237 protein-coding genes, 7 tRNA genes, 1 other RNA gene, 1 pseudogene, 1 riboswitch and 1 other annotated feature (2 of these 248 running past the window's edge) are annotated in these 230,686 nt (G+C 36.6%); of the genes and pseudogenes, 134 read left to right on the top strand and 112 right to left on the bottom strand.

All coding sequences use genetic code 11. The features are described from left to right. The 3 genes from dnaK to lepA form a co-directional block, all read left to right on the top strand. Positions 1–1,442, top strand: partial view of a molecular chaperone DnaK gene (gene dnaK, locus VXN63_RS02525; RefSeq protein ID WP_327756386.1) — the 3' portion only. The gene continues 394 nt to the left of window position 1, outside the view; only the last 1,442 of its 1,836 coding nucleotides appear in the window; the start codon falls outside the window, past its left edge; its stop codon occupies positions 1,440–1,442. 174 nt (positions 1,443–1,616) lie between these two features. Then, positions 1,617–2,783, top strand: a complete 1,167-nt coding sequence (gene dnaJ / locus VXN63_RS02520) for a molecular chaperone DnaJ (RefSeq protein WP_327756385.1) — start codon at positions 1,617–1,619, stop codon at positions 2,781–2,783. A gap of 127 nt (positions 2,784–2,910) precedes the next feature. Next, positions 2,911–4,734 (top strand): translation elongation factor 4, encoded by a 1,824-nt coding sequence (gene lepA / locus VXN63_RS02515; RefSeq protein WP_327756384.1) that lies wholly within the window; start codon positions 2,911–2,913, stop codon positions 4,732–4,734. Positions 4,735–4,938: 204 nt separating this feature from the next. On the opposite strand, the gene VXN63_RS02510 is transcribed toward lepA, so the two are convergent. Together VXN63_RS02510 and VXN63_RS02505 are read right to left on the bottom strand one after the other, a co-directional pair. Then, a complete protein-coding gene (locus tag VXN63_RS02510) occupies positions 4,939–6,270 on the bottom strand; it encodes an ISL3 family transposase (protein WP_327756383.1) in 1,332 nt (443 codons plus the stop codon). Between the two features lie 233 nt (positions 6,271–6,503). Next, a complete protein-coding gene (locus tag VXN63_RS02505) occupies positions 6,504–6,929 on the bottom strand; it encodes a hypothetical protein (RefSeq protein ID WP_327756382.1) in 426 nt (141 codons plus the stop codon). A 412-nt stretch (positions 6,930–7,341) separates the two neighbouring features. On the opposite strand from VXN63_RS02505, the gene VXN63_RS02500 reads away from it, so the two are divergent. Further along, positions 7,342–7,911, top strand: a complete 570-nt coding sequence (locus tag VXN63_RS02500) for a CYTH domain-containing protein (RefSeq protein ID WP_327756381.1) — start codon at positions 7,342–7,344, stop codon at positions 7,909–7,911. Between the two features lie 81 nt (positions 7,912–7,992). Here VXN63_RS02500 and VXN63_RS02495 read toward each other — a convergent pair whose 3' ends face one another. Continuing rightward, the gene (locus VXN63_RS02495) at positions 7,993–8,421 is read right to left on the bottom strand and encodes a GNAT family N-acetyltransferase (protein WP_327756380.1); all 429 of its coding nucleotides are present in this window, start codon (positions 8,419–8,421) and stop codon (positions 7,993–7,995) included. Between the two features lie 241 nt (positions 8,422–8,662). Here VXN63_RS02495 and VXN63_RS02490 point away from each other — a divergent pair, with 241 nt between their 5' ends. From VXN63_RS02490 to dtd, 7 genes are all read left to right on the top strand, one after another. Further along, entirely contained in the window at positions 8,663–9,940 is a 1,278-nt protein-coding gene (locus VXN63_RS02490; protein WP_327756379.1) for an HlyC/CorC family transporter, read from the top strand. Positions 9,941–10,013: 73 nt separating this feature from the next. Further along, positions 10,014–10,640, top strand: coding sequence for a DNA-3-methyladenine glycosylase (locus VXN63_RS02485; RefSeq protein ID WP_327756378.1), 627 nt, complete (start codon positions 10,014–10,016; stop codon positions 10,638–10,640). A gap of 28 nt (positions 10,641–10,668) precedes the next feature. Continuing rightward, positions 10,669–11,220 carry a DUF3013 family protein gene (locus tag VXN63_RS02480; RefSeq protein ID WP_327756377.1) on the top strand — a complete coding sequence of 184 codons (552 nt, stop codon included), beginning with the start codon at positions 10,669–10,671 and terminating at the stop codon, positions 11,218–11,220. Continuing rightward, on the top strand, positions 11,201–12,148 hold the full coding sequence (gene prmA / locus VXN63_RS02475) for a 50S ribosomal protein L11 methyltransferase (RefSeq protein WP_327756625.1): 948 nt from the start codon (positions 11,201–11,203) through the stop codon (positions 12,146–12,148). Before VXN63_RS02480 ends, prmA begins: the two co-directional genes overlap by 20 nt. A 44-nt stretch (positions 12,149–12,192) precedes the next feature. Further along, complete coding sequence (deoC, locus tag VXN63_RS02470; protein ID WP_327756376.1) at positions 12,193–12,861, top strand: deoxyribose-phosphate aldolase; 669 nt, start codon at positions 12,193–12,195, stop codon at positions 12,859–12,861. A 172-nt stretch (positions 12,862–13,033) separates the two neighbouring features. After that, complete coding sequence (locus VXN63_RS02465) at positions 13,034–15,244, top strand: RelA/SpoT family protein (RefSeq protein WP_327756375.1); 2,211 nt, start codon at positions 13,034–13,036, stop codon at positions 15,242–15,244. Between the two features lie 39 nt (positions 15,245–15,283). Then, positions 15,284–15,730 (top strand): D-aminoacyl-tRNA deacylase, encoded by a 447-nt coding sequence (gene dtd, locus VXN63_RS02460; protein ID WP_327756374.1) that lies wholly within the window; start codon positions 15,284–15,286, stop codon positions 15,728–15,730. A gap of 99 nt (positions 15,731–15,829) precedes the next feature. Here the strand turns inward: dtd and VXN63_RS02455 are convergent, their stop codons facing one another. Continuing rightward, positions 15,830–17,035: a cation:proton antiporter gene (locus tag VXN63_RS02455; RefSeq protein ID WP_327756373.1), complete on the bottom strand. Its 1,206-nt coding sequence runs from the start codon at positions 17,033–17,035 to the stop codon at positions 15,830–15,832. 195 nt (positions 17,036–17,230) lie between these two features. After that, positions 17,231–18,565: an N-acetylmuramoyl-L-alanine amidase gene (locus VXN63_RS02450; RefSeq protein WP_327756372.1), complete on the bottom strand. Its 1,335-nt coding sequence runs from the start codon at positions 18,563–18,565 to the stop codon at positions 17,231–17,233. A 174-nt stretch (positions 18,566–18,739) separates the two neighbouring features. Beyond that, positions 18,740–18,955: a binding site (T-box leader), on the top strand. A gap of 61 nt (positions 18,956–19,016) precedes the next feature. Here VXN63_RS02450 and hisS point away from each other — a divergent pair. Genes hisS through VXN63_RS02435 form a run of 3 tightly spaced genes read left to right on the top strand, consistent with a single transcriptional unit; the run spans position 19,017 to position 23,027 of the window. Further along, a complete protein-coding gene (gene hisS / locus VXN63_RS02445) occupies positions 19,017–20,318 on the top strand; it encodes a histidine--tRNA ligase (protein WP_327756371.1) in 1,302 nt (433 codons plus the stop codon). 14 nt (positions 20,319–20,332) lie between these two features. Then, on the top strand, positions 20,333–22,111 hold the full coding sequence (aspS, locus tag VXN63_RS02440) for an aspartate--tRNA ligase (protein WP_327756370.1): 1,779 nt from the start codon (positions 20,333–20,335) through the stop codon (positions 22,109–22,111). Between the two features lie 4 nt (positions 22,112–22,115). After that, positions 22,116–23,027 carry a deoxyribonuclease IV gene (locus tag VXN63_RS02435; RefSeq protein WP_327756369.1) on the top strand — a complete coding sequence of 304 codons (912 nt, stop codon included), beginning with the start codon at positions 22,116–22,118 and terminating at the stop codon, positions 23,025–23,027. Between the two features lie 73 nt (positions 23,028–23,100). Here the strand turns inward: VXN63_RS02435 and VXN63_RS02430 are convergent. Then, positions 23,101–23,900: pseudogene (locus VXN63_RS02430) on the bottom strand (IS30 family transposase). A gap of 156 nt (positions 23,901–24,056) precedes the next feature. Next, positions 24,057–24,824, bottom strand: a complete 768-nt coding sequence (locus tag VXN63_RS02425; protein WP_327756368.1) for an AraC family transcriptional regulator — start codon at positions 24,822–24,824, stop codon at positions 24,057–24,059. 478 nt (positions 24,825–25,302) lie between these two features. On the opposite strand from VXN63_RS02425, the gene VXN63_RS02420 reads away from it, so the two are divergent. The 7 genes from VXN63_RS02420 (at position 25,303) to VXN63_RS02390 (ending at position 31,378) form a co-directional block, all read left to right on the top strand. After that, positions 25,303–26,226, top strand: a complete 924-nt coding sequence (locus VXN63_RS02420) for a hypothetical protein (protein ID WP_327756367.1) — start codon at positions 25,303–25,305, stop codon at positions 26,224–26,226. A 49-nt stretch (positions 26,227–26,275) separates the two neighbouring features. Beyond that, entirely contained in the window at positions 26,276–27,148 is an 873-nt protein-coding gene (locus VXN63_RS02415; RefSeq protein WP_327756366.1) for an SDR family oxidoreductase, read from the top strand. Between the two features lie 30 nt (positions 27,149–27,178). Continuing rightward, the gene (locus VXN63_RS02410) at positions 27,179–27,412 is read left to right on the top strand and encodes a hypothetical protein (RefSeq protein ID WP_327756365.1); all 234 of its coding nucleotides are present in this window, start codon (positions 27,179–27,181) and stop codon (positions 27,410–27,412) included. Positions 27,413–27,554: 142 nt separating this feature from the next. After that, complete coding sequence (gene recX, locus VXN63_RS02405; protein WP_327756364.1) at positions 27,555–28,496, top strand: recombination regulator RecX; 942 nt, start codon at positions 27,555–27,557, stop codon at positions 28,494–28,496. Next, the gene (gene mutY / locus VXN63_RS02400; protein WP_327756363.1) at positions 28,486–29,679 is read left to right on the top strand and encodes an A/G-specific adenine glycosylase; all 1,194 of its coding nucleotides are present in this window, start codon (positions 28,486–28,488) and stop codon (positions 29,677–29,679) included. The genes recX and mutY overlap by 11 nt, the downstream gene beginning before the upstream one ends. Positions 29,680–29,860: 181 nt before the next feature. Then, positions 29,861–30,397, top strand: coding sequence for a nucleoside tri-diphosphate phosphatase (gene ntdP / locus VXN63_RS02395; RefSeq protein ID WP_225744102.1), 537 nt, complete (start codon positions 29,861–29,863; stop codon positions 30,395–30,397). A gap of 120 nt (positions 30,398–30,517) precedes the next feature. Next, complete coding sequence (locus VXN63_RS02390; RefSeq protein WP_327756362.1) at positions 30,518–31,378, top strand: SGNH/GDSL hydrolase family protein; 861 nt, start codon at positions 30,518–30,520, stop codon at positions 31,376–31,378. A 69-nt stretch (positions 31,379–31,447) separates the two neighbouring features. Here VXN63_RS02390 and VXN63_RS02385 read toward each other — a convergent pair whose 3' ends face one another. Then, on the bottom strand, positions 31,448–32,536 hold the full coding sequence (locus VXN63_RS02385; protein WP_327756361.1) for an FUSC family protein: 1,089 nt from the start codon (positions 32,534–32,536) through the stop codon (positions 31,448–31,450). A 197-nt stretch (positions 32,537–32,733) separates the two neighbouring features. On the opposite strand from VXN63_RS02385, the gene perR reads away from it, so the two are divergent. The 5 genes from perR (at position 32,734) to VXN63_RS02360 (ending at position 36,204) form a co-directional block, all read left to right on the top strand. Next, positions 32,734–33,153, top strand: coding sequence for a peroxide-responsive transcriptional repressor PerR (gene perR / locus VXN63_RS02380; protein ID WP_225744099.1), 420 nt, complete (start codon positions 32,734–32,736; stop codon positions 33,151–33,153). A 105-nt stretch (positions 33,154–33,258) separates the two neighbouring features. Next, positions 33,259–34,161, top strand: a complete 903-nt coding sequence (locus VXN63_RS02375; protein ID WP_327756360.1) for a diacylglycerol/lipid kinase family protein — start codon at positions 33,259–33,261, stop codon at positions 34,159–34,161. A 76-nt stretch (positions 34,162–34,237) separates the two neighbouring features. Further along, the gene (locus VXN63_RS02370; RefSeq protein WP_327756359.1) at positions 34,238–35,902 is read left to right on the top strand and encodes an alpha-amylase family glycosyl hydrolase; all 1,665 of its coding nucleotides are present in this window, start codon (positions 34,238–34,240) and stop codon (positions 35,900–35,902) included. A 132-nt stretch (positions 35,903–36,034) separates the two neighbouring features. After that, positions 36,035–36,107: transfer RNA gene (locus tag VXN63_RS02365), tRNA-Asn, on the top strand. 9 nt (positions 36,108–36,116) lie between these two features. Next, positions 36,117–36,204, top strand: a tRNA-Ser gene (locus tag VXN63_RS02360). 130 nt (positions 36,205–36,334) lie between these two features. Here VXN63_RS02360 and VXN63_RS02355 read toward each other — a convergent pair. The 3 genes from VXN63_RS02355 to VXN63_RS02345 form a co-directional block, all read right to left on the bottom strand. Continuing rightward, positions 36,335–37,441: a tyrosine-type recombinase/integrase gene (locus VXN63_RS02355; protein ID WP_327756358.1), complete on the bottom strand. Its 1,107-nt coding sequence runs from the start codon at positions 37,439–37,441 to the stop codon at positions 36,335–36,337. A 135-nt stretch (positions 37,442–37,576) separates the two neighbouring features. Then, entirely contained in the window at positions 37,577–38,206 is a 630-nt protein-coding gene (locus VXN63_RS02350) for a hypothetical protein (protein ID WP_327756357.1), read from the bottom strand. Positions 38,207–38,279: 73 nt separating this feature from the next. After that, entirely contained in the window at positions 38,280–38,903 is a 624-nt protein-coding gene (locus VXN63_RS02345) for a LexA family protein (protein WP_327756356.1), read from the bottom strand. Between the two features lie 160 nt (positions 38,904–39,063). Between VXN63_RS02345 and VXN63_RS02340 the strand changes: the two genes are divergently transcribed. The 4 genes from VXN63_RS02340 to VXN63_RS02325 are packed head-to-tail and all read left to right on the top strand — an operon-like array spanning position 39,064 to position 40,013. Continuing rightward, positions 39,064–39,321, top strand: a complete 258-nt coding sequence (locus tag VXN63_RS02340; protein WP_327756355.1) for a helix-turn-helix transcriptional regulator — start codon at positions 39,064–39,066, stop codon at positions 39,319–39,321. A 2-nt stretch (positions 39,322–39,323) separates the two neighbouring features. Further along, positions 39,324–39,629, top strand: a complete 306-nt coding sequence (locus VXN63_RS02335) for a DUF771 domain-containing protein (RefSeq protein ID WP_327756354.1) — start codon at positions 39,324–39,326, stop codon at positions 39,627–39,629. A gap of 17 nt (positions 39,630–39,646) precedes the next feature. Next, on the top strand, positions 39,647–39,823 hold the full coding sequence (locus VXN63_RS02330; RefSeq protein WP_327756353.1) for a hypothetical protein: 177 nt from the start codon (positions 39,647–39,649) through the stop codon (positions 39,821–39,823). A 16-nt stretch (positions 39,824–39,839) separates the two neighbouring features. Continuing rightward, entirely contained in the window at positions 39,840–40,013 is a 174-nt protein-coding gene (locus VXN63_RS02325; RefSeq protein WP_327756352.1) for a hypothetical protein, read from the top strand. Here VXN63_RS02325 and VXN63_RS02320 read toward each other — a convergent pair. Continuing rightward, complete coding sequence (locus VXN63_RS02320) at positions 40,010–40,630, bottom strand: hypothetical protein (protein WP_327756351.1); 621 nt, start codon at positions 40,628–40,630, stop codon at positions 40,010–40,012. The genes VXN63_RS02325 and VXN63_RS02320 overlap by 4 nt on opposite strands. Positions 40,631–40,678: 48 nt before the next feature. Between VXN63_RS02320 and VXN63_RS02315 the strand changes: the two genes are divergently transcribed. The 17 genes from VXN63_RS02315 to VXN63_RS02235 all read left to right on the top strand — a co-directional run bounded on the left by VXN63_RS02315 (position 40,679) and on the right by VXN63_RS02235 (position 48,113). Next, a complete protein-coding gene (locus tag VXN63_RS02315; RefSeq protein WP_327756350.1) occupies positions 40,679–40,972 on the top strand; it encodes a hypothetical protein in 294 nt (97 codons plus the stop codon). A gap of 186 nt (positions 40,973–41,158) precedes the next feature. Further along, positions 41,159–41,287 (top strand): hypothetical protein, encoded by a 129-nt coding sequence (locus VXN63_RS02310; protein ID WP_327756349.1) that lies wholly within the window; start codon positions 41,159–41,161, stop codon positions 41,285–41,287. Then, positions 41,259–42,065, top strand: a complete 807-nt coding sequence (locus VXN63_RS02305; RefSeq protein ID WP_327756348.1) for a phage antirepressor — start codon at positions 41,259–41,261, stop codon at positions 42,063–42,065. The genes VXN63_RS02310 and VXN63_RS02305 overlap by 29 nt, the downstream gene beginning before the upstream one ends. Then, positions 42,052–42,969, top strand: a complete 918-nt coding sequence (locus tag VXN63_RS02300; protein ID WP_327756347.1) for a DnaD domain protein — start codon at positions 42,052–42,054, stop codon at positions 42,967–42,969. Before VXN63_RS02305 ends, VXN63_RS02300 begins: the two co-directional genes overlap by 14 nt. 11 nt (positions 42,970–42,980) lie before the next feature. Then, the gene (locus VXN63_RS02295) at positions 42,981–43,175 is read left to right on the top strand and encodes a hypothetical protein (protein ID WP_327756346.1); all 195 of its coding nucleotides are present in this window, start codon (positions 42,981–42,983) and stop codon (positions 43,173–43,175) included. Positions 43,176–43,185: 10 nt separating this feature from the next. Further along, positions 43,186–43,998: a DNA adenine methylase gene (locus VXN63_RS02290; RefSeq protein ID WP_327756345.1), complete on the top strand. Its 813-nt coding sequence runs from the start codon at positions 43,186–43,188 to the stop codon at positions 43,996–43,998. A gap of 3 nt (positions 43,999–44,001) precedes the next feature. Then, a complete protein-coding gene (locus tag VXN63_RS02285) occupies positions 44,002–44,490 on the top strand; it encodes a hypothetical protein (RefSeq protein ID WP_327756344.1) in 489 nt (162 codons plus the stop codon). Between the two features lie 13 nt (positions 44,491–44,503). Then, a complete protein-coding gene (locus VXN63_RS02280) occupies positions 44,504–44,848 on the top strand; it encodes a hypothetical protein (protein WP_327756343.1) in 345 nt (114 codons plus the stop codon). Continuing rightward, positions 44,838–45,080, top strand: coding sequence for a hypothetical protein (locus VXN63_RS02275; RefSeq protein ID WP_327756342.1), 243 nt, complete (start codon positions 44,838–44,840; stop codon positions 45,078–45,080). The genes VXN63_RS02280 and VXN63_RS02275 overlap by 11 nt, the downstream gene beginning before the upstream one ends. Beyond that, positions 45,073–45,282 (top strand): hypothetical protein, encoded by a 210-nt coding sequence (locus VXN63_RS02270; RefSeq protein WP_327756341.1) that lies wholly within the window; start codon positions 45,073–45,075, stop codon positions 45,280–45,282. Before VXN63_RS02275 ends, VXN63_RS02270 begins: the two co-directional genes overlap by 8 nt. After that, on the top strand, positions 45,282–45,482 hold the full coding sequence (locus VXN63_RS02265; RefSeq protein ID WP_327756340.1) for a DUF6877 family protein: 201 nt from the start codon (positions 45,282–45,284) through the stop codon (positions 45,480–45,482). The genes VXN63_RS02270 and VXN63_RS02265 overlap by 1 nt, the downstream gene beginning before the upstream one ends. Then, positions 45,482–45,691 carry a hypothetical protein gene (locus tag VXN63_RS02260; protein ID WP_327756339.1) on the top strand — a complete coding sequence of 70 codons (210 nt, stop codon included), beginning with the start codon at positions 45,482–45,484 and terminating at the stop codon, positions 45,689–45,691. The genes VXN63_RS02265 and VXN63_RS02260 overlap by 1 nt, the downstream gene beginning before the upstream one ends. Continuing rightward, positions 45,675–46,190 carry a Holliday junction resolvase RecU gene (locus VXN63_RS02255; RefSeq protein ID WP_327756338.1) on the top strand — a complete coding sequence of 172 codons (516 nt, stop codon included), beginning with the start codon at positions 45,675–45,677 and terminating at the stop codon, positions 46,188–46,190. Before VXN63_RS02260 ends, VXN63_RS02255 begins: the two co-directional genes overlap by 17 nt. 39 nt (positions 46,191–46,229) lie before the next feature. Beyond that, positions 46,230–46,646, top strand: a complete 417-nt coding sequence (locus VXN63_RS02250; protein ID WP_327756337.1) for a sigma-70 family RNA polymerase sigma factor — start codon at positions 46,230–46,232, stop codon at positions 46,644–46,646. A 178-nt stretch (positions 46,647–46,824) separates the two neighbouring features. Further along, positions 46,825–47,361, top strand: coding sequence for a hypothetical protein (locus VXN63_RS02245; protein ID WP_327756336.1), 537 nt, complete (start codon positions 46,825–46,827; stop codon positions 47,359–47,361). Between the two features lie 76 nt (positions 47,362–47,437). Beyond that, a complete protein-coding gene (locus tag VXN63_RS02240; protein WP_327756335.1) occupies positions 47,438–47,758 on the top strand; it encodes a hypothetical protein in 321 nt (106 codons plus the stop codon). 37 nt (positions 47,759–47,795) lie between these two features. Then, a complete protein-coding gene (locus tag VXN63_RS02235; protein ID WP_327756334.1) occupies positions 47,796–48,113 on the top strand; it encodes an HNH endonuclease in 318 nt (105 codons plus the stop codon). A 131-nt stretch (positions 48,114–48,244) separates the two neighbouring features. Here the strand turns inward: VXN63_RS02235 and VXN63_RS02230 are convergent, their stop codons facing one another. Beyond that, on the bottom strand, positions 48,245–48,409 hold the full coding sequence (locus VXN63_RS02230; RefSeq protein ID WP_327756333.1) for a YjzC family protein: 165 nt from the start codon (positions 48,407–48,409) through the stop codon (positions 48,245–48,247). A 102-nt stretch (positions 48,410–48,511) separates the two neighbouring features. Between VXN63_RS02230 and VXN63_RS02225 the strand changes: the two genes are divergently transcribed. The 22 genes from VXN63_RS02225 to VXN63_RS02120 all read left to right on the top strand — a co-directional run bounded on the left by VXN63_RS02225 (position 48,512) and on the right by VXN63_RS02120 (position 69,606). After that, the gene (locus tag VXN63_RS02225; protein WP_327756332.1) at positions 48,512–49,030 is read left to right on the top strand and encodes a phage terminase small subunit P27 family; all 519 of its coding nucleotides are present in this window, start codon (positions 48,512–48,514) and stop codon (positions 49,028–49,030) included. Beyond that, positions 49,014–50,810: a terminase large subunit gene (locus VXN63_RS02220; RefSeq protein ID WP_442915293.1), complete on the top strand. Its 1,797-nt coding sequence runs from the start codon at positions 49,014–49,016 to the stop codon at positions 50,808–50,810. Before VXN63_RS02225 ends, VXN63_RS02220 begins: the two co-directional genes overlap by 17 nt. A 23-nt stretch (positions 50,811–50,833) precedes the next feature. Continuing rightward, on the top strand, positions 50,834–52,054 hold the full coding sequence (locus VXN63_RS02215) for a phage portal protein (RefSeq protein WP_327756623.1): 1,221 nt from the start codon (positions 50,834–50,836) through the stop codon (positions 52,052–52,054). A gap of 34 nt (positions 52,055–52,088) precedes the next feature. After that, positions 52,089–52,769 (top strand): head maturation protease, ClpP-related, encoded by a 681-nt coding sequence (locus tag VXN63_RS02210; RefSeq protein ID WP_327756331.1) that lies wholly within the window; start codon positions 52,089–52,091, stop codon positions 52,767–52,769. Between the two features lie 2 nt (positions 52,770–52,771). Then, positions 52,772–53,977, top strand: a complete 1,206-nt coding sequence (locus tag VXN63_RS02205) for a phage major capsid protein (protein WP_327756330.1) — start codon at positions 52,772–52,774, stop codon at positions 53,975–53,977. A 17-nt stretch (positions 53,978–53,994) separates the two neighbouring features. Next, complete coding sequence (locus VXN63_RS02200; protein ID WP_327756329.1) at positions 53,995–54,351, top strand: head-tail connector protein; 357 nt, start codon at positions 53,995–53,997, stop codon at positions 54,349–54,351. Beyond that, a complete protein-coding gene (locus tag VXN63_RS02195) occupies positions 54,338–54,670 on the top strand; it encodes a phage head closure protein (RefSeq protein WP_327756328.1) in 333 nt (110 codons plus the stop codon). The genes VXN63_RS02200 and VXN63_RS02195 overlap by 14 nt, the downstream gene beginning before the upstream one ends. Further along, positions 54,670–55,044: an HK97-gp10 family putative phage morphogenesis protein gene (locus tag VXN63_RS02190; protein ID WP_327756327.1), complete on the top strand. Its 375-nt coding sequence runs from the start codon at positions 54,670–54,672 to the stop codon at positions 55,042–55,044. Before VXN63_RS02195 ends, VXN63_RS02190 begins: the two co-directional genes overlap by 1 nt. Continuing rightward, complete coding sequence (locus VXN63_RS02185; RefSeq protein ID WP_327756326.1) at positions 55,041–55,415, top strand: hypothetical protein; 375 nt, start codon at positions 55,041–55,043, stop codon at positions 55,413–55,415. The genes VXN63_RS02190 and VXN63_RS02185 overlap by 4 nt, the downstream gene beginning before the upstream one ends. Before the next feature lie 3 nt (positions 55,416–55,418). Next, entirely contained in the window at positions 55,419–56,036 is a 618-nt protein-coding gene (locus tag VXN63_RS02180) for a major tail protein (protein WP_327756325.1), read from the top strand. Between the two features lie 59 nt (positions 56,037–56,095). Then, on the top strand, positions 56,096–56,446 hold the full coding sequence (gene gpG / locus VXN63_RS02175; RefSeq protein WP_327756324.1) for a phage tail assembly chaperone G: 351 nt from the start codon (positions 56,096–56,098) through the stop codon (positions 56,444–56,446). A 35-nt stretch (positions 56,447–56,481) separates the two neighbouring features. Next, positions 56,482–56,661 carry a hypothetical protein gene (locus VXN63_RS02170; protein WP_327756323.1) on the top strand — a complete coding sequence of 60 codons (180 nt, stop codon included), beginning with the start codon at positions 56,482–56,484 and terminating at the stop codon, positions 56,659–56,661. An 18-nt stretch (positions 56,662–56,679) separates the two neighbouring features. Continuing rightward, positions 56,680–61,317, top strand: coding sequence for a phage tail tape measure protein (locus VXN63_RS02165; protein ID WP_327756322.1), 4,638 nt, complete (start codon positions 56,680–56,682; stop codon positions 61,315–61,317). Then, the gene (locus tag VXN63_RS02160) at positions 61,317–62,246 is read left to right on the top strand and encodes a hypothetical protein (RefSeq protein WP_327756321.1); all 930 of its coding nucleotides are present in this window, start codon (positions 61,317–61,319) and stop codon (positions 62,244–62,246) included. The genes VXN63_RS02165 and VXN63_RS02160 overlap by 1 nt, the downstream gene beginning before the upstream one ends. After that, the gene (locus VXN63_RS02155; RefSeq protein ID WP_327756320.1) at positions 62,246–63,748 is read left to right on the top strand and encodes a phage tail spike protein; all 1,503 of its coding nucleotides are present in this window, start codon (positions 62,246–62,248) and stop codon (positions 63,746–63,748) included. The genes VXN63_RS02160 and VXN63_RS02155 overlap by 1 nt, the downstream gene beginning before the upstream one ends. Further along, positions 63,749–65,758 (top strand): SGNH/GDSL hydrolase family protein, encoded by a 2,010-nt coding sequence (locus VXN63_RS02150; protein WP_327756319.1) that lies wholly within the window; start codon positions 63,749–63,751, stop codon positions 65,756–65,758. Positions 65,759–65,839: 81 nt separating this feature from the next. Beyond that, complete coding sequence (locus VXN63_RS02145; protein WP_327756318.1) at positions 65,840–66,838, top strand: hypothetical protein; 999 nt, start codon at positions 65,840–65,842, stop codon at positions 66,836–66,838. Between the two features lie 80 nt (positions 66,839–66,918). Continuing rightward, the gene (locus VXN63_RS02140) at positions 66,919–67,323 is read left to right on the top strand and encodes a GNAT family N-acetyltransferase (protein WP_327756317.1); all 405 of its coding nucleotides are present in this window, start codon (positions 66,919–66,921) and stop codon (positions 67,321–67,323) included. Between the two features lie 48 nt (positions 67,324–67,371). Beyond that, entirely contained in the window at positions 67,372–67,779 is a 408-nt protein-coding gene (locus VXN63_RS02135; protein WP_327756316.1) for a hypothetical protein, read from the top strand. Beyond that, complete coding sequence (locus VXN63_RS02130; protein ID WP_327756315.1) at positions 67,776–68,072, top strand: hypothetical protein; 297 nt, start codon at positions 67,776–67,778, stop codon at positions 68,070–68,072. The genes VXN63_RS02135 and VXN63_RS02130 overlap by 4 nt, the downstream gene beginning before the upstream one ends. Further along, positions 68,073–68,330 carry a phage holin family protein gene (locus tag VXN63_RS02125; protein ID WP_327756314.1) on the top strand — a complete coding sequence of 86 codons (258 nt, stop codon included), beginning with the start codon at positions 68,073–68,075 and terminating at the stop codon, positions 68,328–68,330. A 1-nt stretch (position 68,331) separates the two neighbouring features. Further along, a complete protein-coding gene (locus tag VXN63_RS02120; RefSeq protein ID WP_327756313.1) occupies positions 68,332–69,606 on the top strand; it encodes an N-acetylmuramoyl-L-alanine amidase in 1,275 nt (424 codons plus the stop codon). A 62-nt stretch (positions 69,607–69,668) separates the two neighbouring features. Here the strand turns inward: VXN63_RS02120 and VXN63_RS02115 are convergent, their stop codons facing one another. Both VXN63_RS02115 and VXN63_RS02110 read right to left on the bottom strand, forming a co-directional pair. Next, a complete protein-coding gene (locus VXN63_RS02115) occupies positions 69,669–71,357 on the bottom strand; it encodes a DUF4365 domain-containing protein (RefSeq protein WP_327756312.1) in 1,689 nt (562 codons plus the stop codon). A gap of 26 nt (positions 71,358–71,383) precedes the next feature. Next, a complete protein-coding gene (locus VXN63_RS02110) occupies positions 71,384–71,794 on the bottom strand; it encodes a hypothetical protein (RefSeq protein ID WP_327756311.1) in 411 nt (136 codons plus the stop codon). A gap of 776 nt (positions 71,795–72,570) precedes the next feature. Between VXN63_RS02110 and VXN63_RS02105 the strand changes: the two genes are divergently transcribed. Next, positions 72,571–74,217 (top strand): SIR2 family NAD-dependent protein deacylase, encoded by a 1,647-nt coding sequence (locus VXN63_RS02105; RefSeq protein WP_327756310.1) that lies wholly within the window; start codon positions 72,571–72,573, stop codon positions 74,215–74,217. Positions 74,218–74,771: 554 nt separating this feature from the next. On the opposite strand, the gene VXN63_RS02100 is transcribed toward VXN63_RS02105, so the two are convergent. Next, the gene (locus VXN63_RS02100; RefSeq protein ID WP_327756309.1) at positions 74,772–75,203 is read right to left on the bottom strand and encodes a hypothetical protein; all 432 of its coding nucleotides are present in this window, start codon (positions 75,201–75,203) and stop codon (positions 74,772–74,774) included. Positions 75,204–75,923: 720 nt separating this feature from the next. On the opposite strand from VXN63_RS02100, the gene VXN63_RS02095 reads away from it, so the two are divergent. The 6 genes from VXN63_RS02095 to VXN63_RS02070 all read left to right on the top strand — a co-directional run bounded on the left by VXN63_RS02095 (position 75,924) and on the right by VXN63_RS02070 (position 76,880). Continuing rightward, entirely contained in the window at positions 75,924–76,154 is a 231-nt protein-coding gene (locus VXN63_RS02095; RefSeq protein ID WP_327756308.1) for a hypothetical protein, read from the top strand. 287 nt (positions 76,155–76,441) lie between these two features. After that, positions 76,442–76,513 (top strand) — tRNA-Glu (locus tag VXN63_RS02090). An 11-nt stretch (positions 76,514–76,524) separates the two neighbouring features. Next, positions 76,525–76,597 (top strand) — tRNA-Phe (locus VXN63_RS02085). 36 nt (positions 76,598–76,633) lie between these two features. Then, positions 76,634–76,704 (top strand) — tRNA-Trp (locus VXN63_RS02080). A 20-nt stretch (positions 76,705–76,724) separates the two neighbouring features. Further along, positions 76,725–76,797: transfer RNA gene (locus tag VXN63_RS02075), tRNA-His, on the top strand. 10 nt (positions 76,798–76,807) lie between these two features. Further along, positions 76,808–76,880 (top strand) — tRNA-Gln (locus VXN63_RS02070). A gap of 40 nt (positions 76,881–76,920) precedes the next feature. Here VXN63_RS02070 and VXN63_RS02065 read toward each other — a convergent pair. Then, positions 76,921–77,235 (bottom strand): ssDNA-binding protein, encoded by a 315-nt coding sequence (locus VXN63_RS02065; RefSeq protein WP_327756307.1) that lies wholly within the window; start codon positions 77,233–77,235, stop codon positions 76,921–76,923. 184 nt (positions 77,236–77,419) lie between these two features. On the opposite strand from VXN63_RS02065, the gene VXN63_RS02060 reads away from it, so the two are divergent. After that, entirely contained in the window at positions 77,420–77,617 is a 198-nt protein-coding gene (locus tag VXN63_RS02060; protein ID WP_327756306.1) for a hypothetical protein, read from the top strand. A gap of 20 nt (positions 77,618–77,637) precedes the next feature. On the opposite strand, the gene VXN63_RS02055 is transcribed toward VXN63_RS02060, so the two are convergent. Then, positions 77,638–80,343 carry a transglycosylase domain-containing protein gene (locus tag VXN63_RS02055; RefSeq protein ID WP_327756305.1) on the bottom strand — a complete coding sequence of 902 codons (2,706 nt, stop codon included), beginning with the start codon at positions 80,341–80,343 and terminating at the stop codon, positions 77,638–77,640. Between the two features lie 124 nt (positions 80,344–80,467). Further along, positions 80,468–81,094, bottom strand: a complete 627-nt coding sequence (gene recU / locus VXN63_RS02050; protein WP_327756304.1) for a Holliday junction resolvase RecU — start codon at positions 81,092–81,094, stop codon at positions 80,468–80,470. 81 nt (positions 81,095–81,175) lie between these two features. Here recU and VXN63_RS02045 point away from each other — a divergent pair, with 81 nt between their 5' ends. From VXN63_RS02045 to VXN63_RS02015, 7 genes are all read left to right on the top strand, one after another. Beyond that, positions 81,176–81,730, top strand: a complete 555-nt coding sequence (locus tag VXN63_RS02045; protein ID WP_327756622.1) for a DUF1273 domain-containing protein — start codon at positions 81,176–81,178, stop codon at positions 81,728–81,730. 116 nt (positions 81,731–81,846) lie between these two features. Further along, the gene (gpsB, locus tag VXN63_RS02040; protein WP_305067555.1) at positions 81,847–82,164 is read left to right on the top strand and encodes a cell division regulator GpsB; all 318 of its coding nucleotides are present in this window, start codon (positions 81,847–81,849) and stop codon (positions 82,162–82,164) included. A gap of 19 nt (positions 82,165–82,183) precedes the next feature. Beyond that, an RNA gene (gene rnpB, locus VXN63_RS02035) (RNase P RNA component class B) lies at positions 82,184–82,560 on the top strand. 148 nt (positions 82,561–82,708) lie between these two features. Then, the gene (locus VXN63_RS02030) at positions 82,709–83,137 is read left to right on the top strand and encodes a hypothetical protein (protein WP_327756303.1); all 429 of its coding nucleotides are present in this window, start codon (positions 82,709–82,711) and stop codon (positions 83,135–83,137) included. 22 nt (positions 83,138–83,159) lie between these two features. Continuing rightward, positions 83,160–84,290, top strand: a complete 1,131-nt coding sequence (locus tag VXN63_RS02025; protein WP_327756302.1) for a THUMP domain-containing class I SAM-dependent RNA methyltransferase — start codon at positions 83,160–83,162, stop codon at positions 84,288–84,290. Positions 84,291–84,486: 196 nt separating this feature from the next. Continuing rightward, the gene (locus tag VXN63_RS02020) at positions 84,487–85,251 is read left to right on the top strand and encodes an alpha/beta hydrolase family protein (RefSeq protein WP_327756301.1); all 765 of its coding nucleotides are present in this window, start codon (positions 84,487–84,489) and stop codon (positions 85,249–85,251) included. A 205-nt stretch (positions 85,252–85,456) separates the two neighbouring features. Next, positions 85,457–85,966, top strand: coding sequence for a GNAT family N-acetyltransferase (locus VXN63_RS02015; protein ID WP_327756300.1), 510 nt, complete (start codon positions 85,457–85,459; stop codon positions 85,964–85,966). A gap of 44 nt (positions 85,967–86,010) precedes the next feature. On the opposite strand, the gene VXN63_RS02010 is transcribed toward VXN63_RS02015, so the two are convergent. Next, positions 86,011–86,853: a DUF368 domain-containing protein gene (locus VXN63_RS02010; protein ID WP_327756299.1), complete on the bottom strand. Its 843-nt coding sequence runs from the start codon at positions 86,851–86,853 to the stop codon at positions 86,011–86,013. A 185-nt stretch (positions 86,854–87,038) separates the two neighbouring features. On the opposite strand from VXN63_RS02010, the gene VXN63_RS02005 reads away from it, so the two are divergent. Together VXN63_RS02005 and VXN63_RS02000 are read left to right on the top strand one after the other, a co-directional pair. Further along, positions 87,039–87,176: a hypothetical protein gene (locus VXN63_RS02005; protein ID WP_327756298.1), complete on the top strand. Its 138-nt coding sequence runs from the start codon at positions 87,039–87,041 to the stop codon at positions 87,174–87,176. 61 nt (positions 87,177–87,237) lie between these two features. Next, on the top strand, positions 87,238–88,548 hold the full coding sequence (locus VXN63_RS02000; protein WP_327756297.1) for a hemolysin family protein: 1,311 nt from the start codon (positions 87,238–87,240) through the stop codon (positions 88,546–88,548). 138 nt (positions 88,549–88,686) lie between these two features. On the opposite strand, the gene VXN63_RS01995 is transcribed toward VXN63_RS02000, so the two are convergent. Then, positions 88,687–89,088 carry a ribonuclease HI family protein gene (locus VXN63_RS01995; protein ID WP_327756296.1) on the bottom strand — a complete coding sequence of 134 codons (402 nt, stop codon included), beginning with the start codon at positions 89,086–89,088 and terminating at the stop codon, positions 88,687–88,689. A 42-nt stretch (positions 89,089–89,130) separates the two neighbouring features. On the opposite strand from VXN63_RS01995, the gene VXN63_RS01990 reads away from it, so the two are divergent. Then, on the top strand, positions 89,131–89,589 hold the full coding sequence (locus VXN63_RS01990) for an EbsA family protein (RefSeq protein ID WP_327756295.1): 459 nt from the start codon (positions 89,131–89,133) through the stop codon (positions 89,587–89,589). A 23-nt stretch (positions 89,590–89,612) separates the two neighbouring features. On the opposite strand, the gene VXN63_RS01985 is transcribed toward VXN63_RS01990, so the two are convergent. Next, positions 89,613–89,834, bottom strand: a complete 222-nt coding sequence (locus tag VXN63_RS01985; protein ID WP_327756294.1) for a cold-shock protein — start codon at positions 89,832–89,834, stop codon at positions 89,613–89,615. 253 nt (positions 89,835–90,087) lie between these two features. On the opposite strand from VXN63_RS01985, the gene VXN63_RS01980 reads away from it, so the two are divergent. From VXN63_RS01980 to VXN63_RS01965, 4 genes are all read left to right on the top strand, one after another. Continuing rightward, entirely contained in the window at positions 90,088–91,935 is a 1,848-nt protein-coding gene (locus tag VXN63_RS01980; RefSeq protein WP_442915292.1) for an ABC-F family ATP-binding cassette domain-containing protein, read from the top strand. 15 nt (positions 91,936–91,950) lie between these two features. Continuing rightward, positions 91,951–92,898: a thymidylate synthase gene (locus VXN63_RS01975; RefSeq protein ID WP_327756292.1), complete on the top strand. Its 948-nt coding sequence runs from the start codon at positions 91,951–91,953 to the stop codon at positions 92,896–92,898. A gap of 13 nt (positions 92,899–92,911) precedes the next feature. Further along, the gene (locus VXN63_RS01970; protein ID WP_327756291.1) at positions 92,912–93,352 is read left to right on the top strand and encodes a GNAT family N-acetyltransferase; all 441 of its coding nucleotides are present in this window, start codon (positions 92,912–92,914) and stop codon (positions 93,350–93,352) included. A 62-nt stretch (positions 93,353–93,414) separates the two neighbouring features. Beyond that, the gene (locus VXN63_RS01965) at positions 93,415–93,909 is read left to right on the top strand and encodes a dihydrofolate reductase (RefSeq protein WP_327756290.1); all 495 of its coding nucleotides are present in this window, start codon (positions 93,415–93,417) and stop codon (positions 93,907–93,909) included. Positions 93,910–93,991: 82 nt separating this feature from the next. On the opposite strand, the gene trhA is transcribed toward VXN63_RS01965, so the two are convergent. Then, positions 93,992–94,648, bottom strand: a complete 657-nt coding sequence (trhA, locus tag VXN63_RS01960) for a PAQR family membrane homeostasis protein TrhA (RefSeq protein WP_327756289.1) — start codon at positions 94,646–94,648, stop codon at positions 93,992–93,994. Positions 94,649–94,850: 202 nt separating this feature from the next. Here trhA and VXN63_RS01955 point away from each other — a divergent pair, with 202 nt between their 5' ends. The 16 genes from VXN63_RS01955 to VXN63_RS01880 all read left to right on the top strand — a co-directional run bounded on the left by VXN63_RS01955 (position 94,851) and on the right by VXN63_RS01880 (position 109,775). Further along, entirely contained in the window at positions 94,851–95,738 is an 888-nt protein-coding gene (locus VXN63_RS01955) for an SGNH/GDSL hydrolase family protein (RefSeq protein WP_327756288.1), read from the top strand. Between the two features lie 19 nt (positions 95,739–95,757). Continuing rightward, complete coding sequence (locus tag VXN63_RS01950) at positions 95,758–96,381, top strand: YpmS family protein (protein WP_327756287.1); 624 nt, start codon at positions 95,758–95,760, stop codon at positions 96,379–96,381. A 58-nt stretch (positions 96,382–96,439) separates the two neighbouring features. Beyond that, complete coding sequence (gene msrA, locus VXN63_RS01945; protein ID WP_327756286.1) at positions 96,440–96,958, top strand: peptide-methionine (S)-S-oxide reductase MsrA; 519 nt, start codon at positions 96,440–96,442, stop codon at positions 96,956–96,958. After that, positions 96,958–97,182: a YozE family protein gene (locus tag VXN63_RS01940; protein WP_327756285.1), complete on the top strand. Its 225-nt coding sequence runs from the start codon at positions 96,958–96,960 to the stop codon at positions 97,180–97,182. The genes msrA and VXN63_RS01940 overlap by 1 nt, the downstream gene beginning before the upstream one ends. 33 nt (positions 97,183–97,215) lie before the next feature. Beyond that, positions 97,216–97,932: a purine-nucleoside phosphorylase gene (deoD, locus tag VXN63_RS01935; RefSeq protein WP_327756284.1), complete on the top strand. Its 717-nt coding sequence runs from the start codon at positions 97,216–97,218 to the stop codon at positions 97,930–97,932. 35 nt (positions 97,933–97,967) lie between these two features. Beyond that, positions 97,968–99,440, top strand: coding sequence for a S41 family peptidase (locus tag VXN63_RS01930; RefSeq protein ID WP_327756283.1), 1,473 nt, complete (start codon positions 97,968–97,970; stop codon positions 99,438–99,440). A 168-nt stretch (positions 99,441–99,608) separates the two neighbouring features. Beyond that, the gene (gene lepB / locus VXN63_RS01925; protein ID WP_327756282.1) at positions 99,609–100,148 is read left to right on the top strand and encodes a signal peptidase I; all 540 of its coding nucleotides are present in this window, start codon (positions 99,609–99,611) and stop codon (positions 100,146–100,148) included. A gap of 52 nt (positions 100,149–100,200) precedes the next feature. After that, positions 100,201–100,842, top strand: coding sequence for a signal peptidase I (gene lepB, locus VXN63_RS01920; protein ID WP_327756281.1), 642 nt, complete (start codon positions 100,201–100,203; stop codon positions 100,840–100,842). 110 nt (positions 100,843–100,952) lie between these two features. Beyond that, complete coding sequence (gene ylqF / locus VXN63_RS01915) at positions 100,953–101,837, top strand: ribosome biogenesis GTPase YlqF (protein WP_327756280.1); 885 nt, start codon at positions 100,953–100,955, stop codon at positions 101,835–101,837. Further along, complete coding sequence (locus VXN63_RS01910) at positions 101,815–102,591, top strand: ribonuclease HII (RefSeq protein WP_327756279.1); 777 nt, start codon at positions 101,815–101,817, stop codon at positions 102,589–102,591. Before ylqF ends, VXN63_RS01910 begins: the two co-directional genes overlap by 23 nt. An 80-nt stretch (positions 102,592–102,671) precedes the next feature. Then, the gene (gene dprA / locus VXN63_RS01905; RefSeq protein ID WP_327756278.1) at positions 102,672–103,544 is read left to right on the top strand and encodes a DNA-processing protein DprA; all 873 of its coding nucleotides are present in this window, start codon (positions 102,672–102,674) and stop codon (positions 103,542–103,544) included. 227 nt (positions 103,545–103,771) lie between these two features. Beyond that, positions 103,772–105,841: a type I DNA topoisomerase gene (gene topA / locus VXN63_RS01900; RefSeq protein ID WP_327756277.1), complete on the top strand. Its 2,070-nt coding sequence runs from the start codon at positions 103,772–103,774 to the stop codon at positions 105,839–105,841. Positions 105,842–105,996: 155 nt separating this feature from the next. Then, entirely contained in the window at positions 105,997–106,893 is an 897-nt protein-coding gene (gene xerC / locus VXN63_RS01895; RefSeq protein WP_327756276.1) for a tyrosine recombinase XerC, read from the top strand. A gap of 35 nt (positions 106,894–106,928) precedes the next feature. Then, positions 106,929–107,468, top strand: coding sequence for an ATP-dependent protease subunit HslV (gene hslV / locus VXN63_RS01890; protein ID WP_225744057.1), 540 nt, complete (start codon positions 106,929–106,931; stop codon positions 107,466–107,468). A gap of 10 nt (positions 107,469–107,478) precedes the next feature. Further along, positions 107,479–108,900 (top strand): ATP-dependent protease ATPase subunit HslU, encoded by a 1,422-nt coding sequence (hslU, locus tag VXN63_RS01885; RefSeq protein WP_327756275.1) that lies wholly within the window; start codon positions 107,479–107,481, stop codon positions 108,898–108,900. Positions 108,901–108,941: 41 nt separating this feature from the next. Continuing rightward, complete coding sequence (locus VXN63_RS01880; RefSeq protein ID WP_327756274.1) at positions 108,942–109,775, top strand: GTP-sensing pleiotropic transcriptional regulator CodY; 834 nt, start codon at positions 108,942–108,944, stop codon at positions 109,773–109,775. A 56-nt stretch (positions 109,776–109,831) separates the two neighbouring features. On the opposite strand, the gene plsY is transcribed toward VXN63_RS01880, so the two are convergent. Beyond that, the gene (plsY, locus tag VXN63_RS01875; protein ID WP_327756273.1) at positions 109,832–110,434 is read right to left on the bottom strand and encodes a glycerol-3-phosphate 1-O-acyltransferase PlsY; all 603 of its coding nucleotides are present in this window, start codon (positions 110,432–110,434) and stop codon (positions 109,832–109,834) included. 324 nt (positions 110,435–110,758) lie between these two features. On the opposite strand from plsY, the gene parE reads away from it, so the two are divergent. Together parE and parC are read left to right on the top strand one after the other, a co-directional pair. Beyond that, positions 110,759–112,729, top strand: coding sequence for a DNA topoisomerase IV subunit B (gene parE / locus VXN63_RS01870; RefSeq protein ID WP_327756272.1), 1,971 nt, complete (start codon positions 110,759–110,761; stop codon positions 112,727–112,729). A 25-nt stretch (positions 112,730–112,754) separates the two neighbouring features. After that, a complete protein-coding gene (gene parC / locus VXN63_RS01865; RefSeq protein ID WP_327756271.1) occupies positions 112,755–115,241 on the top strand; it encodes a DNA topoisomerase IV subunit A in 2,487 nt (828 codons plus the stop codon). A gap of 61 nt (positions 115,242–115,302) precedes the next feature. On the opposite strand, the gene adhE is transcribed toward parC, so the two are convergent. Then, positions 115,303–117,912, bottom strand: a complete 2,610-nt coding sequence (adhE, locus tag VXN63_RS01860) for a bifunctional acetaldehyde-CoA/alcohol dehydrogenase (protein ID WP_327756270.1) — start codon at positions 117,910–117,912, stop codon at positions 115,303–115,305. Between the two features lie 308 nt (positions 117,913–118,220). Between adhE and pflB the strand changes: the two genes are divergently transcribed. From pflB to VXN63_RS01845, 3 genes are all read left to right on the top strand, one after another. Beyond that, a complete protein-coding gene (pflB, locus tag VXN63_RS01855; RefSeq protein ID WP_327756269.1) occupies positions 118,221–120,482 on the top strand; it encodes a formate C-acetyltransferase in 2,262 nt (753 codons plus the stop codon). A 29-nt stretch (positions 120,483–120,511) separates the two neighbouring features. Further along, positions 120,512–121,258, top strand: a complete 747-nt coding sequence (pflA, locus tag VXN63_RS01850) for a pyruvate formate-lyase-activating protein (RefSeq protein ID WP_327756268.1) — start codon at positions 120,512–120,514, stop codon at positions 121,256–121,258. Between the two features lie 149 nt (positions 121,259–121,407). Continuing rightward, positions 121,408–122,334 carry a manganese-dependent inorganic pyrophosphatase gene (locus VXN63_RS01845; RefSeq protein ID WP_327756267.1) on the top strand — a complete coding sequence of 309 codons (927 nt, stop codon included), beginning with the start codon at positions 121,408–121,410 and terminating at the stop codon, positions 122,332–122,334. A gap of 194 nt (positions 122,335–122,528) precedes the next feature. Here VXN63_RS01845 and VXN63_RS01840 read toward each other — a convergent pair whose 3' ends face one another. From VXN63_RS01840 to VXN63_RS01810, 7 genes are all read right to left on the bottom strand, one after another. Then, positions 122,529–123,587 (bottom strand): alanine racemase, encoded by a 1,059-nt coding sequence (locus VXN63_RS01840; RefSeq protein ID WP_327756266.1) that lies wholly within the window; start codon positions 123,585–123,587, stop codon positions 122,529–122,531. 2 nt (positions 123,588–123,589) lie between these two features. Further along, positions 123,590–124,738 (bottom strand): M20 metallopeptidase family protein, encoded by a 1,149-nt coding sequence (locus tag VXN63_RS01835; RefSeq protein ID WP_327756265.1) that lies wholly within the window; start codon positions 124,736–124,738, stop codon positions 123,590–123,592. A 77-nt stretch (positions 124,739–124,815) separates the two neighbouring features. Continuing rightward, positions 124,816–125,529: a 2,3,4,5-tetrahydropyridine-2,6-dicarboxylate N-acetyltransferase gene (gene dapD / locus VXN63_RS01830; protein WP_327756264.1), complete on the bottom strand. Its 714-nt coding sequence runs from the start codon at positions 125,527–125,529 to the stop codon at positions 124,816–124,818. Between the two features lie 4 nt (positions 125,530–125,533). After that, a complete protein-coding gene (gene dapB, locus VXN63_RS01825) occupies positions 125,534–126,265 on the bottom strand; it encodes a 4-hydroxy-tetrahydrodipicolinate reductase (RefSeq protein ID WP_327756263.1) in 732 nt (243 codons plus the stop codon). After that, positions 126,266–127,150 carry a 4-hydroxy-tetrahydrodipicolinate synthase gene (dapA, locus tag VXN63_RS01820; RefSeq protein WP_327756262.1) on the bottom strand — a complete coding sequence of 295 codons (885 nt, stop codon included), beginning with the start codon at positions 127,148–127,150 and terminating at the stop codon, positions 126,266–126,268. A gap of 15 nt (positions 127,151–127,165) precedes the next feature. After that, positions 127,166–128,140: an aspartate-semialdehyde dehydrogenase gene (locus tag VXN63_RS01815; RefSeq protein WP_327756261.1), complete on the bottom strand. Its 975-nt coding sequence runs from the start codon at positions 128,138–128,140 to the stop codon at positions 127,166–127,168. Between the two features lie 31 nt (positions 128,141–128,171). Then, positions 128,172–129,374, bottom strand: a complete 1,203-nt coding sequence (locus tag VXN63_RS01810) for an aspartate kinase (protein ID WP_327756260.1) — start codon at positions 129,372–129,374, stop codon at positions 128,172–128,174. Positions 129,375–129,470: 96 nt separating this feature from the next. Beyond that, positions 129,471–129,682: riboswitch (Lysine riboswitch) on the bottom strand. Positions 129,683–129,863: 181 nt separating this feature from the next. On the opposite strand from VXN63_RS01810, the gene VXN63_RS01805 reads away from it, so the two are divergent. The 9 genes from VXN63_RS01805 (at position 129,864) to VXN63_RS01765 (ending at position 137,630) form a co-directional block, all read left to right on the top strand. Further along, positions 129,864–130,721: an aldo/keto reductase gene (locus VXN63_RS01805; protein WP_327756259.1), complete on the top strand. Its 858-nt coding sequence runs from the start codon at positions 129,864–129,866 to the stop codon at positions 130,719–130,721. 37 nt (positions 130,722–130,758) lie between these two features. Continuing rightward, positions 130,759–131,670 carry an alpha/beta hydrolase gene (locus tag VXN63_RS01800; RefSeq protein ID WP_327756258.1) on the top strand — a complete coding sequence of 304 codons (912 nt, stop codon included), beginning with the start codon at positions 130,759–130,761 and terminating at the stop codon, positions 131,668–131,670. 161 nt (positions 131,671–131,831) lie between these two features. Then, on the top strand, positions 131,832–132,980 hold the full coding sequence (locus VXN63_RS01795; protein ID WP_327756257.1) for a hypothetical protein: 1,149 nt from the start codon (positions 131,832–131,834) through the stop codon (positions 132,978–132,980). Then, on the top strand, positions 132,977–134,182 hold the full coding sequence (locus VXN63_RS01790; RefSeq protein ID WP_327756256.1) for a hypothetical protein: 1,206 nt from the start codon (positions 132,977–132,979) through the stop codon (positions 134,180–134,182). The genes VXN63_RS01795 and VXN63_RS01790 overlap by 4 nt, the downstream gene beginning before the upstream one ends. 16 nt (positions 134,183–134,198) lie before the next feature. After that, positions 134,199–135,098 carry an ABC transporter ATP-binding protein gene (locus tag VXN63_RS01785; RefSeq protein ID WP_327756255.1) on the top strand — a complete coding sequence of 300 codons (900 nt, stop codon included), beginning with the start codon at positions 134,199–134,201 and terminating at the stop codon, positions 135,096–135,098. A gap of 50 nt (positions 135,099–135,148) precedes the next feature. Next, positions 135,149–135,361, top strand: a complete 213-nt coding sequence (locus VXN63_RS01780; protein ID WP_327756254.1) for a hypothetical protein — start codon at positions 135,149–135,151, stop codon at positions 135,359–135,361. Positions 135,362–135,592: 231 nt separating this feature from the next. Then, positions 135,593–135,850, top strand: a complete 258-nt coding sequence (locus VXN63_RS01775) for a hypothetical protein (RefSeq protein ID WP_327756253.1) — start codon at positions 135,593–135,595, stop codon at positions 135,848–135,850. 21 nt (positions 135,851–135,871) lie between these two features. Beyond that, positions 135,872–136,396: a GNAT family N-acetyltransferase gene (locus VXN63_RS01770; protein ID WP_327756252.1), complete on the top strand. Its 525-nt coding sequence runs from the start codon at positions 135,872–135,874 to the stop codon at positions 136,394–136,396. A 706-nt stretch (positions 136,397–137,102) separates the two neighbouring features. Further along, positions 137,103–137,630 carry an NAD(P)H-dependent oxidoreductase gene (locus VXN63_RS01765; RefSeq protein ID WP_327756251.1) on the top strand — a complete coding sequence of 176 codons (528 nt, stop codon included), beginning with the start codon at positions 137,103–137,105 and terminating at the stop codon, positions 137,628–137,630. Positions 137,631–137,667: 37 nt separating this feature from the next. On the opposite strand, the gene VXN63_RS01760 is transcribed toward VXN63_RS01765, so the two are convergent. The 4 genes from VXN63_RS01760 to VXN63_RS01745 all read right to left on the bottom strand — a co-directional run bounded on the left by VXN63_RS01760 (position 137,668) and on the right by VXN63_RS01745 (position 143,259). After that, positions 137,668–138,015, bottom strand: coding sequence for a winged helix-turn-helix transcriptional regulator (locus VXN63_RS01760; protein WP_327756250.1), 348 nt, complete (start codon positions 138,013–138,015; stop codon positions 137,668–137,670). A gap of 293 nt (positions 138,016–138,308) precedes the next feature. Next, entirely contained in the window at positions 138,309–139,166 is an 858-nt protein-coding gene (locus VXN63_RS01755) for an SDR family oxidoreductase (protein ID WP_327756249.1), read from the bottom strand. Positions 139,167–139,317: 151 nt separating this feature from the next. Further along, the gene (locus tag VXN63_RS01750; protein WP_327756248.1) at positions 139,318–140,130 is read right to left on the bottom strand and encodes a hypothetical protein; all 813 of its coding nucleotides are present in this window, start codon (positions 140,128–140,130) and stop codon (positions 139,318–139,320) included. A gap of 237 nt (positions 140,131–140,367) precedes the next feature. Then, a complete protein-coding gene (locus VXN63_RS01745) occupies positions 140,368–143,259 on the bottom strand; it encodes an insulinase family protein (protein WP_327756247.1) in 2,892 nt (963 codons plus the stop codon). Positions 143,260–143,496: 237 nt separating this feature from the next. On the opposite strand from VXN63_RS01745, the gene VXN63_RS01740 reads away from it, so the two are divergent. Next, positions 143,497–143,595: a putative holin-like toxin gene (locus VXN63_RS01740; protein ID WP_327756246.1), complete on the top strand. Its 99-nt coding sequence runs from the start codon at positions 143,497–143,499 to the stop codon at positions 143,593–143,595. Positions 143,596–143,772: 177 nt separating this feature from the next. Here the strand turns inward: VXN63_RS01740 and VXN63_RS01735 are convergent, their stop codons facing one another. After that, complete coding sequence (locus VXN63_RS01735) at positions 143,773–144,567, bottom strand: nucleotidyltransferase domain-containing protein (RefSeq protein WP_327756245.1); 795 nt, start codon at positions 144,565–144,567, stop codon at positions 143,773–143,775. 152 nt (positions 144,568–144,719) lie between these two features. After that, complete coding sequence (locus VXN63_RS01730; RefSeq protein WP_327756244.1) at positions 144,720–145,028, bottom strand: hypothetical protein; 309 nt, start codon at positions 145,026–145,028, stop codon at positions 144,720–144,722. Positions 145,029–145,174: 146 nt separating this feature from the next. Between VXN63_RS01730 and VXN63_RS01725 the strand changes: the two genes are divergently transcribed. After that, complete coding sequence (locus VXN63_RS01725; RefSeq protein ID WP_327756243.1) at positions 145,175–146,083, top strand: helix-turn-helix domain-containing protein; 909 nt, start codon at positions 145,175–145,177, stop codon at positions 146,081–146,083. A gap of 82 nt (positions 146,084–146,165) precedes the next feature. Here VXN63_RS01725 and VXN63_RS01720 read toward each other — a convergent pair whose 3' ends face one another. The 9 genes from VXN63_RS01720 to rpsP form a co-directional block, all read right to left on the bottom strand. Continuing rightward, complete coding sequence (locus tag VXN63_RS01720; protein WP_327756242.1) at positions 146,166–146,669, bottom strand: hypothetical protein; 504 nt, start codon at positions 146,667–146,669, stop codon at positions 146,166–146,168. A gap of 129 nt (positions 146,670–146,798) precedes the next feature. Beyond that, complete coding sequence (locus VXN63_RS01715) at positions 146,799–147,224, bottom strand: OsmC family protein (RefSeq protein WP_327756241.1); 426 nt, start codon at positions 147,222–147,224, stop codon at positions 146,799–146,801. Positions 147,225–147,229: 5 nt separating this feature from the next. Further along, entirely contained in the window at positions 147,230–147,715 is a 486-nt protein-coding gene (locus tag VXN63_RS01710) for a hypothetical protein (protein WP_327756240.1), read from the bottom strand. A gap of 126 nt (positions 147,716–147,841) precedes the next feature. Further along, on the bottom strand, positions 147,842–148,636 hold the full coding sequence (locus tag VXN63_RS01705; protein WP_327756239.1) for an alpha/beta fold hydrolase: 795 nt from the start codon (positions 148,634–148,636) through the stop codon (positions 147,842–147,844). Between the two features lie 82 nt (positions 148,637–148,718). Beyond that, on the bottom strand, positions 148,719–149,069 hold the full coding sequence (gene rplS, locus VXN63_RS01700) for a 50S ribosomal protein L19 (protein ID WP_225744017.1): 351 nt from the start codon (positions 149,067–149,069) through the stop codon (positions 148,719–148,721). A 138-nt stretch (positions 149,070–149,207) separates the two neighbouring features. Next, positions 149,208–149,963 (bottom strand): tRNA (guanosine(37)-N1)-methyltransferase TrmD, encoded by a 756-nt coding sequence (gene trmD, locus VXN63_RS01695; protein WP_327756238.1) that lies wholly within the window; start codon positions 149,961–149,963, stop codon positions 149,208–149,210. After that, a complete protein-coding gene (gene rimM, locus VXN63_RS01690; RefSeq protein WP_327756621.1) occupies positions 149,960–150,472 on the bottom strand; it encodes a ribosome maturation factor RimM in 513 nt (170 codons plus the stop codon). Before rimM ends, trmD begins: the two co-directional genes overlap by 4 nt. 154 nt (positions 150,473–150,626) lie before the next feature. Further along, positions 150,627–150,872, bottom strand: a complete 246-nt coding sequence (locus VXN63_RS01685) for a KH domain-containing protein (RefSeq protein WP_225744015.1) — start codon at positions 150,870–150,872, stop codon at positions 150,627–150,629. A gap of 68 nt (positions 150,873–150,940) precedes the next feature. Then, positions 150,941–151,213: a 30S ribosomal protein S16 gene (gene rpsP / locus VXN63_RS01680; RefSeq protein WP_225744014.1), complete on the bottom strand. Its 273-nt coding sequence runs from the start codon at positions 151,211–151,213 to the stop codon at positions 150,941–150,943. A 175-nt stretch (positions 151,214–151,388) separates the two neighbouring features. Here rpsP and VXN63_RS01675 point away from each other — a divergent pair, with 175 nt between their 5' ends. Continuing rightward, positions 151,389–151,727 (top strand): helix-turn-helix domain-containing protein, encoded by a 339-nt coding sequence (locus VXN63_RS01675; RefSeq protein ID WP_327756237.1) that lies wholly within the window; start codon positions 151,389–151,391, stop codon positions 151,725–151,727. A gap of 258 nt (positions 151,728–151,985) precedes the next feature. Here VXN63_RS01675 and VXN63_RS01670 read toward each other — a convergent pair whose 3' ends face one another. The 24 genes from VXN63_RS01670 to VXN63_RS01555 form a co-directional block, all read right to left on the bottom strand. Next, the gene (locus VXN63_RS01670; RefSeq protein WP_442915285.1) at positions 151,986–152,096 is read right to left on the bottom strand and encodes a putative holin-like toxin; all 111 of its coding nucleotides are present in this window, start codon (positions 152,094–152,096) and stop codon (positions 151,986–151,988) included. 283 nt (positions 152,097–152,379) lie between these two features. Next, on the bottom strand, positions 152,380–153,804 hold the full coding sequence (ffh, locus tag VXN63_RS01665; RefSeq protein WP_327756236.1) for a signal recognition particle protein: 1,425 nt from the start codon (positions 153,802–153,804) through the stop codon (positions 152,380–152,382). A 5-nt stretch (positions 153,805–153,809) separates the two neighbouring features. Next, positions 153,810–154,160 (bottom strand): putative DNA-binding protein, encoded by a 351-nt coding sequence (locus VXN63_RS01660; RefSeq protein ID WP_327756235.1) that lies wholly within the window; start codon positions 154,158–154,160, stop codon positions 153,810–153,812. Between the two features lie 12 nt (positions 154,161–154,172). Beyond that, positions 154,173–155,237 (bottom strand): signal recognition particle-docking protein FtsY, encoded by a 1,065-nt coding sequence (gene ftsY, locus VXN63_RS01655; RefSeq protein ID WP_327756234.1) that lies wholly within the window; start codon positions 155,235–155,237, stop codon positions 154,173–154,175. Positions 155,238–155,297: 60 nt separating this feature from the next. After that, complete coding sequence (locus VXN63_RS01650) at positions 155,298–156,110, bottom strand: Cof-type HAD-IIB family hydrolase (RefSeq protein ID WP_327756233.1); 813 nt, start codon at positions 156,108–156,110, stop codon at positions 155,298–155,300. Positions 156,111–156,182: 72 nt separating this feature from the next. After that, positions 156,183–159,749 carry a chromosome segregation protein SMC gene (smc, locus tag VXN63_RS01645; RefSeq protein WP_327756232.1) on the bottom strand — a complete coding sequence of 1,189 codons (3,567 nt, stop codon included), beginning with the start codon at positions 159,747–159,749 and terminating at the stop codon, positions 156,183–156,185. Between the two features lie 61 nt (positions 159,750–159,810). After that, positions 159,811–160,509 carry a ribonuclease III gene (gene rnc / locus VXN63_RS01640; RefSeq protein WP_327756231.1) on the bottom strand — a complete coding sequence of 233 codons (699 nt, stop codon included), beginning with the start codon at positions 160,507–160,509 and terminating at the stop codon, positions 159,811–159,813. Positions 160,510–160,675: 166 nt separating this feature from the next. Beyond that, on the bottom strand, positions 160,676–162,619 hold the full coding sequence (locus VXN63_RS01635) for a BglG family transcription antiterminator (RefSeq protein WP_327756230.1): 1,944 nt from the start codon (positions 162,617–162,619) through the stop codon (positions 160,676–160,678). Between the two features lie 112 nt (positions 162,620–162,731). Continuing rightward, a complete protein-coding gene (locus VXN63_RS01630; protein WP_327756229.1) occupies positions 162,732–164,117 on the bottom strand; it encodes a glycoside hydrolase family 1 protein in 1,386 nt (461 codons plus the stop codon). A 13-nt stretch (positions 164,118–164,130) separates the two neighbouring features. After that, complete coding sequence (locus tag VXN63_RS01625) at positions 164,131–164,436, bottom strand: PTS lactose/cellobiose transporter subunit IIA (RefSeq protein ID WP_327756228.1); 306 nt, start codon at positions 164,434–164,436, stop codon at positions 164,131–164,133. Positions 164,437–164,520: 84 nt separating this feature from the next. Then, positions 164,521–165,810 carry a PTS cellobiose transporter subunit IIC gene (celB, locus tag VXN63_RS01620; protein WP_327756227.1) on the bottom strand — a complete coding sequence of 430 codons (1,290 nt, stop codon included), beginning with the start codon at positions 165,808–165,810 and terminating at the stop codon, positions 164,521–164,523. Positions 165,811–165,832: 22 nt separating this feature from the next. Further along, positions 165,833–166,144, bottom strand: a complete 312-nt coding sequence (locus tag VXN63_RS01615; RefSeq protein ID WP_327756226.1) for a PTS sugar transporter subunit IIB — start codon at positions 166,142–166,144, stop codon at positions 165,833–165,835. A 203-nt stretch (positions 166,145–166,347) separates the two neighbouring features. Further along, positions 166,348–167,943, bottom strand: coding sequence for a complex I subunit 5 family protein (locus VXN63_RS01610; RefSeq protein ID WP_327756225.1), 1,596 nt, complete (start codon positions 167,941–167,943; stop codon positions 166,348–166,350). Then, positions 167,943–168,293, bottom strand: coding sequence for a sodium:proton antiporter (locus tag VXN63_RS01605; RefSeq protein ID WP_225743999.1), 351 nt, complete (start codon positions 168,291–168,293; stop codon positions 167,943–167,945). The genes VXN63_RS01610 and VXN63_RS01605 overlap by 1 nt, the downstream gene beginning before the upstream one ends. Positions 168,294–168,341: 48 nt before the next feature. Beyond that, positions 168,342–169,040 (bottom strand): MnhB domain-containing protein, encoded by a 699-nt coding sequence (locus tag VXN63_RS01600; protein ID WP_327756224.1) that lies wholly within the window; start codon positions 169,038–169,040, stop codon positions 168,342–168,344. Then, a complete protein-coding gene (locus VXN63_RS01595) occupies positions 169,024–169,587 on the bottom strand; it encodes a Na(+)/H(+) antiporter subunit B (RefSeq protein ID WP_327756223.1) in 564 nt (187 codons plus the stop codon). Before VXN63_RS01595 ends, VXN63_RS01600 begins: the two co-directional genes overlap by 17 nt. Continuing rightward, the gene (gene mnhG, locus VXN63_RS01590; protein WP_327756222.1) at positions 169,588–169,896 is read right to left on the bottom strand and encodes a monovalent cation/H(+) antiporter subunit G; all 309 of its coding nucleotides are present in this window, start codon (positions 169,894–169,896) and stop codon (positions 169,588–169,590) included. Further along, positions 169,896–170,156: a monovalent cation/H+ antiporter complex subunit F gene (locus VXN63_RS01585; protein ID WP_327756221.1), complete on the bottom strand. Its 261-nt coding sequence runs from the start codon at positions 170,154–170,156 to the stop codon at positions 169,896–169,898. The genes mnhG and VXN63_RS01585 overlap by 1 nt, the downstream gene beginning before the upstream one ends. Further along, positions 170,146–170,715, bottom strand: a complete 570-nt coding sequence (locus VXN63_RS01580; RefSeq protein WP_327756220.1) for a Na+/H+ antiporter subunit E — start codon at positions 170,713–170,715, stop codon at positions 170,146–170,148. Before VXN63_RS01580 ends, VXN63_RS01585 begins: the two co-directional genes overlap by 11 nt. Positions 170,716–170,865: 150 nt before the next feature. Next, positions 170,866–172,134, bottom strand: coding sequence for a YcjF family protein (locus VXN63_RS01575; RefSeq protein ID WP_327756219.1), 1,269 nt, complete (start codon positions 172,132–172,134; stop codon positions 170,866–170,868). A 146-nt stretch (positions 172,135–172,280) separates the two neighbouring features. Beyond that, on the bottom strand, positions 172,281–172,973 hold the full coding sequence (locus VXN63_RS01570; RefSeq protein WP_327756218.1) for a YrrS family protein: 693 nt from the start codon (positions 172,971–172,973) through the stop codon (positions 172,281–172,283). 162 nt (positions 172,974–173,135) lie between these two features. Beyond that, positions 173,136–174,275, bottom strand: coding sequence for a zinc-dependent alcohol dehydrogenase (locus VXN63_RS01565; RefSeq protein ID WP_327756217.1), 1,140 nt, complete (start codon positions 174,273–174,275; stop codon positions 173,136–173,138). A 141-nt stretch (positions 174,276–174,416) separates the two neighbouring features. Further along, a complete protein-coding gene (locus VXN63_RS01560) occupies positions 174,417–175,013 on the bottom strand; it encodes an ECF transporter S component (protein ID WP_327756216.1) in 597 nt (198 codons plus the stop codon). A 30-nt stretch (positions 175,014–175,043) separates the two neighbouring features. Further along, complete coding sequence (locus VXN63_RS01555) at positions 175,044–175,493, bottom strand: MarR family winged helix-turn-helix transcriptional regulator (RefSeq protein ID WP_327756215.1); 450 nt, start codon at positions 175,491–175,493, stop codon at positions 175,044–175,046. A 171-nt stretch (positions 175,494–175,664) separates the two neighbouring features. Here VXN63_RS01555 and VXN63_RS01550 point away from each other — a divergent pair, with 171 nt between their 5' ends. Beyond that, entirely contained in the window at positions 175,665–177,362 is a 1,698-nt protein-coding gene (locus VXN63_RS01550) for an NFACT RNA binding domain-containing protein (RefSeq protein ID WP_327756214.1), read from the top strand. Between the two features lie 63 nt (positions 177,363–177,425). Here the strand turns inward: VXN63_RS01550 and pyrR are convergent, their stop codons facing one another. Genes pyrR through lspA form a run of 3 tightly spaced genes read right to left on the bottom strand, consistent with a single transcriptional unit; the run spans position 177,426 to position 179,379 of the window. Then, positions 177,426–177,968: a bifunctional pyr operon transcriptional regulator/uracil phosphoribosyltransferase PyrR gene (gene pyrR / locus VXN63_RS01545; protein WP_327756213.1), complete on the bottom strand. Its 543-nt coding sequence runs from the start codon at positions 177,966–177,968 to the stop codon at positions 177,426–177,428. Between the two features lie 29 nt (positions 177,969–177,997). Continuing rightward, positions 177,998–178,903, bottom strand: coding sequence for an RluA family pseudouridine synthase (locus tag VXN63_RS01540; RefSeq protein ID WP_327756212.1), 906 nt, complete (start codon positions 178,901–178,903; stop codon positions 177,998–178,000). Then, positions 178,903–179,379, bottom strand: coding sequence for a signal peptidase II (gene lspA, locus VXN63_RS01535; RefSeq protein WP_327756211.1), 477 nt, complete (start codon positions 179,377–179,379; stop codon positions 178,903–178,905). The genes VXN63_RS01540 and lspA overlap by 1 nt, the downstream gene beginning before the upstream one ends. A 227-nt stretch (positions 179,380–179,606) precedes the next feature. Between lspA and VXN63_RS01530 the strand changes: the two genes are divergently transcribed. From VXN63_RS01530 to VXN63_RS01520, 3 genes are read left to right on the top strand one after another with little or no spacing between them, the layout of a single operon-like run. Beyond that, the gene (locus tag VXN63_RS01530; protein WP_327756210.1) at positions 179,607–180,251 is read left to right on the top strand and encodes a YkyA family protein; all 645 of its coding nucleotides are present in this window, start codon (positions 179,607–179,609) and stop codon (positions 180,249–180,251) included. Positions 180,252–180,265: 14 nt separating this feature from the next. Then, positions 180,266–181,138 (top strand): polysaccharide deacetylase family protein, encoded by an 873-nt coding sequence (locus VXN63_RS01525; RefSeq protein ID WP_327756209.1) that lies wholly within the window; start codon positions 180,266–180,268, stop codon positions 181,136–181,138. Further along, the gene (locus VXN63_RS01520) at positions 181,138–182,385 is read left to right on the top strand and encodes a putative glycoside hydrolase (protein WP_327756208.1); all 1,248 of its coding nucleotides are present in this window, start codon (positions 181,138–181,140) and stop codon (positions 182,383–182,385) included. The genes VXN63_RS01525 and VXN63_RS01520 overlap by 1 nt, the downstream gene beginning before the upstream one ends. A 56-nt stretch (positions 182,386–182,441) precedes the next feature. Here VXN63_RS01520 and addA read toward each other — a convergent pair whose 3' ends face one another. The 23 genes from addA to VXN63_RS01405 all read right to left on the bottom strand — a co-directional run bounded on the left by addA (position 182,442) and on the right by VXN63_RS01405 (position 209,721). Next, positions 182,442–186,251 carry a helicase-exonuclease AddAB subunit AddA gene (gene addA, locus VXN63_RS01515; protein ID WP_327756207.1) on the bottom strand — a complete coding sequence of 1,270 codons (3,810 nt, stop codon included), beginning with the start codon at positions 186,249–186,251 and terminating at the stop codon, positions 182,442–182,444. Further along, a complete protein-coding gene (locus tag VXN63_RS01510; protein ID WP_327756206.1) occupies positions 186,251–189,868 on the bottom strand; it encodes a PD-(D/E)XK nuclease family protein in 3,618 nt (1,205 codons plus the stop codon). Before VXN63_RS01510 ends, addA begins: the two co-directional genes overlap by 1 nt. Positions 189,869–189,948: 80 nt before the next feature. Continuing rightward, complete coding sequence (pepT, locus tag VXN63_RS01505) at positions 189,949–191,178, bottom strand: peptidase T (protein ID WP_327756205.1); 1,230 nt, start codon at positions 191,176–191,178, stop codon at positions 189,949–189,951. Between the two features lie 65 nt (positions 191,179–191,243). Next, a complete protein-coding gene (locus VXN63_RS01500; RefSeq protein ID WP_327756204.1) occupies positions 191,244–192,362 on the bottom strand; it encodes a Nif3-like dinuclear metal center hexameric protein in 1,119 nt (372 codons plus the stop codon). Beyond that, positions 192,359–193,060, bottom strand: coding sequence for a tRNA (adenine(22)-N(1))-methyltransferase (locus tag VXN63_RS01495; protein ID WP_327756203.1), 702 nt, complete (start codon positions 193,058–193,060; stop codon positions 192,359–192,361). Before VXN63_RS01495 ends, VXN63_RS01500 begins: the two co-directional genes overlap by 4 nt. Before the next feature lie 132 nt (positions 193,061–193,192). Next, positions 193,193–193,810 (bottom strand): 50S ribosomal protein L25, encoded by a 618-nt coding sequence (locus VXN63_RS01490; RefSeq protein ID WP_327756202.1) that lies wholly within the window; start codon positions 193,808–193,810, stop codon positions 193,193–193,195. A gap of 181 nt (positions 193,811–193,991) precedes the next feature. Next, a complete protein-coding gene (rpoD, locus tag VXN63_RS01485; protein WP_327756201.1) occupies positions 193,992–195,125 on the bottom strand; it encodes an RNA polymerase sigma factor RpoD in 1,134 nt (377 codons plus the stop codon). 20 nt (positions 195,126–195,145) lie between these two features. Beyond that, positions 195,146–197,035 (bottom strand): DNA primase, encoded by a 1,890-nt coding sequence (dnaG, locus tag VXN63_RS01480; protein WP_327756200.1) that lies wholly within the window; start codon positions 197,033–197,035, stop codon positions 195,146–195,148. A gap of 192 nt (positions 197,036–197,227) precedes the next feature. Next, the gene (locus VXN63_RS01475) at positions 197,228–197,794 is read right to left on the bottom strand and encodes a hypothetical protein (protein ID WP_327756199.1); all 567 of its coding nucleotides are present in this window, start codon (positions 197,792–197,794) and stop codon (positions 197,228–197,230) included. A gap of 82 nt (positions 197,795–197,876) precedes the next feature. After that, positions 197,877–198,386 carry a transcription repressor NadR gene (locus VXN63_RS01470; RefSeq protein WP_327756198.1) on the bottom strand — a complete coding sequence of 170 codons (510 nt, stop codon included), beginning with the start codon at positions 198,384–198,386 and terminating at the stop codon, positions 197,877–197,879. A 109-nt stretch (positions 198,387–198,495) separates the two neighbouring features. Further along, a complete protein-coding gene (locus VXN63_RS01465; RefSeq protein ID WP_327756197.1) occupies positions 198,496–200,211 on the bottom strand; it encodes an ABC transporter ATP-binding protein in 1,716 nt (571 codons plus the stop codon). 97 nt (positions 200,212–200,308) lie between these two features. Continuing rightward, on the bottom strand, positions 200,309–202,402 hold the full coding sequence (gene glyS / locus VXN63_RS01460; RefSeq protein ID WP_327756196.1) for a glycine--tRNA ligase subunit beta: 2,094 nt from the start codon (positions 202,400–202,402) through the stop codon (positions 200,309–200,311). A 1-nt stretch (position 202,403) separates the two neighbouring features. Continuing rightward, positions 202,404–203,333: a glycine--tRNA ligase subunit alpha gene (gene glyQ, locus VXN63_RS01455; RefSeq protein WP_327756195.1), complete on the bottom strand. Its 930-nt coding sequence runs from the start codon at positions 203,331–203,333 to the stop codon at positions 202,404–202,406. Between the two features lie 349 nt (positions 203,334–203,682). Beyond that, positions 203,683–204,171, bottom strand: coding sequence for a hypothetical protein (locus VXN63_RS01450; RefSeq protein ID WP_327756194.1), 489 nt, complete (start codon positions 204,169–204,171; stop codon positions 203,683–203,685). An 18-nt stretch (positions 204,172–204,189) separates the two neighbouring features. Further along, the gene (gene recO / locus VXN63_RS01445; RefSeq protein WP_327756193.1) at positions 204,190–204,963 is read right to left on the bottom strand and encodes a DNA repair protein RecO; all 774 of its coding nucleotides are present in this window, start codon (positions 204,961–204,963) and stop codon (positions 204,190–204,192) included. Positions 204,964–205,029: 66 nt separating this feature from the next. Further along, the gene (gene era, locus VXN63_RS01440) at positions 205,030–205,938 is read right to left on the bottom strand and encodes a GTPase Era (protein ID WP_327756192.1); all 909 of its coding nucleotides are present in this window, start codon (positions 205,936–205,938) and stop codon (positions 205,030–205,032) included. A 1-nt stretch (position 205,939) separates the two neighbouring features. Next, a complete protein-coding gene (locus VXN63_RS01435; protein WP_327756191.1) occupies positions 205,940–206,344 on the bottom strand; it encodes a cytidine deaminase in 405 nt (134 codons plus the stop codon). Between the two features lie 18 nt (positions 206,345–206,362). Then, positions 206,363–206,758 carry a diacylglycerol kinase family protein gene (locus VXN63_RS01430; protein WP_327756190.1) on the bottom strand — a complete coding sequence of 132 codons (396 nt, stop codon included), beginning with the start codon at positions 206,756–206,758 and terminating at the stop codon, positions 206,363–206,365. After that, positions 206,742–207,215: an rRNA maturation RNase YbeY gene (ybeY, locus tag VXN63_RS01425; protein WP_327756189.1), complete on the bottom strand. Its 474-nt coding sequence runs from the start codon at positions 207,213–207,215 to the stop codon at positions 206,742–206,744. The genes VXN63_RS01430 and ybeY overlap by 17 nt, the downstream gene beginning before the upstream one ends. Further along, complete coding sequence (locus VXN63_RS01420) at positions 207,215–208,186, bottom strand: PhoH family protein (RefSeq protein WP_327756188.1); 972 nt, start codon at positions 208,184–208,186, stop codon at positions 207,215–207,217. Before VXN63_RS01420 ends, ybeY begins: the two co-directional genes overlap by 1 nt. Positions 208,187–208,376: 190 nt before the next feature. Next, a complete protein-coding gene (locus VXN63_RS01415; protein ID WP_327756187.1) occupies positions 208,377–208,823 on the bottom strand; it encodes a GatB/YqeY domain-containing protein in 447 nt (148 codons plus the stop codon). A gap of 63 nt (positions 208,824–208,886) precedes the next feature. Then, positions 208,887–209,069 (bottom strand): 30S ribosomal protein S21, encoded by a 183-nt coding sequence (rpsU, locus tag VXN63_RS01410; protein ID WP_225743959.1) that lies wholly within the window; start codon positions 209,067–209,069, stop codon positions 208,887–208,889. A 229-nt stretch (positions 209,070–209,298) separates the two neighbouring features. Next, the gene (locus VXN63_RS01405) at positions 209,299–209,721 is read right to left on the bottom strand and encodes a Fur family transcriptional regulator (protein ID WP_327756186.1); all 423 of its coding nucleotides are present in this window, start codon (positions 209,719–209,721) and stop codon (positions 209,299–209,301) included. A gap of 134 nt (positions 209,722–209,855) precedes the next feature. On the opposite strand from VXN63_RS01405, the gene VXN63_RS01400 reads away from it, so the two are divergent. Then, a complete protein-coding gene (locus VXN63_RS01400; RefSeq protein ID WP_327756185.1) occupies positions 209,856–210,668 on the top strand; it encodes a pyruvate, water dikinase regulatory protein in 813 nt (270 codons plus the stop codon). Between the two features lie 48 nt (positions 210,669–210,716). On the opposite strand, the gene VXN63_RS01395 is transcribed toward VXN63_RS01400, so the two are convergent. From VXN63_RS01395 to VXN63_RS01365, 7 genes are all read right to left on the bottom strand, one after another. Continuing rightward, entirely contained in the window at positions 210,717–211,106 is a 390-nt protein-coding gene (locus tag VXN63_RS01395) for a rhodanese-like domain-containing protein (protein WP_327756619.1), read from the bottom strand. Positions 211,107–211,188: 82 nt separating this feature from the next. Then, positions 211,189–212,295 carry a hypothetical protein gene (locus VXN63_RS01390; RefSeq protein WP_327756184.1) on the bottom strand — a complete coding sequence of 369 codons (1,107 nt, stop codon included), beginning with the start codon at positions 212,293–212,295 and terminating at the stop codon, positions 211,189–211,191. A gap of 71 nt (positions 212,296–212,366) precedes the next feature. Further along, positions 212,367–213,344 carry an ROK family glucokinase gene (locus VXN63_RS01385; RefSeq protein WP_327756183.1) on the bottom strand — a complete coding sequence of 326 codons (978 nt, stop codon included), beginning with the start codon at positions 213,342–213,344 and terminating at the stop codon, positions 212,367–212,369. Between the two features lie 18 nt (positions 213,345–213,362). Then, positions 213,363–214,064 (bottom strand): rhomboid family intramembrane serine protease, encoded by a 702-nt coding sequence (locus VXN63_RS01380; protein WP_327756182.1) that lies wholly within the window; start codon positions 214,062–214,064, stop codon positions 213,363–213,365. Positions 214,065–214,199: 135 nt separating this feature from the next. Beyond that, positions 214,200–214,529 carry a hypothetical protein gene (locus VXN63_RS01375; protein WP_327756181.1) on the bottom strand — a complete coding sequence of 110 codons (330 nt, stop codon included), beginning with the start codon at positions 214,527–214,529 and terminating at the stop codon, positions 214,200–214,202. A 91-nt stretch (positions 214,530–214,620) separates the two neighbouring features. Then, positions 214,621–215,175, bottom strand: coding sequence for a hypothetical protein (locus tag VXN63_RS01370; protein ID WP_327756180.1), 555 nt, complete (start codon positions 215,173–215,175; stop codon positions 214,621–214,623). A gap of 31 nt (positions 215,176–215,206) precedes the next feature. Beyond that, on the bottom strand, positions 215,207–215,563 hold the full coding sequence (locus VXN63_RS01365) for a helix-turn-helix domain-containing protein (RefSeq protein ID WP_327756179.1): 357 nt from the start codon (positions 215,561–215,563) through the stop codon (positions 215,207–215,209). Between the two features lie 257 nt (positions 215,564–215,820). Here VXN63_RS01365 and rpmG point away from each other — a divergent pair, with 257 nt between their 5' ends. Next, the gene (rpmG, locus tag VXN63_RS01360; RefSeq protein WP_327756178.1) at positions 215,821–215,970 is read left to right on the top strand and encodes a 50S ribosomal protein L33; all 150 of its coding nucleotides are present in this window, start codon (positions 215,821–215,823) and stop codon (positions 215,968–215,970) included. Between the two features lie 110 nt (positions 215,971–216,080). Here rpmG and VXN63_RS01355 read toward each other — a convergent pair whose 3' ends face one another. Next, positions 216,081–218,234, bottom strand: a complete 2,154-nt coding sequence (locus VXN63_RS01355; RefSeq protein ID WP_327756177.1) for a peptidoglycan D,D-transpeptidase FtsI family protein — start codon at positions 218,232–218,234, stop codon at positions 216,081–216,083. Between the two features lie 276 nt (positions 218,235–218,510). Between VXN63_RS01355 and VXN63_RS01350 the strand changes: the two genes are divergently transcribed. Next, a complete protein-coding gene (locus VXN63_RS01350) occupies positions 218,511–219,125 on the top strand; it encodes a histidine phosphatase family protein (RefSeq protein ID WP_327756176.1) in 615 nt (204 codons plus the stop codon). 238 nt (positions 219,126–219,363) lie between these two features. On the opposite strand, the gene VXN63_RS01345 is transcribed toward VXN63_RS01350, so the two are convergent. Continuing rightward, positions 219,364–219,972, bottom strand: coding sequence for a superoxide dismutase (locus VXN63_RS01345; RefSeq protein ID WP_327756175.1), 609 nt, complete (start codon positions 219,970–219,972; stop codon positions 219,364–219,366). A gap of 238 nt (positions 219,973–220,210) precedes the next feature. On the opposite strand from VXN63_RS01345, the gene VXN63_RS01340 reads away from it, so the two are divergent. Further along, positions 220,211–221,005, top strand: coding sequence for a DUF1189 domain-containing protein (locus VXN63_RS01340; protein WP_327756174.1), 795 nt, complete (start codon positions 220,211–220,213; stop codon positions 221,003–221,005). A 66-nt stretch (positions 221,006–221,071) separates the two neighbouring features. Here VXN63_RS01340 and VXN63_RS01335 read toward each other — a convergent pair whose 3' ends face one another. Further along, positions 221,072–222,403 carry a DEAD/DEAH box helicase gene (locus VXN63_RS01335; protein ID WP_327756173.1) on the bottom strand — a complete coding sequence of 444 codons (1,332 nt, stop codon included), beginning with the start codon at positions 222,401–222,403 and terminating at the stop codon, positions 221,072–221,074. Positions 222,404–222,778: 375 nt separating this feature from the next. On the opposite strand from VXN63_RS01335, the gene zwf reads away from it, so the two are divergent. Further along, positions 222,779–224,245 carry a glucose-6-phosphate dehydrogenase gene (gene zwf, locus VXN63_RS01330; protein ID WP_327756172.1) on the top strand — a complete coding sequence of 489 codons (1,467 nt, stop codon included), beginning with the start codon at positions 222,779–222,781 and terminating at the stop codon, positions 224,243–224,245. 58 nt (positions 224,246–224,303) lie between these two features. Here zwf and VXN63_RS01325 read toward each other — a convergent pair whose 3' ends face one another. Together VXN63_RS01325 and argR are read right to left on the bottom strand one after the other, a co-directional pair. Beyond that, positions 224,304–225,347 carry an SDR family oxidoreductase gene (locus tag VXN63_RS01325; protein ID WP_327756171.1) on the bottom strand — a complete coding sequence of 348 codons (1,044 nt, stop codon included), beginning with the start codon at positions 225,345–225,347 and terminating at the stop codon, positions 224,304–224,306. A gap of 131 nt (positions 225,348–225,478) precedes the next feature. Then, positions 225,479–225,943 (bottom strand): arginine repressor, encoded by a 465-nt coding sequence (gene argR, locus VXN63_RS01320; RefSeq protein WP_327756170.1) that lies wholly within the window; start codon positions 225,941–225,943, stop codon positions 225,479–225,481. Between the two features lie 274 nt (positions 225,944–226,217). Between argR and argS the strand changes: the two genes are divergently transcribed. After that, positions 226,218–227,912: an arginine--tRNA ligase gene (gene argS, locus VXN63_RS01315; RefSeq protein WP_327756169.1), complete on the top strand. Its 1,695-nt coding sequence runs from the start codon at positions 226,218–226,220 to the stop codon at positions 227,910–227,912. 36 nt (positions 227,913–227,948) lie between these two features. On the opposite strand, the gene trmL is transcribed toward argS, so the two are convergent. The 3 genes from trmL to VXN63_RS01300 all read right to left on the bottom strand — a co-directional run. Next, positions 227,949–228,458, bottom strand: a complete 510-nt coding sequence (gene trmL, locus VXN63_RS01310; RefSeq protein ID WP_327756168.1) for a tRNA (uridine(34)/cytosine(34)/5-carboxymethylaminomethyluridine(34)-2'-O)-methyltransferase TrmL — start codon at positions 228,456–228,458, stop codon at positions 227,949–227,951. Between the two features lie 39 nt (positions 228,459–228,497). Further along, the gene (gene queG / locus VXN63_RS01305) at positions 228,498–229,649 is read right to left on the bottom strand and encodes a tRNA epoxyqueuosine(34) reductase QueG (protein ID WP_327756167.1); all 1,152 of its coding nucleotides are present in this window, start codon (positions 229,647–229,649) and stop codon (positions 228,498–228,500) included. Positions 229,650–230,033: 384 nt separating this feature from the next. Next, on the bottom strand, positions 230,034–230,686 hold the 3' portion of the coding sequence (locus VXN63_RS01300) for a methyltransferase domain-containing protein (protein ID WP_327756166.1). It continues 175 nt past the right edge of the window; the window shows 653 of its 828 coding nt (coding positions 176–828); its start codon lies off the right edge, out of view; it ends in the stop codon at positions 230,034–230,036.

Genomic DNA, 230,686 nt, shown 5'->3' with positions numbered 1-230,686 from the left:
GTAAAATCGCTGGATTAGAAGTTGATCGTATCGTTAACGAGCCGACTGCTGCTTCACTAGCTTATGGTTTAGACAAAGTAGATACAGATGAAAAAATTCTTGTATTTGACTTAGGCGGCGGAACATTCGATGTTTCTATCCTTGAATTAGGAGACGGTGTCTTTGAAGTATTGTCTACTTCTGGAGATAATTTACTAGGTGGGGATGACTTTGACGAAAAAATTATCGATTACCTTGTTGCTGAATTCAAAAAAGAAAACGGCGTAGATTTAGCTAAAGATAAAATGGCTTTACAACGTTTGAAAGATGCTGCTGAAAAAGCTAAAAAAGACTTATCAGGTGTTTCTTCAACTCAAATCAGCTTGCCATTCATCAGCGCAGGAGATGCTGGTCCATTACACTTGGAAATCACATTAACGCGTGCTAAATTCGATGAAATCACAGATGACCTAGTTGAAAGAACAAAACATCCAGTTCGTCAAGCACTTAAAGATGCTGGACTTTCAAAATCGGATATCGATCAAGTTATCTTGGTTGGTGGATCAACTCGTATTCCAGCTGTTGTAGATGCAGTTAAAAAAGAAACAGACAAAGAACCTAACCGCTCTGTTAACCCTGATGAAGTTGTAGCAATGGGAGCAGCTATCCAAGGTGGAGTTATCTCGGGTGACGTTAAAGATATCGTCTTATTAGATGTTACACCATTATCTCTAGGTATTGAAACAATGGGTGGCGTATTTACTAAACTGATTGATCGCAACACTACGATCCCAACAAGTAAAGCTCAAACCTTCTCAACAGCAGCGGATAACCAGCCAGCAGTTGATGTACACGTATTACAAGGTGAGCGCCCAATGGCTAAAGACAACAAAACTTTAGGTCGTTTCCAATTAACAGATATTCCTGCAGCACCTCGTGGTGTACCTCAAATCGAAGTTAAATTCGATATTGATAAAAATGGTATTGTAAATGTATCTGCAAAAGATCTAGGTACTGGTAAAGAACAAAACATTACGATCAAATCCTCTTCAGGCCTTTCAGATGAAGAAATCGAACGTATGGTTAAAGAAGCAGAAGAAAACGCTGAATCAGACAAAAAACGTAAAGAAGAAGTTGAAATCCGCAATGAAGCTGATCAACTTGTTTTCCAAATCGACAAAACCCTTAAAGATCTAGATGGTAAAGTCGACGAAGCGGACGTTAAAAAAGCTGAAGAAGCTCGTGATGAACTGAAAACAGCTTTAGAAAATGATGATCTTGAAGAAATTAAAGCGAAGAGAGATGCTTTAAATGAAATCGTTCAAGAGATGTCAGTGAAACTTTACGAACAAGCGGCTGCTCAACAAGCAGAAGCTGAAGGACAAGATGCTGGAGCTCAATCAGAACCTTCTGACGATGGTGTTGTAGATGCTGAATTTGAAGAAGTCGACGACGAAGAATAATCAAGATTTCTTTAAAAACTTATCTGAATTGCAATCCAACTTATTCATTAAATAAACCGAATAGTCTGCAAGATAAAAAGCCAAAGCTTAGTGCTTTTGGCTTTTTATTCGGATTGTAGTATAGTGATATAGAAGCAGAACATCTAGTAACTCTCAAGAGTATGGAGGATCAAAATGGCAGGAAAAGAAGATTTTTATGATCTATTAGGGGTATCTAAAGATGCCTCGAAAGACGAAATAAAAAAGGCCTACAGAAAATTATCCAAAAAGCATCATCCAGATATCAGTAAAGAAGCAAATGCTGACGAGAAATTCAAGCAAATCACGGAAGCTTATGAAGTATTGAGCGACGATCAAAAACGTGCTGCATATGATCAATACGGCCACGCTTCAACAGATCCAAATTTTGGAGCTGGTGGCGGTTTTGGCGGTGGATTCGGTGGAGGCGCCGGCGGCTTTGGCGGAGGCGGATTTGAAGATATCTTCGATCAGTTCTTCGGCGGAGGCGGAAGACGCTCTAGAAATCCTAATGCACCTATGCAAGGAGACGACTTGCAATATGTGTTGGACTTGAAATTTGAAGAAGCCATCTTTGGTAAAGAAACTACTGTACGCTATAAGAGAGAAGAAGAGTGTCATAACTGTGGCGGAGATGGTGCAAAACCAGGAACGAGTCCTCAGACATGTTCTCAATGTGGTGGAGCAGGTGCAATCAATGTTGAACGTAACACACCTTTTGGTCGTGTAATGACACAACAAGCGTGTCCGACATGTAATGGTACTGGGCAAGAAATCAAAGAAAAATGTGAAGTTTGTCACGGTTCTGGTCATACGAAAGAGCAACACTCTGTTAAAGTAACGGTTCCTGCAGGAGTAGAAGACGGAAACCAAATGCGTCTTCAAGGCCAAGGAGATACAGGGAAAAATGGCGGACCTTACGGTGACTTATATGTTGTATTCAGAGTAGCGGGATCAAAAGATTTTGATCGACGTGGAGCCGAAATCTATTATGAATTACCAATTAATATGGTTCAAGCAGCACTTGGAGATGAACTTCAAGTACCAACCGTTCATGGAAAAGTGAAATTCAAGATTCCTGCTGGAACACAGCCAGGTACAACTTTCCGTTTAAGAGGAAAAGGTGCACCGCGCTTACGTGGTACAGGAAATGGCGATCAACATATTACTATCAATGTAGAAATACCAAAAGATATCAACGATCAACAAGCAGAACAATTGAGAAAATTTGCCCAAGTCAGTGACTATGATGAAGTTGTAGAGCAAGATGAAGGTACGTTTTTTTCAAAAGTGAAAGATGTATTCAAAGATAAACACAAATAATCAGTAAAGAGACGGCTAAGTAGCCGTCTCTTTATTATATGTTTTTGAATTTGATTGTACTCTATTCTCATCGTTGGTATAATTAAGAGAACGCTCGTGAAGACGAAGGAATGAGGAATTTTATATAATGGATAAAAATCTTGCTCGAAAGAGACAGAAACAAATTAGAAACTTTTCAATCATTGCCCATATCGACCATGGTAAATCTACGCTCGCTGACCGTATTTTACAGTTAACGCATACTGTTGCAGACCGTGAAATGCAAGAGCAGTTACTAGATTCAATGGATTTAGAGAGAGAACGCGGCATTACGATTAAATTAAATACCGTTGAACTTCAATATACTGCAAAAGACGGTGAAACGTATATTCTGCATTTGATCGATACGCCTGGACATGTCGATTTTACGTATGAAGTATCTAGAAGTCTTGCTGCCTGCGAAGGTGCTATACTAGTAGTCGATGCGGCTCAAGGTGTAGAAGCACAAACACTAGCCAATGTTTACCTTGCTCTGGAAAACGAACTGGAAATTATACCCGTGATCAACAAGATCGATTTGCCAGCAGCTGATCCAGAACGTGTCAGAACAGAGATTGAAGACGTGGTCGGATTGGATGCCAGTGACGCAGTATTAGCAAGTGCTAAATCAGGTATTGGTATCGAAGATATCCTGGAACAAATCGTTGAAAGAATACCGGCTCCTGAAGGAGATATCGACAATCCTTTACAAGCACTGATCTTTGACTCAGCATACGACCCATACCGTGGAGTTGTTTTAAATATTCGAGTAATGGATGGCGTGTTGAAAAAAGGCGATATGATCCAGATTTTAAGTAATGGTAAGAAATTTGAAGTAACAGATCTTGGGATCTTCTCACCTAAACCCTTATCTAGAGATTATTTGATGGTCGGTGATGTTGGTTATGTTACGGCAAACATCAAGACGGTTCGTGATACGCGTGTAGGGGATACTGTTACTCTAGCAAATAACCCAACGACAAAAGCATTACCTGGTTATCGTCACATGAATCCAATGGTATTCTGTGGTATGTATCCAACAGATTCAGCTAGATACGAAGACTTAAGAGAAGCACTGGAAAGACTACAGTTAAATGACGCTGCACTTCAATACGAAGCAGAAACGTCTCAGGCTTTAGGCTTTGGTTTCCGTTGTGGGTTCTTAGGAATGCTTCACATGGACGTGATTCAAGAAAGATTAGAGCGTGAGTTCAACCTTGAATTAATCACAACCGCACCATCCGTTATTTATCACATCAACAAAACAGATGGAGAGAAAATAACCGTTTCTAACCCAGCTGACATGCCAACACCTCAAGAAATCGAATCTGTAGAAGAACCATATGTTAAAGCGGTCATCACTGTACCTAACGATTACGTAGGCGCAGTAATGGAAATTGCTCAACGTAAACGTGGGGAATTCTTGACGATGGAGTATCTGGATGATATTCGTGTAAATGTATCTTACTTTATACCGTTATCAGAAATCGTATATGACTTCTTTGATCGATTAAAATCAAGTACCAAAGGATATGCATCTCTTGATTACTCTGAAGCAGGATACAGACAAAGTGAACTCGTTAAGATGGATATCATGATTCACGGAGAAACGGTCGATGCCTTGAGCTTTATCGTGCATAAAGACTTTTCTTATGCAAGAGGACGTTCTGTAGCAGAACAACTGAAAAAAACCATTCCTCGTCAGCAGTTTGAAATACCGATTCAAGCAGCCATTGGGCAGAATATTGTAGCACGTACAACGGTTAAAGCTTACCGTAAAGACGTTACAGCTAAACTATATGGTGGAGATGTTACCAGACGTCAGAAACTACTCAAGAAACAAAAAGCCGGTAAAAAACGTATGAAGAATGTCGGTAACGTAGAGATTCCTCAGGAAGCGTTCATGGCCGTATTGAACTTGGATGAAGAGTAAGAACTTTCACACCAACTTTTAAATCCAAAATTAACATGAATAGCATAAAATCCTACCATTATTCTACGTCAGTAGAGTGTGGTAGGATTTTTTAGTTATCTACTTACTATGTGTTATGCTTGAAAAATCGGTTCTATGTCAAATGTCGTTGGTGAAGAATAAAGCTAGAAAATAATCGTACTTGGAAGAGAACATATAGTTAGCTTATGCTGCTATATGTTCTCTTTCTTTTTCTGTCATTTTGAGTTTGTTTCTGATTGGTTTTAAGTTGAAGTGCAGGATAATGCGATTTTTATAGTGAATAAAGTTCCTGTAGCCATAGGCTACCCGGTTTAAGACTTTGATTTTATTATTGATCCCCTCTATCTTTCCATTATTGTAAGGGTAGTAGAAGGTGTTTTGAATGTAAGGGAAATGAGTTCTCAACGTTCTTAAACTGGTTTTCATGTATCCAGATAGTTCAGGATAAACTGGTTGATCCAAAATGACTTTTAACTGCTTTGAATCATTCTCTTCAATGGACTTGAGAACAGCTTGATAGACTCCATATGTTGCTTTTAATTCTGGATCGTAGGCCAACATTTCTGAAACAATCGCTGCTTCTAAACGTTGTCCAAACATAGGAAAGTATTGATAAGTAGTATAAGATAATTCTGTCTCTTTCTTTAGAAGTTTCTTCCAGAAACGTTTTAATCGTCTGTACTTCTTTTGATCTTCTCCGTTAGAGGTTCGAAGTCGATTCATGACTTTTACGCGCGTCTTATTCATTGACCGATTCACGAGCTGAACGATATGAAATCGATCGATAATGATATCAGCGTTTGGAAATAGCTCTGGAAGAAAGCTGACGTAACTCGCATTCATGTCTGTCGTGATTGTCTTGACCCGGTTTCTTTGTTTCTGACTGTATCGAGAAGAAAAGTGCTCTTTGATTGTTCGTGTATCTCTACTTGGTAAAATATCCAATATGGTTCCAGTTACAACGTCAATATACTCGAAAGCCATTTGTCCCTCACCATACTTGAATTCATCCACAGATAAGTTCTCCGGCATTGAATGATAGTAAGGTCGATAATACTCCGCCTGTTCATTAATGATTCTTTGAATGGTTGTGGCAGAGACATTCGTCTCTTCAGACAAGCTCTTAATAGAACGGGCGTCAGCTGACTTTGTCAGTATTTCTGCTTTGATGAAATTAGAGATAAAGCACTGCTTTTTTACAATCGGGGTTTCTGCAGTAAACGTTGATTCACAAGACTTACACTTGAATCGCTGTTTCTTTACTCTAAGATAGGTCGGGTAAATGCCTGACATCGGAAAGGTAATTCTAGAGGTCTGAGTCCCATTTTTATAAATAGAGAAGTTCTTGTTTGGCATCTGACATTTCTTACATTCCGTAGGAATATAAGTCAGTGTACAATCTATAAATTTACATTTCATTTGTTTGTGTACGCCATAGGAAACACAGTTATCGTTAAAAATTATATTTTTATCTTGAATATCCAATACTTTTTGCATATCATTTGAAGTAGGCAAGTGAGTTCCTCCTAAGGATGTTGGTTTTGGTCGACTATTATTCTACAGGAGAACTCACTTGTTTTCTAATTTAAACAAAGAAAAATAACGTCGGTGAATTCTCACCAACGTTATTTATTATAGAACCGAAAAATCTAGGCGAAGTAGATAAAAGAATAGTTATTATTTCTATTATCTACTTCGTCAAATGTATAGTATCAGTTAAGTGAAAGTAATTTCTAAGAATGATTCATTTAGGGGTTAAAATGATTCTTAAATATCATTTCTCCATCTTCAGTTACTTCAGTAATGATTAACGTATCTGAATATCCTTTTGAATGCGCCCCTATATAGTCATTAACCATTTCTGATTTTAAAGTTCCATCTCTCAGTTCATACTCTAAAAGGATATTGTAGTCTCTTACTATTTCTTGAGAACTAATAGTTTCACCCGTTTCTCCCGATTGAATCTCGGAAGTTGAACCAAATTTAAAATCTTTTTCTGGTTCTGGATCATCAGAAATACTTGGAGACAAATAAAAATGAATTATTGGTACTATTTTGTTTGAATCATTTTCAACTAAAATTCTATTTCTAGTTTGATTGTTTATAAATAATACGCCACCAATCAATATAACTACCAATGATAATAAAGCAATCATTGATTTTTTGTAAATCATACTTTGTCACCTCAGTTATGAATTTTCAATTTATAGTAATTAAGCAATAAGTTACTCTACGTCAAATAAACTCGTTACAAGTAGTATATAAGTAATTTTTTTTAAACTATAATTTAACATCTTTTATCTTAATTTATGTGCTAGACTATTTTCAGGAGTTAAATTTCATATGTATTTAAAAAGGAATTCTCATTAATGAAAGCCGTTGTATCACAAATCTGTGAGCACCTTGAAATTGTTTCTAGAATTACATTATTTGGGCAAGATTTAATCTTGTTTATTACTTTTATTTATTTAATTTTAACATACTATAATACTCAAAACCCTGTATCTGATTAATTAAAAAGGTTTATCAGCTTGCAAGCCAAAGTAATATACGAAAATTCAAACTTCATAATTTAAAGGAGCTAAAATGAAAAATACTGACGAAGTGACAGTCCTAGTCACAGTAAATTATAAGGACCTACATAATGTTCTAATTCAAAAAGGATTTAAAAAAATGGAATCTTTTGAATTAGAAGATTATTATTATCAAAAGGAAAATATGGATTTTTCGAAAATGAGCCGCATGGAGTTGTTATCTAAAACACTCATTTTAAGATGCGTCAATCGAGTTAGTTCAAAATTAATTGTAAAAAATAAAGTAATGGATGCTGAGAAAATTTTATCTCAATCTGAAGTAAGTTGTGATGTGGCTTCATATCAAGATGCAAAGAATTTACTTGAAGCACTTGATTTCAAGCAATGGGTCCATTTGCGCAATGAGTGTTCTGTCTATTCAAATAATACGCTAAGCTTAATAGTACAGAATGTAAACAGCAAATATCTCTTTATCGAAATTGAGTTCCAATCAAATGACGGTGTAAATCAATTTGAAGATCTTGCTGAATTGACAGAGGCACTAAAAAGATATGGATTACCAATCAATACAAACAATCTCTTTATTAAAAAGTTAGACTACGTATTTAATTTTGAAAATTAAATACGTACATGATTATGATGTCATGTATGTGCATTCTTCGGAATTTTGATTGATTTTAAAATAATACACTCACAGTAAAACTCAACGAATATGTTTAACGAACCCCAAAGACTTGACTTCAAATCGATTGTGCACATAAAATTCGTGAGCTTGCTGTCTTTCACTTCTTTTCCCACTATTCAAAGTGATTTTGTCTATACTTAATTGGCGAGCCAATTCTTCTACTTTGAAAAGCAAATTTTTGGCGATACCTTGCTTTCGGTAATTTGGGTCGACCACTAGAGCTACAACTCTGATATAGTCTTTGTCGCTTTCATATGGATGACTTATAATGAGCCCAACCATACCAGCCACGAGACCATCTTGTTCAGCAAGGTAAGTCCTATAATCTGGATGTCCGTTGATTTTGTCAAACCGCTCTGTCATTTGTTCATAAGTCGATGTGTAGCCTAAATGTCCCATTAAAGTGCAAATACTTTCGATATCGGTTAAACGGGCTTCTCTAATCATTGTAATCAGTCCTTAAATTTTTGATATAATAGGGGATTTCAAATCTAGTAGCTATAGTGATATACTATGTGAAGTACTTGTTAGTAAAAGGACTATAGTCGATTAAAAATTCAATTGTTTTTAATGATATGTAAAGGGTTTAAAGTTAAATAATTTCTAAAAATAACAGAATATTTTAAAAAATATATAGCGTTTATGATACAATATATTATATAGATTATAAAGGGGGAAGTCCAGCTTAATGGACAGTGGGGATTTATCGAGTATATTGCTCTTAATAGTATTAATCGTTTTATCGGCTTTCTTTTCTTCATCAGAAACAGCCTTTACTTCAGCTAACAGAATTCGGTTGCGAAATGAAGCGGAGAGTGGAAACAAACAAGCTAAAAGAACCTTACACTTAGCTGAAAGATTTGATTCCGTATTATCTACGATTTTAATCGGAAATAACATTGTAAACATTGCGACATCAGCCATCGCTACATTGCTTTTTGTAAAATGGTTTCCAACGTATGGTGCTACAATTGCGACGATCGTGATTACAGTTATTGTGTTAATCTTTGGAGAAATTACGCCAAAAACAATTGCGAAGGAAAAATCTGAAACAATCGCCAAATTTGCTGCTCCGGTTATCCAAGTATTGATGACTATATTCAGACCAGCAATTTGGTTTTTTGAAAAATGGAGAATGTTATTAGATAAGTTATTCGACTTTGATGGTCAAGAAACGATCAGTGAAGATGAGTTGCTTTCAATGGTTGACCAGGCTGAATTAGGTGGAAGTATAGAAGATCACGAACACCAGCTTGTGAGATCAGCGATAGAGTTTGATGACCTTGAAGTCTCGACGATTTTAATGCCTAGAGTGGACGTTGTCGGGTGTGATGTTAATGAAGACGATCGCAAAATAGAAGAATTATTCAGTACGCACAATTTTTCTAGATTGATTATGTACGATGACACGATTGATCACGTTGTCGGCATCCTTCACGAAAAAGATTTTAATCGCTACCTTAAAGCTAAGGAGCGAACGGGTAAGGCAACTTCTATCTTGACGATTATCAAAGAAGTGATTTTCGTGCCGCCAGTGATGAATTTATCTAGACTGCTTAGAACGATGCAGTTAAAGAAAACACATATGGCGATTGTAACGGATGAACACGGCGGAACAGTAGGAATTGCGACAATGGAAGACGTTCTTGAAGAACTTGTAGGTGAAATCTGGGATGAATCAGATGTCATTGAACAAGAAATCTTTGAAATAGTTGAAGGCGAATCATATAAAATTAAAGGAACGGCCAAACTAGACAAATTGTTTGATTTGTTCAGGTTAGATGACTCTGATGAATTTATTTCCAATACCGTGAGTGGATTTGTTATCGAAGAATTAAACCGTGTTCCAACTGAAGGTGACCAGTTCACTTATAAAAATATGGAAGTAACCGTTCTTGAAGTGAAAAATAGAAGAGTGCTTGAAATTCAGGTGGACTACAAGAGTATGGATCCTGATTCTGAGTAAACTAGTGAAAGCATGTTGATTATCAGCGTGCTTTTTCTTTATCTATAAAATGAGTAAGGTGAGGGTTGAAAGTTTGAAGCTAAATGAAATTGATCAACATAAAAGTACAGAAGAAATCGCGAAAAATTTACTTGGATGCTTGGTCGTTAAAGAAACCGAAGCAGGAAAAGTGTCAGGGTGGATTGTAGAGACAGAAGCTTATTTAGGTGTAGAAGATGAAGCTGCACATACGTTTAATGGGAGAAAAACCCCTAGAGTCGCTGCAATGTATGAAACAGCGGGTACCGTTTATATTTATAGTATGCACACCCATCATATGCTTAATATTGTGACTCAACCTGAAGGAATTCCTCATGCTGTATTGATACGTGCAATTGAACCATTTGAAGGTGAAGACCTGATGCTGATGAACCGCCAGAAGCAAGGGGTTGAATTGACAAATGGGCCTGGGAAGATGACAAAAGCTATGGGGATCAATATGTCAGACAATGGAACGAATATAGAGGAAAAACCGCTTTATATAAATGACTCATTGAAGAAGATTCCTCAAGTCATTGAAGCTTCTCCCAGAATCGGGATTCCAAATAAAGGAATATGGACAGAAGAGCCTTTAAGGTACACAGTCGTTGGTAATCCTTACGTTTCAAGAAAGCGCGGAAAGGTTTCCGTAGATAATGGATGGAAGACTGTGTTAAAATAAATTGACGCACACTATAGGAGGGTACAAATTGAAATCAGATCTCGCAACATATATAGACGATGAACTAAAATCAATCTATCCGGTGTTTCAATGGAAAGTTGTTAAAAATACAAAGAAAAGATTGATCGAAGTTTATATTACCTTCAACGTTAAGGTTGATGAAACTTTACAGGTTCAAGATGTAACGGGTCGTTCCAATATGCCAGGATTGATTCAATTTGAAGATGTTATTTGCTTTTATGATCCAGCGTATGCACACGTTAAGCCGCAAAACTATCTAGAAGCAGTTATTATGAATAGCCATGTAGGAATTGAAAAAGGATACGTGGACGCTTGTATCAATCAGTTGAATATCGTGGCTGAAGCAGGAATAACGGAACTCGAGAATTTTGCTTTAGATAACGCATCTGGAGAGTTTAGACTGGTATGGAATGACCGCGATCTTGAAGGCGCTGTTCAAACACTCAAATCGCTTGATCGTTATGATAAAGAAAAAATCCAGATGAAGTTGGACGAAGAAGAATCATTTATAGATCAAATTAAAAAGGATGAAGCGAATGGTGGAGTGGAAAGAATATAAAGTTTTTATCAATAGTGAGGCTTCTGAAGCGGTCTCTAATATTTTAGTTGAGCTAGGATCAGCTGGTGTATCAGTTGCTGATCGGCAAGACTTTCTAGTTCATCCTGAATACGGTACGGACTCTCTTTGGGAACTGAATGAAGATGACTTTCCTAAAGATGGTGTTTTAATTAAAGGATATTTCTACGGGAAAGATGCTTCTGAAGAAACTAAAGATTTGTTGATCAAAAGAATCGAAGAATTAAAAAACTACGATTTAGATATTGAGGAATTTCAAGTAGAAACTGTGGATGTTATAGAGGAAGAATGGGCTAATGCCTGGAAAAAGCATTATCATCCTGTTTCAATTACTAGGTATATGACAATTGTCCCTCAGTGGGAAGAGTATACGAAAAAACACGAAGACGAAAAAATTATCACATTAGATCCAGGACTGGCTTTTGGGACCGGAACGCACCCAACAACACAACTATGTTTACAGTCTCTAGAATCCATCATACGCGGTGGAGAACAGATACTTGACGTTGGAACTGGATCAGGAGTCTTGACGATTGCTAGTGCACTGCTTGGAGTAGCTTCTATACAAGCCTATGATTTGGATGACGTAGCCGTTAAATCTGCTTTAGATAATGTCAAACTAAATCAGTTAGACGCAGATATTGCGATCAAACCTAATGACTTGTTAAAAGGAATCGATGTACAAGCAGATATTATCGTTGCTAACATCCTTGCAGAAATTATTTTGAAATTGATTCCGGATGCTTTCAAGAATCTTAGACCCGGTGGGCAATTCTTGTCTTCAGGAATTATTTTAGATAAAAGAGAACAAGTGCTAGAAAGCTTAGTTGCAAACGGATTTGAAATCCAGCAAATTAACCAGATGGGTGATTGGATCGCCATTTTAGCCATCAAACCTGAAGAAGATTAACAATAATATTTTAAAACACTCACTTAGAAAGCAGGAATTTATCAATGGAAAACTTAAAAAGTTATATCGATCACACCGTGCTTAAACCAGAAGCAACAGACCTTATTATTCAACAAGCCTGTTTAGATGCAAAGAAATATGATTTCAAAGCAGTATGTGTCAATCCGACATGGGTATCTTATGTTTCTGACTTACTTAAAGGTACAGATGTACAAACTTGTACCGTTATCGGATTTCCTTTAGGGGCAAATACTACAGAAATTAAAGTAGCTGAAACGAAACAAGCCATTGCTGATGGAGCCACTGAAGTCGATATGGTTATCAATATTGGTGCAATGAAAAGCGAAGATTTTGGGTACGTTCATGATGACATTAAAGCAGTTGTTAAGGCAGCTAATAAAAAAGCCATCGTTAAAGTGATCATTGAAACATCTTTGCTTGAACGTAACGAAAAAATAAGAGCTTGTGAAATTGCTAAGCGAGCAGGCGCTGATTTCGTTAAAACGTCAACTGGTTTTTCAACAGGAGGCGCGACAGTTGAAGATATTAAATTGATGCGTTTATCTGTTGGTCCTGAAATGGGCGTTAAAGCTTCTGGAGGCGTTCGTACTTTAGAAGACGCTAAAGCAATGATCGAAGCTGGAGCGACTAGAATTGGAACTTCAAATGGAATCGCCTTAGTCGAAGGTGTAGAAGGTTCTGAAACTTACTAATTTATAGTGGTGTACTCTTGGCTGGTTGAAAGTACGGCTTAAAAACGATATAATATACCTTAGAACCAGCACTGTAAAAAGTGCTGGTTTTATTATCAATACAGTTAAGTTCAACACTAAATTATTTATAGACCACTAAAAAATGAAATCATGAGAAAAGAAGGTAGGATTTATGTCACAAAAAAAAGACTATACTCCTCAAGAAGTCATCGCGCTTTGTTTAACGTATATGAACAGCAAACACGTAACTTTTGTTAAACAGGCATATGACCTGGCCGAAGAGGCGCATAGAGGTCAGATTCGCAAGTCAGGAGAAGCTTACATCATGCATCCTGTCCAAGTAGCTGGAATTCTTGCAGATCTGAAAATGGATCCCGTAACCGTTGCTACTGGTTTTCTTCATGATGTAATCGAAGATACAGAATATACCTATGCCGATATTTCCAATATCTTTACACCCGAAGTAGCAGATTTAGTAGATGGTGTAACAAAGTTAGGTAAAATCAAATTTAAATCCAAACAAGAACATCAAGCTGAAAATCATCGAAAAATGCTGCTAGCTATGGCTCAGGATGTTAGAGTTATCTTAGTAAAACTGGCGGACCGCGTTCATAATATGCGTACACTTAAACATCACCGTCCCGAAAAACAAAGAGACATTGCTAAAGAAACACTTGAAATCTATGCACCATTAGCAGATCGCTTGGGTATCAGCCGTATCAAATGGGAACTGGAAGATACCTCGTTAAGATATATGAATCCTCAACAATATTACCGCATCGTTCATTTAATGAATTCAAGAAGAGAAGATAGAGAACGTTATATTGATGACTCGAAAAGTGCAATTGTTGAATCCGTTGAAGAATTAGGCATTAAAGCGAATATCACTGGACGTCCAAAGCATATCTACTCTATCTATAAAAAAATGAAACATCAGAAAAAACAATTTAATGAAATCTATGACCTTTTAGCAATCAGAGTTATTGTTGATTCTATTAAGGACTGTTATGGTGTTCTGGGTGCGATTCACACTAGATGGAAACCCATGCCGGGTCGTTTCAAAGATTACATTGCAATGCCAAAAGCAAATATGTACCAGTCTTTACACACGACTGTATTGGGTCCGAATGCAACGCCTTTAGAAGTTCAGATTAGAACAGTTAAAATGCACGAGATTGCTGAGTATGGTGTGGCAGCTCACTGGGCTTATAAAGAAGGCGTTACAGAAAAAGTCGATAATGATGACATGTCTCAGCATATTTCTTGGTTCAGAGATATTTTAGAGCTTCAAAGTGAATCAAATGATGCGAGTGATTTCATGGACTCGATTAAACAAGACATCTTTAAAGACAAAGTGTATGTATTCAGTCCTAAAGGTGACGTTATGGAACTACCATCAGGCTCCAGTACACTGGATTTTGCTTTCCATGTGCATACAGAAGTTGGAAGCAAGTCCATGGGTGCTAAAGTAAACGGTAAAATCGTTCCCTTAAATTATAAATTGAAAAATGGGGATATTGTAGAAATGCTGACATCACCAAATTCATTCGGTCCAAGTAGAGACTGGTTGAATTACGTCAATACTTCTAAAGCCAAAAATAAAATCAAACGCTTTTTCAAAACGCAGGAAAAAGAACAGAATGTTGAACGTGGTAAAGATATTCTTGAAAAACAGATTCTTGACATGGGATTCAGTCCAAAAGAAGTGATGAAAAAAGACGCTATCAAAAAAGTTGCGGAGAGATTTAATTATCAGCACAACGATGATTTTTTTGCGTCTATCGGTTTTGGAGAATTAAAAGTGGTTACCGTCGCGAATCGTTTAACAGATAAGTTAAGAAAAGAACGTGAAGAAAAAGCACTCCAATTGGATGAAAACAATCCAATAGAAATGAAACAAAAAAAAGAACCGGAAAAAATGAAAATCAGGCATGAAGGCGGAGTAATGATTCAGGGTGCTGACAATTTGCTTGTTCGTTTAAGTAAATGTTGTAACCCAGTTCCTGGTGATGATATAGTCGGTTATATCACAAGAGGACGCGGTGTTTCTATTCACCGAGTAGATTGTCCAAATGTCCATGCTTCAGAAGATGCTAATCAACGTTTAATTGATGTTGAGTGGGAATCTTCAGGTACTGAAAAGTCCTATAATGCAGAATTACAAGTACAAGGCTATGATCGTTCTGGATTACTGAATGAAGTGCTACAAGTCATCAATTCTCAAACTGGAAGTCTGAACAATGTAAATGGAAGAATTGATAACAATAAAATGGCAATTATTCGTGTGACGATTGGTATACAAAACTTGGCAGAACTTGAAAAAATTGTTGATAAAGTGAAATCCATTCCCGATGTCTATTCTGTTAAGAGAATCACATCCTGATTTTCAACTTTATTTAATGGTTAATTTGGAGGGAAAGCATTGCGTTTAGTAGTACAAAGAGTTTTAGAAGCTCAAGTAAAGATCGATAATGAAATAGTAGGTTCGATTGATAAAGGGTTAATGATTCTTGTGGGTGTCGGTGAAAACGACTCAGAAGAAGATGTAGATTACCTCGTTCAAAAAGCGAGCAATATGCGTATATTTGAAGATGAAAGTGGAAAGATGAATCTTTCTCTGCAACAAGTAGAAGGGTCAATCTTATCAGTTTCTCAGTTCACCTTATATGCCGATACGAAAAAAGGGAATCGTCCAAGTTTTACCCGCTCAGCTAAACCTGATAAAGCGATTCCGTTATATGAACAATTCAACCAGTCTCTTAGAAATCAGGGAGTTAGAGTTGAAACGGGTCGTTTCGGAGCGGATATGAAAGTTTCCTTGGTCAATGACGGACCGGTAACCATTACAATTGATTCTCAAAATAGATAAAACGATCTGATAAAAACTTCAGCATGAAAAACCCCGGCTAAAAGAGTATATACAACTCTTTTAGCCGGGGCTTTTTGGATTCATGTATCATAAGTTATTTCATCTGTTTTTATTAAGGAACTTAGTTAATGGATAAATACCAGCACTTTGTAATACAAATGAGATCAGGATAGAAGCGAATGCTAAGGAGATCAAGATTGGTATTTCACCAGCTGAGCTATCGAGCGTCCACAGAAGAAGAATCACAGACATAGATCCTTTGATTCCTGACCATGAGAGCATGATCAAAACGGAGAGGATATTACTGAATTTTTTTCTCCATTTAGGTACAGAGTATAAAGTTAAAGCTAAGACTGCAAAGCGGGCCAGAACGGAAAGGACGAAAATGATCAAGGCTAAATACCAGTAATCAAAATTCAAGTAAGCGGCTGATTGTATTCCAATAAAGAGAAATAGGATAGAGGATAACAATGGATCGATTACATTCCAAAAGCCTCCTAAAGCAATTCTAAAGGGTCTCTCTTTTTCTTTTTTTGAAAAGGTATTGGATAGCATGATTCCTGAGACCACCGTTGCGAGCACCCCGGAAAAACCAAGTTCTTCAGCGAGCAAGAAACTACCGTATGCAATCAATACACTCAGCATGACTTGATAAGGTTGATGGGAAGTAATATGCACAGCCTGACTTAATATCCAGCCAAATACCAATCCAACGACGACTCCACCGATGGCTACAAAGGCGAAATCTTCTACGAAATGAAGGGCTGAAAATCTACCACCTGATTCTACAAGGGTTAAAAAGACAGTGAATAAAACAACGCTCGTTCCATCATTTAACATAGATTCACCCTCGACGACATCAGCGATTTCGTCTGAACCTGAGCTGTGCTTAAGAATAGATACAACAGAAATCGGATCAGTAGGAGCAAGTATAGCCGCGAGTAAAAAAGAGATACTCCAACTGAATGGATAAAAGAAAGAAGTTGAATAGTAGATGCCAGCACCAAGTAATAGAACTGTCGCAATCATTCCTAAAGTACTTAAGGAAATAATTAGGAGAGCATTTTTCTTAAAAGCCTCGGCAGAATACTGATAGGCTGACACAAAGAGTAGACCTGGGATAAACAGTTCGTAGAGAATATCTTTAGAAGTCTCAAATCCTGAGAATAAGGGCAAAAAGGAAAGTCCAATACCGATAAAAACGAGCACAACTGGTACTGGGAAATAATACTGTTTAACGTCTATTGTAAAGACGATCATACTGACAAATAATAAAATGATTAATTGATGAATCACTAGTTGCATAAAAATGCCTTCTTTCTATTTACTGAATGATGTATTTTTTATTACTGTAACATAATTTTCATTTTAACCTAAAAAATATCTCTTATATCTAAGTCACGAACTTCGTATAAAAAGATAAACAAAAGACGGTCAAAAGAAAGAGTGAAGCATTCTTCTGACCGTCTTTTATAAAATATATTTATTGCTCATTTCAAGCTAATTTGAGAAGTAATCTCTTAATCCCTGGTAGATTGATTCTACAACAGTGGATTGATAGGACTGCGTATTTACTTGTGTGACATCGACATCATGATTCAAGTATCCCAGTTCAAGTAAGATGGATGGTTGTGCATTGTTTCTTAAAACATAATAATCTCCTAAACGAACACCGTTATTAGATAGTGGACCATTCTGTGCTAGATAGGCGTTAACGGTATCTGCCAGATCTTTCTCGTTGTCGGAGTAATAGTAAGTTGTTGTACCACTCATCGAATTAGCTATTTCCATTGCATCGAAATGAATACTAATGTAAGCATCCGCTGAAGCTTTGTGAGTAAGGTAAACTCGATCATTCAGTGATATGAAAGTATCATCATTTCTAGTCAGTAAAACATTTGCTCCAGCATCTTGAAGACGACGTTGAAGTATTTTAGCGGTACTCAAAGCAATGTCTTTTTCGTATAAGCCAGTTGCAGAGATAGCTCCTGGATCTTTTCCACCGTGACCGGGATCAATCATAATGGTAGCTTCTGATAAATTTGTGACCGCTCGGTTAGTTTGTCTTTCCACTTCTTGGACGTTCACAGTCTCAACATTGGATAAACTTGTAACCCAGTTAGCGACAAAACCTGTTCTACCATCATTTAACTGAACTTTGTACCAGTCTTGTTCTTCGTCTAAATAAATTAAACGAGCATTAGGCTCAGCCGTTGTTAAAATTTCCGCATCCGTGGAAGCAGCTGCTCGGATATTTGTTTGGACGTCACCAACGATGACTTCTTGTGTTGAAGAAGTTTCTTCCGTAGGTTCAGCTGATAGTGTATCAATGATTTCTACATAATCTTTGTGAATCCAAGCGACTTTCCCTAAATACAATACTTGATACCAGTCACCTTCTTCGAAAAGTATAGACAGCTCAGTATTTTCAAAAACAGTACCAAGGATTTGAGAATCTGTTGTAGCATATTGTCTGATATTAATTTCCTTACCGGTAACTCTGCCATACCGCTGAGTTTCAGAAGTGATCTCGTCATTCTCCACGAGCCATCCAGCGACCCAACCGATTTCATCGTTTGATAGTCTAACTTTGTACCACTGGTTTTCTTCGTCAAGCACATTTAATCTCTGATTTTCATTAACTTGAGTTACTACATCATAAGAAAGACCAGGCCCGATTCGAACGTTTAATGTGCTTGCTTTGACCGTTACACTGTTTTCATTCGCTAATACGATTGTTGAAGCTACCGTAATACTGAGTAAGAGTAAAATAATGGCTATAAAAAGATTTTTTTTAGGTAAGAATTTATGTAGGGAAGGTTCGTTCTGATCCATTCCAGTCATCCTTTCAGAAAATACAAAATAAACGCATTTATTCCTTTCTATTATAGCAATTAAATTCTTTGATATGCAATATGAATCAGTCACAGTGAAAATAAAAAACCTATATTGACATTAGATTGGCTTTCTTGTAAGCTTATAATCAATATACAAACATAATAGATTATAAATAGACCGTTGAAAGAGACAGTAAATTAAAAGTTACCGATAAAGAAAGGTTCTCCTTGGCTGAAAGAGACCCCTAACTTTTATTTGAAAGACACTCTGGAGGTATGACAGTGAAAAGCTGTCACGTTTAAAAGGCGTTAACTGTTGAGAGAAAGTATGTTTACTTTCTGAAACTAGGTGGTACCACGTGAGTATACTAATATACACGTCCTACTTTTATACAATTGTGTAAAAGTAGGACTTTTTTTATAGATTTTTTTAACAATGGAGGATTAAAATGGGCTATCAAAAACTTAAAGGCACACCAGATTTCTTACCTGAAGACACGAATAAATGGCAATTTGTAGAGTCAAAATCCAGAGAGCTATTATCACGCTATCAATTCAAAGAAATACGTACACCAATTTTTGAGCAGTTTGAATTGTTTGCACGTGGTGTTGGAGAAACAAGTGATATTGTATCTAAAGAAATGTATGACTTTTACGATAAAGGAGAAAGACACGTAGCGTTGCGTCCAGAAGGTACAGCAGGTGTCGTTCGTTCTTATGTTGAAAATAAATTATACGGACCTGAACATCAGAAACCGACTAAATTTTATTATATTGCCCCAATGTTTCGCTATGAGCGCCCTCAAAAAGGACGTATGAGACAATTTCACCAGTTAGGTGTTGAAGTATTCGGTAGTCAAAATCCTGAGACAGACGTTGAAACAATGGTGCTGGCAATGGATCTATTTAAATCTTTCCAGATCAAAAATCTTAAACTAGTCATCAATTCATTAGGAGACGTTGAAACAAGAAAAGTTTACCGTCAGGCATTGATTGACTATTTAGAACCTTTTAAAGAAGAACTTAGTAAAGATTCAAAAGAGCGATTATACAAAAATCCTTTAAGAGTATTAGATAGTAAGGATAAAAATGATAAAAAAATCGTTCAGTCAGCACCATCAATATTAGATTATTTAAATGATCAGTCGTCAAAACACTTCGAAACGGTCAAAGCCTCTTTGGAAGCACTTGATATCAAATATGTCATAGATTCTAATATGGTAAGAGGTCTAGATTATTATAATGATACGATTTTTGAAATCATGACAGAAGATCCTAACTTCGGATCAAACACAACAGTTTGTGCAGGTGGTCGTTATGATAATCTTGTAGAAGAAGTCGGAGGACCTGAAACGGCAGGTTTTGGCTTTGGTGTTGGCCTGGAACGCCTGGTTATGCTGCTGGAGAACGCGCAATTTGAGTTTCCTGTAATTGATGCTTTAGATGCATTTATCGTTACCATTGGAGAATCTACAAATAAAGAAGCGACGAAACTAGCACACGTTTTAAGAAAGAACGGAATGAACGTTGAACGTGAATTCTTGAATCGTAAGCCAGCAAAACAATTCAAAACAGCTGACAAGCTAAATGCTCAGTATGTATTTACTTTGGGTGAAACCGAACTTGCTGAAGGAACGGTTAACATCAAAAAGCTTTCTACAGGAGAGCAAATCAAGCTAGCCTTGAGCGAGCTGTATAATGAAAATCATGAAGATCTTATTGCTGAAATAGAATCTAGATTAAAAAAATAGGAATGGTGAAGCATATGAAAAGAACAATGTATTGTGGAGAAGTAAGACAAGAGCAAGTTGGAGAAAAAATCACTCTTTCTGGATGGGTTCAAAAAAGAAGAGACTTAGGTGGAATGATCTTTGTTGATTTAAGAGATAGAGAAGGCATTGTACAAGTCGTATTCAACTCAGACAAATCAAAAGAAGCTTTTACGATTGCAGAATCTTTGCGCTCTGAATTCGTGGTTGAAGTAACGGGGACAGTGGTTAAGAGACAAGAAGGAACGATTAATACTTCTTTGCCTACTGGAGAAATCGAACTTGAAGCAACTGGATTATCTATTTTGAATAAAGCTAAAACACCGCCTTTTGACTTGCAAGATACAAATGATGTGTCAGATGACCTTAGACTGAAATACAGATATTTAGACCTTAGAAGAAACAAAATGAAAGAAAACATGATCATCCGTCACAAGGTTAAAAAAGTTTTCAGTGACTTTTTAGATGAACAAGGATTTTTAGATATTGAGACACCTTATCTGACAAAATCAACGCCTGAAGGTGCTAGAGACTATCTTGTTCCTTCAAGAGTGCACGAAGGAAAATTCTTCGCACTTCCCCAGTCACCTCAATTATTTAAGCAACTATTGATGGGCGCTGGACTAGACCGTTATTACCAAATCGTTCGTTGTTTTAGAGATGAAGATTTAAGAGGGGATCGTCAGCCAGAATTCACTCAAGTCGATATTGAAACAAGTTTTGTCGATGAAGAAGAAATTCAAGAATTGATGGAACAGTTGCTCGTTGAAGTAGTTAGAAAAACTAAAGGTACAGAAATCACTAGACCATTTGCGCGTATTTCATATGATGAAGCAATGAACCGTTTTGGTAGCGATAAGCCAGACACAAGATTTGCTATGGAACTTGTTGAATTGGGAGATGTAGTTGCAGATTCAGATTTCAAAGTGTTCTCTAGTACTTTAGAAAACGGTGGAATTGTTAAAGGATTGACCGTCAAAGGTGCCGCAGATCAATTCTCGCGTAAAAATATTGATGCACTAGGAGAAGTTGCTTCTATATACGGTGCTAAAGGATTAGCTTGGATGAAAGTTACTGCTGAAGGCTTTAGTGGCCCGATTGCTAAATTCTTTAACGATAAACCCATTACCGCTGAATTACAAGAAAGAATGCAGGCGGAAGAAGGGGACCTGCTATTATTTGTAGCGGATAAGCCTAAAGTCGTGTTTGACGCGCTTGGAGCGATTAGAACGCATCTTGGTAAAGAACTAGACTTGATCGATGAAGATGAGTTGGCATTTTTATGGGTAGATCAATGGCCACTTCTTGAATACGATGAAGAAGCGGGTAGATATAGTGCTGCGCATCATCCATTCACGATGCCACTTGAAAAAGATATTGAAAAACTAGAAACTGATCCTCAAAGTGTTTATGCGAATGCCTACGATATCGTATTAAACGGATATGAGATTGGTGGAGGCTCTATTCGTATACACCAAAGAGAGTTACAGGAAAAAATGCTTAGTGCATTAGGATTCTCAAAAGAAGAAGCGGCTAACCAATTCGGATTCTTATTAGATGCTTTGGAATACGGATTCCCACCTCACGGAGGAATCGCCTTTGGATTAGATAGATTAGTGATGATCCTTGCTAAAGAAAAGAATATCAGAGAAGTTATTGCCTTTCCTAAAAATGGAAAATCGATTGATCCACTGACAAGTGCACCTTCATTCGTATCTGATAGCCAGCTTAAAGAATTATCGCTAGAAGTAACGAAAAAAGAAGGAGAGTCATAAAAAAATGGTTCTTATCGGTTCACATGTAGGGATGAAAGGTAAACCTATGTTACTAGGATCGGCAGAAGAAGCCGCATCCTATGAAGCCAAAACGTTCATGGTTTACACAGGTGCTCCTCAAAATACAAGACGTAAAGATATTTCAGAAATGAATATCGAGTCAGGTCAAGCTTTTATGAAAGAGAATGGCATTGATGTGAATGATATCGTCGTTCATGCACCTTATATCATTAACTTGGGGAATACAGTTAAAACTGAGAACTTTGGTTTTGCAGTAGAGTTTATGAAAGAAGAAATCAAAAGAGCTGAGGCTCTTGGAGCGACTCAAATGACGATGCATCCTGGCGCTCATGTAGGTGCAGGTGTAGATGCTGCGATTGATCAGATAGCAAAAGGGTTAAATGAAATTCTTCATGAAGATCAAACAATCCAGATTGCGCTGGAAACTATGGCGGGTAAGGGAACGGAAATTGGCAGAAACTTTGAAGAAATTGCTAGAATCATTGAAAAAGTAGAGCTGAAAGATAAAGTATCCGTTACTTTAGATACATGCCATACGCATGATGCAGGATATGATATTAAAGATGATTTTGATGGTGTATTAGAAGAATTTGATCGTATTATTGGACTAGAACGACTGAAAGTCCTTCACATCAATGATTCTAAAAATGTGAAAGGTGCCGCGAAAGATCGGCACGCTAACATTGGATTTGGAGAGATAGGATTCGAAGCACTGAGTAAAGTCGTGCATCATCCTAAACTAGTATCTGTTCCAAAAATTCTTGAAACACCATATGTAGGTGAAGATAAGAAAAATAAAAAAGCGCCTTATGGTCATGAAATTCAAATGCTAAGAAATAACGTATTTAATCCTAATTTACTTCAAGAAATTTTTGAAGAAAAAGACTGGAATTAATGCTATATCTTAAACTCGAAAAACTTGAATCTAACTGATTCAGTCTTTCGAGTTTTTTTATAGATTCTATTTGTCAAATTAAGTTAGACAGTACTTGTCCATCGATGTATCTCAAAAATACTTCTAGTGGTGTATGGTAGTTCAAAGATTTTCTGGGAATATGGTTCCTGTTTGAAGCGACATTTGAAACAAATGATTGATCTACTTGGTTGAAGTCCATTTCTTTGGGGAGACCATCTTTTCGGAGTAGACCGTTAGAATGTTCATTTAAAGCTCGTTGGGAGGGTGTCCCTGGGTCCGCAAAGTAATAATGACTTTTGATAATCGTTCGACTAATGTGATCACAGCACTTTTATGATGAACCCCAACGATTGTGTCACCTTCTAGGTGACCAAATTCTTCTGTAAAATGAGGATAATCATCAAGGCGTTCGGAAATGTTTCTTTTGAATGCTTGCTTACCGCGCTTTTCCTTATGACCATTTGGTTTGCGCTTTCCTTTCATCGGAAGCGTTGTTTGATCAAAAAGTCCACGTTTGAACTGTCGATACAAGGTACGTATGGAGCAAGCGATGGGCTTCTCTGCACGTCCTATAATAACATCAGGTGTCCATCCTTGAGCCACCATCTTTTGAACGTAAGATTTTTGGTCTTGCGGTAAACAAATAGAGCGTCTTCCGCACCGTTGTTTATTTTCTTTGTACTGCTTGAAATAATCAAGCGCAGTATATCCTTTCCTTAGGAAAGTAATGACTTTATGAATCGTCTGGCGTGACCGATGGAGATAGGTCGCAATCTTCAAGACAGATATATTTTGGTGGAAATAGGCTTCTATCATTACAAGTTCTTCCGTGGTAAGATGGGTGTAGGTCATTCGTGGTCACTCCTATGTTTTCTTTGGTCGGAAATACATTTTGAGTGTACCACGAATGGCTTTTTTAGTTGTCTAGCTTAATTTTACAATCGGCGAGAAAAAAGGTCAGTCTATGTTGTTAGACTGACCTTTATCGTTATATTCAAATGAGTAAATCTAGACTTTTTCGTTAACAGGTAGTTGCTTGATATATTTGGTTGGTGTTTGACCGGTAATTTTCTTGAACACTTTCGTGAAATAAGAATGACTGTTGAAACCAGATAAATTAGCGACCTGACTTAATTGATAGTTTCCAAGATGGAAATAGTATTTAGCCAAGTAAACTCTTTGCTGATTTACATAACCGATAAAAGTAGTACCAGTTTCTTGCTTGAACTTGCGGGCAAGGTGTACAGGATGCATACCGAAAATTGAAGCAATATTCGTTAAAGTCAATTCGCTAGTAAGATTTTCAGTGATATAGCTTACAACTTCTGTCATCGCACTAGAGTAAGTCAAAGTAGAGAAATCAATAACTGCCTGGCAGTATTCTCTGTAGATCTCATAGTAAACATTCTCTCTTAGATATTGAATAGATTCAGCATCTTCAATAAGAATAGAGAAGCGCTCAGATATCAAGTGAAGATAAAGTGGTAATACGCCTCCGTTTTTTGCAGCAATTCTACAGTAAGTGTTCACGATAATTAATTGATTCTTGAAATTTCTTAGTTGATGCTCGATACCTTCTTCTGCAAGATACTCAAGTACCTCATCAAGATTAATAATGTTCAGCGTATCTTCAAGCATTTCACGATTACCTTCAGTAATAGCATCTGTTACTTGGTCCTCAATCAAGTAACGGTAGCTGAAAGCATCGCTATTCAATTTTTTAAGTTTATCAACTCGTTCTTTTTTGAATAGTTCTTTTACTTCTACCTTATCCATAATACACGACCCTTCTTTGTAAAATTTAGTTTTATTTCTCCCATCTATCTTGATTAAATATACCACAAATTCGGAATAAATAAAGTTCTTTTTTAGAAAAAGAGGACTAAATTAATCAAATTTTATTCTGTACTTTTATTCTAATATGCACATTTCCATTCACTAATTGTTGTAACTAAATTAATTTTTTAGGGACTTCACAGTCAATTTAGAATTAAAATAACCCTTTCAATAAACTTGTACATACAATTTATTGTAATTTTATAGTTTAAAAAATAGTCTATTCACTTGCAAAAAACGCTTATCTTGTCATATGTATGACATTATTATCAATGATGATAAGTAAAACTTATCGTTACAATTATAAACTACATTAAGCCTTATCTTTTTACAACAATATAAAGCGGTGGTAACATTCTAAGTAAGACAACTTTATCATTTTGTAGTTGATAAGGTAACTAAGGAGATGATTCACGGGATGGAAAGAAGATTTGAAGGTACGTTCCAGACGAAACAAGAGATAAAAGCTGAAATAACGAGATTGATTAATGAAGAAAGTTATTCTGCCGATGAACTTTTAATTGTAACAGTCAAAGAGAATAATGAACTATCGAAAGACGATACATTGGAATCTGTTGAAGTTGATTTAGTAGATTCAGAAGAAAATGGTTCATTCTGGGAGAAAATCAAAGAAACCCTATCTTTTGGAACATACGACTCTGACGAAGCCCATAACTCACTCGAAGAACATGGCGTTCCGCATGAGATTGCTGAACACCACATCGAAGCACTGCAAGCTGGCGAAATTGTATTATTGGCGAACAGTGATGCACCAAGACATATGGAGTTATCAGAAGTCAATAAAAACGTAACTAACGAGGAGAATGATCCAGATATGAAAGATAATCATACTAATCCAATAGAAGAAGAAAGCAAAGAAGTAGATGCAGTAACAAACGAGCAAAAAGACGTTAAACCTACAGATGTTGATACTAGCGAAACAGATCCTAAAAATATGAGTGACTCTATTGATCCTTCTCAAGCACAAGATACTAGAGAAGAAGATAAGGTAGAAACAAATGAATCAGATAAGTCTAATCGAGGTGATAGCAAGTCAAATGATCAAGATTACACTACAACTGAAGATAGTGGAGAATCATTAGATAAAAATCCTGATTTAACTGGGGAAGAGACAACTGTTGTATCAGAAGAATCTAATCATGGATATCCTGAAAATGTAGCAAAAGGCGTCGTGAAACCCGAATCAAAGAGCCCGTTGAATGCTGAACCAAAATCTGAAAAAAGTCCTTCAGAAAATACCGAAATGCCAGAAAGTGATGCTAAATATACCGACGACGATTCCAATGATGCCGGTATGAAAGAAGAACCCTCAGAAAAATAAGCATAGGTGAATTCATTATACTAAACACAACTTAAAGGAGTAATGACAAATGACTGAAGAAAATATCGTGAAAACTCAAGAACCTAAAAAAGATTACTTGATTGATGACGAATCAGAAAATATGCGTCGTGAGCCAGTAGTTGAAAATGAAGAATATAAATCAGCCGATAAACTTAAAGATAAAGTTGCTATCATAACAGGTGGCGATTCTGGAATTGGAGCAGCTACAGCTATACTTTTTGCCAAAGAAGGCGCAAAAGTGGCTTTCACTTATCACTCTTCCGATGATGATGCTGAAAAGACTAAAAATAGACTTCAAGAAATTGGTGCTGAAGTTTTAGTGTTTAAAGGCGATGTTGGGGATGAGAAACATGCTACTGAAGTTACTCAAGAGGTCGTCTCTAAATGGGGATCCATTGATATCTTAGTCAATCATGCTGGGGAGCAAATGTATCAAGAGTCTATCTTAGATATAACTGCTGAACAAGTGGACAGAACTTACCGTACGAACATCTTTAGTATGATTTATTTTGTTAAAGCTGTTTTCCCTCATATGAATGAAGGCGGAAAGATTATCAATACTTCCTCTGTAACAGCCTATAAAGGTAATCCAAATCTACTAGATTATTCTGGGACTAACGGAGCGATTGTATCCTTTACGCGTTCGCTGTCTCAAAATCAAGAGTTTACTAACAAGAAAATCAGAGTGAATACTGTAGCACCAGGTCCAATTTGGACTCCGCTTATTCCAGCAACATTCCCTCAAGAAGAAATTGCTAGTTGGGGTAAAGATGGTGCACTTGGAAGACCAGGAGAAGCTTATGAATTAGCACCCGCTTATGTATTCCTAGCAAGTGATGATTCTAGCTATGTAACTGGGCAAACTATCCATGTAAATGGTGGAGTCGTTGTTAACGGATAATTTTATAACGAATACTTGGAGGTTCAAACGATGAGTAAAGTGGATAAAACATCTAATAATGATTTAAAAAGAACCGGTCAGCCAGATGCAACGCCTGACAGACGCGATCCTGCCAGAGATGAAGTATCGAGTCCAGATACATCGTCTCCGTTAGGTTTTGTGAAAGATCGTCCCTCAAGATCCGGTCTGGATGAAGATGATCGCAAAGTGTATGAAAAAGCAAAAGGTGATCAAGTCGGTAACGAAGTAGAAAAAGATCTTTAATTTGAATTAAAAGTTTAGAGAGTCTACCAGAATTTGGGTAGGCTCTTTTTTTGAGAACAAAAGTTCCTTTAATGGCTCTAGAACCTATAGGAATCTTATTACCTGTGTTATAATAGAGATACTATATTTGGAAGGTGATAAAATGAATCATTCGGATAAAGAAAAGAAATTCAATGAACAATTAATCAGACTACAACCGAATCAACCACAAGAAATAAAAAAAGTAGTCAAAGAAAGTGGTAAAAAGCCTTCTATTCAAAAAGAAACTAAATCAGTTAATGAAGATAAAATCACTAGTATCCAAGCTCAGAAACGACCAGGACGTTATAATATTTTTATTAACGAAGTATATGCATTTCCGGTAGATGAGGAATTGATTATTCGACATATGCTTCATAAAGGGATGGTCGTATCAAAAGAATTTCAAGAATCCCTCCAAGAAGAAGATGTTTCTAGAAAAGCCTATCAAAGAGCGTTAGTTTACTTAAGTTACGGTATGCGTTCTGAAAAAGAAGTAAGAGATGACTTGATAGATAAAGAATTCGAAGAATACGTCGAAGAAATTATAGAACAACTAAAAGATCAGAGATTGATCGATGATCTGGACTACGCTAAGAGTTATGTGAGAACAGCTGCTAATTTAAACAAAAAAGGTCCGAAGACGATCATGAACGAATTGAACCGAAAAGGGATCGATAAATCACTTATAGAAGAAGGCATGCTAGAATATTCATTTGAAGATCAGTTTGATAATGCGTTCAACTTAGCAGAAAAATCATGGAGAAAATCCAATCAGAAGTCTCAAAGAGAAGCGATTCAAAAAACTAAACAGTTCTTGCTTCAAAAAGGATATGACATGGATATCATTCAAGAAGTGGTCAATGAGATGGATACAGAAAAATCAGAAGACGAAGAGTACGACGCATTAGTCGTGCAAGGCGAACAGGCCTGGAGACGTTACTCCAGTAAGGCAAAGGGCTATGATCTGATTAGAAAAACTAAAACGAGTCTGTTTCAAAAGGGATATCCATCCGAATTGATTCAAAGATTCATCGAGATGAAGGAAGAAGAAAATGAAGAATAAATATTTAACAACTGAAGAATTAAAAACAAAATACGATATTGAAATGTGGTCTCAAGATAAAATTGATTCATTTAGAAAGGTTCTACTAGACTGGTATGATAAAGAGAAAAGGGATTTACCTTGGAGAAGAACATCTGATCCATACAAAATATGGATCTCTGAAATCATGCTTCAACAGACTAGAGTAGATACGGTCATTCCATATTACAATCGTTTCTTGGAATTGTTTCCAACCATTGCGGATCTTGCCAGTTCAGATGAAGATACACTTCTAAAAGCTTGGGAAGGGCTTGGATACTACTCTAGAGTCAGAAATATGAAAGCAGCGGCAATTCAAGTCGTTACTGAATTTGATGGAGTATTTCCTACCGAACCTGAACAAATTAAAAAGCTTAAGGGGATTGGACCATATACAGCAGGAGCGGTTTCAAGTATTGCTTTCAACCATGCAGAACCTGCCGTTGATGGAAATCTGATGAGGGTACTCAGCAGACTATTCGAGATAAACGTTGATATTGCGAAACCTGCTAGTCGAAAAGTGTTTGAAGAAGTCATGTACCATATTATTGATCCAAATAGACCAGGTGATTTCAATCAAGCACTAATGGATCTTGGAGCAACCATCTGTACGCCTAAAAACTATGATCCTTCAAAAAGTCCTATAAAAGAATTCAATGCTTCTTATTTAAATGAAACGTATCTCGAATATCCTTTTAAAAGTAAAAAGAAAAAGAAAAAAATTGTCAATTATTTTGCAATGATGATTAGAAACAAAGAGGGAGCATACTTGCTAGAAAAAAGGTCTGAAGATAGACTTTTAGCTAATATGTGGACGTACCCTTTAATAGAAGAACAGACGATACTTGATCAAGTAGAATGGAAATCTTTTACTCAAAAAGACCTACATGAAATTGATGAGTTAGAAGCAACGGCAGTAACAAATTTTCTAAAGCAAAAATATAACGTAGATGTAACTGTGAGTCAGAATTCAAATGGATCAGTTAAGCATATTTTTACGCATTTACACTGGAATATTTATTTGTATGAAGCTACTTTAAATCAACCGGGACAAGATATACCAACAAATTGCGAATGGGTCAATGAAAGTGAGTTTGATCAGTTTGTATTCCCGGTATTACAACAGAAACTCCTGAAAGCATCCAAAGAAATTACTTTATTTTAAAAATTTACCCTGAAATATGTAGATGAGGCTAAGATCTACAACCTGCGCTATGTTTTAGGTGATTGGATCAATATAACTTTTCCCTACGGATAATTAAGGTATTGTGATATAATACGTGGTGAGATGAATCTAATAATATTATCGTAGTAATATTATTTGTATAAAGAAAGTTGGTACATGGATGCAGTTTCCAAAAGAAGGAGATTTCATCACAATCAAAAGCTATAAACACGACGGAAGTTTGCACAGAACTTGGCGAGATACTATGGTTTTGAAAACAACTGAGCATTCATTGATTGGTTGCAATGACCATACACTTGTAATTGAATCCGATGGTAGAAGATGGAGAACGAGAGAACCTGCGCTCGTATACTTCCATAAGCACTACTGGTTCAATATCGTTACAATGATTCGCCAAAAAGGAACTTCTTATTACTGTAATATGGCTTCTCCATTTCTTATTGATGAAGAAGGTGCGAAATATATTGATTATGATCTAGATGTAAAAGTTTTTCCAGATGGAGAAAAACGTTTGCTGGATGTTGATGAATATGAAGAGCACGGTAAAAAATGGGATTATCCAGAAGAAGTTGATCTTATATTGAAAGAGCATATCAAGGTTCTTGTTGAATGGATCAAAGAAGAAAAAGGTCCATTTTCAGAAGGTTACGTTGATTTGTGGTACGACCGATATAAACAACTAACGGGTAAAAAATAATTGTGATGAAACAAAGTAAAACAGCAAAAGTCTTTCTTAAAGACTTTTGCTGTTTTTATTGTAAAGATAGAGGAAAGTATGATATGATTTTTAAGAATCTGCTTGAGAGGATGTTAATTTGTGAAAAAGAATATTTTTTTAACTGTAATATTAGGAATTGCTTCAATTCTGATTATCTTTTTTGGTAGACAATATGCAAATAATCAGGAAGAAGAAATGCTTCAAAATAGCTTAAGTGCAAATGATACAAATGAATCAGAGGGCGAAGGCAGTACAACTTCTGAGCAAGCTGCACCTGACGCTTTGAGTACTGAAGAAAAGCTTGCTGAATACGAATCGAATTTGGATTCACTATCTATTCTAGAGACGATCGATTATACAACTTTGACTAATGATCAAGCTAGATTGGCTTACTATGGTCCAATTGATACATCGCTAGAATGGTATGGACAGATGAATACAATCATTCAGGATAATGTAAGTGGTCCTTTAGAAATCGAAGAATATACCTACCCAGAAACAGATACATATGAATTGTATATTCAACGAACAGTTGACACTGTAGTAGAATCAGGAGCAAATGTTGTTATTTACCGTATGCCTGCTTTGGAAGACAAAAATAGAGATATCGGGCTTTCAGAAACTAATCAGTATCTAACAAGTATCATGAATGCTTTAACAGAGGGACTACCTGATACGGAAATATTCTTTATGGAACCAGCACCAATCCTATCGGAATTCGATAATCCTAACTCTAGATCATTGAGTTATAGAAGTTATATGAATGAAATGAATTCAGTGGCAAGTGAGTTTGGAATTCCTGTTATCGCTATTCACGACCAGTTCACTACGCTGGCTGAAGAAGAGGGACTCGAACTCGATTCTCTATTCGATGAAGAACAAACGAATCTTAATGATCAAGGGAATACTTTAATACAACAGGCCATTGAAAGTGAAGTTTCAAACACAACAGACGAATAAAAAAGCCTATAAAAAAACTTCCATTAGCTGAACATTTCAGTTCAGTATGGAAGTTTTTTTCTTTGAAAATCAATGAAGATCTATAATTTTATCATCTTCTTCATTATGGTTTTTCTTGTAACTACTAACCAATTTATTTAAATGCTGAAGGCTTTCTTCGTAATCTAAAACGGAAGACATGATATGAATAACCGCATTACTTTGTCCATACTCATTTTCCAAGTAGGATTCTAAGTTCGCTTCATTGAAAAAAGAGTCCATAAAAGATTTTCTTAAGGTTGCCTTATGCGTAATGAAATTAACTTCTTCCGGTAAGACACGACCGTTCCATTTCAAGATAATCTGTTCATGTGCCGACATCAGTGTTTCTAGTCGTTCAATGAGTAGATGTCTCAATTCTTGTGGAAAGTGATTATATACATTTTCAGCTTGATGTAAAGTTTGCACTAGGTCATAAGCTTTTTCAGTTGTTCGGATAAATTGCCGATAAACAACAATAGTCCTAGCAAGAGAATACTCAGAAGACCTAAAATATTTTCTAAGATCGCCATCGACTAAATGGTCAAGATATAAATTCATTTTAGAGATACTTGCTTTTAAACTTTTCAAATCTTTACGCATCATTGGATATTGAATATTTTTTCTTAAACTTGCACGTATGAATCTCATTAAATCATCGGTAACTTGATTATTTAAGTAAAACAGTTTTTCGTCGTATTTAGGTGGCAAAACAACGCCATTTACCACAAAAGCTGAGAATACCCCGATGATTGTACCCAAGACGCGTATTGAAGCGCTCATAACGATGGGATAGTCAGTTGACATCATAATGATGATCAGTGTGATGATAGAAGAGACAATCACATTGTTCAGCTTAAATTGATGGAGGATTGCGATCAGAATTGCTGAAGCTAAGCCAATCATGAAGTAGGAATTACCTAAAGCAAGGACGGTTAAGACGGCAACGACCCCTCCAATAATATTTGCTAACAATCTGTCTTTCAGAGTCTGAAATGATTTTTTCACGGAAGGCTGCATAGAAACTACAGCTGATATCCCAGCAAGTGGAACACCTTCTGAAATATTCAATAAAGAAGGAATAGCTAAAGCTAAAAATACAGCTAATCCGGTTTTGAATGTACGGGCTCCAATTTTCATTTTATAAGTTCACTGCCTTCGAATAATATAGATAAAAGTATGAATGATATAATAGTATAGCAACTAGAATGATTTCTCAAAGGTTATTTTCGTTATTCCGCATTTTCTTGCATTAAAAGTAGTAAGAGAGTATCATGAAGGATAAATGGACCGAATGTCAGATATGTTATAAGTAGATAAAAAAGGATAGATAAAAAATGAGTTATTTAGTGAATCAGTCTATTGAGAGACTGAAATATAACAATGTAAGAATTACACCACAAAGACATGCAATTTTAGAATATCTAATTGATATGGATACTCACCCAACAGCAGATGATATTTACAAAGCTTTATCTAGTAAATTTCCTAGTATGAGTGTTGCGACAGTATACAATAATTTGAAATTGTTCATCCAACTTGGTCTAGTGAAGGAAATGAAATATGGTGATGCCTCTAGCCGCTTTGACTTTGCTTCAACCGAGCACTATCATGCCATTTGTACAAACTGCGGTAAAATTGAAGATGTGTACTATCCTGGACTTGATGATGCGGAAGAGGTTACGAGTAATCTAACAGGATTTAAAGTAACGTCTCATCGTCTGGAAATTTATGGACTGTGTCCTGAATGTCAGTGAAAAGCTTGAAAAGACTACGTAAATTTTTACGTGGTCTTTTTTTGTACGACGTGGTTGGTAATGTAGTATAATAAAACCAATTATGAAAGAAAGAAGGGCAAGCCAGTGAAAGAAGTTATGATTATTGCCAATCCATCTTCGGGTAAAAAACAAGCTGAAGAGTTTGCGGTTAGAGCACAGTCAGTTTTCAAGGAGAATGGACGTACGGCTGATATAAAAATCACGGAAAAAGAGGCAGATATCGGAAAATTTGCCAGAGAGGCTTGCGAAGAAAAATACGAAATCATTATCGCACTCGGAGGAGACGGAACCGTTTCTGGATTAGGAGATGCACTTAAAGATGAACCTTATAGACCCAAAATTGGTATCATACCAACCGGTACAGTGAACAATATCGCTAGAGGACTTGGTATTTCCACAGATATGGCTCAAGCAGTAGAAGATCTTGCAAATTGTGTGGACAAAAAGGCAGATGCTGGTTTAATCAATGGTCGCTTATTTTTAAGCTCTATTTCGGCTGGTTCCATTCCAGAAACTGTCTGGGAAGTGAGTAAAGAATCAAAAGAACGATTTGGATCACTAGCTTATTTCTTTGAAGGGATCAGATCCCTAACAGAAGATGAAACATTTGAAGTGGAATTAACGTTAGATGGAAAAACGAGTCAGCATGAATTAAGTTTACTATTGATTGGCTTATCAAACTCGATAGCCGGTATCCCTAATTTTTTCAAAGACGCGACTTATGATGATGGGCAACTATACCTTTTTGGATTAGAAAAATCGACCTTAGGAGAAAAAATCACAGCGATGACATCCTTATTTAAGGACGATGAAGATAAAACGGATGATGAAAATAAAGGATTCGTCTGGAACTTGAAAGAAGCCACTATTAAAAGTAGTCATGATGGGCATGTAGCTTTAGACGGGGAAAAAGGACCAGCTTTTCCACTAGATATTAAGGTCCTACCAAGTTTCTTTACCTTCCTTGTTCCAGAGAATATGAACTAAAAGTAAGCATATGATTCGTTCACTTTCAGTAGTATTGGTATAATCATTCTAATCTATGTTGGAAGTGAGCGATTCTATGAGTGAAAAACAATGGTGGAATGAAGCAGTTATTTACCAGATTTATCCAAGAAGCTTTAAAGATTCAAATAATGATGGTATTGGAGATTTAAAAGGAATCATTCAGAAGCTGGATTATATTGAAAGTCTGGGCGTGAATACACTTTGGATCAATCCAATCGTATCTTCTAATCAAATAGATAATGGATATGATGTAATAGATTACAAACATATCGACTCACTATTTGGGACAGAAGAAGATGTAGATACATTTTTCTCAGAAGTGAAAAAAAGAGGTCTGAAAGTGATTTATGATTTTCCTCTCAACCATACTTCTCTTCTGCATCCATGGTTCAAAGAAGCCTTAAAAGGTCCAGATAACCCATATCGTGATTATTATATTTGGGCAGATGCGGCTAGTGATGGAGCTTATCCAAATAACTGGACAGCAGCATTCGGTGGTTCAGCTTGGTCAAAAGAAATGAATGGAGACCAGTACTACCTTCACACATTTAAAAAAGAAATGCCAGATTTGAACTGGGATCATGAACCCTTAAGAAAAGAAATGGTTGGTATACTCAATTATTTAATGGACAAAGGAGTAGACGGCTTCAGGTTAGATGCGTTCATTTATATTGATGTCGATAAAGAGTTTCCAGATAAAGCAGATGACCAAGAGACTCAAGACGTAATAGAGTATGGCGGAAATCTAAAACAATATCTTAATGAACTGAATCAAGCGCTAACGGATCATGAAAATGAGATTTTATTAATCGGTGAAGCAACAAGTGCAGATGCCGAAAAAATCAGAGAGTATACCAATAATAGTATTTTAGATGGTGTCATCACACTCCAGCACTTTACGGATGATGAATCTTTAAAAATTGAAGAACTACCTCAAATGAACCAACACGTTCCTTTAGATTTCGAAAAATTCAAAAGAATTCAAAAAGAGGTTCAAGAAAGTTTGAAAGATAAATGTGGTCCGATATTATTTTGGAATAATCATGATCATCCAAGAGCTCCTCAAAAATACGGTGACATGGACAATTATAGAGACGAAACAGCTAAGATGATGGCTACGTTACTGTATCTGCAAAAAGGAATCCCAATCATTTATTATGGTGAAGAAATTGGGATGAATAATGCTTGGTTTGATGATCCTTCAAATATTTCGGACAATAGTGCCTTTAGTTTTTACCAAGAAGCTAAAGCATTCGGATGGTCACATGACAAAATCATGAAGAATCTGAACTTAACGGTCAGAGACGCCAGTAGAGGCATTATGCAGTGGACAGATGAAAAGGGTTCGGGATTCACAGAAGATGCGGCACCGTGGATTATATCCAACCAGGAAGCCATTTATAATGTGCAAGACCAAGAAAAATCTGAATCTAGTATCTTGAACTACTACCGTAAACTCATTAAGTTGAAAATGACCGACTTATTTACTAGAGGAGACTGGAAGCTTTTAGATACGCAAGATAAAACTTACGCATATGAAAGATCTTTTAAAGGTACTACTGGACGCGTGTATTGTAACTTTTCTGAAGAAGAAGCAGAAGTTACAAGTGACATGCAGTTCGATGAAGACAACCTTGTGTTGTCAACGCATGATGCTAATTTGAATGGTGAAAAGATTGTTTTACCTGCTTTTAGTGCTTTTGTTTTTGTATCAGAATAGATAGCTCAAAAGTTCATCGGTGTGAAAGCTGATGGGCTTTTTCTTTTTCAGGAAACAGTATGTGAAAAATGATGATAACTTATTGACATTTTTCATGGTCACTATTATAATAATGGAGTTGCTAAAAGTTTATCCGCAATAGCTCAGTTGGTAGAGCGCGCGACTGTTAATCGCGTTGTCGCAGGTTCGAGCCCTGCTTGCGGAGTTTCAAGCTGGAGAATTGTCCGAGTGGCTTAAGGAGCACGCTTGGAAAGCGTGTATACGGTATTCCCGTATCAAGGGTTCGAATCCCTTATTCTCCTTTTGGGGTATAAAAGAGAATAATTTGAGAAATTAGAAATCCTCTATAAACGTTGATACATAAACGTTTTGGAGGGTTTTTATTTTTGCTGTAAACACTAGAAAAAACAAGAATGCAAAATGTTTTTGCATTTATTTTGCATTGTAAAGTTGTTCCATCATGTCATCTACCTTAGATGATTCACGTTGCTCTAACTCATCTAAAATATGTCCGTATACCTGGTAGGTGATACTAATGGTAGAATGTCCAAGGCGCTTAGAAATATATTTGATATTGACTCCTTGGTAAATTAAAAGTGAGCAATGAGTATGTCTTAAAGAATGAAATGTGATCTCGGTTATACCAATTCTTTTACATGCATTCTTCAAAGATTTATTAACAGCATTATTAGAAACATGGTTGAATTGATTATCTAAGAATACATATTTACTATGATTAATTTGAGTAGCTAGTTTGTACTCTTTGAGTATTGTTAAAGTAGCATCATCAATTGAAATAACTCTTTTAGAAGCTTCTGTTTTCGTCTTTTGAATTTTTTTAGTGTGGGTATAGTCAAATGCACTTTTAACGGATACTGTCTTTTCTTTAAAATTAACATCTTCCCAAGATAAGGCAAGAATTTCTGAAAATCTAAGTCCAGTAGCAATGCCCACCAATATGATATATCTTGATTGCCACTCAGGTTTCATACCTTTTTTTATTTCATTAATCAAAGCTACGGCCTCACGCTGGTTTAAGTATTTGTTTCTCTCATTTCGAACCGCTTCAGTACCTTTAGCTACTATATTTCTAGTTGGATCCTTGTGAATTATACCTTCCTGCAAAGCATCCAATAAACACCCTTTAGTATATACATGAACCTTTCTAACGGTTGCAGAAGCACGTCCATTTCCATACCAGTTCAAAAATTCCTGGTATTTCTTGCGATCAATATCTTTAATTTTTGTTTTCTTGAAAAACTTTTTCGCTGTATTAATAGAAAGCATAATATCTCTATTATTCTTTTCGCTGTGTTTATCTTTTTTAAATACTTCGTACCATTTTTGAAAGTATTCTAGAAATTCCGGGTTCTTATTGATCTTGTTGCCTTTGTTCAAGAGATCTTCTAGTTTAGCAGCTGCAATTTGAGCTTCTTTTTTCGTGGAGTAGCCATTACCACTTTTGATTTTGTATTGGTCATCTTCTTTATAAGAAACACGGTATTGCCATCCGGTACTAAGCTTTTTAAAGCTAGCCATATAAAACACTCCTTGGATATGATAAAATTAATGACATACTAAATAGCACAGCATTTTTGCTGAGTCTTTTAGTGTATTGCTTGAAACACACCTTTCTACTTTGGCGAGTGGGGGAGGTGTGTTTTTTGTTTTACTTTATTCTGATACCCAGGCTATGTCTCCAGTGACTGCCTGATAAGGTCCTTGACCAGCATCGAAATATATCGATGTTTCCAGTAGCTCTCCTGGACTGACTTCTGCATATAAGAAATTCTTAGATGTCATCTTAGCTTTTTCTCCGTTAGAATCATATAACGATAAAATGTTTTCTCCTGCTAATGTGACATCTTCAGATTCTCCATTTTTGAAACTAAAATCTACTCTAACAAAATTTCGATTTATAATATCAGACGGATTAGGAGCTTCATCCGTAACATAAATATCAGTAACTTTAAATTCGTGTCCTGTATCGAACCTTATAGTATCTCCTAATGAAAATGTTTCTAATCCGTCTATGTCATTAATGTAGGGATCATCAGTACTTTCCTCTATACTTGATTCCCAATCAGTTAAAAACTCTTCAACATAACTTTCAATTTCCTTATTATGCATCTTCAACTCTTTATTTTCATCAACCAATTTTTTATTTTCTTGATTTAACTTATCATTATCGTTTTGAAGAGTATCAATCGTACTTTCGTAATTTGAGATAGTTTCTTTATCTTCTCCATTGCAAGCAATTAGAAAGAAAGAGGATAAACTAAGTAAAACTAATTTATTCTTCATACTGTTCCCCCAGTGTGATAATATAATTTTAGGAGTTAATAGGGCGGATTCTGTTAGTGGCAGATCCGTCTTTTTATAGCTCGTTTTCTACTCTCAAAGCTTTACCAACGATGCGAGCAGGGTTGTCATTAGTTATGATATAGGGAGCATATGCTTCGTTCAAAGCTTGTAAAAGTATGGTTTCTCCTTGTTTAATGACTTTTTTTAATGTAGTTTCTTGATCTCCATTAACTAGGACCGCAGCAATTTCACCAGACTCCACATCCTCTTGCTTTCTACATAAGACGTAAGATCCATTTGATATCTTAGGTTCCATACTATCTCCTTGAGCCTCTAAGAAAAATAATTCACCAGTAGGCAAGTAATCCTTAGGAACAGAACGATACTCAGTTACATTTTCTATCGCATCAATTGGGTCTCCACAAGCGATTGTTCCTAAAATAGGAATTCGAACCAATTCTGTTATAGGCATTATGTTTCTTGGTTTGTCTGCAGTAAGATCAGATATATTTACATCAAAATAATCAGCTAGCCTTTGTAATCCACCTCCACGAGCCATAGCTTTTCCATTTCTCCAATCGCTAACCGTTTGATACGCAATACCTGTTTCTCTTGCAACGTCAGCTACAGTTACGCCTTTTTGGCTAATATATTTATTCAAGTTATTTGAGAAGATTTCTTTTATATCTTTAGTCATAAATTTTACTCCCTTTTATGTAAAAAGTATTCTGTACACACATGATACCGAATTAAACATAAAAAATCTAGTGTAAGACATAAAATAGTAAGTATTGTAGTTGACATACCGCTTTAAACGGTATAACATAAGGTTAACTTAAATTGAAAGGAGAAAATTTATGGTAATAACTAATAAAGTTCCTATCGAATTAAAATTCACACTTAGTGCATTACGTCATCGTTCAGGGTTGAAACAGTCTGATTTAGCAAGTCTTTTAAAAGTCAATTTAGAAACGTATAGAAAGTTAGAAAAAGATAGTGCCGATTTAAGCGTGAAGCAAATTGATATGATTGAAGAATTCTATAGAGTTCCTAGAGACTATATTTTTTTTGGAAGAGATACCGATTTAATCGGTAAGATAAATAAGGAGGCATGAATATGACTCAAGTTTTAGAAGCACGTATACCGATACCAGATGGATACGTGCTAATTGCTAAAGAAGAGTTGGATAAAGCTTTTGAGGAAAGTTTACTTGGACGTTATTGGGAGATGAAAGATCTTTCCAACAGGACGGGTAGAAGTCCTCAGTGGCTAAAAGAAACTATTTTATATCCCTTCAAAGACGAGTTAGATATTAAACGAGGCGGCTTTGTTAGGTATCCAGAGGGGAAAGGAAGCCCTTGGAAGTTTGGAGCTATGCAAATGGCCACGTGGTTAGAAGAAAATCTAGAAGCAATTTTATAGTTAGGAGAAATAGAATTATGAATCAAGTTTTTGTTTATGTAAATAAAGATGGTAATAAGAAATATATTGGATTATACGAACTAGAGAACCTTGAAGAAAACGTAAGACTAGCTTTAGCAGAAAGAAACTTAACTAATCCGGAGAATAGCTGCTATTTCATTTATGGCAACGAGACGTTTGAATTGAATGTGTAAGAGAGGAGGAGACTATATGAAAAATGTATTAGTAACAGCAATCGCCCTTACTGCTATTGGAGTAGCAATAAGAGCGATAAAAAATAAAAAATGTCTACTGTGTAATTCTAAAGCGATTTTGAAGATTAATGATGGAGTTTATATATGCGAAGATTGCGCACAAATTCAAGGAGAATTGAGTGGTTTCTAGATTTGTTTCCAAATGCTCAGGAAAGTACCTGCATCGACTTCTAATTCAAGTAAGTCTTCTTCTAGTACTGGAGTAGCTTCAGTTAATTTTCCATTTTGTAAGTTAAGAACTGCGAAATTTTCATCATCAGTAACTTCAAAGTTTTTTGTAGATAGTCGCATCATAGTCAAAGTAGATTTGATACTTCTCTTATTAATCTTCGTATCAGTCGAACTAACTTTATACCAATTTTTCACGTAAAGTCTTTTGCCATTAACTATTAGCCCTAATTCCGGACTAGTTCTAACAGATAAGTCTTCAGAAAAATTATAGTACGATTTATCGGGTTTAAAGTATTCAACCTCGTTGTTATTTATAAAAGAAACGTAGTTCTTAATGGCTTTAGCATAGTTTCTCTGTTTAGGTTCGGAAACGTTAGATGAAAGTTTAAGAAGTTCAGAAATTGGTAAATCATTTTCATGAATTCTTTTAATTTCATCTCTAAGTTGTTTCCAGTAGTCAATACCAGGTGAATAATCGGGGGAGTTTTTAATTCTCTTAACCTCATTAATTTTAGCAGACGTACTTACTTTCGTGGTAAACGTTAAAAATTGTGTTAAAGATATACTCGCTACCATATCTACCACCTCCTTCCTAATAGGAGTATACCAAAAGAAAGGATGCGTTTGCATGACTATATCTACATCTTTAATAATGATAAAAATAACTTTGGTAGCAATATCGATTTTCGTGTATCTATTATCGCTAGTGATCAAATTACAGAAGCAGCATCGAGAGGAGCTGAAAAAGAAATGACTCAATATGTGGGTTATGGAACGGTTACGAAAAAGTTGTATGTTGAGGGAGATAGTCAACCTTCTGTCATAAGAAAAGTACGAGAGGTTACACCAAAATTAATTGAACCAGTAATAATTAGAAGGGCGGATGCATACTATGCTGAAGTGGATGCTAAAGAATAAATATTCATTTATCTCCGGATTCATCATAACTTATTTTTCAGTTAAATATTCTTATCAAAAGCGTGGCTCTTTGGAATTTGGTTCTGAGTATATTTTTCTTTTTCTACCCTTAATCAATAATAAATTAGTTGAGGTTGGAACATTCACTAAAGAAGTAGTAATTGAATTAATTGAGGAAGTCCGATTATGGATAGCACAAAAAAACTGCTAAGCAGCAACTTAGCAGTTAAAGGTAAATTAAAAATAATTAACTCAAGTATATCACAATTAAGAAAAGAGGGAAACGATGGAACAGATGTCAATTTTTCACTTTGAAGATGCAGAAGTCAGAACAGTCATGATTGATGGAGAACCATGGTTTGTAGGTAAGGACGTCGCAGATGCTCTTGGGTATGAACGTTCTGACAATGCTATCCGTGTACATGTCAATAAAGCAGATAAGCTGATGCATCGAATCGATGCATCAGATCAAACAAGACATATGACAATTATCAGTGAAGCTGGTATCTATGCTTTGGTATTCAGATCTAAACTCCCAAGTGCTGAAAGCTTCAGTCGATGGGTAACTAAAGAAGTGTTACCAAGCATACGTAAGCATGGTGTATATATGACCAAGAGCACTATAGAACAAGCTTTGACTGATCCAGATACGATTATTCAGTTAGCGCAGAATTTAAAAGCGGAACAAGCCAGACGAGAGCGATTAGAGAATGAAGTTTTAGCGATGCATCCAAAGGCAATTTATTATGATCGCATTCTCAAGAACCAAAGTCTAGTGAACATTTCTATCATTGCTAAGGATTATGGTATGAGTGCTATAACGTTCAATGAACTGCTGCACAAGTATGGTATCCAGTACAAGCAAGGAAAGACATGGCTTTTATATCAAAAATATGCGAATGAAGGTTATACACACTCAAATACGCATATCATTTCTGATACGAAAGTCAAAACCACGACTAAGTGGACTCAAAAAGGACGTATTTTCTTATACGAGGAACTAAAAAAGAGGGGCATACTACCCTCAGTTGAAACATTAGATTCAAACCTACCAGTATTAGAGAGGAACGGCACCAATTATGAAAAACAGTAGAGACTTTAAAGGAATATGGATACCTGCCGAAATTTGGCTGAATACAGAATTGAATGCAACTGAGAAAATAATCATTGCTGAAGTACATTCTCTTTCAAATCAAGAAAGAGGATGCTTTGCAAATAATGGTCACTTTAGCCTTATAACAGGATTAAGCAACAGTCGATGCAGTGCCATTATCAATAAACTTAAAGATAAAGGTATGCTAAAAATTGAATATATATACAAGGAAGATAATCCTAAAGAAATACAGAAAAGAATCATGAGAATCGACTTTACCTATTCCAAATCTGAAGTACCCCTTTCAAATACGAAAGGGGCCCCTTTCGAAAATAAGGATACCCCCCTTTCAGATTTGGAAGAACCCCCTTTCGAATATAGTGAAGATAAAGTACCAAGTTTAAATACCCAATTAGAAAGTACCAAGAAGAAAGAAACAAAAGAAAAGGATTTCCCTGATTCAATGAAGCCTTTAAGAAGTCAGCAATTTTTTCAAGACAACGGATTTGGAACATTGACTCCTTCGTCGGTCATCTATCAGGATATGGTTCATTGGATTGATGACTTTAAAAAACTAGGCGCAACTTTTGAGCAGGGAGACGACATGGTTATTCTATCGCTTACGAATTCAGTAGAAAACGGTGTTCGAACTTGGAAGTACACGAACGGTACACTTAGAAACTGGATCCAGAAAGGTTTGTACACTCCTGAAATGGTGGAAGCATCTGAGAAAGAACGAGAAGCTAATCATAACACTAAAGGCAGTTCTAAAAATTATGTAAGAGAAGAGTCTTTGCCTGAATGGGCTACTGAAAAAAACAAAGGTGAAGAAATCGATTTAGTGAAACAAGAAGAATTTAGATTAAGACTTGAAAAAATCAGGAATCGTAAAAAAATCAATTAGGAGGAGTAGTTATGTCTCAAGTCAAATTAAATATAGATAATAAGCAAAAAGCAATTGATCGAACTGAGAAATTTATCGAAGACTATGAAAAGTTACTGACTCAACCATCTCTATCGAATAGTGCAAGAGAACGTGCTGAGAAAGATGTAGAAGCAATGAATGAAGTCCTAAAGATTGCTGTTCGTTATAGAGATTTGTCGGAATAGGGGATGACGTATGAGACGAATACTAAACTATCCAGGTAGTAAATGGCGTATGGCTGATTTGATCATAAAACAATTTCCTGAGCACAAATCTTATTTAGAACCTTATTTTGGTAGTGGTGCTGTTTTCTTTAATAAACCGAAGGATATTTTAGAAACTATCAATGATCTAGATGGACGTATAGTTAATTTATTTAAACAGATAAGAGAGAGACCTCAAGAATTAAGTTATTTCATTCATATGACACCTTACTCTAGAGAAGAGTATCAGCTTTCTGAGAGAAAGTCTGCCAATGATTTAGAAGATGCTAGAAGGATGCTCGTTAGATGCTGGTTTGCTATTGGAGGTAAAACCAATGCAATGGTTGGGTGGAGAAGGAACATATCGTGGAATGGACCATACAACACTTACGACTGGTCGAATATACCAGCTGTCATCTTGGATGCAGCAGAACGATTGAAAGATGCTCAAATTGAACACAAAGATGCTGTAATTCTGATTGAAGAGATGAACGACAGAGATATGTTGATTTATGCTGATCCACCTTATCTAAACACTACAAGATCTTCTAAGCACTACTCGAATGAAATGGATGAGGCTGAACACTTAAAATTAATCGATACTCTAAAGAATCATGAAGGGCCAGTTATCTTAAGTGGCTACGATAGTGAAATTTATAGAGACTCTCTTAAGGACTGGCAAAAGGTTTACTTTGAAACAAGAGTAGGTATCAATAATCAAAATAAAAAGATAGCAAAAGAAGTACTTTGGATGAACTTCGAACCAAACGGACAGATCGATTTGATGGAATATTTGGAGGAGTGACTATTGATTAACGAAGGCTTGCTTGGTATATGGACGCTAAACAGATTGGGGTTTAAAGCAGACATCAAAATCGGAGAAATGGTTGAACATGAGAATGAGAAGTATATCATCATTCATCTTTTTGACATAAAACTGTATACAGATTTTAAATCTGGCGCGCCTTATGTGAAAGTAAGAGCCATTTTACAAAACGTTAACATCAAACCACAAGTATCAAAATACGAAATTAACGAAACGATAAAAGACAAATACAACGTAGTGAAAGTTAATCAAGGAGAAGAAAAGATACTAGGCGTAGGCGGTTACTATATAACAAATTTAAATAATATAGAACAGTTTTGCTACAAAATATCAGGGATTAAAAGCTTTGGTTACGAATCAACCGATCTAGTCGTGCATTACTATGTTGAAGAAATACATCCGTGGAATTGGATAGAAGTACAGAAAGTCGTTAAGCAAGATAGATTAAGCAAGTTCACAGTTATTAGTTGAAAGGAGTAAGCGAATGAATGCACAGGAAGCGATTAACGAAATGAGTAATGAGCTGCACAAGGTAAAAGAAACACAAAAAGTTTTGCAAGAGCAAGAAAAGCGTTTAATCGATTTGGGTTTATACAGCGAAGTAGGTTTAAAGTTTCAAATGGAATCATTGGCAACAAAGCACGAATCGTTATCTATCGTTTTAGAGTCAGCTCGGTTCTTGCATGAAAAACTTTTATCAAACCAAAAGCACGATAATAGGGGATCTATAACGAATTTGTATTTAAATACATCTATCGAAGAAGTGGTATCGGTAGAAACAAAATATTTAAATAAAATAGGGATTGAGGTCGATATCGATGGCAAATAGATTTAAAGCAAGAATGACAAAAGAGTTTGAAGAAGAACATCAAGATTGGATTAAACAATGGTTAGGGGAGTTTATTGATGCAGATGGCTATGTACATGGCTACTCAGTTGGAAGCTACATTGTTGGCGATGTGATGGAATCAACAGATGAATATGTAGTTTTGGAGTATTGGGTTCCAATCGAAGAACATTCCATACTGCCTGAAAAGCCAGAGGAGCAAGCGAATGAGTGATCAAACAACAGAAAAACCTAATGATAAGTTGTTCATCTATGCCGGTGAATATGGTGGCAGGTTCTTATTTGATACCAAACTCAATGAGAATGAAGAACAATATAATCGCTTCACGTATTTAGGGACCTTTGACGAAGTAATTAGCAAATTTCCTTCTTCTTTAAGAAGCACAGCCGAAAAGAGAGCGAAAGGAGACTTCTAATGAGCTACTCAGAAAGATTAAGTAATGCTTTAGATAAGCTGCCTGACAGTTTAGCCTTAGCTGTTAGCCAGGACGTTGATAAACGAATCAGCGACTGGCTAGCTGTCGAAGGCCATAAAGAAAATGATCCTTACATCTTGCAACAAGTTAGATTTGCAGAGAATGTGGTTAAGAGATATGAGAAAGCAGTGGATGCCTAATGGGAATGAAAGAATATGAAAAATTTCAAAAGAACCTTAGAAGTATGGGGCTACTATCGGAAATTGAAATAGAAGCAATATCTGAAAAGACATTAGAGAAGATGCCACATTCTTCTCGTGATGCAGGAGATGCTTTGCAATATGCAGTCAAGCGTACTTGTCCCGATCTGGAAGAAAGTCGAGAGGTGCAAGATGAGAAATCAGAATAGAAGTCATAGCGCATTAATAGCTAAACGCAATGGAGAACATTTTGAGAAGCTAATTGAAATAACCTGTGCTTATTATTCCAAGATGAATATTGCTCACATCCAAAAGACTCCAGAACCTATGAAGATATTGTCAGTTATCGATAAAACCAAAGGACACTTTAGAGCGCATTTCGAGAAGAAAGCACAGCCAGATTTTACTGGTACTCTTAAAGACGGCAAATCAATCGTATTTGAAGCAAAGCACACTGAAGACCCTAGTATAAGGTTCGACCGTATAAACATGATTCAAGAGCAAGATTTGAAGCTACACGATAGTTTAGGTGCGTATTCATTTATCCTGGTAAGTTTTAAGATGAGAAGTTTCTACGCTATCCCAGTAGAGGACTGGATGCATTTAAAATTGACAAGTGGTAAGAAGTCAGTAAATCAAAACGAAATAAGTGAATTTGAAATAGCTTATGGTAACGGAGTGCTGAATATAGTGGGAGGTATTACCTGATAAAACATAAAAGACAGATGATAAAGACATGGGGTGAGAATGATTAAGTATCAATGGTTAGCAACTTTATTATCTATCGAGGAAGACCTAGATTTAACGGATGCTGAAATTAAAGTGAATCAGATTGAACTAAGCAGGTGGGAAACAAAAGCCAATGGGAAAGATGGAGATCTTGCAAAGAACCAAACTTATCTAGTAACACTGGAAAGACAAAAAAATATAAATAAGGTGATTAATACATTGAACGATAGAAAAAAGGAATTGCTCAAACAAAAAGAAAATGTTCTTAAACTGATAGATAGATTCAATGGACTAGATCATGAGATCCTGAAACTGAAATACGTCGAAGGTTATACATTGGAAGTTGTAGCAAGGACTCTAAGTTATGACTATCAGTATATAAAAAACAAACATGCTCATATCATGAAGATGATTAAATTCTCTGAAGGAAAGTAAGGGTACGTTACGTAAGTTACTTAGATGTTACCTTCATCTTGACTTAGATGGTGTATATTAATAGAGTGATAAAGTTTAAGAGACATCCATATCGATTTAACTTTATCTTCTCCTTTATTTTTCCCACCTGTTTATTCGGGTGGGTTTTTGATATAGTAAAAGAAAAAGGGAGAGATTATTGCTGAAACGGAAAAAAGAATGGATTATCGCAACGACTATTTTTGGTATACTTTTTATATTTGGTGAAGAAATTTATAATTTTTTTTCAGATTTAAGTGTTTTACAGAATATAGGATTACATGGATTGTTTCTTTTAGGAGCATTTTATACACTTTCATTATTCCCGAAAATAATTAAGTCGTATGTTAATGAAGAACGATCAGGTTTTATAGATGTATTCAATAAAGTAATACAGATAATTGGATGTCTTATAGTAGTTTTGTATCTGGCAACGTCAATATTAGTATCTTTTTCAGCAATACTATATTTCATAGTATTATTTTTTGATATAGAACATTTAATTTCTATTCAAGAACCTAAAATACATTATACCTATATAATGGTTTTGAATATATGGATACCTATAACTTTAACTATAGTAATTAAGAAGTTTTCAGAGTTTATGAGTGATTTTAAAAGTATAAAATCTTCTGAAAGTAAAGTTTCAATAGTTATAGCTGTTATTGCCTTACTGATATCTTTACTTAGAAACTAATTACTAATATTAATGTACAAAAAAAGGCATCTTATATAGATGTCTTTTTTTGTACATTAATATAGGAGGAATAGACGTGTCCAAGAAGAAAAGAGTTATTAATAAATCTAAATATCCTAATCTACATCAATTGAATAAAGTTAGACAGAACAAAAAGGTTGATGAAGTAGCCCAAACAATGCTATCCATCATTTCATCCAGTGGATTGACAGTTGATGAAGTTGCAGCAATTAATTATTACACTATGCAAGAAATTTTAAACTCAGAACATAACAAACGTTTTATGAAAGAAAATCTAAAACTTGATGTGAGCAAGTTGGGACCGGACGGAATCTTTGCGGTTCAGCAAGCGTTAATATCTACTTATTACGAGAAGATAAAGGAGAACGGGAAATGAAACGTTTAACGTTTTTAGATTCAGAAAGGTGCTTGTAATGTACGGGCCAAGAAAACGTGATGACATTGACAAGTTGTACAAGACTCAGAGATGGAAAAAGTTACGGCCGGTGATTATCGCAAGAGACTTTGGTCTATGTCAGGAATGTAAACGAAGAGGGATAACTACCAGAGGCAATATCGTCCATCATATTGTAGAAGCTAGAGAAGATTTAACTTTATTTTGGAATGAAGATAATCTTGAAGTATCTTGCGATAGTTGCCACAACAAAGATCATCCAGAACGTAGCGGTGGTAAAAAGAAAACGAAACCGAAGTCATCAGTCGTAAAATTTTACGCAGTCAAAGAGAGATAGCCCCCCTACCCGAACGTTAATACGACAACGTTCCTGGAGAACGGTGCAGTCTATCCTTTGTAAAAAAACCGCTTTTTAATTTTTTTGAGATGGGAAAAGCTAACCGCTTACAACGGTTAGCTTAAGAATAACTATTTCTTTTTCCATTTATGTCCCTTTTCAGAAGTTGGTGGTAATCTATCGCCTTTGTCAATCGTTGCGTTATTTCCATTAGGAACTTTTCCACCACGAGGGCCAACTTCTTCGTATTTGCCTGCTGGTTTATTATCTTCACCAGGTTTGTACAAGTTACTCATATAATCACCTCCATCTAAATCTATCAGCAGATTATGCTGACAGGCTTATTATAGAACCAAAGACAAAAATAGCAAATCTTTTCTCAGAAAGAAGGTGATAAAATGCCACAGCCAGCCAAGAGTGCAAAATTACAATTACTTAATGGCAATCCAAATAAGAAAAATACTAAGGAATTGAAAAAGAGAGCTAAAGCAGAAGAAAATCTAAAGATGGCCACTAATAAAATAACTGCGCCATCCTGGTTGGATGCGTTAGGGAAAAAAGCTTTTGGATTTATCCAAGAAGAATTGATGTCTATCGAGTTGATTAGTAATCCTGATGTTCACTCGATGGCTTTGTATTGTAGTTGGTATTCTCAATATGTAGCTTTGACAAAACAATTCAAGAAGATGCAATCAGAGCATAGAAAAGAATATCGTAGACAAAAGCTACGAAAAGAGCAAACAGGAGAACCTATAGACGTTTCTCCTGAAATGTATGGGAATCCACTTTCTAAACAGATGGATACTTGCTCTAAAAATATTAGAACTTACGGTAGTGACTTAGGTTTATCACCTTCTGCGAGAGCGAAACTGGCTATTAAGATGGCTGAAGATGAAGATGATGACAATGACTTCTAAGACAGTTTTAAAAATGAACTACACCGAAAGAGTCGCTTTTTGGAGCAGCTACCGAGAAGAGCAAGCTTCTTGGGGAGCATATCTTTTAAACCCTTATCCAGAATTGCTAACGACCTGGTATGCTGAAAGATTGATTGACGGGAGTATTCCAGCAAGTAAAGAAAATATTCAATCTGCAAAACGTCACATTAGAGACTTAGGAAGACAAGGTACAGATGACTTTCCATGGGTATTTGATAGTGAACGAGCACATAGGCCTATTAGGTACATTGAGAAAAAGTGTAAACCTACTGAGGGTGACTTTGAAAGTTTTGTTTTGCAACCTTGGCAACATTTCATAATAGGATCAATGTTTGGTTGGGTCCATAAAGATACAGGTGAGCGAAGGTTTCGCGAGGGGTTAGTATTTGTAGGTAGAAAGAATGGTAAAACCTCTTTGATTTCTGGATTGTCGACCTATATGTTGGGATACGATGGGGAACAAGGAGCAAATGTTTATGTATTAGCGAATGCTCGTGATCAGGCTGGATTATTGTTTGATAAAGCAGCTGAGATGGTAAAACAATCTCCAGCACTGTATAAAAAGTTCGGTAAGCCGAAGCGAGCTGCAATTACCTATGAATTTACTTTTTCGAAAATGGAGCCTAGAGCTTCTGATAGTCGAAAACTAGATGGTTTAAATACACATTTTGGTGTATTTGATGAAATACATGAGTTTACTAATTACAAATTGATCAATGTTATCAAAAAATCCAGAGGTACTCGTAAACAGCCTTTGATTGTATATATTACGACAGCTGGTTATGTTTTAGAAGGACCACTGATGTCTTATTATGAGCAGGGAATTGACTGCTTGGAACATTTAGAAGATGACATTGACGAAAGAACGTTTTACTATATCGCAAAATTAGACTCTCCGGAAGAAGCAGATGATCCTACTAAGTGGATTAAAGCCAATCCAAACATATGCATGATGAATTTTATAGGTATGGTCGATGATTACGTCAAAGATAAAAAAGACCCAAAAGAATTTGCTGATTGGATAACAAAACAGTTCAATTTGTTTTCAGATATTGATGAATTATCTTTTGTAGATATGCCAACAATCAAAAAGAATAATAAAACTATAGACCTCGAAACGCTTAAAGGAAAACATTGTGTAGGTGGATTTGACCTTTCGGAAACGGAAGATTTTACAGCTGCAGTATTGGAATTTCCTTTAAACGATGGCGAGGTCTTTGTTATGCAACACACTTGGATACCTCAAGCTAGATACGATAAGGATCAGAACAAAGAGCGTATCAAGGCTTGGGAAAAGCAAGGAGATTTGACAATTATTCCTGGTGATTATGTTAATTATGAATATGTATTTGAATGGTTTGTTGAGAAATCGAAATTATATGACATTATTCAAGTTAATTACGATAAGGCTAAAGCGCTGAGATTAAACAAAGAATTAATCAATTATGGTTTTGAAACTGAAGAAACCAGACAAGGATTTGTTACTTTGGGTGGTCCTATGCAAAACTTGAAAGAAATGTTATTAGATGGCAAGGTCATTCACAACAATTCTAAGTTGTTCAACTGGTACTTGTCTAATGTGAAATTGGTTAAAGACAGAAACTCAAACTACCTACCGACTAAGCAAAATAAAAACCGTAAGATTGATGGTTTTGCAGCTATGTTGAACAGCCATGTAAAAGTATTAGATCTGTTAGTAAAACCTCAAGGAAAAGCTAAAGTGACGTTCTATTCAGTTAGTGATCTAAGGAATCTATGAGAGGAGGTGAGAGATTGAAAGTGATGGATAAATTCAAATCCCTATTAGGAATCGAAGAAGAAGTACAAGTGAAAAGAGAAGTCTATTTAAATGATCCGCAACTGGTTGACCATCTCGTTGGTAAAGAGGAAATATCTGAAGCGATATTCGCTGTGATTAGTCGAGTATCAAACGTATTCGCCTCACTGCCTATGAAAATGATTGATGTTACCTATGAACAACCAACTGACTCACCAGCTTTTAATTTGCTCAACGAAGGACCAAGGTATTTTACCAAATTTGATTTCTTTAGGGATATTGAGGCATTACGTAATTATCAAGGAAATGCATATGTACAGCTCTTTCGAGACATTAATGGGCAGATTACTGATATGGCGTTAATTAAGCCAGGTGCATGTAGCCCGGTAATCGATATGGAATCAGGAGAGCTTTACTATCAAGTTACAGCTACAGATAACAAACAACACGCTAAATTAATCTATGTACATTATATGGAGATGCTTCATTTCAAACATACCCGCTTAGGCGGGGTTGAAGGTATTGACCCTACTAGGATTTTAACGAATACACTTAATTACGACCATGAAGTCCGAAAAATTTCCCTTAGACAGTTGAATGGGAGTAATGAAGGATTAAAAGTTAAATTCAGTACGAATATGGCTGATGAGGATAAAGCAGCAGTAGTTAAGAACATTGCTAGTTTTTACCGAGAAAATGGTGGTTTACTTGTGGAAGAAAACGGTGTAGAAATAGATCGACTACAAAGAGAACTAGTCGATAGCAAGTTGCTAGATACTGATAAAATATCACGTTCTAGGATCGCGATGGTATACAATACACCAGAACATTTTATAGGTAACGCTCAAACTAGTTACTCTTCTCAAGAGCAATTGAATATGGAGTTTTTAACCTATAATCTAGTTCCTACTGTCAATCAATATGAGGCTGAGTTAAACAAAAAAACATTAACAAAAAAAGAAAAAGAAAAAGGGTATAAATACAAATTTAATGTAGCCAGTCTTTTAAGGGCGGATACTCAAGCGAGAGGTCAATTCTATCAAATTATGAGACGTGGTGGAGCATATAGCCCTAACGATGTGAGAAGATTTGAGGACTTGCAACCAATCACTAAAAATGGAATGGATGATTATCACATATCCGGAGATCTTTATCCAATCGACATGGACCCAGGATTACGAAAATCAAATAACACAGGAAAATCAGACGTATCCGAAAAGGAATAGGTCTTTTTTTATATCTTTGAAAGGAGGTGAAATAATGAAGAAGTTTTGGAGTATGCTTTTGAATGGAACTACAGCAGAAATTACGATATTTGGTGAAATCGTATCAAGTGGATATGAATGGGATGATAGTGATACTTCAGCGCTCAGCTTTCAGAAAGATTTAAAAGAGTTAGGGGAAGTCGATACAATCAATCTCCATATCAATAGTCCTGGCGGAAGTGTATTCGATGGAGTAGCTATTTATCAAATGTTAGTTCAACATAAAGCGATAGTGAATACGTATATTGATGGCTTAGCTGCTTCAATAGCAAGTGTTATAGCTATGGCCGGAGATCGTATCTATATCCCTAGAAATGCAATGATTATGGTTCACAATCCTTGGACTATTGTTATGGGGAACGCAACTGATTTAAGAAAACAAGCAGATGACTTAGAAAAAATTGGTCAATCAATGCAAGAGAGTTACTTGAGCAAAATAGGTGACAAAATTACTGCTGAGAAGTTAACAGAATTATTAAACGAAGAAACATGGTTGTCTGCAACAGAAGCAGTTGAGTATGGGTTTGCTGATGAAATACTAGAAGAAAACCGCGTTGCTGCGTGTATCAGTGATAAGTTGTTTGCTGATTACAAGAACGTTCCAGAAAAATTAAAAAAGAAAACAGAATCAGAAAGTTTACTAGCTAAAAAAATAAAAATATTAAGAGGAGCATGAAAATGAGTAAATTAGAAAATGCCAAAAATGCCTGGGTAGCAGCTGGAGATTTAGTTCTTGATCTAAGTGAAAAGGTGCAAGCTTCATTGTTGGATGATGAAGTTTCTGAACATGATGTAAAAGCGTTAAAAGCTAAGTTAGATGCTGCACGTGCTAAACGAGATATTGCGAAGGATGAAGTTACTAATTTAGAAGCTGAACAAGTCGCGAATGCTAAAAAAGAACCGTTAAACCCAGAACAAAAAGTTTTGAAAAATGAGTTCATTACGGACTTTAAAGCGATGATTAAAGGCGAGCCTCAAGTTATGGCTTTGATCAATTCAGATACAGACGAAAATGGTAATGCGATTGGGCTGACAATTCCTTCTGATGTACGTACTACAATCAATACATTGGTACGTAGTTTTGATTCTTTACAGGAATACGTCAATGTTGAAAATGTTACTACTAGTAACGGATCGCGTGTATATGAAAAATGGTCTGATGTTCAAGAATTAAAAGAGTTAGATTCAGAAGATTCAGAAGTACCAGCAATGGACGATCCTAAATTGACTTTGATTAAATACTTAATCAAACGTTATGGTGGGATTTCAACAGTTACAAACACTTTGTTAAAAGATACAGCTGAAAATATTATGACTTGGTTAACTAAATGGATCTCTAAGAAAGTTGTAGTTACACGTAATGCTAAAATCCTTGCTGCCATTGATGGAATCAAAACAACACAGAAAAAAGAAATCTCAACGATTGATGATATCAAAGATATTAAAAATGTTCAGCTAGATCCTGCTATTGAAACGACATCTATGTTTGTAACAAATCAATCAGGGTTTAATGTTTTGGACAAAGTTAAACATGCTGATGGTTCTTATGTTTTGCAAAAAGACGTAACCTTGGCAACTGGATTTTCTTTCTTAGGAAAACCAATTAAAAAAGTTGGAAATCGTTGGTTGCCTAATAAAGGTGCTGCTGCTAACCCTAAATTTCCACTTTATATTGGAGATTTAAAAGAAGCAGTGACTCTTTATGATCGTGAACAAATGAGTTTATTGACTACTAACATCGGTGGTGGAGCGTTTGAAACAGATACTACTAAGGTACGTGTAATCGATCGTTTCGATGTTAAATTGGTTGATGATGAAGCAATTGTTGTTGCTTCATTTGGTTCGATTGCTAACGAAACTCCAGTAACTGAAACAACAAATTAAAAGGAGCATGATGCTCTATGTTAATAAATCCAAATACTGATTTAGATGAAATTAAAATTGATATAAAAGTTGATCACGATGATGATGACAGAGGTGTCAAAAGAGCAGCAATTTCGGCAATTGCATACATTAAGGGGGCTATCGGAATAAATAAGCCCTCTTTTTATACGGAAAACTCTGAAACGGTTGAATTGCTCAATACGGCGATTATCATGTTGACGGATCATTACTATAATGCTCGCTCAGCTACTATAGAATCTTCAACAGCTAATGGTACCTTAAGAGAATATGATCTAGGATTTACGAGTATTCTTTTGCAATTAAAAGGGAAATACGCTTCTTTTGAAGAGGGTGATCTAGATGTCTCTCAGTAGGACAGGAAAACTAATTAAGAGAATGAAATTTAAAAAGCGAGATGGTTATGATACAGGTCCTAATGGTACTAGGATAGACAAGTATAAAGTGATGATAACGCCATGGTTTGCATACAAACAAAAGTATCTAGAAGAAATAAAGCGCGAAGATTCTGCTTATAAAAATACCGTTAATATCATTATTAGGCAAAAACAAAAAGAAGAAATTCAACCGGATTGGATTGCTGAAATCAATGGTATTGATTATAACATTGAGGAAATTAACCCTGATGTTGAAAATGAAGATTTCATGGTATTGATTTTAAAGGCGGTGAGTTAATGGTCGTTAATATAGATCTCGGAGATATTGAAAAAAACATTTCTCAAACGATTGCAGATGTAGATGGAAAGATAAGAAGAACAGCTGGAAAATCAGCAGGATTCAAATTAGGAGAAAAACTTGAGGGGAACACACCTACGGATCCTACTACTGGGAGAGTGTTGCTTAAAGAGACTGTTTCTGTCAGCGCTGTTCGTGAGAACGGAGAAGTCGATGTGGGATATGGTAGAAAAGCCTATTTCCGAGCGCATGTGGTAAATATGGGCTCTCAACACCAAGCTGGTCAACATTTCATAGAAAAGACAGTTGATACGGAAGCAGAAGCTGTTATGCAAGAATATATGACCGAACTCAAAAAGGGATTGGGACTATGACACCAGTTGCGGAAGTAGCGGTAGAAGTGTTACCTAAAATTTTTCCAGAACTAAAGGATGAACCTTTTTTCTCTTATACAGTACCAACAATGTACAAAAGCTTAGAGGAAGTTCCTTATTTTAAAGTTGAGTCAGTTGGAGACACTAATGGTTCTTACGGATCAAATAGATATCATTCTAGAAGCTATCGTCTACAGGTGATGGCTTTTATTGATTTGAGCGTGACAGATATTGAAGAGACAGTTGATAGATTAGATAGAGGTATGGAGTCATTCGATTACTATCAGGTATACGGCGAGGACAGATCACATTCAGAAAATGAAGAAATTCAAGTTTTAATTAGACAATATACAACAACTAGGAGGAAATAAAACATGACACAAGTAGGATTTAGAAGAGCGATTATTCAATTCTTAGATGAAAAATTAGTACCAGTTGTAGGAGAAAGACATGTGATTGAAGGGAAGCAAGATGAAGGAGCTACGAGCTCTTTTGAAATTACCGGAATTTCACCAGAGGCTATTAAAGTATTTGGTTCAGATATTCCGTACTTTATTTCTCAAGAAGGTGTTGGAGATGTAGCAGCTACAATCAGCTTGCTAGATCTGCCTCACGAATTGGACCATAAAGTGCTAGGTAGAGAGAAGAACGCTAATGGAGTTTATCACGCAGGAGAATCAACAAGACCTCCATACTGCGCTATTCTGTTTGAATCTAGTGATTTACGTGGTCAAAAGATAGGAACTGGTCTTTATGCAGGTAAATTTGGACGTGGAACAGTTGGTTCTGCTTCAAAAGAAGGAACACCACCAACGCCTGAAGCAGATCAATATTCATTCGCGCCAACAGCTAAACAAATTGAGGGTAAAAATGAAACAGTTGGTTTTGCTCACTCAGATGATGAGTATAGTGCATTGTTCGAAGAATTATTTGGAGAAGCGCCAGACACATCTGGCTCAGGATCTGATACAGGCGACGCTACAGGAGAATAACAGTAAAAGGGTTAGCTCAATGAGTTAGCCCTTTTTAATACTTAAATTTGGAGGTAACTATGTCAGCAATTAAATTAAATTTACGTATGTCTAACGGGAAGTTTGAAACGTTTATTCAAGATTTTGTTCCATTCAAGAAACGGTTGGAATATGTAAAAGAAGAAGCAGAATTGGTGGATCGTGTTAACGAAAACGGTGAGCCAGATGGAGCTACCTCAATGGAACTATCGGAGTTCAGAGCTGGATTTGTAGCAGAACTTTTTGAAGATAAAAGAGTAACTAAGAAGGCCATATTGGACGGTCTAGAAGTAGAGGATAGTGGCGTCATCATGGATATCATTATGCAGCGTGTCTTGGGGTACAAAGAAGAAGATCTTAAAGAGGATGTTTCTGAAAAAAAGGAACTGTAAAAGGTAACGATTTATACGATACCTATATTGAGTTAATGAAGCAGATTATTAAAGCACATCCTGGTTGGAGCATAAACACTATTCTAGAAACAGATGTTCAATATCTAGATGACATTATGTTTTCTACTAGTTCCGAAGATAATACTTCAAATCAACAAGTTCAATCTCAAAAAGTAATCTCAATGGAAGATTGGTTTAAAGAGATTCAATCCTAAAAGAAAGGAGGAAAATTATTGGTTCAAAACGGAAAGCCTCTTGGTCAGATGCTTATCACTCTTGGTCTTGATACAACTGCATTTTCCAGTAGTTTGACAGGAGCTACACGTGCTACAAAAACAGCTACACGAGAAATGGCAGCTGGATTTAAGATTGTTGATGCTGGTGGCAATAAAATCGATGCGCTAGGCTTTAAGAATCAGGCTTTAACTAAAGTAGTCGCCGCTCAGAGAAACGAACTCGGTTATTTAAAAAAGGCTTATGATGATACTTTAGATGCTCAGGGAAATGCTACATCAACTACTGCGAAGGTTGCTCAAAAGTATAACGATGCAGCCGCAAAGTTGGCAGGATATGAACATCAAATGGTTCAAACAGCCGGACAGTTGGCTGAGATGAAAGTCTTGAATGAGGGTCTAACAGGATCTTTAAACAAGTTCGGTGGCGTTCTTGAAAAACGTGGGAAACAAATGGCTGATTTTGGAGATACGATGACTAAACGTGTCACTTTGCCTATCATTGCGGGCGTTGGATTAGCTGTTAAGGCTGCGATGGATTGGGAGTCAGCTTTTGCGGGTGTCCGGAAGACAAATGATGAAGTCGTTGATTCAAATGGCAATGTCGTTTATAGCTATGCAGATCTCGAAGATGGCTTAAGAGGGTTAGCTAAAGAATTGCCGGCCACTCATAGAGAAATTGCAGAAGTAGGACAAGCCGCAGGGCAATTAGGGATTCAAACAGAAAAAGTTACTTCCTTTACAAAAACTATGATCGACTTAGGAGAGTCTACCAACTTGTCTGCAGAACAAGCTGCGACTTCTTTCGCACGATTGGCCAACATCACGAATATGTCTCAAGATGACTTTGATCGTTTAGGGTCTTCAGTAGTTAAAGTCGGAAACAACTTTGCGACAACTGAATCAGAGATCACAGAACTCGCCATGCGATTAGCTGGTGCTGGATCTCAGATTGGTATGAGTGAAGCGGATATCGTAGGTCTGGCAGGGGCATTGAGTTCAGTTGGTGTTGAAGCACAAGCCGGTGGTACTGCGCTGTCTAAAACTATGATCAATATGAAAGTAGCAACCGAAACAGGATATCAACAGATGCTTGATTTAGAAAAAGCTACTGGTATGACTAGACGTGAATTGGAATTAATGTCTGCGAATAGTTCAAAAGATTTCACGGCACTTGCAGCTTCTATGGGTAAAACATCCGGAGAATTAAATAAAATTATTAAATCTGGAAACAACTTAGAAGCTTTCGCAGCAGTTGCCAATATGAGTGCAAAAGACTTTAAACAAGCTTTTGAAACAGATGCTGTTGGTGCTTTAGGTGCATTCATTGAAGGTCTAGGAGCTGCAGAAGAAAAAGGAACATCTGCCATTCAGTTACTAGATGATATGGGGATCTCAGAAGTAAGACTACGTGATTCCCTTTTACGTGCAGGTAATGCAAGTGAACTATTTGCAAGATCCGTTGAAATGTCTAACGATGCATGGGAAGAGAACACTGCGCTGTCTACAGAAGCGAATATTCGGTATGAAACGCTAGAATCTCAACTCGGAATGTTACGGAATGAAGCGAATGACGTAGCCATTACTTTTGGTGGTCCATTTGTCGGAGCGTTGAAAGATGGACTTGTTACTGCACGTCCTTTAATAGAACGATTAGCAGATATGGCCAAAGCATTTAGTGATATGGATCCAGAGATGCAACAAATGATAATCAAGACGTTGGCTATTACGACAGCTGCTGGACCACTATTGAGTGTCACAGGGCGAGTAGCTCAAGGTATCGGTGGATTAACTACTAAATCAATCGGATTCTTAGGCGTTATGGCCAGAAAGAAAACGATTAAAGAATTCACTGCTCAATTAGCTATGGGATCCACAGACATTATGAGTTGGGGCAGTGCAGCTGGAACGGCAGCTGGAGCTACCGGAAAATTCGGAGGAGCTGCAGCAACAGCAGCTGGAGCAAAAGGGGTCGGTGCAATGACGACTCAGCTTGGACTATTGGGTCCAGTTGGATGGGGGATTGTTGGAGCCGGTGGCTTGTTAGCTGTTGGATATGGTGCTTGGAAGTTATGGGGAGAAGAAGCCTATAATGCAGGTCAACGTACCAAACGATGGGGTACTGATGTTGGAGAAGCCACGGATGAAGCCTTAACGGAAATTCAAGGATATTCTAAAAGTGCTATTGGTGAATTTAGTTTATTAGAGCAAGGTTTTGATACTAATATTAGTTCGATGGTATCTAATTTTGAAAGTATGGGTCAGTCGATTCAAACAGAATTGACTGATCAAATTAATGCTTTTAGAGAATCGATTGATATGTTACCTGAAGAAATAAGGGGCGCTGCTCAAGAGATAGTAGATGAAGCTGTTAAGACTCGTGAAGATACTTTACAAATCGTAGAAGAAAATAATAAACGAGTAGCAGAGATTCGTGAAAGAGCTGCTAATGAAAATAGAGAAAATTCAATTCTAGAAGCTGGAATAATCAGAGACTTGATGCAAGAGAGTGCTGCAGAATATCTGAAGATAACGATAAAAGACGCTGATGATCGCCAAACGGTTATGGATGCTTTGACAGGAAATGTTGCAGAGGCTACTGAAGAACAAGCAAAAGCGTGGATTCAAAGTTTAGGTAAGCAAAGACAAGCTTCTAACCAAGATTACTCTCAAAAATTAGACGATTACAAATCATTTCTAGATGACCAAGGTATTTTAAATACTGAAGAAGGTCAGAAGCTAGTCGAATTGTTTGAGAAGTCAAAGGATGCTTCATCTGATGCATTGGATGCACAAATTGCATTAATTGCCGAGAAATATCCAGAACTAGCTAACGAAGTATTTTTCGCCAATGGTCAGCTAATTGATGGTATGGATGAAGCTAGTAAAGAAATGGTTAAGAGTAACGAACAAATCATTGATAATGCTACAAAGCTGACGAAAGTAATGGCTAAAAGTGCTGAGGAAAACGCAGAGTTACTATCTTGGAAAGCTGATGAAGCTAAGCGTGGAGCGAAAGTATGGAACGAGTTGATACTTGATCCTAAAACGGGAGAAGTTAAGACTAATGTACGCGAAGCCGTCATTGAAGCAGCTGAAAATACGCAAACTTGGAATAATATTCGATTCCAGCTTAAAAATGCTGATTTAGATTCTAATGCCAAACAAATTATTGGAGAAGCGGCTATTCAAAATGGTTGGTGGGACGGAATGTCTTGGGAAGAGAAGCAAATCATTATTGATGATCAATTCTCTGAAACAATCATTAGAGCTTTAGATGACAGTGGAAAGTGGAATGAGTTGGAGTTGGAAGAACAAACAGCCCTTATGTATTCTAACTCTCCAGAAAAAATGACTGAAGCACTTACGTATCTTGGCTTATGGGACGAGTACGAGACTGAAATTAAGCAAGTCGATGCTGATAACTACGGGTTTATGAAATCTATTTTAGAATCAGAAGAAAAAATGAACTACTGGCAAGGAATAGATCCTGAAGTAAAAGATTTGCTTGCAGATAATTACGACATAACCCAAAAGTTGTTTGAGTCTGAAGAGATGTTAAATCGATTTAAAGAATTACCGGATGAGAATAAACTGATTCTTGGAGATAACTTAGATCTTTTAGCAGCTGTTTTAGAGTCAGAAGAATTCTACAATCGCTGGATGGGTTTACCTGAAAATGACAAGAAATTTTTAGGAGACAACACAGATCTACTATCAACTGTTCTTAGTTCAGAAGAAGGGTATAAACGTTGGCTAAATCTACCCACTGAGGAGAAGAAAATACTTGGTAATAATATCGATTTACTTTCTAAAATATTGAAGTCAGAAGAAGAATACAATTCATGGAGAAACTTACCTGAATTTGAAAAGAAATTGAAAGTAAATAATATCGATGCTGTTGATCCTACAATAAAAGCTCACGGCTTGCTTAGGGATTATAAAGGTTTTGATCCAGGCTCAAAAAATCTTCCGATTACAACAAATGCAGATAGTACAAAAAGTGCACTCGATCGTGCAAGAGATGCTTGGAACAAAGTTAGACAGCTAAATGGCAGCAAAACATTCACGACTCGTTACGAAACAGTAGGACAAGCTCCAGCAGGTATCGGACCTTACGCTACTAGAAATGCTAAAGGTACTAATTATCATCCTGGAGGGCCTATGATTGTTAATGATCAGTTAGGTTCTAAGTTCCGAGAATTGATTCAACGACCAGATGGTACTTCTTATATTCCATTCGGACGTAACGTCTTGCTACCAGATGAGCCAGTAGGGACAAAAGTATTCAAAGCTTCGTTAACAGAGCGGATAGTACCTGGTATTCCCCAATATGCAAACGGTGTAGGGATTCCTAGGGACTCTTCTGTTATTCAAAGTATTAATCGAGTAAGAGAGGCTACGAGAGAAAGAGAGCCTTCTTATGATCTAAGTCAACTTGCAAATGTCTTAAATCTAGGGATGGATCAAATGAGAGGGGTTCTTGAACAAATCAAAAACTACTCTGCAGATTTAGCTCAAAAGGAACAAGAATTTATTTTTAACATAGAAGGTCGTACTATCGCAAGAGCTATCAGTGATCACACGGATGAAGAAGAAGGTAGACGAATCAGACTTACAGGAAGGGGGTTAGCTTAGTGGAAGGAATCTATTTTAACGGGGCACATTCTTGGAGAGATAAGCAGTTAGGTATCTCTCCCAACAAAGTTATTGGCTATCCTGAAAAAGAAAAGAAGCTTTATAAACCGCCATATAGTAATCAAGATTTTGATTTTTCTACGCTATACGGCAATCAGACTTTTTCGAATCGTAAGCTTATTTATCCTTTTAATATCATCGCTAGAAACAAAATAGAAATGAATCTTCAAATAAACGAAATTATCGGTTGGCTGATGGGAACTGTTGGAAAAGATAAGCTTTACGATGATCAATTACCTGGATACTATTTTATGGCTGAAGTTCAAAAAGAACCTGAATTCGAAGAACGATGGCGTGATGGTGGTGTTCTTACCGCTACGTTTGATGCCTATCCTTTCCGAAGAAAAGATACAAGGGAAGGTAGTCCTTACTGGGATGATTACGATATTACGGATATTTATTTGGAGACATCATATAAGTTAAGAAGAACAACTTTCAAAAAGATGACAATTGGCCAAACAGCTACTGTCGGTGCTTGGTCTACAAACTTTGACGGAGGAACGGTTATTGGAAGGCAGATTCTTGGTAAATCAGATATGATCACAGATGTGAGACCGACTGACCGAGCGGATAGTAAACAAGCTTACTATCTACGAGACTTAAAACAATGGGTTATAGAACAAGACATTGTTGAAGCTCAAAATGGTGCGGTAGAAGTTGATCTTTATAACACAAGTATCACTTCGGTCATTCCAGAAATTCGAACGACAGGACCGATTACAATCATAAGAGATCGAGAAGTATTTAATCTCATGGGGGCGGTAACCAAGTCGGATTTGCTTGCACTCAATGCTGGTCATAATCAAGTAGTGATTGCTAGTGGTGTTCAAGCTGACGTTGAGATTCTCTTTTATAAGGAAGTGATTTAGTGTATAAAGTGACCTTACTTGAGGGTCCTGATGATTCTCTTGGTAGAATTATTCATAGCCCTACTGTATCAGGAACAAAAGTTGAGGGAATGATCAAGACTGAAATCAACTTAATTGATTCATTTAATTTTTCGATGTTACTAAATAATAGTGGTTATGGTTTAATCAAGCCGTTAAAAACTTTAGTAACAGTTCAAAATTTAAAGACAGAACGATTCGAATTTGAAGGTAGGGTGTTAGGACCTTTAGAAGAAATGAACGAAGAGGGAATTGTTCGAAGAGCTTATCTTTGTGAAGGCGAATTAGGTTACTTACACGATTCTTCACAAAGACATTTAGAGTATCGCGGAACGCCTTACGATCTCTATGAAACGATATTGAACTATCATAATCAACAAGTAGAGCCCTATAAACGATTTTTACCAGGTATCGTTGACGTTACTAATAATACGGACAATGCTTATATTTATTTGTCTGCAGAGCAAACGACTTTTGAAACTATCATGGATAAATTAGTGAATCGGCTAGGTGGGGAATTGCGTGTAAGAAAAGAAAATGGAGTCCGTTATTTAGATTATTTAAGACGAGTAGGGGAAGATACCACAACAGAAATCAAGCTTGCTAAAAACTTAGTGAGTATCACAAAAGAAGTAGATCCTTCACAAATTATAACACGTCTTACACCGCTTGGTATTCGGTTGGAGTCAGAAAATGAAGCTGCTACAGATGCTTCACAAGCTAGGTTAACGATTGATTCAGTTAATAACGGTTTACCTTACATTGACCGGCCCGATCTGATAAGTGAATTTGGTATTTTAGGAAAGTCAAAAGTGTGGGAAGATATCACGTTACCTTCGAATTTGATATCAACAGGGATAAAGTTTATGGACGAGCAAAAACTTGTTCTGAATCAATACAAACTAACGGCTATTGATCTCTCTCTAATAGGCTTGGATATCGACACTTTAAAAGTAGGGAATGGCTATCCAACAATTAATCCACTTATGTCTATTGATGAGACACTACGCGTAGTTGGCAAACAAACTGAGTTAAATCATCCTGAGAGCTCACTGCTAACGATTGGTGATAAATTTAAAACTCGATCGCAATATCAAAAAGAGTCTAACCAAAGTGCTCAAAGAGTGGCCGAATTACAAAATATCGTTACGAGACAGTCGAATACGATAGTGACATTGAACCATCAAGTAAGACAAGTCAATGAGGTTGTCGATACGATTGTTGTTCAATTTGGAAATGCAGATATACCTGGGTTGAGTCAGTCAATTACGAATTTGAATCAAGTCGTTGATCAATTAAATATTGCGATCGCAGCCATTCCCACATATGATCTGGCCACAGAAGAAAGGGACGGTATGATACGTCACTTAGACAAGATTAAGTTAAATAAACTTACTATTGACCAGCCGATTGATATTGATCAATTTAAAGCAGATTTTTTAGAATTAAAAAAGCTAGTTGAAGAAATGAAAGGAGAGGAGTAGATGGCTGGTATTCAGACCTTCCTCAATAAGATTATACAAGAACCGTATATTAAGAACATGAGACAAGCTATACACGACTCACTGGAATATACGTTCAAAGAAGCATCTAAGAATGGTAATGCCAATATGGAAGTATCAAGAGCTAGAGGGGCTTATGATGTCTTAAATGACCGATTATCAGCTTCAGATAAGAAACAAACTGAGTTAGGCCAATCTATGTTGACTAAAGCAACGACGGGGTATGTTAATCAACTAGTGGCCAGTTTGTCTGAAAATGGTCCTTATGATGCTGTCACGACTAAGGCAGAATTAAATACAAAGTATCCAAACGGTGCACCTGGACCTATTCTAGTTTTTGAAGATGGTCATTCGTATGTATGGAATAATGGTTCTTGGAAAGATTTTGGTGTCTATCAAGGCATCGAAGTACCCGATGGAACCATTGCACCTAAGAAGACAAACTTCTTAAAAGAAAGTTATGCTGAAGACGAGAGTAAGAACATCATGCCAGTAAATTTAAGTCCACGTGGAGAGTTTTACGATCCAGTAAATGGTCGTTTTGCACAAGGTGTGATGAATTTTAAAAATACAGGTAAAATCTATCTGACTGAACCAGGTGTGATTGAGACCTATGGAAATAACTCATTGGTATTTAAAGATGCTTCTGATAATTTTATTTCAGCATCCTTGCACGGTAGTGATGAACAGATTGCAGTCGTTAGACGAATTGAACCGCCTAAAGATGCAGCTTATTTCATAGGGAACGTTCCTAGAGCTTATTGGTGGGATGAAGAGACTGATTTTCCGAATTTAGCAGCTACCTTAAGGTTTATTCCCAAAAAAGAAAAGATGGAGAGTTTAAGACTTTCAGAGCACAATTTTGAAAAAGTTATCGATCCTTTATTTAAACCAATTAATCTCTTTGAACAAATGACTCTTTCAGAAGTAGATAAGGCAATAGACGTCACGACAGGTGAAGAAATCACTAGGTCAAACAGGAAACATACCAACTGGGTAGAGGCTTTACCCGTAAATTATCAAACTTACGGTGTAGCTAATATCCTATTCAAACGAGCAGATGGGTCCTTTATAAGTCGATATTTCAATTTCAATTCAGATGAAGCGATGGCTACATGGCAAACTTGGCGACCACCTACAGGTGCTGTAAGGATGGCCATCAATCTAGTGCCTTACTATTATGAACTTGCAGAAGTGTTTCAAATGGAGACCACGATTCGAAAAAACCATATCTCTAATTTATCGATCTTTTCAGAAAAAGAGAAGAAGATTAAGGAAGTTGATTTGGGAGATTCGCTTACTTCAGGTATAGGCGGTCCAAGTGATGTTTCCAGTGTCATTGCGAATGAAACTGGTTTTGATGTGATCAATATGGGATTCGGTGGGACGAGAGCAGCCAATCATACCAACGAACATTTTAATAACTTTAGTTTGCATAAAATAGTAGATGCGATTCTTTCTGGAAATTTCTCAGCTCAAGAAGTGAGTGCACGTGCTACTGGAATTGGAATGCCAAGCTACTTCAAAACAAAAGTAGAAGATTTGAAGAAAATAGATTTTGGTGAGATTGATATTCTAAGAATTGGGTATGGTCAAAATGATTGGCGAGGAACTGTTGAAATAGACAATCCACAAAATCCAGAAGACGTATCTACCTATGTTGGTGCCTTGCGTTATTCAATTAGAAGGATGATGGAAACTTATCCTAATTTAAAAATCGTTCTTACCACTCCTATGTATTGTTTCCAAGAGAACGGAGAACTTGATTCAGATAATTGGGTAGCTGGAGAACACAAGTTGACAGATTTTGTAGATGCGATGATTGAATTAGGGAAAGAATATAAAATACAAGTCATTGATTGTTATTATACGTTAGGCATCAATAGGTATAATAAATTACATTACTTCTCTCCAAAGGATGGAGTGCATCCTTTATATAGAGGTAGGTTATTAAAAGGAAGGAAGATTGCAAGTACAACAATATACTTGTGAATTTTACTAAAGTATTGACTCTTTTGTAAAAAAAACGTAGATTAAGTTAATGTATATGTATTAAGAAACTTGGAGGATATAATGGATATTTTAGCCTGTAGTCTTAGAAACTTGAAGATAGACAACCACTATGATCCAATTTATATAGAAAAAGGTAATAATGGGTTGGGGTTTTTTCTAGTATACAAAGATCAATGTGTTAAAAACATAATAAATTCAAGCCTTTATAAGTACCAGTATGGTCAGGATGAAGTAAATAAAGTAAAGAATAACGTACTTTGTTATTTACACTTTGATGATTTAAAATTAGAAGAAATAAAGAGAAGAGCTTTGGTTAACAATATTTTTACAGCTGCACATGTTTTTTCAAATGCTTTATGGTTTGTAAAAGATAATGCTGTTACTCCACATATGGCAACTATGTCAACTGACGAATTTGGAAAGTATTCTCCGATTGGTTTGAGGAGAAATTTATACGTATCTAATTCAAAAGGTGAGTATGAAATCATGAACTTCACTAAAAAAGAGATAGTATCCGCAACCCGTTGGATTGAGAAATTAGAAGGTTTTAATTCAACAAAAGACATGACAGGCGAACGTTTTTGGGAAAATGAGCTTCAAAATATGAGTGTTTTATTGAATTTTAATATACCAAGTTTTGATAGAGCTTACTATTTTTTACAAAGCACTAGAAGACTAGATTTTTTACCTGCTAAAATTGCAGGTTATATAAGTATCTTAGAAACGTTATTCGTCATAAAAGGAGATAATAGGAAAAAAGCCTCAGAAAGAACAGCCGCATTAATTGGTGTAGATAACGACGAAAAAATAAAGTTGAAGTCAACAGTTACTAAAGCTTACGATATAAGATCGGATTATATACATGGTTCCTTAATTAATGAAGGTACGAACGAACTGATATCCGTTTTAAGTTATGAAATTGATGAGATAGTCAGAAGGGTATTTAAAGAGTTGATATTGAATAGAAGTGATCTTAATAATGAAGCAAAGAGTAATAAAAGGGTAAATAGAGAATTTCAGAAAATGGTAGATACTATGAATGCGGATTTTAATTCGTAAATATGTTGAATAGTCTCAAAAAAACTACCTCTTTAAGGTATGCAATTCCTACCGATAGTAAATAGTAGGAGGAGATTTGAATGAAAAAATTAGTTCTCGACAATTTAGAAATTGATGGTAAACCTTATACAGTAAGGTTAGACGTAACAGAAGATGATTTCGGACCAACGGTTTATGATTTAATGTTCGTAAATACTGGACAACTTTTGAATGAACCTTTTTTGTTTTTTAAGACAGGAGATTATAGTTTAGAACCAGATGAAATTAAACTGACGGATATTTTCTCATCAATCTCTGAAGATAAAGGCATAGGCTCATTACTATTAAATTATCTTTTTGATTTTGCAAAAAATGAAGGGTATTCTAAAATAATAGGTAGTATGCATTCTACTAGTGAAACATCACTTGAAAAGCTCGAGCATTTCTATAAGAAAAACGGGTTTGTGATTGATGGCAATACGATAACTAAAAATATTAAAGAGTAGCCACTAGGCTGCTCTTTTTCTTTGAACAAAATCAGAAAGGAGAATTGAATGAATAAACTCAAAGAAGACATTGAAGAGTTGCGTTGTCGTAAGCCTACCAACGTGTGGGGCTATATCATCTCAATCTTTAGTATTTGGTACGGCATCTTCAATATACTAAACGGTACCTACTTGTTGAGTCGTATTGAACCTTATCTGCAGAGGATTGTCTCAGTCGATATATTAGCGTATTTTTTATTAGTTTTCAGTACATTGAAACTGCTAGGTATTATCTTCAACAACACACTAGCCAGAAAAATAGGTATATGGGGCCTCACAGGAATGTGGAGTGGCCTTTTTGTTTTAGCTCTAACATTCTCATTCGGGACAGGCTATCCACATGCAACGTATGGTTTTAATGCGTTGGCATTGGTCATTTGTTTAGTCGTGTCATTTAAAGGGGATTATCGGGAGTGAATCAAATCTATCAAATACTAGCAATAGCATTTTCAAGTGGGATATTAGGAACGATTATATCAGTCTACTTTACTCGCAGGACTTCTAAAGAAGAGAACGAAATCAAGATGCTAGATAGGCTATATAAAGAAATTGAGAGATTGGATGCGATTGTTAAGACGTTGAGAACGAGTATCGAAGTTTTAGAGGGCGATAAACGGGACTTACGCAATCAATTAGACGAAGCGGAAAGACAACTTTCGGATGCAAGAAATGAATTAGATCAATTAAAAAAGAGTATGGAGGAAGATTAGATGGATATATTGAAATTTATTTTTGACGAAGGATTGATTATGATTCCCACGCTTTACGTACTGGGAATGTTTATGAAAGATTCTAAAAAGCTGCCAGATTGGACGATTCCTTTTATTCTGTTGTTTATCAGTTTAATTTTGACACCATTATTGATTGGTGGATTTACAGCTGAAAATATCGTGCAAGGTATTCTTGTAACTGGTGCTGCAGTATTAGGCGATCAATTAGTGAAACAATACTCGAAAGGTGGAAAATAATATGATTGTTTACGGATTATATCTAGATTTACCAAAGTTCGTTGATTACAGGAGCCAGGTAGTAAAGCATCCCACTAAAAAGTTTCCAGTCTTGAATATACAGTTAAAGACAGAAATTGCCATTCACCACTCATTGACTCGAATTGGTTTGTCTGGATCAAACGCAAGAGGGTATTCAAGTTACCATGTGAATACATTAGGGTGGCCAGGTATTGGTTACTCATATGTTATTGAACCAGATGGGACTATCAAGTTCTGTAATCCAATCAACTGGAGAACTTACCACGTAGGAAACAGCAACAATATTGCAGTAGGAATTGTCTTAACAGGCGACTTCCGCTATGATAAGCCCACTCCAGAACAAGAAGAATCCCTACGCTTACTGGTAGCGAGAATCAAGCAAGATCAGAAACAGATTAAACGAGTTCGATCACACAATGAGTATCCAGGATATTCTTGGAAAGCTTGTTGTGTATTTAAGTATGAGCAAATTCTCAAAGGTGCTACATCGACACCAAGTGCGCCTAAACCAGTAGCCGGTAATAAATATACTGTACAAGAAGGAGATACATTCTGGGGTATTGCGAAAGGAAAAGACTTTGAAGTCATTGATTTAGAACATGCTAACCCAGGAGTGGATCCAAAAGGCTTGAAGATTGGACAAGTGATCACTTTACCGTCTGCAGGTAACAAAGCAACTCCTGAAGAGAAACAAAGTACTAAGTATCATGGTAACTCCATTTCAAAATATCTAGAATCAATCGGAGAAGATGGCTCATATGATAACCGCGCCAAGTTAGCAGCTAAGTATGGCATTAAAGGATATCAGGGAAGTGCAGCACAAAACCTGCAGTTATTAGGTATCTTACGTGATGGCGCAAAAGCTCCAAGTACGGAAGTCGTCAAACTGAATAACTCAATCGCTGTTGGCCAATCGGTCACATTACCTGCAGGTAAGTTATATGCTCAAGGGAATGCAGTCAATCCAGTCAAGAATGCAAAGCTGACAGCTAAAGTAGATAAAATCGACAATAACTGGCGCAACTCTGTTCGATTGATCAATAGCAAAGGGACTTATGTAGGATTCGCTCGTTTAACTGATTTGGGTGGTGGGTCTGTTCCAACGACTAATAATAGATCAGTGGATGCAGTAGCTAGAGAAATTGCGTTTGAGAAACACAGCTGGGGAGATAATCCTGGACGTGCTCAAAAGCTACGTAAAGCTGGTTATAAACCAGATGAAGTACAGAAACGAATCAATCAATTATTGAAATAAAATTAAATTAATGTAAAACAAAGAGCCCTTACCCGCATATCAGCTATTGGTAAGGGCTCTTTTTAATTTACCAATTCATAAATTGGCCATTCAGAAAGATCTTCTTTTTCTTCGGGAGATAATTCTCCGATTCTATCTATTATATCACTGTCTCTAAGCAATATCCCTAAACAGATATCTTCGAATTTTTCTTTAGTCTTATTTCTGGTATCACGCAATTGTTGCATCTCCAAGAATGTTAATTCTCTTTGTCTAATTATAACTTGATAAAAATTAATCAAATTGATTGTATCAGCAGACATATCAACTTGCATTTTACCTATGTCATAAGCTAATTTTAGAAAATCGTCGGATTTTGAACGATCATAAGTCTTGATTATATCTAATAGATAACCGTTAATAAAGTCACTATGTTCTATATTGTCATTGTACAAATCCTTGATATTATTTAGTACGATATCTTTATCAAAATGGTACACTTTTTCTAGGTTTTCCCTTGGAATTAAAGAAGGATATATTTTCATAGAGGGACTCTCACCGTAAAAAAAAGAGTACTTATTATCTAACAAGAAAATGTTCTCAATACCTTCAGGAGTCAATAATAAATAATATAGATTATCATTTAATGTAAAGGTCCTAATGCTAGCTTGCTCATCAATTGTATCTTCCCAATTGACCATGTTTTCAATTCCGTTTTTAGTATTTTCTTCAAGAGAAAAATAATCAAAATCTAAAGATATAGATAACTTTGAAAAAATCATATAAACACTTTCTAAGAAATTGTTGAAATTTCTCACTTCAGTTAGTTTACTTGATTCAGTTTTACTAAATTGTTCGAGTATATCAAAGTCGTGGTCTCTTACATTGAAACCATTATCAATTAATGCCGATAACACTTTTACTTTATGAAATAATTTATCAAAGGTTTTGAATTTTTTCAGATCGTAGGAAAAATTTACCATGTTATGCTTATACTCGTATTTTATAAAGTCATCTATATTGAATAAACTATAATTCTTCTCAACATCTATTATTATATTGGCCATTAAATCCATATGAGGGCCTACTTTTATAGGCTCGTTGTAATTTGCGACTTGTCTATGTGAATCCGGAACTACCATGGCTATAGGTATGTCTATTCCTTCGGAACTTTTATAGTACAAAGTAGCGCCACGATTAAATATTTCGTAGCCGTAACTGGTTCGATTAGGAATTTTTGCAGATAGAGTTTTGATTTTTTCAAGTGGTATATGAATACCTAAGACACTATCGGATTGAGCATTTTGATTTTCTAAAAAATAATTCAAATCAGTTTTTATGTCCGCTACGCTTTCTGGGAATTGATGAAATTTTTGCGTTATGCTTTTACCACTTGTATCTATATTTTGCAATTCAAAGGGAAGGAAGTGCTTAAAATATATTATTTCTTCTTTACCACTTACATAAACTACAAAATAGATACAACCGTTTATCTTTTTGAATCCTTCAATGTCAGTGGTGTTTACAGAAAATTTTCCTGATTTAAAAATTCTGTTATTTGTAGTCCCTTTAATTTGAACATTAATGTGTCCCAAAAAAGATTCCTTCTTTGTTTGCTCTCCTTCCTCTACATCGTAAAGTCTGATGTAACCATCTAAAAGAGGAGTTTTATCTTCGGAATTAAAGCTAGTTTGTATGGACGAGGTTTGTTCTAAAACACTTTCTAACTTTCTAGTAGCAGCCTTTTCAATTTGTTCTTTATTTTTTTTCATAAATTTAGCCTACTTTCGTTAGCTTATCATCTTTTGTTATTCCACTTAAGTATATCAAACAATTCTATATTTCGAATCTGATCAAGCGTAATTCTTTTCTCTGCATTATCACTGTTATTACGACGAACTTCCAAAACCACTTTATTATTCATAAATCCCAACACCATACCGATTACATCAGGATAATATAATCCATCTCTAAGTATTGTTGCTTGAATCGCAACAGGTAGCTTAGTCACGTATGCAGTATATAAAACTTCAGCAATGGATTCCTCAGTCATTTCTTCTTTAGCTTGTATCTCTCCAGATTCATCTTCACGCTTCATCTTCCTTATATAATCTTTTTGCTCAGCGAGAATCATACCTTGCCATTTCATTTTACCTCTATCTACATAACCCATTTTATCAGGGTTCAACAATATTACTTCTTCACTCATGGTCATTCTCCTTCAATTTATCTTCTATCTCATTTTCTATAAGTATCAAACTACTCTCTCCTAACCCCCAGATATCTTCTTCTATATAAGTAAGTTCATTTTCAACTTCCACTAAATCACCCCACTAAACGAATGTGCGTTCCGTATATGATGATTATAGGAACGTTTGTTCGAATAGTCAATTAAAAAGAGTAAGATGAATCTATATTTTAAGAAATGTTAACGTAAAATTTATAGAAAGTTGATACCTGATATTTTATAATGAAACAAAGGAGAGGATGGAATGCAACTTGATAAAGAAGCTTTACTATGTACATTGGACTATCAGATATACGAATATCATTATGATGAAGAAGTCATAGTGTTCTGCAGAAAAGATAACGGTAAATACATAGAACATTTTTTGGTAAGTGAAAATAAGCTAAAGATATCCAAATCTTTTATTAAGAGTCTTTTTAATAGAACGAAAGCCTACGAAACAGATTTGCGGACTTTGCGGAAGATATTAGTAGCAAGCATGTAAATAGGGGCAGAAAAGGGGCAGAGTGACTGCCCCTTTTTCATATCTCTTCATGAATCTTCATTTATAAAGTAGTCCAAAAAGGCTTGATTGCAAGTTTATCATACCTCATCATATATACTCTTTTCGTCGTGCAAGATATGGACTACCCTATACATTTAGAAAATTTGGAAGAGGTTATTTAAAAAATCCTATTTATAGTATCTAACTATGTTACTATTGGTCTATCATAAGTATATTCAAAAAGGAGATAGTAATGACTGAAATTCAAAAGAGGCTTATAAAACAAATAAATAATGGAGTAGTAGTACCTTTTGTAGGTGCGGGATATAGTCGATACTATGGGTATCCAAGCTGGAACGAACTCCTCAGTAAAACAGCAAAAAAGATTGGTGTCGAAGATTTGGAGTATGATGATTTAGGAAAAGGCGACCCTTTACAAATTGCGCAGTCGTTATTGCATCATTACAAGACAGAAAATTACAAAGAAAAAAAAGAATCGATAATTATGGAGATTGGAATGGAAGGTCCCGACACTTCTGAATTACCGACGAATGAATTATTGTCTAAAGTAATAGAAGGAGAAATTCAAGACAGGCTTGAAAATGATTTTTCTAGAAAAGTATTGGAAGAAGTACATATTAGTGAGCATAGAAAAGATAATGAGGCTATAAAGAAATTAGATAAATTAAGTAAGTTAGAAATCAGTCACGTTCTTACAACCAACTATGAAGAGGTCATGGAAAAAATTTTTCCTCAACACAAAGTATTATCACCCGGAACTAATAGAGAACTAACTTGGAACGATAGTGAAAAATCAATAATTAAAATTCATGGAGACAAAAATTCTCCTGAAGGTATCATTTTTACTCATTCTCAATTTTATAAGTTTATCCATGACTTTGGTTATTTCAGAAGTAAACTTTATACCTTGTTTTCAAGTAATGTTATTTTAATGATGGGTTATGGGTTCAATGATTTAACTATACACCAAACATATTTTCAGTTTATAAGGGATTATAGCGACGAATTGAGAGAAGATAAGTTCTACATGGTCTTAACTGCTTACGATAAAGAAAAATGGGGTACTTATTATGAATACTATATTAAATTTCTAAACTCATATAAAATTAACGTTATAGAAACAGTAGATTTACCTAGTTTTATTGATCAACTGGTGGATGAGGCTGAAATAGAAAGAGCGAGTACTGATATATCTGGGCAATTTGAACATCAAGATAAAGATTCGGGTGAGTTTACCAAGGCTTTATTATCTATTTTTAAATCAGAAGATGAAAAATGGTATATAAGTGATGATGCTTATCTTAATAAAAATGTGCTAGAAGCACTGATTAAAATTTATAAAGGGCCATATATATTAAAAGGAAAACCTTTTAATCTAGAGAATGAAAATTCAAATAATCCAGATCATGAATATGGATTAAAGATTTTTGATTATGCTACCGAATTAGTGAATTCCACTAATAGTTTGATAAAAACTCGAGATTTCGTAAAACTTACAAATCTTTCCCTCGATTTTATAAATCATACCAACGATTTTTATTGGATAGATAGTCGCTTAGAGAGATTTCTAAACCTTTCCAATTTGTTAAACGAGGAGTATCTCGAGGCGGATCTTGAAATTGGCAAATTATTGTATGATGTACTTGAAAAATGCCATCCTCGACGCTACATGACTTCGAATCCTGCTGGTAGAACTTTATTAGATAGAATCAAGGATATCTCAACTTATCACATGTCTAGTTATTTCGCTTATATTGAAACTATTTCAGATAATGTTTGGGGAATTGGCACAGTAAATTTATACTGGTTAGAAGTGATCAAAGAACATTGCGAATATACTTTCGATATACCTTGGGATAAGATTGAAAACACTATATAGATAAATTATTAAATAAAAATTATATAATATTTTATCTTTATTTGTAGATTAGAAACCTTTTTTATTTTGTAAATTTAAAAAAGGATAAGTAAATAATAGTTGTAACTATTAATATCATATTTAAAATCTTTCTGTATTGAGGAGCTTATAAAGTTAATTTGTGAGTGTTAAGTGTGTATAAATTTACGAACTAGCAAATAGTTTATTAAACTAATCTTTGAGAATGAAATAGAAAGAACAAGTAGTGAAAATTAGTGAAATCATTTTGCATTATTTTTGCATTCATTCGTAAAAATATTTCGTTAAAAGCTGATGTGGAGCTTAAAATATTAAATAGTTCGAATCCCTTATTCTCCTTTAGGGTATGAAACAGAAGAAATATGCAAGGTGAGAAAGGTCTTATAAACGTTGAAAACCAACGTTTATAAGACCTTTTTTTGCGGGAAATATAGAGAATAATAAAGTTCTATATTCTTCATAGATTCCAAAGAAGATGCCACATGGTATTTTGCATTCAGTCCAGAAAATTTTTTAAAAGAGCTTATATTTAACTTTTAATATCTACCCTTGAATACTAATTCTCCGTCATCAGTTACTTCAGTAACAATCAGTGTATCAGAATATACTTTTGAGCCTGCACGAATATAAGCATTCGCCATGTCTTTTTTTATAGTTCCGTCACTAAGCTCATATTCCATAAGAATATTATAATCTCTTTCTATTACTTGAGAGCTTATAAATTCATCGCTTTCTCCGGGTTGAAGAGCGGAAGTTGAACCAAAATCAAAATCTTTTTTTGCCCTTGAATCAGCTGAAATACTCGGGGATAAATAAAAATTAATAGATGGAACTAATTGATCCGTATCATTTTCAACACTAATGGAATTTTCTATTTGAAAAGGCCCATAAAAATACCGAAATAATAATCCACCAGTTAATATAACAACTAATGAAAGTAAAGCGATTATGGTTTTTTTGTACATCATATTTCTACACCTCTTCCTATGAATTGAAAATAATACTATAATCTAAATGACGTATAAAGCAAATATAGATACTATTTTCTATTACTATAAATATAAAGAATTTGTTTAACAAGAGGTGATAATGATGAAACAGAGCACTAAAGATAGAATACTCGAAATGTTAAAAACTGTTTTGGTTTCTCTAAATCTAGTACCGATACTGGAAATAATAGTAAAGCGTGATACAACACCCTTTTTAATAGTACTGGGTGGTATTTTAATTACACTGGTTTTATATGTACTTTACACGGTGATTATAAGTAAGCTTCTAGAGATTTTTCAGAGAAAATATATGTTTCGTTATTTGAAGCGAATTTCAGCAAATCAACATCGTTAGAATGAGTTCATTCCATATAAGTTATTATCTTTATATAAATATATCATTCTTGCTTGATTGTTTTATGTTGATTATATTCTTAAATTTATAAGCATAGTTATAATTTGTTTTAATATAATTCAGACAATCTAGTAGAGGCTCATTTATACAAATTCAATCTTAAAATGAATATTTTATCAAATGATAGGTATAAATAACAATCGAATTAAATAAATAGTAAATATAAAAATAAGTTGTTAAATCAGTCATAATGATACTTTTTATTTAAAGTTGTCACAATTAATATGAAAAAAGATTAATATCTATAGTATAATTTAGCTTATCGAATAATAGAGGTGACTTACGTGGAACTTACTTATGATTGGGTAAAAAAGAAACTAAATTATGACTTGAATCATATTTGCGGAGACCAAATGGTCTTTGCGCTAATTAATGAACAGGGATATTATAGTAATTATTTTCTAGAAGCAGAGAAAGTGCCTTCTCCATATGAGTTAAAGATATTTAATCAAGTAGTGAAAAAATTAACCTTAAGAGAATTGTATGATAAGATCCATTGTACAACCATTGCTTAAAACCTAATGAATTATAGTTTTAACTTATCTATCTAGAGTACACTTTAAAGGTCTTACGGAATATAAGAGATCCTACTTAGGATTTCTTATACCCTTTATGAGGGTTACGTTATGGTAGGTATGAACCGATGGATCTTCAATAAGAATTTCAATTGATTCAGTACAAAAGAAAAGACTAAATCGAAATGCTCTTTAGATTTTTGCGAAATCTTATTGACAAAGATCGAATATTCCTGTAATATATTTTTTGTTGCTGTGTTCTTAATATATTTCACTTTATTTATACAGGCCCCTTGGTCAAGCGGTTAAGACACCGCCCTTTCACGGCGGTAACACGGGTTCGAATCCCGTAGGGGTCATCCATTTTAAAGGCGCAGTAGCTCAGTTGGTAGAGCAACGGATTGAAGCTCCGTGTGTCGGCAGTTCGACTCTGTCCTGCGCCATGCAGAGCAGAAGAGCTCTTGATTTAACAAGAGGATAGGGGTATAGTTTAACGGTAGAACAATGGTCTCCAAAACCATCGATGTGGGTTCGATTCCTACTACCCCTGTGGTTCAATTAAATATTATGGCGATTGTGGCGAAGTGGTTAACGCACCGGGTTGTGGTCTCGGCATTCGTGGGTTCGAACCCCATCAGTCGCCCTTTGATTTTTGGGCTATAGCCAAGCGGTAAGGCAGCGGGTTTTGATCCCGTCATTCCCCAGGTTCGAATCCTGGTAGCCCAGTAATGAAAAAAACGATATCTCAATTAGAGATATCGTTTTTTTATTGTCTACTTTTTGCGAAGGGGAGACGGTGACCTTTGTAATTGAAAATCTGTCCAAAATAAGAAGGCTTTGCTAGTACGTCATAATTCAATACAACGAACTGGTTTCTACTATTAATCCTACCAGTCAGTGAAAGACGTGTATCTTTTTCAACTTCGTAAAGAAAAGCATAGGCCTGTTTTCCTGTAATCAGGCAGTTGAGTTTGTGTGTAGACGTAGAGAAAGTGAATCTGCATAAGGGGATAGCATCGGTTGTTTTAAGCACTTTAATTTCTTCTGAAACCACATATCCTTCAGTCATGATGACATTCATATAAAACCCTCCGTAATTATATAGTAACCGAACGTTTGTTTATATTAAAATTATAAACAAACGTTCGGTTAAAGTCAATGCTTAAGAATTCTAATGGATGAGTTTGTTGAAATCTGATTCTAAATCGTTTAGTATTAAATTATTCGAAATAAAAATATAGTAATTTAAAGAGAGAAAGATAAAGATGAGCAAAAATAAAAGCAAATTGATGTTAGGTATTGGAATTCTTTTAGTTCTACTAGGTGGATACGCCTTTTTCCTTGATCCTATTATAGGCGGAATAGGTTTTCTATGTGGACTTTGGACCATTTTTTTAGCAATAAAAGCACTACACGGAAAATCATTGTTTAAAGATTCAACTGAAGAAGACGAAAAAAGGTAGCCCTCGGGCTACCTTTTTGTTTACTCATTCTCTGAATCTTCTTCGGATGGGGTAGTAGTAGTATCTTCCTCATCATCAGAATCATCGTTATTATTACCATTATTCCCCGAGTTATTATTATCGTTTCCGTTATTTCCATTGTTCCCGTTATTGCCGTTATTTTGGTTATTATTTCCACCATTATCAGCGGGTTCTTCTGGCTCAGCATCATCATCTTGAGGATCGGGAACGTCTTCAGTGTCTTCCTCGGTATCCTCTTCTTCTTCAACAGGTTCTTCAGTATCTGCCTCAGGCTCTTCAGGTTCTTCTTCTTCTTCCTCCGGCTCTTCTTCCTCAACTTCCGAAATTGTAAGGGTCGTTGTAGCGGCAGGTCCAGTTTTACCGTATGCCTGAACAGAAAGACTGATTTGCATCGTTCCAGGATCTGGTTCAGAAACTGTATAAGATGTATCGCCCGTAGTAATCTCTTGACCATTTACAGTTAGAAGATAAGCAAGTGTTTCTTCTTCATTTGTTAACTGATAGTCGTTCCAATTAATGGTGACTTCGTTAGCTTCTTCATTATAGCTTGCGCTTAGTCCACTTGGTGCAGATAATTCTTCACCAAATGAAGTCGAGACAGAAGACGGTTCAGTACCAGCTACAAATAACTCCGTTACAATTGAACTCGTTGGTGTATTTGGTCCAGGTAATTTAGCTGGGTTAGAACCTGCTTCAACTCTAACTTCAGAGACAGAAGAGGGTTTAGTCCAGTCCGTATTATCTAAACCTTGAGAAACTTGGCTCATCAAAGCTTGATAGATGTCTCTAGGCAATTGTCTTGTTCCATCATTGTTGCTCAACCAGTTGCCTGGTTCATATTGCTTGTCATAACCAGTCCAGACAGATAGCGAGTAATTAGAAGTATAGCCAACATACCATGAGTCGGGAACTGCATCTGAAGGAATATTTAGTTCTTCAACCTTGTCAGTGGGATAGTTTGTCGTTCCTGTTTTCCCTGCTTGAGGTACACCAGGAATGCCGACTGTACTATTGTAATTTTCAGCAACATCTTTTAACATATCCGTTACCATATAAGCCGTATAATCAGACATCGCTTTGTTTGTTTCAGGAGTTAAATTAATTTCTTGTCCATCTTGAGTGGTAACTTTAGAAACCGTATAAGGTTCTGTGTGATTTCCGCCATTAGCAAAAGCGGAGTATGCGCCCGCTAGTTGCAAACCGGAAATCTTTCCACTAATAGCATTTGAAGGAACAGGTTCAGAAGAATCAGAAATCTCCGCAGGATCTATACCCACACTTGTTAAAAACTGTTTGATATCCGACATTTCCAACTCTTCAGTGAACAATCGAGCGGTTGGGATATTTCGTGAATCGACCAAAGCCTCACGCATACTGATTTGTCCTTTATAGCGACCATCATAGTTTCTCAGTGGTGAGCCATCAGGATAATTCCATTCTTCATCCATTAATTGGTGGTACGTCGAGAATTGATTAGATTCAATAGCCGGGCCATAAGTGGTTAATGGTTTAATAGTCGAACCAGTTGGTCGATCGGTATGGGTTGTTCTATTTGTGAGTAGTTGACCTTCTTGTAAACGACCTCCGACAAGTGCTTTTACTTGTCCTGTATTAACGTCAATTAAAGATATCGCTGTTTGCAGCTCGTCATCTGGGAAAGCAACATAGTCATTTGTGTTCGCTATATCAAATGCGGCTTGTTGTGCTTCCATATCAATGTTTGTTTGAATGGTTAATCCGGCAGTTTGTGGATCCAAACCGGTTTTTCTTCTAGTTTCATCTAATACTTCAACTAGATAACTATCAAATACTTGATTATTTTGTTCTTCTTCCGTACGATCTTTCAATCCTTCAGTAACAGGGATCGCCTTAGCTGTTTCTGCTTCTTGAGCAGTAATATGGCCTTCATCTCGCATGACATTCAGTACAACGTTACGACGATTTTCAGCTGCTTCAGGATCTACATAAGGATTATAACGGTTGGGGGCTTGAGCCATTCCAGCAAAAAGCGCTGCTTCTTGAACTTCTAGTTCAGAGACGGGCTTATCATAATATTCTTCAGCAGCAGTAGAGATACCGTAAACATTACCACCTAAATTAATTTTGTTCATATATAATGTAAGGATTTGTTCTTTAGATAGTTCGCGTTCAAGTTGAATTGCTAGCCATGCTTCTTGAGCTTTTCTTCTTAGTGTTTGATCTTCTCTAGCTGTTGAGAACACAGAAAGTTTGACCAATTGCTGAGTCAAGGTACTACCACCACCGGAAATACGTCCTCTATTGGTAACGAAGCCTACAGCTGCTCGCGCAATACCAATTGGATCGATACCAAAGTGATTATAGAAGTTTTGATCTTCGATCGCAGTCATTGCTTCTTTCATGACTTCTGGATAATCTTCTGCGGAAGCATAGTCCCGATTTTCTGCACCTAGTGTATAAAAGACTTCACCGTTAGTGGCTAGAAGGTCGGTTGAGAAATCTCCGTTTAAGTTTTCATTGGTAATTTCTGGGGCACTGGATGCGTAATAAGCGAAAAGTCCACCCCCGGCAACAATAGCTAAAAGAAATAGTAAGACTAAAGAAAGAAGAATTCTCTTAAACCAAGATTTCTTTTTTACTGTTTTCTTTGGCTGTTTTTTATTCTGTTTTTTAGATTGTTTATTTTTCTGCTTGTTTTGTGTACGAGACATGTTTTGATCAGACATAAGTTTCTCCTTTACTGTTCGAAATGTTCATTGAAGCATCCAAAATAATGGTTATAATCTATCTTGATGCTTGTCGGATTTTGCAAAATACCTAAAGCTTTAGTGTCACTATACAGAAGAATTATTAAGAAATGTTTGACTGGATCATTTGATCAACCGCGTCGAGATAAGGGAGACGCGGTGAGAATCCGTAGTTTATTTCTATGCCTTCTAATTCAATTTGTTTTAAAGGAATCGATTTTTTCCCTTTTTCTTCAGATTGCTGATTCCACCACCAGTTCAGTTTTTCGAAAGGTAGGACAAACACACGATTCAACGAACTAAACCTCAAAAGAATAAAACAAATCGCTTTCTGGTCACAGCAGGCTTTCATATGAAGAATCTGATGTTCATGGAAGTTCTTCAAGGGGAAACTCGTTTTGTTTTTCGTTTCTTTAGCTTCAAAGTCCAAATAAAATCCCTTGTAAACACCGTTATAATCTGTTGTTGAAGCTTTTTGGTAATAGGCTTCCGTGATTTTGGCAGCACTTCTTTTAGGATAATTTACGTTAACCACTTGGATAGGAATGGGCTTTTTATGAATAACAGCCAAACCTTTCGCTAAGTATTGTTCATTGGTCACATTAAGATCATTTTCCAATGTCATACCACGGTTACTATAAGTCGTTTTTTTAGTTTTCACTTGCTTTTTTGCTTGTACTTTGTCAACATTAACCTGATAAGACTGACCGTTAGGATACTTAATATTCATTGTGCTCACGCTCCTTTAAGAGTGATCAACTAGTATAATACCAAACAAATGAACGGTTTGGGAAGAAAGGTGTGAAAATTTATCAAAAATTTATACGTAAGTGGCTATAGATCTTATGAACTTGGTATATTCAATGATAAAGATCCTAAGCTTTTTTATATAAAGGCATACTTTAAATCTCGTCTACTTGAATATATTGATACTGGATTAGAATGGGTCCTGATTAGTGCTCAATTAGGTACAGAACTCTGGATGGGGGAAATCGTCATCGAGTTAAGAGAAACTTATGATATTAAATTGGGTGTCTTGCTGCCGCATGCAGGATATGCTGAAAATTGGAAAGAAGGCAATAGAGCCGTTTTTGACCAGGTTATCGCTAAAGCAGACTACAGCAACTTTACTTCTAGCCAACCTTACCAGAATCCTTCGCAATTAAAAGGGAATCAACAATTTCTTATTGATCATACTGAAGGTTGTTTGCTTTTTTATGATTCAGAGAAGGAAGGTAAGCCAAAGTTCTTACTAGACATGATAAATGGCTACAAAGAGAGTCACACATATGAGATAGATTTTATTGAATTTGACGAACTTCAGTCCTTCGTAACAGACTATGAAGAAAATCATTTTGAAAGCTAGCTTTTATTTATTCTGATAATTTGGTACAATTAGATTACAAAGTGACAGATTTCACTTTTTTATACAAGATTTACCTTAAATAGGTTAAAAGTAACCGAGGAACTAGGGGTGCAAAAATGATGAATAGAGAATTAACTCAAAAAGAGATTGTTGAAAAAGACTTTAAAACAACTATGCGCGGATATAACCAGACTGAAGTAGATGAATTTCTGGATGTCGTGATCCGTGATTATGAATCTTTCCAAAGCGAAATCAGTCAGTTGAAAACAGAAAATGACCGCTTAATGGATAAGTTAGACGAATTTTCTAAACAAGTCGCAGCTAAACCACAAGGTCAGAACTCAAATGGTTCATCTGTTACAAACTTTGATATTCTTAAAAGACTATCTAATCTTGAAAGACATGTATTCGGTTCTAAACTGGACGACGAGTAGAAAGTTAAATAAATGTGCAAATCATGGATAATCGCACGTTGTTTTAAACAATGTGAGGAAAGTCCATGCTCACACAAACTGAGATGTTTGTAGTGTTCGTGCGTAGCGAAAAAATAAGCTACGGCTCTATTCTTACGAGTAGATGACGGCAGAAAAAAGAGCTAAGGCCTAGGCTATGCTTGAGTATTCTTGAAAGTGCCACAGTGACGAAGCAGTAGGGGAAACGCTACTGGTGGAACGCGGTAAACCCCTCGAGTGAGCAACCCAAACTTATGGTAGGGGCACTTTTCTCCTGGAAATGAACAGAGGGAAGAGGCAATTTTAAATTGCAGACAGATGATTATCTCTGAGAAAATGGCCTGATCATTTTCTCTAGACAGAACATGGCTTATAGTGATTTGCACATTTGTTTATGATGTGTAGCGGCTTTTCTTTTTGAGAAGCTGCTAGATAAACAAACATCATTTTGATTCAGGAGCTATCCTCCCCGAATAGGGAGGATTTATTTTTTGCATTTTTATGTATGGATGAAAGGAATCGAGGTATGAAAGAACTTTTTGTTATTCCGATGGTACTGTATGGTGTGCTAATGGGTATTATGATCTGTATAAACAGAGCTAAGTCAAAGTCTGAAAAATTAACTCAAACCGTTGCGACCGAAAACTTGATGACTACCATGTTTGGGGACAAACTATCTAAGAAAAAAGAAGTCGTTATTAAAATAGTATTATTTCAATTTGTCCTCTTATTCGGTTATACTTTGATTAGTTTATGGATGAATATTACCGTACCTATAACGAGATATTTTATACTTGTGATGTTATTTGTATTAATAGTCGAGTTAATTGCTCGTATGCTCACGTTACTGAAAGCGAGTAGTTCAAAAGAATTAGTCGAACGAAAAAAGATTTCTGACATTGCGCCTTACATATATCTTGTGGTAATCGCAGTCAGTATCGGAACTATGCTTTAAAATAAAATAAATGAAAGTAGGGATGAACTTGACGTATAAACTTTTAGCAACAGCAGCTAGTGGGATTGAAGCGCTAGTTGGCAAAGAATTAAAAAATATGGGATATAAGGTTGAAATAGAAAACAGCCGTGCACGTTTTGAAGGTGAAAAAGAAGATATTGCGAAAACAAATTTGTGGTTAAGAACAGCCGATCGAGTCAAAATTATTGTTGGAGAGTTTGAGGCTACTACATTTGATGACTTGTTTGAGCAAACAAAAGCATTGCCATGGGATGATTTCTTGTCAATTGATTCAGCTTTCCCGGTTTCTGGAAAGTCTCATAAATCAACGCTTTACAGTGTGCCAGATGTTCAGAGAATCGTCAACAAAGCTATTGCAGATAAGATAAAAGACGTTTACCACAGAAGTGGAATGCTTCCAGAAAGTGGCGCGAAAGTTCCGATCGAAGTATCGATTTTGAAAGATAAAGTATTACTAACAATCGATACAACAGGACCAAGTCTTTTCAAGCGTGGTTATCGTTCTGATAAAGGTGGCGCACCACTTAAAGAAAATATGGCGGCAGCTCTAGTTATGCTGACAACTTGGAGAAAAGATCGTCCATTTGTAGATCCAGTATGTGGATCAGGTACGATTGCCATTGAAGCAGCATTGATTGGTCACAATATCGCTCCTGGATTCAATCGTTCGTTCTTATGCGAAGAGTGGGACTGGATGCCTAAAGAAATGTGGGCAAAAGTGAGACAAGATGCTGAAGATCAAGCTGATTATGATGCAGAATTAGATATACTTGGTACAGATATTGACCATAGTATGATTGAAATTGCGAAAGAAAATGCTATGGAAGCTGGTCTTTCTCATAGTGTCAGATTCAAACAAATGCAAGTAGCGGATTTTACAACAGATAAAGAATTCGGTGTAATTGTAGCAAATCCTCCTTATGGGGAACGTTTGGGTGATCCAGAACAAGCAGCTCAAATTTATCGCGATATGGGTAAAGCCTTCAAACCACTTAAAACTTGGAGTAAATATATTATTACAAGTGATTTGGACTTTGAAACGCATTACGGAGAAAGAGCTACTAAGAAGCGAAAACTCTATAATGGATATCTTAGAACAGATTATTTCCAATATTGGGGAAAAAGAAAATAACAATGCGTTAAACAGAGACCACTTTCTCAAATTTCTATTTGAGAAAGTGGTCTTTGATGTTTTTAGACTAAAATATTTCTATTGATAAGGAGTTAGAATAACTGAAGTAGTTGGTTTATAATGAGATAAAAATATAAATTAAAATAAAATTTTTTGGTTTAATTTTGATGACTGATTTATTTTAGAGGAGGAAAAAATGGAAAAAATTAAAAGTACATATGGTGAACATGTTTCACAGTTTGGCGAATTACATATACCTGAAACTTCAGGCCCTTGGCCAGTCATTGTTAGTATTCATGGAGGTTTCTGGAAATCAAAATATCAATTGGATGAAAGTAATGACCTGGCAGTGGATTTGAGTAAGCGAGGATATGCTGTCTGGAACATTGAATACAGACGCGTAGGAGAGATTGGTGGCGGTTGGCCGGGAACTTTTTTGGACATTATTGCAGCTGTTAACCATCTTACTCAATTAAAGAGTTTATACGATTTAGAGCTTACTAAGGGAATAACTTTGATAGGACATTCAGCTGGGGGTCATCTAGCATTATGGGCCTCGTCAAATGATAAATTCACAGATGAAACTATTGAGCTAAAGGTACCTATAGAAAAAGTCATTAGTCTCGCTGGGGTAACTGATCTAGAACATATGCTACTTATTCATAATAGCCAAAAACCATTAACCAGTCCAGTTTTGGACTTCATTGGCGGAACTGTAGAAGCGTTTCAAGAGCGGTACAATAAAGCTTCGCCGGCAAACTTACTACCCCTTCGAACACCTCAGGTTTTGATACACGGGATGGAAGATAGACATGTTCCGATTGAACTTAGTACGGATTACTATAATAAGGCAAAAGCAATGGGGGATGAGATTGAAATAGTCAAATTATCAGGCATTGAGCATTTTGGAGTTGTCGACCCAGCGTCTAGTGCTTGGAAAAGTGTTCTTCAATATCTATAAGTAGAGAAAAATTGAAATAGATTTTCTTAAATGAAGTACTAGTAAGACAATCGGCGTCTTTCTTTACTTTGCTTGTTTTGACAGGTAAACTTGTAGTACGGAACGTAAGTAGCATAGAATCAATAGACAAAGACTTTTTGACGTTTTAAAAAATTCAAACTGTTTGAATCAGTTACTTCAAGAAATTTATCGTAGGAGGATTTTTATGAGTAAAGAATTAAGGTTAAAAGCCGTAGAAAAAGAAGACGTAGACTTTATGCATCAAATGAGAAAGAATCCAGATATTATGGAATTTTGGTGCGCTGAGGCCTATACGTCTAAAGAACGATTGCTAAAAGAGTATGAGGACAATCAAAAAAGTGATACGATCAGACAATTCATTATTTATGATGGAGACCAGAAAATCGGTTACACCAGTCTATTTAATATTAATCCGCGCCACAGAAGTGCAACTTTTGCGATCATGTTAGATCCTTCTCATCATGGAAAAGGATATGCTACTCGTTCTACGGAATTAGTGGTCAAATACGGATTTAATCAATTGAACTTAAACAAGATTTCACTGGATGTTGTAGATTACAACGAAAAAGCTATTCACATCTACAAAAAAGTTGGCTTCGAAATCGAAGGCGAAAGAAAGCAACAGTATTTTATTAAAGGCGCATATACGAATGGATACGTTATGGGGCTTTTGAGAGAAAACTTTAATCAGTAATTTAGGTCATAAAGAAGCCTACATCGTTGGATGTAGGCTTCTTTTTATTCCTCTGGCTTATGTTTTAATTCTAGTCGTCCCATCCATAGTCCAAGAAGTAGACCAATTATAAATAATGCAACAGAGAAAAAGAGACCATACAAAGATAGTTGAGACCATTGATTTTGACTTGGGAAAATAATCACGGTTGAAGCGATTACGATTCCTAAGATAAAATGGAAAATCGTTGTATAATACAAATTCATCAAGTGATTGACTAGCTTGGAAAGAGCAACTACACATATTAGTGCACCGGTACCAACAGGTAGCAATATTGTCAAATCCAGTTGACTAATACCACGAGTTAGTGGTTCGTAGAGATTCATATAAATTAGAAAATTTGAAGGACTTAGACCAGGGACAATAAAGCCCGAAGCGAAAATGAAACCAACCATAATCCACGTTAAAGGTGTCTGAGCTACTTGTACATCTAAGAAAGTATTCGCAGCAACTAGTAAAATAAAAGAAAGAATAGCCGTAAAAGCAGTAAGATAAACATGCCATTTTTTCTGTCCATGAAGTTTTGCTTTTCTATAAAGTAAGGGAACAGTACCAAAGATACAGCCCATGAAAAATAAAAGAATGAAAACGGGATGATTTCGTAATAAGGATTCTATTGGATAGGCGAGTACAATGATCCCAAAAAGGCCACCTAGTCCTACTGGTAAAAAGAAGAGCAACTTACTTTTAAATTCTTTTTTAATATTAGAAATAAACTGAATAATCTCTTCATAAATTCCAAAAACTGCAGCTAAGGCGCCGCCGCTGACTCCTGGTAAAATAGCACCCGAGCCAATAAATATACCTTTTATGAAACGAATGATCCACTGTACTAATTCATTTTTCAATTAAGCTAACCTCCATTATTTTCCAATCATAAATGACAGCTCTTTAATTAGCAATTCAAATTGGAGACTTATGAGTAATTTAATATTTCAACACATCTGGTTGACTTTAGTAGTCTTAGTTGACTAGTAGAAAAACATTGTTATACTAAGAATAATAAAATTTCATATAGATAAGAAGGTTAGTCGTGGAAAGTAGCGATGACGATGCGACATCGGAACAATCAACTGTTAAAGCTTTTGATTTTTCCGTTTGGGTATATGTGAAACACTATTCTAATGAAGATGTAAGTCTATCTATTCATTATTGTGTTTTACGTTTATAGAAAAATTTCCGTTCAATGATGCCAAATTCATTCAAATCAAATATACTTGGAGGTAAATCAGTTGTCCGATATTTCTTTGCTATGGCTTTTTGTTTTACAGTTTGTATTTATATTTCTAAACGCGATTTTTGCTAGTGCAGAAATTGCTGTCATTACAATTAACGATAATAAACTAGAAAGACTTGCACAGAGCGGAGACGTTCGTGCGAAAAGACTAAAAAAATTAACAGAAAACTCTTCAGACTTTCTAGCAACTATTCAAATTGGGATTACCTTAGTCAATTTACTGAGTAGTGCGGTGGCGACTGAAAACTTCTCGAGTCGATTAGTCGACCTACTATCAAGAATTGGAGTAGACATTCCAATTGCTATATTGAACCTTACATCATTAATAGTCATCACCTTGCTATTAACTTTCTTTACAGTCGTATTAGGTGAATTGGTCCCTAAACAGTTAGCGTTAAGGAGTCCCGAAAAAGTAGCACTGTTTCTTTCTGGGTTAGTAACTCTTATTTCAAAAGTTTTCACCCCCGTCGTTCGACTTTTTTCTCTTTCTACGAAAGGAATTCTGAGAATTTTTGGTATCAATTCAGACGATGATGAAAGTGAAGATACCGAAGAAGAAATCCGTTTGATGCTGGATATAGGTGCTCAAAAAGGTCAAATACAACCCGAGGAAGAACATATGATTCAAAATATTTTTGAGTTCAATGATACTCAAATAGAGGAAATCATGACGCATAGAACGTCTGTTGTTTTTCTATGGATGGACGATACGGAAGAGGATTGGGAAAGCACAATTAGAGCGGGAAGACATTCGGTTTACCCCGTATGTAGCGAATCTACTGACAATATTGTAGGCATTCTATACACAAAAGACTACTTCAGAGTGGATGACAAAAGGTTGAGTTATCTAAGAGATGAAGTGATTCGTCCCGTGAACTATGTACTAGAAACGGTTCGAGCAGATGTACTATTCAGAAATATGAAGCAGACGAAAGATCGATTTGCTGTTGTAATTGATGAATACGGTGGCACGAGTGGGATTATAACGATGAATGATCTACTTGGACAAATTGTCGGAGAATTCAGTGATGATATACTAATGTCCAACGAATCACTTAATATCAAACCTCTTAACCAGCATTCATGGCTTGTAAATGGAAATACGAGTATTGAAGAATTGAACAGAAATCTCAAGTTGGAGATTCCAGCGGATCAATATAAGAATTTGAATGACTTTTATCTTTCAAATAAAGAATTTATTGAAAAGCAAAGCACACAGTTGTTCACAGAACATGGTTTTATTATGAAAAATATCCATATAGAAGATGATCATTTAAAGAATGCGATCATTGTTCTCTCGAAATAAAGAACAAGAAGTGATCAGTATATACTGATCACTTCTTGTTCTATTTTAACTTTAAAATAGCCATTCATTCGATTTTAAACTATTTTCAAGCAAAATAAAGTAAAACCTGTTATGATATAAGAGCAATTACGTATACGATTAGCGAATCGCTTTCTGCAGTGCTTGTTTTGCAAGATTATCTGCACCTTTGTTCTGCTTCTCTGGAATCCAATTGATTTCATAATAGGAAAGGGATTCAAGTAAGGCTAAACATTCGTTTAAATAAGGTTTAAAAGTCTCACTTTTCACATACTTTTTTTCTATAGAGCGAGCGACGACCTGACTATCGGTAAAAAATTGAGTGATAGAATGAGTCTGATTATTTTCTACGAGCCAGCTGATTGCTAGCCTGATTGCTTCAAATTCTGCAGTATGGTTATCCCATTGTCCTTCTAGTGGTAAAGCAAGCTGTTTGTACATATCTGTTCCAGTTATAACAATGCCGATACCAGCTGAACCTGGATTACCATTGACCGCAGCGTCAGAATAAACTTTTAACATAAGCCACCCTTTCAATTATTAAAAACTAGGAGTTTAATCACTATGAAAATCAAGAAAAATATTACATCTCAGGTTCCCGATAAATTTAATCTCATTTTAGAACCCGCATTTCAGTCCATGTATATCTCAGCTATATTCATTTCTTTTTGTTTAGCCATCATCATTACAACGACTGTTACTAGACCGAACTGGGGCACAGCGGTTTTTGTAGTTCTTACAATCGCCTTGATGTATTTAAAAAAGGAGACTTATCTAAAGATTAGTGAAGAGTCACTAGATTTTCGTTATTTCGCTGGAATAAAAAAAGAATCAGTTGCAATTAAGGATATTGAGCAGATTATTGTAACAGATTCCAGAACGATTGTTAAACTAAACAGAACAAACCAAGCGCCTTATATGATTTATATGCCTAAAGTAGCTCAAGAGCAATTAGTTTCATGGGCACAGCAGGAGAAGATAAACATAGGTACTGAAATGATAGAATATAGTAAAAAGGATTAGACAATTGTCTAATCCTTTTTTTATTAAACTGATTCTGAAGAAGTTTCAACTTCGCGTACTTGTGTTGCTTGAGGACCACGATTACCTTCAACGATTGAGAATTCAACTGACTGACCTTCTTTAAGAGTCTTAAATCCCTCTTTTTCAATCCCAGTAAAATGAACAAATACATCATCATGATCGTTGTATTCTATGAAACCATATCCTTTTTGATTACTAAACCATTTTACTTTACCTGAAGTCATGATAATCCTCCTATGAAAATTAATGGGTTCAATAAGCCTAATACGCTTATTGACAGTATATACAAATTTATCTTTATAATCAATCAGAGTCTGAATAGTTAACTGTTCTAACAAACTCAAGTTAGGTTTTAAAGAGAACTCAAATTAATGCATTCTATGTTACGCATGATATGATAGAATAGAAGTACGATAAAAAGAGGGGTGGGTCTACATGAAAGAATTGAAAATAGAAAATTTGACTCATTCGTATGGAATGAAAGTATTATTCGATTCAATCGATTTTTCAATTACAGACGGTCAAAGAATTGGTTTAATTGGAGTAAATGGGACTGGAAAAACAAGTCTCTTAAACATTCTTACAAGACAACTTTCTCCAGATAAAGGAGAAATCTCAAAACCAAATGACTATACTATTGGATATCTGGAACAGAAAAATACATTAGACGAAACGAAAACAGTTTTAGATACAGTTTTTGATGGAACGAATGCCATTATGTCAGCTGTTAGAGATTATGAATCTGCTTTGCAGCAGTTGACGAGTGATCCTACAAACGAACGTGCACAAAATCATTTTGCTTCTGCAGAACAGAAGATGAACAGTGCGGATGCATGGAACGCTAGTGCTAGCGCTAAATCTATCCTGACTCGTTTAGGCATTACGGATATGCAGTCAATCGTAGGTCAACTATCGGGTGGTCAACAAAAAAGAGTTGCACTGGCACAGGTACTGATCCAAGAACCAGACTTGTTGATCTTGGATGAGCCTACCAACCATTTGGACTTTGAGATGATCCAATGGTTGGAAAACTTTTTAATGTCTTACAAAGGTGCTTTGCTACTTGTAACACATGATCGTTATTTCCTTGATCATGTCGTCAATCATATGGTTGAACTGACTCATGGACGATTGGAAAGGTATGTCGGAAATTACCAAGAGTATGTTCGGTTAAAAGCCGAACGAGAAGAAACTCAAGCTGGTAAGACGCATAAACAAAAGCAACTTTATAAGCAAGAACTAGCATGGATGCGTGCAGGTGTTAAAGCCCGTGGTACAAAACAACAAGCTAGAATGGATCGCTTTACTGATTTGAAAAAAGAGGTTTCCAATACAGACCCTAATGGTTCACTTGATTTGAATTTGTCGGGCAGTCGATTAGGTAAAAAAGTTCTGGAGCTTGAAAATGCTAGTTTCAAACGTGATGATTTAGTTATCTTGGATGAGTTTAATCTCTTAATTCAACAAACCGATAGAATCGGGATAACAGGAGAAAATGGATCGGGTAAAACAACGTTCTTGAATATCCTTGCCAATCAAATTCCACTCGATAGTGGAATTTTTGAAGTAGGAGAAACGGTTAAGATTGCTTATTATACCCAGACGAACGAATCTATGGACGAAAACAAGAGAGTGATTTCTTATTTACAAGAAGTTGCTGAAGAAGTTCGTTTAGCAGATGGGACAAGTGTGAGTGTGACTCAGCTACTGGAACGATTCTTATTTGATCGTGCAACTCATGGGACTATGATTGGTAGACTATCCGGCGGAGAAAAACGTCGACTATATTTGTTGAAGTTATTGATGCAACAACCAAATGTATTACTACTGGATGAGCCAACGAATGATCTGGATATCCAGACATTAACCGTACTGGAAGAATACATTCAAACATTTAGTGGTGCGGTTATAGCTGTATCGCATGACCGCTATTTCTTAGATAAGATGGCTACGAAATTACTTGTATTCAATGGTAATGGATCAATCAGCGAATATTACGGTAAAATGACGGAATATTTAGAAGAAAAGAATAAAGAAACGAATACGGCTTCTACAAAGATGAGAAATCAAGATATCCCACCTGTTCAGAAATCTTCTGATAAGAAAGAAAAAACAAAGTTATCTTATATGGAGAAAAAAGAATGGGATACAATAGAAGATGAAATTGCGAAACTTGAAGAAGAACTAGAAGAGGTTCAAGCTGAAATGAATCAAGCAGGTAGCGACTACGGTGTCATAGGTGAGCTCACACGCCGACAGGAAAACCTTGAGCAAAAATTGGAAGCTAAAATGGAACGTTGGGAATATTTAAGCGAATTTATTTAAAGAGGAGAAATTTTAATGGAACAAGAATACCTGAACCTAGCCCAAAGAATACTAGACGAAGGAAGTATCAGAGATGATCGTACAGGTACAGGTACAAAATCTGTGTTCGGTCACCAGATGCGTTTTGATTTGCAAAAAGGCTTTCCTTTATTAACAACTAAAAGAGTCTTCTTTAAGTTGATTAAAAGTGAATTACTGTGGTTCCTTAAAGGAGATACAAACATAAAATATCTTCTTGAAAACAACAATCATATCTGGGACGAGTGGGCTTTTGAACGTTATGTTCAATCAGAAGACTATAATGGACCGGATATGACCGATTTTGGCTTGCGTTCTCAAAAAGATGAAGCCTTCAACAAAATCTACCAAGAAGAAAAAGAAGCTTTTAATCAAAAGATATTGGACGATGAAGCTTTTTCTGAAAAGCATGGGACACTCGGTAATGTTTACGGAGCACAATGGAGAACGTGGCCAACCACGTCTGGTGGAACCATTGACCAAATACAAAATGTCATTGACTCTATTAAAAATAATCCAGATTCAAGAAGACACATCGTTTCTGCATGGAATCCAGAAGAAGTTCCAGATATGGCACTACCACCTTGTCATACGTTATTCCAGTTTTATGTTCAAGATGGTAAACTGAGTTGTCAATTATACCAAAGAAGTGCAGACGTTTTCTTGGGTGTTCCATTTAATATTGCAAGCTATGCTTTGTTAACGCACTTAATCGCTAGAGAAACTGGTCTTGAAGTAGGAGATTTTGTGCACACACTTGGAGATGCGCATCTATACTTGAACCACATGGACCAGATTAATGAGCAACTATCTAGAGAGCCAATGCCGTTTCCTACTTTAGAGTTAAACCCAGAAAAAACAAGTATTTTTGATTTTGACATTGAAGATATTAACGTTACGGGCTATAACCCTCATAAAGGAATTAAAGCACCTATAGCAGTGTAGAAGAGGTCGAAGAATGGGATGTAGAGTATTAACTGAAAAAGATCTAAGTCATTGTGCCAATCTTTTTGTAGATGTATTTAACCAAGCTCCATGGAACGATGACTGGTCACTTGAACAAGCTAATGATTACGTCCAGGATATTTTCAATACTCCTGGATTTAAAGGCGTAGGTTACTTTCAAGAAGGGGCCTTTCAAGGAGCAATTCTTGGAAACACTAAACAGTGGTATAGTGGTGAAGAATTCTTTATTCAAGAGATGTTTATTAGATTAGAAATGCAGGGAAACGGCATAGGTAAACAACTGATGACATTCTTAATGAATCTCTTGAAGGAAGAAAATATTAAAGATGTTGCACTCCTCACAGATCGAGGAATTGATGCGGAATACTTTTACAAAAAAGTTGGATTCAATGAGGTTGAGAGACTAGTTTTCTTAGCGAAATCAGCTGAATAACAAATAGTTGCCTGCAACAATCAATTTAGTTGTTACAGGCAACTAATAAGGAGAATGCTTTAATGTTAACATTTGTATGGGCGGAAGACGAAAATGGTGTCATTGGTAAAGAAGGAGAACTTCCATGGTCTCTTCCTAACGATATGAAATTTTTCAAAGAAGTTACTTTAACAGGAAACGTCCTAATGGGTCGAAAAACTTTGGAATCTATTCCGAATCCACCTTTAAAAAATCGGATCAATGTTGTGCTAACTCGAAATACTGAATTCGAAAAAAAGGATATTATTATTCTTAACACTAAAGATGAAGTGCTTGAGCTTGCTAAAACAATGGATAAGCCACTGCACATTATTGGTGGAGCGGATATTTTTAATATGTTTGTAAATGATGTAGACAGACTGTATCGTACTTTGATACATGAAACGTTCGAAGGAGATGTTTATATGCCTTCAATAGACTACAGTTTGTTCGATCTGGTTGAAACAGTAGAAGGTCATGTAGATGAAAAAAATATTCATGCTCATACTTTCCAGATTTTTGAACGCAAACATGCTTGATTATTTTAACGTAACTAAAAAGACTGACGATTAAAACATCATTGTTTTAATCGTCAGTCTTTAATTTTTATCTGAAACTTTTTTAAGTGTATAGATAAATTGAGAAGAACATGCACACTGTACCGGCTAATACAAATAAGTGCCACACTACGTGCATGAATTTAACGTACTTCATTCGGTAGAATATTGCCCCTATAGTAAAAGACAAGCCACCTGCTACTAACCAGATGAAACCAGTTGTTCCAAGTCCTTGATATAAATAATTCAAGAAGAATAAGGAAATCCATCCCATAATGATATATAACCATACAGAAAGTCCTTGAAATTTCTTGAACCATACAGTCTTATAAATCACGCCTAATAACGCGATAGACCAGATCATTACAGTTAACAGAATACCTAAACGTCCTGAAATTGTAATGAGTGTATATGGAGTGTACGTACCTGCTATCAATAGGAAGATACTACAGTGATCTAGTACACGGAAGAACTGTTTTGCTTTCGTGAACGTCAGACTGTGGTATAACGTAGAACACAAGTATAACAAAATGAGTGTTGATCCGTAGACAATGTAAGAAGTAACTTCAACTACACCGCCCATTTCCAGTCCTTTTCTGACTAGAAAAATCAACCCGGTTATGCTCAATATTACGCCTAAACCGTGGGTGATTGCATTAAGTACCTCATTCCATATCAAGTAGCCTCTAGAAAAAGCTGCTTCTGATGTTTTTTCTGGCATAATATACCTCCTCTACAACCTTCGCTTCTGTACGTCAATACGATAATTTGGTATACTATCTTTTGAGTACTTTCAAATAGTAACCAATTATTTTGACAAATTCAGTATAGCATATTCATCTAACTGAAAGCGACTTTTAGCATGTTTTTTATCTAATTCAAGTACACAAAATAGAAGATTTTTTAATCTGGAAAGGATTTTTATGAGATCATTAAAAAAAGTAGGCATCAGCCTGATCAGTATCGTTTTGTTTGCACTTTTAAGTTACGTGATTTTGGATTTTTTTGTTCCAAAATCCAATTCATCTAATTCTGAAAATGAGGAAATAGCGCAGCAACAGAGCCGCATTTCCCTTGATTTAGTTGCTGTAGGCGATTCTTTAACAGAAGGTGTCGGTGACAGTACGCAAAGAGGAGGTTATGTTCCGTTAGTTGCAGATATGTTGAGAACAAATCCTAATGTCAAAAACGTTCAAACAGCTAATTATGGTCACGCAGGAGATACTTCTAGTCAATTGATGACGTTACTGGAAGAAAACGAAGAGGCGCAGGCAGATTTAAAAGAAGCTAATATTATTACTATAACGGTTGGTGGTAATGATTTAATCAGGAACTTCAGACAAGTGGGATTAAATGGATCTGTGGATGATTTTGAAACCACCATACAAGAGTACGAAGCAAATTTGAATAGCATCTTTTCTCTATTAAAGCAGTATAATAGTGAAGCTTCAATTTATATATACGGATTATACAATCCTTACCATTACTACTTTGCGGAATTTGAAGGGCTGCAGGCTGTTTTTGATTTATGGAATGAAAGAACTGTCGAGATTGCCGAAAATACTGATAACGTAACATTTGTAGAAATTGATTCATTATTTAATCCAAGTGATGCTCCTACTGAAACTGAAGTGGAAGCAAATAGTGGTGATTCCTTAGAAGACATTCAAGATACTAATCATCCATACCTGTTCGAAGACGATTTATTCCATCCGAACGATAGTGGTTACAAGGTTATGGCTTCAGCCTTAAGAGAAGCGATTGAAAAAGAACTTGAAGATACTGACTCCTTGCTCAGTATGAATAGATAAAGAAAGGAAGATCGATATAGTGGAACAACGGTCAGATAATTCAGGTAATAAGAAAACAATCAACATCTGGAAATGGGCCTTTTTGATTTTAGCCGGCTTAATTGTAGGTGCTGCTATATGGTTAGCTGTTCAATTACAGCCAGTGAGCGTAGGCGAAGAGAATACAGCACCACTTGTGACAAACGATGATGATTTGATTTTTGAAGTCAGTACAACAAAGGCTGATGTAACAAGGCTGACGAATGAATACCTTGAAAAAGAACTGGACGATCAATATGCGGGCTTCAGTTTCTCTTTAGAAGAGTCTGCTGAATTAAATGGAGAAATTGAAGTTTTCGGATTTCCAATACAGTTCTCTCTATACATGACACCGTATGTTTTAGAGAATGGTAATCTGCAGTTAAGAGGCGATTCAATCAATATTGGTTCACTTAACTTACCAATCAGCTTCGCTATGTCCCAATTATCAAGACAGGTAGATTTTCCGGAATGGATTGTGATCGATAGTGAAAACCAGTTTATCATTGTTAATCTCAATGAATTTGAGTTAGAAAATGGAACGCGTTTCTCTGCTGACCGAATCAATTTGGAAGAAGATGACATTCGTTTAAATATCCATTTGCCAGTTGAGGCAATAAGATGATAAACTAGCTCAGATGAATCATCGTACTGAAAAAAATTACAAAGAGGTGTTGAGATAGATGGAAAAAGCATTATTTGCAGGTGGGTGCTTCTGGTGTATGGTAGAGCCGTTTGAAGAACAAGATGGCATTAAGTCTGTTTTATCAGGTTATACAGGCGGACACGTTGAAAATCCAACTTATGAACAAGTTAAAAGTCAAACAACAGGTCACACAGAAGCTGTGTTAATCGAATTCGATCCTGATAAAGTAGCCTATGAGTCACTTGTATCATTATACTGGGATCAAACCGATCCAACTGACGCGATGGGACAATTTATGGACCGTGGAGATAGTTATAGACCAGTTATTTACTACTATTCAGACACTCAAAAAGAAATTGCAGAGACTTCAAAAGCAAAGCTACAAGAAAGTGGAAAGTATCAAGATCCTATTGTTACTACAATAGAAGAAGCGGGTATTTTTTATGAAGCTGAAGAAGAACATCAAGAATTCTACAAAAAAAATCCGCGTTTGTACAAGCAAGAAAAACTTGAGCGGGCTGAATGGGAAGCAGCAAACTCCAAAGGAGCAAATTAATGATTCGACCGTTCTATCATTATCTTATGACTGAAAGAGATCCTAAAAAGAAAGATGCTGTCACGCTTTTTGCAAATCATGCAGAGAATGATGGTAGCTTTCCTAAGCAATCGGAAGACTATGATGAAATCAGCGCATATCTGGAACTAAATGGCCATTATTTGCCGAGTATGGATGTTTTTGATGAAGCTTGGGGACGTTACATTGATAAAAATTCAAATTGAGTTCAACGATTAAACAATTAGGGAGATGCAACGATGAGTACACATATTGAAGCTAAACAAGGCGATATCGCAGAAACGGTTTTATTACCAGGAGATCCTTTAAGAGCAAAGTATATTGCAGAAACTTTTCTAGAAGATGTTGTTCAATACAATACGGTTAGAAATGCTTTTGGATATACGGGAACGTATAAGGGACAGAAAATTTCCGTGCAAGGTACGGGTATGGGTATTCCTTCAATCATGATCTATGTAGAAGAGTTGATTCAAGAATATGGCGTTCAGACACTGATGCGGGTAGGTTCAGCTGGTGGAATGAAAAAAGAAGTAGAAATCAGAGATGTGGTATTGGCGCAAGCAGCTACTACTGATTCAAGTGCTGTTCGAAATACCTTTGAAAACCAAGTGGACTTTGCTCCAATAGCGGATTTTGGTTTATTGAAAGATGCATATGATATTGGTACTGCAAATGGAATGAAAATCAAAGTCGGAAATGTTTTGAGTGCAGACCGTTTTTATAATCAAGAACTCGATAAAATGAAATTAGCAGATTATGGTGTACTTGCTGTTGAAATGGAAGCAGCTGGTCTTTATCTATTAGCTGCTAAATATAATAAAAAAGCGTTGGCTCTTTTAACGATTAGTGACCATTTAATTACTGGTGAAGAGACGACTTCAGAAGAACGAGAAAGAACGTTTGATGATATGATGATTATTGCACTAGAAACGGCTCTTAAAGCCAATAAAGCATAAACTGGTAAGGGATTAGTTGAGAAAAGAGGAAGTTCATGGAACAAGACCCAGGAAATAAACAGCCTAAAAAAGTCAGTTTGACGATCTATATCCTTTCATTAATTGTAGTATTGGTCGTAGGTATTGCAGGAACTAGTCTGGCCGTTAGAGGATCAGATGAGCAGCCAGAAAGTACGATGAGTACACAACCAGAAACGCAAAATCAATTACCTGATGAACTGATACAAGTTGAAGAACTCTATTCAGTGCTCATGGAAAATTATTTTGAAGAAATTGATTCTCAAGTATTGATTGAAGGGGCACTTGAGGGTATGGCTGGCTCGATAGGGGATCCTTATACAGAATATCTAGATGTCAGTGAGTCAACTTCTCTACAGGAAAGTACTGATGGCGAATTTGAAGGAATTGGCGCAGAAGTTATGAAAGAAGGAGAATTTGTTCGAATCGTTTCTCCAATAGCTGGCTCACCAGCAGAAGCAGCAGGACTGCAAGCGAATGATATGATTGTCGAGATAGACGGTGAATCAGTTGCAGAATTATCTTTATCAGATGCAGTAGCGTTGATTAGAGGACCAAAAGATTCTGAAGTAACTCTTTTACTTCAACGGGGCGGTGAAGAGTTTACTGTTACCTTGACTAGAGATGCGATCCCTGTAGAATCGGTTGTTTATGAGATGGACAGCAATGATCCATCGATTGGTCATATTCGTATTACGAATTTCAATCGACCAACATATGAAGAGCTTGTTAATGCCATCGAAACTCTGAAGGAACAAGGTGCTCAGAAGTTCATATTTGACGTTCGTAGTAACCCTGGCGGTCTACTAGATAGTGCATTACAAATTTCCAATATCTTTGTCGAAGACGGCAAACCCTTGATGCAGTCTCAAGGCAGAGGCGAAGAGCCGTTTGTCTACCTTGCAGATTCTGAAAATCTTGGAGAGTACAAGTTTGAAGGCGAGGCAGTGTTGCTCATTAACGAAGGTAGTGCAAGTGCGTCTGAGATTATAGCAGGTGCGCTAAGTGAATCTGCGGGTATACAGTTGATCGGACAAACAACTTTTGGTAAAGGTACAATACAAAATGTTGCACCGATTGTTGAAGGTGAAGGCGAAGTGAAATATACGACAGGCAAATGGTTGACAGCAAATGGTGAGTGGATCCATGAAAAAGGAATTGCTCCTGACATTGAAGTCGCAATGCCTGAATATCAGAATTTGCTGATTGTGAATAGTCAAGAAACTTATCAAATCGAGGATAGTTCTGAAGAAGTTGCCAACTTAAATGCTGTCCTTGAAGCACTTGAGTATCCAGTGGGAGACTCAGGGGACACGTTTACAGAAGAAACGCAATCTGCTGTTAAAAGCTTCCAAGAAGATAATGCATTAGAGGTTGATGGTGTTGTTACAGGATCTACGGCTACAAAACTCGTTGAAGCTTTGAGAACTTTGATCGAATCAAATGACACGCAATATGAAGAAGCTGTAAAAATCTTAAGTGAAGAATAAAGACTCCAAGCGATTTATGATTTTATAAATCGCTTTTTGTCTGAATAAAATGAGGGTTACAATCAACAGATGACTGTACAATTAAAAATGGCTTGATAAAAATGGAAAATATAAGCTATAATAAGTTAGTCAATCATTTCAATTACTTTATTCAGAAAGAGGATGCATATGCAAGAAAGTCTTAAAAAATTAAGACGAAAGCGCATCGCGAAAGTCTTGTTTGGCCTCGTTTTAGTCGGTGCCTTTTTAAGACTCTATATTTTAATACCTACAGATGTTACTGGAATATCCATGTATCCAACATTTGATTCAAATGATAAAGTAGTGATGTCAACCGTATCTTCAATAGAGCGATTCGATATTCTTGTATTTACGGATCCGATGAACAAAACAGTTGTTAAAAGGGTTATAGGACTGCCCGGAGAATCTATCCGTTATGAACAAGATCAATTATACGTGAACAATCAAATTGTAGCGGAACCGTTCTTTGACCGCAATGAGATTAATGAGGAGCCCGGACTTTGGACTTCGAATTTCGATATTATTCAGACTGGAGATCAGAGAGTCCCTGAAGGTGAGTATTTTTTAATGGGAGACAATCGTCGTTATAGTTATGATAGTCGTTTTTATGGTAGTATATCCAGTGAATCAGTTATAGGTAAGGTTGTTCTGCTCTATTATCCCTTCGAAAGAATAGGATGGCATTGAACCAATTTTAAAAAAAAGCCCTATATCATTATGTTAGAGAGAAGGTTGATTAATGAGTGATCAACAGTACGAAGAAACCAATTATGAACCTAGAAAAAGTAAGCATGATAAAAAAGTTAGAAAACCTGAGAAGAAACGCACTTTTTTTCAAGAAGTCATTAGCACTTTGATTTATATCGCTGTTATAACCGGCGTCATACTGCTCTTTCAAACGTATGTCTATACTTTTGTGAGTGTAGAAGGCGAATCCATGGCGCCGACGCTTGAAGATGGAGATAAACTTTTGCTCAGTAAGATGGGTGAAGTTGAACCTTTTGATATTATCGTATTTCCAGCACCAGACGAACCTGAAAAACAATACATTAAAAGAGTTATTGGTGTGCCTGGAGACGAAATAAGATATAGTAACGATACGCTTTATGTGAACAATGAGGAAGTTGAAGAACCTTATCTTGAAGGGTTAGAAGAACTGGATGCTCCTGTTATTGGAGGAACTATCAACGAGTTCTCCCTTGAATCTCTTCAAGGTGTTCAGACGGTACCTGAAAATGAGTTTTTCGTTATGGGTGATAACCGTGGAAATTCTAGAGATAGTCGATATTTTGGTTTTGTACCAGAAGATTCTGTTACTGGAAAAACAAGCTATAGACTTCTACCGTTCAAACACTTTGGCCTTATTGATAAAAACGATTAAAGAAAAAAGATAGTTGGTAAAAGAAGGGAGACCTTCTGTACCAACTTTTTTTCATGAAATAAGCAAATTCATGATACACTGATAATAGATAACGTGTTAGGAGAAAAATAATGACAATACAATGGTACCCCGGCCATATGGCCAAAGCTAAGAGACAATTTCTTGAAAAACTAAAGTTAGTAGATGTGGTATTTGAACTGGTTGATGCTCGAATCCCCTATTCAAGTCGAAATCCTGATTTAGTAGATATGATTGGAGATAAACCAAGAATTACTATATTAATGAAAAGCGATTTAGCGGATATGAAAAAAGTGAATGAGTGGATCAGATACTACGAGTCTCAAGGCATTTATGCAATTTCCATCAATGCAAAAGAAGGACAAGGAATGAAAGAAGTCATCAAACTGGCTAAAGTAGCCTTGACGTCGTTTTTTGAAAAAAGAAAGAAAAAAGGGTTGAAACCACGCGCAATCAGAGCCGTATGTGTTGGTATTCCTAATGTAGGGAAATCTACTCTGATCAACCGTTTTGCTCGTAAAAATATTGCTCAGACAGGTAATAGACCAGGAGTAACAAAGTCACAGCAATGGATTAAGTATGGTAAAGAGCTCGAATTATTGGATACTCCAGGTATATTATGGCCTAAATTCGAAGATCAAGAAGTTGGCAAACGATTAGCTTTAACAGGGGCAATTAAAGATGCTTTACTGAATCTTGATGACATTGCACTTTTTGGGATGGATTACTTGGTTCAACATTATCCAGGAGCTTTATCATCTCGTTATAAATTTGAACAAGAACTTGAAAAAGAAATGGAATTACCTGAATTATTAATGGAAATCACAAGACTAAGAGGCTTTAAAGAAGATTATGAACGAACTGCACAAGCCTTAATATATGAGTTAAGAGACGGTAAATTAGGTAGAATTACGCTTGAAACACCGAATGACATATTTACAGAAAGTGATGAAGATGAAGAAGCAGACAATCAATGAAGTCAAACAACAACTTGCATTAGTGAATGATCAAGACGATCCTCTTTTTGATGAACTCTTAAAAGATGACCGTAAAGGTGTTCAAAATGCAATCGCGAAATGGAAAAAAGACCAGGAAAGTCAGCAAAAGCTTTTAAATGACTACAAAATGATGTCTGAATTTGAAGAAGCAGCTAGAAACAATGGAGCTTCTTTTATCGCCGGAATTGATGAAGTCGGAAGAGGTCCTCTGGCAGGTCCTGTTGTAGCTGCTGCTGTCATACTAGATCCAGATAAACCAATTATCGGACTAAATGATTCAAAAAAACTTTCTCTATCTACTAGAGAAAGACTTTTTATTGAAATAAAAGAAAAAGCAATCGCTTATAGCGTGGGCCAAGTTGACGCTAAAGGGATCGATGAGATCAATATTTATCAAGCAAGTAAACGTGCAATGGAGATGGCTGTAGTGGATTTGTCCATTGAACCTGATTATTTACTAATTGATGCAATGAAACTGAATACGCCTATAGCTCAAGAAAGCCTGATCAAAGGAGATGCGCGTAGTGTTTCAATTGCAGCTGCCAGTATTTTGGCAAAAGTGACTAGAGATAAAATGATGGAAACTTATCATGAGCAATATCCCGGATATGGATTGGATAAAAATGCTGGTTACGGTACAAAACAACATTTAGAAGGATTGGACTTACTGGGAATCACACCTATCCACCGACTATCTTTTGCACCAGTAAGAGAAAGGCAGGAGTTTCGTTAAGTTAGAATTTATCTGGCAGTATATATAAGTAAGAAGCTTTTTAGTGAGTTTCTACTATTATATAAGGAGTGTATGTCTACTTGAACGATTATCTCAGTTTCTCAGAAACTTGTTTTATATTATCTCACTATACAAAATGGTCGATTAAAGAGAAATGGTGTTTTTTAAATGAGTTCTACCAAGAAGAACCGATTTTTCAAGACACGTTTAGACAATACGAGAAGCTTTCTGAAAAAAAGAAAGCTTCTTTTTTTGAATTCAAAGCAAAGTTCGATGTTCATAAACAACTTCAATCTCTAAAAAGTCACGATGTATCATTCGTGTCAATCAATGATCCTTCTTATCCGTTTATGTTAAAGGAGATATTCTTGCCGCCACTAATTTTGTTCTATAAAGGAAGCTATGATTGGCTCTCTTCTAACATTATAGGAATTGTTGGCGCCAGAGAATGTACCGAATATGGTCAGAAAAGTGTAGACACACTCGTACCGGAATTAGTTAAACAAGGGATTACGATTTCAAGTGGATTGGCTAGAGGGATCGATACCCGAGCGCATAAAGCAAGTATGCGTGCTTGCGGCCGAACGATTGCGGTTATTGGTACGGGATTGGATCGATATTACCCAGGAGAAAATCAACGGTTGCAGAGAAAGATTGAAAAAGAGCAGTTAATCTTGTCAGAGTTTCCTCTAGGAACTAGGCCGCTCAAGCACCATTTTCCTTTGAGAAATAGAATTATTTCGGGTATAAGTTCTGGTGTTATTGTTGTTGAAGCAAAAAAAAGAAGCGGGAGTTTGATTACTGCTTATCAGGCATTGGAGCAAAATCGAGACGTCTACGCTATCCCTGGATCGATTTTTGAAGAACGCTCTGCTGGAACAAATGATTTGATCAAAATAGGTGCAAAACTGGTAACATCGGCTAAGGATGTAATAGAAGATTTAAACTTTTAAAAGATTCATTTTCATGTAGCATATAGAAGTGTTTTCATTTTTTTTGATCTTGCAAGTTGACAAACCCTATTCGTATAGCATATGATGAGTAACGATTCTTTCATAACGAAAAGAATATGGCAATTCAGTAGAAAGAAGACTGAATTTAATCGTAAAGTGATGCCATTCCTTACTGAAATAACCAGTTCAAATCTTACAAATCAGAACTAACGAAAGGGGCCGTTCATTTGGCTTATAAATATTTGGTCATTGTGGAGTCACCAGCTAAAGCAAAGACAATTGAAAAATATCTTGGTAGAAATTATAAAGTAGTAGCCAGTTTAGGCCATATCAGAGATTTGCCAAAAAGTAGAATGGGCGTAGATTTCGAAAACAATTATGAACCCGACTACATTACGATACGAGGCAAAGGTCCGGTTATTAAAGATTTAAAAAAATACGCAAAAAAAGCTGAAAAAGTTTTTCTCGCAGCCGATCCTGATCGCGAAGGAGAAGCGATTGCATGGCATTTGAGTTATTTGTTAGATTTACGAGACGATGAGAAAAATCGAGTCGTGTTTAACGAAATTACCAAAGATGCTGTCAAAAACGCACTCAAAAACCCGAGAGATTTAGATGAGAATCTAATCGATTCCCAGCAAGCTAGACGTGTTCTTGACCGTATTGTAGGGTACAAGATTAGTCCTCTTCTATGGAAGAAAGTGAAACGTGGATTAAGTGCAGGACGTGTTCAATCTGTGGCACTTAAGATTATTTGCGACCGAGAAGATGAAATCAAGCAATTCAAACCAGAAGAATATTGGACAATAGATGGTAACTTCATCAAGTCTCGTAAGAAATTTAAAGCAAGTTTTTATGGTGTAGATGGGAAGAAAAAAGCGCTAGCTGATCAACCAGAAACTCAGACCGTACTTGAGCGAATCAACAAAGAGGAACCTTGGACAGTTAAGAAAGTTACTAAGAAAGAACGTAAAAGAAATCCTCAAAATCCTTTTACGACGAGTAGTCTGCAGCAAGAAGCCGCAGGTAAACTGAACTTTAGAACACGTAAAACGATGATGGTTGCGCAACAGCTTTACGAAGGGATTTCTTTAGGTAGAGGCGGTTCTGTTGGCCTAATCACCTATATGCGTACAGACTCAACTCGTCTGTCTGATACAGCAAAAGCAGAAGCGACACAGCTGATCCATGATGACTACGGCGAAGAGTATGCAGCAGTGAAGGCTCGCGCTGTTAAAAACAAAGAAGGCGCTCAGGATGCACACGAGGCTATTAGAGCGACTAGTGCAATGAGAAGACCTGAAGACATCAAGCAGTATCTTAGCAAAGATCAGTACAAGTTATATAATTTGATTTGGTCAAGATTTATTGCAAGTTTAATGAAACCAGCCATTTACGACACTATGAGAGTAGATCTAGAACAAAATGGCGTAATGTTTAGAGCCAATGGATCTAAAATCAAGTTTGATGGATATCAAATCGTCTACAAAGATTCTTCTAAAGAAAAAGACAATATTCTACCTGATATGGAAGAGAATGATGAAGTATCACTGGATACGCTTGAACCCGAACAACACTTCACACAACCACCAGCAAGATTCAGTGAAGCGACACTAATTAAAACGCTTGAAGAAAATGGTGTCGGTCGTCCATCAACGTATGCGCCTACTCTAGAAACAATTCAACGAAGATATTATGTAGCGCTTAAAAACAAACGGTTTGAACCTACTGAACTAGGTGGAATCGTTAATGAAATGATCAAAGAGTTCTTCCCGAATATTGTAGATGTAAACTTTACTGCAAAAATGGAAAAAGATCTCGATTCAGTTGAAGAAGGAAAGATTGAATGGGTAGAAATTATTGACCAGTTCTATACACCTTTTAAAGAAGAAGTTGAAAAAGCGGAAAAAGAAATCCAAGAAGTCGAAATTGAAGATGAACCAGCCGGCTTTGACTGTGAAAAATGTGGTCATCCAATGGTCATCAAAATTGGACGCTACGGCAAATTCTATGCTTGTTCAAACTTCCCCGACTGTCGTAATACCAAACCGATCGTCAAGAAACTTGAAATCACTTGTCCACTTTGTAAAAAAGGGGAAGTCGTGGAAAGAAAATCTAAGAAAAATAGAATTTTCTACGGTTGTGACCGCTATCCAGACTGTGAATTCACTTCTTGGGACAAACCTGTAGGTAGAAGTTGTCCGAAATGTGATCATTTCCTAGTAGAAAAAATCACTAAAAAACAAAGCCAAGTGAAATGCTCTAACTGTGAATACGCAGAAGACATTCAAAAATAATTTTAGACGTTTTGATCGTAGACAAATAAGTCGTTCGCTGGTTCAGCACGCGACTTATTTTCTACCTTCAGCGTCTTTTTGCGTCCGTTCTTCTTATACGAAATTTTATAGAAATGTGTTAAACTATATGAGGAAGAATGTAGGAGGTAAGTTCGTTGGAGCGAAATTTAGTTACTTTATTCATGAACTATCTGATTCATGAACGTCATTATTCAGATCTGACAAAAAAAGCCTATCTTGAAGATATAGAAGCCTTTTCTTCTTTTTTGAAAGAGAGTGGAAATGATGATTTATTGGCAATTACATTACCAGACGCTAGAGTTTATCTTGGCTACTTGAATGATCGCGAATATTCTAGAACCTCTATTTCTAGGAAAATTTCTAGTTTAAGAGCGTTCTATCAATTTCTGCTTAACAATGAGCTAGCTTCGGATAATCCCTTTTCTTATTTGAATATGAAGAAAAGAGGCTTAAGATTACCAACCTTTTTCTATAGTCAAGAGATGGAAAAGTTATTTGAAGCAGCCGTAGGAACGAAACCTCTGGATTACCGAAATATTGCGATACTAGAAGTTTTATATGGTACGGGGATTCGTGTTAGCGAGTGTACTGGGTTGAAAATGGAAGATGTGGATTTTGACATGGGTGTTATGCTAGTTAAAGGTAAGGGGAATAAAGAGCGTTATGTACCTTTCGGTCACTATGCTTCAATTGCCCTTCAAGAATACATTGAAGTGACCCGAAATGCCATCATGACAAAGTATGCTAAAGATCACGACTTCTTGTTTATTAATCATCATGGCGATCAAATCACTCAAGCAGGTGTACAATACACACTGAATCAGATTCTTAAAAAGAGTACGTTGACTTCTAATATTTCACCACATATGTTGAGACATACTTTTGCCACGCATCTCTTGGATAATGGTGCAGATATGAGGACCGTACAGGAATTACTTGGCCACAAAAGTTTATCGTCTACTCAAATTTATGCACATGTTACAAAAGAACATTTGCAGTCGGACTACCGAAAGTACCATCCTAGAGCTTAAACAAAATCAATTCTTAGTTATAATGGAGGAAAATCATGGTTGAATTTCATGCAACAACAATATTAGCAATACAGCATAACGGAGAGTCCGCTATGGCTGGAGACGGACAAGTCACAATGGGCGAACAAGTCGTTATGAAAGGAACTGCGCGTAAAGTTCGTAAGATTTATAACGGAGAAGTTCTTGTTGGATTTGCTGGTAGTGTAGCAGATGCATTTACACTAGAAGAGAAATTTGAAGGATATTTGAACCAATATAATGGACATTTGATGCGCGCTGCAGTGGAGCTTGCACAAGAATGGCGTACAGATAAAATGATGAAAAATCTTGAAGCTTTATTGATTGTTATGAATAAAGACGAGATGCTGCTGATTTCTGGTAATGGAGAAGTTATCCAACCAGATGACGGTATCCTTGGAATCGGATCAGGTGGAAACTTTGCATTGTCAGCAGCAAGAGCCTTGAAACAATACGGAGGACCGTTATCGGCTAAAGAAATTGCTGAAAATAGTTTGAACGTTGCAGCAGATATCTGTGTCTTTACAAACCATAATATCATTTCAGAGAAATTGTGAGGAGACCCTAATGAATTCTAAAACGGATTTAAAACCTAGAGAAATTGTAGAAAAACTGGATAAGTATATCGTCGGACAAAATGAAGCTAAAAAAGCTGTTGCTGTCGCTTTGCGTAATCGTTACCGTAGATTGAAATTGGATGATGATATGCAAAAAGAGATTACACCTAAAAACATCTTGATGATTGGGGCAACAGGTATTGGTAAAACTGAAATTGCCCGTCGACTTGCAGATATTGTTGATGCCCCTTTTATCAAAGTAGAAGCAACTAAATTCACAGAGGTTGGGTATATTGGTCGTGATGTAGAATCGATGGTCAGAGATCTTACAGAAGCAGCCGTACAACTTGTTCGTGAAGAGCAACGAAGAAACGTTCGCGGTAAAGCAGAAAACAAAGCAATTGACCGTGTAGCTAAAGCGCTTGTACCAGGCATTAAACAAGAAAAGAAAAAACAAGAACCTAATCCTTTAGCAGGTATGTTCCAAAGCATGGGTGTAGACCCAAGCCAGCTATATGGTGATCAAACAGAAGAAACAGAGACCGTAACAGCTGAAATCTCGACTAAACGAGACGAATTAACCAGACAGATTAAAAAAGGTTTATTGGATAGCAGAGAAGTTGAAATCAAAGTTGATGAAAAGAAACCTGCATCTAATCCGATGAGTGCGCCTCTAGAACAAATGGGGATTGATCTTTCGGATACATTAGGTCAATTAAAACCCACAAAAAAAGTTAAAAGAAGTGTAACTGTAAAAGAAGCTGTAGAAATTTTTACTGAAGAAGAAGCTGATAAGCTCATTAACCAAGAAGACATTCATGCAGAAGCTGTCCACTTAACAGAGAATGCAGGAATCGTCTTTATAGATGAAATTGATAAAATCACTTCTAAAGGTCAAAATAACAGTGGACAAGTTTCAAGAGAAGGTGTCCAAAGAGATATTTTACCAATCGTTGAAGGCTCTAGCGTGAAAACGAAATTTGGTACGGTTAATACGGATCATATCTTATTTATTGGCTCAGGCGCTTTCCATGTTTCAAAACCAAGTGATCTTATACCTGAATTACAAGGACGATTCCCAATTCGCGTTGAATTAAATGATCTTACAAAAGATGATTTTGTTAAGATTCTTACAGAGCCGCATAATGCTTTGATTAAGCAATATCAGGCTTTATTAGATACCGAAAACATCAATGTAATCTTCACGATGGAGTCGATCGAAAGAATCGCTGAAATTGCTTATGAAGTGAATGAATCAACAGATAATATTGGAGCTAGAAGACTGCATACGATTCTTGAGAGACTTTTAGAAGAATTATTGTTTGAAGCTCCTGATATGCAAATGGGCGAAGTGAAAATCACTCAAAAATATGTAGATGATAAGATTGGGCATATCGTTGAGGATAAAGATTTAAGTCGCTACATTTTATGATAGACCAGAATGATGCTATTGCTGAAAGGAAATCAGATTAAATGAGTAATGAAGCCTTTTTACAAAAAGTAAAAGAATTAAATAAACAGGCTAATGTTAAAGAATGGGCAAAGTATATTCTTTCTAATAATTCAAATGAAATAGACTTTCCATTGAAAAGCATCTCATTCGCCCTGGGTAAGATACTGGATGCAAATATTTATATTGTTAACGCGGAAGGTCATTTACTAGGGTATCATGAAAGACATCGCGTCAATACGCAAAGAGTTAGAAACTTGATTGAAAACAAGATGTTTCCATATAACTATATTCAAAGGTTATCTAACGTCACAGAAACGACGTTAAATGTGAAGATCGATGATAATTTGACGATTTTTCCTGTTGAAAAGAGAGCTAATTATCCAGAAGCAATGACGAGTGTTATTCCAATTGTTTTATCTGATGATCGTCTGGGGACCCTACTAGTAGGAAGGGTTCAAGATGAGATTGACGATGTAGATGCATTGTTAGTCGAACATGCAGCTTCAATGATTGGTTTGGAGATTGCTTTAGAATATGGAAAGAATGAAGTAGAAATAGAAAAACAACTTTCTGGTGCGAGGTTGGCTATTTCCACTCTTTCAGTGACTGAAGTCAAAGCGCTTAAAGGCGTTTTCTCTCAAATCAACCCGGATAATCAGGAAACCATTCTGACAACTTCTGAGATCGCTGATAAAATCGGTGTAACGCGTTCTATCGTAGTTAATGCCTTACGCAAGCTAGTATCTGCTTCGGTCATAGAGCAGCGCTCTATGGGGATGAAAGGGACTTATATCAAGGTTCTTAATCCGATCTTCTCAAAAACATTGTTTTCAGACCAGGATCCTTCAAATTAAACAAAAGAAGCCTTTTCCCAAAATAAGGAAAGGCTTCTTTTCTGTCTGAATAGAGGTTATGACGATTTGTTCTTTTTGAGACCAAAAGGCACTTTACTTTCCGTACCATTTTTTATGCGAACAATATTAGAGCTATGTCGAACGATCACAATAATCATAGCAATCCAAGCAATCACAGCGAACAACATATCTCCTAAAAAAAGAGAAGCGATTGCGGCAATGATTACAGCAATGATGCTCGCAAGACTGACCATACTCGTAACATATAGGGTAGCCCCCCAGATAGCGGCTATACAAAGGAGAAATAAAGGTTGCGCGCCTAGTGCAATACCTGCACTCGTTGCGACTGCTTTGCCTCCTTTAAACTTAGCAAATATCGGAAATACGTGTCCGATAACAGCGAACAAACCAACGACCATAGGGTGAACATTACTTCCTAAAAATAGTGGTAATAGAGCCGCGATGGTTCCTTTTAAAATATCCATTACTAAAACGATTGTTCCGGCGGTTTTTCCAAGAACTCTATATGTATTTGTTGTTCCTGTATTCCCGCTTCCATGTTCGCGAATATCCGTTTTAAAAATTAATTTACCGATCCATACACCTGAAGGAATTGATCCCAGTAAATATGCCAAGAGAAACATAAGCGTTTCTATCAAGGTCTTCACTCCTTAACTTACCAATTTATATCTTTGTCTATCATACCACGTATCAGAATAAAGGAAAAAGAAATTTTATCGTAATCTGCATATTGATTATTGACTCAAAAAAATATAAAGTTAGAAATTGAGTTGGAAGAAAGATTCACTTTAGAAGTTAAAAAGGATTTATTCAGCACATATGTTCTTCACAAAAACGCTGATTTTATGGTAAGATAAATATGCTTGCTTAAAACAGGATGGGAAATTTCCTATTTTCTTGTAATTAGATCAGTAGCTTCTTCAAATATATTTGAAGAATAGAAATATAAGGAGTGGCTAGAATTGGCTAAAAAACCACAATATGATGATGCATCGATCCAAGTACTAGAAGGATTAGATGCAGTTAGAAAAAGACCTGGTATGTATATTGGGTCAACGGATTCAAGAGGGTTACATCACCTTGTCTATGAGATTGTAGATAACTCGGTTGATGAGGTACTAGCTGGATTTGGAACTGAAATATCCGTAAAAATTAATAAAGATGGTAGTATCTCTGTCTCAGACGACGGTAGAGGTATGCCAGTGGGCATGCATGCTTCCGGCATACCAACAATCCAAGTCATCTTTACTGTGCTCCACGCAGGCGGTAAATTCGGTCAAGAAGGTGGCTATAAAACTTCGGGAGGGTTGCACGGTGTAGGTGCTTCTGTTGTTAATGCACTTTCAGAATGGCTGATTGTAGAAGTCGTTCGTGAAGGTACCTTATATACTCAGAGATTTGAAAAAGGTGGAAGACCCGTTGGAAAACTGAAACAAGAAAAAGCGGCTAAAAGAAAAAATGGTACGACAATCCATTTCAAACCAGATACAACAATCTTTTCGACTGTTGATTACTCTTACAGTTTGCTATCAGAACGCTTAAGAGAGTCTGCCTTTCTTTTAAAAGGGTTAAAAATAACACTAACAGATGAAAGAAACGGTCACGAGGATACTTTCCATTACGAAGAAGGTATCAAGGAATTTGTTCATTATATCAATGAAGAAAAAGATACATTGACACCGATTGCTTATTTCGAAGGCGAAAATAATCAGATTGAAGTTGAATGTGCTTTTCAATACAATGACGGTTACTCAGAAAGTGTCTTGAGTTTTGTCAACAATGTTCGAACAAGAGATGGCGGAACGCATGAAATCGGAACGAAAGCGGCAATTACAAAGACTTTCAACGAATATGCCCGTCGTACAGGTCTATTGAAAGAAAAAGAAAAAAACCTTGAAGGGACAGATGTCAGGGAAGGTATTGCAATCATTATTTCTGTTAGAATTCCTGAAAACATCTTACAGTTCGAAGGTCAGACTAAGAGTAAGTTAGGAACAACAGAAGCGAGAGCAGCCTGTGATACGGTCGTATCTGAGCAATTAAATTTCTACCTTTCAGAAAATGGAGAAATGAGTCAGCAGATTGTCAGAAAAGCGATCAAGGCGCGTGAAGCTCGTGAAGCTGCCAGAAAAGCCAAAGAAGAATCTAGAAACGGTAAGAAAAAGAAACGCGAGACTTTGCTTTCTGGTAAGTTAACACCGGCACAGGGACGAAATGCTAAAAAGAATGAACTGTATCTTGTAGAGGGTGATTCCGCAGGTGGTTCAGCTAAACAAGGAAGAGATCGTAAATTTCAGGCAATTTTACCTCTTAGAGGTAAAGTGATCAACACTGAAAAAGCGAATATGCAAGATATTTTGAAAAATGAAGAAATTAGTACAATGATTTATACGATCGGAGCAGGAGTAGGACCAGAATTTGATATCAAAGACTGTAACTACGATAAAATTATCATTATGACCGATGCCGATACGGATGGCGCGCATATCCAAGTCTTGCTTTTAACCTTCTTTTATCGTTATATGAAACCATTGATTGAGCAAGGGAAGATCTATTTGGCATTGCCCCCTTTATATAAAGTTTCTCAAGGTAAAGGAAAAAATGAGAAGACAGATTATGCTTGGACGGACGAAGAACTTTCTGTCACATTGAAAAACTATGGTAAGAATTATATTATCCAACGGTATAAAGGTTTAGGTGAGATGAACGCTGATCAGCTTTGGGAGACCACTATGGATCCAGATACTAGAACGCTGATTCGAGTGACTCTTGATGACCTTGCACAAGCAGAACGTCGTGTATCGGTTTTAATGGGTAACAAAGTAGATCCAAGAAGAAAATGGATTGAAGAGAATGTGGAATTTTCTTTGGAAGAAGATGGAAGTATTCTGGAATCGACTAACATACTGGAAGAGAATGAACTGAACTCTTAACAGCTAGAAAGGTTTGAAGAACTGAATGTCAGAAGAAAGAGTAGAAATTCAAGAATTGACATTAGAAGATGTTATGGGCGACCGTTTTGGACGTTATAGTAAATATATCATCCAAGAGCGTGCGCTCCCAGATATTAGAGACGGACTAAAGCCGGTTCAGCGTAGAATTCTTTACGCAATGTTCTCGGAAGGGAATACCCAAGATAAAGGTTTTAGAAAATCTGCTAAGACTGTCGGGAACGTTATTGGGAACTATCACCCTCACGGGGATAGTAGTGTTTACGATGCAATGGTAAGACTAAGTCAGTACTGGAAAATGCGTGAGCCTTTAATAGAAATGCATGGGAATAATGGTAGTATGGATGGTGATCCACCAGCAGCTATGCGTTACACGGAAGCGCGACTTTCTAAAATTGCGGATGAATTGCTTGCTGATATCGACAAAGAAACAGTGGAATTTGTACTGAACTTTGATGATACAACACATGAACCGACTGTATTACCTGCTAAATATCCTAACCTCCTTGTAAATGGAGCTACAGGAATCTCAGCAGGTTATGCAACCGATATTCCTCCGCACAATGTAGGGGAAGTCATCGATGCAGCCATTCACTTGATTGGTAAACCTAAAGCTTCGACTCAAGATTTAATGCAATACATCAAAGGTCCTGATTTCCCAACAGGTGGTATTATTCAAGGTGTCGCGGGTCTGACATCAGCGTATGAAACGGGTAAAGGCAAAATCGTTGTTAGATCCAAAACGGAGATTGAAACCGTTCGTGGAGGAAAACAACAAATTGTGATCACTGAGATTCCTTATGAAGTAAACAAGGCGAATATGGTTCGTAAAATGGATGAAGTCCGAATCAATCGTAAAGTCGAAGGGATTGCAGAGGTACGAGATGAGTCAGATCGTACCGGTCTAAGAATTGTTATTGAATTAAAAAAAGAAACAAATGCAGAAGGTATTTTGACATACCTATTTAAAAATACGGATCTTCAAATTTCTTACAACTTAAACATGGTTGCCATTGATGAAAGAAGACCTCAACAAGTAGGGTTGAAGCAAATCCTGAGTGCTTACTTGGATCATAAACGCGATGTCACTTTGAAACGTACGCAGTTTTTACTTCGTAAAGATCAAAAAAGAGAACATATCGTTGCTGGATTGATCAAAGCTATTTCAATTCTTGACGAAGTGATTAGAGAAATCAGAAACAGTCAAAACAAATCAGATGCAAAAAATAATCTGATTACGAAATTCGAATTCACTGAAGCGCAGGCCGAAGCAATTGTGAGCTTGCAATTATATCGTCTGACGAACACAGATATTACACAACTTCAAAAAGAAGAAGCTGAGTTACAGAATCGTATCAAGCAGTATAGAGAAATTCTTGATAGTGAAGCCAAATTAAATGCTGTGATGAAAAAAGAATTAAAAGAAACGCAGAAAACGTATCGTTCAGATCGTCTAACTTCTATCGAAGAAAAAATCCAAGAACTAAATGTGGATACGGAAGTTCTGATTGCTGAAGAAGATGTGATTGTTTCTGTAACTAAAGAAGGCTACTTGAAACGAACTAGTCTAAGATCTTATGGTGCGTCGGAACCTTCAGAGATTGGATTGAGAGAAGGCGACTATCCAGTCTTTGCTGAAAAATTAACGACGCTACAGCAGATTCTGATATTCACGACAAAAGGAAATGTCATTAACCGACCTGTTCATGAACTTCCGGATGTAAGATGGAAAGATTTAGGCCACCATATCTCCCAATCCATTACGTTGAGTCAAGACGAGAAAGTTCTAGCAGTTTATCATATGACTGAGTTTAATGAAGCGCACAAATTTGTTCTAATCACCCGAGAAGGTTATATCAAACAAACGACTGCGAATGAGTATGAAGCGAAAAGAACGTACCGTACGAGATCAGCAAATGGGATCAAGTTGAAATCAGAAACAGATCGATTAACAGCTGTTTATTACATCGATGATCAAGATACAAGAGACGTTTTCCTAGTTTCAAATCGTGGCTTTGGTTTGAAGTATGGTCTAGATGAAGTTTCTGTTGTTGGAGCAAACGCGGTTGGTGTTAAATCAATGGATCTTAAAGAAGAAGATTACATTGTCTCAGGTACTGTCTTTAAACGTGACCAGAAACAATCTAACGTACTACTCGTTACCCAGCGTGGGGCAGTTAAGAAAATGAACCTACTAGACTTTGATCCAATTTCAAGAGCTAAGCGTGGATTACATGTGCTGAAAGAATTGAAGAAAAATCCACACCGGGTTACTTTGATGATAGATGTTCATGACAACAATGCCTCTTATACAATCATTACAGATAAACAAAAGACTTTTGAGCTTACACCAAAGGCTTACAAAGTTAGCGATCGTTACAACAATGGTTCATTCTTCTTAGATGAAACCTCTGATGGCATTCCGGTAGATTTTAAAGTGAATCATATCGTTGAGGTAGATACCTCTTCGGATGAAGCTGAAAAGAAAGCTTAAAGGATCAAATAAAAAAGACGTGCTTATGAGAAATCATAAGTACGTCTTTTAATTTTAAAGATTATTTACCATTGTAAGCCTGTCTGTAAACTTCGGCTAATTCTTTTACAAGGGGTAGTTTAGGGTTCGCTGTTGTACATTGATCTTCAAAAGCCCGTTCGGCTAGATCATCCACTAATTGATCGAAATCTTTTTTATCAACATTGTTTTCTTTGATACTCATAGGAATAGCTAGTTGTTCAGCTAATTGATAAATCGCATGGATTAAACTATTGACACCTTCTTCTGTTGTAGATGAAGGTAAGCCAAGTGCTTTAGAAATCTCAGCGTAACGTATGTCAGCTATAAAGTGTTCATATTTAGGGAATGAAACAAATTTAGTCGGTTTTTTGGCATTATAACGGATGACATGTGGAAGTAGAATCGCGTTTGCTCGACCGTGGGCGATATGAAACGCTGCGCCTAATTTATGTGCCAAGCTATGGTTGATTCCTAAGAATGCATTGGCAAAAGCCATACCGGCTATTGTAGAAGCATTATGCATTTTTTCTCTAGCTAGTTCGTCGCTGCCATCACGGTAAGCTTTTGGAAGATACTCGAAGACAAGTTGTATCGCTTTAATTGCAAGCCCATCAGTATAATCATTTGCCATATTCGATACATATGCTTCTATCGCGTGCGTTAAGACATCCATTCCAGTATCTGCAGTTACGATTTTCGGAACACTCATAACAAATTGTGAATCAATGATCGCCACATCAGGCGTTAGCTCATAATCTGCTAGCGGATACTTGATATTATTTTCATTGTCCGTAATGACTGCGAAAGAAGTGACTTCAGATCCTGTACCGGAAGTTGTTGGGATCGCAACGAATTGTGCTTTTTCACCAAGCTTAGGATATTTATAGACACGTTTTCTAATATCCAGAAATTTTTGTTTTAAGCCATTGAAGTCAGTATCTGGGTGTTCGTAAAAAAGCCACATACCTTTAGCAGCATCCATTGGTGATCCCCCGCCTAAAGCAATGACGACATCGGGTTGGAATGCGCTCATAGCTTCTGCACCACGAAGAACGGTTTCTTTAGAGGGGTCTGGTTCAACATCGGAAAATACTTCGCAGTGAACATAATCAGGACGTTTTCTTAAATAGTAAAGAACTTTATCTACGTAACCTAATTCAACCATCATTGGGTCTGTTACAATAAAAGCTCTCTTGATGTCTGGCATTTTAGAGAAATACTGGACAGAATTCTTTTCAAAGTAAATTTTAGGTGGCAATTTGAACCACTGCATATTATTGTTTCGATTTGCACGTTTTTTGATATTGATCAAATGCGTTGTCCCTACATTTGTAGAAACAGAATTCCCGCCATAAGAACCACAACCAAGTGTGAGTGAGGGGAGGTAAGCATTGTAGATGTCTCCAATAGCACCTTGAGAGGAAGGGGCATTAACGATCAGACGACCAGCTTTCATTCTTCTTTCGAATTGTTCAATCACTGTTTCATCTAACGAATGAATAACAGCTGAATGTCCTAGACCACCATGTGCCAGCATTTCTTCAGCTTTTTTCAGTCCTTCTTCGGTACTATTCACTTTGTACACTGCAAGAACAGGACTGAGTTTTTCTCTAGATAATGGATACTTTTTACCCACACCTTTTAATTCAGCCATTAAAATTTTCGTATCTTCTGGGACGGAAACACCTGCCAGATCAGCTATATCATAGGCAGATCTTCCAACAACAACGGCATTTAAGCCACCGTCTTCTGTAACCATAAAGGTTTCAATTTTTTGTCGCTCTTCATTTGATAAGAAGTAGCAGTTATTTTCTGTCATTAACGATTTAACTTCCGTATAGATTTCTTTATCAATGATAACAGCTTGTTCTGAAGCACAAATCATACCGTTATCAAAAGTTTTTGAAAGAATCAAGTCATTAACGGATCTTTTGATATTTGCAGTTTTTTCAATATAACAAGGAACGTTTCCGGCGCCAACACCTAGGGCTGGTTTTCCTGAGCTATAAGCGGATTTAACCATGCCAGGACCGCCTGTAGCTAGAATGGTTGCGACTCCATTATGTTTCATCAATGTCTGTGTTGCTTCCACAGAAGGGGTACTGACCCATTGTATACAATGTTTTGGAGCACCAGCTTTTACGGCAGCTTCATATACTGTTTTAGCCGCGGCTACACTGGAGCGTTGTGCAGAAGGGTGGAAAGCGAAAATGATCGGGTTTCCTGTTTTGATTGAGATAAGCGATTTGAACATTGTAGTAGAAGTTGGGTTGGTAACTGGTGTTACTCCTGCAATAACGCCAATCGGTTCTGCTATAGAAACCGTACCTTCATGCTTATTTTCCTCAATGATACCAATTGTCCGATCATTTTTAATGCTGTGATAAACATATTCTGTCGCAAATAGATTTTTGATGATTTTATCTTCATAGACACCACGCTGAGTTTCTTCAATGGCCATTTTAGCCAAAGACATATGATTGTCCAAGCCTGCCAGAGCCATTTGTTTAACAATTTCATTGATCTGTTCTTGATTGAGCTGGGATAGAGATACGAGTGCTTGTTGAGCATTATCCACCAAGACATCGATTGTATTTTCGACAGTGGGGACAGGTTTTTCTGTTTGTTTGACGGAAACTAATTGAACCATAATTAAAACCTCCATTTTATGTGAAATTGTGAGCAATTAACTTTTAAAAAATAACTTTACTGTTCACCCTGATAATATAATCTATGGGTTCGAGCAAAGTACCTCTTGTTTACAAACTGACTATAGCATATCGATCACGATAATAGTCAATATACTTGTGTCTGTTTTGTGAACAAGTACACAATTATAAGTGTGAGGTTTTTAGTAATTCTCAAAAATTGTTAATTAGTTCATTGTTTCACTTGTTGGGAAATAGTATATGTGATATATTGAGCTTGAAAAAATCAAAATGTAAAGGAGTCAGTATAATGGAAAAACAAGAAGTAGAATTAAAAAGCTTTGACCAATTTTGGAAGGGCTTTAAAGGGGATAGCTGGAAAGGAACGATTGATGTTAGAACATTTATTCAATTGAATTACTATCCTTATGATGGAGACGACTCATTTCTAGAAGAAGCTACTGAAAATACAAAAGCATTATGGGCGCAAGTAATGGTTTTAAATAAACAAGAATTAGAAGCTGGCGGAATGTTAGATATGGATACTGAGGTTGTATCAACCATTACTTCTCACGGCCCAGGGTATCTAGCGAAAGAAAAAGAGCAAATCGTTGGATTTCAAACAGAAAAACCTTTTAAACGATCTTTACAACCATTTGGTGGCATTCGTATGATGGAACAGGCAGCGGAATCTTATGGATTCGAAGTGGACCCAATGCTGTCACATGTATTTAGAAACTGGACAAAAACGCATAATCAAGGTGTATTCGATGCTTATACTCCTGAAATTAAGAATGCCAGAAGAACGGGTGTGATTACTGGGTTGCCAGACGCATATGGTCGGGGGCGCATTATTGGAGATTATAGACGGGTCGCTTTATACGGAGTCGACTTTTTGATCAAACAAAAAGAAAAAGATCGATTAAATTGTGGAAACGGTATGATGAGCGAGAAAGTCATTCGTCAGCGCGAAGAGCTCAGTGACCAGCTCAGAGCGTTAGTAGAATTAAAAGAACTTGGAAATATTTATGGGTTTGATTTATCCAAACCCGCTCAAAACACAAAAGAAGCTTTCCAGTGGCTATATTTAGGTTATTTAGCAGCAATCAAAGAACAAAACGGTGCTGCCATGTCACTAGGGAGAACGTCTACGTTCTTGGATATTTATATTGAAAGAGACTTAAAAGCTGGTTTGATGACCGAAAAAGAAGTGCAGGAACTGGTAGATCACTTTGTTATGAAACTGAGATTAGTGAAATTTTCTCGAACACCAGAGTACAATGAACTATTTTCGGGAGATCCTACTTGGGTAACCGAGTCTATTGGAGGAGTAGGGATAGATGGTCGCCATATGGTCACTAAAAACAGCTACCGTTTCCTGCATACTTTAACAAACTTGGGGCCAGCGCCGGAACCAAATTTAACTGTTTTGTGGTCAACTAGACTACCGAATACTTTCAAAGAATATTGTGCAAAGGTTTCAATCGAAAGTAGTGCGGTGCAGTATGAAAATGATGATATCATGCGTCAAGAATGGGGAGACGATTATGGTATTGCCTGTTGTGTCTCTGCGATGCCAATTGGAAAACAAATGCAGTTCTTTGGAGCTAGAGCGAACCTAGCTAAAGCACTGCTTTATGCCATTAATGGCGGCGTTGACGAAAAAACAAAGACGCAAGTAGGACCTAAATATCAGCCGATTACGAGCGAAGTGCTGGACTACGATATCGTTCTTGAAAAATATGATGACATGCTTGAATGGTTGGCTGGGATGTACATCAATACGTTGAACATCATCCATTATATGCATGATAAATACAGCTACGAACGGATTGAAATGGCTTTACATGATACAGATGTAGCAAGAACGATGGCCACAGGAATCGCTGGTTTTTCCGTTGCAGTAGACTCACTTTCTGCCATAAAATATGCCAAGGTCAAAACGATCAGAGATGAACAGGGATTAGTGACGGATTACGAAATAGAAGGAGATTATCCAAAATACGGAAATAATGACGATTTAGTTGATCAGATTGCCATAGATCTTTTAAAAACCTTTATGAGTAAAGTTAAAAAGCATCCAACTTACAGAGATGCAAAACATACGACATCTATTCTAACAATCACTTCAAACGTCGTATACGGTAAAAAGACTGGTAATACGCCGGATGGTAGACGAGAAGGTATGCCATTTGCGCCAGGGGCTAATCCGTTGCATGGTAGAGATACAAATGGAGCGCTGGCGAGTTTGAATTCAGTAGCGAAGCTTCCCTACTCAGAGTCGCTTGATGGTATTTCCAATACATTTTCAATTGTACCGAAAGCGCTGGGTAAAGAGGATGAAACACAAAGAAAGAACTTGGCTATGATGCTAGATGGGTATGTCAAGAAAGGCGGACATCACTTAAACGTGAATGCTTTAAATCGAAAAACGCTAGAAGACGCTATGGAGCATCCAGAAGAATATCCTCAGCTGACCATTAGAGTTTCAGGTTATGCAGTGAATTTTGTGAAATTGACAAGAGAGCAGCAGATGGATGTCTTGAGTAGAACGTTCCACGAAACGATGTAAGAACACCAAGTATAAATGGAGGAATAATGATGACAGAACCAGCAGTAGGATACGTACACTCAACAGAAAGCTTTGGATCCGTTGACGGACCAGGTATTCGTTTCATTATCTTTATGCAAGGATGCCGGATGCGCTGTGAGTTCTGTCATAATCCGGATACTTGGAACATGGGTGGAGGTACACCTTATACGGCGGAAGAAATGATGGTAAAGGCCATAGACTATAGAGAATATTGGGGAGAAGAAGGGGGCATCACAGTAAGTGGTGGAGAACCACTTCTGCATATTGATTTTTTGATTGAATTTTTCAAATTAGCCAAAGCAAAAGGTGTCCACGTTTCACTCGACACGTGTGGTCAACCATTCACTTATGACGAACCATTTTTTAGCCGATTCGAAGAATTAATGGAGTACACAGATCTTGTCTTGATGGATGTAAAGCATATCAATAATGACATTCATAAAAAGTATACGATGCACTCCAACGAAAGTATTTTGAATATGGCCCAGTATTTATCTGCGCGGGGTATTCCAATGTGGCTTAGACATGTGCTGGTTCCAGAACGTTCTGACTACGATCATTATTTAGAACAGTTAAATACCTTTATAGAGAAACTGGATAGTGTAGAAAAAGTAGAAGTACTTCCTTATCACAGATTAGGTGTTTACAAGTATAAGGAACTGGGTATTCCTTACAAACTAGAAGACATTGATCCACCAACAGCTGAAAGAGTCGCCAATGCAAATCGGATATTACAGACACATAAATATAAGTAAGTGACTACTTTAGAGTAGAACGAATCGAACAATCCTCATAAATGACTTAGGATGTTTCGAATGGTTCTGCTCTTTTGCGTTTCAAGATTGAATTTTGAACTAAAATCCTATATTCTTAAAGTATAAATGATGTAAAAGGAGATTTTTTAATGAGTGAAATTTTAGTTTTTGGACATAAAAGTCCTGATACAGATGCTGTGACGTCTGCGATCAGCTTCAGTTACTTGCAAAACCAACTTGGTTTAGATACTAAACCTGTCGCATTGGGTTCGATTACGGACGAAACGTCTTATGCATTGGATTATTTCAACGTTGATTACCCAGAAGTGGTAACGACCGTTTCAAATGAAGTGAAACAAGTTATGTTGGTCGATCATAATGAAGCGCAACAAAGCTCGGATGATATCGATCAAGTTGAAGTGTTATCTGTGGTCGATCACCATAGAATCGCTAATTTCCAAACAGCGAACCCTCTTTATTATCGTGCAGAGCCAGTTGGTTGCACGAATACGATTATCTTCAAAATGTTCAATGAAAAGAATATTGAAATTCCAAAAGAGATTGCAGGCCTTATGCTTTCAGCAATCATTTCGGATACCTTACTGCTTAAATCGCCTACCTGTACAGAAGAAGATGTTACGGCTGCAAAAGCATTAGCTGTCATTGCTAATGTCGATCTTGAGATTTATGGTGTAGAGTTATTAAAAGCCGGTACAAAAACAAGCGATAAATCTGAACAGGAATTACTAGATGCAGATGCGAAGACTTTCCCGATGGGAGACAAAAATGTCAGAATCGGTCAAGTAAATGTGGTAGATGTTCAAGAAATCATTGATAGAAAAGACGCGCTACTTGAAGCGATGAAAAAACAAAGTGAAGCAGAAAATTATGATGTATTCTTATTACTGATCACAAATGTGCTTGAAAATGATTCAACCGCAATTCTATATGGCCCACACGAGCAGGAAGTTACTGAAGCCTTAGCAACAACAGTTAAGGACAATGTATTATTCTTAAAAGGCGTTGTTTCGCGTAAAAAACAAGTCGTCCCTCAGTTAACCACTAAATTTCAATAAATAGGATATAGAAAAACCCCAACAAAGTGTTTAGGCACGTTGTTGGGGTTTTTGACTGTTCTTAAGAAGCGCATAACAAACACGGATAAACCGAACTTTGTGATTTATTATCAATAAAACCTGGAAAGATGAGTTTATCTTCACATTTTTTTACATTGTGAAATGTAATCAATATAAGGTTGTTAGAGGCAATATTATTCTGACAGTGGAATTTCGTTTATTTTAAAGGTGTGATGATTTAAACTCGCCATTTGTTCTGAAATAGCGCCGACGCCTTTCTGTCTGAAGTACTCTAATCTCAACTGATCATTATATAGATAAACACGATCTCCAATTGAAACGGAAGTATCCACTTTGACCATTAAGTGGCTCATCATTAAAACGGCTATTGGAAAAGTCTTTTGGTTGATCATGACTTCGTGTTTTGAGCGCGTTCTTAAAATACCATTACCGTATCCAATATCACAAATGGCTAGTAGCGTATCTTCTTCAGCTATAAAAGCTGCTGAGTAGCCGGCTGATTGCCCTTTGGGAACAGAAACAATATCTTTAACCGTAGCACTTACTTCAATAGCTTGTGAAGCCAAGGATTCTGGTAAGCCATAATAGGGTAGCGCGCCATAAGCAATGGCCCCGGCTCTAATATGTGTATGCTGACTAAAGAGACCGTCTCTCAAGTAAGAGGCGCTATTTTGTGCATGAATAAAGGTTAAAGTATGCAAGTAAGGTTCTAATACTGTCAAAACATTGGACCAGTTTTCTTTTTCGATTTCGTAGCGTTCATCTGTTAATTCGTCCGCAAAGGCGAAATGTGTCCAGATACCTGTTATGGTTAGAAGTTGCTCGTCAAAGACTGTTTTCATTTCTTCACCGGTATCAAATCCAAATCGGTTCAAAAGGTTTTTGAATACCAAGTGAATTTTAATGCCTTTTATGTCTTCTTTGTATTGATGATAAAATGTTAAATTCGGTACGGTTAAGCTGATATCATGTTCACGTAATACGTCAAATTCGGTTGAAGGGTCTAGTAGTACGATGGTGATCTGATTATCTTGTTTTCTCAACCAGACGGCTTCTTCTAGATTCGTAGTAGCGTAACTTCTGATTCCAGCTTTATAGAAAGCTTTATAAGCGCGTTCCATACCAAAGTTATAAGCGTTATTCTTTACAACGACTAGAACATCTTGTTGGTCTTGTAGAGAACGAGCTTGCTCGAACAACCGTTGTTGGTTAAACGTTAATATCGCTGACATAGTTACTCTCCTAAATGATTTATTATTTCCTGAAAGTACTGAACACCATAAACGAGAACCGATTCATCAAAATTGAAAGTCGACGTATGCAGTCCACTAGTATAACCTTTGGATGTATTTTTAATCCCTAAAAAGGCGAAATTTGTTTGTGTGACTGTAGAGTAAAATGAAAAATCTTCTCCGAATAAATAGGGTTTAGCTTTCAACGATAAAGATAATCCTGCTGAAGCTGCACTTTTTTCAACTAGGTCTAAAAGAGAAGCCGGATTGATGACAGGAGGATAACCTTCTGTAATAGATAAAGTGGAGCTAGTACCAAAGATTTGATCATTGCTTTCAACAATTGCGCTTAATTGACTTTTGATGACTTCAAGATCTTCCGGACTATACGTACGGATCGTCCCTTCAAGGTAACCGTTGCTAGCTACGGTGTTGATGGCCTCGCCAGCATCCATTTTACCGATATGGATGACATTCTGATTCAAACCAGACAATTGGTACTGTTGAATCTGAGCAATCTGGTTCACGATATTGGATAGTGCGCCTAAAGCATTTGCACCGGTTTCTTTCTCGGCAACATGAGCAGATCTTCCTTTAATGCGAATGCGGTATTCTGTAGCGCTCGCTGTAAGTGGGCCTTCTTTGGTTAAGAGTACGCCTTCATTAGTATCTGGTCCTAAATGTACGCCAAACAAGCCTTCAAGGTTATACTCCTCAAAAGGGAATGCTTTTATCAGTGCATTTGCACCCGCATTAGATTCCTCAGAAGGTTGAAAGACGAGTAAGACATTATGCTTCAGTTGGTTCAAGTCTTGCTGAGCTTTACACCATTCAGCAAATGTTAATAAGATAGAAGCATGCCCATCGTGACCACAAGCGTGCATTGCTAATGGGTGCGTCGACTCAAAAGGTACACCCGTTTCTTCAATAATCGGTAAAGCATCAATATCTGCTCGAAATCCAATGGTTTTGTCAGAATTTCCTTTCAAGTAAACAACGGTTGCAGTTTCTAGAGGTGAAAGGTAGTCAATAGATAATTTTTCTAACTCTGAGCGAATATACTCTGTTGTTTTGTATTCTTGAAAAGATAATTCGGGGATTAAATGTAAGGCTCTTCGGTGAGTTGTGACACGTTCTTCGTAATCAATCATTTAAAAGCTCCTTGAGTTCAGTATAAAGATAAGCTGAAAGCGAAATCCTAAAGAGAATTTCGCTCGGCTATCTGTTTTTAGTTTAAGTTTCTTAAAGCAGAAACAATATCAATTTTACTCGCTTCTACATCGCTTGATTTTTTAATGATTCTTGCAGGGACACCTGCTACAACGGTATTTTCTGGCACATCTTCTGTTACGATTGCACCGGCAGCGACCACAGCACCTTTTCTAACTGTAACGCCTTCAAGGACAACAGCGTTAGCACCAATCAAAACATTGTCTTCAATGACGACAGGTTTTGCACTAGCAGGTTCAATCACACCAGACAATACTGCGCCAGCACCAACATGTACGTTTTTCCCAGTTGTTGCGCGTCCGCCAAGAACAGCACCCATATCAATCATGGTTCCTTCGCCAACAATCGCGCCAATGTTAATCACAGCGCCCATCATAATGACGGCATTATCTCCAATTACAGCGTGTTCTCTGATGAACGAACCAGGTTCAATACGTGCATTCACTTCAGAAGCATCTAAAAGCGGAATAGCTGAATTTCTTCTGTCTTGTTCCAGTACGTGATCAATTAAAGCCTCTTTGTTATCCACAAAAAAGGTTTTCCATTCTTTAAGATCAGTGAAGATAGTATAACTGTCTTTATTTCCGAATACTCTAAACGTATCTGGAAAATCTGATTTCGATAAAGAGGTATTCACATAGATTTTTACAGGAGTCGTTTTTGTAGACTCACTAATGTATTGGATAATTTCTTGAGCTGAAAAGTCGTTCATAAGTTTATTCTCCTAAGTTATGGTACGTGTAGTAACCATTTTGTTTGTGTTGTAATGTTTGAGCCACAGTCAAAGCGCCACTAGCGAAAATGTCTTTTGACTGAGCGGAATGTTTAATCGAAATCACTTCATCATGACCTGCATAGATCACTTCATGTTCGCCAACAATGGTTCCGCCGCGGATAGAAGAGATGCCAATTTCTTTTGGATCTCGTTTTTCTGATGCTTCGTGACGATCGTAGACTGGCTGAGCAGCGGGCTTGGCACTTTCAACAATTGCATCATACAGCTTAACCAAGGTACCGCTTGGAGCATCAACTTTTTGATTGTGATGCTTCTCAATCATCTCAATATCGAATTGTTCAAGCAGTGGGGTAGCATATTTGATGATTTCGGTCAGGATATGCACACCGTAACTCATATTGGCACTAAAGAAAACCGGTTGCGTTTGGGCTTTTTCTTGCATCAACTCAGCCAAACGATCTTTTTCGCCAGTTGTTGCAATGACAAGTGGTGCTGTGATCGATGATTCTAGTAAAGCGGTTGTGAGTACTGGATGAGAAAAATCAATGACTACATCGACTTTGGGTAAAGTATCATCAAAGGTTGAGAACACTGGATACTGATCCGCTTTTTCGTCCGGTGTAACCACGCCAGCAACCCTGTGTCCTTGTTCTTCTGCGAGTACTGCGACACGCTTATTCATTGCACCGTATCCAACTAATAAGATATCCATCTATATACCTTCTCCTTTTAAATGACGGAAGACTTCTATGATAGAAGCTTGATCCATTTCTTCAAGTGGTACAAGAGGGAGTCTGACTTCATATTGACCAAACCCTAGAAAACTTGTTAAGACTTTAATGGGAATTGGATTGACATCTATACTCAAAACTTCAACGACTGGATGCAGCTCTCTATATATCAGATTCGCTTTAGCGATATCGATCTTAACAGCTTCAAACATCATTTGATATTCGCTGGGTAGTACGTTGGCAGCAACAGAGATGAGACCATGTCCACCTTGAGCAAAGAAAGGTAAGGCCAGATCATCATTTCCTCCATAAAAGGCAAAAGCATCATTCACCACGGCTTGTAGGCGACTTAAATGCGTTAAATCTCCCGTAGCATCTTTAAGACCGACGATATTTGGATGCTCAGCTAGTACTTGCAGAGTTTCAGGTTCAATGGTCATACCCGTTCTTGCGGGAACATCATATAAGATGATGGGAATGTTTACAGCATCAGCGATCGCTGTAAAATGTGCCACTAATCCTCTTTGACTTGTTTTATTGTAGTAAGGGGTGATCACAAGCAAGGCATCTACACCGAGTTTTTCCGCTTTTTTAGAGGCTTTGATACTTGCTTTTGTATTGTTTGAGCCAGTTCCCGCAATTACGGGGATCTGTCCATCAGAAACCTCAAGCGCAACGTTCAGCAAGTTCATTTTTTCTTCGGTTGAAAGCGTCGATCCTTCACCGGTTGTACCATTCACGATGAAACTTTGAATCTGATTGTTTTTCAAAAACATTAAATGATTCCTGAACTGTTCATAATCAACGGCATCTTCCGTAAAGGGTGTAGTAACGGCAGCGCCAATTCCTGTAAATAGATGAGACATTAATGGTTTCTCCTCTCAGTTCGTTAATTGTTGTAAAATCTGTACGGCATTTAATGCAGCACCTTTTAAAATATTATCGCTGACTGTCCAGACATGGTAGGTATTTTTAAGGCTATCGTCTTTTCGTACACGTCCGACAAAAATGCCTTCTTTACCACCAGCTTGAATGGGCATTGGATATTGGTCATTTTTAGGATCATCCACTAAAGTAACATAGGGACTTTCTTCAAATAACTGCTGGATAGCTTGAACCGTTGTTTCTTTTGTCAGTGTAACATTCATGGCAACGGAATGCGCACTTGTAACGGGTACGCGTACACAGGTCGCCGTTACCGGAAGTGTTGGAAGACTGAGTATTTTTCTCGTTTCTTCAATCATTTTCACTTCTTCTTTTGTGTAGCCATCTTCTTGAAAAACATCAATATGCGGGATCACATTATTATAAATAGGGTGCGGGTAGTTCAGTGGTTCTTTTCCTTGTTCACCGCGTTTTAAGTCTTCGATGCCTTTCCACCCAGATCCGGAAACAGATTGATAGGTCGTATAAGCCACCCGTTCAATACCAAAGGCATCTAGTAGAAGTTTTAGTGGACCAACAGACTGTATGGTCGAACAATTTGGATTGGCGATGATCTTTCTAGTTAGTACGGGAGGGTTTACTTCAGGAACCACTAAAGAAATTTCTGGGTCCATTCTCCAAGCACTAGAATTGTCAATAACGACTGCACCGTGTTGTTCAAAAAGAGGAGAGAAGGTTAGACTCGTTTCACCCCCGGCAGACATCAAAACATAATCAAAAGGACCCGTTGTTTTGTCTTCAGTCAATTCCTGAACAACCACTTCTTCTCCTTTAAACTGTACGATTGATCCTGCTGAACGGGCAGAAGAGAATAGAGTCAATTTTTCAATGGGAATATTTTTTTCTTCTAGTAAGCGAAGCATCGTACTACCAACTAATCCAGTAGCGCCGACTACGGCAATTTTATACATAAGAACGTCCTTTCTTGTTTTAAGAGGTGGATTATAGATCGAACTTTTCGCAAAGCAGTTTCGTTGCTTTTTCACCATTGGTTTCATCAATCACACAGGAAACACTGATTTCAGAAGTAGTTACTTGGTAATAAGTGATGTCTGATTCAATCAAAGTTCTAAAGATCTGAGAAGCGACACCAGACATATCTCTCATTCCTGCACCAATAACAGAGATCTTGGCATAATGATCAACGATGCTGACCGTCAAATCATGATAATGACCTTTCAACTGATCAAAAATTTGAACGAGCTGTCGTTCATCGGAATCCTTAGCGGTGAAGGATAATTGCATAACATCCTGATTTCTAATTTGAGAAATCATATCAATATTAATTTCTTCTTTTTCAAGTTCAACAAAAATATCATTTAACAACTGAGCACCGTTTGAAGGGTCTGTTAAGGTTACATGAGCCATATTTTTATCTAACGCAACTCCAGTGACGGCTTTGTGTTCAAGTATTTGTTCGTTCGGCACGATCCAAGTTCCTTTCTCTTTAGAGAGTGTTTTAGCAAGATAAAGCTTTATCCCATTATTATTTGCCAGTTCCACGCTTCTCGTTTCTAGTACACCAGCACCGAGGGCAGACATTTCCATCATCTCTTCATAGGAAATTTTATCCCAACGTTTGGCTTTAGGGAAAATCCTAGGGTCAGTACTATAAACACCGGTAACATCTATATAGATTTCACAAGTTGTCTTCAATGCTGCAGCCAATGCAACCGCTGTGGTGTCTGAACCTCCTCGACCCAGTGTAGTCAGTTCACCTTCTTTATTGAAGCCTTGAAAGCCAGCGACAATAACGACCCTATTCGTTTCGAACAATTGGTCGAACAAATCAGTTTTGATTGAAGAGATCTTACTTTTTAAATGATGACCAATGGTTTCGATGCCAGCCTGGTAACCCGTTAACGGTTTCGCTTTAACCGCTAAATCATTCAAAGTAATAGAAAGATAAGAGATCGTTTGCTGTTCACCGGTCGTTAGTAGCATCGCGAGATCTTGATCATTTGGTTTTGAGGTAATTTGTCCAACATTACGCAATAAGTCATCGGTTGTTTTGCCCATTGCGGAAACGACCACAACAAGTTCTTCTCCCTGGTCGGTTCGTTCTTTGAGATATAAGGCGATCTCTTTGATTTTTGATAGATCGGAAACACTTGATCCACCAAATTTTAATACGCTTCTTTTCATGGCGTTCCTTTCCAAACTTAGTGAGACTGCCTTTGGTACCCTAGAGTATACAAAAAGGACAAGTCGAAGTACCGACTTGTCCTAAAGAATCTATATACAAGCGGAAGCACTCCGTAAAGTAGATACCCTATTCAATTATTAGGCGTCTACTTATATTCATACGGCAGTCTGCATATTCTTCATATGCAGCCCAACAGTTAACCTTACTGTAAAGATTAACCATTTCGGCAGATTTCCCTTTCATTATCAAGAACTTACAGGTTCTATTGCTGATAACTACTTTTGATTTCTGCGCCTCATCCAGTCATTCAGTTTTAATTTGTTATTTGCATATAACCTTATCAAAAATGCAAAAGAATGTAAACAGAAATCTTTTTGAGAGGTAAAAGAATGCAAAACAAAGCGCTTGATAAATCTATAGTGTTTTTCGATTAATAAAAAGAGGTAGTATTGATATACTGGTAGAGAATTCATAAGGAGGGTCCAAAGATGAAACAACAGATTCAATTCCCAGATGGACAGACAGTACTGAATTTAGGCCAAGGAACTTGGCGCTTAGGCGAGGATACCAGTAAGCATAATCAAGAAATAACGGCGCTTCGCTCGGGAATAGACCGCGGCTTAACATTGATTGATACTGCAGAAATGTACGGCGAAGGGCAATCAGAGAAACTTGTTGGAGAGGCAATCTCTACCTACAACAGAGAAGACTTATTTCTTGTTTCAAAGGTGTACCCTCATCACGCAGGAAAATCAGACATATTTGATGCCTGCGACCGAACCCTTGAACGTTTAGGCATAGAGACACTCGACTTGTATTTACTCCATTGGAGAGGCCGTGTGCCACTACAAGAAACGGTCGACTGCTTTGAAGAACTGAAACGTCAAGGTAAAATCAAAAACTGGGGTGTATCCAACTTTGACTTAGAAGACATGCAGGAACTTTTAGCACTAGAGGGTGGCGAGAACTGTCAAACGAACCAGGTTCTTTACCATTTAGCTTCTAGAGGAACGGAAGTCGTCTTGCAGGACTATCTAAAAGAAAAAGGTATTCCCATGATGGCCTATTGCCCAGTGATTGGACAAGAACCGGACTTGAAAGAACGTGTCTATAATGATTCAACGGTTAAAAAGATTGCTGATGCGCATGAGATTTCCATCATTCAATTACTACTAGCATTCGTGATGCAACAAGATAACGTTATTGCGATTCCAAAAGCCAGTAGTGAGGAACACGTCCAGTTGAACGCTGACGTTTTGGACGTTACTTTACCTGAAGAAGAGCTAAACCAGTTAGATGCCGCTTTCCCTGTGCCGGATCATAGAGTCCCATTAAGTATTCAATAATTGGGGAAGATGAATAGCATACTAAGGAGATGATTTCTTGGAGTTTGAAATGAAATATGATTCGTATACAATGCCCAAATCATCTGCCCAAACGGCAGGAATGAAAACAATCCAAGCACAGATGGACAATATCGGTGCAAAAATCATTAAAGAAGACCATGTTTATCAGCGAAAAAACGGGTTGAATTTACGGATTCGAATGGTCTATCCAAATACCTTGGCACCTAAGAAGCCCTTCCCATTAGTTGTTCATATACAAGGATCTGGGTGGTTTGAACAAGATCTTAATGGAACAATTATGGAATTCAAAGATCTTGTGACAGCCGGATACGCTATGGCTATTGTAGAGTATGCGCCACTACCTGATGCCATATTTCCTAGCCAAGTCGAAGATGCTAAGATGGCTGTTCGTTATCTAGCAGACCACGCAAAAGAGCTGGAAATCGATATGGATCGCATCTTGCTGTGCGGCGATTCTAGTGGTGGCCATACAGCTTTAATGGCCTGGTCAACCTGGAACAAGCCATTACTGGATGCATCAAAAGATCCACTGCCGGAAATTAAAGGGTGTATTAATCTCTACGGAGTATATGATCTGCTTACGATTCCGGATAAAGAATCGGCGGTTGATCATAGAAAGCCAACGAGCCCAGACAGTCTTCTCATAGGCGGATTCTTACCAGAGGATTATCCGGAAAAAGCAGAGAAAGCGTCGGTTCCTTATTACCTTAAGCAAGCCGATGCATTGGTACCGCTACTCATTATTCATGGTAATAAAGACACATTAGTTCCATTTGAACAAAGCGTAGAGCTTTTTGAACTCTGTAAGGAAAAACAGATTCAAGCAGAATTTTACTGCGTGGATGGCGCTGATCACGGAGGTCCGACTTTTTTTACTGATGAAGTTATTCAAATTATGTTGGATTTTATAGAACAATGTTTGAACTAAAGTGATACAATTTTAAAACAAAGTAGTAGTCCCTTCCTTAGGGCTACTACTTTGTTATTTTTGCAATATTAAAATAATGTTAACTATTCTATTTAATTTGTAATGTTTTTTTTAATATAATAGACCTCATAGGATAGTCAGTGAACAATAGGAGGGATCCTGTGAGAGAAAATTTCGGATTTGAAATCGAATTATTCATAAGAGACCGAAAGAATGGTTTCTTGTTTTTAGGGGTAACCCTATTCTTAATCGGCTTACTGTTTTACATACCGTACCAACAAGTGAATGACATTCACGACAAAACACAAAAGGAATTACACACTGTTAGAAATACCATTTCCAGCTTTCCGGTACATATTGTAGAAGAAGATCCGGAAAGATATCCTGTCTATCAAGATGTTTTGAAGGAGTCGCAATTGATTGGAAGCCAGGAGGTCGCTTTGACCTTTTACAATGATTTGAAAGAATATACTTCTATAGGACTTGAGCTAGCACAATCAAGACTACAAGCGCATGAAAAAGGGTATGAATCATTTAATCAAAATTTCTTTGTACCGTTAGAGCAATCTTTAAGAGAGTCCGTTTACTATGAGGCTTTAGAAGATCAAAATCAGTTGATCGAAAGAGATGCGCAGAGTAGTTCAACGTATCTGGTCTTAGCCATCTCCGCTTTCAGCAGTGTGTTTTTTGTCTTTCTACTTTTACTGACAAGCGATATTCTGACAAAAGATGATGCTCACTCTACCGTTATTCAAGCTTATCCAATCAATGAGAGCCAAAGACTATTTGGAAAACTAATGATTTATGTTACGGCCACTATTTTGACGATAGTAGGGTTATTTGCAGCAGGATATGTCTTATCGCTTATTCCATTCGATGCAGGAACAATGGATTATCCAAGAGTGATTTATACAGCGTCTGGATACGAAGCTGTATCGACTAGTCAATTTATTTTAAGAACGCTTTTGATCGCTGTATTCTTTACGATTCATACGACGTTACTAGCAGCTGTATTGAATACTTTATTGAAGAATCGTTACCTGACACTCTTCCTTGGAAGTAGTTTACTGCTTTGTAGTTTTTTGTTTTCTAGAATATGGGCTTTCCTAGCTTATACACCAATTGACTATTTGAATCCAATTGGTGTATTGGATGGTGCTACCTCGGAGCGTTTTGGCCAAAGTGAGATAGACTACTCTAGAGCCCTCTTAATTTATGGGGGATGGAGTCTTGTCTATCTACTCGTACTGTCTATTTCTTTTTCAAAAAAACACCGGTCATCAAGGATGCGTAAGGAGGGGGGACAATGAGCGCTTATTATATATTTGAATTAAATGCCATGATTCGAAACAAAAAGAATCTTGCAGCGGTCATTTTATTTTTACTCGCCACACTTTATTTTGTATTCGTCATTGATCCAAGTTACCGACCAGATGAAAGTATTAATGAAGTAGAGATCCAACAAGAATACGACGAGATGTCGCACTGGTTAGAGAATTACCAGGGAGAAGGGTTAAGTTCAGGAGCCACTTTTGCTTTGAGTTATTTCCCACCGCTTGTTGAAATCAATGAAACTCGATTAGATGCAATAAATCAGCAGGACTTTAAGGCTTACTCAACAGCATCTGCAGAATGGTATCGTTATAAAGATCAATGGATCTATTCGTCTCCAGAATTCCTTTCTTACAATAAAGCGTATTACGGTATCGATCAGGACTATCCTCTTCAAGAGGGGAGATATTGGTATTTAAATACGGCTACTCGTTACAGTGCTTATGTTGATCGTAACCTTGAAATCTCGCCGGCTGTATTAGAAGAACGTACAGCCTTGCAAACGGGTGCTAGGGTCTGGAATTCAAGTATCTTTCCAATGGCTTTGATTGGATTAGTCGTTGTCTTTTCTATTGATATCGTTACAAAAGATCGAGCGCATCTAACTGTCGTCAGAAGTTTCCCGTTATCTTTTGCACAAAAACTCTGGGTAAAGACAGCTGTTGTTTTGACAGCATTTAGTGTAGTCAGTGTAAGTATTTTTGCGATAGGACTAATCCTTGTTAGTTTTAGAGAAGGCTTTGGATCACTATCCATTCCAATGACTGTATTTAACGGGCCAACCCTTATGGAGGAACATTTTCACACTATTTCTGTGGGACTTTTTTATCTTCAATCAATAGGATTGATGTTGGTCATTGCCTATTTATTTATTCGTTTTATCATTCTGTGTAGCTTGCTGATTAAAAATGAATATTTTAATTTATTGATTGGTTTGACAGTGATTTTCACAGAAAGACTGTATTACATTCGTGGAATTGGGTATTTCTCAACTGTCGATTTACTACCCTCAACCTATTTTCGTGTCGGAGAAGTCCTATCTGGATATCAGAATCACCTATACAACTCTTCAGCTATCTCTTTTGAAATAGGGATGTTTTCGCTAATCGGAACCATTTTAATCGTGGAGGTCTTCATCATTTTAGTTAGTCGATTCAAATCCATTAGAGCAATTATTTAGTCAGGAGGAAAAAGTTGTGCTTAAAGTCAGCAAAGTATTTAAAGCTTTTGGAGAAAAAGAAGTTCTAAAAGAAGTTAGTTTTGAAGCTCAGCCAGGAGAAATTATTGGATTAGTTGCACCAAATGGGACAGGTAAGTCAACGCTTCTAAATATTATTATGAATTTCCTTACACCTGATGCAGGGGAGGTAACCATACTAGATAAGTTTGGATATCGTTCAAAAAAACAAGAAATCCAGATGCATCAGCGCTTATCCTTTCTACCAGAATTGAATGATCTGTATGAAGAACTCAGTGGGTATCGGCACTTAACATTATATGCCAAGATGTGGAAAGGGAAAGTAAATGATATAGACCCTATTGTTAACTCCTTAAATATGGCGCATTATGTTAAAAAGCCTGTTGGAACTTATTCTCTTGGGATGCGTCAAAGATTAGCTTTCGCCATGTTGCTTGCAGCTGATACAGACGTTATGTTGATGGATGAAGTGATGAATGGTCTAGATCCCGATAATGTAACCTTGATAACAAATGAGTTAATAGAATTAAAAAAACAAGGAAAAGTGATTCTAATTGCGTCACACTTGTTGGACAACTTGGATCTATACGCTGACCGGATTCTCTTTTTTAAAGACGGAAACATTTTATTGGAGACAAGAGAAGACGAATTAGAACAAATCAATCACACTTATATTAAAATACAGCTGGATAGAGCGGAATTCGATAAGTTAAAAGGATTAAAAAAATTCCCAGATAACACACAATATATTGCTGGGAAAATTGTAGCTATCCCATTAAAATCTCTTGAAAAAAGCGAAATCAGTGACTGGATTCAGTTTTTCATCGACCAAGATATTTTGAACGTTACCATTGGTCAAATAGGCACAGCTGAATGGTATGAGGAATTTTACAATTGATTGAGTTTAATGGTAGGTTTTAATGACGCATGATCAGGAGGCAACTATTTATGTTTAAGAAGTCAAAGAACCAGGACAATTTTGGTAAGATTGAATTAAGTGAAGAAGAAGAAACGGAGTTATATGGAAGTACGGGATTCTCATGTGTAGGTGGATTTGCTCTTGTTTTCCTCATCATTATAGTCTTCGTACTTGTGATCATTGGATTACTTTACTATTCAACCATTTTCGATTTAGATCTTTTCAAATTTTTCTTTGGATAAAGGGATAAAGCGATTTCGGTTATTTTCATTATTTTGAAAGGAATGTTTACAAAATGCTCAAAAAAAGAAACTGGATTTATTTCATAATCATGCCACTTATAATTGTTACGATATTTGAGTTCATACCAACTGAAAATTTAAATACACTTCCGAGGATTCTATTAGGTGGTTTAATTGGATTTCTAGTAAGTATGGTATTAGAAATTTTTTTAAAGAAAAGGAGGGGGAGCAATGAGTCTGAATAAACTTTTAAAAGAATTTAAGACTATATCCAATTTGAAAAGTACTGGTGAAGAAGTAAAACAAACTAGTCCTCAATCGCTCAGAAACAAAGTGATTTATATTTCAGGAGGTATTTTTGGGTTTTTAGCATTTACTATAGGTATGGCGTATATTGAAGAGTCAGACCTGTTCATATTTGTCGGTATAATGGGTATGATGATCATGATGTATTCAATTCAAAAATTAGTTGAGGGAATGATGGATTGAAAATTTGAAGGAGCTCTATATATGTACATACGTAAAACTAGGTTAGAAGATGCAGAGCAAGTTGCTAGAGTCCAAGTTGATAGCTGGAAAAGTACATATAACAACATCGTGCCTAAAGAATTTCTAAATAAGATGGATTACGATTTTTATACAAAAAGATTTCAGGAGTATATTTCCGACAATAGTCCAATCAGTTATGTAGCTATAGATGATAGCAATAAAGTTATAGGATACATAGCTGGTGGTAAGAATCGTTTAAGTGAGCTATATAAGGATTATGATTGTGAGATTCATTCAATTTACATATTAGAAACATACCAAGGAAAACAACTAGGTAAAAAGCTCGTAAGTGTTTTTGTTGAAGATCTGATAAAGCTTGGTCACAAGAAAATGCTTGTCCAGGTATTGTCAGCAAACAAAGCTATTAAATTCTACGAAAAGCTTGGCAAGCTTGGCGGATATTATTTAGGTTCCAAGCAATTGATGATCGCTGATCAAAAAGTAAATGAATCTGTGTTAGGATGGAAAGATATTTCTAAATTTTAATCGATTAAGTCCGTTATGAATGAGTCTAAATTGAAATTCAATTGAATTTCAATTTAAACCAAATGAGAAGAGAGTTTATTTCATATATTCTACTTTGTATAATATATATTATGTAAACTAATTTAAAAATTAAAGATTCAATGGTTAAGATATTAACTATAATGTTAAATACCCATTTTTTGATTATTTAGCCTTTATTTATTTTAAGCAAGTCTATTTTGGGTTCTCTACCCAGATATGTATCCATGTATTGTTAACTTAGAAGAAATTCAAGTTGGATGAACAACATATTTAGACGATGTTGTATGTTATTAATCTAAGTTTGAATGAATCGATACTTAACTCCTCAGAGCTTTACAAATTTCACGATTAAACTGAATACTTTATGTTTGCTGTTCGATCATTCAATTTAATCCGTATATATAAGTTTTTATAGATTTATGTAGATCTACGTACTTATAAAATAATTAAAAAACGTTTGTATCAATTTAGATTAACTTATTATTATAGGCATATAAAAAGTAACACGTTATTTTTAAGGTTAACTAATGGATGAGACTTTTGGCCGTAATGTAATCCAAATAGATCAACAATCAAGATAAATCACTAGATACTAACATTTTAGTAAGTACCTGAATAAAAAGTGCGTACTTACAACATTTTATCTAATCTATTATAATAATTATATAGATAAAGGAGGATTCAAATGAAAACATTAGTCATTGTTGCGCATCCATCGATCGAGACTTCTATTGTCAACAGCGCCTGGATCAAAGAAATAGAACAATATCCTGAATTGTTTACTATACATGAGTTATCAAAAGCGTATCCTGATCATGTAATAGATGTCGAAAAAGAACAAGCACTTATTGCAACTCATGGGAATTTGATTTTACAATTTCCAATACAATGGTTTAGCTCCCCTCCTATTCTCAAACAATGGTTAGACGACGTTTTGATAGACGGCTGGGCTTTTGGGGAATCAGGTACGCACTTAAAATATCGAAAACTAGCATTAGCCGTTTCTGCAGGCAGTGAACGTAAAGATTACGAAATAGAAGGAAGATATCACTATACTCTAGAAGATATCTTAGCCCCCTTTGAAGTGACTGCAAAATACTGTAAAGCAGACTATCAACCTTTTTTCACTTTTTACGGAACAAGTTTTAGTACTCAGGAAGAAATTGATACAAGTGCTAAAGACTATGTTCATTTTCTTAAAGAATTACGTTAAAGCAAATAGATATGCAATTCAAATGCAATTCATATGCTTAGTTTTCAGCTAGTCTTTTTTCGTTTTCTCCCCACTCGCACATTGAATTGATTACAGGCATTAAAGACCTTCCGCGTTCAGTTAGTGAATATTCAACTTTTGGAGGTATCTGGGGGAATTCAACTCTATTAACTAACTGGTCTTTTTCTAACTCCTTTAGCATACAGCTCAATGATTTATAAGAAATAGTCCCTATCTGACGCTTTATCTCATTATGTCTAATGGTTTGGTGCTCGAAAAGTAAATACAGAATAAGCATTTTATGTTTTCCTTTTATTAAAGATAATGTGAATCCAAACCCAGTATTCTCCAATTCAGTCCCTGTCTTTACGGTCTGTTCTTTCATTTGAGTGCCTCCTTGATTCAGTTGAAGATAGAATACTTCTTCCACTACTGTTTTAACTATAAGTTTTACTCATGCAGTTTAACATTAATAAAACTTATCGTATAGCGCTCTTAAAGGATAGAAACCATTTAAGAGCGCCGGTCACCCGTTCAGTTTATATCTACCCTCTCCCCCCTCTCTTCCGTTCTGCTCGTGAAAGAGTGGAAGAGACATCAACTCTTAAGTACCGATGTGATCATTAAGTTATCAAAAAAGCGGTAAGTACCTTATTTGGGTACTTACCGCTTTTTTGATTAATAATCTTCTGCTTTTGTTTCAGGTTCTAAGTCATAAGCTTTTTGAACCATCTGGTGACGTTCGCCTAATGCTTCGTCTGTTTGTTTGTTCCAAAGGTACTCTTGTTGTTCTTTAACTTGAGAAATCATCTTTTCAGGTATCACGTTACGGTAAGATTTTGTTTCGCCTAATATGACTTTAAGCCCACCTTTTATTAATTCTTCTGGGTTGAACTGTTCAAATGGAAAGGCAATGTCTTCGTAATTGAATACACGCTTAGAAGCATCATCTTGCCAGCTTCTCCAAGTTTCCATCTCTCGGTCGTTGAATCCAGTAAGGTATGGCCCAGGATTAATTGTAGCGACTTCTATATTAAACTCTTGTAGCTCTTGAGAAAGAGTATTAACTAACGCCTCTGTAGCGTATTTAGAAGCAGAATAAGGTCCGGAGAATGGATTGACCATCATTCCTGATATAGAAGAAACAAAAACGATTCTTCCTTTATTTTTTTCAATCATCTTACGAGCAAAGCCTTGCGTTAACAAAACTGGCCCAATAACATTGACATCAAACTGATTACGTAAATTATCCTCAGGGATATCAACCAAGGCCCCACCCTCTTTAATTGCTGCATTGTTTACTAGAACGTCAATATCCCAATTCCAGGCTTTTTGTCTATCTTTAGGATCCGTTACGTCTAACTTATCGATCTGCATCGTAAGACCTTGTTCTTTTACTTCTTTTTCTAATGCAGATACTTGCGAAAACACTTCCGTAGTTGCGATAACGTCTTTACCCATCTTTGCAAGTTCAAGCGCGAACATTTTCCCAAAACCCGTTCCAGCACCAGTAATTAAAATTTTCTCTGAACTCATTTAAACACTCCTAAATTAGATTATTTCTACTTGTATATTGTATGAAAAATAAATCTGTATTGAAAATATTATGCTTTATGGATTTAATGACTATGTTATTGAGATTTCTAAAAAATAGTCAGATTACTTTTAATATCATAGTGACGAGTTACTAATTAGAAAATCTTTTATAGTAATCCACTACTTTCGTTGCACAATAATTTATAAATACTCCACAGATAGCGGACAGTTGAATGAATAAATCACTGGAGGTCAAATGACCAAAGAAAATGAATAACACGGTCGTAATAGAATATAAGAGTTGGCCATAGAAGATTCTAGTACGATCTGCTTTTTTCCCATTGTCGCTTTTCACTTCATCTTTTAAGTCAAATTTTGCGAGAATAGAAAAGAAAATGGAAGAAATAATTACAAGTATATTTAAAGGATTCATTTGATCAGCATCAATAACTGAATAATGGCCTAAGAATAAACTTTTTATTAAGAATAAGATGAGCGCAATCGTTCCACATATAAAAACGACTTTTTTTCGTTTTTGAAACATGAATATGCCTATAAGTGCGAGTGAAAACACTAATAAAAAAAGGCTATTCTCATTACTGAAAGATAGATAAGTTGTTAGAGCGAGCGCTGAAAAAATATCAAATAGAGTGAGTTTTTTACCTGTAATACCATTAACCGCCCTCAAAAGCAAAAGCATCCAAGCCATCACTAAAAAATGTGGTGTATCCATATAAACAATATGAAATAGAGACAAAGCTGCCGCTATAAAAGCTGAATAACTATGAGCCGGATCAATTTCTCTAGTAAGTGCCCATGTTAAAAATACACCACCGCCTAAATTGAAACCCGAGCCAACATCTCCTGAAAACAACCATCCTAATGCAAAAGCTGAAAGTGTAAACAGGACAATACTTATATTAGTTTTATCATCTAAGTGAATCTTTCTTCCTAGTGTAAACATATAGTCACTCCAGTATAAATATATATATTTATATTTTCATTTATATTTAAGATATTTCGTTGATCACATTTAAAGACGAGTTATTTTATAGAAATATACTAACCATATTATGAAATCTACTTAACCGTAACACATGATTACCTTTGATACCAACTTGGTCCCCTCTCTTTTGTAAGCTATAAGCATCAAACACAAAAAGGCGACCTCCCATTAAGAAAGTCGCCTCGAAATATTCTCCTAGTAAAGCTCAATAACTTTATCAAACAAGTCTTTTTCTTTTTCTATCTGCGTTTTGTTACCAATGACCACAACCGTGCTATCTTCAAGTACTTTGTTGTATTCAGTTGCTAGTGAAGCTAAAACTTCTGACGTTGTAGCAAGAATTTCTTCTTTTAGTTTCTGAATTTCTGCTTGTGTAATACCTCGATTGAATCGTTCAAAAGCAATGAGTCCTTTACTGAATGCTGAGTTTGGTTGTTCTAATGGACTCATGGTCCCTATAATATATTTAACCAATTCTGTCTCAGATAGCGAAAGTTTCTCTACAAAATTTGATAATTGCTTGTAGATCTCCAAGGTTTTACCGATATTTGGATCGCGATATGATCCAAGCGCGAAGCTTCCGTTTCTACGGTGATTGTACAGCGAGCCATACGCGCCACCTTTTACGCGAATCTCATTCCATAAATAATCAAAACGGAAAACAGTGCCTAATACATTAGTCATGCCGTTAAATGGCAATTTGTCTGAAGCGTCAGCTGCAGTCCCTACATAGTTTACATCCTGTGCCGTTACATAAGCTTCCTTGGCTTGTTCTCCAGAAACATAGTGAACTGCATCAGCTATGTTAGAATCATCGATCTTAGCGAAAGCCGACTCTAATTGAGCTTTGATAGGCTCTACGCGTTCACTTTCACCGACATATAAGACCGTGAGTCTTTGTTTATTGAGCATTCTATTCAGTAATGATTTCAATTGTTCCGTTAATTCATTAGTCTCTTCTGATTTCAATTGATCACGAATCGTTTTCAAGTGTCCAAACTGATCAATGCCTCCAGCTAGCTCATTTAGTTTAGAAGCGGGTTTAACTTGGCTCAATGCTCTATTAGCAGCCAATACATGCGCTCTGTAGTTAATGGCATTTTCAAAGTTAGAGATCGAGCTTTGAGTGATTTTCAGCATCTCAGAGCTATCGGTAAATTGAGTATGTGCCATGATCTCATGCATCAGTTCAATCACTTTTTCTGAGAAATCTTCTAAACCTTTCCCTTTTATAATAAAGTGAGGTTTTAGTTCACCATTTTTATTCTCAAATATATCCATCGTTGCGTAAATACCACCAGTGTGTAAATCACTTTGACGTTGAAGTGTCGCTACATCAAAATGCTCTGTGCCTAGTCTACTGAGTAGTTTACTTAAATAGCCTAGTAACGGATACTCTTCTTGTTTGAAATCGCTAATATCAAAATACAGGTTGATATAGTCGATTCCTGAAGTGAACTGCTCAGCGTGATAGAACTTAGACTGATCAAAAATGGTTGAAGACGTTAACGGATAGTCTTCTACTTCAGTACTTAAATCTTCTCTTGTTAAAGTTGGAATTTTAGCTAGATCTTCTGGACGATCTGGCGTTTCCTGGCGTTTGATTAAGGCATTCGTTTTTGTAACGATTGCATTGATTTCATCTTCAGAAAGCTGAGCTTTGTAGTCTTGTAATTTTTCTAGTGTTTCGGCTTCTAGTTTATCATTCTTACCCGGTTCAGCTTTTAAGGCCACTTCTACTCGGAAGGGATTTTCTAATAGTTTATCGGAAATGAGCTTTTCAAAATAGCCTTCAGTAGCGAGTTCTTTTAACTGATCCAAATAAGTTGAGAACTCAAGATTTACAAATGGATTTTCTTCATATAGCCATGTACTCAAAGAACGAATCGCATAAATGACGCCACGCGGATTATCTTCTGATATAGCCGCTTCTTTTGTTTGGAAGGTAATTTTGTTCAATGCGCCATCAATGAGTTCTTGATCAATCCCATTTTTGACAAGACCTGACAACGTTTCTTCTACAACTTGTTTTAACTGATCCATTTTAGCTGAATCAGAATATTTAGCTAGGATCGTAAAGGCTGTTGGGAAGCCAATGTCGTCCACGTCTCCGTCGATATCTCCACCAATTTCTGCATCCAGTAATGATTTCTTAAGCGGGGACTGATTATTCCCGAATAAAATCTCTTGTAAAACTTCTAGTCCATACTTATCTAAAGGATGATCTTGAGAAGCCACATGCCACCCTAGTGCTAAGAAATCTTTTCCTTCAGGCGTATCCCCTTCAGTAATTGAATACGTTCCTTCGTAAGATTTTTGAGTCGGCTCAGTTGCATCGATCGTTAAATCAACCACATCTTTGCGGCTCATTCCTGCAAAATAAGATTCAAGCGCTGAAAAAGCTTCGTCTATATCTAAATCACCATATAAAATCGTTAAAGAATTGCTTGGGTGATAATAGTTCTGATGGAATTCAACAAATTCTTTTTGAGTTAAACTAGGAATCGCTTGCGGTTCTCCTCCGGACTCATAACTGTAAATACTTTCCGGATACAAATGACTAATTAGATTTTGATACACTTGTCTCTCAGGAGAAGCGGTTGCCCCTTTCATCTCGTTGTAAACGACCCCTTTATAAATCAAATCGTCTTCTGCGTTCTCTAGATGATAATGCCAGCCTTCTTGTTCCAGTATTTGTTCATCCGTATATAAATTAGGCTGGAACACAGCGTCAAGATAAACACCCATAAGATGCTTGAAGTCTTTTTGATTTGTAGAAGCTACAGGATAAATCGTTTTATCCGAAAATGTCATCGCGTTCACGAATGTATTTAGAGATCCTTTAATCAATTCTACAAAGGGTTCTTTAGAAGGATACTTCTTAGAACCATTCAAAACAGAATGCTCTAGTATATGGGCAATTCCATTATCATTATAAGGCGGTGTCTTGAATCCGATGGTAAAAGATTTATTTGAATCATCATTCTTCAAATAAAGGACCTTTGCGCCTGTTTCTTCATGTTCATAAAGTGTTCCGACTGATTGAATATCAGCTAGTTCTTTGGTTTCCAATGACTTAAAGCTCATATAGTCTAATTCTCCTCTTCAAACAGATACTTTCTAATTCAATTCTAACACTATTTATGAAAAACCAGAATCATTATTTACGATTTAGTTTTTCTGTTACAAAACACTTCGAGATATCGCTTGATTTCGAACGTGTGTTTGCTATAATAGATTTGTAAGAAGTTATGGCGGTGGCTTTTATTTAGGAGGTGGCACTATGCGGTGCTATAGTCCATTTTTCAGAAAGAAGAAGCCTGATTGAGTGTTACTGATGCCTTGCAGTTGATGATGGGATTTGGCATGTTCGTTATTGCTATGATTTCTCTTGTCATCAATATCAATAAAAAAGATAAATGAAGACACAAAAAAACCGTCCTGACTTTGGAGAGTTAAAGGACGGTTTGATCGTTCAATTCATATGGTCACCGTCAGTAAACGGCTTATGGAAAGAGTCTTGTTCATGCAAGGCTCTTTTTCAGTTCCAGTATATCATATTACATAACACTGTCAATTTTTAAGGGAAGTCTTCTATCCTTATCTTTCATTAAAAATAATGAAGTCAGTAGATCTACGAAATTGGTCTTGTTTGAATTCTAAATGGTACTTTTCAGCAGTCTCTTTAGCGGTCTGTTCTATTTCATTATTTAGTGAATCTAGAATACTTGGAATCTGATCATATACTGTTTGAGACAGTTTCAAGATAAAATCTTGCTTGTCTTGAGTCAAGACGCTTCTCCCACCTTCATATTTACTCCAGTCACCAGGATTATTGGCAGGAATACCTCCATTGATGTGAAAGAGTGAGACCAGACAATGCTGCATCGATAAAAAGCTTTGTTGAACATAATGATATTCCTTACGCTGATATCTTCTATACAATTCGTGTAAATGTGCTAAGTACTTATATACAATTGCTTCGAACTCTTCTTGAGTGGGTAAGTATGCTAATTTTTCAGAATTGCTTTTCAGCTTTTCCAAGAATCCTTCAGTATCCTTTAAGATTTTAATTTCCTTTAGCCATATATCTGCATTTAATTGACTTTGATAATAAACAAAAAGATCTAATTTCACAAAACAGTCAAAATGGATAACCGCAAAAGACGGAAACCAAGATTCTATAAATAAAACGTCATTTCGATCATCTAATAGTTCTGACAACTTATCTTGTTTTGAAACACCCTCTTCTACTACAATTCTCAAATCGATATCTGAAAATTCATCTTCCGTACCTTTGGCTAATGAACCACCTAAGTAAATACCGATAATGTCTCTATCCTTTTGTAACTTAATGACAATAGCTTCTTTTATTCTCGTCCTTTCAGATTTCAACTCAACATCCTCCTTTTTAATCAGGTTTCACGCTTATTGATTAGTTTACCACTGTTTAAAAAAATAGCGGCTAAAAAGGCAAATCATTTCTGATTTTGTCTTTTTAACCGTTGCTTTAAAATACTTATGTTAGGATCTTTCGCAGCTTATATCTAATTTTCGACATTCATGCTAGAATTGACTAATTCTAAGAGTAATGTTGATTCAATTTGGTTTATGATGAGTTCCCGCTCATCAAGCAACCTTACTAATCGAATATTTACAATTCCCCATGTACTGAGTTCATTTAAAGTAAAATTGTTTTTTCTCAATACTGTCTCTAAAGGACAATCTATGTTTCCATCTGCATTATGGAAAACATCCTCACTGTCTACAGTTAAAGTGAAAAACACGGTTTTACCTTCAATGATAAATTTGTATTCTTTTTCCTGAATTTGCGATATTTGTTTGATTTCTTTCATAGCTCTCTCCTTATATCGAAGTTCATTTCGTTACACTCTATACCAACTGTCTTTTACTACCGTCTCTATGTAAGGTATTTTAACAACAATTTGTCACTTTCTTAATAATTGCTATTATTTTACCCAGGAAATTAGGAGGTTTTATGATGAGTGATATGTATTATCATTTAGGGAAGGTACTAAAGGATATTAGAGAAAATAAAGGATACACACAACAAGAAGTTTCTGACAGTACGATGTCTAGATCAAACTATACTAAGTTAGAGAAAGATGAAATCAATCCAAATGTCGTTAAATTTTTAGCTATTCTTGATTACATGGACATGCATCATGACGAGTACTCATTTATTTTGAACGATTATAGTTTAAATGATAAAGATACTGTTTTATATCTGTTTAAGGAAATGGAACAGTTTCCTGATATTTCTTATGTTAAAGATTTAATAGATGCTGCTAATAAATTACTTGAAAAACGATATGATCATATGACAGAAGACGTACTGAACATTGCTCATGCCTATTATTGTTTAATTGAGAAGAATAGTCTCGCTGAGGCTCAACAATATGCAAAAAACACTTGGGATAGATTAAAAAATCTTGATAAATTCTATCTCTCGGAATTTCATCTTTTAAATGGTATTTTATATTACTTTGAACTTGAAACAGCGGTATCATTGACAGATAAAGCTTTAGAGGAATTAGAAAGATATTATTGCTTTAAAGAAGCTGAAGATTTAAGACTGTCCTTTCTATCTCATATTTCTTGCCTGCTTATTGCACATGAACAGTACGAGTTAGCTCTAAAATATACTGATCAGCTTGTAACTAAATCAAAAAGTGATAACAAGGTTCTATCTTTCGGTGCAGCTCTTGTTCGTAAAGGAATGTGCTTAGAGGGTCTAAATAAAGAAAAAGAAAGTCAGGAAAGTTACGATTTAGCTATTGAACTATTTAATGTTATGGGACGTGAGGATTTGAGTAAACAAACACGAGAAAATCCTAAACTTGTTTACAATCCCTATGGTTTCGTTGATGAAGAGATAAAGGGTAGCTAGTTATTTGGACTTGTAAGTTTAGGCATCAAAAAACCAGAAGTTAAACTGGTGTTTTTGATGCCTTTTTGATTTTTTATCAAGTTCAGAGTAGATATTGACTCTGGAAGTCTCTGTCTACTCGTATAAAATCTTTGTCTGCTAAACTCGTACCATAAACTTTTAAACCAGGAGCATACTTTTCTTCTCTAACGGTGATCCTACGGGACTCCCCTGAAGTATAGGTTAGCCCAATACAAGCAATGGTTTCTTCAAAGTTCAGCACAGCAATTTCACTTTGAGGTAAATGACTATGCACACCACAAATTAGCGCTGTAAGGTGTTGTATGCCTTTTTCGTGGTACTGTTTTAACTGCTGGATTTCCAACTTGGTAAACGAAAAATCCCAGCGTTTCACCTTTTTTCCATTATGATCTGGTGTTGATCGGTATTTCATTAAAACGATCTGTTCAGTTTCAGAATTTTGAGAAGTCAATCGATAGAAAATGCCATCTTCTGTCGTTTGAATCAATATAGGAATTGTTCCTGATTTTGTTAATTTAGATAGAAAAGCGCCATAATAAAAGTCTTCTTTATTCACATTACCCATTTCGTTCACTCACTTATCTTATGATGTTTATAAAGGTGCTAGCACGCTTGGGTGCTAAATGACAGAGAAAGACTCCACCAGGTCGATTTTAAGAATCAATCTGGTGGAGTCTTATTTAATCGCTTTGAATCAATTATCATACTCAATGGTTTGAATCTTAAGCGTTGTGGCTCCTTGAACCAATTTCGAAACAGGACAACGTTTTTCTGCAGATTCAACCAGTTTAGATGCATCAGCAAGTGACATATTCTCAACAGATGCAAATATAGCTACATCAAAGAAAAATCCAATACCGTCAGCTTCACGTTTCAGTTGTACTGTACACGTTACTTGACTCTTGTTATCTGCCCCTCTTGCCTTTAATAAAGATTGAATCGTAGCGTTCAGACAAGTTGTAATCGCTAGGCCAAACAATTCTTCTGGATTGGTACCTGGGGCATCACTTAACGGGCTCGATGTGATTACGCGGAGTCCTTTCGGATCATCTACATATGCTACGCCGTCTACACCCTCTTGATTAACGATAGAAGCTTCAAATAATGCTTTATCTGACATGTTGCTTACGCTTTTCTAGGTGTTAAGTCAACGCCGTCCATTTTCTCTAATTCGGGTAGCAAAGCACGTAAAATGCGTCCACCGAATACAAAAACGTCCATAACGGGATTGACATCTTCACCTGTAATACCTAAAAAGCGCATAAAGATTTCTCCATCACCAGAAACTAAGAAGCGGAAATATCCAGATTTCATCGCATTCAATTCATTTAATTCAGTTAAAATATCTGGTAACTTGCTACGATCTGTTACATAGCCAATTTTGTTGTAAGTAATTTGATAGTTAACGCGCTCTAGAGGTGCATCATGAATAATCACTGCACATCCAACAGGTTTATCTTTTGTCACGCGTAATGCGGATTGGAATAAGATTTGTTGTTGCTCCGTTGTTTCGCCTTCTTTGTTGCGAATCGGTGCAGGAATCTCTTTTGTTTTAAATTGGATCTGTTTTTCTTCGGCCAGTGCTTTGAAATTTTCAGTAATTGTGCTCATCAAAATCCTCCAATAAGTTAATTTCATACTATCATTAAATTCTCACTTTTATTATAACGTAGATTGCACTTTATGAACAGAGTAGTTCGAAAATTAGTTAGTTATTCCAAAATAAAGTACCGTGTACTAGACCTTTTGAGTTTCCGATAAGAAACGGATCAGAACTTCTTTAAAAAGAGCCGGATGATTCAAGTTAGGAAGATGCGTTGCCGAAGGAATCACGACTTGTTCAGAAGTTGCTACGGATTTTTGCATATGCACGCCTATTTCTAAAAAATCTGAAACATCGTTAGCTCCATTGATAATTAATACAGGAAGATTTAGCTGGCTTAACAGTAGCAAGCTGTTATCAACGCAGTTAACTTCTTCTACATGATCTGTTTCTTTCGCTAAAATATTTTCCAGCATATCGGTTAAAAGGTCAGTTGTTGTAGCTCTCAAATTCTCTGAAGGAAGATTTCTGCTTATCCAGAATTGAATCGTTAATGCAATGTTCTCCTTCACTGTTTCAACGATCTCTTCTTTTTGTTCATAATCGGCTAATTCTACAGAATTCTTCCATCCACTGAGAGCTGGCGATACAACCACCAACTTCAAGACATCTTTGGGATAGAGTAAGGTATAGTCAATCGCAATCTTGGCTCCAAAAGAGGCGGCCAGAATGGTCACTTCAGATAACTGAAAGTAATGTATAACGGATTTGATTACAGCTGTATAATCAATGTCTTTACCCAGGATATCACTTTTTCCAAAACCTGGTAAATCAATATTGATGACCTGAAACTGTTTAGAAAGATAGTCGACTTCGTTAAGCCACATTCGCTTATCAGCTATTCCTGCGTGTAAGAGCATGAGGGGTTTTCCAGATCCAGAGCTTTCTACTGAAATCTTTGCTTGTTCGGATAGTATGTACTGGTGCATAAGCGACCTCCATTAGTTTTATACTAAAAAAAGCCTGTCGACTCCTACTGGAGAAAACAGGCTTTTTACTATCTCATGGTGATTAACGACGAGAACGTTCTTGGATACGTGCAGCTTTACCACGTAAGTTACGTAGGTAGTACAATTTAGCACGACGTACGCGTCCTTGACGAGTCACTTCGATTTCTGCAACACGAGGTGAATGTAATGGGAAAGTACGCTCAACGCCTACTCCGTTCGATACTTTACGAACAGTGTACATTTCGCTGATACCTTGACCACGACGACCAATCACGACGCCTTCAAAAATCTGGATACGCTCACGAGTACCCTCTACGATACGTGCGTGAACACGAACAGTATCTCCAGGACGGAAGTCAGGAAGATCGCTACGTAGTTGTTCTTTAGTGATATCTTGAATTAATGGATTCATTTTAACTACTCCTTTCGCGCAATACTCTTAGGAGCTAGTCCCAGCGGAATATTGTCAGATAAAGTGGTTCCCCACTCAGCTATTAACTTTATCATACTATCGAAACAGTGTAAAGGTTTTTTACTTGATTTCTCAAATTTATTCTACTTTTTCTTGAGAAGTCGTTTCTTTATTCCACTCTTCAATCCATTGTTTTTCTTGATTCGTCAACGTTCTCTTTTCCAGCATATCAGGTCTTCTTTGATAAGTGCGCTTTAAAGATTCCTTGTGACGCCATTCTTCGATGAGTTTATGGTTTCCATTCATCAATACCTGAGGGACACCCATTCCTTTATATTCCGCAGGACGGGTATAATGCGGATGTTCAAGTAATCCACTGGAATGAGAATCTGTTTCAGCTGATACTTCATTGCCCAGTACACCAGGAATTAACCTGACAGCAGCGTCCATCATGACCATAGAAGCCAATTCCCCGCCTGTCAAGACATAATCACCTAACGACACTTCATCCGTCACTAGACTACGAATTCGTTCGTCATACCCTTCATAATGACCACAGATGAATACAAGATGCTCTTCTTTTGAAAACTCTTCTGCCATTGACTGATCAAAAGGCTTTCCAGCCGGGTCCATCAAGATAATTCTTTTAGTTGTTAACGGTTCTCTTTTTTCGATTTCTTCAATTGACTGAAAAATGGGTTCGGGTTTCAACAGCATGCCTGCTCCACCACCATAAGGGGTATCATCTACATGTTGGTGTTTACCGTTCCCAAATCGACGAAAGTTCACTTTGTGGACTTCTAAAAGATTCTTATCAATGGCCCTCTTCATAATAGAGTGATTTAAAGGACCATCAAACATTTCTGGAAACAAGGTAACAACATCTATTTTCATTCGTCTAATCCTTCCATTACATGAACCGTTACACGTTGATCCTCAATATCGACTTCAAGGATGACCGGTTCAATGTAAGGGAGTAATAAATCTTTTTTATTTGGTCTTTGAACGACCCACACATCATTTGCTCCGGTAGATAAAACATCTTTAATCTTACCGAGGATATCTCCAGACTCATCTACGACGGTACAGCCGATGATTTCGTGCAAGTAGAATTCATTATCTTCAAGCTCTAAAAGTTGATCATCTCCGACTCTAAGAACCCCGCCGATAAAACGCTCGACTTCATTGATTGAAGGATAATCTTCAAATGCAACAAGGTCAAAGTTTTTGTGTACGCGATGAGAACGAACAGTCAATTCAATCTGTTCTCCGTCTTTGAACCAGATTAGTGGCGCGCCAACGTAATATCGATCTGCTGGATTGCTTGTGACCGAGAGAACACGTACCTCGCCCTTCAAACCATGTGTGTTGACCACTTTACCTACGTCATAAAATTCCATTATCCTTCTCCTATACAGTCATTTATTATATAATACAACAAAATGGAGATGTTCTCCTCAGAGGCATCCCCATTCACTATGAACCTTCAAATAATCTTACATGGATTGTTGAAACTAACGTCTTTAATTACTCAGCACACAATAATAGATTGTCTAGTTAATCTACAATGGTTAAACGCACACGTTTTGGTCCGTCAAATTGGATACTGTAGACAATAGCACGAATCGCCTTAGCAATACGCCCTTTCTTTCCAATCACACGACCGACATCATCAGGATGAACCGATAATAAGTACTCATGAAACTCATCGGTATCTTGCAAGTCAAGTTTGACTTCATCAGGATGACTGACTAACGGATTGACAATCGTAAAAATCAAATCTCTCATTTTTTGATCAGTCATAGTACCATCCTCTTTTATGTAGGATCACTTACCTGAGTAAAATTACCCAGGTAAGATCAAGTCGTTACTTATTTACTTCTTTTCTCGTCGTGGAATTTTTTGATAATTCCTTCTTTAGAAAGAAGATTTTTAACTGTATCAGATGGTTTAGCACCATCACGTAACCATTTTAAAACGAGTTCTTCGTCCACTTTAACTTCAGCCGGTGTTGAAACTGGGTTGTAAGTACCAACTGCTTCAATAATACGACCATCACGTGGAGCGCGAGAATCCGCAACAACTAAACGGTAAAAAGGTTTTCTTTTAGAACCCATACGTTTCATACGAATTTTTACTGCCATGTTTAACTTGCACCTCCTGTAGAATCCAGCATCGATTTCGAGTACAAACTCTCTATCGTGCCTTCTCTCAATCTCACGAGTCCTATCATATCATGGTTATAAAAGCTTGTAAAGTGTTTTTTCTTTACAGATTGATTTTATCTTCCTAAATTTTAAAATAAGAGGAGCTCACCCAATGAGTATTGAAGATCAAGACTATATTATGAGGCAAGTTCAGTTACTTGCAAAAGGTATCGGGAAATTTTTAGACATTTTTTCTATTAAGCAAATCTTGATGTCAGAGCACGGAATTGAGGACCAAATAGCAGATAGAGAAATTGAAACGATTGTCTATATGACTAGATTAGAAGAGATTCAAACTTCTAGAAATTTAACAACAGAAGAACTGAGTCAGGAAATGGGCGTTAACTCTACTACCTTAGCGCAACTCTTTTCAAATGAAAGAGTTGCAAGCAATGAAGAACTAGAAAAATTGATCAGGTATGTAGAAGATGAACAAATTTGGATTTCTTAAAAAAGTACTTTTATATAAAGTTCTGATTGATAGAGATCTTAAGCAAATTTGTATTTAATAAAAAAGTGTTTTTACGAAGATACTCTTAATCGTTTTAAAGATAATAGTCATTTAATTTTGTATATAAGATTTCTTTTGTGGTATAATTTAGATAGAAAAAGAGGACATGCTAGTAACATGCCCTCTTCTGTAGAACCGTTAAGACGGTAGCAGTAATAAGTTAAAAAATAACCGTTAACTGGCTAAAGTTAAAGACGGTTATTTTTTTTTGTCATTATTTAGCTTTATCAAAACAACTACAAGACTAATAATGGAAATCAAGAGACTTCCAAAACCAATCATGAGCTGTAATGCTTCAGCTACGGACAAAAAGGCTTTTCCTTTCTAAGATCTCAGTACCTATTTTCATAAGCACCACCACCTTCCAAGATAGCCACCGTCTCAACTTTCTACTTTACTATTATACCATGATTCAGCGAATAAATGTTGGTATAACAACGTTTTTCTTAACTATTCTGGTCACTACTTAACTTAAACTCATCTAAAAAAGTCTATCAAAAGACCAAAAAAACAACCCGAAAACAACATACTCTTTTTTGAGAGTCTCGTTTTCGGGTAATGATGCATGCAAATAGATGTGCTTTTCGCTACATTATTTTTTGCGTCTGATTTTTTTCTTTTTCTTTTTAGCCATGTTTTTTGAAGCTTTATTCATTGCCATCTTACCTAGCTTACCTTTAATTCCGCCACCGAAAAGATTTTCCATGCCATTCATATTTCCATTAGACATCTTGCTCATCATATCTTTGGATTGTTTGAACTGTTTGATCATACGATTGACTTCAGCAATATTTCTAGCTGAACCAGCAGCGATTCTTCTTCTACGTTTTTGAGAAAGGATATCTGGATCTTGACGTTCCTCAGGTGTCATAGACATCACGATTGCTTTCATATGTGCCATATCTTTGGGATCCATTTCAAATTGATCCATACCTGGGATTTGGTTTACTCCAGGAATCATTTTGATTAGATCTTCAATGGGACCCATGTTCTGCATCTGATCCATTTGTTCAATGAAATCGTTGAAATCATACGTGTTTTCACGCATCTTCTCAGCCATTTCTTCGGCACGCGTTTCATCTACTTCTTGTTGAGCACGCTCAACTAAAGTTAAGATATCGCCCATGCCAAGAATTCGGTTAGCCATACGATCTGGATGGAATGGTTCAAGTGCATCCAAACGTTCTCCGGTACCCGTAAATTTAATCGGTTTTTGTGTTACGGAACGTATGGAAAGTGCAGCACCACCACGTGTATCTCCATCAAGTTTTGTAAGGATCACACTGGTGATATCCAAACGATCATTAAAGGTATTTGCAACGTTGACAGCATCTTGACCAGTCATGGCATCTACAACTAAAAAGATTTCATGTGGATTCACGGCCGTCTTAACGTTTTCCAGTTCATCCATCAGTGTTTCGTCTATATGTAGACGACCCGCTGTATCGATGATAACAACATCGCGATTTGTATCAATCGCTTCTTGGATTCCTTTTTCCGCAATCTCAACTGGACTTACTTGATCGCCCATGCTGAATACGGGGATATTCAAATCTCTACCAACCGTTTGTAGTTGATCAATCGCTGCAGGACGATAAATATCGGCAGCAACCATCATTGGCTTTTTATTTTCGTTTTTACGAAGATAATTTGCTAGTTTACCAGCTGTAGTAGTCTTACCAGCACCTTGGAGACCAGTCATCATATAAACCGTTGGTCCACGATCCGCAAAAATAATCTTTTCTTGCGTATCACCCATCAAGTGAGTCAATTCATCGTTAACGATTTTTACAACTTGCTGACCACCATTGATACTTTCTAAAACTTCTTCACCAATTGCTTTTTCTCTAACCGTTTTAACAAAATCACGTACGACTTTGTAGTTTACATCGGCTTCCAGTAAGGCCAGGCGCACTTCGCGCATAGCATCTTTTACATCAGCTTCTGTAATTTTTCCTTTTTTACGTAGACCAGAAAATGCATCTTGTAAACGTCCAGTTAATCCTTCAAAGGCCATTCAGGTTATTTCCCCTCTCGTTTTGGTTCATAGCTTACCTCTTGTAATAGTTCCAGTAAGGTTGAATCATTTGGGTATGTTTCTAGTGCATAAGTGCGCGCTTCATCTAGCACACGCTGTTTATAGTCGAAATCTTCAACTAGATGTAGCTTCGCTTCATAATCCAACAGAATCGTTTCGGACCTTCTGACATTATCATAGACCGCTTGTCTACTAATTTCAAAGTCTTCAGCAATTTCTCCAAGAGAATAATCTTCACCATAATATAGTTGCATATATTCCTGTTGTTTTTTCGTCAGTAGTGGCCCGTAGAAACTGAACAGTGTATTCATCTGAAGTGTCTTTTCTAGTTCCATAATAAGGCTCCTTTAAGCAGTCTGTTGAATCAATTCCTTGAATAAGCCGATTGCAAACTTCTCTGAATCGAAAGCGTGCAAGTCATCCATCGTCTCACCGAGACCGACAAATTTCACAGGGATATTTAGTTCTTTACCAATTGCTAGAACGATACCACCTTTAGCTGTACCATCCATCTTAGTCAAAACAATCCCAGTAACATCAGTTGTTTCTTTGAAAGTTTTTGCTTGGTTCAATGCGTTCTGTCCAGTTGTTGCATCTAGTACAAGCAATGTTTCGTGCGGTGCATCTGGAATTTCACGACTGATTACTCGTTTCATTTTTTCGAGTTCATTCATCAAGTTCTTTTTATTTTGTAGTCGACCGGCAGTATCAATCAGTAAAACATCTGCTCCATGTTCTCTTGCTTGAGTAATGCCATCATAAACTACAGCCGCCGGATCGCCACCTTGTTTCGTAGAAACGACTTGTGCCCCTACTCGGTCACCCCATACGCGTAATTGTTCGATTGCGCCCGCTCTGAAAGTATCTCCAGCTGCCAAGACGACTTTTTTACCATTATCGATATACTGGTGTGCCATTTTAGCAATTGTGGTTGTTTTTCCAACGCCATTGACACCTACAAATAAAACGACGGTCAAGCCATCAGGATTATCATTAAACACGTGATGGTCAGGATTGGTTTCTCCGTATAAATCAACCATTGTTTGAACGATTACGCGTTCAGCGTCTTGCATGCTTCTAACGTTTTGAACTTTAGATTCATGACGAAGTGTTTCAGAGATATACATCGTTGCTTCAAAACCAACATCTGACTCAATGAGTAAATCTTCTAATTCTTCAAAAAACTCTTCATCTTCATATCTGAAATTAGCCAGTAATTCATTCAGACGTCTAGTGAATGAACGACGAGATTTCTGAAGGCCTTTTTCATACTGTTCTGTTTCCTTTTGTTCTACACGCTCGGGTTCAGCAACGGGTGCTGGAGCTTCTTCGACTGGTTCTGTTGTCTCGGGTTGTATATCCGTTTTTTCAGTATTTGTAAAAGCAGATTTGATTTTATCAAACAATCCCATATTTTTCCCAACTTTCTGCTAATGATTGTGATCAGATGACCGTTTCAGTTTTTATCTTACCTAGTTTAACACATATTGATCTATAGCATAAGCAACACCATGTTCATCATTTGATTTTGTGATGATATCAGCTTGCGCTTTAACTTCGTCTGTAGCATTGTCCATTGCGACTCCGATTCCGGCGTACTGAATCATTGCTAAATCATTTTCCTGATCACCAATGGCCATGATTTCACTGACATCTAAATTCAGTTTATCTGCTAGCAAGGCAAGCCCTTTTCCTTTATCAACGGTTTTCGGTAAAATTTCCAAAAGATTTGGACGAGACTTCATGATGGTGTAGCGATCATGGTAATGTGTTGGAATCTGACTAATTGCTTGATCCAGTTCTTCTTGATGCCAACAGAAAATTATTTTATTTATAGCCGTTTTCTCTGGTAAAGAAGCCACATTAATCGGCTCAAAAGGTAAAATATTCATAATCATAGGATAAAGAGATTCTTTTCCTGTAGGGTATGCTGGTTCGTAAACGGTGTTTAAATCGATAAAATTACAAGGAACAGCTAATTCTTGACTTAATGCGTAAACATCAAGAACAGATTCTTTATCCATAGTAATCTGACTAAGACTTTCTCCGGTCGCAGTCCATTGAATGAGGCCACCGTTATAGGTGATACCCAAGTCGCCTTCTTCAAGTAGGTTACAATCTTTCAGAATATGCAAAATCGCTTTAAGGGGTCGTCCAGTGCATAAGACAACTTTTACACCAGCTTCTTTAGCTCGTTGTATAGCGGTTCTATTTTCCGCTGAAACTTCTTTATCTTTTGTTAGTAAGGTTCCATCTAAGTCTAGTGCTACAAGTTTAATACTCACAGTAAAACTCCTTCTTGTCGTTTACTTAGCTCATTCAAGTAGGGATTGTAATGAAAGTTTCTCCTGAATGCTTTAAGGAGAAACACCCTCAATCTCTTCTATGTCTTTCATTCTAACGGAAACGAGCTTAGAAACGCCTTTTTCTCTCATGGTTACGCCATAAAGACTGTCCGCTTCTTCCATAGTTCCTTTTCGGTGGGTAATAACAATAAATTGAGTGTCGATTGAAAAGTTTTTTAGATATTTCCCAAATCTGGATACGTTAGCTTCATCAAGTGCCGCTTCTGCTTCATCCAGAATACAAAATGGGATGGGTCGGACTTGTATAATCGCAAAAAGAAGTGAAATAGCAGTCAACGCACGTTCTCCACCGGACAATAAACTTAAGGATTGCAAGTTTTTACCAGGTGGCTGAGCGACGATCTCAACGCCTGAAGCTAGTAAATTTTCTGGGTCAGTCAGTCTTAGTTCTGCCTTACCTCCGCCGAACATCTGTGGAAAGACAATGGCAAATTGAGCTTTGATTAGATTGAAGGTTTCTTCAAATCTTCTAGAAACTTCTGTATCCATTTGATCCATTGTGTCGTACAGACTCGCTTTAGCTTCCAGTAAATCTTTTTGTTGCGCACTGAGGAAAGTGAATCGTTCAAATACTCGCTCATATTCTTCAATAGCAGCGACATTGACTGGCCCCAGTTCCTCTATACCTTTTTTCAGGAGTTTGACTTTTTTCTGCGCGTCTTCTTCTGATAGGGCTAAAGGTTGTTCTAATCGTGCTTCTTCATAGCTCAATCCATATTCTTCTGAAAGATAGTTCAGTAAATGGTCGAGAGAAACATCCACTCTAGATAAATTAATTTCAACTTTCGTCTTACGATCACTTAATTCTTGCTTATCCGCTTGTCTGGCAGTTAACCGACTTTCGACTTGAGTCTTCTCTGTTTCAAGGCGATTAGCTTCTTTCTTAAGGACTTGTTCTTTTTCTCTCAACTGTTCAAGTTTTGAGCGATGATCTGTCAGTTGTTTTTTTAATTCTTCTCTTGAACCAAGTGATTCACCTGACTCATAAGCTTTCAAGTCAGCATAAAGTACTTGAATATTTTCTTCTAATTGTTCTTTTTGATTTTTGAAGTGAGCAACCTCAGCTTTTATGGCTGCTTGTTGCTCATTTACGGTATGCAGATGTTCTTGAAGGGATTCAAGATCTTCTTGCAAGGTTATTTTCTGTGCTTCAATATCTTCTCTTTCAGCAGATAGTTCATTCATCTCCCGTTTTTGAGAGGTCATTTGCTCATCAATCTGTTTGCGACTGGTCGCAATGTCTTCTAATCGTTTCTGATTTTCGGTAAGTTCTTTTTCAGCTTGATTGGACTCGTAAGTCAATGCTTGATGCTCTCTGCTTAGCCTTGTTCGTTTTTCTTCAACGGAATTTAGTTCATTTTGCAATTGACGCTCATCAACGCGTTTTTCTTCCCCCGCTGAGCGAACCTCTTCAATTTCATTTGAAAGTTTTTTACGCTGTTCTTTATCTTTAGTCAATTCTTGTCTTCTAAGTTCAACCGTTTTTTCTGTTTCGTCGATAAAGATTTCCAATTCTTTTAATTCTTTTTTCTGAGAAAACAGATGAGAATTAGAAGAACGTTTTCCACCACCACCGGTCATGGAACCACCAGCATTCATCATGTCACCCTGAAGACTGACTACGCGGTAACGGTAATTGACGGTTCTAGCTATCGCATTTGCGGCATCTAAGGTTTCCGCTACAATGGTATTCCCAAGAAGATTTTCTAGTATATTAGAAACATGGCTCTCGTATTGAATTAAGTCACTGGCGATACCCACGAACCCTTCAATTTCACTAGCTGCTTGTTTTACATCAGACCGGATTAACCGAGACTGAATCGTTGTAATGGGTAGGAAGGTAGCTCTACCTGAACGAGTAGCTTTCAAGTGCTGAATCGCTTGTCTTCCTGCTTTTTCATTTTCTACAACGACAAACTGGCTTGAAGAAGAAAGAACCGTATCAATAGCTTCCAAGTAAGGCTTAGGCACCTCAATTAAATCTGCTACCGTACCAACAATTCCCTCCAGTCGAGATCGATGCTTCATAACGGCTTTGACACCGGCAAAGTAACCGGCGTAATTTTCCTGCATCTCTAGCAAACTCGTTCGTTTGGCGATTGCCTGTTGAAGTTTACTTTGAGTGTCATTTAACCGTGATTCTTTATTTTCTATTGCAGGCGTTAACTGCTCAATTGTTGTTTTAGTCTTTTGAAAGGTTGTTAAAAGTTCATCAACTTCTTTTTTTAAAATAGCATGACGTTCAGATTTCAGTTTAACTTGTGCTTCAAGTTCCTCTAACTCCTGAGTGGTTTTTAAAGCATTACGTGCCACTTTTTCTTTTGAAACAGATTGTTGTTGTATCTCACGTTCAAGATAAGTTTGTTCATTTTTAAGCGTTGTTTGTTCTTGCATCAAGTCGATATAAGTCGCTCGCAAGACTTCAATGGCTTCTTCCCGATTACCTTCGAGACGATTTTTTTGAGCTTGTTTTCCTTTGATCCGAGAAGACCATTCGGCAGCTTTTTTATTAAATGCTGCAAGCTCTTTAGTTACTCTGTCATAGGAGGTTGTAACCGTATTAAGTTGTTTTTCGAGGTTACGAATAGAGGCTTTCTTTTCATCAAGGAAGGCTTCTTTGTGTTTCTCTTTTTCAGCATGAAGATTCAAAGCAGATTCTGTTCGCTCAATAGATTGAACTGTTTGAAGTAACTGGTTTTGAATCTGTTCACGTTCTTGCTCAAGTTGACTTTGTCTGATTTTTAGTTTTTGAGCCTCTTGATGGTCCTTATCGACTGCTGTAGTCAATTCAGTTAGCTCTTGAGTTAATTGATCTAATAAAACTTGATCGGTCTCCATAGAATTTTGCAGTTGTTTGATTTTCAAAACCGACAATCCAATATCAATACCCGTCAATTCTTCTTTTTGTTCTAAAAAAGAATGCGCAAGATCACTTTGAGCTTTTAAAGGCTCAACTTGAGTATCTAACTCATATAAAATGTCTTGTACCCTATCAAGATTGTCCTGAGTATCTTCGAGCTTTCTTTCTGCTGTTTGTTTACGCAGTTTATACTTTAAGACACCTGCAGCTTCTTCAAAAATGGAGCGACGGTCTTCAGCTTTACTGTTGAAGATGGCTTCTACTTGTCCTTGAGAAATGATTGAAAAAGATTCTTTACCAAGTCCAGAATCCATGAAAAGATCGACGATATCTTTAAGACGACAAGGTTGCTTGTTTAAGAAATAGTCACTTTCACCATTTCTATTAATGCGTCTAGTCACACTGACTTCTTCAAAATCCACAGGAAGAAAGCCATCTTGGTTATCTAAAACCAAGGTGACTTCTGCAATGTTTATAGATTTTCTTGAATCGGTTCCAGAAAAAATGATATCGTGCATGCGTCCACCACGGAGGTTCTTGGCAGATTGTTCTCCCATTACCCAGCGAATCGCTTCTATGATATTACTTTTTCCACTACCATTTGGACCAACAACAGCTGTTACACCATCATTGAAGTCCAGGGTCGTTTTATCAGCAAACGACTTAAATCCTTTCAGTTCCAGTTTTTTTAATTGCACAGATGTTTCCTCTCCTTGCTAACGATATGAGAACGTTGAACTCACTGGTCTGATTTGGTTCTTACTGTTTTTTCTCTAGTGTCATCAATGCGACTCGTGCAGCTTCTTGTTCTGCACCTTTTTTAGAACGCCCTTTACCTGACCCTAAAGAATCGCCCTCTACAAATACTTCTACTACAAATTGACGGTCATGATCTGGTCCGATTTCTTCGATAACCTGATATACGATAGTAACCACACCATTTTTTTGAAGTAGTTCTTGCAAGGCCGTTTTGTGATCCATCCCATGAGAGAAAGCACCAGAATCTATTTTAGGAAATAATACTTTTTCCAAAAAACCCATGACAATGCTCATACCTTGGTCAATAAAAATTGCACCAACAAAGGCTTCAAATACGTCGCATAATAATGATGGACGTTTTCTACCATTCATGAGTTCTTCGCCTTTTCCTAAACGAAGAAATTGAGCAAGTTCACACTCTTTTGCCAGCATAGCCAGACTTTCAGCTCTGACGATGGCTGCACGCATACGAGTCAATTGTCCTTCAGGAAGCTCTGGAAATTTATTATATAAATATTCAGAAACGGTCAATTCAAGTACAGCGTCTCCTAAAAATTCTAGACGTTCCAAGTTTTTTAATGTTAACTCTCGATGATCATTCGCATAGGATGAATGAGTAAATGCTTCAATAAGAAGTTCTTTATCTTGAAATGTAATACCAAAACGATTTTCAACGTGTTGAATCAATTCTTTTGTCAAACTTCTTCACTCCTTTCTTTTGTTTATATACCTATAGTATACTGGAATAATGAATAAAAATAAACATTCAATCCAGTAATAGCGCTAATGTAAGGTCAGGTACTTTGAATCGTGAACTAAAAAAAGATACTTCCGAAAAAGTATCTTTAAACGAATGAACGTTTCTTCACGTATTTATTTGAATGGTTTCGATAAATTCAGCATAAGTTTCACACTGCAACAGTTTGCTCACGATTGAAGGTGTATTGACGATTTTACCTAATACGTCATATAAACGTTGTAAGTCTTCCAAACTGTCTTTTTCAACATTTAACAAACAGACAAACTGAACTTTTCGTTCTCCCCATTGAATCGGTTGTTTCAATGTGCAGAATGTCAAAAATGTTGTACTTGTCTGAGGCGTGATTGGATGTGGAATCGATACATAATTACCATAGGCAGTTGGTACGATTTCTTCTCGCTTTTCCAACTGTTCAATATAGTCTTCTGATAGAGCGTGCTTTTCTTTTAATTGGTCCATCAAAAATAAGAAAATCTCTTCTTTTGAACGAAAAGATTGATTCAAAAAAGTGTGCTCTTCGTCGATAAACGTCAAAGGATTAGAGTGATCACTCTTTATAAATTGCTTAATATTATTGAGATCTACCTGGCTTAAGATCGCATTGACTTCAAGTACTGGAACAGGTAAAGGCTCGTTGATTGGAACGGCACTGATAATAAAATCAATGTCCGGGTAAGGAATTTCTTTTAAACGATAGAGTTCAGTTGTTCCCAAAACTTCAATCTCTGAACGAAATTCCGATTTCAATTTGTACTGGATCAACTTGGAACTGCCTATGCCAGATGCACAGACAATATAACATTTTTTCAAAGAAAGATTTTCTTTTACTCTTTCTATCGCTGCTCCAAGATGTAAGGCAATATAAGCGACTTCATTTTCGTCGATTTCAACGGATAATGTCTGATTTATAACAGTAGCCGCTGTAATCCCCGCTTCAAAGGCCAACGGATAATGTGATTTTATATCTTCAAGCATAGGGTTACGAATATTCATATTGTATTTATACCGATTGATGGCTGGCTTCAAGTGCAAAGCCAAGCTGATTTTAAGTTCTCGGTCTTGAGTAAGCTGTAAACTCAATTCTTTTTGAATACGTTTAAGAATATCTTCTACTAATTGCAGAATTTCAGGATTCACTACTTGGTCGTTTGAGCCGTCTAAAGTCAGAGACGTATTCACTAGTTTAGTCCCAAGCAAATGAATTGCAATATAAGCGATTTCAATTTCTGGAAATGACACACCCAGCACTTCTTGAATTTGCATAATAATTTTCTGAGCGACTTCATATTCTTTCTGGGTTTGTATATCTGCTAGTTCTTGTTTAATGAGATTAACACTATATCCTTCTTTGATCCGTTTATAGGCAATCACAATGTGTACAAAAAGATTGTTTAAAGCAATATCTGAAAGGACAATTTTATTGACTTCGATCTGGTACAAAAGAATGATCCAAATATCGTTCAATGTCGTTTCATTCATTTCAGCAATAGCGCTGACTTGCTTTAATTGAATTAAATTAGGCCCGATTTCTCGGTGATCATAGAGATACTCTGAGATAGCAAACCGTCTATTCAGTTCCGTTCCTTGCAAAATCAAACCATAGTTCGGACGACTAATCACGGTAAGCGAATATCTTTCCAGCAAGGGCCTAATCGATTTGAGATCTGCTTGTAGCGTTGAACGACTGACATGAATCTGTTCACTAAGATCATCCAATTTTATCGGTTCATTGTTTCGAAGGATAAGATTTAAAAGGTATTTGATTCGCTCAATTGGCGTATCTGGAAGATCCAGATTTTGATTAAAGGTAGGATCTAATTCCTGAACATACTGGTCAAAGAGACGCTTATCTTTGACTACGAGTTCAAACCCCTTTCCTTTTAGAGCATAGATATAAGCACCAGATTGTTCTAGTTCATCATTCAATGCTTTTATATCTTTTCTAATTGTACGAGAAGAGACTTCAATCAGCGAAGCAAGTTGATCACTGGTCACTGGTTGATGAGCGGATGACAATTCTTTTAAGATTTTAAGCTGTCTTCTTCGCATCAATGTTCTCCTTTCTTTAGAAATAGTCGATAATAGGTCTCTCTTGATATCTTAGCATGATAAAAGCGCAGTAAGTCTTAATCACTACGCTTATCATTTCTTCAATTTAATTTTATTGGTTAAAACCATTCTTCTCAGACACTTCAGCATACCAAGAGGCGCTTTTTTTAGCCGTTCTTTTCTGTGTTTTTAGATCAACAGAATAGAAACCATAGCGGTTTTTGTAGGCATTCATCCAAGACCAGTTATCCATGAATGTCCATAGATGATACCCTTTTACATTACAGCCTTCTTCGATTGATCGATGCAACCATTTCAAATGTTCTTTTATAAAATCAATTCTGTAGTCATCTTCGATGCGCCCATCTACAAGGAACCTTTCCTCATCTTGAACGCCCATCCCGTTTTCAGAAATAAAGGATTCGATATTACCGTAATTTTCTTTTAAGTTGATCATAATATCATAGATGCCTTTTTCGTAAATTTCCCATCCACGATAAATATTCATTTTTCTACCAGGCATTTCATAATAGTCAAAGAACCAGTCTGGCATAAATGGACTATCTGGATGCGGTTGAGTATCTCTAGCTTTGACCCTTCTAGGCTGATAGTAATTCACGCCTAGTAAATCCACTATATTTTCTTTAAGTAAGGATTTGTCTCCTTCTTCTTTTTCAGGTAACTGACCGTACTCTGAAAGTAGATCAATCAAATCTTGAGGATACTCACCTTTAACAGCTGGGTCTAAAAAGCTTCGATTAAAGAACAAGTCACAGTAGTGAGAAGCTTTTAAATCTGCCGGATTTTGACTTCTTGGATAAGAAGGCGTTAAATTCAAAACGATTCCGATTTGACCGTCATATTTTTCATGGTAAAGTTTCACGGCTCTAGCGTGAGCAATCATTGTATTGTATCCAACTTGAACAGCTTTTTTTGCATCTACGATATTAGGATAATGAAAATCGTATAAGTAGCCGCCTTCTACAGGAACAACAGGCTCATTAAATGTAAACCATTTTTTTACACGATCGCCAAATAACTCAAAAGCTTTGTCCGCATATTCAGCATAAGCTTCAATGACTTCTCGATTTTCCCAACCACCAATTTCTTGGAGTTCTAAAGGCATATCGAAATGGAACAAATTCACAAAAGGTTCGACGTCATTATCGATCAGTTCATCAATGACTTGAGAGTAAAATTCTACTGCTTCAGGATTTACCTCACCTCGTCCACCAGGGATGAGTCTCGCCCATGAAATGGATAGTCTAAAACTATTATGATGAATTTTTTTCATGTTTGCAATATCTTCTTTGAAGCGATGATAAAAATCAGAAGTCACTTCAGGGCCGACATTCTCAAAAAAGCGGTTAGGTTCTTCTTCGTACCATTTGTCCCAGATATTCTTGCCTTTTGTTCCGTTTTCTCCACCTTCTGTTTGTGTTGAAGAAGCGGCACTCCCCCACCAGAAGTTTTCTGGAAATTGATAATCTAATGACATATCGATATTCTCCTTATCTTGTTCTATAAATTTCAACGATTTCAGTAGCTAAATCACGAACGGTCATGGCCGTCATTAAATGATCTTGCGAGTGTACTAAGATAATATTTAGTTGCTGTTGTTCTCCACGTGCTTCGTTTTGAAGCAAAGTCGTTTGGTGTTGATGTGCTTTTCCTAATTCTTCACCGGCTTCTTTCAACTTCTTGTCTGCTTCTTCAAAGTTGCCTTCTTTTGCTTCCTGTATAGCTTCCATTGCGCTTGATTTACCATTACCTGCAAACAAGATAATTTGAAACGCAACCTCTGTCATTGGATCCATCTTATTGACCTCCATAAAACTAAAAGGAAAGCGAATGTCTAAGACATCCGTTTTCCTTTATGCAATTTTCTATTAAAAAATTATTTACGCAGTAGCTTGAACACTTTGTTCTTCACGGTAATACTGGTTGTCTAGCACTTTAAGGAAAGGTAACCAGATTACGAACACGATAGCCATATTGATCAGTTGCATAACAGCGCCCATAATATTATTACCTGTAGCGAGATAACCACTCAGCAAGGCTGGTGTAGTCCAAGGGACAATTAGTCCGGCTGGTTTAGGTGCAAAACCTAGATCCATAGCAAAATACGTTACGATTGCTACAATAACGGGTGCAAGTAACCAAGGGATAATGACAAGTGGATTCATAATGATTGGAAGACCGAAAATAACGGGCTCATTAACATTAAAGATTCCAGCAGGTCCACCTAGTTTACCTAGTTCTCGAAGCTGACGACTTTTTGTTACTACAAAGATTGCAGCGATAACAGCTAAAGTCATACCAGAACCACCAATACCTACAATAAAGGTATCCATAAATTGTTTTGTTACAATATTTGGTAATGGTTCGCCTGCTTGGAATGCAGAAAGGTTTTGCTCATTTAATGAATACCAAATTGGATCAAATACAGAGTTGATAATGATTTGTCCGTGTAATCCAAAGAACCAAAATACTTGGATCAATAGTACAGCAATGATGGTTGCGGGTAGCCCACTACCGAGTGCTGTAAGCGGTTGTTGAATTAAAGTATATATGAAGTTCTGAACCGTTTCAAATGCTGTGAAACTAAAGGCAATACGGATGAGTAAAAAGATTGATAATGTTAAAGTAATGGGAATCAAGGCACTAAATGATCTTGAAACCGCATCTGGAACCCCAGCCGGCATTTTAATCGTAAGATTTTTACGAACAAACAACTGATATAATTCAGCGGAAATAAATGCTGTAAAGATACCTAAAAACATTCCTTCTGCTCCTAATGCAGAAGTTGGAATAACTCCAGCTGTTTCTTCTAAAATTTGAGGTGTTAGCACTAAAAATGATGCTAAAGCAACGACTCCACCATAGATGGCTTCTCCTCCGCGCTGTTCCACCATTTTGAAACCAATACCGATGATAACGAATAGGCCCATTATACTCAGCGTTGCAGCTGATGCTGGTCCTAATGCATTTTGATAAGTTGCGTAAGCTTCTTCACCAATAAGTCTGTCTAAGAACGGCAAGTTAGCAATAACAACGAAAATTGATCCAAAAATGATCAACGGTAACGCTACCATAAAACCGTTACGTAAAGCTGTTAAGTAACGGTTATTGTTAAGCTTATCGGCAATGGGTAAAAGAATATCTTCTAATACACTCATAAATTTATTCATATTGTTCCTCCTGTTTCTATCATTATCCTTGTTCGATCAAGTCGAAAGCTTTGTTCAGTACAGCAGCACCATCAACTCTACCATATGCTACTGGATCAATAACGTCTAATGGAATCCCTACTTTTTCAGCAGTAACTGCAAATTTCTTTTTCATGAAACGCATTTGTGGTCCAATCAGTAATACATCTGCTTCTTCCATGTCGTGTTCAGCTTTATCTTGAGCAACTGCCCAGATTTTCACTTCTTCTCCACGTTTTGCTGCTTCTTCTTCCATTTTTGTTACAAGTAAACTTGTAGACATTCCCGAAGAACAAGCTAGTAATATTTTCTTCATGTTTTGTTCCTCCTTTCCTTTTGTTTTTCTTGATAGCCTTATCATATGTTAATAACGCTTTCATTTCCACCTAGTTAAGTTCCGTTTAGAAGAGGAACTTTACTGTTTTGGTAATAAGTATTTTCCGTATTCACCAAAAGAAGTCATTTAATTATAAAAAGTCCACTACTAGACAAATGACCCAGTAGCAGACTTGATTTGAATTAGTACAGAAAGTTCAAGTACACAACGAGTAAAATGAAATAACCGACCATAGCGGTTATCGTCGCATTAAAGGTCAATTCAAGATGCCCAATTCTCGTTAGGATACCTCCGTGCTTGATAATCCCATTATAAAATCCGATACCGGCAATGATCATTAAAACGTATACGATTCCTTTTTGAATGTACTCTTCAGGATTGACATGGACTTCAAAATTAAAGAGGAATTCAGATAACCGTTCTCCAAATATACCAGTGATTAATGAAGCAACACCCATAAATAAAGAGGCAGACAAAGCGAAAATATCAATTTTTGCGCGCCCCTCTTTAGGATTTTTACCAAACAGCATCGTAGCATACTTAATAAAAGACATGGTCGTTCCCAGATTGACAATATTGAGTAGAATCGTTGTTGAGTAATCATACGTACCGTGAGCAATCATATACTTTGAGATGCTACCATTAAAAAATGGAGCTCCAGTAATGCCTAACATGGCTAAAGCTGTAGCGATAGCGACCAGAGGCATTCGTTTGAACAACCCTCTGATCTGATAGACATCTCGGGTATCATACTCATCGTAAATCAATCCAGCAGTTAAAAATAATGTCGATTTAAAAATAGCATGATTGAAGATATGATAGACTGCTCCCCAAAACGCAATCTCTGAAGCCATGTTCAGCCCCATCATAATCAACCCAACTTGAGAAACGGTGTGATAAGCGAGAATTAATTTGATATCATGCTGCCCTAGTGCCATCACAAATCCAACCGTTGACGTAATAAAACCGATCCAGAAAAAGAATTCGTGCATATCGATAGCTGAAGCATACATATTTGAGAAGCGTATAAACAAATAGACGCCGCTTTTTATGTAAAGACCAGATAATATAGCTGAAACGACAGGTGGTGCACTCGGTGTCCCATGTGCTTTTGGAAGCCAGCTGAATAAGGGCGTTACGGCTGTTTTTAGCGATACAGTAGTCATCATAAAAGCGTAAGGTAAAATGACTGATTTAGGATCTTCGATTTGACTCATCGCTTCTTGGATCATTCGAATATCTAACATACCAAAAGTCCTATAAATCATGGCGATGCCAAATAGTAAAAAAGCTGTTCCAATTACATTGACAAAAAAGTATATCATACCGTCATAAATCGCCTGTTTTTCTTTATTGATCATAATTAGTATAGAAACAACAACGGTTGAGACTTCCAAAAAGACGAAAATATTGAACAAGTCACTGGAAAGGAATAACCCCATCATCAAGCCTTCTAATACCATAAACATAAAATAAAACAGTGGTTTAAAATACGTTTGTCTAATGGCATAAACTAAAAAGGCAAAGTAAAAAATAGCTGTAAACAAGACCATTACACTAGAAATTGGATCAGCATAGAGACTGAGTGCAACCCCATCTGGATATCCCCCAGCGTTCCACAGTAAAGCCCCAGAGCTATTCACTGTAAAAAATACATAGAACGCGTAAAGTCCAAAAAGAAACTGGAATACTAGTAACAATACTGTAGCAATCTTTTTATTTACTACATAAGCCAATAGCCCAAAAATAATCGGTGCTAATACTAAACTATATAACATCAATGGTCACTTCCTTGCTGCGCTCGTTTTCTAGTCCAATGCGTGATACCATGTTTTTGCTTATAATGCATAAACATCGTTAAGCCAATCGCTGTAACACCGATACCAATAACAATCGCCGTTATCATGAGTGCTGAAGGAACAGGATCCGCAAAAGAGGCTTCTTGAGCCTGACCAATCGGAGGAACACTATTGGTTGAATAATTAATGGTGATAAAAAACAAAAAGACACCTGACTCCATGATTGACATGGACATAATGGTTTTTGCAATAGATTTTTTTGTCATCAGTCCATATAAGCCTATGAAGAATAATAAGATACCGACAATCTCTCCATTGATAAACTCCAAATCTTTCAACTTCTTTCTTTAGCAAGATTCTGTTCTATAAATAAGCCGTTATTGGTTTTCGTAAAAAACAAATCGGTAAAAAATAATACTTAATCCAGAAAATACCTTAAACCCTATTAGTAAATTCAACGTAATCAGATAGATTTGGTCCATCAAGATACTATCAGATGGTCCTAATTCCATAAAAATGTATAAGATAGGCAGTAAAAGAATACAAAAGAACAAAAGCTTCTCTAGTCGTTCAAGGATATCTAAGTTCAAATCAAAATTTGGGTATACTAGATAACGAGTAATCAACGCAGTCGCTAAAATCGCCCCTCCTTGAAATCCTCCGCCTGGAGATACGTGACCATTTATAATGGTGTATAAACCAATCAATAGTACAAATGGATAAATCATTCCCATCATACGTGTAATAATTTCTGAATTGTTTTTCTTTTGAAGATTATTTTCTTCGTACTGATATTTTTCTGAATGAATGTTTGACCATGAGACATTAATGACTTCAATTACGGACACGACAAGCATCAATGCTTCGAAAAGCGTATCAAACACCCTGTAATTCAAATAAATCGCCCCGACGGCATTTTGTGCCCCAGTTTGAGCATAAAAGTCAGCTGTTAAATAATCCATCAACGGCGTATCGAGCTTCACAGAGTAACTAGAAAACGTAAAAATAACGACCATAGCACCGACTAAAGCAAAAAGAACTCTAACTATGCGAAGTGTTTTATTCGATTGCATCATCTGACAGCACCTCGTCCCTGAAAACGACTCTGATTTCTTCTATGTTATCAATGGTTTCATTCATGTTTGCAATGATATCTTGAAAAATAAGGTCTGATGCTTTTCCATAAAAATATGTCAGATGGTCTTTTTTATAGATAATAAAGTCGTGGTGATCTTCTTCTATAATAGACTCAAGGGAATGATTAGAATAAGCAATTTGTGGTTCAATTTCTTCTGTTCTTTCAAGAAAAAGTTCCAAAGGCTTGATAATGGTATTTGAGATACTGTTTATTTGATCATCATTTATTTGGTCAGCATGTTCGTCGATGTAAATAATAGAATAGACGGCTATTTTTTTGAGGGCTACCAGGTACATAATGGTTGACAAACCGACGCCTATGGCAGCCTCTGCCAAGGCTACGTCTGGTGCATTATAATAAAGATAGGTCAAAGCCATGGTCAAGGAAAAGGCACCTAGAAATACGATGGATCTTCTTAAGTTATCTGAGAGTACGGATATACAAGCTAAGACTAGTAGTATGCACATTAATATAGGTTCGATCATCTACATTCTCTCTTTCTTTATTCTATAACCGCTCAAATGAGCAGAACGAGTAACGGCATGTGTCGCTAAAGGGTTTGTTATCAGATACATGACGAGTACTACAAGGATCTTTCCACTAAAAATGCTGAACCCGTTTTTAATCATCAGACCAAACATGACGGTTATGAAGCCAACCGTATCGACTTTTGCTGTAATCAATATTCGCAAAAAGAAATCATTAAATCTATAAATTCCAAATACACCCAAAGCCATGAAAATTACACCAATGACCATCAGAGTATTCCCGACCCATTCAAGTGCTATTCCCATTAAATATCCCCTCTTCTCTCTATCGTCCTCGCAATCATAATTGTTCCGATAAAGCCTAAAACGCCATAGATGATTGCGACATCTATAATATATGTACGACGAATAATCACCCCAATGAGCACAGCCATTATGATGATTTTTGACGAAAACACTGAAAAGCCAAGCATTCTGTCCCAAATTGTAGGACCAAGTAGTACACGAATGAGTCCTAAGATCGATAACAATAAAACGATCAGCATAATAACCGAATCAAATGTCATTGGGTTCTCCTTTCTTGTTGTTTGAACTGGAATTTTTTCGAGAAGCCTTTTCTTCATACTTCATCAATATTTTTTCAATTTCAAGTGGAATAATGCTTCTTAAATCCTCATCTTTTTCAGGTGGATTCAATACTAAAATTTTTAAGCTACTGCCTTTTTTATCGATCGTAACCGTACCAGGAGTCAAGGTGATGGCATTGGCTAGAAGATCAATGAGTAACTCTTCTTTAAGAATAGTCTCACAAGTGATTATCTGTGCTTCTCCTTGGCCTTTCAAAATATTTGGAATAACCCGCATACCTGCAATAAAGATTTCTAAGATAAGTTGTAAGATAAAATGAATCAGCGTTCCTAAACCGATCAAATAATCGAATTCATAATTCCCTTTTAAAAGGAACTGATCAGTGAAGAGAATAATGATTGAAGATACGAGCAAGCCGGCACTTATCGTAAGAATAGAAAAGGACTCAAAAAAGATAATCCATATAAATGTAAGGATGATCACAATTTCTTTATTTTGAATCACTTCTTTAATAGACTTTTTCAGTTTACTAGTCAAATTGAAAGACCTCCTTCACCTTGCTGACTTTGAGAGTAAGTGTATAACGGTTTCATCTGATTCGATTGTAGCATTTAAAAGGAGGAAATCACAATTAGAAACAAAGTAGATCGAATAAAAAAGGCATCTGAAAACAGATACCTTTCATTCTTATTTTTTTCTAGAAAACCTTTTTACGGTATTTTTTATTGTAGGGACCACTTTTTTGTAAAAAGGAACCTTTTGATCTTCATCGTTGTTCAATAAATGCTCATAATCAGAAGTATCAGTAGTACGATCAAACTCAAGCTCTTTCTTGTTAATTTTCTTACCTTTCATATGAATGTTTTTCTTGAACTGCTTACGCATTAGGTTTTCTATAAAAGAAAGATTGACTGTTTCGCCATTCATTTCTTTGAAGGCCATTACGCTCAAAACTTCAATATAACTTGCTGCTAAAGCACTTGTCACGATAGAAGCCGTGGTTCCACTAATGACGCCTCCAATTACGGTACCCGCTCCTGGAATGAACTTCAATGCATTTCCAACGATGGATTTACCTAAAAACGTGGCCGAACCTGTTCCTCCAACTGCGGCAATGATTGAAACGATAGAAGATTTGTCTAATGAAATTCCAAAAATAGCTGTAATATGTGCTAATAAAGTAATCTGCATTGGTACAAGCACTGAGGCATCTGAAAAAGGAATAGGAATAAATCCAATTCCAAAACTAGATGCAACATATCGAGTAGCCCAGCGTCTAGCGTTTTTTGCTTTGCGTTCAATGTCTGCTTGCTGGGCGTTCGTAAAAGCCTTTTGTGCATCTTCAGGAATGACTTCAAGCGATTTACTCACAAGCTCTTTTAAACCGAATGCTGGTATCGTATAGTCATCGGAGATTACATATGCTTCAGACATAACGGTTTGAATACCCGCAACTGGTAGATTCATATTTTCAAGGTAACGTTTAAAGTCTTCAGCTGGCTGTCCTAAAGCCTGAGTGAGCACAAGAATAACCGGAATATTTTCTGAGATGTCTTTGATTAACTCAAGTTCCATATCTTCGATACGAGAAGAAGTCGCTTGAATACAATAATAAACGACATGGATAGCATCTTTAGAGTGTTTATTTTGATCAATTAAATCGAGCATCTCTTTTTTAACGCGCTGCTGAATGGTCTGTTCTAGCTCTAATCCACGTGTATCGTATAAAACAATCGGAATACCATTTTTGGATATTTTTCTAAGGTGTTTCGTTACAGGTTTCCCAATCCCCGTATCAGCTAATTTTTCTCTGAAAATGTTGTTGATCAGTGTGCTTTTACCTACACCTGTTTTACCTGCAATCAGTATATTGACAGGATTCATGTTTTCAATTTCTTTTTCTGTCTTATCTAAAATTTCTTGGATTACATTCAATCTATCGTTTGGTAGCTTCATACCGTACCTCCTACTAATAAATGTTCTGTTAATAGTTTAACATGAACTTTAAAAAAAGAGGAAAGACAACGAATTAGAACTAAAATACAAATAGACGACATCTTCAGCTCATATCGGAGCTAAAAATGCCGTCAAATTTTTTGGTGCTATTGATATTCTGACGGTACAGCAGTTAATTTTTCTACCCTAGTCGGTTGCCAACCTTCTTCTTCAACAAATTGAAGAAAGACTCTGTAAACTTCTGATTGATCATTTGTAGATGCTGTAACAGTTACTTGGCTTGGCCCGTTTCCTCCGACCCACCATTCAGTCATGTTGCCAGCAGATAATCCTGTAACGGATCTGACGGCTTCATTGATTTCTGTACGGTCTTGAGAACCTGTACTAAAGTCAGTTGTATGTTCACCGGTCTGGCTTGTACCTATCGGAGACCAGTTTCCTGTAGAAGCTTCCTCTACGAGAGGATCATCCGATTCCGCTTCTTCGACATCTGCCGTTTCAGAATCTTCTTCGGTGACTTCTTCGTTTTCTTGTTCTGGTTGCTCAGCATCCGTGTTAGGATCTTCTACTTCTTCTGAATCTGTCGGTTCTTCTCCTTCATCTCCAGACTCAGCATTATTATCTGAGACGAGTTCAGGGTTTGTTTGCGGTGGATCCGCCAGGTTGTTGTCTCCATTTCTAGGAACGAAAAAAATATAAGCTACGATAGCAATTAAGATAGCTAGCAATACTGCAACAACAATATAGTAATACTTATCATACGAGCTTTTTGGTTGCTCTTCTCCATCAGTTCTCGTCTTTCTTTCAACTCTTGATTTGTTTGAACGATTTTGTTTCATAATTGAATCTCTCCTTTTAGTGCCATCGGTCTATGATGACTAGTTTATCATATAGAGATTTCAAAATTGAGTAAATAACGTAACAAGCTTACAACAAAAACACACCTTCAAGAAAATTTAACTTTCTTGAAGGTGTGTTTCTTTTATAAAAACGATTGAATGTTAAGGTTTTAAAACGACTTTTATATTATTGTCTTCTTTTTTATCAAATATTTCGTATCCTCTTGCTGCATCTTCTAAAGGCATCGTATGAGTAATGATATCACTAGGATCAAATTCATTGTTTTTGATCATTTCATATAGTTTAGGCATTAGATGAGGTACAGGCGTTTGACCAGATTTTAGTGTAACATTTCTAGCAAAGATATGATTGATTGGGAAATTAGCAGCAGGTGTCAAGTAAACACCAGTCAGCATAATCGTTCCAAATTTTTTCACGGCCATACTAGCCATTTCAATCGGACTAGTGGTTCCTTTTTGAGGTGTAATCAGATTAGTGACTTTTTCTAGTTTACGTTGTTTTCCGTCCATACCAACGCAATCAATGACTACATCTGCCCCACCATGTGTCATATCTTTTAAAGCCATGCCTGGAATATCGACTTCTTCAAAGTTGAGTGTTTCAACACCGATTTTTTTGGCTGAATATTCTAGACGATGTTTTACTCTATCTACAGCAATTACTCGTTTTGCACCTTTCATTTTCGCGAAACGCTGTGCCAACAGTCCAACTGGACCTGAACCGAGAACAATCACAGTGTCTCCTGGTTTGACTCCGGCATGTTCTACACTCCAATAAGCTGTAGGTACAATATCTGAAAGAAATAAAACTTTTTCATCAGCTATATGATTGTCAGGTACTTTGAAAGACGTTTGATCAGCATAAGGAACGCGTAAAAATTCTGCTTGCCCACCCGGATAATCTCCGTTTAATTTACCAAATCCAAATAATCCGCCATAATCTGTTTCTGGATTACGATTGGATTCATCACATTGGCTTTCCATATCGTTTTCGCAGAAATGACAATGCCCACAACTAACATTAAATGGAACAACGATTCTGTCGCCTACTTTTAAGTTTTTTACATCAGGACCTACTTCTTCTACAATGCCCATAGGTTCATGTCCAACCACATAGTCATCATTCAGAACCATATTACCATTGTGATAAAGGTGTAAATCTGAACCACAAATGGCTGTTGCTGTTACACGGATAATCGCATCCGTCGGTTCTTGAATCTTTGGATCGGGAACAGTCGTCACCGTCATTTTTTCTTTACCTTGATAAGTTACTGCGCGCATTAAGCATTCTCCTCTTTTCAAAGTTAATTACCTCTATAATTTAGCATGTTCGTAACCTAAGGTGTAATAAAACGCTTGTATTGTTAAAAAAAGACCTATTTAGACTACAATGAGTCTAAATAGGTTTAGAATAAAATTCAATTAATGGCGTAATTTTTTTAAAGGAGCTGCTACAAGAGGTGCTACTATTCCCGCTAAAATAGCTTCAGCAATACCGCTTGTTCCAACAATGACGAGTAAGACATTGGCCAGGCTACTGAAATCTACACTGGTTGCCTCGGCATAACGTTCACCGTAGAAAAGATAAATAAAGAGCAAAACAAAAATAGTGTTCGTAAAAGCCCCAGCGATCGAAGCGATTGACATAGATAGTTTGCTTTTATTAGGAAAATATTTTTTCATTAGATTGAAGGTTATCCCCGTAAAAAGACCAATTAGTATGCGGGGAAGTAATGCAATCAACGGATTTGTCCACAACCATAAATCTAGAGGTGTAGCAGGAACGGTATAGGCACGAAGCATTCTAGTAAGCCCCCAAACGCCTCCAATAATCATTCCATCTTTGGTTCCAAGCACTAATGTTGCTACAATAACGGTAATATGAATAATGGTTGGATTTAAAGGTGGGATAGGAATATTTCCTAAAAAAGGTACAAAATTTTGAATGAGTATAATGGCTGTCAAGATACCCAAAATAGCTATTCGATGTGGATTAGACTTTTTTCTACCTAAAGACATTGATTTTCCTCTTTTCTATTAGTAAGACAGTTAGATCATCTTACTATTTTTAAGACCGTTTGTCATACTTCTATTTAATCTACCTAATAAAACCGATAAAAGATGTTTTTCTTCCTCAGTCCATCCAGCTAACATTCCTGAAAACTGTTCTTTAAAAGTCTGGTTATATGTGGAATAAATCCCTTTAGCATCTTCTGCTAAGGCAAAATAGGCATAACGCTTATCTTCTCCGGTAGTTTTAATGACAAGTTCTTTTTTCACTAGATTATTCATCTGTCTACTGATTGTCGATTTGTCCAACTGACTTTTTTCAGTTATAGATTTTAGCGTGGCTTTTTCTTCTCCTAGAATATCAATTAAATTCAAAGCAGAAGCAGAAATTTGATGCTCGCTTAGAATATCTTGAGTCATTGACTTATACAAGGTCTGTAATTCTGAGAGTTTCATTAACAACTCGTTTGTATCAACTTCATGCGGCATATAATCGCTCTCTTCCTATAATGATTTCATTTTGAAACAAAGTATTTGTACAAGACAACTATACCATTTAGACTCACTTTGAGCAAAGCTTTATCCATTACTTTGATGGTACTGATTCTTTATAAATGCTATACTGGTTTAGAGTCTCACGAAGAAAGGAGACATATTAACATGTCATTTGATGGACTATTTACACACGCTATGGTCGAAGAATTAAAACAAGAACTTTTAGGGGGACGAGTTGCTAAGATACAGCAGCCCTACGAAAACGAAATTCTTTTCAAAATTCGTTCAAGAAGAAAAAATAAACAGCTATTATTATCAGCTCATCCGCAGTATGCGAGAATGCAACTCACAGAAATCCCTTTCGAAAACCCTTCTGTACCGCCGCAATTTTGTATGGTGATGAGAAAGTATTTGGATGGTGCGATTCTAGAGGATATCGTTCAATTAGAAAATGATCGTGTGATTGAATTCTCTTTTAGTAATCGTAATGAATTAGGTGATATACAAAATCTCGTCTTAATTGTTGAAATTATGGGTCGACATAGTAATATTCTGCTTGTTAACAAACAAGAAGAAAAAATTTACGAAACGATTCGTCATATTTCTCCTAGTCAAAACACTTATCGTTCGCTACTTCCTGGAGGAACGTATATTGAAGCACCAAGACAGGACAAAGCGAATCCCTTCACTTATGAATCTGCCCTACCAATTGCAGCAGTGTCTTTTAAAGATAAAGTGAAATGGATTCAAGATACTTTTCAAGGTATGGGAAGAGATTCCGCAGAAGAGCTCGCTCATCAAGTTGAAGATCACCCTGACGATGCTCCGACGGCAGTATTCGCAAAGTTCATGGCACCGTATAAGATGAATCAACTGTCCCCTACTTTAACTATCAATAATAGAAAAGAACAATTTTCAGCAGTAGAGTATCCTTCTCTTCCAGGAGAAAAAGAGTCATACGCTACGCTGAGTGAACTAGCCGACCGTTACTTTGGAAACAAAGCAGAGCGAGACAGAGTTCAGCAACAAGCGAATGATTTGTTTGGTCTTGTTAAAACAGAAACCGACAGGAACCGCAAAAAGCTGGTGAAACTTGAAAAAGAATTTCAACAAACACAAAAAGCAGATCAGTATAGAATTAAAGGAGAAGTTTTAACAGCTTACTTGCATGAAATTCAGCAAGGAATGGAGTCTGTTGACTTAGACAACTTCTATGAAGAGAATCAGAAAATTACGATTGATCTAGACCCTAGAAAATCACCATCTAAAAACGCGCAAGCCTATTTCTCTAGGTATCAAAAATTGAGAAATGCCATTGCTCATTTAAATGGACAAATTGCTCAAACAAAAGCAGAAATCCATTATCTGGAGTCTGTACTAACTCAAATGGAAGTGGCCTCTCCTAAAGACATTGAAGAAATTAGGGATGAACTTCAAAGTGGTGGCTATATTAAAAAGAAACGCAAACCACTTAAAGGTAAGAAAAAACCGGCGTCAGAACCGGACCAATTTGTTTCAAGTGATGGGACAACGATTCTTGTTGGTAAAAATAATCTACAAAATGACCAATTAACTCTGAAAATTGCTCGTAAAACGGACTGGTGGTTACACACAAAAGATATCCCTGGCTCTCACGTGATTATTAGAAGCGATGCGCCTTCGGAGCAAACATTAGAAGAAGCGGCAACAATTGCGGCCTATTTCAGTAAGTACCGCCTATCTGCTTCTGTACCGGTAGATGCGGTACAAGTCAAACACGTCAAAAAACCAAATGGTGCAAAACCCGGTTTCGTAATTTATGAAGGGCAGACCACTTACTACGTTACTCCGACTGATGATATAATTAAAGCTTTAAGAAAATAAAAAAACATGCTTGACTTGTATTCGCTGGTTATAAAACCAGTTCCAAGTCAGGCATGTTTTTTGTTACGGTTTGATAATCTCTACCGCATTTTTTTGATCGACTTCTTCTACAGAAACTTTGACTTGTTCTTTAAGAGAAGTAGGAATGTTTTTTCCAATGAAGTCTGCTTTGATTGGAATCTCTCTGTGTCCCCTATCAATCAGAGAAGCCACAAGAATTTTTTTAGGTCTCCCTAGATCCATTACAGCATCCATCGCTGCTCTGATCGTGCGACCAGTAAAAATCACATCGTCTACAAGAACGACAACCTGGTCTTTGACGGATACTGAAAAGTGCTGTCCCTTTACCTCTGGATCACCAACTTCATCTGGGAAGTGTCTATCGTCTCGATAAAGTGTAATATCCAGTTCTTCTACGGGTATCGCCTTTTCTTCAATCTGTTCGATTCTTTCAGCGATTCGATTTGCAATATGAATTCCTCTTGTCTTGATTCCAGCTAAAATAAGATTTTCTGTCCCCTTGTTCATTTCGATGATTTCATAGGAGATTCGAGTGAGTGCACGTTGCATAGCCATTTCATCTAATATCGTGATCGTTTTAGACATCTTATCATCCTTTCATTAAAATTACAGGTTTATTGTTTTCTTAAAATATCTAGATTTTCTTCAAAAATTTCTGGTATTGGAGTGGAGAAATGCATTTCCTTCCCTGTTGTCGGGTGTGTGAAACCTAATGTTTCTGCATGAAGGAACTGTCCATTTCCTTTAAGTGTCTTACGAGGACCATAAAGTGGATCACCTGCCATGGGATGTTCAATATAATGCATGTGCACTCTAATTTGATGTGTTCTACCCGTCTCAAGAATCAACCTTACCAAAGTGAATTTTTCAAAACGTTCAATGACTTCAAAGTGTGTCACTGATGGTTTGCCATTATCTACTACCGCATATCGTTTACGGTTACTCGTATCACGGCCGATAGGGGCATCAATGGTTCCTTTTTCGTGGTGAATCGTACCATGTACAAGTGCAACATACTCTCTTTGAGCTTTTTTATCCTTAAGTTGTGCAGATAATTTTTCGTGAGCTTGGTCATTTTTTGCGACCATTAATAATCCCGATGTGTCTTTATCAATACGGTGAACGATTCCCGGACGAATTTTTCCGTTGATTCCAGACAAGTCTTTTACATGATACAAAAGTGCATTCACTAACGTACCAGAACTGTGACCTATAGAAGGGTGAACGACCATTCCTTGAGGTTTGTTCACAACAACAACATCTTGATCTTCATAAACGATTTCGATATCAATGTTTTCAGGCTGAGCATTAATTTCAACTGGAGCCGGGATAAGGACTTCAATTTCATCTCCTGGTTGAATCTTGTAATTTGCCTTAGACGGTTCATCATTGACAGTTATGCTACCTTCTTTAATCAATGTTTGAATCTGAGACCTAGAGACTTCAGGTAATTTTTCTGTCAGATATTTGTCTAGACGGTCATTAGACTGACCACCTGTAAATGAGTATTGTTCTTCCATTATTTATCAACTGCTTTCTTTTGTTTGAAGGTTTTAATTTCGTCTAGTATCAAGTATAAAATCATCAGTCCGACACCAAACGTTAAGGACATGTCTGCTACATTGAAAATGGGGAATTGAACAAATTCCAGTCTGAACATATCCACTACATATTGGTTCAGCACCCTATCGATTAAATTTCCAATAGCTCCTGCCAGCAATAGTGTTAGAGCTGAAGAAAACAATAAGCTCTGACGCCCCTGGGTGTGTAAGTAATAACCAATTACACCAATCACGATAAGCGTGACAATAATAAAGAACCACATTTGACCTTCCAAAATACTCCAGGCTGCACCTGAATTTTGATGGTAGGTAAAAGAAAGAACGTTTGGTATGGCGGTTACTGTTTCATACAAAGATATGTTTTGTACGGTTAGATATTTCACCAGCTGATCTATTCCTACTATGATCGCTGCTATCACGTAATAAATAATCATGTCGACCTCTTTTCTAATAAATAATACTTTATAATTGTACCTTATTTACGGCATAAAAAACACTCGAAATGAAACCTTTTATGGAGTGTTTGCATAGTGTGATGGATATTCTTCCTTAATTTATATGGCATTTTCTTTTTAAGAATCAATTATTTTTGTTATACTCGTTTAGTGCCCCGTTTTTTGAATGGGTTAAAGAACGAATATACTTAAAGGAGATTCATGAAATGACGAAGAAAACATATGCTTTAGCCGGTCTAGGACTGACCACACTACTACTAGCAAGTTGTAGTGGAGATAACGTTGAGGAAATACAGTCAGCTGTAGGTGAAATTGATCAAATACATGGAAATATTGTAGATGAGATGAATGGCTTGAGCGAAGAAGAAATGAATCTTCAAACAACATTTGATGAAGCCTTAGCGTCAGACGATCAAATGTCTACATTTGCAGATGGTTCAGCGCCTGTTTTTGAAAATATCACTTCAAGAAGAGATCGTATCGAAACAATCAGTAGTCTACGAGAAGATTTTGAATCTCAAGAAGAAATTATAGCAGATTATGATGGAGAGAGTCTTTCTGGCGAAGAACTGAGTGGATTGAACGCTAAAATTGACGAATTTTCCGGACAATTAGAAAGCTTTACATCTAACTATGAAACTTCTCTGACTGCTCAAGAAGACTATTTCACTTCTATAGGAAGCGAAGATGCAACGTATGATACCTTCTCCAATGGCATCACAGAATTAAACGAACAGACTGCAGCTAATAAAGAAGAATTGGTTCAACTGGATGGTTCGTTAGTAGAAGTAAAAGATCATATTACACAGGTTCAAGAAATGATTCAGTCCACAATGGCTGAAAACGAATAAGGAGTAAACTAACTATGAAAAGTTCTAACTATGCTTTTTTACTAGCTTCTGCCCTTCTATTAGCCTCTTGTGGAGATCAAAATGAAGCGACAGAAGCTGAAGACCAAAACACTTCTACTGAAGTAACTGATTCTGCAGACTCAACGACTGAACAAGTTGAAGAAGATACTAGTTCCGAAACAGATGAAGAAGTTGTTGAGGAAGAGCCCGAAGAAGAAACTGCTACCTTTGAATATGAAGTGAATTCTGGAATTTATACGATACAACCGATTGAAGGATCAGAAGCTAATAATCAAGTCGCTTTACTGACGTATGATGATGCTCCTGACAAATATGCACTAGATATCGCGAAAACTTTAGAAGAACATGATGCGCATGCGATATTTTTTGTCAATGGAATGTATCTTGAAAACGATGAAGGAAAAGACATGTTGAAAGAGATTCACGATATGGGATTTGAAATTGGGAATCATACACAAACCCACGCTAGTCTTCCAAGCATCAGTGAAGAAAAACAATATGAAGAGATTGTTACAACTAGTGACATGATTGAAGAAATCACTGGAGAAAGACCAAGATTCTTCAGAGCGCCTTTTGGACAGAATACAGATTACTCCGCTGATCTTGCTCGCGAGCAAGGCATGGAATTGATGAACTGGACCTATGGGTATGATTGGGAATCAGACTATATGAATGCTGATGCCTTATCAGATATTATGGTCAATACAAATCTACTTGTTCCTGGAGCAAATTTATTGATGCACGACCGTGAGTGGACTTTGGAAGCTACACCATCAATTATTGAAGGATTAAGAGAAAAGGATTACGAAATCGTAGACCCTGCCCTCATCAAATCCGTTGAAAATGAAAGTGAGGATGCAGAATAATGAACTGGAAAAAGAAATTAACTTTAGGTGCTGCTAGTCTAATGACGTTGAGTCTTACGGCAAAAACGGTTTTAGCTGATGGTACAGATGACGTAAATGATATTACTGCTGAAACGGAAACAATTGAAACGACATACTTGAATGTAACAACAAATCCTATTTTGACAGTACCAACGCAATTCCCAAGCCAATTCAAATATGATAGCGGAGTAAATATTGAATATCCCGCAGATGGCGTTAAAGGAATTTTTGTAACAGGCTACTCTGCCGCTGGTGAAAAGATGAATAGTTTAGTCAATATGCTAAACGATACTTCTTTAAATGCAATGGTTGTAGATGTTAAAGATGACCATGGTAATATGATGATGGAACTAGATTCAGATAATGAATTAATAACTGAATCTACACAAAATGTAGTTGATCCAACTCAATTAATGGAAACAATGGAAGAAAACGAAATATATCCTATTGCTCGTATTGTTGTTTTCAAAGATACGCAACTGGCTACAAGCCGACCAGATCTTTCTTTCTTAGATGCCAATGGTGAAGTCTGGAAAAATGGACGTGGCGAAAGTTTTGTTAATCCATACGAACGTGAAGTTTGGGAATACAATGTTGAAGTTGCCAAACAAGCAGCTAAATTAGGATTTAAAGATATTCAGTTTGATTATGTCCGTTTCCCAGAAGGATTCGAGAATCGTGATGAAGAGTTGACCTACTCTCGTGGTGAGTATGCTGAAAGTGATCTTGATAACGTGAAGCAACGAGTTGATGCTGTTACAGAATTTGTGGCTTACGCTAAGAAAGAACTTCAAGGATATGATGTAGATGTTTCAGTAGATATCTTTGGTTACGCAGCAACTCAAGAAGAAACTCCAGGAATCGGTCAGAATTTCTCTAGAATCTCAGCAAACGTGGATGTCATTTCTTCAATGATTTATCCAAGTCACTGGGGTGTTGGATCACTGGGTATTTCTAGACCAGATTTAGAACCTTACCAACTTGTATCTAACTACATGGAATATGAAAATGAAGTGCTTGGTGCACTTGGAGAAGACGCTCCAGTATCTAGACCATGGCTTCAGGATTTCACTGCTTCATATCTTGGTTCAGGATTCTATAAAAATTATGGCGCACGTGAAGTAGAAGATCAAATCCGTGCTTTAAATGAACATGGTGTAAATGAATTCCTATTATGGAATGCAGGTAACAACTATTCAGAAAATGCTCAATACAACTTCGAATAAGTCTAAACACATAAAAAGCGAAGTCCCGAAATATACGGGACTTCGCTTTTTTGTGTTTAAGGAATGAGGACGATTTCTGTAATATCTAACAAAACGAGATACGTCTCTTTCACCGGTTTCTTCAAGATGGCTTCCAATGCCTGTCGATAAAGTCGAAGTTGACCACTATATTTCTCTAACATTATTTGTTTTGGGTCTTCAAATCTTTGAATCTGATCTGTTTTGTAATCAAATAAGATTAATCCATCGTCTTCTTCAATATACCCATCAACGATACCATGGATAAGAATTTGGTCTGTCTCCTTTTCCATATCCATAAAGAGCTCACTTGCTTCAAGAATCAGCGAAAAAGGTACTTCTCTGCGTACGCTTTCTGATAAATTGACGATTTTCTGACCGAAACTTGTTTCAAAGAAACGGACAAGTTGTTCAACTCGAACAAGCGGAGCCATTTCTTCTGATAACACTTCTTTTTCAACAAGAGTCTGAATATGTTCTTCAAGAAATTCTTTTGTTGGCAAGCTATCTATTCTTAAGGATTGTAACACTAAATGCGTTGCCTGCCCTATTTCTGCAGGACTCGGTTGAAGAACTTCTGATATAAAAGCTGGACGTTCTAGTTTTTCTTCAACGTATCTGTAAGAACTCCTAGGATTCGTGACATCAATTTTCATCATTTGCCCATCATTTGGTTCCTCAAATAACCGTTTGATTTCAGAAACTGATTGGTAACTTGTGGTTAAAGTTGCTGTTTCATGTGCATAATTAGATTGAATTAAATGAATCGCATTATCCAATGCTTTTCTGGTTTCTTTCTTTTCTTCCCATTTAAGTTCTTTATTTTTAAATGATGTAAACCAATTTGATTTTTCTTCCGTTTGAAGATTCTGTAGTTGAGTTTCCAGATCATTTTGATTTTTAAAAGAAACGTTGAATTCAACTGGATGATGAACAATTTCATTGTTTGCAGAAGGTAACCAGTTTTCATGATCAATACTACCATGCCTTGCTAAACTCATACCTATCCAGTGCATATAACTAGAAGCTTGCAAGCGGGCATCTGCGGGTAGTACAGTTGCTTTATGTGCACTGACTGTTCCCCACTCTTTCATAGCAGCCTCTTTATCTTTATAAGAACCGATTAAGAATAATTTTTGTTCAGCTCTGGTTAAGGCAACATAAAGAACGCGCATTTCTTCAGAAAGCAGTTTATTTTTTTTGTGATTTTTTAAAACACGCTCTGGCAAGGTTGTGAATCGACCGTTAGGAAAAAGAGCATCCTCTTGTACTTCTTTGTATTCCGCACCAACACCGAATTTTTCATCAAAGACATAAGGTTTTTTAAGATCAGTCTGATTGAATCTTTTTGACATATCTAATACAAATACGACTGGGAATTCAAGTCCTTTACTAGCATGAATGGTCATCACTCTAACGGCGTCTTCTCCGTCACTAACCACAGAAGGTTCAGCTAGATCTTTATCTTTTTTCTGCATTTTTTCAATAAAGCGTATAAACTGAAATAATCCTTTGAAACTAGTCTTTTCGTAAGCAGCTGCACGCTCGTAAAGCGCGTGTAAATTGGCTTTTCTTTGCTTACCTGAACTCATGCCTCCTACGTAATGCAAAAAGCCTGTGTCTTCATAGATAGTCCATATCAGTTTAACGATTGGCTGCCTTCTAGATAATTCTCTCCAGCGCTCAAGGTTTTCCATAAACTCCATTAATTTTAGTTGGAGATGTCGATTACTTGGTTCTTTTTCTTCCTGACGAATAAACTCAAGTAAGGATTCAAAGTAAGGTGACGTCGTATTCATTAACCGAATTTTCGTAAGATCAATTTCATTCAAACCTACTATAGGAGATCTTAAGACCGCAGCCAAGGGAATATCTTGCCAAGGATTATCGATAATATTAAGCAAAGACATCATAATGCTAATCTCAGTTGTTCTGAAATAGTTTTGTGTATCTTTAATGGCTGTAGGTATGCCTAACTGTTTATTGAAAATATCTTGAATCACGAGATTATTTTTTTTGGTTGGTGTTAATAAAACAATATCTTTATAGGTTAACTGTCTATTTTGCTTAGTTTTTTTATCGTAGATCTGAAAACCTGACTGCATAAGGTCCAATATCTTCTCTCCAACCATTAACAATTCACCTTCAGCTTTAGAGTCAATCTGGAAAGTTTCGGAAACATCTTCAAAGTCCGTTATTTCTTCACTTTGATTTTCACTGTCATCTATATTCTTTTCATAGATAAGTACTTCTGTCTCACACTGAAGATCCTTTGGAAAAGCATGAAAGCCTTGTTTTAAACGAGCAGATTCGTCGTACGCTAAGTTCCCTACTTCTTTATCCATTAATTGTGTGAAAATGTAATTCGTAAAGTCCAGTACGTGATGATTAGAACGAAAATTCTCCGCTAGAATAATACGTTCACCTTCTTCTCCCGATTCATAGCGCTCATATTTTTCGATAAACAGATCAGGATTAGCTAAACGAAAAGCATAGATGGATTGTTTAACGTCCCCTACCATGAATTGGTTGCCCTGTGTTTTAGAATCACTGGTTAACCATTTCAAAAGACTTTCCTGAAGGAAGTTAATATCTTGATATTCATCGACCATAACTTCCTTGAAACAACTTCGGTAGTAGTCAGAAGCTTCAGAAGGTCCAATTGTTCCATCATCCATTTTTTGAGTTAATATCTGGAACGTGAGATGCTCTAAATCATTGAAATCCAGTAATCGACGATCATATTTGTGGCTCTGAAAAGCATCTGAGAAAAGTCCAGTAACTCTTGCCATTTCTTCTACCAGTGTATTGACGGAACCCATTAATTCAATTTGTTTTGAGATAGGAACGCTGAAAAATTCTTCTTTCAAACGATTGTAAACCGATTTATATTGATCTCTAAAAGCTTTCATCTCATTGGCTGCTTCTTTAACTTCGTCTGGAGTCGTTTTTTTCCTAGGAGCAGACCATGTCTGGAATTTAAACGTTTCTAGCATCTGATAGGTCTCGTCTAATTGACCGTTCATAATGTTTTGTTGAACTTCTTTGAAGTGGTTTTTCTCTGTTTCTAAGATAGCAATGACTTTAGATAGTTCCTCGTCTCCGTTGCTGATCATCAAGGCATTTTCATTAAGTTCGATAAATAGATCAACCATTTGAAGCATTTGAGGTCTAGCTAGTTTTTCGAAGAGCTGACTTTTTTCTAATTTACCTTCTTCGATTGTATAAAGTCTTGTAAGTTCTTCTAGCCATTTTTTCGGATCTGGATTTGACCTTGAAAAATTATAAAGAGAAAAAATAAGTTCCGTTAATCCATCATCCGAACGGTCATTGGAGTAAGTAGCTGCTAGTGTCTTAAAAAGCGTTCCATCCTCACCGTAAAGTTCTTCCCTTAGATCATCCCACACATCTTCTTTCATCAAAATATTTTCAGTATCATCTGTCAACATTCTAAATACAGGATCCAAATCGATTAAATAATAAAATCTTCTAATCACTTTCAGACAGAAGGCGTGTAAGGTAGAGATATTTGCCTGATTCAGTAGAGGCAGCTGACGAACAAGATGCTGCTGAAGGTGTGTATCTTTTGTGTCGCTGATTTCTTTTTGAATGGCAACTTGAATACGTTCCTTCATTTCTTTTGCAGCAGCGTTGGTATACGTTACGACAAGCAACTCATCAACACTGACTCTATTCTTTATTTTTTCAATCACTCTCTGTACAAGAACGGTTGTTTTTCCAGAACCAGCTGAGGCTGAGATCAATAGATTTTTTCCTTCGTCATGAATAGACCGCCACTGACTGTCCGTAAACAAGCTAGACTCAGGTTTTTTCGGTAAGATCTTCATTATATAGACTCCTCTCCTGGAATAATCAGTTTATTAGAAATTCGGTGAATCAATTCTTTCTTATCTGGAATATCTTCAAAATGACGATAATTATTTTCTTCAAGTAAAACGTCAAACTGTGAAATAGCTTTATAAGGTCCACTTACAGAAGGTGTGAATTGTCGTTTTTCAATAAAAGGCATCAACATATTTTTACCGGTCAGAATCTGGTTCCCTGCGTCAATAATCAACTTTCGATTATGCTTCATTAGAAGATCCAGTTCTTCAGTTGTGATCAGACCTCTCCCTTTGAGAGTTCCATTCTTTAACTGGTTGATTGGATAGACAAGAGAATGACTACCGGCTTCAAGGGTTAAATCTAGGTTACTTAAGATCTCTTCATCATTGATTGCAAGTCCATTCAATTTAAATTCTTTCAGTAGTGCGCTCATCCACTCTTCTTCATTTGCTTCTTTAGACTTGAGATAAGGATTCTTTACTTGTGCATAAAAAGCACCAGCTGGTTTGGCTTGTTGGCCTAATAATACTGGAGAAAATTCAACAGCTGTATCCAGATATGTGATCATCTGCATCATTAAACCATAAAAAAGTTCATCATATTTGAAAGAATGCTGACTAGATTTATAATCCACTATGCTCAAATACAAATTATGATCTACTTCCATTGTATCGAGGCGATCAATCTTACCACGGACGTGGATTTGGCCACCGTTATTCAACGGGAAAGCCAATCCTGGTATACCACTAGTATTACCAATTCGGCCGAATAGAATTTCAGATTTTTTAGGGGTTGAATGACTACGTTTGTTTTGCTTGCTGATCGCCCACATCATTCTCTTTACCGTTTTACCTAATTGATCTCTTATGAACTGCATTCTATTAGACATTGAAAGTAAGCGGAACTGATTTTTTTCGTAAAGTTCGTTTAGAGCCTCATCTGTTAGCCTAGCAAGTGTTTGTTCATCAAGATCCTTAACGCTTAAATCTCGAGATACAATCAGTTTAAAGATAGAATCCAACGCATCATGGAAGAAATTGCCGGTTTCAGTCGGTGTCAGTTCTTGGATAGAACGCTCTTTTAACCGAAGACCATATTGCAAGAAATGACTGTATGGATCAAGGTAAAAGCTTTCTAACTGCGAGACAGAAAGATAAAGGTCTTTCCCGTAAAGCTGTTCAGCCAAATCATTAGTCAATGGTACCGGAATATTCTTATGATCTAGACTATTAAATACTCTGTTCTCAAAGAAGCTTTCTTTATCTCGAAGTTTTTCGTATAAACTGAGCCAAAATATATTAGGGAGAGTATCCTGATCGATACCTTCTCTTAAAATGGTATTTAATTGACCAATTGTTTGTTTTCTAGAACCTATAAAAGGCATAATTTTATCGAAATCTTGATCATAGATTAGATGGCTGTCAGCAAGTTTCGATTGAATAGGGACAGATAGATAATCGGATATTCTTTGGATATAAGGACTAATACGGTTATCCGTGCCACTTTCTTGTTTGACTGGAAAGCTAAAAATTAGCTTATCTGAAGCATTCATAAAAGCTCTATAGGCTGCTAACGGTTCAGAAGCCATCATTGACTGAGTGGCTGGGGATAGAAATCGATCCATTGGCAAAACAGACTGAATCTTTTCACGATCTTCATCGGTCAAAATTGAGTCATTTTCACGATTCATTGGTAATACTTGATCGGTCATTCCCAGAATGAAAACAACTTTTTTCGTATGGACACGTTCTTTGTCGAAACTGGTCAGCATAACTTGATCAATGCTCGGCGGTACGATACTGTAAGTCGCTTGTTCAAATCCTGTTTCTAATATCGTTAGAAACGAATCAATCGACCATTCTTCGTCCCCCAGCACATCGACAAACTCATCTAACATGTTCATAAATGTGCCCCAAACTTGTTCATGTTTCCGCGCTTCTACAAGGTCTCCGTTTTCCAGTGACTGATCGCGCCAAAATAGGATTTGATCATCTATCCCATTATTGACTAAAAATTGATAAAGAAGTCTTGCAGCATCTCGATTGGTTTTAGCTTTTTGGACTCTTTTAAAGAAAGGAAGTAAGGTTTCTCTTACAATCACTCTAACTTTATTAGCCGTTGCTTGAGTTTGTTTGTCAGAATCCAATTGTTCTTCCATATCTTCAATCTGAAAGCGAGCATAGATCCATTCTTGATCTCTAGTCCATGCTGTCCCTTCGTATCCGTAAGCGAGCATGACGTTTTCTGTCAAATCCACTTCTCTTCGCCAATCTGAATGAGCTTGCTTCAAGTAACTGATTCGAAGCTCTACATCCGTTGGTATAGTCGTATCTTTGAGATGAGGTACAAATAATTCGGTTCTTAAAAAGCGCATCACATCTTCATATCTCCAATTTCTCTTGAAGATCAGTAAAAGACTTTGAATGAGCTCAACAAGTGGATGACCGGACATTGTGTCTGCTTCATCAATAAATAGTGCGATATCATTTTCCTGAAACGTCGGTTCAATGACTGTTTTATAAGACTCAATGGCACGACTCATAATCATAATATCTTTATAACGATACCCTTCTTGCAAAACCATTTTTCTAATTCTATTGGCTACATGAAGGATTTCGGCTTGCTTTGTTTCTGCACCCCAAATTTCAATACACTCGTCCATTTCAATCCTATGATCAGGGATTCTAATCGCTGAGCCAACAGAACTCTTGATCCAGAAATCCTCCAAATGATTGATTTCTTCACACCTTTGATCACTCACTTCTGTTAGCAGGCGATCATTCAAAACGGGTAGGCGCTCTTGCAACGCATGTTGATAGAGTCGGTAATATGTCATACCCGTTTCATAGAATAAGTGTGTCAGTTCAGGGGGCTCAACAGCGTATTTCTGATCTAGAACGAGTGAAACTACAACGTTTTTGCAAGACCGTATCAATTCTATCAGGAGCTCTTGTTCTTGAGCTGAAAAATTTTGGTAATGGTTAATATAAATCGTTGTATTAGACATATCTCGATTTTTAATTTCTTCAATCAAGACTTTAATGATATCTTCTTTTTCGATATATTGGTTTATCAGTTGTTCATTAAATGACTGAAATAATAACTGAATGTCTGCAATTTTCTGTTTGAAGTCATTACCTCTAGTAGCATCCGATTCTTCAGCACCAGACAATTTTTCTAAATCTTCGATATTAATTCGTCCATTTCTCATTTCCATGAAAAGTGAAGTCAGCTTTTCAATAAAACCCTGCTGCGTGCTTTCGCCTCTGAATATACTGAGAGAGGTCTCATTGTCTTTTACAAGCTTTCTTACAAGCATAGAGAGTCCGGTTTCTGTTAACTGAGTCTGATTGTATATCGCATTATCCTGTAAAAAATACCAGGCTAATCGACTAATACTGAACACTTGGAGATTGATCATACCTGTGTAGTCTTTTGGATTCTCTTGAAGGCTTTTTAAATATTGAAGTACGGTGATTTCCGTCTCGAACTTTATATGATCGGGTACGAGATAAAATACTTGGGTAGTAGAATCTTGATCCATTATCTCTTTCATCTCGCTGATCAAAGCTGTTTCTTTTTCAGTATGTGCTCTACCAATAACAAATTGAAGACTCATGCAATACTCCTTTCTAATCTCTGAATAGTAAAAAGAAAGACAGATACCTTTTGACAAGATACCTATCTCTTTTTTTAACCTTATTTAGTACGAGTCAATTTAATGATTTCAATAATGACATCCGTTGCTTTTTCCATACTTTCTACCGCAACAAATTCGTAACGACCATGGAAGTTTTCTCCCCCAGCGAACAAGTTTGGAGTGGGAAGTCCCATAAATGAAATTTTCGAACCGTCTGTTCCACCTCGAATTGGTTTAACGTCTGGTTCAATACCTAAGTTGCGCATAGCTTCATCAGCGATTTCGACTGATCGCATGTCTTTTTCAATAATTTCTCTCATATTATAATACTGATCTTTTAGTGTTAAAGTGATTCTTTTTTGGTCAAAACGTTCATTCATCTCTTCAACAATAGAAGTTAGTTTCTGTTTCTTTTCCTCAAATAATTCACGACTGTGATCACGGATAATATATCCCATCTTAGCTTCTTCAACAGTACCTTCAATCCCTAGAAGATGATAAAATCCATCTCTACCGTCCGTTTTTTCAGGTACTTCTTCTTGTGGGAGCATAGTATCTAATTCAACAGCCAACTTTAATGCATTGATCATGGTGTCTTTAGCCGTTCCTGGATGAACGTTCTTACCTTGAATAAACAAATCTGCAGAAGCTGCATTAAAACTTTCATATTCAAGTTCACCAACAGGTCCACCGTCTACAGTATATGCGAAGTCAGCTCCAAAATGATCCGTATCGAACAAGTCAGCTCCAGTGCCTATTTCTTCATCTGGGCCAAAAGCGATTTTGACTTTACCATGTTCGATTTCAGGGTGATTCAATAAGTATTCAACAGCACCGATAATTTCTACGATACCTGATTTATCATCAGAACCGAGTAATGTATTTCCATCAGTTGTAATTAACGTCTGACCTACATAGTTTTTCATATTTGGAAAATCTTCTGGTGATAAGACAATAGACTTTTCTTCGTTTAAAACGATTTTTTGTCCATCGTAATTTTCATGGAATTGAGGTTGGATATTTTCGGCATTAAAATCTGCGGTATCAATATGTGCAATGAACCCAACAGTTGGAACGTCTTTATCCGTATTCGTTTCTAAAGAGGCTGTTACAAAGCCGTTTTTCTCATTGAATTCAATTTCGCTTAGGCCAATTTCTTTTAAGTCTTCCATAAGCATTTTTGAAAAATCAATTTGTGACTGTGTAGATGGAACAGTCGCGCTTGATTCATCAGAGCGCGTATTGATTTTTACATATTTGATAAAACGATCAACTAATTGACTAGACATTTTTTCATTCCTCCAGATTGATTATAGGATCTATTTTACACTATTTCGAGTTTAAATACTTTCAATTATTTGAAATCAAAAACATCTTTTTGAGAAGACACTTCAATAATTTCCAGATCCCACTCTAACGAATCTTTCCATGTATTGAGTACTTCAGACATTTTTGAAATAAAAATCGATTCAATAAAATGTCCAGGGTCAATGACATCCATTCCATCTCTTAACATATCTTGCGCTCCATGGTAAGAGACATCTCCAGTAATGAATAAAGTGACACCTTTTCTTTGAGCTTCTTTATAGTAGTCTTCTCCAGAACCACCAAATATAGCGACTTTTTTATGTTTTCTTGAGAGATCATAGCTACTATATCTTAAGTGATCAACATTAAAAGCAGATTTTACTGATGAAATCATTTCTTCAGTCGTCTGGTTCATTGTTCCAATCCTACCGTAACCAAATGTTTGTTTTTGGTTTTCAATCGTATACAAATCAAAAACAGGTTCTTCATAAGGATGTGCTTGAACAAGAGACTGTAAGATAGCTGACGTTTTATCTTCTGGAAACATCATTTCAATCCTGACTTCATCGACAGACTTCTGCTGATTGATCTCGCCTCTATTTGGTTCTGCTCCTTCCTGGGGTGTGAAATGACCTGTTCCAGCTATATCATAAGAAACATCTTTGTAGGCTCCCACTTCGCCTGCACCTGCAGCATGCATAGCTTGTCGAACCGTTTCAGATGAATCTTTAGGAACGAATACTGCGATTTTTTTATAAGCTGCCTCATATACTTCAGAAACAATCTCTCTTTCTTTAGGAAAATTCAAAGCATCCGCAAGCCACTCATTCATTCCGTATTCAGCGGCATCTATATTTGTATGAGCAGAGTACACCGCGATATCAGACTGAATTAATTGAATAAATTCTTTTCGACGACTATCTTCATCATTCAAAGTTTTCAAAGATTTAAAGATAGCGGGATGATGCGTCAAAATAAGGTCAACTTCATGACTTTCAGCTTCTTTAATGGTGTGCGCATCTACGTCTAGCGCAATAAGCACTTTCTTGACAGTCGTTTCTTTTGAACCAAACGATAGTCCGATTGGATCCCAGTTTTCCGCTAGGTGAGGCGGTGCAAATCGTTCCATCTCATGTATGATATCTTGGACTTGAACCTCTTTCACTGAATCGTCTCCTCTATGATAGTAATTTCTTTGTTTATTTTAGATTTTTTATCTGCATCTGGTTGGGCTGATTTGTTTAGTTGTGCAAGAATATAGTGAAGCTTATCTAACTCTTGAAGCCACTTTTTCTTAAATACATCTGTTTTATTTGATAACTGAAAAGGACCAAAGGTTAATTCATGGTCGGTGTACGTGACACTTTCAGAGCTTGGTTCAGCAACAATAATCTCGTAAATCTTGTCATTTTCTTCTACGATTTCTTCAGCTACGATTTTGTAACTTTGATTCATTAAAAATGTGCGTAAGGTTTTTTCACCGACGTTTGGTTGAAGAACTAAAGTTTCTGTTCTACTAAGTTTTTTCTGAGACAGACCTCTATCCAAAATATCTCTGATTAGAGCGCCGCCCATTCCACAGATAGAAATGGCTGTAATCTGATCGTCTAATTGAATAACTTCTACTCCATCTCCAAATCTAACCTCAATTTGATCTTCAAGATTTCTTAGTTTCACTTCATTCAATGCTTTTTCAAAAGGCCCTTTAACAACCTCTCCAGCAACAGCAAACGAGATTGCTTCGCGCTGCACTAATGCACAAGGAAGATAGGCATGATCAGAACCAATATCTGCTAACCTCGCATTCTCTGGTATATAAGAAGCTACACGTTCTAGTCTTTTTGATAATTGTACAGATTCCATCGGGCACCTCTTCTAATTTCTTATACTCTAAAGTACAGTCATTTATGTAAGTTTCAAAATCGATTTTAAAAAAGAAAACCCGCGAGGGTCAATTGACCACTCACAGGTTATTCAGAGTCTTTTTTCTGAAAATTATTCAGAATCTTCTTTAGATTCACCGATAACTTCTGGTTCAGGCATTTCGTCTGAAGTTTCAGTAGTTTCTTCTTCAACTGCATCTGGAGCTGAGATAGAAACAACTGTTGAGTCAGCGTCAGTTAATAATGTAGTTTCAGAATCCAACTCGATATCGCCAGCAGAAACGCTGTCACCGATAGTCATTTTAGAAACATCTACAGTGTACTCAGAAGGTGCTTTAGCAGGAGCTACATCAACTTCTAATTCAGAGATAGATTGAGAAACGTAACCTTCGTCAATTGATTCTTCACCAGTAATGTATACAGGGATTGACATAGTAACTTTTTGTCCTTTAGTGAACGCAAGTAAGTCAACGTGGAACAAGATTGGTTTGATTGCTGCAGACTTTTGTTCTTTAACGAATACTTGGTAAGTTTCGCCTTCAACGTCTACTTCAAAAACTCCGTTTGATCCAACTTGACGAAGAGTATCTTCTAATTCTTTCTGGTTAAGCAATACAGAAACTGTATCTACGTCTTTACCGTAAATCGCTGCTGGTACTTTACCTTCATTTCTTGCTTTCTTTGATGCTGATGTACCTGTTTCAGTACGTTTAGTAGCTGTAATTTTCATTTAAGTTCACCTTCCAAATTATATTATAAGTAATTAACTTATGATATTTCTATGCATTAACATAAGTATTATACCAAATTCTACAGCGTAATACAAAAACAAACGTCCATTTAACGAGAAATGCATGAAAAAAAGACAGAAACCGCTAAAACAGCAGCTTCTATCTCATCAAATTTTCAGATTATTCTAAAAAGTCTTTCAATTGTTTCGAACGACTCGGGTGACGTAATTTTCTTAAAGCCTTAGCTTCGATCTGTCTGATACGTTCTCTGGTTACACCAAATACTTTACCGACATCTTCAAGCGTTCTTTGACGACCATCATCTAGACCAAATCTTAATCGCAATACATTTTCTTCACGATCAGTTAATGTATCTAGTACATCTTCCAATTCACTTTTCAGCAATTCATATGCAGCGTTATCTGAAGGACTTGTAGCTTCATTATCTTCAATAAAATCACCTAGATGAGAATCATCTTCTTCACCGATTGGTGTTTCAAGAGAAACTGGTTCTTGAGAGATTTTTAGGATATCTCTTACTTTTTCAGTAGGAAGATCCATCTCTGCTCCGATTTCCTCTGGAGTCGGTTCACGTCCAAGATCCTGAAGTAACTGACGCTGGATACGAACCAATTTATTGATGGTTTCAACCATATGAACAGGAATTCTGATTGTTCTAGCTTGATCGGCAATCGCACGGGTTATAGCTTGACGAATCCACCATGTAGCATAAGTTGAGAATTTAAACCCTTTTTCATAATCAAATTTTTCTACAGCTTTCATTAGCCCCATGTTACCTTCTTGGATCAAATCAAGGAAACTCATCCCTCTTCCAACGTAACGTTTCGCAATGGATACAACTAAACGCAAGTTGGCTTCTGCTAATTCTTGCTTAGCGATGATATCGCCTGTTTCGATTCGTTTAGCTAGTGCAATCTCTTCTTTAGCACTTAAAAGATCTACTCTACCAATTTCTTTAAGATACATTCTGACCGGATCATTGATTTTGACCCCCGGTGGCGCAATCATCTCTTCTTTTTTAGCTTCTTCGACAATTTCTTCTTCTTTGTCTAATTGTTTAGCTAATGGATTACCATCTTCGTCGACGACGCCAATACCTTCGTCTTCAATTTTTTGAATCAATTCATCCATTTGATTTTTCTCAAGTTCAAAAGGTTCTGCCAGTTTGTCAGTCAGTTCAACATAAGAAATGGTTTGATCCATTTTTTTCTTTGTTTCTTTGATAACGGCTTTGAGAGCTGCTTCGTAAGTTTTGTTTGATTGATCTTTAAGTTCTTCCTTTTTTTTGGCCATAGAATGGTGTGCCTCCTGATTTACGCTTCTTTTACAGCTTTTAGCTGACGATTGATATTGATAATTTCTATTGTTAGAGAGGTCTGTTTTTGCTTGTCACCACTGCGCTCAGCTTCTTTTAATTCTTCTCGCTTTAATTGAAGCTTTGTGACTAGGGGTGATCGATTAGATAAAACGTCTATATAGTCCTCAATTTCTCCTGGAACAAGTTCTTCCCCAAGGTCCATCCAAAAAATTTCAGTGGCTTTCTTTTTGTGTTCAGAATCTTTTATGAAATCCAAAAAGGCTTCTACATTGTGCTCACCCTTCTCCTTGAAATACGATTCATATAAGAGATAAAGGATTTGGTAGTGCTCATCCGGAAATGAAAAATCATAAGAAAGTCCCTGTAGTGTATACCATACCTCATCATGATAGAAAAGTCTATTTAACAGCATTTTTTCCGCTTGTTCAACAGTCGTTTTCTTTACCTTGTTCTGTCGTGTGATTTGAAGCGAACTTGATTCACTTTTTCGCTCCACTTGCTGTTGCTTGAGTTCTTTTGTTCTAGATTTTTGTGTTTCCATTAAATATTGCTGGAATTGTTCTTTTAACGTATCTTGAGATACGTTAAATTCTTTAGATAACTGATTGAAATAAAGTTCTCTTTCAACGGGGGAATTGACCACAGTCATTTCTTTTAACACTTTTTCAATATAAGATAACCGTTCGCTTTCGTTTTTTAAATTGATTCCTGACCGGAAGTATTTCATCAGGAAACTCATAAACGTATCTCGCCCGTGTAGTAAAAACTCTTTGTAAGCTTCTTTTCCTCTGGAGCTAATGTAATCATCAGGATCCAGTTTCTCGGGAAAACTCGCAATATCTATATCAAAATGTGTCTGTTCCAAAAAATACTCAGTAGCTCTTTTCGTAGCATCAAGACCTGCTTGATCACCATCGTAAGCAATGACCACTTTATCTGTTACTCGATCCATTAGCTGAATCTGTTCGTTTGTCAAACTCGTTCCCATAGAAGCTATTCCATTTTTTACTCCTGCCTGCCAGGAAGAAATAACGTCCATAAAACCTTCAAAAAGATACACTTCACTTTCTCGCCTTATACTCGCTCTCGCTTTATCATAATTAAATAAAACGCGTCTCTTATTAAAAATTTCCGTTTCAGGACTGTTGACGTACTTAGCTGAATGAAAAGGTTTTTCAGTAGTGTTCTCCTTGGTAGGATCTTCAAATATCCTACCTGAGAAAGCAACCGTGTTTCCTTTGTCATCTCTAATGGGAAACAGGATTCTGCCAGAAAACCGATCTAAGAGCTGACCATCATCTCGGTCAGAAAATAAACCCGTTTGTGGAAAAAGAGCATGCTCCAACTCTTCTTGATTGTCTAGATACAGTTTTAAAGCATTTCTTTGAGGAGGAGAAAACCCTAGCTTGAATTCTTCTATGGTTTCCTTTTCCATCCCTCGGTCAATCAAGTAATTATAAGCTGCTTCCCCAACTTGAGTGTTCATAAGAACATGGTGATAAAATTCCTGAGTCTTTTCGTAGATTGCAAGGAGTTTACCATAGCGACTATCTCCGCTTGGCCTAGACTGATGTGCCTGTTCTATAATTTGCTCATCAATATGAATCTCAGCAATCTCTGCAGATTTTATGACGGCTTCTGGAAAAGACACACCTTCTATTTCCTGTATAAAAGAAAAGACATTTCCACCTCTGCCACAACTGAAGCAGTGAAAGATTTGTTTCTTTTCGTTTACTGAAAATGAGGGCGTTTTATCATCATGGAAAGGACAGTGGGCAAAATGATTCTGCCCAGATTTTTTTAATTGAACATACTGTGAAACAACATCGACGATATCAGACTCTTCTCTAATCTGAGTAATCGTTTCCTCTGGAATACGGACCATAAACGGTGACCTCCCTTCACAAGTTATTCAAATGCACATATAATTTATTCAAAGTGCTAAACACATTTAGCCTATTTTAATCAACCAATAGTATATCACAGATGACTAAAAAAGCAAATTCCCTCTATATAGAAAAGAATTTGCCCAATAACACATATTTATTAAATTATTAACTGATTAATGTTTATTTGGTTATTTTTGTATTTTTTTAGATAAGTTAAGTACTCGGTCACCCATCGATTTCCAAATAAATTGAGCTAGTAGGAAATCAACCATACTATGGACAATCGTTCCAACACCCACTAATAAAAATACGACGTAGAAAAATCCTTCAGTGTAAGCTGTCCCTGGAAAAATCCCAAAAAAGAATAATGAAACGATTAGCATCTCGGCTCCACCGTGTAAAATCCCTATTCCAAAAGAAAATGCTGTACTCTTAGCGGGAGAACTCAGAATCTCTTCTCTACGGTTATACAATATCTTAGCTCCAATATAGGCAAAAACGACATGACTCAAAGCTCTCAACACAATCACAATAGGAAAACTAGCTAATAAAAAGCCAACCGCAGAACCAATGGATACTGCGACAGCAATTCCTGGAGAGAAAAACATTGCTAAGAATATAGGGACGTGACTGGCTAACGTAAATGAAGCCGGTTCAATCAATATTCTAACGGGCATGACCATGGGAATCACAATAGCGATTGCGGTCAGTAACGCGCTAACAGTTAATTTTAATGTATTTGTCTTTTTAATCATGAACACTCCTTTTTTACACCCGAACTTTACAGGTGTCTTTACACCTATCAAGTATAATGTATTCAGGAGAAATTACAATAGTTTATTTGTAAAGTAAGTTTTTTTCATCTAAAGTTGCAGCTATTTTATCGAGCGTTTCTTCATCTTTCGCCGAAATCGTGTGAGTGTGAAGACCATGAGTCAATTCAGCTAATAAAGAAGTATCATTTTTCTCAATCGCCTTTAAAAAATCATCCACATCCATTCTACTAGATATATTGAGCCCGCCTATGATTTCACCATACAAAGGATGTTCTACGATAACGTCCAGTACTTGTCCTCCATGATCAACAATGGTATACAATTCTTCCTGCGTTCTCTCGTAGTGGTGCTGACAAACAATTCTTCTTTTATGAATATGTGTTTCAACTCTTCTTATATAACCTTTAGGTGTTGAGAGAATCTCCTGACCTTCAGCTCTTAAAAGTGCAATATCTCCAACAATGACTTGTCTACTGACTCCAAATCTTTCAGCCAACACTCTTGCTACGACTGGATGATTTGATTCAGAAAGCATAGATATAATCTGCTCTCTTCTTGTTTCTGCTTCCATCTAATCCTCCTTTTAGTGAACGTATTCCAAATAAAATCACAAGTATAGTTTATACAAAAAAAAGCACTCATAACAAGTGCTTTTTCATTATAAATTATGATCATTTTATTTACTCAGCAAACTGAGCATCATAGAGACGTTTATAAGCTCCATTTAGTGCTATCAATTGTTCATGAGAACCCTCTTCTTCAATTCCTTTCGTTGTAACGACTACAATGCGATCTGCATTTTTGATTGTTGCCAGTCTATGGGCAATAATCAACGTAGTACGTCCTTCTGAAAGAGAATCTAGCGCTTCTTGAATCGCTTGTTCAGTCTCGGTATCTAGTGCTGAAGTGGCTTCGTCTAAAATTAGTATAGGTGGATTCTTAAGAAACATTCTAGCGATTGAAAGACGCTGTTTCTGTCCTCCAGATAACTTGACGCCTCGTTCACCAATAACTGTATTCAAACCATTTGGAAGTGAAGCAACCACTTCTTCTAAGTTTGCGAGTTTGACGGCCGTTCTAACTTGTTCATCATTTGCAGTTAAATCCCCGTAAAGTATATTATCTTTGATTGAGCCAGGGAATAAGAAGACATCCTGTTGAACAACACCAATTTGTTCTCTAAGAGATTGGACGGTTAGATCATGAATATTATGGCCATCTACTTCAATACTTCCAGAATCAATTTCATAGAATCTTGGAAGTAAATTACAAATAGTTGTCTTTCCTGCCCCACTTGGGCCAACGAAAGCGACCGTTTCGCCTGATTTTATGGATAGATTGACTTTATCAAGAATTGGACTATTTTCTTCATAACTAAAAGTTACATCTGTATAGTCTATATTTCCTATCAAAGAATCTACTGCGACTGCATTAGGAGAATTTTGGATCTCCGGTTCTCTAGCCAGCTCATCTTGAAGTCTTTTGAATCCAGCAATACCTTTTGGATAACTTTCAATCATGATATTGACTCTTTCAATCGGACGCACAAGCACGTTGGCAAACAATATGAATGCGACAAAGTCCCCATAGGAAAGTTCTCCTTGTATCGTATAGTAAGCACCAAAGAACATGGCGAACAAAGTGATTAAGCGCATCAAGAGATAATTGTAGGAACTACTCAGTCCCATCATTTTATAGAATAGATATTTAGACTTTTTATACGTTTCATTTAAAACTTTAAATCGCTGATCTTCGAAATCCTCATTTGCAAAAGCTTGTACGACTCTAATACCACCGACTGATGCTGAAATCCCTGCACTAAAGCCAGCTAAATCATCATAGATACGATTATTTACGTTGGTCATTTTTTTATTAAAGAATATGACAGCTACGGCAATGAGCGGCACGAGCAAGAAAGTCATGATTGCTAAGCGTACATGTACCGTTAACATAAGTCCAAAGGCACCAAGTAACGTGAAAATGGTGATGAAAATATCTTCAGGACCATGATGAGCAAGCTCAGCAATTTCAAATAGATCAGAAGTTAGTCTAGTAATCAATTTTCCAGTTTCTCTGTTATCAAAATATTTAAAAGATTGCTTTTGAATATGCTTGTAAAGATCTTGGCGCATATCGGTTTCAATATTTGTTCCTAGTCGATGACCGTAATACGTTACAATAAATTGCAAAAATGTATTCATAACGTAAATAGATAATAATCCTATAGAGACCCAAACGATAGTCGGCCACTCTTCCGTCGGTAAAATTGTATCAATGACTCTTTGAACGATAATCGGAAAAGCTAATTCGAGAACGGCTACGATAATCGCTGAAGAAAAGTCTAATGTGAATAACCATTTGTACGGTTTATAATAGCTGAAAAATTTTTTAAACACTAAATAGATGCCCCCAGTATTCTTCTATATATCCTAAAGTCTAACATTAGGTAGACCAAGCTTCTAGATCAACTTGATCTACACTGTTAGAATCAACTTATTTGATGAGTAATTGTGTAGTGTCTGCAAAAGTGATGGACAAATCATTGATCATTTTCAATAAAGATAGTCGATTTTGTTTAACACTTTCGTTATCTGCCATGACCATATTTTCTTCAAAAAAGGCATCAATGGATGTACTTAAAGACTTAAGGGCCTCATAACGGTCCTCTGCTCTTTTAGACTCTTTGAATTGATCAGTGGTCTCCATTACTTTTGTATATAAGGCTGATTCGGAATCACTTTCGAATAAAGTTTCGGAAACTCTACCGTTCGAATCGGCTTTTTGAGCAAGATTAGATACTCGGTTAAGAGACTCAATAACAGATTTATAATCTGAATCTTCTTTTTTATGATTTAAAACAGAAGCTGTGTCCATTAAAAGGACAATATCAGATTGTTTCGCGTTCAATACTGATTGTCTAATATCATGTGCGATTTCTGACTGCTCAGTTGGACTCGTCTGCATCAATTGATCGATTCGGTCTTTAAGGAATTGGATTAAAGTAGCTTGATTCTGAGCGATACCGGCTTTTAATTCTACATTCAGTGGTAACTGTTCTTCAATTTGGGACATCACTGCAGCAATTGAAAAATGACGTGAAGACTGTTCAATCATTTTCACTATCCCCATCGCTTGACGTCGAAGTGCAAATGGATCGTTTGATCCGGAAGGAATTTGTCCAATAGCGAAGAACATCATAAGCGTGTCTAGTTTATCAGCTAAAGACAAGACGGTACCTACTTTTGAAGACGGCACATCTCCAGTAGCTGAAGTTGGAAGGTACTGCTCAGCTACCGCGGCGCATACCAAATCAGACTCTCCCTTTTCTTTAGCTAGAATAGCACCAATTTGGCCTTGAAGTTTTGTGAACTCGATTACTGTACTTGAAACAAGGTCGAATTTAAAGAATTCTCCAGCTCGTTTCAAAGCCGCTTTTTCATCTGGAGACAAATCGAATTGTTCAGATAAAATTTGTGCAATCAAAGATACACGTTTTTGTTTATCGTACATAGAACCAAGTTTCTCATGGAAAGAAACGCGTTTTAGTTTCTCTACGAATGATTCGATTGAAAGCTTCTGATCTTCTTCATAAAAGAATTTAGCGTCTGCTAGTCTTGCATCTAGTACTTTCTCGTTTCCTCTAACCACTGTTTCTATGTGATCAGCTGATCCATTGCGAATACCGATGAAGTTCGGAAGAAAAGCTTGTGTTTCGTCTTCTTTACGAACTGGGAAATATCTTTGATGGTCCGCCATTGAAACTTCTAAAGCCACTTCAGGAACATTCAGATACTCTTCGTTAAAAGAGCCGGAGAAAGCTGTTGGGTATTCCACCAAGTCAGTTACTTCATCTAATAATTCGATATTATTTAAAGGGACTTTCCAGCCATTTTCAGTACATAGATCAGTGATTTGTTTCTCAATCATTGACTGACGTTTATTTCTGTCCACAATAACAAACTGGTTTTCAAGCGTCGCTTCGTAGGCCTCGGCACTTTCAAGTGTGACGGCTTCTCCTAGAAAACGATGTCCTTTAGTTGTGCGATCCGCTTCAATACCGAAAACAGTCATCGGTAGTATGTCCTGATCTAACAACGCCACTAACCAGTGTAACGGTCGAATGAATTTATACGTGTGCGTATTCCACTTCATGCTCACAGGGAACGTTAAAGAAGTAATCGTATTTGGTAAATCCGCTAAAATTTCTGCCGCAGTCTTTCCTTTAGTGAATTTTTCTACGTAGATATATTCGACGCCTTTCACTTCTTTGAATACAATGTCATCTGTTGAAGCGCCTTGACCACGAGTGAACCCGATTGCGGCTTTAGACCAGTTTCCTTCAGCGTCTTGAGCAATCTTTTTGGCAGGTCCTTTAACAAGCTGTTTGTCGTCAGGCTGCATTTCAGCCAAGTCTGCTATTTTGATTGTCAGTCTTCTTGGAGTAGAAAACGTTCTGATCTCTTTGAAATCCAAGTTTGCTTCTTCAAGGTAAGCCTGGACTTTGTTTTTTAATTGTTCAACAGAAGGTTTGATTACCTTCGCTGGCATTTCTTCTAAACCAAGCTCTAGTAAAAATGTGTGTGGCATATTATTTTGCCTCCTTTTCAGTATAGCGTTCTATCCAAGCTGGGCTCTCAGCTTCATTCAGTAATGGAAATCCTAGATTAGCTCGTTCTGAAACAAATGCACGTGCAATACTGTGTGCCATTCTGCGAATACGTCTAAGGAAATCAGGACGTTCTGTCGCAGATACTGCGCCTCTAGCGTCTAGTAAATTAAACGTATGACTACATTTCAGTACACAGTCGTATGCTGGATGAGCCAGACCTTTTTCAATCAAGGCATGTGCTTCTGTTTCATATTCTTTGAAATGGTTAAATAACATCTCTTGATTACTGTAATCAAATGCATAGGCAGATTGTTCATATTCCGGTTGCTTGAAGATCTCGCCATACTTAACGCCGGGTGCCCATTCAATATCGTAAACACTTTCCACATCTTGAATGTAAGAGGCTAAACGCTCTAGTCCATAAGTTAATTCACTTGTTACAGCGTCGACTTCTAATCCACCAACTTGTTGGAAGTACGTGAATTGAGTGACTTCCATACCATCAAGCCAAACTTCCCAACCAAGACCTGCACAGCCAAGAGACGGATTTTCCCAGTTATCTTCAACAAAACGAATATCATGCTCTAGAGGATTGATACCTAAAATTTCTAGGCTTTTAAGATACAATTCTTGGATATTATTTGGTGAAGGTTTCATAACTACTTGGAACTGGTGGTGTTGATAAAGACGATTCGGGTTTTCTCCGTACCTTCCATCTGCTGGTCGTCTTGAAGGTTCAACGTAGGCCGCATTCCATGGTTCAGGGCCAATGGCTCTTAAAAACGTATAAGGACTCATCGTACCCGCCCCTTTTTCAGTATCATAGGCTTGCATCAGCATACACCCTTGATCTGACCAGTATTTCTGTAAGGTTAAAATGATTTCTTGAAACGTTAGTGCTTTTTTCATAAGTTCGTGCTCCTTTTAATACTAAATTGTTTATCTATTTTAAAAAACAAAAAACTCGTCCCTATACTGACAGTTCTACAATCAGTATAGGGACGAGTTCTCTCGCGGTTCCACCCTACTTCTAGCATAAAATCATACTAGCGCTTTATTGGATCACTCCGGATGCCTTTGGGAATGTCATCTCACTTGGCTCACACTGTCCCAAGGTCGCTTAAGAAATTGACTATTCTTACTATTTCCATCATCGTGATTATTTACTTATTTGTTTATCTTACACAATTATTTGTTCATTTTCAATTAGATTTATTATTTATTGAATATCAAACGATATTTTCTATAAAGGTTGTTCTTAACTTTCTGTTTCCATTCTAACGAAGAAGCCTTTATTTTCAAGGAAATTTAGAATTTCCTTTTCTTGTTTTTTATCAAAAAATAAATACTCGACTTCTTCAAAATTCTGATTTTTTGACTTTAAATTAAAACGACACTTTAATTTTTTCTTTTGTTGATAAAGTACCCATTCGCTTGTTTGATCAAAAGAATACTTCTTACTAATATTTCCACGATGAACAACTCGTATACCATCTTCCGTTAATCCTGATACGTAGGGTGATAGGTTCATGGCGGTAGCCATTAAGAAAGCTGTTACTAAGACAATAAATTCATTAAATTGATAAACGAAAAAACCAACTAAAGATAAAGAGATCGCTGCGAGAAAAAAACGATCAAGAATTGTGTGTCTCACTCTAACTAAAACTTCTTTGCTTTGTTTAACTTGTATGATAATGAGTACACTTGCCATTAAAAATAGAAATAATATAGAAATATTTGAAACCAACTAATCCTCCTGTCTGGGTTATTCTGGTCTTTTCAATACACCGTCCCATTCATGCATGTGATCGATGAATCGTTTACTTTTAAGCTTCAATCCGACTAGTTCTTCGTAGAGCTTGTCGATTACATAACGAATATCTTTCTTTGTTTGTTCGGACATTGAAATTGTGCCGATTTTGTCGAACGAGATAACTGAAAACAATCGGATAAAATGAATGGCTTTTGGACTCGCGTGATATCTTCTCTCATCTTCATGATAATGCTCAGGACACAACAGCCCATTATACTTACTAGAGTAGTCAAAGGCCCCTTCAGTCTTTCCGCAGATTACACAGCCTCTTAATTCAGGCATTACCCCGAAATATCTAAGGAATCTGATTTCAAAAATATTTAAAATGATTTCTGGTTCTTCCAGCTCATCCATCAAGGCTAGGCCATCTTTTAATTGACTAAAAAGATTAAAGTCTGGAACTCTGTCTTCTAGTGCTGCATCCGCTAATCCGCAAGCATAAGTTGCATAAGCATTCTTAAAGATATCAAGCTGAACTTGAGAATAAGGGGCAATGTCTTTGGCATCTCTCAAAAAACTTAATCCCTGATCTCTTATATCAGCAATATATGTTCCATGAGAAAAAGGTTGAATCGCTCGCTTCAGCTTATTATTAGGATTTTTAGTGCCTCTAACGAAAAACATCATTTTACCGTAACGGTCAGTGAATAACTTAACCAAATAATCTCTTTCTCGGTGTTTTCTAACGGATATGACAATACCTTCTACTTCTTCTAAATGTGCCATTTTACACCTCTGAATAAAGCAATAGACGCTTTCTGGGTAACAGAAAACGTCCAGCTGAATTTTTTATTAATAATCTTCGTTCTTATAACCATAATCTGAAAGATAGGTTTGCTTATCTCGCCAGTCATTTTGAACTTTAACCCAAGTTTCAAGATAAATTTTATCTCCAAGTAATCGTTCAATGTCTTTTCTAGCTCGCGTACCAATTTCTTTTAGCATTTTACCGCCTTTTCCAATAATGATCCCTTTTTGACTTTTACGTTCTACAATAATTGTAGCGTCTACTTTAACTTTGTCGTATTCATCTCGGACCATTCTTTCAACAACTACAGCTACTGAATGGGGAACTTCTTCTCTCGTTAATTCAAGAACTTTCTCACGAATTAATTCTGATACGATAAAATACTCAGGATGATCGGAGACTTGGTCTTCAGGATAATATTGAGGGCCTTCATCAAGATACTTAATAACAACATCGAGCATACGGTCTACGTTATTGCCATCAATTGCAGAGATTGGAATAATTTCATCAAAGTCATATTGTGCCTGATAATCTTCAATGATCGGAAGTAATTCATCAGGATGGACTTGATCAATTTTGTTTAAAATCAAAAATACTGGAGTAGAAATGTGCTCTAGCTTTTCAATGATAAAGTTATCTCCTGGTCCACGCTTTTCTGATACATTTACAAGGAACAATACAACATCAACTTCATTAAACGTACTCAATGCTGAATCTACCATAAAATCGCCTAGTCTGTGCTTAGGTTTATGGATACCTGGTGTATCGATAAAGACAACTTGTTCGTTATCTGTTGTGTAGATACCTTGTATTTTATTTCTAGTTGTTTGGGCTTTATCACTCATGATGGCAATTTTTTGACCGATCATTCGATTCAATAATGTTGATTTGCCAACATTTGGTCTCCCAATAAGCGAGACGAATCCCGATTTGTATGCTTTTTCTTCTGACATTCTATACCATATCCTTTGATTGAAAGGCTCCAGGAAGCAATTCTTTTACAGTAGTTTCCTGTTCCATTCCTTTTTTATTTGTAAGTAAGACTTTCGTTTCGGGTGCAAAAAATTCACTCATGACTTGTCTGCAAGCACCACAAGGTGAAATGGGGCCTTCTGTATCTCCAGTTACGACAATATATTCAAAGTTTCTTTCTCCTTCAGAGACTGCTTTGAAGATAGCTGTTCTTTCAGCGCAATTTGTTAAGCCAAAGGATGCATTTTCTATGTTGCATCCAGAATAAACTTTTCCTTCTTTAGTCATCAGTGCAGCACCAACTGGAAAATGTGAATACGGCACGTAAGCTCTGTCTAACATGTGATCGGCTTGTTGAATAAGCGTTTTAATTTGATCGTTGTCCATATTGTAAGAATCCTCTCGTTAAAAGAACAGGTCCAGCAACTTTGGTGCAAAAATCAGGAGTCCAGTCACAACCGAAAATATGGTTGTACTCAGCACTGCCGCTGCGGCCATGTCTTTTACTTTTTTAGCTAGTGGGTGATATTCTTGTGTAACGAGATCCACAAGGTTTTCAATAACCGTGTTTAGAATCTCCATGACAAAAACGAGAAAAGAAGCCAACAAGATCCATAACCATTCCGTTATAGATAACGAAAGAAAGACTCCAAGAAGTAGCGCAACGGCACCAGCCATAACGTGGGTACGCATATTGCGTTCTTCTTGAAAAGTCGTTTTGACACCTTCAAATGCATAGCGGAAGGAGTCGCTGTATCTTCTGTTTTTTTGCGGCAGCTGTTTTTTATCGTTCAAGTCCATACTCCTTTAAAATTTCTTCTTGCAGAGAGAACATTTCTTTTTCATCCGTTTCATTCATATGATCATAGCCATTCAAGTGAAGTAAGCCGTGAACAACCAGAAATCCTAATTCTCTTTTAAATGAGTGTCCGTATTCCTCTGCTTGTTCGATTGTCTTCTCAATTGAAATAAATAAATCACCAAGCACTCTTGGCAAGTCAAATGAGTCATCATCTGGCATAACCCATTCATCTTCATGCTCGTCTTCCATAGCAAAGCTGATGACGTCTGTAGCATAATCTTTATTTCTATAGGTTTTATTGATTTCTTGAATGCGTTGATTGTCAACAATCGTTACAGAGATTTCTGCAGTTTCTTCAATTGAAAGCTTTTCAGCTGAGAAATCTAAAATTTCTGATATCAACTGTTCTTCTTCGGGTTTTAGGCGATTTGTTTCATCGTATAGTATGATTTCCATTATTTTTTCAGATCCGTTTCTTTTTCATAGGCTTTAATGACTTTAGCAACTAAAGGATGTCTGATGACGTCTTCGGCTTCAAAATGAATATGACCGATACCAGTGACTCCACTCAATACACGTTCAGCATGAATTAAACCACTTGTTGTACCAGAAGGTAAATCAATTTGAGTTTTATCTCCGTTAATAATCATTTTCGAGCCAAAACCTAGACGAGTCAGGAACATTTTCATTTGCGGAACAGTTGTATTTTGAGCTTCGTCAAGGATAACAAAAGCATCATCTAGTGTACGACCGCGCATATAGGCTAAAGGCGCAACTTCGATAATTTCTCTGTCCATTAAACGGTTTGTGTGCTCTGTTCCATATATATTGTAAAGGGCATCATACAGAGGTCGTAAATAAGGATCAACTTTTTCTTTTAAATCACCTGGTAGAAATCCTAATTTTTCCCCTGCTTCAACAGCCGGACGTGTTAAAATGATTCGCTTAACTTCTCCTCTACGCATTGCTGCTACAGCCATTGCAACAGCGACATAAGTTTTACCAGTACCCGCAGGACCGATACCTAGAACAATGTCATTGTTTTTTACAGAATGAACATAGTTTCTCTGACCCACATTTTTTATGCGAATTGGACGTCCATCGCGATCTTTACCAATTTCTTCTTCATACATTTTTATGAATTGAGATAGTTTGCCTTGTTGAGCCATTCTTACTGCAGATAAGATATCTGTACGCTTTATCCTATTTCCTCTTTCAGAAAGCTGCTCTACTTCGTTTAATACACTGTCCGCTAATTCGACAGCTTCTTTATCGCCACTAATCTCAACTTGATTACCTCGGTTGTTTATCGTGACAGCTAATTCATCTTCTAATAGTTTGAGATGAATGTTCTGTGCTCCCAATATTTGAATCGCTATTTCTGAATCATCAAAGATTCGGACTTTTTTATGTGCATTGTCAGTCAAACAAATGCCAACTCCTTTGAATTGTTTAATTAATGAATCTCTTCTATCAAATGATAGCATAAATGTAATCTAATCTCTATCTTAAGAAGTATAATAGCAATATCTTATTCAATTAAAGGTTTACAGCCATTGTTCAAAGAAAAAGTCGAAAAAAAATAGGAGTCAAGATGAATATCTCAACTCCCATTTTTTATTTGCTTAGTTCTTTTTTGACTAGTGAGCTAACCAGACTTCCGTCAGCTTTACCTTTAACTTTAGGTAAAATGGCACCCATTACTTTCCCCATATCTTTCATGGAGTCAGCTCCAGTCTGAACGACTGCATCTTGAACAATTTGAGAAATCTCTTCCTCAGTTAATTGTTCTGGAAGGTAGCGATCGACAATGGACAATTCTTTTTCGAGTTTTTCCACTAAATCCTTGCGGTCAGCTTCTTGAAACTCGTGTAAAGATTCCAATCTCTGCTTTTTCTCGCGAGCAAGAACAGTCAGTTCTTCATCATCTGTCAACTCTTCGCCTTTGCTGATCTGCTCATTTTGTAAAGCAGATTTAAGCATACGGATAGTTGTTAGACTCTCGCGATCTTTAGCTTTCATCGCTACTTTCATATCTTGATTTAGTTCTTCTAGTTTGGCCAAACGATTCACCCTCTTAAAAAAGTGGTGGTACATTAAAATACATCGAGGCAACGAAACAGTAAATTAAAATTTACCAGGTTTACGTTTTCTTGCTTCCTCAGATTTCTTTTTACGTTTTACACTTGGCTTTTCATAGTATTCACGTTTACGGGCTTCTTTTAATGTGCCTGTTTTAGAAACGGAACGTTTGAAGCGACGAAGAGCATCATCAAGACTCTCACCGTTCTTGATATCTGTTTTAGTCATCGTTCTTCCCCTCCCCTCGTACGTTCAGGGCGTTCCATTGTTTAATGAGTTCATTAATCACAATTGGTCTTCCCTATCAATAAATGATGTAACTGATTTCATATACATCGAAAATGCATAAAACCAGTTCTTGCTCATTATATACAACAAGATATTTTACGTCAATACATTGTTGTAAAATAATTAAAGTTTTTATCTCTAGTTAAATATAATAGTGCCTTTATGAGAATTAACTTGCAACGCATTCCTCGCATAATCCAAACAATTCAAATCTATGAGAAACCACTTTACAGCCTGGTAACTGGTCTGCAAACATGTCTAACGGACAATCTTTTAAGCCGATAGTTTTCCCACAATTCGTACAGATAAAGTGATGATGGTGGTGACCATGCATGTCACAATTGAATCGAAAAAGTTTTTCACCATTTAATTCAGTTTCTTCCACTACAGATAATTCCACAAAAGTATTTAAGTTACGGTAGATCGTATCTGGACTGATTCCTGGAAAAAGTTCTTTTAAATGATCCTGAACTTCTTTTGCTGACATATACTTATCCTGATTGTATAAAAGTTCTAAAAGCTTTTGTCGTTTGCCGGTCGTTTTATAGCCATTTTTCTTTAAAGTTGTTACAGCTTGTTCAAAAGCAGTCAAGCGATCGCTTCCTTTTAATTAGTTTAGTTTATAATAGCGAATATGTTTAAGAATATCAAGATGAGGATGGGACTTTAACAATATATAAGTGTCCTGTATACTGAGTCTTATTGAAACAAGAGAGGAAGAACCTTATGGGAGACCATCAACCATTAGCGATATTTGTATTATCAGATTCTGTAGGAGGAACAGCTAGTAACATTAGCAATGCGGCACTTTCACAGTTTCCTAGCCTACACTGTGACTTTAAAATATTCTCTTTTATCAGAGAAAAGAAACAATTGTTGAGTATTTTAGAAAAAGCAGAGGCGGTCAATGCACTGATTCTACATACTTTTGTTGATAGCGTGTTAATTGACACAATTCACGATTACTGTAGTGAACATGACTTGACTTGTATTGATATACTGAATCCGATTATCAGAGAAATTAGCAAAAGAACAAATTTAGAGCCTCAAGGTAAGCCTGGTGCCATGCATAAGCTGGACGAAAATTACTTTGATCGTATAGGCGCAATGGAATTTGCAGTAACCTATGATGATGGTAAAGATCCCAAAGGGTTTCTAGAAGCTGATATCGTTATATTAGGGATCTCGAGAACTTCAAAAACGCCGCTCAGTATTTATCTTGCAAATCAGAATTACAAAGTTGCCAACTTACCGCTTATGCCTGAATCTGAAATACCAAAAGAATTATGGCAAGTAGATTCCAGAAAAATTGTTGGACTGACAAACGATGAAAGTATCTTATCTAATATTCGAAGAGAAAGAATGATCTCTTATGGTATGAATCCAGATACGCCCTATTCAAGTACCGCTCGTATTCAAAAAGAAATCCGTTACGCTGAAAACTTGTATAAAAAATTAGACTGTCAAATTATTAATGTAGCCAACAAATCTATTGAAGAAACGGCTGCAATTATCGTAAATTCTTTTCAAGCACAATAAGCAAAAAGCAGTTAACCACAAGGGTTAGCTGCTTTTTTGCATAAATTACTAAGCTTTCTTACGTTTGATTTTACCATCCCAATCAGCGTAACCACCTTTTAAGATGTATAGATTAGAGTAACCTTGTTTCTTAAGCATGATGGCTGCTCGTGCACTCATCGTTTTTTTCTCATCGTACAAGTAGATTGGCTGATCTTTACGTAATTCGTTTCCTCTTTGCTTCATCTGCATATAAGGGACGTTACGAGCGCCAAGAATATGTCCAGCATCGAATTCGTCTTTGCCTCTTACATCTACGATTTGAGCTCTACGCATATTTTCTTTGAAAACTTCTTTAGTCACGACTTCAGCAGCATTTTTTCTTCTGAAATACTGAACCAGTTCCCAAATCCCCCACGCAAGTAACCCAATCCAAAGAATTATAGTAAAAATTGTCATTCCATCCAATTTCAAACTTCCTCTCTATCACTTCTCACCTTTACATATTACATTAGAAAAGCGTTTTTTTCTAGTGTATATTTCAAGAAGGATCAGAAATAAGAGAAATCAATTCTTCCGTACCATCTAATTCTATAATATTTTCAAACTGCCACCCGTAAAGAACGTATTGTTCATTTGGGGATAAAGCTATTGGGGCATTGTCTGGAAGTTCTAAAAGCTTTTCATACTCATTATTCTCAAAGTCTAGTAAACTCAAGTTGAAATCTCCTAGTGTTAAATTCAAATCTATTGCCTCAGTTGCTATGACTCCTAAAACGTCTCCATTTCGAACGCTCTGGGATATAAATGGTTTTACAGGTATTTCCCCTCTTGTTACTTTAGGAATGGTCAGTGCACCTTGATGCACCAAAAAAGGATGGTCTTTCATCAAGTGGACTTGTTGGTCATTAATGTCAGATGCTTCCATTGATATAAAGGTATCTTGATAAAGGTGATAGTCAATGGTTTTGTTGTTGATCATCTGATCACCTTCAGTAGATCTAGTATCTCCGATATATAAGTAACCATCTACTTCATTTACATATAGATATAAATGTGCAGAATACCAGCTTGGTTCAATAGCATTTACATGGAAGTCAGCTAATTCATTTGTCTCTAAATTCCATATCATGACTTTCGAAGATTCTAGAGATGTTTCCTGATCATATTGATAGTGGGATAAAAAAACGAGATTGTCATCAACTGCGTTCCAGTCGACTGAAATATAGCCAGAATAACCAAGGTCTATTCTATAGATCTCTTCTCCCTCTGTGGTCATTGTAAACAGTTCAACAATTGAGTCAGAGCCTTCCTGAATAAGAATTTTATCCAAGGCATTATTGATCTCCACTGTCAGAATATGTTGATTTGTTGTATAAATATTTCGCTCTTCTCCAGTATGAATATTTAAGCGAATCAATTCTTGCTCTTCTTGATCTCCTAAGTGGACGAGTATATCTGTTTCGTTCAACCAACCAACAATTTTCTGCACGGTTTGTTTTGATTGATCAATTTGAACAAACGATTCTAGTTCTTCATCCGCTTCTTGTGTTTCTGAGGTACCAAGAGAGCTACACCCAGAAAGAAAGAGGGTGATCAAAAGCATAGGAATAAAACAGATCATGTAACGATCGTTTATTCTCAGCATTTAATCACCCTCTTCACTCTTGTATTAGTATATTTTTAATACTAGCACATTAAAGGTCGTTTTTTCACGTATTAAACCTCGGCTGTAGATTGATTGAGTACCAGAGAACTTGCTCCAATCACTCCAGCATCGTTACCTAATTCAGCAATTTTGATCTTAGTATGGTCATAAATTGGTGGGAAAGCGTATCTTTTGAATTTTTCTGTGATCCTATTTAACAAGAAATCTCCCGCTCTTGATACACCCCCACCAATCACAATAGTTGAAGGATTTAACATATTAGCGATATTTCCACTAGCTATTGCAAGATAATTGCATACTTCGTCTACAACAAGGTTTGCAAAAATATCATCTTCTCTAGCTGCATCAAATACCATTTTCGCATCTACACTATCTCCATTGTCGATACTTTCTTTTAACAATGATTCTCCAGCAAATGTTTCAGCCATCGTTCGAGCTAGTCTAACGACTCCAGTTGCACTAGCGACGGTTTCCAGACAACCTTTATTTCCACACGTACAATCAAACCCATGAGGGTCTACAACGATATGGCCGATTTCACCAGCAGCGCCAGTAGCGCCTCGCGTTAATTCATTATTTAAAATAATGCCTCCACCTACACCAGTGCCTAAAGTAACAAATACAACGTTAGGCTCGTTATTCCCAGCACCCATCCATTGTTCACCTAAAGCAGCCACATTAGCGTCGTTATCAATAACGAAGGGAATGCCTGTTCCTGCTTCAATTTCAGATTTAATGTTCTGAGTAGTGCGCCAATTTAAGTTATAGGCACCTATTACGGTTCCCTCTGCGTGATTCACGCTTCCTGGTGATCCCATACCGATTCCTAAAAATTCTTCTTTTTGCATACCGTATAATTCTAGGTGATGCAAGATAGATTCAATGATCGAGGGAACAATTTTAGTCCCTTGATCAGAACTATCCGTTTCTATACTCCATTTAGTTTGTACTTGACCATCTGTCGTTAAAATTGCGAATTTAACGGTTGTACCACCAAGGTCAATCCCAATTAGTTTTTTCTCAAGCATCATGTAAGCCTCCGAATATTAAAAATATAGTGAGCTAGTTGTTTGCCAGCCAATTACAAGTAAAATAATTAAAGCGATTAAATATATTGCTGCATACTTACCTTGCACTTTCCAACCACTAACCCAAGCGTTTGGAGCAGATAGTGCGTATGTCAAAAGATACCCGCCTGCTATTCCGCCTATATGACCAGCCATATCAATACCGCTACTGAAAATTCCAAATACTAGATTGATGATGATTAAAGCCATAAATCTTTTTGACATTTCTTTAATACTGTAATTATTTGGAAAAAGTTTGGGTAAAGCTAAAGTAGCTCCGAATAGTCCGAAAAGAGCTGTACTTGCTCCCGCAGAAATAGATTGATTAAAAGCAAAGCTAGCAGCGTTCCCAGCGAGTGCGCTTAACATATACAATAAAAAATACCGCCAATGTCCAAAAATATCTTCGACTTGAATCCCTAAGAAATAGATGAGCACGCCATTAAATAGAATATGCTCAAAACCAATGTGAAGAAATACAGGCGTAATGAGTCGCCACCATTCACCAAATATAATTAACTGATTGACCTTAGCCCCGAACTGTACTAAAACTAGTGGATTTTCACTTCCGCCACTTATAGTTTGAAGAAAGAACATAAAAATCGTTACCATCATCAGTCCATATGTAACATAAGGTTTTCTTTGCCATCTCCTAAGAGACATTTTCATTTGAGGGTTCATGTTTTGATCCTCCTTTTCAGCTATTTAATAAACAGTATAGCACATAAAGTGGGTTTTTGAGAGGTAAATAAAACGGTGTCAAACGAAAAAAAGCTACCAAAGATCTGTAGGACCTTTGGTAGCTGGGTAGTCTGTTTACTCCATATTACCTTCTAAATCTTTTTTGAAAGCTTGGGCAGCTTTGAGATTCTGATCTGCCTTTTCATCTTTATCTTTTTGTGTAGGATGTGAATTTTCAACTTCTACATGATCCGTATCAAATGAATCTGTTAAGCTGGTTGTTTCGCCTGTACTTTCAATCGAAACAATATGTGCGGCATGTAGATAAATCGTTTCTCCAGATTTCAATTGAAATTCCTGAAAATCCGAATCTGATTTTCTAAAAGCCGTTGTAATCTCTTTGGGTGTTAATTGAATCATGTAAAGTTCACCATTCGTCATACTGACTTTAGACATTTTACTCATTCTACTCAACCTTTCTCTTATCCATGATAATCTAATCATATAGGAATTGAGAAAGTTATAGAAATCATATGCCTAATATCGCTAGAAGAAATTATCGACCCATCAAAGCTTGGGCAATTTCTTCGTAAGACATATCACTTTTGATTTCATAGCTACCAGGTCTGACAAGTGGAGCGTAATTGTTATCTTCTAAAAAGCTGTCAAAATCAAAACGATCTTCAATAATATTTTGATCAAGTAACTGGCTCGCTGCAACACTACTTGGTTGTCCATCGCCAATCGTTACGGTTGTAGTAACGACAGGATCTTCTTCAACTTCTTCTTCCTGATCTTCTTCAGTTGCTTCTTCCGTTTCTTCTGTATCAGCGTTTTCTTCTGGTTCTTCGTTGCTGTCTTCAGTATTTTCCTCTGGTTGCTCTTCAGTATCTTCTACTGGTTCTTCTGCAGCTGGATCTTCAACTTGAGCTACTTCCATTTCAGCTATCTTGTTCTGCAAATATGAGACTTCTGATTTTAACTCATCTACTTCATTATTACTTTGGGAACTTACTGAAGAAGAAGTTGGAAAAACAAAGTAAAATAACGCAAGTAGAAGTCCAGAAATGAAAAAACCAAGTGCTAGTATACGTACATTTTTCTTAGACATTGAACAGTTCCTTTCGTTATTGAAATTTTTGTTAATTAATACCATCTGCTATATAAGCATCGATCGTATGTTGAACTGAAGCTTCAGATACATGTAAATGTTCTGATATTTCTTTAGCAGACAGTCCTTGTGTGAACAGCGTTAATATATGAGTTTGCGTCATATTCGTTACACGATCTGGAAAAGTCTGTTCAGGATTTTCTATTTTAAGTTCTTTTTCAAGAGTTTTAACTCTTTTGTTCAAGCCATAGATAATTTGTACCAAATTTAATGAAACATCTTCTAATTCTTTGTACGTCCGCTCTTTTTCTTCTTTTTTCAGAAATGAAAAGACTAATAAAATAGCCGATATTCCAAAAAGTATTCCAATAATGATCCATAATTCCATATTTGTTCCTCCTAAAGATTTATCGCCTTACAAATTTTACCATAATCCTAATTAAACAGGAAGAACTCGATGCTCTATAACCAAATTGTAATCTCCTTGCAAAGTGATTTTTCTTTTAAACGTAACATTTAACGTGTAAAATAAGATTTCAGACCTAAAAAAGATAGCATTTTTTTTAGAAACATGGTATTCTAGTCAAGGCGAAAGACTAGACACCTTGTTAGTCTTTAATTCAGGTAAGATTGGGAGGGACCATAATGCGAGTAAACGTAACTTTAGAATGTACAGACTGCAAAGAACGCAACTATCTAACTTCTAAGAACAAACGTAACAATGCGGAACGTTTAGAAGTTAAGAAATATTGCCCGAGAGAGCAAAAAACTACATTGCACCGTGAAACTAAATAATTCAAGCAAAAAAGCTGGGAGTTCTACTTCCGGCTTTTTGTTTGCAAAAATAGACCACCAGAGATTGTATTCTAACTTCTGATGGTCTATTTGCTTTAGAAACTTTTTTATTATTCTTCGTCGTTTTGTGCTTCATTCGCAGCAGATTGTATATCTTCTATTGTTTCTTCGACTCCAGAACCATCTGTTTCAAATTCACCTGCTTTGAAATACGCATCCATGACTCTTCTAGCGGCTCTTGTATTTTCATGATTATTTCTTTCAGAATCTCTTTCTGGTAAATAAGGAACAACTACCGCAACAGCAATTTCTGGATTTTCAAAAGGTGCGTACCCAACATATGTCAAGTTAATGACTCTTCCATCATTTCTTCCAAGTTCTTCATCGTAATAAAACGCTTGAGCTGTTCCAGTCTTACCAGCAGACTCATAAGGCGTACCTGTAAAATATGAACGAGCGGATCCTTGTGATCCATTAACTGCTTGATAAAAACCTTGCTGAACTCTATTTAGTGCTTCTTCTTCAACAGGGATTTTGTTTAATACTTTAGGTTCGATTTCAGTTTTTAAAGCACCTACGCCACCGGTTTCTGGATCAGTATCTCTTATTTCAGATACCAATCTGGGCGCAATTCTTGTCCCGTCGTTGGCTATAGTCGAAACATACTGTAGAAGCTGTAAGGTCGTATATGTGTCATATTGACCGAAAGCTTCAAATAATGCTTCACCTGGTTGAGTCGGAGTACCTTTTAGACCAGTTTCTTCACTAGGTAAATCAATACCAGTGTTTACTCCAAGTCCGAACATAGCATAATATTCTCGTTGTTTTTTTATAAGCTCATTATAGTTTAATGGTAATGTTTGATCTCTAGTATAGTCCCAAATTCCACCCATTCTCATGGCTAAACGAGCCATGTAAACATTCGAAGAACGTTCTAAAGCAGTGATGTCATTCATTTCTATAGATCCACTTCTATTAAATACAGAAGATATATCATTAGATCCTCTAAATTTTAGAGGTGTGTCTATAATTCTGTTATTACTTGAATCTAAAACCCCATCCATGTATGCAGAGAGTACAGTAGCACCTTTTATAGAAGAGCCCATATTGTAAGATGAGGTAAATACACCTAACGCATCATCTACTATTTCTCCATCTTGAATTCGTTGTCCAGTCATTCCTAAAATGTCTCCCGTTTTGGGATTCATAGCTGCAATATATATTCTGTCATTTTTACCTTCCCGTTTACCTAGGGAGTCCTTTGCAATCTGCTCGAGAGTCCTCTGGAAGTCAATATCAGAAGTTAAAATTAAGTTATCTCCCTTACTACCTGAATATTTTTCTATCTGATTAATGATTTCTCCTGAAGTATCTGTTTCTGTTTCTATACTAGATTTTGTTCCTCTAAGAACTGATTCATATTGTGATTCTAGATATGTTCGGCCGACTCTATCATTTCTGGAATATCCCATTGCAAGGTACTTACTGACTTTGTCGCTCGGAATACCTTGTGCTTCTGTAGTTACTCCACCTAAAACACTTCTAAGCATATTCTCTTCCGGATAAACACGTACCCAATCCGTACCCGTTCCAATACCAGGTAATTCACCTAAGCTCTCACTAACTCGTGCAATTTCTTCTTGTGTCACATCTTCATTTTTAATATTTACTGTACTAAGTGAGTATGAAGCGTTTATTTTTTTGAATATAGCCGTAGCTATTTTTTCTTTGTCGCTAAAGCCAGACACATCATCTTCTGAGACTTTATCTAAAAGAGCCTGGTAAGATTTAGACCCACTGAGCTTTTTCTCTTCATCCGTCAAAGACTTATTCAACTCTTTTAAGTTCGTAGAAATATAGTAATCTTGCATATCTCTTAAAGTGATGTCTCTTTTTTCATCACTATCAAATGGAGAAACATGCGGCATTGAAATGTAATCTGCTAGATTAAGTGAAAGTTCTGCCATATCAGTACTGCTAGTACTTTTACCGCGTGTATATGTGATCGTGTTTCTAGCTTCGTTTCCAACTAATTTTTTTAGAGTGGCATCAAAAATTTCTCCACGAGGAACACTACCCGTAATCGTAGTGTTTTCTGTACGTTCTACTTCTGCGCGGTACTCATCTGCTCTAACAATTTGCAGATACCCAAGTCTTAGAATTAAAGCTGTGAATAACATAAAGACGATAAAAAACAATAAATTCAGTCTAAATGGAATATGGGATTTTTTTCTATCATTTACTTTTTTTGCTGGTTTAATCAAATAAAATACCTCCACTAATTTTGCGTAAATAAATAAATTAACTGTTTAAGGAATTGAAATTTTTAAATATAAAACTCTATATGCTCAAACCAGTTTACCAAACAGGAGGTCTTTTTTCTATAAGTTAAAGTGGAAATTTCTGTGAAGTTGTCTAAATTATGTAAATCTTATCAATATTTAAAGAGTAGTTAAACGAATTCATATTAAAAAGCTGCAGTTTCTATTCTAGTACTAAATCAGTATAATAAAAACATCATTATTTATAGGGAGAAATTCATGGTTATTTACTTAGTTCGGCATGGCAAAGACGCAGATGGATTTCGTGGTGGCTGGAGTCAGAGAGGACTTACAGATGAAGGCATTACACAGTCGAAAGAATTGGGTCAATATTTAAAAAATCATTATGAAGAGTTTCTTATAAATCAAATTATTACTAGCGATTTAACAAGAGCACTAGAGACAAGTATACACATTGCAGACGCTCTTCAGTTGCCTATTGAGAAATCTAAAGAATGGCGTGAAACCAATAACGGTTATCTAGCAGGACTGTCCAATGATAAAGCAAATCAAAAGTATCCTGGAGTGTACTTCAATCGTCTAAGAATGGATGAAAATTACCCTGGTGGAGAAAGTCCAAGTGATAACTTCAGTCGAATACAGCAAGCTTTTGATAAAGTCAGCGAAAATCATATTGAAAAAAATCATAAAGAAAATATTCTGATTGTAACGCACGGTGGTGTAATTAATATCATTTACCATATTCTAAAAGGAATAGAGTGGACAAATAAAAATATACCTTTCCCCACCTCCCATACAAGTCTACATAAGATTGAATTCATTAAAGATAAATGGGAAATTACTCAAGAAAATATAGTTCAGCATTTGATTTAACGCTGCTCGCTTACAATAACTCTACTTTGAAAAACTTTAATTTTCAAGATGCCTTTCTTTTCCCTCTACTTCATTACACCCTCATATTTTCACATAAAAAAGAATCAGAAAGCGTACCAAAGTACGTTCCTGATTCTCTTTTATTTGTCTATTTCTTTTTTCTAACTAATACAAATACCTATTTAGTTAAAGATATATCAGCTGGATTAAAGAAAAAGTTAGAAATTTAAAGACCTAATTATTTTGCGGCTTCGTAACGTTTAGAAACTTCTTCCCAGTTTACAACATTCCAAAAAGCAGAAATGTAATCAGGACGTTTGTTTTGGTAGTTCAAGTAATAAGCGTGTTCCCATACATCAAGACCTAAGATAGGTGTTTTGCCTAAAGATAATGGAGAATCTTGGTTTAATGTATCAATGACTTCTAATTTTCCATCAGTAACCACTAACCATGCCCAACCTGAACCAAAGCGGTTTGCACCAGTTGCACTGAATTTTTCTTTGAAAGCTTCAAAACTTTCGAATGTTTCATTGATCGCTTCTGCTAATGCTCCTGAAGGTTGTCCTCCACCATTTGGTGATAGAATTTCCCAGAATAAAGAGTGGTTTGCATGTCCCCCACCGTTATTTTGAACAGCTGATTTGATATCAGATGGAACAGAATCAAGTTTCTGCATCAATTCTTCAATACTCAGTTCAGCTAACTCTGGGTGGTTTTCTAGAGCAGCGTTTACTTTAGTTACATATGCAGCGTGGTGCTTGTCATGATGAATGACCATTGTCTCCTCATCGATATGTGGTGCTAAAGCATCGTACGCATACGGTAATTCAGGTAAAGTATAAGCCATAATAAACATTCCTCCTGTTAATATTGTTCTTACTAAACTCATTCTAACATTAGAGACCATTTTATTAAAGAGGATAAGCTGGAATCTATTCAAATATTCGACACAAATTCACTTATTGACGCTTATATTTACAGAATATCAGATAAGGAATAAAAGCTGCCGTTGTTTTTTAATCTACTGGGATGTAAAATGATTAAAGTCTTTAAATTTGTTTATTATATAAAAAGGAAGGTCGCTATTGATTAAATACTTGAAATATTCCATTTTTAATCCTAAAAAGATTCATCGTGCAAAAAACATGAAAAAAAGACAGATCGCTCAGTTAGTTGCGATTATCACACTTTTTATCACAGTGATTAGTATCGTGAGAGTTGTCCCGATATTACAATCGATTCAAAAAGACGGACAGGAAATCGCTAGTGAACTTCCTGAATTTGACATTACTGATGGTGAATTAACTACTTCTGAAACGAATGCTTCTATTCATCAAACGAATTCTTTTCTTTTATTCTTTGATCCTAATGATCAAATGAGTTCCGAAGAGATTGATCAAAACCTAACACGTCTGAATGTACCTGTAGGTATTGGTTTACTGAAAGATACATTCTATCTAAGCTTCTTAGGCTACGGTGTTGATACTTCGTATGATCAATTAGAATCGCTTGATAGTTCATCCGTCAAAGCGCTTTTGAATGGCTTAGGTTCTTTTTCATTCCTGACTTATGCTTTCACTTTTGTAATCAGTTACATTGGTATTGGATTTATTGAAATTTTTGAATTGCTATTTATTCTCTTATTTGCAAATCTTTTTTCTAAACTCCTACGCTCTGGGTTATTGTTCAAACAGAACCTGAGAATGGCTATAATGGCATCTGTTCTACCAACAATCGCTATAGAACTATCCTCTTTATTCAATTTAGTTACGGTATACGCGTTTGAATTGAAAATTGGTTTATCCTTGTTTATTTTCTATCTAGCAGTAAAAGATATGAAGAAAACAACGGATCCGAAAAAAGAAGCTAAAACATCATAAAAAAACACAATCTTCACTGGTATCTGCTTAGGATACTAGTAAGATTGTGTTTTTTTGACTAGAAAATTACTTACGACCTTTACGGTTGTTTTGCGTCAATTTTCTAGCTTTCTTTCTTTTCTCTTCTTTTTTACGCTCGATCTTTCTCTTATATCCGGGCTTCACATTTTTCTTAGCTTTTTTACGCATACCATGAATTTCCGAGTCAAAAGATTCTTTACTATTTTGATCTTTTCTCTGATCTCTTCGGTTACGGTCATGCGTATCTAGTACTTCATCATTTTTTATTTCTTTAGGTTGGAAAGTAATACCCATACTCTCTAATGTTTCAATTTCTTTTTCTTCTCCTGGAGAATAAAGGGTAACGGCTATCCCATCCATACCATTACGGCCAGTTCTGCCGACACGGTGAATAAAGAAATCTAATTCGTGAGGTATCTCAGCATTAATAACGTGAGAAACACCTTTGATGTCGATCCCTCTAGCCGCAAGATCTGAAGCAACAACATATTGATAATCCAGATTCTGGATTTGTCTCATGACTCTTCTTCTTTCACGAGAAGAAATGCCACCGTGAACAACAGCCACTTCAAGACCTTTATCTCTAAGACCCTTTGCAATCTCATCTACCCTATCTTTAGTGTTTGCAAATACTAAAGCCAAATAAGGTTGACCAATTGTTAACAATTCGTGAATGACATTAACTCGTTGTTTACCTTTGGTTGAAATCAACCAGTTTTCCACGGTATCTGAAATAATCTGTTGGTTTTCAATTTTAATTTCAATAGGACTCTTCATGTATTTTTTAAGGAATGGCTGTAATGATTGTGGAATTGTAGCCGAAAATACGAGCATCTGCCCTTTCTCAGGAAGACGCGCAGCAATTTGGTCTACTTCTTCCAAAAAGCCCATATCAAGTGTCATATCTGCTTCATCGACAACCATATAGTTTGCTGTATGTGTCAATAGAACATTCTGGTTAATTAAATCAAACAGACGTCCAGGTGTTCCAATAACAACATGAGGTTGTTTTTGAGCAAGCTTATCGATCTGTCTTTGTTTATCCGTTCCACCAATGAATTGTTGTACAATGATTTCTTTTTCCGAGTGCTCTGCTAATTGACTAGCTGCTTGAAACAACTGATCAGACAATTCTCTACTAGGAGCAGTAATCACAACTTGTACTTGTTCATGTTCGGGAACAATTTTATTAAATAATGGCAGGAGGAAGGCATGTGTTTTACCTGAACCTGTTTGTGACTGACCAATAATGTCTCTCCCTTTTTTTACTTCTGGGATGACTTTTTTCTGAATTTCGGTTGGTTCGTCAAAACCAATCTCTTTTATTGCTTCTATCAAGAAATCTTTCATATTGTATTGTTCAAATGGGTGTGTCATTTTCTCGCCTCTTTCTTTAAGTCTTTGATATTGTACCAAACGTCTTTAATGCAATCTAGATTTATGCCATCATTCTCATTATTTTTCCTTATAATTGGCACATTTCCGATGAATTTGAAGAAGATTTATTAGTTTGATGAGAGTTTTTTAATTTAAAATAGAGACTAGTTTCAAAAACCTACCTTATAACGTATTCCTATATTTTAACTCTTGTATTTAACTTATTTCACTCGAACTGCTACAATACAGTTGCTAGAACTAGGAACAAAAAGTAAAATAGAGTACAGTAACCTTTATACATGAATGTATAAGTAGAAAAGAGGGAGAGTACAGTAACCTTTATACATGAATGTATAAGTAGAAAAGAGGGAAAGTATGTCTCAAGCAAATAAAGCACTCTTCATTATTTTTGGAGGTACTGGGGATCTTGCCCAGCGTAAATTATATCCTTCATTGTATCGATTATATACTAAAGGATTTTTAGAAGAAAATTTTGCAGTTATCGGTACTGCCAGACGTGACTGGTCGGATGAACATTATCAGGAAATCGTTAGAGATTCAGTGAAAAACATCGGTGGATCTGAAGAACAAATAAAGACATTTTCTCAACATTTTTACTATCAGTCTCATAACGTTAAAGATACAGAACACTATGACACTTTGAGAGAATTATCCAATAGGTTAGATGAAAAATACGAGATTGGTGGAAATAGAATTTTCTACTTATCAATGTCTCCTGATTTCTTTGGAACCATTACGAATCATCTGAAAAGTCAAAATTTATTAAACGAAAAAGGGTTTAATAGGGTCATCATCGAGAAACCATTCGGAACAGATTATGAAAGTTCTAAAGCACTGAATGACGAAATATTAGAAGCCTTTGAGTCTGAAGATTTATACCGAATCGATCATTACCTTGGCAAAGAAATGGTACAGAATATATTAGCGTTTCGATTTGCTAACCCTATGATCGAACAAGTTTGGAATAATCAGTTCATTTCAAATATACAAATTACGTTAAGCGAAGAATTAGGCGTCGAAGAACGTGCTGGTTATTATGATAAAAGTGGTGCTTTAAGAGACATGGTCCAAAATCATATCATGCAGATTTTCAGTCTGCTGACAATGGAAGCACCGAGTTCTTTTAATTCCGATGAAATTAGAGAGAAAAAAATGAGTGTTTTAGAAGCACTTAAAGCTTTATCACCTCAAGATGTTAAAGATAACTTTGTGCGTGCGCAATATACGCACTCTGATAAAAAGTCTCTTCAAGGCTATTTAGAAGAAGAAAATGTTTCTGAAGATTCAACAACTGAAACGTATGTAGCCGGTAAAATCGAAATCGAAAATGATCGCTGGTCAGGTGTTCCAATCTATATAAGAACTGGAAAAAGAATGACTAAAAAAGAAGCTCAAATCAATGTAGTGTTCAAAAAAACTACCCACTCTCTTTACGCAGACGAGTCTACTGATGCTAATGTCATCACAATGTATCTTGGACCGAGCGAAGGATTCTCTATTCAATTAAATGAGAAAAAAATTGGAATGAGTATGGACACTACAACAATGCAATTTGATCACCTGAGAACTGAAGGGACAATTCAGGAAAGTCCTGAAGCTTATGAAAAGCTAATTTTAGATGGTTTGAATGGTGATAGAACGCACTTTGCACACTGGGAAGAAGTTTCGAATTCTTGGAAATACGTCGACTCTATTCGTGAAGCTTGGGATATGAACTCTGAAATCCCTGCGAAATATGAAGCAGGAACAATGGGGCCCGAAGAAGCAGACAAACTTTTGGGCAAACTTGGACATCAATGGGTTTGGAACCCAGAAAAATAAAAACGAAAAAGGTCAGAGAGTAGGAAATGATCCTCATACTCTCTGACCTTTTTTATGATTATTTCTTTTTAATTAATCCATGAGCCAGTAAGGCCACACTTCCTACTACGACTGTTGAGAGAAAAGGATGTTTAGATGCTTTTACATAAAGACTTGATTTTCTTCTCCAGCCTTCGCTTGTACCGCGTTCATGCAAGCCGTAACCAGCTTCGTGTAAAGCACTATCGTCTTTTGGTTTTGAAGGTTTGCTGATATGTTGTGTTGGATACGCATAATATTCTTCTACTTTATCCATTAGTCTAGGAAAGCCTTTACCTAAGATACTCAATAGTTTTGCCTGCCCACCGACAAACATATCTCTTTTTGGATGCTCAGCAGCAAAGAGAATTGCTTCCGCTACAGCTTCTGGAGGATAAATCATTCCTCTATGACCGGGTTGCTTTTCCAAATAACTCTGAGCATGTTCATTGTATGGTGTATCGATTCGTCCAGGATGAATCAACGTGACAGATACGGGTATCCGATCTTTTTCTGCTTCCATTCTAAGGTTTTCAGTCCATCCATGAACAGCAAATTTTGCAGCAGAATACGTTGATTGTACGGTAGTTCCTCTATCTCCAAAGAGACTTCCCACGTTAATTAACGCACCAGGTTCTCCTCGATCTTTAAAACGATTTACAGCTTCTCTAGAACCGTAAACGACTCCCCAGTAGACAGTATCAAATACTTTTTTCATATCCGGTATCGTTACATCGATGGCATGACCAAAAATAGAAACGCCGGCATTATTAATCCATGTGTCGAAACGGCCAAACTCTGCAATGGCTTCTTTAGCAACCTGTTTTACGTCTTCTTCAATGCCAACATCTGCTTTTACGTATATTGCTTTTTGGCCTTTCTCTTCGAATTCTTCAACGAGAGTTTTTAAAGCTTCTTCATTTCGTGAAACCAGAACTAAACGAGCGCCATAATCTCCAGCCATTCTAGCAGTAGCTAATCCTATCCCACTTGATGCACCAGTGATCACAATGACCTGTTCAGCTAATTTCTTTAATTTTAGCTTCATCATGTTATGAGCAATTTTTAAGTCTTTTTCTTCCATAATCTTATGTCCCCCTCTTTAGAATGAGTATGCAATGATTACTTATACATACTTATTCTATAAGGATATACAGATAACACAAATAATAGCGCTTGTTATTTTTAAGTTATTCATATACATAAATGGATAGTCTATCTATTAAGTAAATTCGCTCTTTTTGAAAGGTATTGATACATATTGGTCGCCTGTTCTTCATCTTTTGAAATAATCATAATCGTATCATTGCCTGCAACCGTACCCACTACTTCGGAAAAATCGATATCATCCATTAAAGCACCTACTACATGTGCATTACCTGGAATAGTCTTTACTACATTCATGAATTGTACTCGGGTAATCGATTCAACAACTTCTTTTAAAGTAGAAGAAAGTTTATCTTCTATTGTGAGTTGATTGTTTTGATAAATCGTGTATTTGGTTCCGCCTCTAGAACTAGGTGTTTTAACTAAATTCAATTCTTTTATATCTCGAGAAATCGTTGCTTGAGTTGCTTCTAGACCTTTATCTTTAAGCCTAATCAACAAATCGTCTTGTGTTCCGATCTCTTCGTTCAGCACCATCTGTTTAATCATCATTTGTCGTTCAGATTTTTTCATAAAGTCACTCCAACTTGTACATTTTTAAGATATTTCGTTACTATCTACTATAACTGATTACGTATAGAAATTCACTATATTTGTATTAAAACGCTTTCTGGTCAACTTGGGATCGAATACTGTTGCTAGAGGTATCTAGCTTTGCTATAATACAAATGCTTATGCATAAACGTAAAAATAGGTATTTGCTACTTAAATGCATCTGAAATAGTGAATAGTTAATGATTTATACGTTGAACCATTAAATAGGACAATTTAAATTAGGAGGATTTTTTTGGATTATAAATTGCTTGTAGCCCAGTCGCTACACGACGTCTTAAAAGATCAATTAGAATTAAACGAAATTAATCAACTTTTAGAAAAGCCAAAGATGGTTGAACATGGAGATTTAGCCTTCCCTACTTTTCAACTGGCTAAACTCTTTCGAAAGAATCCAGCACAAATCGCTGCTGAATTACAAGATCAAGTCTCTTCACCAATTATCGAAAAAGTTCAAACAGTCGGTCCTTATCTGAACTTCTTTTTGAAAAAAGATCAAGTTAGTCAGCTCGTTCTAAAAGAAATTCTTGAGCAGAAGGAACTCTACGGTGCAGTCAATATTGGTAATGGTCAAAATGTTCCTATTGATATGTCCTCCCCTAACATCGCCAAACCGATGTCCATGGGTCACTTAAGATCAACCGTTATTGGTAATGCTTTGTCTAATATTTTATCTAGAGTTGGGTATAATCCTGTACGTATCAATTACCTTGGTGACTGGGGAACTCAATTCGGTAAACTAATCTCTGCATACAAAAAATGGGGTACTGAAGAAGACGTTCGAGCGAACCCAATCAAAGAATTACTAAGACTGTATGTCTTATTTCATGAAGAAGCTGAAAAACATCCTGAACTTGAAGATGAAGGCCGTGCTTGGTTTAAAAAGCTAGAAGATGGTAACGAAGAAGCTATTGCACTTTGGACATGGTTCAGAGAAGAATCATTAGCTGAATTTCAAAAAGTTTATGATCGTTTGAATATTCAGTTCGATTCTTATAAAGGTGAAGCTTTTTACAATGATAAAATGGATTCGGTCGTTTCGTTATTAGATAAGAAAAATCTATTAACGCTAAATCAAGGCGCACATATTGTTGACCTTGAAAAATATAACCTTAACCCTGCCCTTATTAGGAAATCTGATGGTGCAACGCTTTATATGACTAGAGACTTAGCAGCTGCACTCTACCGTAAGGAAAACTATGACTTCTCTCAAGCCCTTTATGTCGTTGGTCAAGAACAATCAAACCACTTCAAACAATTAAAAGGCGTTCTTTCGGAGATGGGTTATGACTGGGCTGAAAATATCCACCATATTCCATTTGGTTTAATTACTAAAGACGGTAAAAAGCTATCTACGAGAAAAGGTAAAGTCGTACTTCTAGAAGAAGTCCTAAATGAAGCTTCGAGCCTAGCACTTCAACAAATTGAAGATAAAAATCCTTCGCTTGAAAACAAAGAAGTTGTTGCCGAGCAAGTTGGTGTTGGTGCAGTTGTCTTCCATGACCTTAAAAATGATCGTTTAAATAATTTTGACTTCACAATCGAAGAAGTGGTTCAATTTGAGGGTGAAACAGGACCTTATGTGCAATATACTCGTGCCCGTGGTTTAAGTATCCTTAAAAAAGCAGAAAAAGAATCGTTCTCTACTTCTGAAAACTATAGCTTAAATGACTCTTATAGCTGGGAAGTCATTAAGTTGATCCAAGAGTTCCCTGCGACTTTAATTCGTGCTTACAAGCAATATGAACCTTCTATTATTGCTAAACATTCGATTCATTTATCGCAGGCTTTCAATAAGTTTTATGCTAACGTGCGAGTGTTGGATGAACATCCAGAAAAAGAATCAAGACTTGCTCTTGTCTATGCTGTTACAGAGCTATTGAAACAAGACCTTACAATACTAGGTGTAGAAACGCCTGATAAAATGTAACAAAAAAGACTTTCCTTTTTAGGAAAGTCTTTTTTGTTACTTCAATTTGTCATTGTCATAAGTGTGCGTCAATTCAAGATCCAAGAATTTTTGTTGTCTAAGCGCTTCGTAAATTAGAATGTTCGCTGTATTAGATAGGTTCAACGACCGCACATGCTGGTCGTTCATTGGAATACGCAAGCAATCTTCCTCATACTCTTTCATAAATACTTCTGGTAACCCCGTTGTTTCTTTTCCAAAGATAAAAAAGTGATCATGAGTTGTATCCGTGAAGTCTTCATCTGAATAAACCTTATTTGCAAATTTAGAAATTAGATAGAATTTACCGTTTTTTGCATACTCAATAAAGGCTTCCAGATTTTCATGGTAAGTGATTTCAACTTCATTCCAGTAATCAAGCCCTGCTCGTTTTAATTGTTTATCATCGGTACTAAACCCTAACGGTTTGATCAAATGTAAGTGCGTATTTGTACCTGCACAAGTTCTGGAAATATTACCAGTGTTCGCTGGTATAAGTGGTTCGTATAACACGATATGATTCGGCATTTCATTATCTCCTTAATTTGTAAATGTATTCATTATCTTTTACAGATTTTCCTTCATCGAAGCGATTGCTGTAGCAAATTCTTCGATTGTTTCTGGATCCGTTTCTTTAGCCAAAGCTTCCTCAAGAAAAAAGATGACATCTGGATTCGCTTCTCTTTTCAAGATCATGGAAATAGCCCAAGCAGCCGTCCCCCTGATCATTGGACGTGGATCTTGATCAACCACTTTCAGTAACTCTGGAATTGCTGTACGGTCACGATAATTGGCTAGTGCGATAATCGCATTTCTCTGCAGAGGCTTCTTCCCTCTCCATGAACCTGACATCTCTCCGTAAGTCTCTTTAAATTCCTTGTTGGATATGGTTAGTAAGGGTTTTAATAGCGGCATTGTTTTTTCGGGTTCGGGTTCCATTTCTTCATGAAAATGAGAATCAATACCTTTATTATAGGGACATACGATCTGACAGATATCACAACCATAAATGACATGGCCCATTCTTCGACGATATTCTTTTGGCATGTAGCCTTTAGTTTGCGTCTGGAAAGAAAGACATTTCTGAGCATTCATTCGCCCGTCACCAAGTAACGCTCCAGTAGGACAAGCCGTTACACACCTAGTACAGTCCCCGCAGCCGAAAGCGACTTCTTCATCAGGATCAAATTCAATATTTGTAATAATTTCACCCAAATATACATATGACCCAAACTCTTTTGTGATCAGCAATCCATTTCTGCCGATAAAACCAAGTCCTGCCCTTTGAGCTACTGCAACATCAACTAGCTCTCCTGTATCCACCATTGGCTTGAACTCCGTTTCTGAGCTTGTCTCTTCTCGAATATACTCAATTAAACGATCCATTCGGTCTCTTAGTACATCGTGATAATCCGTTCCCCATGACGCTCGAGCAAATTCTCCACGTCTCTCCCCTTTAACTCTCGGAGGCTTGGTACCCATCTTTGAAGGATAAGCTACAGCTATCGCAATAATAGACTTAGGCTCAGAAAAAATTCTATCAGGATAGATCCGTTCTTCAATGACATCATGTTCAAAGCCAGACGTATGACCTTTCTCTTTTTGTTTATGTAGTTTATCTTCCAGGTCATAAAAAGGCTCTGCATGTGTGAATCCAATTTTATCTATTCCAATTTCTTGAGCTTTCAATTGTATTTTTTCTTTAAGCGCTAAAGTCATTATGGGTGCCTCCTTTCATAAATGGGTAATCGGTATAAATTATAACGTATTTTCCTTTGAACTTAAATATCGTAATGTAAAATTAATTACACAAAAAAACGTATCGCCTCGGTGTCAAGCACTGCGAAGCGATACGTTAATTAAGCTGTTGCTATTTCACATTTTTTTATCAGCTTCTGATGGGGTGACTGATAAAAACCAATGAATCAAATCAGCTTATGTTCCATATGATAACACTGGAATATAGTGAATGCAAGGTACTGGTGGAATTAATCTCGAAATTAAGGTAAAGTTCAACAATATTGTGAACTTTTTGTAAATGGGTTTACAGAAAATTCATTCTTAAATAGAAATAGATCTATTCAAGCAGTTATCTACTTGAAATTACGCTTTAGTACCGACTAATATTTCCATTTCAACCGTCACACTTTTCAGATCATCCAAATTAATCTGTTCAGCTGCATTCCATCCTAGTGGGGTCATTTCAACTAATAGTGGAACAAGAGATGGTTTTACATCATGTTTATATTGGATACTGATTCTTTCAGCATCTGGATAGTGATCAAAGAATTTCTCTACTACATCTTGATTGGAATAAGGTTTCTCGTCATTCCCGGTTAATTCTCTTACTTCAATAAGATAACGCTCCGATGGAATAACTTTAATAACCTGACCGCCTTTTTTCAACAACCGATCAAATTCACTATAATTTGACGGGGAAAGAATATTGAAGATAGTATCGTAAGCATTAGACGCAAAAGGTGAACGAGCCAAATCGGCCACACTCCAGAATGCTTCAGTATATAAAGCAGCAGCCAGCTGGATTGCATCTTTAGAAATATCAAAACCAATTTTTACGCCTTCTAACCCCATTTTATGTAAATGGTGAAGATGAGAACCTTCTCCACAGCCGACATCCATATGAACCCCATCTTTTTTTGAGACAGCTTGAAGAACTTTTTGCAGCATTGGATGCCAAAGACCGTCTTGGGCAATGCTTCTTCTAGATTTAAGCATTTCACTACCGTAATCATTAT

Origin of the sequence: Marinilactibacillus sp. XAAS-LB27, from assembly GCF_036039175.1 — a bacterium.
Classification (GTDB): Bacteria; Bacillota; Bacilli; order Lactobacillales; family Carnobacteriaceae_A; genus Marinilactibacillus.
Note: the sequence above shows the minus strand (reverse complement) of the source record. Positions and strands in the feature narration are given on the sequence as shown.

Excerpts from the sequence above, each read along its gene's own strand:
- dnaJ (WP_327756385.1), top strand. The coding sequence starts at position 1,617 with ATGGCAGGAAAAGAAGATTTTTATGATCTATTAGGGGTATCTAAAGAT.
- lepA (WP_327756384.1), top strand. The coding sequence starts at position 2,911 with ATGGATAAAAATCTTGCTCGAAAGAGACAGAAACAAATTAGAAACTTT.
- VXN63_RS02505 (WP_327756382.1), bottom strand. The coding sequence starts at position 6,929 with ATGATTTACAAAAAATCAATGATTGCTTTATTATCATTGGTAGTTATA.
- VXN63_RS02500 (WP_327756381.1), top strand. The coding sequence starts at position 7,342 with ATGAAAAATACTGACGAAGTGACAGTCCTAGTCACAGTAAATTATAAG.
- VXN63_RS02495 (WP_327756380.1), bottom strand. The coding sequence starts at position 8,421 with ATGATTAGAGAAGCCCGTTTAACCGATATCGAAAGTATTTGCACTTTA.
- VXN63_RS02490 (WP_327756379.1), top strand. The coding sequence starts at position 8,663 with ATGGACAGTGGGGATTTATCGAGTATATTGCTCTTAATAGTATTAATC.
- deoC (WP_327756376.1), top strand. The coding sequence starts at position 12,193 with ATGGAAAACTTAAAAAGTTATATCGATCACACCGTGCTTAAACCAGAA.
- VXN63_RS02465 (WP_327756375.1), top strand. The coding sequence starts at position 13,034 with ATGTCACAAAAAAAAGACTATACTCCTCAAGAAGTCATCGCGCTTTGT.
- VXN63_RS02455 (WP_327756373.1), bottom strand. The coding sequence starts at position 17,035 with ATGCAACTAGTGATTCATCAATTAATCATTTTATTATTTGTCAGTATG.
- VXN63_RS02450 (WP_327756372.1), bottom strand. The coding sequence starts at position 18,565 with ATGGATCAGAACGAACCTTCCCTACATAAATTCTTACCTAAAAAAAAT.
- hisS (WP_327756371.1), top strand. The coding sequence starts at position 19,017 with ATGGGCTATCAAAAACTTAAAGGCACACCAGATTTCTTACCTGAAGAC.
- aspS (WP_327756370.1), top strand. The coding sequence starts at position 20,333 with ATGAAAAGAACAATGTATTGTGGAGAAGTAAGACAAGAGCAAGTTGGA.
- VXN63_RS02435 (WP_327756369.1), top strand. The coding sequence starts at position 22,116 with ATGGTTCTTATCGGTTCACATGTAGGGATGAAAGGTAAACCTATGTTA.
- VXN63_RS02425 (WP_327756368.1), bottom strand. The coding sequence starts at position 24,824 with ATGGATAAGGTAGAAGTAAAAGAACTATTCAAAAAAGAACGAGTTGAT.
- VXN63_RS02420 (WP_327756367.1), top strand. The coding sequence starts at position 25,303 with ATGGAAAGAAGATTTGAAGGTACGTTCCAGACGAAACAAGAGATAAAA.
- VXN63_RS02415 (WP_327756366.1), top strand. The coding sequence starts at position 26,276 with ATGACTGAAGAAAATATCGTGAAAACTCAAGAACCTAAAAAAGATTAC.
- VXN63_RS02410 (WP_327756365.1), top strand. The coding sequence starts at position 27,179 with ATGAGTAAAGTGGATAAAACATCTAATAATGATTTAAAAAGAACCGGT.
- recX (WP_327756364.1), top strand. The coding sequence starts at position 27,555 with ATGAATCATTCGGATAAAGAAAAGAAATTCAATGAACAATTAATCAGA.
- mutY (WP_327756363.1), top strand. The coding sequence starts at position 28,486 with ATGAAGAATAAATATTTAACAACTGAAGAATTAAAAACAAAATACGAT.
- ntdP (WP_225744102.1), top strand. The coding sequence starts at position 29,861 with ATGCAGTTTCCAAAAGAAGGAGATTTCATCACAATCAAAAGCTATAAA.
- VXN63_RS02385 (WP_327756361.1), bottom strand. The coding sequence starts at position 32,536 with ATGAAAATTGGAGCCCGTACATTCAAAACCGGATTAGCTGTATTTTTA.
- perR (WP_225744099.1), top strand. The coding sequence starts at position 32,734 with ATGAGTTATTTAGTGAATCAGTCTATTGAGAGACTGAAATATAACAAT.
- VXN63_RS02370 (WP_327756359.1), top strand. The coding sequence starts at position 34,238 with ATGAGTGAAAAACAATGGTGGAATGAAGCAGTTATTTACCAGATTTAT.
- VXN63_RS02355 (WP_327756358.1), bottom strand. The coding sequence starts at position 37,441 with ATGGCTAGCTTTAAAAAGCTTAGTACCGGATGGCAATACCGTGTTTCT.
- VXN63_RS02350 (WP_327756357.1), bottom strand. The coding sequence starts at position 38,206 with ATGAAGAATAAATTAGTTTTACTTAGTTTATCCTCTTTCTTTCTAATT.
- VXN63_RS02345 (WP_327756356.1), bottom strand. The coding sequence starts at position 38,903 with ATGACTAAAGATATAAAAGAAATCTTCTCAAATAACTTGAATAAATAT.
- VXN63_RS02340 (WP_327756355.1), top strand. The coding sequence starts at position 39,064 with ATGGTAATAACTAATAAAGTTCCTATCGAATTAAAATTCACACTTAGT.
- VXN63_RS02335 (WP_327756354.1), top strand. The coding sequence starts at position 39,324 with ATGACTCAAGTTTTAGAAGCACGTATACCGATACCAGATGGATACGTG.
- VXN63_RS02330 (WP_327756353.1), top strand. The coding sequence starts at position 39,647 with ATGAATCAAGTTTTTGTTTATGTAAATAAAGATGGTAATAAGAAATAT.
- VXN63_RS02325 (WP_327756352.1), top strand. The coding sequence starts at position 39,840 with ATGAAAAATGTATTAGTAACAGCAATCGCCCTTACTGCTATTGGAGTA.
- VXN63_RS02320 (WP_327756351.1), bottom strand. The coding sequence starts at position 40,630 with ATGGTAGCGAGTATATCTTTAACACAATTTTTAACGTTTACCACGAAA.
- VXN63_RS02310 (WP_327756349.1), top strand. The coding sequence starts at position 41,159 with ATGGATAGCACAAAAAAACTGCTAAGCAGCAACTTAGCAGTTAAAGGT.
- VXN63_RS02305 (WP_327756348.1), top strand. The coding sequence starts at position 41,259 with ATGGAACAGATGTCAATTTTTCACTTTGAAGATGCAGAAGTCAGAACA.
- VXN63_RS02300 (WP_327756347.1), top strand. The coding sequence starts at position 42,052 with ATGAAAAACAGTAGAGACTTTAAAGGAATATGGATACCTGCCGAAATT.
- VXN63_RS02295 (WP_327756346.1), top strand. The coding sequence starts at position 42,981 with ATGTCTCAAGTCAAATTAAATATAGATAATAAGCAAAAAGCAATTGAT.
- VXN63_RS02290 (WP_327756345.1), top strand. The coding sequence starts at position 43,186 with ATGAGACGAATACTAAACTATCCAGGTAGTAAATGGCGTATGGCTGAT.
- VXN63_RS02280 (WP_327756343.1), top strand. The coding sequence starts at position 44,504 with ATGAATGCACAGGAAGCGATTAACGAAATGAGTAATGAGCTGCACAAG.
- VXN63_RS02275 (WP_327756342.1), top strand. The coding sequence starts at position 44,838 with ATGGCAAATAGATTTAAAGCAAGAATGACAAAAGAGTTTGAAGAAGAA.
- VXN63_RS02270 (WP_327756341.1), top strand. The coding sequence starts at position 45,073 with ATGAGTGATCAAACAACAGAAAAACCTAATGATAAGTTGTTCATCTAT.
- VXN63_RS02265 (WP_327756340.1), top strand. The coding sequence starts at position 45,282 with ATGAGCTACTCAGAAAGATTAAGTAATGCTTTAGATAAGCTGCCTGAC.
- VXN63_RS02260 (WP_327756339.1), top strand. The coding sequence starts at position 45,482 with ATGGGAATGAAAGAATATGAAAAATTTCAAAAGAACCTTAGAAGTATG.
- VXN63_RS02255 (WP_327756338.1), top strand. The coding sequence starts at position 45,675 with ATGAGAAATCAGAATAGAAGTCATAGCGCATTAATAGCTAAACGCAAT.
- VXN63_RS02250 (WP_327756337.1), top strand. The coding sequence starts at position 46,230 with ATGATTAAGTATCAATGGTTAGCAACTTTATTATCTATCGAGGAAGAC.
- VXN63_RS02235 (WP_327756334.1), top strand. The coding sequence starts at position 47,796 with ATGTACGGGCCAAGAAAACGTGATGACATTGACAAGTTGTACAAGACT.
- VXN63_RS02230 (WP_327756333.1), bottom strand. The coding sequence starts at position 48,409 with ATGAGTAACTTGTACAAACCTGGTGAAGATAATAAACCAGCAGGCAAA.
- VXN63_RS02225 (WP_327756332.1), top strand. The coding sequence starts at position 48,512 with ATGCCACAGCCAGCCAAGAGTGCAAAATTACAATTACTTAATGGCAAT.
- VXN63_RS02220 (WP_442915293.1), top strand. The coding sequence starts at position 49,014 with ATGACAATGACTTCTAAGACAGTTTTAAAAATGAACTACACCGAAAGA.
- VXN63_RS02215 (WP_327756623.1), top strand. The coding sequence starts at position 50,834 with ATGGATAAATTCAAATCCCTATTAGGAATCGAAGAAGAAGTACAAGTG.
- VXN63_RS02210 (WP_327756331.1), top strand. The coding sequence starts at position 52,089 with ATGAAGAAGTTTTGGAGTATGCTTTTGAATGGAACTACAGCAGAAATT.
- VXN63_RS02205 (WP_327756330.1), top strand. The coding sequence starts at position 52,772 with ATGAGTAAATTAGAAAATGCCAAAAATGCCTGGGTAGCAGCTGGAGAT.
- VXN63_RS02200 (WP_327756329.1), top strand. The coding sequence starts at position 53,995 with ATGTTAATAAATCCAAATACTGATTTAGATGAAATTAAAATTGATATA.
- VXN63_RS02195 (WP_327756328.1), top strand. The coding sequence starts at position 54,338 with ATGTCTCTCAGTAGGACAGGAAAACTAATTAAGAGAATGAAATTTAAA.
- VXN63_RS02190 (WP_327756327.1), top strand. The coding sequence starts at position 54,670 with ATGGTCGTTAATATAGATCTCGGAGATATTGAAAAAAACATTTCTCAA.
- VXN63_RS02185 (WP_327756326.1), top strand. The coding sequence starts at position 55,041 with ATGACACCAGTTGCGGAAGTAGCGGTAGAAGTGTTACCTAAAATTTTT.
- VXN63_RS02180 (WP_327756325.1), top strand. The coding sequence starts at position 55,419 with ATGACACAAGTAGGATTTAGAAGAGCGATTATTCAATTCTTAGATGAA.
- gpG (WP_327756324.1), top strand. The coding sequence starts at position 56,096 with ATGTCAGCAATTAAATTAAATTTACGTATGTCTAACGGGAAGTTTGAA.
- VXN63_RS02170 (WP_327756323.1), top strand. The coding sequence starts at position 56,482 with ATGAAGCAGATTATTAAAGCACATCCTGGTTGGAGCATAAACACTATT.
- VXN63_RS02150 (WP_327756319.1), top strand. The coding sequence starts at position 63,749 with ATGGCTGGTATTCAGACCTTCCTCAATAAGATTATACAAGAACCGTAT.
- VXN63_RS02145 (WP_327756318.1), top strand. The coding sequence starts at position 65,840 with ATGGATATTTTAGCCTGTAGTCTTAGAAACTTGAAGATAGACAACCAC.
- VXN63_RS02140 (WP_327756317.1), top strand. The coding sequence starts at position 66,919 with ATGAAAAAATTAGTTCTCGACAATTTAGAAATTGATGGTAAACCTTAT.
- VXN63_RS02135 (WP_327756316.1), top strand. The coding sequence starts at position 67,372 with ATGAATAAACTCAAAGAAGACATTGAAGAGTTGCGTTGTCGTAAGCCT.
- VXN63_RS02125 (WP_327756314.1), top strand. The coding sequence starts at position 68,073 with ATGGATATATTGAAATTTATTTTTGACGAAGGATTGATTATGATTCCC.
- VXN63_RS02120 (WP_327756313.1), top strand. The coding sequence starts at position 68,332 with ATGATTGTTTACGGATTATATCTAGATTTACCAAAGTTCGTTGATTAC.
- VXN63_RS02115 (WP_327756312.1), bottom strand. The coding sequence starts at position 71,357 with ATGAAAAAAAATAAAGAACAAATTGAAAAGGCTGCTACTAGAAAGTTA.
- VXN63_RS02110 (WP_327756311.1), bottom strand. The coding sequence starts at position 71,794 with ATGAGTGAAGAAGTAATATTGTTGAACCCTGATAAAATGGGTTATGTA.
- VXN63_RS02105 (WP_327756310.1), top strand. The coding sequence starts at position 72,571 with ATGACTGAAATTCAAAAGAGGCTTATAAAACAAATAAATAATGGAGTA.
- VXN63_RS02100 (WP_327756309.1), bottom strand. The coding sequence starts at position 75,203 with ATGATGTACAAAAAAACCATAATCGCTTTACTTTCATTAGTTGTTATA.
- VXN63_RS02065 (WP_327756307.1), bottom strand. The coding sequence starts at position 77,235 with ATGAATGTCATCATGACTGAAGGATATGTGGTTTCAGAAGAAATTAAA.
- VXN63_RS02060 (WP_327756306.1), top strand. The coding sequence starts at position 77,420 with ATGAGCAAAAATAAAAGCAAATTGATGTTAGGTATTGGAATTCTTTTA.
- VXN63_RS02055 (WP_327756305.1), bottom strand. The coding sequence starts at position 80,343 with ATGTCTGATCAAAACATGTCTCGTACACAAAACAAGCAGAAAAATAAA.
- recU (WP_327756304.1), bottom strand. The coding sequence starts at position 81,094 with ATGAATATTAAGTATCCTAACGGTCAGTCTTATCAGGTTAATGTTGAC.
- gpsB (WP_305067555.1), top strand. The coding sequence starts at position 81,847 with ATGATGAATAGAGAATTAACTCAAAAAGAGATTGTTGAAAAAGACTTT.
- VXN63_RS02030 (WP_327756303.1), top strand. The coding sequence starts at position 82,709 with ATGAAAGAACTTTTTGTTATTCCGATGGTACTGTATGGTGTGCTAATG.
- VXN63_RS02025 (WP_327756302.1), top strand. The coding sequence starts at position 83,160 with ATGAACTTGACGTATAAACTTTTAGCAACAGCAGCTAGTGGGATTGAA.
- VXN63_RS02020 (WP_327756301.1), top strand. The coding sequence starts at position 84,487 with ATGGAAAAAATTAAAAGTACATATGGTGAACATGTTTCACAGTTTGGC.
- VXN63_RS02015 (WP_327756300.1), top strand. The coding sequence starts at position 85,457 with ATGAGTAAAGAATTAAGGTTAAAAGCCGTAGAAAAAGAAGACGTAGAC.
- VXN63_RS01995 (WP_327756296.1), bottom strand. The coding sequence starts at position 89,088 with ATGTTAAAAGTTTATTCTGACGCTGCGGTCAATGGTAATCCAGGTTCA.
- VXN63_RS01990 (WP_327756295.1), top strand. The coding sequence starts at position 89,131 with ATGAAAATCAAGAAAAATATTACATCTCAGGTTCCCGATAAATTTAAT.
- VXN63_RS01985 (WP_327756294.1), bottom strand. The coding sequence starts at position 89,834 with ATGACTTCAGGTAAAGTAAAATGGTTTAGTAATCAAAAAGGATATGGT.
- VXN63_RS01980 (WP_442915292.1), top strand. The coding sequence starts at position 90,088 with ATGAAAGTATTATTCGATTCAATCGATTTTTCAATTACAGACGGTCAA.
- VXN63_RS01975 (WP_327756292.1), top strand. The coding sequence starts at position 91,951 with ATGGAACAAGAATACCTGAACCTAGCCCAAAGAATACTAGACGAAGGA.
- VXN63_RS01970 (WP_327756291.1), top strand. The coding sequence starts at position 92,912 with ATGGGATGTAGAGTATTAACTGAAAAAGATCTAAGTCATTGTGCCAAT.
- VXN63_RS01965 (WP_327756290.1), top strand. The coding sequence starts at position 93,415 with ATGTTAACATTTGTATGGGCGGAAGACGAAAATGGTGTCATTGGTAAA.
- trhA (WP_327756289.1), bottom strand. The coding sequence starts at position 94,648 with ATGCCAGAAAAAACATCAGAAGCAGCTTTTTCTAGAGGCTACTTGATA.
- VXN63_RS01955 (WP_327756288.1), top strand. The coding sequence starts at position 94,851 with ATGAGATCATTAAAAAAAGTAGGCATCAGCCTGATCAGTATCGTTTTG.
- msrA (WP_327756286.1), top strand. The coding sequence starts at position 96,440 with ATGGAAAAAGCATTATTTGCAGGTGGGTGCTTCTGGTGTATGGTAGAG.
- VXN63_RS01940 (WP_327756285.1), top strand. The coding sequence starts at position 96,958 with ATGATTCGACCGTTCTATCATTATCTTATGACTGAAAGAGATCCTAAA.
- deoD (WP_327756284.1), top strand. The coding sequence starts at position 97,216 with ATGAGTACACATATTGAAGCTAAACAAGGCGATATCGCAGAAACGGTT.
- VXN63_RS01930 (WP_327756283.1), top strand. The coding sequence starts at position 97,968 with ATGGAACAAGACCCAGGAAATAAACAGCCTAAAAAAGTCAGTTTGACG.
- lepB (WP_327756282.1), top strand. The coding sequence starts at position 99,609 with ATGCAAGAAAGTCTTAAAAAATTAAGACGAAAGCGCATCGCGAAAGTC.
- lepB (WP_327756281.1), top strand. The coding sequence starts at position 100,201 with ATGAGTGATCAACAGTACGAAGAAACCAATTATGAACCTAGAAAAAGT.
- ylqF (WP_327756280.1), top strand. The coding sequence starts at position 100,953 with ATGACAATACAATGGTACCCCGGCCATATGGCCAAAGCTAAGAGACAA.
- VXN63_RS01910 (WP_327756279.1), top strand. The coding sequence starts at position 101,815 with ATGAAGAAGCAGACAATCAATGAAGTCAAACAACAACTTGCATTAGTG.
- hslV (WP_225744057.1), top strand. The coding sequence starts at position 106,929 with ATGGTTGAATTTCATGCAACAACAATATTAGCAATACAGCATAACGGA.
- hslU (WP_327756275.1), top strand. The coding sequence starts at position 107,479 with ATGAATTCTAAAACGGATTTAAAACCTAGAGAAATTGTAGAAAAACTG.
- VXN63_RS01880 (WP_327756274.1), top strand. The coding sequence starts at position 108,942 with ATGAGTAATGAAGCCTTTTTACAAAAAGTAAAAGAATTAAATAAACAG.
- parC (WP_327756271.1), top strand. The coding sequence starts at position 112,755 with ATGTCAGAAGAAAGAGTAGAAATTCAAGAATTGACATTAGAAGATGTT.
- adhE (WP_327756270.1), bottom strand. The coding sequence starts at position 117,912 with ATGGTTCAATTAGTTTCCGTCAAACAAACAGAAAAACCTGTCCCCACT.
- pflB (WP_327756269.1), top strand. The coding sequence starts at position 118,221 with ATGGAAAAACAAGAAGTAGAATTAAAAAGCTTTGACCAATTTTGGAAG.
- pflA (WP_327756268.1), top strand. The coding sequence starts at position 120,512 with ATGACAGAACCAGCAGTAGGATACGTACACTCAACAGAAAGCTTTGGA.
- VXN63_RS01845 (WP_327756267.1), top strand. The coding sequence starts at position 121,408 with ATGAGTGAAATTTTAGTTTTTGGACATAAAAGTCCTGATACAGATGCT.
- VXN63_RS01840 (WP_327756266.1), bottom strand. The coding sequence starts at position 123,587 with ATGTCAGCGATATTAACGTTTAACCAACAACGGTTGTTCGAGCAAGCT.
- VXN63_RS01835 (WP_327756265.1), bottom strand. The coding sequence starts at position 124,738 with ATGATTGATTACGAAGAACGTGTCACAACTCACCGAAGAGCCTTACAT.
- dapD (WP_327756264.1), bottom strand. The coding sequence starts at position 125,529 with ATGAACGACTTTTCAGCTCAAGAAATTATCCAATACATTAGTGAGTCT.
- dapB (WP_327756263.1), bottom strand. The coding sequence starts at position 126,265 with ATGGATATCTTATTAGTTGGATACGGTGCAATGAATAAGCGTGTCGCA.
- dapA (WP_327756262.1), bottom strand. The coding sequence starts at position 127,150 with ATGTCTCATCTATTTACAGGAATTGGCGCTGCCGTTACTACACCCTTT.
- VXN63_RS01815 (WP_327756261.1), bottom strand. The coding sequence starts at position 128,140 with ATGTATAAAATTGCCGTAGTCGGCGCTACTGGATTAGTTGGTAGTACG.
- VXN63_RS01810 (WP_327756260.1), bottom strand. The coding sequence starts at position 129,374 with ATGAAAAGAAGCGTATTAAAATTTGGTGGATCAAGTGTTTCCGATCTA.
- VXN63_RS01805 (WP_327756259.1), top strand. The coding sequence starts at position 129,864 with ATGAAACAACAGATTCAATTCCCAGATGGACAGACAGTACTGAATTTA.
- VXN63_RS01790 (WP_327756256.1), top strand. The coding sequence starts at position 132,977 with ATGAGCGCTTATTATATATTTGAATTAAATGCCATGATTCGAAACAAA.
- VXN63_RS01780 (WP_327756254.1), top strand. The coding sequence starts at position 135,149 with ATGTTTAAGAAGTCAAAGAACCAGGACAATTTTGGTAAGATTGAATTA.
- VXN63_RS01775 (WP_327756253.1), top strand. The coding sequence starts at position 135,593 with ATGAGTCTGAATAAACTTTTAAAAGAATTTAAGACTATATCCAATTTG.
- VXN63_RS01770 (WP_327756252.1), top strand. The coding sequence starts at position 135,872 with ATGTACATACGTAAAACTAGGTTAGAAGATGCAGAGCAAGTTGCTAGA.
- VXN63_RS01765 (WP_327756251.1), top strand. The coding sequence starts at position 137,103 with ATGAAAACATTAGTCATTGTTGCGCATCCATCGATCGAGACTTCTATT.
- VXN63_RS01760 (WP_327756250.1), bottom strand. The coding sequence starts at position 138,015 with ATGAAAGAACAGACCGTAAAGACAGGGACTGAATTGGAGAATACTGGG.
- VXN63_RS01755 (WP_327756249.1), bottom strand. The coding sequence starts at position 139,166 with ATGAGTTCAGAGAAAATTTTAATTACTGGTGCTGGAACGGGTTTTGGG.
- VXN63_RS01750 (WP_327756248.1), bottom strand. The coding sequence starts at position 140,130 with ATGTTTACACTAGGAAGAAAGATTCACTTAGATGATAAAACTAATATA.
- VXN63_RS01745 (WP_327756247.1), bottom strand. The coding sequence starts at position 143,259 with ATGAGCTTTAAGTCATTGGAAACCAAAGAACTAGCTGATATTCAATCA.
- VXN63_RS01730 (WP_327756244.1), bottom strand. The coding sequence starts at position 145,028 with ATGAAAGAAATCAAACAAATATCGCAAATTCAGGAAAAAGAATACAAA.
- VXN63_RS01725 (WP_327756243.1), top strand. The coding sequence starts at position 145,175 with ATGAGTGATATGTATTATCATTTAGGGAAGGTACTAAAGGATATTAGA.
- VXN63_RS01720 (WP_327756242.1), bottom strand. The coding sequence starts at position 146,669 with ATGGGTAATGTGAATAAAGAAGACTTTTATTATGGCGCTTTTCTATCT.
- VXN63_RS01715 (WP_327756241.1), bottom strand. The coding sequence starts at position 147,224 with ATGTCAGATAAAGCATTATTTGAAGCTTCTATCGTTAATCAAGAGGGT.
- VXN63_RS01710 (WP_327756240.1), bottom strand. The coding sequence starts at position 147,715 with ATGAGCACAATTACTGAAAATTTCAAAGCACTGGCCGAAGAAAAACAG.
- VXN63_RS01705 (WP_327756239.1), bottom strand. The coding sequence starts at position 148,636 with ATGCACCAGTACATACTATCCGAACAAGCAAAGATTTCAGTAGAAAGC.
- rplS (WP_225744017.1), bottom strand. The coding sequence starts at position 149,069 with ATGAATCCATTAATTCAAGATATCACTAAAGAACAACTACGTAGCGAT.
- trmD (WP_327756238.1), bottom strand. The coding sequence starts at position 149,963 with ATGAAAATAGATGTTGTTACCTTGTTTCCAGAAATGTTTGATGGTCCT.
- VXN63_RS01685 (WP_225744015.1), bottom strand. The coding sequence starts at position 150,872 with ATGACTGATCAAAAAATGAGAGATTTGATTTTTACGATTGTCAATCCG.
- rpsP (WP_225744014.1), bottom strand. The coding sequence starts at position 151,213 with ATGGCAGTAAAAATTCGTATGAAACGTATGGGTTCTAAAAGAAAACCT.
- VXN63_RS01675 (WP_327756237.1), top strand. The coding sequence starts at position 151,389 with ATGAGTATTGAAGATCAAGACTATATTATGAGGCAAGTTCAGTTACTT.
- ffh (WP_327756236.1), bottom strand. The coding sequence starts at position 153,804 with ATGGCCTTTGAAGGATTAACTGGACGTTTACAAGATGCATTTTCTGGT.
- VXN63_RS01660 (WP_327756235.1), bottom strand. The coding sequence starts at position 154,160 with ATGGAACTAGAAAAGACACTTCAGATGAATACACTGTTCAGTTTCTAC.
- ftsY (WP_327756234.1), bottom strand. The coding sequence starts at position 155,237 with ATGGGATTGTTTGATAAAATCAAATCTGCTTTTACAAATACTGAAAAA.
- VXN63_RS01635 (WP_327756230.1), bottom strand. The coding sequence starts at position 162,619 with ATGCGAAGAAGACAGCTTAAAATCTTAAAAGAATTGTCATCCGCTCAT.
- VXN63_RS01630 (WP_327756229.1), bottom strand. The coding sequence starts at position 164,117 with ATGTCATTAGATTATCAATTTCCAGAAAACTTCTGGTGGGGGAGTGCC.
- VXN63_RS01625 (WP_327756228.1), bottom strand. The coding sequence starts at position 164,436 with ATGGATCCAATGACAGAGGTTGCGTTTCAAATTATCTTGTTTGCAGGT.
- celB (WP_327756227.1), bottom strand. The coding sequence starts at position 165,810 with ATGAATAAATTTATGAGTGTATTAGAAGATATTCTTTTACCCATTGCC.
- VXN63_RS01615 (WP_327756226.1), bottom strand. The coding sequence starts at position 166,144 with ATGAAGAAAATATTACTAGCTTGTTCTTCGGGAATGTCTACAAGTTTA.
- VXN63_RS01610 (WP_327756225.1), bottom strand. The coding sequence starts at position 167,943 with ATGTTATATAGTTTAGTATTAGCACCGATTATTTTTGGGCTATTGGCT.
- VXN63_RS01600 (WP_327756224.1), bottom strand. The coding sequence starts at position 169,040 with ATGATGCAATCGAATAAAACACTTCGCATAGTTAGAGTTCTTTTTGCT.
- VXN63_RS01595 (WP_327756223.1), bottom strand. The coding sequence starts at position 169,587 with ATGATCGAACCTATATTAATGTGCATACTACTAGTCTTAGCTTGTATA.
- mnhG (WP_327756222.1), bottom strand. The coding sequence starts at position 169,896 with ATGGGAATAGCACTTGAATGGGTCGGGAATACTCTGATGGTCATTGGT.
- VXN63_RS01585 (WP_327756221.1), bottom strand. The coding sequence starts at position 170,156 with ATGACATTTGATTCGGTTATTATGCTGATCGTTTTATTGTTATCGATC.
- VXN63_RS01575 (WP_327756219.1), bottom strand. The coding sequence starts at position 172,134 with ATGAAGCTACCAAACGATAGATTGAATGTAATCCAAGAAATTTTAGAT.
- VXN63_RS01570 (WP_327756218.1), bottom strand. The coding sequence starts at position 172,973 with ATGAAACAAAATCGTTCAAACAAATCAAGAGTTGAAAGAAAGACGAGA.
- VXN63_RS01565 (WP_327756217.1), bottom strand. The coding sequence starts at position 174,275 with ATGCGCGCAGTAACTTATCAAGGTAAAGAAAAAATGACGGTGACGACT.
- VXN63_RS01560 (WP_327756216.1), bottom strand. The coding sequence starts at position 175,013 with ATGTCTTTAGGTAGAAAAAAGTCTAATCCACATCGAATAGCTATTTTG.
- VXN63_RS01555 (WP_327756215.1), bottom strand. The coding sequence starts at position 175,493 with ATGCCGCATGAAGTTGATACAAACGAGTTGTTAATGAAACTCTCAGAA.
- VXN63_RS01550 (WP_327756214.1), top strand. The coding sequence starts at position 175,665 with ATGTCATTTGATGGACTATTTACACACGCTATGGTCGAAGAATTAAAA.
- pyrR (WP_327756213.1), bottom strand. The coding sequence starts at position 177,968 with ATGTCTAAAACGATCACGATATTAGATGAAATGGCTATGCAACGTGCA.
- VXN63_RS01540 (WP_327756212.1), bottom strand. The coding sequence starts at position 178,903 with ATGGAAGAACAATACTCATTTACAGGTGGTCAGTCTAATGACCGTCTA.
- lspA (WP_327756211.1), bottom strand. The coding sequence starts at position 179,379 with ATGATTATTTATTACGTGATAGCAGCGATCATAGTAGGAATAGATCAG.
- VXN63_RS01530 (WP_327756210.1), top strand. The coding sequence starts at position 179,607 with ATGACGAAGAAAACATATGCTTTAGCCGGTCTAGGACTGACCACACTA.
- VXN63_RS01525 (WP_327756209.1), top strand. The coding sequence starts at position 180,266 with ATGAAAAGTTCTAACTATGCTTTTTTACTAGCTTCTGCCCTTCTATTA.
- VXN63_RS01520 (WP_327756208.1), top strand. The coding sequence starts at position 181,138 with ATGAACTGGAAAAAGAAATTAACTTTAGGTGCTGCTAGTCTAATGACG.
- addA (WP_327756207.1), bottom strand. The coding sequence starts at position 186,251 with ATGAAGATCTTACCGAAAAAACCTGAGTCTAGCTTGTTTACGGACAGT.
- VXN63_RS01510 (WP_327756206.1), bottom strand. The coding sequence starts at position 189,868 with ATGAGTCTTCAATTTGTTATTGGTAGAGCACATACTGAAAAAGAAACA.
- pepT (WP_327756205.1), bottom strand. The coding sequence starts at position 191,178 with ATGTCTAGTCAATTAGTTGATCGTTTTATCAAATATGTAAAAATCAAT.
- VXN63_RS01495 (WP_327756203.1), bottom strand. The coding sequence starts at position 193,060 with ATGGAATCTGTACAATTATCAAAAAGACTAGAACGTGTAGCTTCTTAT.
- VXN63_RS01490 (WP_327756202.1), bottom strand. The coding sequence starts at position 193,810 with ATGAAAATTACAGCTACTAAACGTACTGAAACAGGTACATCAGCATCA.
- rpoD (WP_327756201.1), bottom strand. The coding sequence starts at position 195,125 with ATGGCCAAAAAAAAGGAAGAACTTAAAGATCAATCAAACAAAACTTAC.
- dnaG (WP_327756200.1), bottom strand. The coding sequence starts at position 197,035 with ATGGTCCGTATTCCAGAGGAAACGATTACTCAGATTAGAGAAGAGTCT.
- VXN63_RS01475 (WP_327756199.1), bottom strand. The coding sequence starts at position 197,794 with ATGATTAAAAAGACAAATACATTAAAATTAACTGTTAGCGCGTTACTG.
- VXN63_RS01470 (WP_327756198.1), bottom strand. The coding sequence starts at position 198,386 with ATGGAAGCAGAAACAAGAAGAGAGCAGATTATATCTATGCTTTCTGAA.
- glyS (WP_327756196.1), bottom strand. The coding sequence starts at position 202,402 with ATGCCACACACATTTTTACTAGAGCTTGGTTTAGAAGAAATGCCAGCG.
- glyQ (WP_327756195.1), bottom strand. The coding sequence starts at position 203,333 with ATGAAAAAAGCACTAACGTTTCAAGAAATCATTTTAACCTTACAGAAA.
- recO (WP_327756193.1), bottom strand. The coding sequence starts at position 204,963 with ATGGCACATTTAGAAGAAGTAGAAGGTATTGTCATATCCGTTAGAAAA.
- era (WP_327756192.1), bottom strand. The coding sequence starts at position 205,938 with ATGTCAGAAGAAAAAGCATACAAATCGGGATTCGTCTCGCTTATTGGG.
- VXN63_RS01435 (WP_327756191.1), bottom strand. The coding sequence starts at position 206,344 with ATGGACAACGATCAAATTAAAACGCTTATTCAACAAGCCGATCACATG.
- VXN63_RS01430 (WP_327756190.1), bottom strand. The coding sequence starts at position 206,758 with ATGGACTTGAACGATAAAAAACAGCTGCCGCAAAAAAACAGAAGATAC.
- ybeY (WP_327756189.1), bottom strand. The coding sequence starts at position 207,215 with ATGGAAATCATACTATACGATGAAACAAATCGCCTAAAACCCGAAGAA.
- rpsU (WP_225743959.1), bottom strand. The coding sequence starts at position 209,069 with ATGACTAAAACAGATATCAAGAACGGTGAGAGTCTTGATGATGCTCTT.
- VXN63_RS01400 (WP_327756185.1), top strand. The coding sequence starts at position 209,856 with ATGGGAGACCATCAACCATTAGCGATATTTGTATTATCAGATTCTGTA.
- VXN63_RS01395 (WP_327756619.1), bottom strand. The coding sequence starts at position 211,106 with ATGACAATTTTTACTATAATTCTTTGGATTGGGTTACTTGCGTGGGGG.
- VXN63_RS01390 (WP_327756184.1), bottom strand. The coding sequence starts at position 212,295 with ATGCTGAGAATAAACGATCGTTACATGATCTGTTTTATTCCTATGCTT.
- VXN63_RS01385 (WP_327756183.1), bottom strand. The coding sequence starts at position 213,344 with ATGCTTGAGAAAAAACTAATTGGGATTGACCTTGGTGGTACAACCGTT.
- VXN63_RS01380 (WP_327756182.1), bottom strand. The coding sequence starts at position 214,064 with ATGAACCCTCAAATGAAAATGTCTCTTAGGAGATGGCAAAGAAAACCT.
- VXN63_RS01375 (WP_327756181.1), bottom strand. The coding sequence starts at position 214,529 with ATGAGTAAAATGTCTAAAGTCAGTATGACGAATGGTGAACTTTACATG.
- VXN63_RS01370 (WP_327756180.1), bottom strand. The coding sequence starts at position 215,175 with ATGTCTAAGAAAAATGTACGTATACTAGCACTTGGTTTTTTCATTTCT.
- VXN63_RS01365 (WP_327756179.1), bottom strand. The coding sequence starts at position 215,563 with ATGGAATTATGGATCATTATTGGAATACTTTTTGGAATATCGGCTATT.
- rpmG (WP_327756178.1), top strand. The coding sequence starts at position 215,821 with ATGCGAGTAAACGTAACTTTAGAATGTACAGACTGCAAAGAACGCAAC.
- VXN63_RS01350 (WP_327756176.1), top strand. The coding sequence starts at position 218,511 with ATGGTTATTTACTTAGTTCGGCATGGCAAAGACGCAGATGGATTTCGT.
- VXN63_RS01345 (WP_327756175.1), bottom strand. The coding sequence starts at position 219,972 with ATGGCTTATACTTTACCTGAATTACCGTATGCGTACGATGCTTTAGCA.
- VXN63_RS01335 (WP_327756173.1), bottom strand. The coding sequence starts at position 222,403 with ATGACACACCCATTTGAACAATACAATATGAAAGATTTCTTGATAGAA.
- zwf (WP_327756172.1), top strand. The coding sequence starts at position 222,779 with ATGTCTCAAGCAAATAAAGCACTCTTCATTATTTTTGGAGGTACTGGG.
- VXN63_RS01325 (WP_327756171.1), bottom strand. The coding sequence starts at position 225,347 with ATGGAAGAAAAAGACTTAAAAATTGCTCATAACATGATGAAGCTAAAA.
- argR (WP_327756170.1), bottom strand. The coding sequence starts at position 225,943 with ATGAAAAAATCTGAACGACAAATGATGATTAAACAGATGGTGCTGAAC.
- trmL (WP_327756168.1), bottom strand. The coding sequence starts at position 228,458 with ATGCCGAATCATATCGTGTTATACGAACCACTTATACCAGCGAACACT.
- queG (WP_327756167.1), bottom strand. The coding sequence starts at position 229,649 with ATGACTTTAGCGCTTAAAGAAAAAATACAATTGAAAGCTCAAGAAATT.